Below are 230,686 nucleotides of genomic sequence, written 5' to 3' on the forward strand. Positions count from 1 at the left end.
ACATGCGCACATATCGGTGAAGCAATATGGGGGATTTTTAACGCATTAACCGAGTCGTGCAGCGCTTCTGCTATCTCATTAATTACGTCGATATTATGCTGAGTTAGTACCAACGCAAAACGAGTACCATCAAAACGGCCAATAAATAAAGAACGTCGGGTTGCGCCTTCTTCTAGCGCTTTGGCGACTTTAAATAAACAATCATCACCGTGCATGTAGCCATAATGCTCATTAAACGTTTTAAAATAGTCCACCTCAACCAGCATAACGGTAAACGCACTGCCATCAGCTTTTGCGCTTTCTAATGCTGATTTCATCGCTTCATCTAGATATCTACGATTGGGCAACTCCGTTAAACCATCGATAGAGGCTAGCTTTTCTAGCAGATCATTTTTCTTTTTTATTGCTAAATGGTTTTTGATTCTGGCTTTTACAATCAAAGGGTTAAAGGGTTTAGTAATATAATCCACTGCCCCTAACTCCAAACCTCGTGCTTCATCTTTAAAGCTCACACTACCAGAGATCACGACAACGGGAATACCGTAAGTGCTCGCATCCTTTTTTAGGCACTCTAAAACAGAAAATCCAGCGCCGTCAGCCATTAACACATCTAAAATAATAAGGTCTGGTTTACTTGCTTTTAGTTCATCAATACATAACTTAGTATCAGTGCTATGGGATAACCGATGGCCGTCACCTAATGTATTACTTAGGACCATCTTATTTATTGGGTCATCATCAATAATAAAAATGTGCTCAGCTTGCTGCATCTTATGACGCTACCTTTTTAGCTCGATAAAGCACACCACCTGTGAAAGTGCATTTGTTAACACATCCAAGTCAGTGCGATTTGTTATTGTTGTGATCGTTTTGCTTTGTGTTTCAAGGTCTTTTGCAACTTTCGCTAGTCGCTTAAAGCCCAGACCTGCAGCAGCGCCCTTAATTCCGTGTGCTAACTCGAATAATGCTGAACCTTGCTCTATTTCAGCAACCTGTTCTAGGTAATCATGGCAAAGTTTAGCAAATTTATCTAACATTGTTTGCAAAAACGTTTCATTTTGCATCATTTGTGATAAAGCGAACTCATAATCAAAAAAAGTTTCTTCTGTTTTATCTGACTGGAAAATATTACTTGCCAATGCCTTGCACGCCTGTGTGCTATTAATGGGTTTTACCAAATAATCATTCATGCCAACGGCTGTGGCTTTCGCCCGCTCTTCTTTGCTTGCATTGGCGGTCAAGGCAATAACGGGCAGCTCAGTTTCAGACCACACGGCTCTGATCTGCTTGGTCGCTTGATAGCCATCAATGTTTGGCATATGGATATCCATCAGGATGATGTCGGGTTGCAGTGAGCGGCAAACTTCCTCAATATGTTCGGCGCTTTGTAGCCCTACGGTAGAAATACCATTCTGCTTCAACATATTTTCAGTAATATCTAAATTTAAGTTGTTATCGTCGACCACCAAGCAAAGCGCACCGGCAACCTGCATACACACGTTGTCGACGGTTTGCGTCATATGGGCAAATTCAGCAAGCCAAGTATAAGCTGATTGGTAAAACACACTTTGATTAAGCGCAATATGGTTACTTTGCTCAGGAAACTCCCCTTCACAATGCAGTAGTAATGCGGTATTTCCAGGTAGCGCATAAGCGGGGTCAAGCGCTGCATCTGGTGGAATAACAACAATAGACTTGTCGAGCTGAGCATGCATCCCGTGCAACCGCTCAACAGATAAAGGTTCCGCAAGACCTGCAAAATAGCTTGGTAAGCTATGTGCTTCGGTGATGAGACAGTAAACTTCTTTGTGACTATCCACAACTGGACAAGCGCCTTTATCTAGCTCCAATTCGAAGAAAAAGCAGCTTCCTTCGTTCGGAGTTGAGTTAACAGCAATATCGCCACCTAAGAGTGCAACTTCTTGCTTCACAATCGCAAGCCCCAAACCAATGCCTTCGTGACGACGTGTGAAGCTTTCATCACCTTGGGTAAATGCATCAAAAAGGTGTTCAATTTCTTGCGATTTGATCCCAACTCCAGTGTCCCAAACAGCAAACTTTATGGTTTGTTTTGCAGCTCTATCATTAGCTAACGTTACCTTCAAACCAACCTTACCATGATTGGTATACTTTACGGCGTTACCAAGTAGGTTTACTAAGATTTGCTTTACCTTATCTTCATCACTGTAAAGGTAAGGCCAAACTTGAGGGTCGACCTGTAACTCAAATTCCAAGCCTTTTTGTATACATAAAGGCTTAATCAGTGATTCTATCGTGGTAAATACATGGCAGGTCTGAAATGTCTCGTATTGAATTGTGCCTTGATGACTTTCGACTTTGGCAAACTCTAAAATACTGTTGAGCATGGTAAGCAGCTCGTTTGCAGCCCCAGAAAGCTGCTGCAACTTTTTATTCTGAACTCGAGTCAGCGCCTCACTTTTGATCATATCCGCCAAACCTAATATGGCATTAATTGGCGTTCTAATTTCATGGCTGATATTCGCAATAAAGCGGCTTTTGGCAAGCGTTGCGCGCTCGGCATCTTGCTTCGCTAACAGCAGACCAGTGATATTTTGAATATGGATCACGTAATATTTAGGGCGCTTATTTTTATCCCAAACTAAAGAAATACTCAATTGTAACCAGCGGTGCTTACCCGACTGTGAAATCATGTGTTCAACGACTTTCTTTTGCTCTTTTAATAGCCCAGCCAAGACAGGCTTCAGCTCTTGCCAGTTTTGTTCATCAAACAAGCGTTCCAGCTGCTTTTCTCCGGTATTCTTATCAAGTGATAAGTAACGTTTGGCAGCCTTGTTCATCTCCAAAATTTTACCGCTGATCGCAGCTAGAATAACGCCATTAGGTGCAAACTCAGTCGCTGCCCTAAAGTTTTCTTCAGAGTCTCTTAGGGCATTATATGCCTCTTGTGCGGCAGTAATATCTCTCGCAACCCCCAAACAACCGATGAGCTTTCCAGTTTCCGATTTTAATGGCGTGATAGTCAAAAAGTAGGTATTTGCTCCAAGGACAAAATTAGTTGCCACTTGTTCTTGCGAGCGCTCCATCGCCGCTTCTTGCTCAAGTAATATGGTTAACCCAGATGTCACTTCAGGTTGTGTTTTCGCAACTAAATCCGACTTATCAACCCCCATAAACTCTTCAAACGCGCGATTACAGCCTATGAATGAACCGTCTATATTTTTGAAATAGATAATATCGGGCACAGAGTCAAGCACTGCATTTAGTAAAGCCGCTTGACGCTCTTTTGCCTCAAAGCTTTGCTTTAATGCCTGTTGTTTACGCTTAATTTCGTCGTCTAGTTCTTGGTTATGTTGCTTAAGGGCATGCATTAAGCGAGATTTTTGCTCCACCACCTGTTTGATTTGTATAAACCAAGGTTGCCATTCTGAGGGGATGGGATAATTTAAAGTGGCTTGTGGTGTATGCTCTTGCAAAGATAGGTAATTCACAAAATGCTTTAAAGGTCGGACAAATATTTGTCCGCTTAACCACACAATAGTCACAAAGGTAAAAAGAATAAAAAACAGTAATAGCGCAAGTTCGAGCAAGATCTCCCGCTGTAGCGGAGCGGCAAATTGCTCATAGCTTTCATGATAGTTTAAGCTAATAGGCTCTTTGGCGGGTTTTGCAATAAAGTGCAGTCCGTACTGCCAAGGTGCTGATGAGTTTACAAGCCCATCGTGGTCGTGATCATAGCGTTCCCCCGCGATGATCTCATCACTTTGGTTTTTAAATTCCATCGTACCGTCTAAGGAGCCGATGTTTAACAACCATCTATCAATAATATCGCTATCATAGATCATCAATACATGAGCGTTATCCACCGTTGATAGTTTCTTACCGAGCGCAAACATTTGTCTATCGAAAAACTTCACGGGTGGGCCAACGACTATATTGCCCAAGCTAAAGTCGGGTTCGAACTTACCTTGAACTAGCCGCGTGATAAAATGGCTGCTTGAGGCTTCTCGACGCTTAACATACGCAAAGCCGTCATCTTCTATGTATGCGACCGCATACAATCCACCCTGCAACGCGAGCGCGGCATCAAAAGCGGTATTAAGCGACAATACGGTTTGCCATCGTTTAGTGGCAAAAAGCGCTTCACTGACTTGCCCACGACCAACAATCTCTCCACCATTGTTTGGTAACGCATGATAATAATGTTCAGGGTGTTGCTCTATATCTTCTAACCACTCTGGTGGCTTTTGAAAAGAAATGGGCTGCGCTAGGTTAACGGCGATACTATCAAGAACGACATGTGCAGCATAAAACTCTTGTTTCAGCTGCTGAGAAACATATTCATACTGACCAAAACGTACTTTGTACTGGCGTTCGAGTTTAATTTGATAGAGATGGTAAGCTAAGACGAGGACAAGTAGGATGGGTATTATTACCGCCACTAAAATTCCCTTTCGGTAACTTTTTAGTGGTAAAAATTCTTTTGTCGCATCCATCTACTGGCTCGTTCCCGTTTGCACACAATGTTAGCAAAAGAGTAACGAGCCAGTCGGCTCAAGGCAAGCTATAAATTTTCTTCCGCAAAACTTGCCAAGCGGCTTCGTACTACACCGTTTAAGTTAATGGTAGCGCTACCTTCAAAGTCTTTAAAGCGCTCGACAATATAGGTTAACCCTGATGTCACAGGGGTGAGATAATTACTATCAATTTGGGCGAGGTTTCCCGTACAAATCAATTTAGTCCCTTCACCGCAGCGAGTGATGATGGTTTTTAACTGTGATGCCGTTAAGTTTTGGCTCTCATCTAAAATAACGACCGCATTTTGAATACTACGGCCACGCATAAAATTCACCGATTTGAACTGAATGTTCGCCTTTTCCATAATATAGTTACGGCTAGTCACAGGGCTTTCATCGTGTTTGTGGAGCACTTCTAAGGTATCTGTGATTGCCGCAAGCCAAGGGGCCATTTTCTCTTCTTCCGTGCCAGGTAAAAAGCCGATGCTCTCTGCAATTTCAGGCGTATTTCGCGTCACAATTACCTTATCGTAAATCCCTTTTTCGATGATCATTTCAAGCGCACAGGCAAGCGCCAATAAGGTTTTTCCGCACCCTGCTGGCCCGGTTAGTATCACCAGTTCAATGTCAGTATCAAGTAATGCATCCAGTGCCATACCTTGGTTGATATTTTTCGGTTTTACTCCCCATGCTTGACGGTGCATCAAACGTTCAACGCCTAAGTCTTTTAATCGAATGTGTTCAGAGTCGTAACCCACAACCCGAGCTGCGAAGTGATTAGTATCATCTATCAGATATTCATTACAGAACACATCTGGTACGAGTGATTTTGGCACATCATGAACCGTGTAGCGCCCTTCCTGCTGCGTTTGACACTCACCAACATTTTGCCAAAAATCACCTTCAACCTTTTTAAAACCACTGGTTAACAGCGCAATGTCGTCAATTAGTTGATCGGTACGATAATCTTCAACATACTTGAGTCCAGCGCCCTTCGCTTTCAGTCGCATGTTGATGTCTTTGGTAACTAGCACCACTTTTTTGTCGCTGTACTGAGTTTGCAAATGTACCGCACAATTAATAATGCGGTGGTCATTTTCGTTGCCGGGTAGCCCGGAGATAGAATCAGGAAACAGGTGATCGTTTACAATAATCAATTTACCTGAACTGGGCGTTCGGTGACTTTCAATCCTTAATGTTGGTAGCGCTACCCCCTCTAGCATTTGCTCTGGTGTTGCATCGCGAAGCACATCATCTAACCCACGAATGGCAACTCTTGCATCTCGGCTCACGTCACTCTTTCGATCTTTAATGTGATCGAGTTCTTCAAGGACAGTCATGGGAATAACAACATCGTGTTCTTGGAAGGAAAGGTAAGCGAGCGGTTCATGGAGAAGTACGTTGGTGTCGAGCACGTACACTTTATGGTCTTTGTCTTGTTTTACCATAGCGCATTCCTGTTGTTTACAGATTATTATGCTATACCCAATACACAACGTAGTGACCGATTATGTTTTGGGTATAGTTCAAGTTTAGTCTATTTGTCACAAAAGTCGCTTTTATGACAGTAGAAAATCCAACTTGCATATTGATAAAAAACAACTAGTTGGCGATTGCCATGCCAACTAAATAGAAAAAGCGCCAGCGCTTGATAAATAAAGGCTTGAGTCACTGTTGTGTATTGAACAAACCGACATGAATAGGTAACATAGCCGCCTTTTTTCTGCATAGACGAGATAACCATGAATTTTTCCTTAGGTCAGCGCTGGATCAGTGATACGGAATCAGATTTGGGATTGGGTACAATAGTGGCACTTGAGGGGCGTCAAGTGACTATTTTATTTCCCGCTAGCGGAGAAAACCGTGTTTACTCAGTACAGGAAGCACCTGTAACTCGAGTTGTATTCAACCCAGGCGATGTGATCCGCCATGTTGAAGAATGGGAACTACGTGTTGACAGCGTGGAAGAGCAAAATGGACTATTTTGCTATCATGGTACTCGAGTTGACAATGAAGAAGAGACTTCATTCAAAGAGACCTTTCTTGATCACTTCCTCAAGTTCAACAAACCTCAAGATCGTCTATTTGCAGGCCAAATCGACCGTTTTGATCGCTACACACTGCGCTATCAAACTTGGCAACACCAGTTTGATAAAGAACAATCTCACCTTAAAGGGTTGATAGGTCAGCGCGCTAGCCTTATTCCGCACCAGCTTTATATTGCCGATGAAGTCGGTAAGCGCTTTGCACCTCGTGTACTTCTGTCTGATGAAGTAGGCCTAGGTAAAACCATTGAAGCGGGCATGATTTTACACCAGCAAATTCTCTCTGGTCGTGCCAACCGTGTGTTGATCGTGGTTCCTGAGAACTTACAACACCAATGGCTTGTAGAAATGCTACGCCGCTTTAACCTGCACTTTTCGATTTTTGACGAAGAGCGCTGTAGCGAAGCTTATGCAGATGCACCGAATGTATTCGAAACAGAGCAACTGGTACTGGTTAGCCTAGAGTTTATTACCAAAAAGCGCCGCTGGTTTGAACAAGCCACACTCGCTGATTGGGATCTACTGATTGTTGATGAAGCACACCACCTGACGGTCACAAAGGAAAAGCCAAGCACTGAATATCAACGTATTGCTGAGCTTTCTCAAGATATTCCTGGGCTTATCTTGTTGACTGCAACGCCTGACCAACTGGGTCACCGCAGTCACTTTGCGCGTTTACAGCTACTCGATCCAGACCGCTTCTACGACTACGACGTGTTTGTTGAAGAAGAAAGTCATTATAAAGAAGTCGCAGAAGCCGCGAACAACTTACTGCAAGACAAAAAGTTAGACGCAAAAGAAGAGCAAACACTTTGTACACTGCTAAAAGAAACCGATATTTCTGAGCTACTTGCAAAGGCACAAAGTGGCGATAGCGACGCCAAAGCTGAAATCTTGTCTATGTTACTAGACCGTCATGGTACTGGCCGTATTCTATTTAGAAATAGCCGCAGTGGCATTGATGGCTACCCAAGTCGTTTGTTACATCAATACCCAGTACCTTTACCGAAGCAATACAAAACAGCAATGTCGGTAATGGGCAACATTGGTGGTATTCAAAGTCCTGAATTTAACGCGATGCGTGCTTTGTTCCCTGAAAAAATCTTCCAAGAGTTCGAAGGTGAAGGAAGCAGCTGGGCGCAGTTTGACCCGCGCGTTGAGTGGTTGATTGCTAAATTAAAAGAGTTAAAGCACGAAAAAGTATTGCTTATTTGTGCCAAAGCGGAAACCGCAATTAGCCTTGAACAAGTATTACGTGAGCGCGAAGCGATTAAAGCGGCGGTGTTCCACGAAGGCATGTCTATCATTGAGCGCGACCGCGCGGCAGCGTTTTTTGCTGATGAATATGATAGCGCGCAAGTATTACTCTGCTCTGAAATTGGCTCTGAAGGTCGTAACTTCCAGTTCTCACATCACTTGGTGTTATTTGACTTACCGCTTAACCCTGACTTACTTGAGCAACGTATTGGTCGTCTTGACCGCATTGGTCAAAAGCACGACATCAATATTCACGTACCTTACTTTGAAAGTACCGCACAAGAAGTATTACTACGTTGGTATCACGAGGGCTTAGATGCATTCGAAACCACTAGCACTACGGGGCAAATGCTGTATAAGTCTTTTTCTGATGATTTGTTAGCGCTGATCGCTGAACACAACTGTGACGAAGACGAATTAGATCCTCTATTGGAGCAAGCCGCAAAAGAAAACGCACAGCTGCGCACAAAAATGGAGCAAGGTCGAGACCGCCTACTTGAGCTTCACTCAAGTGGTCAAGGTAAAACAGATAATATCGTTGCTGAACTTGAAGCGCTGGATAACGACGTAATTTTGCCTGCGTTTATGATTAATGTGTTTGATACTTTTGGTGTTAACCAAGAAGACAAAGGCGAGAATACGATTATTCTCAAACCAACCGAGCACATGCTAAATCCTTCTTTCCCTTGTTTGAAAGACGATGGCATCACAGTGACTTTTGACCGTAACACCTCACTGTCACAAGAAGACGCGCATTTCATCAGCTGGGATCACCCTATGGTCAGCGGCGTGATGGATATGATCTGTAACGATGACTTTGGGTGTGCATCAGTGGCACTGCTTAAAAACAACAAGTTACCTGTCGGTACTTTCTTTGTTGAAATGATCTTCGTTGCAGAAGCTTCTGCGCCTAAGTCTCTTCAGGTAGGCCGCTTTTTACCACCAACACCAATTCGCGTTCTAATGGATAAAGGTGGCAATGACTTAGCCCAAAACGTAGCGTTTGATGCATTCAATCAACAGCTTTCTGCCGTTGGCAGACAAACCGGCAGCAAGCTAGTTAATGCGCTACAAAGTGCTATTCACCCGCTTATTACTCAAGCTGGCGATATTGCACAAGCTCAACTTGAAAGCATTCAAGCCAGCGCGATGGATAAAATGCAAAAGCAATTAGGTGATGAGCAAGGTCGTTTGCAAGCGCTTAAGGCTATCAATCCGAACATCCGTGACGAAGAAGTTCAAGTATTTGATAAACAAAGGGCTGAGCTGAGCACACACATTGAAAAAGCGCAGCTTAAGTTGGATGCGATTCGTTTAATTGTGGTTGCCAACCAGTAAACCTCCCGTACCGAAAGAGAGCCTCGGCTCTCTTTCTCGCTACCGCTCACTTAGCAACTCATATATAATACGCGGTTTCGTTCTGTTCATGCTGAGGCAGCTGGTGTTACTAAATTACGCTCCCCCCCTTTCTCCCTATCTTGATATTTTGTACCAAGATGAAGATATGCTGGTGATCAATAAACCAAGCGGGTTACTCACCGTACCAGGTAAAGATCCAAAGCATTGGGACAGCGCTATCGCCAGAGTGAATTTTGTCTACCCTACGGCAAGAATTGTGCATCGCCTTGATATGGCAACATCCGGCGTACTGTGCCTTGCGATGAATAAAGCAGCACATCGCCATCTCAGTATTCAATTTCAAGACAGGTTAACCCACAAACACTACATCGCCCGGGTTCATGGCAAATTACAACAGCAAACGGGTTCTGTTGATTTACCGCTGGTGTGTGATTGGCCTAACCGCCCTAAGCAAATGGTTTGTCATAAGACCGGAAAACCTTCATTAACGCATTTTGAAGTCATGGAATATGAAGCACAAGCAACACGCGTAAAGCTAACCCCCATCACAGGACGTTCTCATCAACTCAGAGTACATATGCTTTCGCTTGGACACGTTATCCTAGGTGATAGGCTATACGCTACGGGAGAGGCATTAGCGGCGGCTTCACGTCTACAGTTGCATGCAGAAATGCTGCAAATTGCACATCCAACAACCACTGAGATGATGACCTTTACCGCACCGGTTCCTTTCTAAGTAACCTGTTTACTCTGTTAGTTAGAAACGGTTTAGAAACTGTGGCCTTCGAAAAATTAAGCAAATTTAGCGTTGCCAGCTAACGCTCAGATTAACGTTTGCTTAGTCACTAAACAAAACGAGTAAAAAGCACGCGGTTAACACATAAATTGTATTACTATGGTTTCGTGATCGGCAGATGTTTTATATACTATAATTGTTCCCTAGCTCGTAGGACAGCTGATTAAGTCCCTGAGCCGATAAATTTCGTTTAGGATAGCAGTTTGTTTACTATTGAGCATGCTCGGCATGTACCGAGAAGCCTACGGTAGGCTGTTGCTCTCCGCCTTGAACCTCAGGGTTCAAGGGCTGACATCGGCATCCGCGAAGCCGGGGAACAACCTTTCCCACTTGACGCATGTCATCGCCTCAAAGCTAACTCGCTTTTACATATACTCAATAAACCACATGTTCAACTCCATACTATAAAAGCGGCCACACAGTTAACGTCGCAAAGCAAAAGAGTCGCGAGACAACCCCTAAAAAAAGAGTCGCGAGATAACCCCTAAAAAAGAGTCGCGAGACAACCCCTAAAAAAAAGAGTCGCGAGACAACCCCTAAAAAAAAGAGTCGCGAGATAAACTCTAAAAAAGAGTCGCGAGATAAACTCGCTGCTACGAAAGATTATTAGCTATGCTCATATCTCGGTGTTTTTAATTACTATGAGTTAGTACCAACTCACCACAAGACATCTTTATATGAAAGGAAAAACCATTAAAAACTTTCATTTTTATTGATAACCTTTTGTTCTATTCCATAGTCAAAGAATATTTTAGCCCAATCAACAAAACCTCTATAGTAACGCGTTATTTTCATATATTTCGAAAGGTATTCTGATGTCTTTTGCTGTTATCGCCGCGCTGGCGGTTTTTATTGTCATACTTTTCGGTCTTTACCGCTTTCAACAGCGCTCCGAAACCCTGTCACGAACGGTATTATTAGGCTTAGTTGCGGGCAGCCTATTTGGACTCGCGCTGCAGTTTGTTTTCTCAGGTGACTTAACCACCAAACAGACTGTACTAGATTGGGTTGCGATTGTTGGTAGCGGCTATGTTAATCTTCTCAAAATGGTGATTATGCCATTGGTCTTGGTTTCTATGATCGCCGCGGTCGTAAAATTAGATAATCAAGGCTCTCTTGGAAAGATCTCGTTTGTCACTATCGCTATATTAGTGTTTACCACTGCCATTGCGGCACTCATTGGTATTTTTATCACTCAAGCATTTGGGTTAAGCGCTCAAGGCTTAGTTGAAGGTGCACGGGAAACGGCCAGAATAGCAGTACTAGAAGAACGTGCAACAACCGTTGCCGATTTAACCATTCCACAAATGCTGCTTAGCTTTGTACCAACTAATCCGTTTGCTGACTTAACTGGCGAGCGCTCAACCTCGATTATCGCCGTGGTGATTTTTGGCGTGTTAACTGGCATTGCTGCTCGTAGAGCCATCATGGAAGAGTCAGATTTAAGTAGCCCAATAAAAAATGCAGTTGAAGGCGCACAGGCTGTTGTGTTGAGATTAGTACGTATGATCATCGCCCTTACGCCTTATGGTGTAGCTGGCTTGATGGCCAAAGTGATCGCCACATCAAGCATGGCTGACATTATTAGCTTACTCGGTTTTATTATTGCCTCTTACGTTGCCATTTTACTGATGTTTGTGGTGCATGGTTTGTTAGTTACTTTAGTTGGTGAAAACCCAAAGCATTTCTTCCAAAAAATTTGGCCTGTTTTAACTTTTGCTTTCACCTCAAGAAGCTCTGCGGCAACCATCCCATTGAATGTTGAAGCGCAGATCCACAAGCTTAATGTTCCCCCTGCGATTGCAAATCTTTCTGCATCATTTGGTGCGACAATCGGACAAAATGGCTGCGCTGGCATTTATCCTGCTATGCTTGCTGTAATGGTTGCGCCAACGGTAGGAATTGACCCGTTCGCACTCGACTTTATTGTCTCTTTAGTCGCTATGGTTGCAATTAGCTCTTTTGGTATTGCGGGTGTTGGAGGTGGTGCCACTTTCGCAGCGTTGGTAGTACTGCCTGCGATGGGACTACCAGTGACAATTGCAGCGCTGCTTATTTCTATTGAGCCATTAATTGATATGGCAAGAACGGCACTCAATGTATCGGGCTCAATGACCGCAGGTACAGTGACAAGTCGCTTGCTAAAGCAAAAGCATACTAACGAAGCAATATAGTGCTATGACAGCTTAAGGGCCAGTTAGTTATTCTGGCCCTTCACTTTTAATCAATCACGAGCTTTGCAGTGCCAAGCCAAAAAGTCAGCAAGGACTTCATTGAATCCACCAGCTCATGATATTGAGAAGGTTTGGTCATATAAGAATTCGCCCCAAGTAAGTAACACTGCTTTATATCTAGCTCAGAGTCCGATGTACTGAACATAATAACTGGAATATGCTTAAGGTTTGCAGCCCCACGCATCTCAGCTAACACATCTTTACCGCTTTTTCGTGGCATATTTAAGTCAAGAATAATAAGGCTAGGTAATAGCTCGGTGCTATTAAGTTTTTCAATCAACTCAACGCCGTCACTGACAAATTGTAGCTTAGCCTCCATCACGCCGTTGTCTTCAAATGCATCACGGATTAATTCTTGGTCGTCGAAATCATCATCTGCAACCAAGATATAGTTTACAGAGTGAAGCTGTTTAATTAAATCATGATGATGGACCATACACACTCTCTCCTTAAACTCGCAATAAACCTCGAGTTTGTATGCTGATATCAGAACCGCATCAATGGTTCTACAGCTAAGTTAAATCGCTTGCGCTGAAATCGGCAAGCTAAAATAGAAAGTAGAACCTTGCCCTACTTCCGTTTCGACCCATATGCGACCATGATGTCTTTCGACGATTTTTTTACAAATAGCAAGCCCAAGCCCTGTACCGGCATATGCGCTACGACCATGTAATCTTTCAAAAAGATTGAAGATCTGCTCACTAAATTCGGGATCAAAACCAATCCCGTTATCCTTAACGGCAACAATCAGTTCATTTGCTTTACGTTCGCTGCTAATCGAGACTCGTGGTGCTCTTTCTGGCACACTAAATTTAATCCCATTATTGATTAAGTTTAGCAGCACGCGTTGCAACTGTCTGCGGTCTCCAAATACATCACCCAGCCCTGTGGTATCCACTTGTGCATTTGACTCTTTAATAACTAACTCAAGATCCTGTAAGGTTTCAGCTAACGCATTATCGCCATCAAATGATCTAAATGACTCACCTTTGCGATCAATCCGTGAAAAGCTTAATAATCCTTTTATCAACTTTTGCATTCGCTCAGCAGAATCCATCATGCGCTTAAGATAAGAGGCATGTCTATCATTTAGTCCCTCAGCTGAACACTGGATCCGATCGCCGAACATTTGGATTTTTCTGAGCGGCTCTTGCAGATCATGGGACGCTAAAAAGGCAAAACGCTCCAGCTCTTGATTCGACTCATGTGCTTTCTCAAGTGCTATCGTCAGTAATTGTTCAGCAGTACGACGCGAAGTGATCTCATTTTCCAACGCTTCGGTACGCTTGGTAACTTTTTGCTCTAGAATTGCGTTAAGCTTTTTATATCGCTCAGATTTAGCCAGCACATAATTAACCAAGGTATTACGAAACTTCAATGCACAACTTACTTCGGCTTCCGTCCAAGGGTGAGATTTGCACTTCACATTCTCGACCCACAACTTAAACGAACTACGTGGCATTAAACGGTGGCTACCATCATCCAAAAACTCAATGGATTTTTCAGGCTTCCCTCCCCAATTTTTGGTTTGAATAACTTCCTTTCTAAACCACATAATGAAGTGATTAGCATCCGCTGAAAGTGGCATCAATAGCAACCCACTCGCGGTTTTCGCAAAGGCTTTAAATGCTTCGTTAAGCTCACCTAAATTATGGCAATAAAAAATGGAGTCATCCCCAAGTTGATGCTCTGCAAGCCAACGATAAATACTCTCAATATCCGCCTTTGCGGGAGTTTGCCCGTAGCACTCCAAATCATTCTCAACGCGCCACGCGACACCTGTAGCTTTCATCATCTCTTGTAATGCCGCGGATTCGTAACGTAGCCCATCAACAAAAAAGATTTCTTTTGCCATGCGCTCTGTGACGGAAGAGCTCAATGTCAGTGCATTGGCTTCTGCCATTGCTTCTAAGGATGAGGTTTTGAGAGAGATCAGATAAGACAACATCAACCCCATATACTGGGCGACTTCACGAGTGTTAAATGGGACTATGTGCTTTTCGTAGTGGTGACAAGCAATCAGTCCCCATAATTTACCAGCAACAATAATACTGATAGACATGGTTGCCTGAACGCCCATATTGCGTAAATACTGGCAATGAATAGGTGATACACTACGTAAAATACAGGCGCTTAAATCAATCGCCCTGTCTTGCGGATAAAGCGGTGAATTTTCACCATCAACATCGGCAAGCAGGCGGATCGGATTTCTTAGATAAAGTGCTCTTGCTTGTTTTGGAATATCAGACTCGGGAAAGTGCTGGTTTAAAAACGAATTAAGGTCATTACGCTTCGATTCTGCAACCACCTCACCATTATATTCATGGTCAAATTTATACAGCATCACTCTGTCAAACCGTGTTAATTCTCTAATTTCTTCCACGGCCATCTCGTATGAAGCCTGTAACGACTGAGAATCCACCATACTAGACAACGAATGCTTCATAAGGTGTTGCATTGAATGATTGATTTCAACGCCATGCGCCGTGTTTTGCTCAAGTTCTAATATGAGCCCAGCTTCGTTTTGACTAGCGACTACGGAGAATTCAACGCATGTTAAATCCTTGGCTTTTATGCTGGCTGTCATCGGATTCAAACGATGGATATCAGAGGAGTTGCAGTTGCTGGCAAGCAACTCAGAAAATGGAGACGCAAAAATCGTTTCAGCATGAGTATTGACCAAAGCACTAGGCTCAAGTCCTACAAGCGCAGCAAAGTTTTCGCTAAAATAGCGTAGTGTTAATGTGTTGGTGTCGAATAGCAATAAATAGCCATGCGGCTGAATTGAACCAGGAATATGAATTGGCTCTTTATGACAGTTGTCTAATGTTGCTTCGAACTTCTCCACCTTTTGTACACCTTTTTCCTTAGTTTACCTCGCAATCTCATCCTATCATGGATCCCTACCTTGTATGCAAGCTGCTCGAAGTCGATAAGCACTCGGTTCACAAAGCAATTAAATGCGATTAGACTTATGCAATTAGGAAGTAAAAAGTAAGTGTATGATGACAACTACAGTAAAGTGTCCAACCTGCCAACAGGCTGTTGAATGGTCTGATAAAAGCCCATTTCGCCCGTTTTGCTCAAAACGCTGTCAATTAATTGATTTAGGTGATTGGTCTGACGAATCCAATACGATTTCAACACCGATGAAAAGCGGTGAACTCACGCCTCAAGATGCGGAAAGTTTGATTGAAGATATAGAAGCGATGCTGGCAAAAAACGACGACAGCTTTTTTAAAGAATAAACCTGTAGGCCGATTTCCTCGGCCTTTCCCTCTCATTAGCAACTTGTTTGGCAAGACAAACAATTCAAACTCGGCAGCTTGTGCTAGCGCTCTATTTCCGTTTGATCTTGTTCCGTCTTTTGCTCTGTGTTTCTCACCTCATTTTGATAGGTTTTAGCTATATGCCCCGCCCCTTCCAAAATATCACTTAATTGGATCCGGCAAATTTCCGACAATTTAATCAAGGTACCTAAGCGAAATGAGCTTGTTCCGTTAAGATAGTCGTCTAGTGTGGTGAGACCTATTCCGAGCTTTTGGCTAATGGTTTTTTTAGTATAGCCTTTACGCTTTTTGAGTTCTTTTAGCAGTTCTCGGATCCTAAGTGTCACCTCGTATTCTTCAGGTGTCTGCATGTCTCCCTCAGTGATACCTAGTAACAAACAGCCAACAACAAAGAATACCCTTAGTTACTCTGAAGAAAACAAAAGTTATTGGAAAGTTTGTGCGCGTAAATTAAGAATTTTTCAATTCAATACTATTTCAAAGAGTTGTCCGCAGACTTGCAAGATGTACTCTTAATCGAAAAATATCACAACGCAAACATGTTATCAACATGTAACTTAAACCAGTACAAGCAGTTGTAATATTTTGTACATTAATCGCAATTGGCCTGTACTCTTTGTCAATTTGGAGTACCAGCTCTCATTATTCAAAAGTAATTGGCAAGAAATGATAAAGCCCTTACCGGAAAGGTCAGGGCTAAGTTGGAGAGAAACATTGAGACTTAATCTGCTTTTTTATGGCCTTTGTGACTACGACGTGATTTAAGTGCTTGGAGCTTATCGCGCTGCTCTTCATTCAATACATGGAATACTTTGTGGCGAGTTTCCATTGAAAGTAGCGCCCACGCTTGCTTTTTATCTTGGCCTTTTTCCAGTAAAAGTTGCGCTTGAACCTTATCAAAGATTGGCGCTGCCATAAGTGCTTTCATTTCTTCACGATAAGCTGAATGTGCTTCTTTCCCGCTTTCTTTTAGCGCTTTTTTGGCAGTTTTGTAATCCGCATAAATTGTCTTTAGTTGGCCTTGCTGCGCTTCTGTCAACTCTAATAACTTCTGGCCTTTATCTGATAGTAGCAACCTTGCTGAGTGCTCAAGCTGCCCGCCCATCGGGCCCGCGTTTGCAGTGAAGCTGAAAGTCGATACGCCAAGTGCTGTAACTAATGCTAAAGTAGATAGTAATTTCATGGTATTGGCTCCTTGTTCGCCATTGCTTTGTCACTTCCAAATTTAGCAAGCACAAAGAAAAGGAACGTCAGACAGAGGTAAAGTTTTGTCAGTGCTTTGCAAAAAAAAGCAAAGGCAATTTACATAAGGCGTTGAAGTAAGGTGTAATATGCTAGAGCCGAACTATTCAGGCCAACGCCAATCAACAATGCTGGACTAAGTATGACAATGAAACATTCCATTTTACTTATTGATGACGACCAAGAACTTTGCAGCTTGTTAAAAGAATACTTTACTGCAGAAGGCTTTGAAGTGGCGATGGCCCACACAGGAACAGAAGGTCTACAGCTGGCATTAAAGCAAAATTTCGATCTGATATTATTAGACGTAATGCTTCCCGAAATGGATGGTTTTGAAGTACTAAAGGCGTTACGTGTCCAGAAGATGACACCCGTTATTATGCTAACGGCAAAAGGTGATGACTTTGACCGCATCTTTGGTTTGGAGCTAGGTGCTGACGATTATATTCCAAAACCGTTTAACCACCGCGAGCTACTCGCGCGCGTTAAAGCCATTACGCGTCGCGTCGATCATTATAAGCAACACAGCCCGGATGATACCTTTACTATCCACCAGCTGCGTTTAGATGTAGCTTCAAGAAGTGCTACTGTTAATGGCGAGGTGCTGTCACTGACGGGCACCGAATACGAGGTGCTACTCTTGCTGGTCAAAACCGCAGGAGAAGTGGTCGACAAGCAGACTATTTCACGACAAGTACTAGGCCGGCCACTTGTGCCTTATGATCGCTCTATCGATATGCATGTCTCTAACGTTCGCAAGAAAATTGCCGCATTAAGTGAACACACTTATATCAAAACGATCCGCGGCGCTGGCTATATATTTCTAAAGGCATAATGAATGAAGCGGTACTTACTTGTTAAGGTTTTTGCCTGGTTTTGGCTCACTATCATTGCCACTATGTTGTTGTTGCTTGGGATCAGCATGCTACAACCTGATGTTGTAGAAACTCACCGCATCTCAAAACCCATGCTGCAAAATCTAAAACAATTAGAGCAAGCGTTAATACGCGCAAACGAGCGCCCCAACTTTGAACTGAATAAGGTCGCCAAACTGCGTAAAAGAAAGGCGCGAAATATCTACTTGAGCCATCGCGATACCGAAAAAAGTGTTGCCGCCGATCCTAATATAAAAACGCTGAATTTAGAGTTACTCAGCTTTACCGAAGATGCTAAACCAGCCGCTATTTTTACTCCTGAGTACAAGGCTTTTGGCCCCCTAGAGCTCACACTTCAAGGTGAAAGTTATCGTCTTTATTTAATTTTTGAAAACCATACCCCAAGTGCGCTCATCAAATTAAGAACTCTGCCGCTTTGGGTAAAAATCGCGGTCGTGCTAGGCGCAAGCTTATTACTGTGTTTTTGGTTTACTCGAGATCTATTGTCGCCAATTAAAGAGCTACAAAAAGCCGCTGCAAAACTTTCTCGTGGAGAATTGTCGAGCAGAGCCGATATAAACACCAAACGCCAAGACGAGCTCGGCCAACTGGGTCATGATTTTAACTTGATGGCTGATAAGTTAGAGTCTCTGGTCAACAATCAAAAACGCTTACTTGCTGATATATCCCATGAACTACGCTCACCGCTCACCCGCTTGCAAATGGCCACGGGCCTCGCTGCTGGCCATGCCACAGCGCAAAGCCAAAGTTATATCGAGCGCATTGAGCGTGAAGCCCAGCTAGTTGAAAATATGCTCAGCGATATTTTGCATTTATCCAAGCTCGAAGCGGATCAAGTGCCAATCGATAAGCAAATAATTAAGCTCAATGAACTGCTCGACCCGATATTGGAAGATGCATTGTTTGAAGCACAACAATTAGGGAAAAACCTTGTCGTCACAGCACTACCCGAGGCAACACTTTATGGCGACCCAATGCTACTTAACCGCGCATTCGAAAACATTATTCGTAACGCGATTAAGTATGCGACTAGCCGTATTAATGTCGATATTGAGAGTGATGGTGATCTGTTGCTATGCACTATCAGTGATGATGGTAAAGGTGTAAGTGAAGACATGCTCGACAAGCTTTGTATTCCTTTTTTCAGAGTGTCGAGCGCACGCACGCCAAGCAAAAATCAAATGGGCGGGTTTGGACTGGGTCTTGCCATTGCGCAGCATGCGTTAAAAGTACATGATGCCCATATCGAATTTAGTAATAATATTGGTTTGCAAGTCAGTATTCGAATTCCATTACACAGGTAGCCATGTTTTATAGCCAAAGTCAGCAACTTGAATCACATCTTCCTGAAATTGATAAGCACTGGCAAGGCTGTCAAAAAGGCTTTTTTGATACCCCTCATGGTAGGCTATTTTACGCCTACCACATTCCAAAAAAGGCAACCTTCAGCCTAGTATTAGTTAATGGCCGTATTGAGTCTGCACATAAATACAGAGAATTGCTGTGGGAGTTTGCGCAAAACAACATAGCGGTATTTACCTATGACCATCCAGGACAAGGCTACTCGCCGCGATTACTTAAAGATAAGCAAATAGGCTATGTTAGGCGCTTTGAAGATTATGCCGCAACGCTGCACTGCTTTATGGATCAAATCGTTGCCAAGCAAAATACCTTGCCTCTTTTTATATTGGCGCATTCAATGGGTGGCGCCATTACCTGCGATTATTTAACATTATTTGCGCCTCACAACATAGAGGGAGTCTATTTATCAGCCCCGATGCTTGGGATCAATACGACTCCCTACCCGGCTTGGTTTGCCGAGGGATTGGCTGGCGCAGCTTGTTTATTTGGGCTAGGTAAGCATTATGCACTGGGACAGGTGCACTACCACAACAAACCTTTTCAAGATAATGACCTTACTGATTGCCCAATCAGATATGCGCTATTTAGAGGTTTGTACGATCAGTTTCCCGAACTACAACTCGGTGGTGTCAGCTTTGCTTGGTTATATACGGCGCTACATAAATGCCGCACGTTTCAAGATATTAAGCTAGATCTGCCAATCCGTATCGCGACAGCCAGTGAAGACAGCATTGTTGATAATCAGGCACAAAGTCAATTTGCTGCGCACAGAGACAATGTGACAGTTACAGAGTTTATCGGGAAACACGAACTACTTTGCGAGCAAGATAATACCCGCAAAGCCGTGCTAGATGATTTTTATGCGTTCACAGCCGAGCTACTTAGCGCTAAAGAAACTGGGTCTTGATGGATAAGTACGTCCATCTCACAATCAAACTCTTCTTTAATGCTAGCAACCACCTCATCCGCAACCTGATGCGCTCGCATCAGCGGCATATCATCATCAAGCTCTAGATGCAGTTGAATAAATTTGATTTTGCCACCTTGCCTGGTACGCAAATCATGTACTCCGTAAACGTCCTCATGACTCGACGCAATAAGTATGATCTGTGCTTTTTCTTCGTCTGGCAGCTCTTTATCCATTAAGTGCGCAGCACTTTCCTTGGCAATATCCCAACTGTTATAAAGTAAGTACATCGCCACCAAAATACCAAAAATCGGATCGGCGTAACCTACACCATAAAAGTTAAGCAATACCGCTAGGAGCACCGCGAGGTTTAATAAAATATCGCCCTTATAATGTAACGAGTCGGCCTTAATGGCGATGGACTGCGTGCGTTTAACGACTTGATACTGCACCGCAACCACCAACAAAGTACAAACTATCGCAAATAAACTCACCCACACACCAAACAATGAATGTGGAATGTGGGTTGGATTGATAATGCGCTCTACACCATGAAAAGCCAATAAACTCGCAGAACCCGCGATAAAGGCCGCTTGTCCAAGCCCAGCTAATGCTTCTGCTTTTCCATGACCAAATCGATGATCATCATCCGCAGGACGCAGTGCGTAGCTCAGCACGAAGAAATTCATTAAAGAGGCGCTAATATCAAGCAGTGAATCAGTTAAAGAGCCGAGCATAGCGGCACTACCTGAAGACAGCCAAGCCCAACACTTGGCAGCGATCATCAATCCCACCATTATGATGGTAAAGACACTCGAAAACCTAACCCAAAATTCATAGCTGCGATCCACTGGCACCTCATTTTTTCATGTTATTTAATCTGACGTTTGGATAACTGAAATGATTAGTCGTCAAACCACTCGCAAAATGCCACGGCATCGCGATGCTGTTATATTACAGGGTAATGCTTTGAAATGAAAAACAGATTACGGTTGTATAGTTTTTCACAACAGTCGTACTTTAAAAACTGGGTAATGGATTTCGCTCTATCAAGCGCAGCACATATAAATGTCGACAAGTATCAGCTATACTGCCGGGCAAAATTTAATTGAGGCCTATCATGTTAGATATCGTTTTATACCAACCCGAGATCCCGCCTAATACAGGCAATATTATTCGTTTGTGTGCCAATACAGGATATTCACTACACCTGATAGAGCCGCTAGGATTTGAGTGGGATGATAAACGGGTAAGACGTGCTGGCCTTGATTATCATGAATTTAGCGAAGTAGAGCGCCACCCAAACTTTGAAGCATACTTAGCAAAACGAAACCCAAAGCGAGTATTTGCTTGCACGACAAAAGGTACCAAGTACCATCATGAAGTTGCCTATGAAGCTGGTGACTGTCTACTGTTTGGCCCTGAAACTCGAGGTTTGCCAGAAGACATCATTTTTTCACTGCCGGAGCCGCAACGAGTTCGTATTCCAATGCGCCCTGATAGCCGCAGTATGAACCTATCTAATGCAGTTTCCGTTTTTGTTTATGAGTCTTGGCGACAACTTGGGTTTGCTGGCGCAAAGTAAAAATAGCTCCTATCCTCTACTGCATAGGAGCGAACTTGAGGCGCAAAAAAGGCGCCTTACGACGCCTTGCTAACTTTAATTTACATTAACTATAGGGATTCTTTTAAATTTCTGCGTGGTGCAATATCGTACCAACAATATCACTGAATTTATTTGCCGGTTTCATCGAGTTTACTGCACGTCCACAGGCTTTCATCATATCGATTAGGTCAAAATAGCCGACTGGATGCTGAGTCACTTCATCAATAACAAGTAAAAACTCAAAGCCACCTTCTTCCATTGTTTTTAGCACATTGCCAACCACTGTTTGGCTAGTTTGTTTTAAGGTGATTTGACGAAGATCTGATAGTGGGATCATGACATCATTGACGTTTAAATCACGTCTTGTACAGCCACGTCTTTCTGCAATGCTCAACACGTAGCGACTACCAATTCTTGCATTAGAGATCATACCAACAAGCTTTTCTTTGCTATCAACGACAAAGCTTGCTCTGCGGTGTGTTTTGTCTAGTACTAACGTAGCTTCATCTATGCTACTGTTTTCATCAATATGTTGCATTGGTGCCAAATGTAAATTGTGCATTAGGCAATGTGCTGGCGCTTGCTCTAGGTTGTCAGTGTTACAAGCTGGGAAGTTATTTTCAGCAAGTTCATAATTTGCAACAGGTTGAGTTTTCAATACTGTGTAAGTGTTCATAGATCACCTCTATCTTTAAAATTAATTAAGCACGGAAAAGGACTAAATTAATTTGCGACAGGTGGTGCTCTAATAGACTCGCATACTGAGTTTGAATAAGAATAGATGGGTTGTGATTGCGCTATGATAAAGCTACTAGCAACCACGAAACGATGAGTTGTTGATACAACGCAATCATCTAAGTCAGGGCTGGAGTTCGAATTGTCTAGGTCGACAACGATAGGCGCGATTGAAAGCGTGGTATCACATTTAGCAGCATCGGCCGTTGACACTGTCAACAGACTCAACATACAAAATGTAATCATCCAACGAACTAACCGCATAGTATTCTCACTTCTACTGCCTTACTTTGAGTGTATGGGCAGTTTCTTGCGTTTACAAGTATTATTTCTAATCTATTTACTAAGCTTCTAAATACACTAAGGTTAATTTTCATACGCACACTCGGGCACTGTGTGAGCTGAGATGAATCGTTACTAATCTCCTATTTGTAGCGCGTCGTTTAGCGTTATACTAACGCCAACATTTTGGTATGTGCCTTAAATCAAAAGAATTAAACCATACCAATTTTCTTAATTAAGTGGTCTTTTTGAGGCGAGAAAATCTTGTCGATAACCAGGCGAAATTTTGCTATTTAGTTGTTCTAAATGAGAATTTTTTAACGCAGTTAGCGTCAGATTTGCTCCTTCAAATTGAGCAAGTATTAAGACAAGTTGGTATTACAACACGAGGTGTACAGTGCAACTATCACGCGGTATCGAGTACTTTATTGCTGGTTTTTCTTTAATCACCCAAAAAGGATTAAAACGTTTTGTATTTATTCCTTTAACAATCAATGTACTGCTATTTGGTGCATCACTCTTTTTTCTTTATGACTGGCTGACTCAAGGATTTACTTATCTCAACGGATTATTACCAGATTGGCTCAGTTGGCTGGAATGGCTAATGTGGCCAATTGCTATCTTAGTGATACTTTTCAGTTATAGTATGATTTTCACGGTGATAACTAACTTTATTGCCGCGCCTTTCAATGGCTTACTCTCCGAAAAAGTGGAACTTTACCTAACCAACCAGCAAATCAATGATGATAAGCTAATTGATACCATAAAAGATGTGCCGCGAATGTTGGGTAGAGAATGGACCAAACTCTGTTATTACCTTCCACGTGCACTTGGCTTTTTCATCTTGCTTTGGATACTGCCTATCGTTGGGCAAATTTTATGGATTATGTTTACGTGTTGGATGTACAGCGTGCAATATAATGATTATCCGTTTGATAACCATAAAATTCATTTCAAGCAAATGAAAGACGATTTGAAGAGTAAACAAGGGCTGTCTTATGGCTTTGGCTTTGCGGTGTTTGTACTGACCTCAATCCCATTTGTTAACCTCATCGTGATGCCTGTTGCCGTTTGTGGCGCCACTAAATTGTGGGTAGAGAACTATCGTCAGCAATATCGCTAAGACGCTCGTATGACTGACATCTAGCTGTCAAAAACTCATGCTTTACTTACTTTTTTGCAAGTATTCAGCGGAGTCGCTATGCGCCTAACATTAGGCCTTATCTGGTTTACGGTATTTTTAACGGGGTGCCAGGCAACAAAACAGTTTGATGTCGGTACACGCCCTCAATTTTTAGTCTCGCAACTTCCAGATGGTGAGCTTAAAGAAAAGCTTGCAAGCTGTTTAGATAAACCAATCAAGCGCACACATTTTTCCATAGGACATCGTGGTGCGCCACTTTTATACCCTGAGCACACCAAAGAATCATATATAGCCGCCGCAAAAATGGGAGCTGGAACGCTCGAATGTGATGTTACTTTTACGAAAGACAAGACCTTAGTTTGCCGCCATGCGCAATGTGACCTTCATGCAACAACCGATATCTTGTTACAGCCTAAGCTTGCTAGCAAGTGTAGACAACCCTTCACCCCAGCGGATCCAGACTCCGGTAAACTTGCGTCTGCTCAATGCTGCACCTCAGACATTACCTTAGCAGAATTCAAGCAACTAAAAGGAAAAATGGATGGTGTGAATACTCAAGCAACCACAGTAGCAGAGTTTGTCAAAGGCACTCCCAATTGGCGTACAGATCTTTATGCCAGTTCTGGAACCTTAATGACCCACAGCGAAAGCATTACTTTATTTAAGCAGCTGGGTGTAAATATGGCACCTGAGTTAAAAACACCAGAAGTGACAATGCCATTTAATGGGTTAAGCCAAAACCAGCTCGCGCAAAAAATGTTGGGCGAATATACAGAGCACAATGTCCCCCCATCGCAAGTTTTTCCACAATCCTTTTCGTACCAAGATATTCAGTACTGGATAAAGCATGCACCAGAGTTTGCAAACCATGCCATATTTCTTGATGGTAGAGAAGCTGGCGAACATTTTGATATTAACAAACCAAGTACTTGGCAACCGTCAATGGAAGACTTAGTCAAAAATAAGGTAAAAATTATCGCCCCACCAATTTGGATGTTAATTAGCGAAGATAAAAACGGCGATATCATTCCATCGCAGTACGCCCTAGCCGCTAAACGCGCAGGATTAAAGATAGTTGCTTGGTCTTTAGAGCGCTCAGGCCCTTTAGCGAACGGCGGCGGTTGGTATTATCAATCTGTAAAAAACGCAGTTAATCATGATGGCGATATACTTAGGGTGTTGGACATATTGGCAAAACAAGTTGGCGTAGTTGCTGTATTTAGTGACTGGCCTGCGACTACCAGCTTTTACGCCAGCTGCATGGGAATTGAGTGATAGGCTAATAAGAGTTGTGGCTTAGTATGGGTAGAATCCCGTACTAAGTTATGATTTGCAAATGCCAGAAAGCAAAAAGCCTCGCAATTGCGAGGCTTTTTAAAGGATGGTGCCCAGAGGCGGAATCGAACCACCGACACGAGGATTTTCAATCCTCTGCTCTACCGACTGAGCTATCTGGGCAAATTTTTTCTAGTACCTAAATCCTTAAAAGGATTTTCAATACAACTCCAAACGGCTCTACCGACTGAGCTATTTGGGCAAATTTTTCAGTATCTAAATAACTAAGCTATCTAGAAAACACAGGCTAACGCCTAAATAAAGTGGTGCCGACTATCCGAGTCGAACGGATGACCTACTGATTACAAGTCAGTTGCTCTACCAACTGAGCTAAGTCGGCACACTAAATTATTGGTGCCCAGAGGCGGAATCGAACCACCGACACGAGGATTTTCAATCCTCTGCTCTACCGACTGAGCTATCTGGGCAAATCTTTTTTAATGTCTAGGAAACTCTTCTTACTGAGCTAACTAGAAATTATTGGCTGACGCCTAAATTAAATGGTGCCGACTATCCGAGTCGAACGGATGACCTACTGATTACAAGTCAGTTGCTCTACCAACTGAGCTAAGTCGGCACACTAATTCGTGTACCATGCAGTTTCTGCATGCACCACATTGCTAATGCAATGATTTTAATCTGGTGCCCAGAGGCGGAATCGAACCACCGACACGAGGATTTTCAATCCTCTGCTCTACCGACTGAGCTATCTGGGCGTGCGGCGTATTAAACGGGTTTTGCGGTTCTAAGTCAACCCTTTTTTTAAATACATTTATCGTTTGCACAGTTTTCAGACAAAGCGGTTAAAATACCGCTTTTCCGATGAAAAAACACCCGACTAGCCATGTTTTACTGTATTTATCGACTTATATCTATGAATACCGCAAACCGCTCTAGGCCAACAACAAAGAAAAAGGCGTCACTTAAGAGAAATATGTGCTTAAAGGAATAAAATAGAATGGAGATACATATTCTATCTCATTCCTAAAGCGAAGCTCGGCAACAAGGTTTATCAATCCTGTTTAAAGATTGTCTTTATGTTGCGCTTCAAATCTTTGTTGCATGACCAGTATCGCTTTTTCTACCGCTTGCTTGGCATTACTCGTATCGCCGTTTGTTACCGCTAATATCGCTATGTTCTTTTCTGGCAACACTAAGTTGTCTAAATAGAAGGTCCCAGTAAAGCCATTGTGATGAAAGCTATTGTTGTTTGGAGTAAGGATCCAGCCTAAGCCATATTCTGGGCTAACCGGTGTGAGCAGTCGCGTATATGAATTAGCACCAATCAAATTATCACCACCTCTGGCCCCGCGAGATAAGCACGTAAATAGTATGACAGATCGGTCAAGGTCGTACTGACTAACTCAGCAGGTCCAACAACGTTTGGTAGATCGACCCTATCGGCCGGTGTTATTGGATGCCACTGCCCTTCTCGCATCTGATGCCCACTCGGCTGTCCTTCTGGATCTCCATAGCTAGCAGGCCCAAATCCAATATTTTCCATTCCAAGAGGAATGAATACTTCTTGCTTCACTAACGCTTCCCATGATTGCCCCGTCACACGCTCCAACATATGGCCTGCAACAACATAACCTGCATTGCTATATAGATAGGTTCCGTGAGTCACTTCTGGTTGCGTCGTTAACATCTCTTGAGTCCAGGCATATCTTTGCTCGACCATGCCACGTTGATCTAAATGCCACTTACCAGAATACATGGAGTCAAGATCACGCTTTAAGCCCGAAGTCATCGAAAGCAGTGCAGTTAGGGCCTGTTGACCTTTGCTGTTTGATTTTTGTTCTTCTGAGTGTGTTTTGTTCGCGACGCTCGACTTGCCGCCTAGTAATCTAAGCAAAAGTTGAGTAACAATGAACAAAGCGCACTCAGGGGAACCCAAAGGGCAGCGCTTGATTGGCATTTCTACTGTGTTATCGCCTGACTCACATAGAATAACTATGCTACGCCGGCTCTGCCTTGTATAAATACCAATCAAACTGCTGCAAAAACAAACTTGAAAGATCAACAGGCCCTAGTGTAACAGACTCAAATTCAGGGTTAATTTTTTCCGATTAACTCAGGAAAAACATCACTCACCCGACTGTCAAATCGAATTAACCCCTGCTCAACCAAGCGAGCAGCGACGGTTGCTGTCATGGACTTACTGAACGAACCAATCGACCACTTATCAAGTTTGGTGACCAGAGCTTGCCCTGTGCTCACTCGCACACCAGCTACATCAAGCTCAATCAACTCATCGCCATAAACGATAAACCCGCCAAGTGCGGGCATAGCAAACTCAGCCCGGATTGCTTCCAGTTGTTCGTTGAGTAGCCCGTCTCCCACCTTGCCATAGCGCGGCGGAGTGACGGCTATGTCTTCGTTAGCACTCTTTTCAATAACAATAGAATTGTCACTGTTATTACAGCCAGTTAGTAAGGCGCAGCCCAACAGTGTAATAAACCAACCAAACGCCAGCCGACTTTGACGTAGAAACATGAGATATCCTTATAAGTATTAGGTTGAACGAATACTACTTTATAAAAACGTTACGTAAAATTTAATTTTTATTAAAGTTTAATGCTTTACACATCGCAGGCGTAGTTACAATTATCGAGATAACAACCTGATTATTTTAAGATTTAAAACAATCAGGTGTTCTCAGTGGATTGCCACTATTGATTGAAAAACGAGAGGTAAAAACTTGCCGAAGGTGGTAGGATTGCTACAACTAATAAGTATAAATAATTCTTTCGGGATTAAGCATGCCAAATAGCGCGAATACCAATGCAAATGGACGGATACTTTTTTTATTTATCGCAATACTGACTGTTGGATTATGTAGCGCCGCAGGTGCTTACCTACTGCCAAAGCAAGCTGACGTCCCTGACGCACCAACCGTAAACCTACAACAACAAGCAACAACAGTTGCAACTCCCCTTGCTAAGGTGGTCACACAACACGGTTTTGACAGTGCCAAACAGATTGTATCCGCATTATTAGCATCTAACGAACACTTGGGCGCCTATTTGTACGTCAATACGGGGATGGGGCAACCAAACCTAGTATTTCAACAAAGTGCAGGTGAGCAAATCATTGCTCTAAATCGCGAAGAGTCTTATAACAAAGACACAATGCAGGTTTACCACATGCCACTGCGACTAGATGAGCAAAACGTTGGTGAACTCATTTTGACTTATACACCACCCGTTGTAACTACATCATCAGGCGATCCATTCATTGCCTATATACTGCTCGCTGCCGCTATTATTAGCGCCTTGATGATTGTTGTGATTGCGGCTCGTCGGCTTTCTGGCGCATCAAGTAACGATACTGAAGAGCTTATCTCAGAAATCAATCATCTAACGATGGATAAAAACTACAAGTCGACGGTGGGTACTTATTATAGTGGCGGTCTGGCTGAGGTTGCTGAAGCGATAAATGCGCTGTTAAAGCAAGTACAATCATCCATAGAGTCCGATCAAGCAACGCAAAATGAGTTAAAGCAGCTTCAAGAAAGTCTCGAAACTGAAGTTCAAGCCCGCACGCTGGCGCTAGAAAAAGCGATTTTAAATGCGGAGCGTGCTAGTGATGCTAAAACCACTTTCTTAGCCACCATGAGCCATGAGATCCGCACGCCAATGAACGGCGTCATTGGTACTATTGATTTACTGCGTCAAACCGATCTTGATGGTGCTCAACATCGCCTCACCACGATTATTCGCGACTCGGCTTTCTCTTTACTTGGTATTCTCGATGATATTCTCGACTTTTCTAAAATTGAGGCTGGTAAATTACGCATAGACAATAGTGCTTTCTCGGTGGCTGAAACCACAGAGGAAGTCGCACGCGTGCTTTCATCAGTAGCAAAAAAACGTAAGTTAGACCTACAACTGTTTATTGCTCCTGACATTCCAACGAATTTAGTTGGTGACACCGTTCGCGTTAGGCAAGTACTTTATAACCTGTGCAGTAATGCCATTAAATTCACGACTACAGATGACTCAACCCAAGGTTATGTAAAAATCTCCGTTGAAGTTGCTCAAAACACCTCAGAGCATTACACCTTACGCTTTACCGTCACTGACAATGGTAAAGGCATGACAAAAGCTCAGTTGAGAGAAATTTTTAATCCGTTTATTCAAGCTGAGGGCTCTATCACCCGAGAATTTGGCGGTACAGGACTTGGCCTTTCTATTTGTAAAAGTTTAATCGAACTCATGCTAGGTAGTATCCATGTTAACTCGGATATTGGCATGGGAAGCGAGTTTGTCGTGGAATTGCCATTTAGTGTGGATGGCAAAGTCAATTACGCAAATAAGCAATTGTTAAACGGCCGCACAGTTGCCCTACTCACCCCAAATAATGAAAGACGCACTATTTTAAGTCGCTATCTTTCATTCATGGGCGCGAGCGTGATTGCTATCGATGAAAGCGAAATAACCGAGAACCAACACGAGGACAAGTTGATCTGGGTGCTAGACGGTTTAGACGGCATGGACAAGGTCAATGAAGAGCTAAGAACCGTAGTTTATTCGCTTGAGAAAAACGAACAGCAGGTTGTTGTCCTAAGTAAAATGGACGAAGCCGCCCTTAATCACAAAAATATTTTCTACCTCAATGCATCTCCGTTATGTAAGTCTAGCTTTATGACGGCTATCTTGGTTGCTGCTGGTTTGCATAAACCAAAGGAAATTAAACCGTCACGCACTATCAACGATTTTTTAAGCGTTGATGAAGCAAGAGCAACCAACAAACTGGTGTTGTTAGTTGAAGATAACGTATTAAATCAGCAAGTACTGACCGACCAATTACACCTGTTAGGCTATGGTGTCGAGGTTGCAGAAAATGGTGAGGAAGGCCTAGAGCTTTGGAAAAAAGAGCACTTCTCAATCGTACTGACTGATTTGCATATGCCCAAAATGTCAGGATACGACATGGTCAAACATATTAGAGACTATGTAGAAACCGCAACAGATACCATCGAACAACCATACATCATTGCCGTAACAGCCAATGCGCTCAAAGGTGAAAGAGAACGTTGTGAGGCTGGTGGTATGAATGACTATATCACCAAACCAGTAGAGTTAAATGTATTAGAGGCAACGCTTAATAAGTGTATAGAAAGCTTACCAAAAGCACAGCAACCGAGACCAAGTACTGAGCCATCAGCTGTTGGACCAGCAGCCGCTAGCCAAGTACAGCCGGGATCAGAGCAAGAAACAGAGCTAGAGCCTGAAGTTGATGAAGTTATGGTGGCTGAGCCTGAAGTTATTGCGACAGAAGCAAGCGAGCCCGCGCCAGCTATCAATATGGACATGCTCAACAAGTATGTAAATCATGATGAAGCGAAACGCAATCGCTTTTTCCGAATGTACTTAGAGCAAAGTAGCCAGTTAACACGTGATGTAAATGGTGCGGTGATCACGATGAGCCAAGAAGAAATCATTGAAGCTTGTCATCAACTTAAGTCCATTTCTAAAACTATCGGTGCCGAAAAAGTAGCTGAAACAGCCATAGAGTTTGAGACTTTATGTAAGGAAGGCACGCTTACCACCGATCAGCTGATCCAGATGCGTGATAAATTGGAGCAGGACTTTTTAGCCGCAACCGAGTTTATCCAACAATATTTGAGTCAAGAAGCCTAATGATGTGGGGGTCGCAGCCCCCACAAATCCTGTCACCACTAGGGGGCAGGCACTTTCTCAGTCAAGTAAAGATAAATGGATCGCAGGGCCGACTTGCTCCTACACCTGCAATGAGTGGTAAATATCAGCGATATTAATGCTCACGCCATTCGTTTAGATATAACCACCATCTAAAAGAATGATCCTTCCCTGAATCACTGACCGCATTTTATGCGCTTTCTGACTCCAAACACTTCCCCTATTAATTCTCACTGAGTATACTGACGCACTTTTTTAAATTAGTTAGTCGTTACATACAACAAACGCTAGTTGAAATAGGTACTGGTCACCCGTTCAAAAAAAGTACAGGCATGCCTGAGTTCATACAAGCAAATATCTGATTAAGATTTTTACTCGGTGACTCGATGAGCAATGCCAATCTGCATTGAAAAGTGTTCTATTTACCGCACGTCGTTTCAAACGTTGCACGCTAAGTACATGGCTCATTATTCAGTGTTGATTGAAAAACATTAGATGCAATAACGCATCCTTTATAAAAATGACCAGATACAACACATTGATTAGATTAGGAAGTACATATGAATTCAGTTCCGAAGGCCGGAGAATTTCTGGGTCACCCTAAAGGCCTCTTCTTATTATTTGGTACCGAAATGTGGGAGCGCTTTGGCTACTACGGTATGCGTGCCATCTTAGTTCTTTATCTTGTAGCACAAGTTCAAAATGGTGGCTTCGGTTGGAGTAATGCCGACGCACTAAGTCTTTACGGCACATTTACGATGGCCGTTTATCTCACCCCACTATTTGGTGGTTGGCTTGCAGATAACGTATTAGGTCAGCGCAAAGCCATCATTATTGGCGGTATTTTAATGGCTGCTGGCCATTTTATTATGGGTATTCCTCACAGCGTTGTGGCAGGACAAGAAGTAAACGTCTTCTACCTTGGCTTGGCATTGCTTTGTTTAGGTAATGGTCTATTCAAGCCAAATATCTCAACGATGGTTGGCGATTTATACCAAGAAGGTGACAAGCGCCGTGACGGTGCATTCACTATCTTCTATATGGGTATCAACTTAGGTGGTGCACTAGGTCCACTTGTTGCGGGTTATGTAGCAGCGGTCGTGAACTGGCAGGCAGGCTTTATCGCAGCAGGTATTGGTATGATCATTTCTGTGGTTATGCAGCTTATCTTAAGCCAGAAATACCTTGGCGATATCGGTAAAGTACCTTCAGCTAAACTTTCTCAACAGATGTCTGACTCACAGACTAAAGAACCGCTTACGAAGAAAGAAAAAGATCGTATCCGTGTTATTTTCACCATGAGTGTTTTCTCAATTATCTTCTGGATGGGTTTCGAACAGGCTGGTGGTTTGATGAACCTATTCGCAAACGACTATACCAACCGTATGTTTATGGGCTTTGAGATACCGGCTTCTTGGTTCCAGTCGCTTAACTCTATCTTCATCATTGTATTTGCGCCATTAGTAGCGATGATCTGGTTAAAGCTAGATAACAAAGAGCCGAACTCTCCAGTGAAGTTTGCAATTGGTCTAGTGTTCTTAGCACTTGGTTTCTTAACCATGATGCTTGCGCTTGCAACAGAAGGTGGTGAAGCCGGTGGCACACTTCAGATCAGCATGATTTGGTTAGTATTGTTCTACATGTTCCACACCCTTGGTGAACTATGTTTATCACCGATCGGTCTTTCTATGGTAAGTAAACTGGCGCCGCTGCGCTTAGCATCACTGCTAATGGGTATTTGGTTCCTATGTACAGCGGTTGCAAACAAGCTTGCTGGCCTTGTTGGCTCTTTCATCGGTGAAGGCCAAGAAGCAATGGAAAACGCGATGAGCATCTTCATTGGTTTAGGCGGCGTTGCCTTGCTATCTGCTATGTTAATGTATCTATTAAGCAACAAGCTTGTAGATTGGATGCACGGCGCTGAGGGCAAGCACGAACCTCATACGCAAGAACATTACCTTGCGGAAGAGCTAGAAGTATCCGCTGAGAAGCAATAATATTTGCTGTAAACCACGCTAATTTAGCGTGGTTTACCTCTCCCACAATAGCCATACGTAAAGATTTAAATACACTTAGCGCCATTTCCCCTCTCAATGTAGTCGTGTGATAAAAATCCCCTCTCTCATATAGTCCATCAACTAAAAACATAAAAACCAAATAAAATCATGGTAATATAAAAATAAAGTTACAAAATACCCCGCAAAGCACCTTGCTGTTTTTAGTCAAAATTTAAGCAAAAATAATTGTCGTCACGCCTGTGTCAATTTTGTGTCTTTTACATGGCAATTGTGCAACTAAATTTACAAAGTCTCCTACTGCTATTTACTGCCTCTAACTTCCCCTTTGCAGTAATTTGATTAATCATCCAGTCATAAATACTAACAAGTCACCCAGTGCTTAATACGGGAGTAAAACAATGAGTGAAGTAAATAATCCACTAGGCCTAGTCGGCATCGAGTTTACAGAATATGCAACACCAGACGCTGATTACATGGATAAAGTATTCACTGACTTTGGATTCTCAAAACTAAAGAAATTTAAAGACAAAGATATCGTTTACTACAACCAGCACGATATTCACTTCCTGTTGAATAACGAGCGTGAAGGCTTCTCAGCACAGTTTGCTAAAAGCCACGGCCCGGCAATTTGCTCTATGGGCTGGCGTGTAGAAAATGCGCAAAAGGCGTTTGATACTGCGGTTGAGCGTGGTGCAAAACCTGCGACTGACTCAACACACAAAGACTTACCATACCCAGCGATTTACGGTATCGGCGATAGCCTTATCTATTTCATCGAAAACTTTGGCGATAAAGGGTCAATCTTCGAGCAAGACTTCGTTGACCTAGAAGAGCAAAAGATTGTTGAAGACAAAGGCTTTAAGCGCATCGACCACCTAACGAACAATGTTTACAAAGGGACGATGGAAACTTGGGCTAACTTCTATAAAGACGTATTTGGCTTTACTGAAGTTCGTTACTTTGACATCAAAGGTCAAAAAACGGCGCTGCTTTCTTATGCACTTAAGTCACCATGTGGCACCTTCTCTATTCCAATCAACGAAGGCAAAGACGACAACAACAACCAGATCGATGAGTACTTAGATGAGTACAATGGTCCAGGTGTACAGCATTTAGCATTTTTGACTGACGACTTGGTTAGTTCACTAGATAAACTAGACAAGAGCACCATTGCCACCTTAGATATCGTAGATCACTACTACGACACTATCTTTGACCGTGTGCCTTGGGTTAAAGAAGATAAAGAAAAGATCAGACAGCACCAAATCCTAGTAGATAGCCAAAGCGAAGACTGCTACCTACTGCAGATCTTCACTAAAAACCTGTTTGGCCCAATCTTCATCGAAATGATCCAACGAGTTGACGATGGCGGCTTTGGTGAAGGTAACTTCCAAGCGTTATTCGAGTCAATTGAACGCGACCAAGAGCGCCGTGGTGTAATCTAAACACACATATCAAATTAATGAAAAAGCAGCTAGCGATAGCTGCTTTTTGTGGTTTATCAAATTGCTATTACGACTTGAGTTTTTCACTTTTGACCATAACTCAAGTTGAAAGCCAAAATTAAAGGAAAGGCAATGTCTCAAATTAATGAAACACACGACATCCAATTAACAAGTTGGGTAGCTAGTGCGAATGCGACTGGAACTGATTTCCCTATTCAAAACTTACCTTTTGCAGTATTTCGTCGTAAGAACAGTAACGAAGAGTTTCGTGGCGGTGTTGCGATTGGCGATCAAGTATTAGACCTTGGCGCAGTTGTTGACGCTAACCTATTTTCAGGCGACGCCGCAGAGGCCGCCGAAGCAGCAAATGCCCCTGCATTAAATGAATTTATGGGTATGGGCCAGCAGTACTGGTCAGCACTTCGACTTGCCCTGTCTCGTGCATTACGTGAAGGTTCTGAGCTGCAATCAAGCCTTGAAGGCGCATTGGTTGCACAAGATGATGTAGAGTACGCTCTACCTTGCCACATTGGCGATTACACCGACTTTTATACCTCTATCTATCACGCAACAGCGGTAGGTAGCCTGTTCCGTCCTGATAACCCGCTGCTACCAAACTACAAGTGGGTACCAATCGGTTATCATGGCCGTGCATCGTCTATTGGTGTATCAGGTCAAACCTTCCCTCGCCCGAAAGGCCAGACCAAAGCACCAGATGCAGATACGCCGTCATTCGGTCCTTGTAAGCGTCTAGACTATGAACTAGAACTAGGTATTTACCTAGGTAAAGGCAATGAACTTGGCGACTCTATCGCAATTAAAGACGCTGAAGATCACGTTTTTGGTTTCTGTTTATTCAATGACTGGTCTGCACGTGACTTACAAGCTTGGGAATATCAACCATTAGGTCCATTCCTTGCGAAAAACTTCGCTTCAACGGTTTCTCCTTGGGTTGTAACCACCGAAGCACTTGCACCATATCGTACTCAATGGCACCGTGATGAAAACGATCCACAACCGCTGGAATACTTAGAATCAACGCAAAACCGCGAGTCTGGTGCTATTGATATTCGCATGGATGTCTTACTAGAGACTGAAAAAATGCGTAGCGAAGGCGCTAAACCAAGCAAACTGTCTGAATCCAGCTTCAAGCACAGCTATTGGACAGTGGCGCAAATGGTTACACACCACACTGTGAATGGCTGTAACTTCTTACCGGGTGATATGCTAGGTTCAGGCACGCAATCAGGCCCTGAGCATGTAGAAGCGGGTTCATTACTCGAACTGTCGCGCGGCGGTAAAGAAACTATCACGCTTGCAAACGGCGAAGAGCGTAAGTTCCTAGAAGATGGCGATAAAGTAATTATGCGCGGTTGGTGTGAAGCCCAAGGCTACAACCGTATCGGCTTTGGCTGTGTTGAAGGCACTGTACTTCCAGCAAAATAATCGCAATTATTCGTGCGTTAATCGCAATTTTATTTACTTTTAAATCAAAGGCATGATGATTTCATGCCTTTTTTTAGTTCTAAAAACTGGAAATTTGACTAAAAATTGTTAGAGTGTAGCGCTGATTTAAATCCGAGGTTGAACGTTGCAAGTACTCAAGCGCCTATATCTAAAGCTGTTTAAGCCGACTCAATTAATTGTTCGTCAAGACGCAACTGTCAAGATGCTGAAACTGCCATCTTGGGTTCAAGCTTGCTCGATTTTGATTTTGCTTGCTGTCGCCATTTGGATAGCCAATGCCTCACTCAAATTACAAGAAAACGGTGACAAGCTTACTAAAGAGCAACAAAACTTAGCGCAGCTGCAAGCCAAGTGGCAAAAAGAAAAATCACAGCTTCAAGCACAATTAGCACAGCAAAAAGGCATGCTTGACCAACTGTCACAGCAGCACAGTGTGCTTGAATCATTGGTTGATTCGACTCAAACAACTGACGACAACGCAGTGGAAGGCGAGCTAGAAGAAACACCGACAGACCTTAACAGCTCACAACCAAGTACCACAACCGAATTTGCTCCCCAAGCCAGTCACCTACTTATCCAGCAACGACAGCTCAGCGAACAACTTGGGCAATCGTTCAGCGCTGAAATTGCAGCGATGCAAGAATCCATCGACAGTGCAGGATTACAACTATCATCTGACTTCTCAGAAGCACAAGGTGGTCCCTACTTCCAAGCCGACTTAGAATTGGTAGAAGCCAGCTTTATTAATGCCATTGACCAATACGCTGTTTATGCGCAGTTAGCGACGATGATTGGCCAACTGCCAGATACACTGCCTGTCGCTCAGGAGAAATATTATGTCTCCAGTGCTTTTGGTTTTCGTAAAGACCCGATCACTGGCCGCCGTGCCTATCATAAAGGTATCGATCTCGCAGGTTGGCACAAAACACAGATAGTAGCCCCAGCTTCTGGCACCGTTAAACGAGCGGGGAAAAATGGCGGCTATGGCAACTTTATCGAAATTGAACACGCTAATGATATCACCACACGCTATGGTCACCTTCACACCATCAAAGTGAAAGCGGGTCAACAAATCAATAAAGGTGATGTAATTGCATTAATGGGCAGCACAGGAAGAAGTACAGCGACACACTTGCACTATGAAGTGATTCAAGGTAAAAAACACCTAAACCCAATTAAAATCGCTCGCGCATTCAATAAGTAACATATAATTGCAATTGCGCTGCGGTAGCGAGGAATTCGTGTTTAACTCTTTTAAAAACCAACGAAACGACGTCCCGGCTATTATTGCTCAAAGCACTAAAGTCACGGGCGATATTGTCTGCGAAGGTGAACTGCAATTAGATGGTACCGTCCATGGTAACCTCGACATCGAAAAACTAATCATCGGCAATAAAGGTTTAGTACAAGGTAATATCCAAGCCAATGAACTGACGATATTAGGCAAAGTGGAAGGTGATATTCAGGCCAAACAAGTCACGCTGCTTCCTAGCGCTCAAGTATTTGGCAATATCGAACACGAAACCTTAACGATTGAAGCTGGTGCGCATGTCGATGGTAAATTGACACATCGTAACGAGCGAGCCAATAACGTCACGGCAATTGACTCTGCTGACGATCAAACCATAAACAATTAAGATCTTTTCGCGCTGATATACATGTTAATGTCGGCGTGAAATACTTTCTCTCCCGCAGTATTAAAAACTTCCACCGGTACAACTAGCTCTTCTTTATCTTGCCATGTTCGCGGATATTCTATTTGCGCCACAGCATGCAGATCGGTCTCAGCTTTCGCTAAATATTGCACTGACATCCCCTTTGGGATCCAGCGATGGGTTTTATGGTTGATGGTTGCGTCTGTCATGACTCCTGCACACAACTCCGCAAGATTACACTGAGCAATAGCGTGAACCGTACCTATGTGGTTATGAATGGCTTTACGGTTACGAATTGTGGCTCTACAAACGCCAGGCTTCAATTGTGTGATTTTAGGCTTAATGGTGCCAAAGTAAGGAGCCTTACGACATACCGCCTTACTGAACATCCATTTACCAAATGGCAACCAACTCATCCTTTTATAAATTTTTAAAAGTGGTGCAGACATAAGATTTTTCTAAAATGATTTTGCTTAAAATTAACACATCTGACCAGTTAATCAACCGTCTACAATTATCAGCGAATAAAATATCTTAAAAATTTGCTAAATCGGCGCTTTGTCCTGTCTTTTCTCATTCTCCACAATACAATAACGGCCAAAAGGAGACGCCATGACCCAATCAAATTCAAAAGCACTGATTTTTATTCTCGCTTTACTTGTTATCTTTTGCCCTTTAGGTATCGATCTCTATCTACCTGCGTTTGTGGACATGCAGTCCAGCCTTCAAGTATCTGAAAGCCAAATTCAGCAAACTGTGAGTATTTATATGTTAGCTGTGGGTCTTGGACAATTGATAGCAGGTCCGCTTGCGGATAAATATGGTCGTAAGCCAGTTGCACTGGTTGGAATAGTGTTGTTCGCGCTTGGCGCCGTGATGGCAAGCACAGTCTCCACTTGGCCACTTATGATGGTAGCTCGAGTGCTACAAGGCCTAGGCGCTTGCGCCACTTTTGTCAGCGCTTTTGCTATTGTTCGTGATAGCTTTGGACATAAAGGCAGTGGCCAAATGATTACTTACCTAAATGGTATTGTATGTTTTATCCCAGCGTTAGCGCCTATTTTAGGTGCATGGCTCACCGTCGAATTTGGCTGGCAGAGTAATTTTAGCTTTTTGTTTGGCTTTGCCGCTCTTGGCCTCATCTTGGTTTCTCTTATCTATAAAGAAACTCGCCCCGAAGATACGCATTACAGCGGTCATATTCTAGATTTGAGACGTTTTAAGCCGATGCTCAGTAGCACGACTTTCATTTACAATGCCGCCTTAGCAATGCTTGGTATGGCTGCAATGCTGGTATTTGTGATTTCGGCTCCGGGGTGGATAATGGCAAAAATGGGTGGCAGTGTTTCCGACTTCACGTTTTGGTTTACTGGCAATGCAGCGTTGAGTATTGTCGCAAGTTTTATTGCTCCCCACTTCATCAAGCGCAATAGCCAGAAATCGCTCACCTTTGGCCTCGCCGTTTTTAGCTTTAGCGGCCTGTTGTTACTGGCTTTGCCACAAACTGAAATCGCGCATTTTGTACTGCCGATGTATATGGCGTCAGTCGGCTTTGCGTTTACGATTGGAGCCGCGGCAGGTAAAGCGTTATCTGGGTTTGCTAAACAAGCTGGAACGGCCTCAGCGCTGATTGGGGTACTACAGATGAGTGGCGCAGGGGTGCTTGCAACCATGACGCAACCACTGGCATTGGATGCCCCAATTCAACTTGCGTTGCATTTGCTACTCGCACTACCTTTCCTGCTATTGCTGACTACGAAGCATCGTCACCAGCTTCACAGTGCAGCTTAATTAGAATTGATATAATAGCAATTATCAGTACAGTTCCTGTATTAATAACTACGATGTATGGTTAGACGTCCTGTCATAACCATACATTATATCAAAGTAATTAAATATTCTTATTAATTCCACAAAACTGTATAATTTACTCTTTACGAGTTCTTGTTATTGGTTATATGCTAACCACCGTTAAGAAGTTGTTAGTTTTTATTAACAACAATATTCACGCAATGTAACTGAGAAAATAACAATGAAATTAAACAAGTTAACTGGGGCACTACTCATCGCTGGCGCTTGCGCTATGGCACAAGCACAGGCATCTGACGATCGATACATCATTCAGGTCGACAATTCGAAAAAAGGCGTCGTAAAAGCACTTGCTAAAAAGCTTGGCGCTGAGCTGCACGTTGATGGCGATGGCTTCTTTGCTGCAACTTTTACTGGCAAAGATCTTAGTCAAGTAAAAGGCTTATTAAACAACCCACACATCAAACTCGTTGAAGCAGACCAAAAGCGTTACCCACTGGGGATTTATAACGACGACGCAGGTAACCCAATGCAGCAACAGGTTACGCCTTATGCTGTGTACCAATCACAAGCAAATCAACTTACTTTCGATGCGAACGCTGGCATGAAAGTATGTGTGATTGACTCAGGTCTTGACCAATCAAACCCTGATTTCATTTGGGGTAATATCACCGGTGATAATGACAGCGGCACAGGTAATTGGTATGAAAATGGTGGTCCACACGGCACACACGTAGCCGGTACTATCGGTGCTGCTGACAATAATATTGGTGTTATCGGCATGGCACCTGGCGTGCCAATGCACATTATTAAAGTATTTAACGCAGAAGGCTGGGGCTACTCTTCTGACCTTGCTCACGCGGCAAACCTATGCTCACAAGCAGGTGCAAACATCATCAATATGAGTTTGGGCGGTGGTGGCTCAAACAATACAGAGTCAAACGCATTTGAAAACTTCCGTAATGCTGGTGGCTTAGTGGTTGCGGCAGCTGGTAACGATGGCAACAATGTTCGTTCATATCCTGCAGGCTATCCTTCAGTAATGATGATCGGTGCAAACGATGCAGATAATCAAATTGCAGACTTTTCTCAGTATCCAAGCTGTACTTCTGGCCGTGGAAAACGCGCGACTAACGACGAGCATATTTGTGTAGAGGTAACTGCAGGCGGTGTTGATACACTTTCAACTTACCCAGCAGACATGGCGACTTCTTCAAGCATGACAGCTGACGGTGCGGCGTTTGCAAGTTCAGCAATGGAAAACAGTGGTAACGCGTCAGGCTCGCTTTACTTTATGGGCACCGCTGAAGCAACTGATGGTGCTGCAAACGGTAAGGTGTGCCTAATTGACCGTGGTAATATTTCATTCCACGATAAAGTAGCAAACTGTGAAGCATCTGGTGGTATCGGTGCGATTATCGTAAATAATGAAGCTGGCATGCTATACGGCACTTTAGGTGATACTAACAGCACATCAATCCCAGCGGTTGGCGCTGCATTTGAAGATCGCACTGCGTTGATGGCAGCTACAAACGCGAACATCAGCATTGGTACGAGTGATTATGGCTTAATGAGCGGCACGTCAATGGCAACTCCTGCTGTTGCAGGTCTTGCAGCACTGGTATGGTCTAACCACCCAGAGTGTACTGGTGAAGAAATCCGTAGTGCATTAAAAGCAACCGCAGCAGATGCTGGCGCTGCAGGTAAAGACGTGTACTTTGGTTACGGTATCGTTAAAGCAGCAGATGCGAGCGCTTACTTAACCGCTAACGGTTGTGCTGGTGGTGGTACAGGTTCAGGTGACGGTGATAACACGACAAGCGTTGAGCTTTCAGCTTCGGGTTATAAGCAAAAAGGTAACAGTTATGTTGACTTAAGCTGGAACGGTGCAAGCACGTCACAAGTCGATATTTATCGTAACGGTAGTAAAATTGTCACAACTAGCAATGATAATAGTCATACAGACAGCATCAGTGTTAAAGGCGGCGGTACATACGGCTACCAAGTGTGCGAACAAGGTAGCACTGCGGCCTGTTCAGCAACACAAACTGTTGTGTTTTAACTCCCAACCAATTCAAGAATGCCGGTCTTTTGATCGGCATTTTTTTATTCTACTACTCTCCCCATCTTTTGTTGATAGCTTGTTCATATCCCTCTCTTAAGATCTGGACACAACGAGTAAGCCTGTATCCACAAAGATTTGTTCATTTCCATTTCACTTCTACACTCTATAATGGATTTGGACAGTCACAGAAGGAGTTCATGAAATGAGTACATCGGGTTATACCCCACCTAAAGTTTGGCAGTGGCCATGGCAAAGTGGCGATGGTAGTAAATTCGCAAATATCAACCGCCCTACTGCAGGCGCACGATTCGAAAAGTCCCTACCGCAAGGCAAACACCCGTTACAACTCTACTCCCTCGCGACCCCAAACGGCGTGAAAGTGACTATCTTGCTAGAAGAGCTTTTGGCAGCCGGGGTAAAAGAAGCAGAATACGATGCCTTTTTAATTAATATCATGGAAGGTGAGCAATTTAGCTCAGGGTTTGTTGCACTTAATCCAAATTCTAAGATCCCCGCGTTATTAGATACCAGCACCAAGGAACCTACCAAAATCTTTGAATCTGGCTCCATTTTGCTTTATTTAGCTGAAAAATTCCAAAAGTTCATTCCTCAAGATCCCACAAAACGCACCGAGTGCCTCAACTGGTTATTTTGGCAAATGGGGGCTGCACCACTACTTGGTGGTGGATTTGGTCACTTCTATGCCTACGCACCCGAGCACTACGAGTATCCAATCAACCGCTACACGATGGAAGTGAAGCGCCAACTGGACTTACTAAATCAACACCTAGCCACAAGAGAATATATTTGTAGCGATGAATACACTATCGCTGATATGGCAATCTGGCCGTGGTATGGCGTGCTAGCTCAGGGACACCTATACGATGCGGCAGAGTTTTTAGACGTCAATGGCTATGAACACGTGATCCGCTGGGCTGGACTCATCGCTTCAAGAGAAGCGGTCAAACGCGGAAAAATGGTAAATAAAACATGGGGAGAACCTCATGAGCAACTTCATGAAAGACACGACGCCAGCGACTTTGATACCAACACCCAAGACAAACTAGAACCATAACCTTACCTTGGTTTAACAAGGGTTAGCCTTGTCTATCGGGTTTGATTAATCAGATTTAATCAAACCCGATTGTCTGTGTATCAGAAAAGAATAGTGTTAGCACCTTGCTAGAAGCGTAAAACGCTTTGGTGGTATTCTTCAACGGATTTGTAGCACTTTAGTCAGCACTTTCTTATTAGAGCGTCGAACACATCTGCATTAGTGTTTACCCAAAGATATGAAATCCACTTTGTAATCTTCCGACGATCGCGACTAAACCGCTTCCCATTATCACACCTATAAGAAGCGTTCCGAAAATAAGACATACATAGAGTAATGTCCAAGCACTGGAAGATTTTGCTCCCCCCAGCCCCTCTGAAGTATTGTCGGAACATCGGTAGATTCTACGCAAACTTCTTTCCACCCCAAAAACGGTGCCGCCGATCAAGCCAAAAAGCAGTGCGACCGCGAAAGTAATAACCCGATACTCTGGATTATCAAAACCATCCCATAAAAGAATAGCGCCGTTGATCCAAGCTAACCCGGTACAGCCCCATGAGGCAAGTAGATAGATTATCAGCATGCGTTTCATTGATTACCTACTTTCGGCAAAACGACTATTGAAAATAGTCTATCAGCGCTAATGATTGATGTTCAGTTTTATATGCTTCAATATCGTAAAACTTAACCACGTTTTCGTCGGAAAAATAGCTAACAAAGCAAGACTGTTATCTCTTGATAGCTAATTAAGAATTAACCGAGATGTTTCTAATTCTGGAAATTGCACTTAAATTCTCTTTGAATTAACGCCCGCAGAAGACGCGCCGTATTTTGGCGTCGCTCTTGCTGCGATTGTTATATGGTTTATTATTCAGGTCTAAGTGTCTCAAAAAACTGCGCATCCACCCAATATACATCGGAATCTTCTGAGCTAATCTTTCTATTAAAGAAAAAATATTTTCCGTCTGGCGATACGACTCCTCCAGTGTCCGGACCTTCTGTGTTTATCTTATCCCCTAAGTTAATGGCGGCCCCCCATGAACCATCTCGCTGTCGAAAACTTATATACAAATCCGAATCGCCGTACCCGCCTTCTCGTTCGCTGTCCCAAATTAAATAACTTTCATCTGGGGCAATGAAGGGGTGAGCTGTCCATTTTCCTGCGTTGATTTCTTTGCCAAATGCTTTTGGTGCTTCCCTATTTCCATCTATCAATCTGGAATACCGAATGGTGCCAATCTCTGTTCGTTCATCAAAAACGTAGGTGCCATTAGCGGAAGCTGTAAGGACCATGATAGGGATGCCCTCAAACGGGGGACCAAGACTTTTTAACTCTGACCAACCTTTATCGGTGCGCTCCCTATACTTATTTCCAGAGTGCATCGTTTTACCATCAGGCGAGATAGATCCACCCATCCGGGGGCCCAATACTGTCTCGTGCCATTGATTATTCTCGAATTTAAAAACAAGCGTCGTACTTTTTCTACTTTTTTTATTGTTCCTAGTAAAATAATACTCTTTCATGTCGGGTGAGAAGCGCCCGGTCCAATCACGATGCTCTTTCGATACAATACCAGGGGCGAAAACTTCAGGCATTAAGCCAGGAGGATGTTGCCCAAGATAAGGGCCCTCTAACACTGAAAAGTCATCCTGAGCATGACTTCCACTACTCATTATCAACACAGGAAGTAGCAGAAATACGAAACGGTAATTAGATTTCATGATTTTTGTCCTTATTTTATAATCAGCAAATTATTTCACATCGATTAAATTTGATAAAATTAGCTGTCAAATTAACCAAACTGACTTTTAAATACTTGACGTCCTAATGACTTTTAAATGATTTTGTTCTGACGGCGATAATCAACTTATTGAGTTACATATAACGCCCCGCTTAGGGGCAAAAATACGTGGGCTATAATGACGAGCGAAGCGAGGACGGCCCACGTGTTTTTGTCCCAGCACGCCCCGCGTGCGTCTACAGCGGTTTGTTAGGTGCGTGGCAATTCATATCTCAATTTCATTTGTTTACTACACCTAAATGGTGGTGGACTAAACACGGTGCTACTGATTGTATGATGCGCAGCACGTGAAAACCATTTTGGTTTTGAGTCTAAAATAGCTATATCAGACGTTTTTCCGTCTAATTCAACAATAAACTCAATCTCAATAATTTCTAACAATCCGTTTTCATCAATGCCCCCAGCGGGGAGGCTTGGCCATACTAGTTCCACTGCATTTACCGGCATTACTAGCTCTGGACAAGTAGATATTGCATGTGTGCTAAATGATGTTGCCGACGATAAAAAAATAGCAAAGGTGAATGATTTCACTTGAAGCACCTAACAATTTAATAGTGCGCAAATCGCGCATATTTCTGATTTGCAATCGCGCACTTTTATGATTGATTTAGTTTTAACAAAATTGATAACTCATTGCCAACATTATTAAAAGTTCAAGTTACGGTTTTTTGAGAAAGATAAAAATGCGCAACTTGCGCATTTTCTTGAATATGGGGGAAATAGCTCTGCTTGTTAATTCTGGTTTTATCTCCTGAAGCAGCTAAGTAGCTTACAAGCACCAAAAAATCTCTCAGCACCGTTTTCCTCCCTCATCACACCCGAAAGTAAAGTGCCAATGAGTCATTTCACGCATGGATGCGTGAAAAGCGGTGACAGGGCCAAGGATGGCCCTTACACCGCGGTGACGTTCATATTGGCGATTTACTTGAGGAGTCAGTGTGATGTTGGGAGTGCCCTTTCTTTTGCATACTTGTTCTTTGGGCATCAAAGAAAAGTATGTCGTAGCCCATGGATGGGCGTCGAAACTAGTCAGGAGGACATATTAGCCTTACCCTCCTTGGCTTATATCAAAGCGCATCCATGCGCTCCTCGTTCATTCTTTTGAAACGACGCAAAAGAGCGAACCAAGAAAACGTCGCCCCAGCATCACACTCAATCCTCAAACCCTAAGCCGATATAGTGCAACCGTCTTGTAAGGCACGTCCTTGTGCCTGACAAGACTTGGCCGACATCCTGTCGGCACATTGCATATCGGCTTATGCTTTTCGGGTGTGATGGAGGGGGGGAATAAGTTGCTTGTGAGATCGTCTACAATTTTTACGGTGAAGCTGTTTGCAAGGGTTACAAAAACTATCAGCGTAGCCTCCTAACTCACAGTCTGAATCGTTTTGTGGGAGGCGGTTCACCCGCCGAGAAGTTACGCTTTTCGGGCGTGGTATTGACTGTTGTTTCTGGTTTTATCTCCTGAAGCAGCTAAGTAGCTTACAAGCACCAAAAAAGCTATCAGCACAGTTCTCCTCCCTCATCACACCCGAAAGTAAAGTGCCAATGAGTCATTTCAACGCATGGATGCGTGAAAAGCTGTGACAGGGACAGGGATGTCCCTTACACAGCGGTGACGTTCATATTGGCAATTTACTTGAGGAGTCAGTGTGATGTTGGGAGTGCCCTTTCTTTTGCTTACTTGTTCTTTGGGCATCAAAGAAAAGTAAGTCGTAGCCCATGGATGGGCGTCGAAACCAGTCAGGAGGACAGGCTGACTTCACGATAAATTTCGAGCTATCAGCCGTTAGCAACATAAACCTCCATGTTTAATATCAAAGCGCATCCATGCGCTTCTCGTTCATTCTTTTTAAACGACGCGATCGAGCGAACCAAGAAAACGTCGCCCCAGCATCACACTCAATCCTCAAACCCTAAGCCGATATATAATACCAATTGCACTAAGTCTCCAATCAATTTGAAGGGTGAAATACCATATTAACGTCGTTAAAAATTTCTCATTTAGAACAACTAAATAGCAAAATTTTTGCCTTGCCTATATGGATATAGGTACCTTGGCGGTAGCAGGACGCGAGAGCGGAGCTACTAAAGCTATTTCTCCGCTTCAAATTGCTCATTTACCTAATACAATTGGTATCGCAACCGCCTTGTAAGGCACGTCCGTGTGCCAGACAAGACTTGGCCGACATCCTGTCGGCACATTGCATATCGGCTTATGCTTTTCGGGTGTGATGGAGGGGGGAATAAGTTGCTTGTGAGATCGTCTACAATTTTTACGATAAAGCTGTTTGCAAGGGTTGCAAAAAACTATCAGCATAGCCTCCTAATTAGCAGTGCATATAGTTTTGTGGGAGGTGGTTTACCCGCCGAGCTGTTATGTTTTTCGGGTGTGATGAAGGGAAAATGCTGTAGTTTGTGAGCTCGGTTCTTACTTAAGCAGCTGAACTTTTAGGCTACGTTGAGCATAATGATTCAATATTACCCAAAACAAAATCTTAACAATTCAGTGATGTAGATTTCGCCAGAACCCTGTATTATAAGCCTGTTAAAAGCTTAGGAACGGGTGCACCTGTACGCTAAGCGAATGGATACTAAAATCAATAACTGTGCTTATGGAACTTTTTGCGCGAATGGAATGATATTATGATCAAGAAAACCGCCATCATCATTGCAATATTGGCTGCTATTAGCGGCTGTAAATCGCTAGTTTATAAAGGTAATAAACTTTACGAAGCGGGAATGTACCGCCAAGCTGCTGAATATTATTCACAAGCACTCGCGGAGGACCCAGAAGATCTTGAAGCGAAACAAGGCTTAACACTGGCGCGAGATAAGCTTATAGATAAAGGTCTTATCGATGTACGTATGCTGCGCTTAGCAAATAACTACACCGCTGCTGCAACTAGGCTAGAAGAAATCGTAGAGAACCAAGCACAATGGCAAATGAAGCCGACCGGCGCGATGGCAAATACCCAAAGAGAAGAACTAGATTATGCGAGGCAATGGCTACTCGACGAAGCCCGTTCACTCTCAAATACGCCCTACCCCGATAAGTTTAAGCTGTTTGAACATAACTATCGCCATCTGATCAGCAATGCACAGTTAGCAAGCGCCATGAGCACCCATTATGACACGTTAAGAACGCAAGCGCAGAAAAAGTGTGATGAACTTGCAGGACAGGTTAGCGGGCAGCGCTTCTATTTAAAAAGTTTCACGGAAAAATACTGTTTAGCGTGGCAAACTCCAAAACGTTTACGTGTAGATAACCAAGATAAAAGTCGTTATTTTGCGATGAACATACGAGATCGTGTCGATATTGGTTTGCGCTTTGGCAACTCAATCAGAGGACAATATGGCGCATTTATCTCAAGCCTAAATACGGCATTTAATAATAGCCTGTGGTTTGATAGTGATGGCAGTCAACAGCTTTCATTAGAGTTATATGCAGATGCAGACTATTACCGCACTAGCAATCAATATATCCAGCGTAAGCATTATCAACAGGAAGTTGAACGACCAGATCCAAATAATTCAGATAAGACGCACACCGTAGAAGTCACAAGAGAGTTCACTTACCCGGTGACCATCTACGATGAGAAATTTGATATCAACGTTAATTATGAGGCGAGTTTAGCCCATCGTTATATCAAAGGCAGTGCAAGCGATAGTAAGCATAATAAAACCCGTGCGCATCAGGCTGATTTTGAGCAACTTGATATCACCCCGCTGTCTCCAGACTTTCTTAATCTTTCTCAGATAACAGAAAAGACCTTTGACGAATTACTAAAAAAATTCTCTCAAGATCTTACGCTAACTTGGAAGCAAAATTACTGTGGGCAGGCACTTGGCACCAATAAAGGTGAAAATATTCTACGCTGTGCCAAGCTTGAGCCCGAGCATGACTATATCAACCGTTGGTTTGACCAGCACTTTGGGATCAAGTACTCAGAAATGACGACTTTATACGGTATTTGAGGCTCAGAGTGAGTTTTGAAACTCGCCAAAAAGCCGAAAAATGATTATATTGTGCCAACTTTATTTGTATTAGGAATTAAGCTATGCCAAAGGCAAGTGAAATAAAAAAACATGCCGCGATCGAGTATAACGGCCGCGTAATGATTGTTCGTGACATTGAGCGCTCAGTACCACAAGGTCGCGCTGGTGGTAGCCTATACCGTATGCGTATGTACGATGTAGTAGATAACTCTAAAGTAGATGAAACTTTTAAAGCGGAAGAAATGCTGACACTTGCAGATCTTAACCGCCGCCCTGCAATGCTTTCATATGTAGATGGTGATGAATATGTGTTTATGGATGATGAAGATTACACGCCATACCACCTAAATAAAGAGTCTATTGCTGAGCAATTGTTATTTATCGATGAATCAACGAAAGGTTTATCTATCGTAGTGGTTCAGGGCATGCCTGTTTCTATCGACTTGCCTTCAAGCGTAGAGCTTGTGATTGAAGATACTTCTCCTTCAATCAAGGGTGCATCAGCTAGTGCTAGAACAAAGCCTGCGACATTAACGACTGGTCTTGTTGTTCAAGTTCCTGAGCATATTTCAAGCGGTGACAAGATTAAGATCAACACTGCTGAATCTAAGTTCATGGGCCGTGCAGAATAAGTCCATTGCACTTTGATAGCGAGCCGTAGTGCTCGCTAGCGTATAAAAATCCCCAAGTTTTCTTTGCAGCAGTAGTGCCATTCTATAATTTTGGCCTTACTCTTAAAAATCGCGCGAAACGCGGTTTACCAAACTTAGTATATCCTTGATATCGATAGGTAATTTGACTACCAATCGGTGGTGGTGATGCGCGCTCTTCGTCGCTAAACCCCGACCCAACTTTAAACTCCATACCTTGTTCATCTCTCACCAATAGCGATCCCATCATCCCTTGGTACTTTCCCTTACCGGGTAAATGCTTAATCACGATGGCTTCGTCATCAAGGTACGGCTTGTATTTTAATACGTTGGTTGTTCTTCCATCTTCGTGTTTGGCATTTTTAGCATGCAACATAACCCCTTCACCGCCTCGCTTTAAGACACCATGATAATAGTCGTTTAGCTCATCAACGGAGCCAAATGATAACTGCTTGACGGGTTTAATATGTGATAACTCAATATGGCTTAGTAGACTTAAGTAACGCTCATGACGCTCAGAGAATATTTCTGTAGAATTTGGCGCATCAAATACATAATAAGTCACTTGACGCCAGTGCTCATTATTAGGCGAGTGGCGTCTTGCAATCGCGCTCACAAAAGCAAAGTTATTGTACCCAGCCCACAACTCGCCGTCTAGCCATGTATCAGGTAGCCCTTGCGTAAACCAGTCTGGCGCCTTAATTAAGTGACCACCACGCGTACGCAGTTGCGAGCCATCCCAAATGGCCCTAACACCATCGAACTTTTCACTAACAAGATAATTAGAAATATCTTCGTCGCCTTGATATACCGAAGCAAGCTGGATTTTTGTGTAGGTTTCATTTCCATAAAGGAGATTGGAAAAACCTAATAATAGACAGAATAAGAATGGTACATATCGCATAGCATAATCCTTTGCAGTGGATAGTTAATACCAGCGAATTGGTGCATTGTTTGCGTTCGCCGATATTAAAAATTAACAAAATTCACACTTAAAGATTACACAAGAATCGACGTTTGTAAAATCGAACAGCTTTGACTAAAAGTCCCTGTTTATACCAATTGCTATTACCTTTCAGGGCAAAGCCAGTCAAAAACCGCTTCTAGATCGGTAAATGAATGATCGGCAAGACTTAAATCTTGTTTATTAGAGTGCATATTTGGCACGACAACCGCAGTTAACCCGGCTTCCTTGGCTGAAGTTAATCCTGTGCAGGTGTCTTCTATTGCCACGGCTTCGTGTGGCGCAATATTTAGCGCAGCGAGCGCCTTGTGGTAAGGTTCTGGATGAGGCTTCGGCTGTTCGACATCGTCTTTGCACACAATGACAGAAAATAACTCTAATAACCGATAGTGTTGTAAAACAGGAAGCGCTTCTGCTTTGCTACTTCCTGTCACGAGTCCGATTGGACAACGCGTTGAGGTTAATTCAACGACTTGCTTTGCAAAATGCATCAATCTGGGGAGTACTTCCGCAGCGGTTGCGACAAAGACGACATTTTTCTCATCACATAAATCGCGGGCAGAAGGCGCAAGTTGGTGTCTTTCTTTGAGTATATGCGCGGCTTTAAGCGTTGGCACACCCGAAAACTCATCACAAAAGTCATGCTCCGTATAAGTAACCTGATACGGGGCTAACACCTTCATCCAACTTTGGTAATGGAGTGCTTCTGAATCAACTAATGTACCGTCAAAATCAAATAAAACTGCCTGAAAACGCATTTACACTCCTTAATTTGGTTGTATTAATTAACCGTTGATCCCTGCTGGTGGCTCAGCAGTGGCTTCTTCACCGCTATCAACTTCAACTAATGTATAGCCTCGTGGCTGTCTAATCACTTTTAGAATTGGCTTATCGAAAGCTGACTTCAGTCTATCTGCATCCGCTTGCAACTCTTCCATCGAACGGCCAAAAGGTGCAGCACCCGTTTCAGACCAATTCGTTACCTTACCATTTAAGTTATATTCCACTTCATGGATTTGATATAAAGCCGCTTCGTCTTTTGTTGCTTCACAATATATCACTCGATAATTCCAAAAACCTGACATATCCACTCCTAACATAAAAATTTCATTAAAAAGCCCGCTTAATGCGGGCTTTAGTTACTCTATTATAATCACTGTAGCGTGAATTAGAAGAATTTCACCTTGAATTCAGCACCAATGAAGCGCGCTTCATTTAGCATACCGGTGTTGTTATTGAAATCTACACCACCGATAACCACTTGCTCGTCAAATAGGTTACGAACAAAGGCTGACACTTCATATTCGTTATCGCCTTCAGACCACATATAACCAGTACGAAGACCTGTTTCAAATAACGCTTCGCCTTCAAATTCTACTGATTTGTATAAGAAGAAGTCTACTTCACTACGGTAAGACATATCACCATATACAAAGAACTCGCCGCCTTCTAACTCTTTCGTGTAGCGAAGTGTTGCGTTTGCGATCCACTCAGGAGCGTGAGGCAAGCTGTTACCGTCCAAAATTGCTCGAGCTTCTGGACCGTTCGCACCCTCAACCATATAGGTCGGATCCGTCACGGTACACTGCGCGCAAACCGCTACTGCTAAGTTTTTATCTTCCAACTCAGTTTTGTTATAGCTTAGGTTAAAGGTTGCATTTAACTCATCCGTTAACACCCATTCGGTATCAAGTTCGAAACCATAACCGGTTGTTTTATCAGCATTCACTAAGCGGTTGAAGTTTGAGCCGCCACCTACAGCCGTTAGCTGTTGGTCATCCATCTGATAGTAGAATACTGTCGCGTTTACACGACCTTGACCATCAAGTACGTCTGACTTAATACCTGCTTCAATTGAGTTGGTAGTTTCTGACTTAGCAACAGTCACTTCATCACCGAACAAAATACGGCCTTGAACACTTGGAGCACGGAAACCGTTAGCTACGCGACCAAACAAGTTTACGTCATCAGTTAGCTTATAAGTAGCACTTAAGTCCCAGCTGACGTGGCTATCGCTTGGGTTAGCGTTACCATCAAGTACGTCTGGAGAGCCGTTCCAAGGTGTTGGGTTTTTAGTACGCTTGGCGTAAAACTCTTTCTCATCGTCAGAATAACGCAAACCTGCTGTTACTTTTAAATCATCAGATACGGTGTAATCAAAAGAGCCGAATACCGCCCATGCTGATGTATCTTGATCTTGGTAAGCATAACCATTTTGTGCACCGTACTGACCAAGGCCAGCATCAAATGCAAATGTATCAAAGCTGTAGCTTTCAATCATGAGATCTTCTTCAAATAAGAAGATACCTACCTGATAGTTGTAATCGCCAGAGAAGTTGCTAGATAAACGAAGCTCTTGCGTGTACTGATTATGCTCAGGAATAACGTCAGCTGTTTCAGAAGCAAATGGAATGATACCTGGGCCTTGGAAACCAAGGAAGTCAGCACCGTAACCACCGTCAACGTCTGCACGAGAATAGATTTCAGCACTTTCCCAAGCAGTAATTGACGTTACAGTATGCTCAGGTAAGTCCCATTCAAGCTTTAGACTCAAACCTTGAGTTTCAACCTGTTGCGTCGAACGAGAGGCCGCATCGTGGTATACCACATCGTTGTCATACAATGGGTTAATGTTATTTGTGCCAGCTTCAATTAAATTTGCGCGAAATGCAATTGGGCGACCATCTAAATCACGGTAGTGGTAGTTAAGTAGGCCGTTAAAATCATCGCCTTCATATAGGAATTGAACACGAACGGCTTGCTCGCTGTAACCACCTAGAGAGTCTTCTTTCTCGAAGCCTGGCGCTTTTACATCGATATAGTCTTCTTGTTCCTGCCACAATGCAGAAATACGCGTTGATACACGCTCAGTTACTGAGCCGCCTACTGCGCCCTCAAAGTCTACCGCGCCGCGGCTACCATAAGAAACAGCAGCATAGCCATCAAACTCTTGGCTTGGTCTAACTGTGTCAAATTTAACAAGACCTGCTGGCGTGTTACGACCGAATAGCGTGCCCTGAGGACCACGTAATACTTCAATACGTGCAATATCGAATACAGGGAAGCCTTTTAGAATAGGGTTTTCTTGAACCACTTCATCAACAACCAAAGATACAGGTTGAGAAGCATTTAGATCGAAGTCTGTGTTACCTAATCCACGTACGTAAAAACGTGGGAAAGTACGACCAAACGAAGATTCTACCGATAAACTTGGGATCTTCGCATTCATAAAGCGAATGTCCATACCCGCTGAGCTGTAAGCATTCAAGTTATCACCTTGAAGCGCTGAAACAGACACAGGTACTTCCTGCGCGTTTTCAACACGTTTACGTGCGGTGATTTGAATAACTTCTAGTTGATTTTTTTTGGCTTGCTCTTCTTCAGCAAGTGCAGAAAATGAAGTACCTGCCACAGCAGAGAACAACGTAGCATTAATAAGGGTAGCTAACGTAGATCTTTTCATTGCTTTCATGTTGGTTTTCGACCTTTTAGTGCACTCTTTGTTCAACGGTTTAAAATTTGGGCGCCGTTTCACTTGGCGTGAACGTTCAATTTTTCGCGATTTGAATATAATAACGCGGACCTTACAGTCGAGAGTGCGATACAACTTTGTAAGGCTGAACGAGACGGCGGTAATTATAGCAGGTAATTTCTACTTTGCTTTATAAACCGAACTAAAAAATCAATTTTTTTGCAACTTTCAGCGACGTTAGCTGACAGTTCACAACATTTAGCAACAAAAAACACAAAAAAGCGGACAATTGTCCTTTAAACTTAATGGCATATAAGTTCCATAAAACCATATTTACCGATAACAGAACCATAACACAGTGGTCGAAACTGTGCAGGTTACCTAAACAATACAAATTTGCGCCCAAACAAACGTATTGGCCATATCGGAAACCATGATTGCAATGCCAATGATATGACACTGGTGTAATGATAAAGTTCAAACAAAATTAAAAAGAGGACATTAGACCGATTAAAGGGAAGTTTTAGCCTTTCTATACCAATTATGAATAAAAGGCTTAAGGTAACTGCATCGATGTGAATTCGGCGCGGCCAGTCTGTTCATTGTATTCAATTATAGCTACCGCGGCAGTCGAGAAGATAGGCATTGTATCCGGGCACAAACGGTCTACCAAGTAACTAACTATTGGCATATGTGCGACTAAAATCCAGGTTTGGTGTGTTGGATACATAGAGATAAGTGTTTCTAAATAATCAATAGCTGTGTGTGCTGATCCACTCGGTACTATGTCTGAACAGGTTTCAACAAATTTAGGAGTTTGAAGTGCAAGCACTTGCTCCGCGGTTTGTTGTGCTCTGATGAAGGGACTCACAAGTGCTGCGTCTATCTCAAAATATTGTTTCAACCATTCACCTACATCCTTGGCTTGTTGTAATCCTTGTTCGGTTAAATTTCTGCTTGCATCGTCGGCTTGCATGGGTTCAGCTTCACCATGACGCATTATCAAGATAGTCTTCATACTGTTCAGCACCTTCTGTTTATATCACCCTACATATATGCAGACTTATGCGTGATGAGATCCACGTTTAACCTACTGTCGCTAATGGCCTTTCCCTTCTACGCCACTCACACTCGGGATCTTATACTTGCTGACTACTCACATATGCAGCTTGGTATTATTTTCTTCTAAACCGGTAGCTATCTCACTGGTTTGTTCGCTATATTAAAACAAATGAAGGATTAACATGAAATGAAATTCTAATTACCTTCAGTTATCTTTTAACTAATTTATCGGCAGCAGCATATTGAAACTGAGTAATAATGATAGTCGGCAGTACCAATTACTAACACTGGACAATGGTCTTAGAGTCTTGTTGATCAATGACGATTCAACTGCTAAATGCGCCGTATCATTAACAGTTAATGTCGGCCACTTTGACGACCCCGAAACGCGTCAAGGGATGGCGCACTTTTTGGAGCATATGCTATTCCTTGGTACTGCAGAGCATCCTGATTCAGGTGGCTTTTCGCAATTTATTAGTCAGTATGGTGGCCAGAGCAATGCGTGGACCGGTACCGAGCACTCGAGCTATTACTTTGATTGCGACGCCGAACAACTAGACGAAGCGTTAGAACGCTTTAGCCAATTTTTTGTGTCTCCACTGCTGAGCGAGAGCGATACTGAAAAAGAGCGTGAAGCCATCGATGCCGAGTTTAAGATGAAAATCAAAGATGATGGCCGTCGCATCTATCAAGTTCATAAAGAAACCATCAATCCTCAGCATCCTTTTGCCAAGTTCTCTGTTGGTACCCGAGACACTCTCGCAGATCGTAATGGTAATATTGCCAGTGAATTACGAGCGTTTTTCAATCAATACTATCAGGCCCAATGGATGACTTTGGTGATAGCTGCACCACAACCGCTGGCTACACTTGCGACCTTTTGCTCACCTTTTACAAAAATTGTTGGCAGCAAAGCGCAAAAGCCAGCGATCCAAGCGCCTATGTACCGAGAGCAAGACCTACAGCTAGAACTGCAAATAAAGCCTAGAAAACATATGCAAAAACTTATTGTCAGTTTTGCTATGCCCAACCCTACAGATTTATACCGCCATAAAAGTGTGAGCTTTTTAGCCCATTTGTTAGGGTATGAAGGTAAAGGCTCTCTGTATTCTATCCTCAAGTCACAAGGTTGGATCAATGCCCTATCGGCTGGCGGTGGGATCACGGGTAGTAATTTCAGAGATTTTAATATCAGCTTTGCACTTACCGATGAAGGGATTGAATACTATGAAGACATAGTGGAAATGCTGTTCGAGTACATAGCATTAATTAAGCAAAATACTGCTGCACTACCACGCCTTTATCAAGACAAAAGCACTTTACTAGATATCGCGTTCGATAACCAAGAAGTCGGCCGCATGTTAGACTGGGTAAATTCAATCAGCGTGAATATGCACCACTATGAGGAAGAAGATTTTCTCTATGGTGATTATCGCATGGATGGCTTTTCTCAAGAGCAGCACGAAAAACTACTGATGCATTTGTGTCCTACCAATATGCGCCTTGTGCTTATCCACCCTCATGTGGAGGTTAATAAAAAGGCCAAGTGGTACAACACGCCATACAGTGTCTCGCCAATAGCCAAAGATTGGATTGAGTCGCTCTATAATGTGCATATGCCTTTGCCACAAATGTCGTTGCCACTAATTAATCCATATCTTAGCGCGAAGAATCCACTTCATGATGTAGAGAGTGAACAGGATACGCCGATCCGTCTAGCTGATCAGCCTGGATTTGAATTTTGGTTTAAGCAGGATTTGACTTTTAGAGTCACCAAAGGGCATTTTTATCTCGAAATAGATTCCGCCCCGTCCGTCACCTGTCACAAGCATATGGCACTCTCTCGCCTGTTTGCCGATCTCTTTATGGATGCGGTCGCTGAGCGTTTTTATAGCGCAGAATTAGCCGGCCTTAGTTATCATATTAATTCCCATCAAGGTGGCTTAACACTTCACACCGCAGGGCTTACTGGTAATCAAATCACCTTGGTTTTAGAGCTAGTCGAGGCGCTACTGAATCAACCAATCCATGCAGCTCGCTTTGCGGAATATAAAAAGCAACTTATCCGCCATTGGAAGAATCACAATAAGAATAAGCCTGTTAGCGAACTGTTTAGCCGACTTGGTGCCCATTTGATGCCCTGGAACCCAAGTCCTGAAGACTTAGCCGGCGCACTTAAAAGTGCCAGTTTTAACGAATTTCAACTATTTCGAAAGCAGTTTTTTTCAGCCATTCATGTCAAAGCTTTCATGCATGGCAACTGGCAACTAAAACATGCTGAAAAATTAAAAACATCAGTGCACGGGCTATTTTCAAGTAGCGAAATTTTAGAAGATTTGAAACGTCCCTTAAACGAGTTGACGAAACTAACGGAACAACATATCGAACGCGAAGGCAGTGATTATGCCTTCATTGAATATTTTCAATCACGTACCGATTCCGTTAAAGAAAAAGTCACCATGATGGCGATTAATAATCTCATTAATCAAGATTATTTTGAGCAATTAAGAACAAAGGAACAACTTGGTTATTTAGTTGGCGCAGGGTATGCACCATTCAATACACGTGCAGGTATCGCTTTTTATATTCAATCTCCCAACTTTGATAGTGAACACCTACTTGCACGGCACAATCAATTTCTTAAGCAGTTTGCCAAACAATTGCATCAGCTCGATGAAGTGAGTTGGCAACGTTCGAAAGAAAGCTTGTTACTACATATATCGGAGCAAGACAAAAATCTAAGGCTAAGGGCGCAGCGTTTGTGGATTTCAATTACCAATGACTTCCACCAGTTTGATATGCAACAAAGATTAATCCAAGCTTTGGCCGACTTGGAATTAGAAGACATCCTTACTTATATAGATAAGATGTTAGAGCCAAATGCTCCACGACTGATTTTAAAGTGTAATTAGTGTTTTAGTGTAAGCAAGGAGTGCTTATCAAACCTTTGAATGACTAATAAGACTTTTCTCACCTAGTCCATTAATTTGAGAGCTAATCAAAGTTCAAAAAATACGCAGCCATACTCGTTAGAACAATGAATTTCATCTGAAACTTTGTTTCGCTGTTGTGAAAAACCGCAATTAACCTGAATTTCCCCTTAATCAACGTTTTCCTTTTGACTACTACAATGGCTTGATTTAGATTAGAGATTGCAGTTATGAATTACGCATTATATGAGCCTAAAAATAAAAACAATAACAATCAATGCACTACTTTTATCACTGACTCCGCATGTAATTTACGCCAGTGACGCAAGTGTATTAACAGGTGCCCAGTTAGCTTGGCTCGTACCATGCGTGATTGCTCTGCTCAGCATTCCCTACTTAGTTTGGTCAAATCACCAACTCAAAAAGTCCACTCTTCAACTTAAGCATTCAGAACAACGATTTAAAAGTACCATTGAAGGCAGTGGCGATACACTATGGGACTGGAATATTCAATCAGGTGAGATTGTTCGGATCAACGATAAATACGGCATGAACTCTGCGAAGCCTGGCAGCGTCATCCCCAATCAGCATAGGATCCATCCACAAGACCTATTAATCGTTGAAAAGCTGATGAAACAGCACTTCGCAGAAAAGACACCATTCTTTGAAGCAAGCTATCGTATTAAAGATGAACTAGGCCAGTATCACTGGGTGTTAGACCGAGGCAAAATTATCGAGAAAGATGCCAACCTTAACCCCCTAAGAATGACAGGTACGGTTCGCGACATTAGTCACTTCAAGAGTACCGAGGAAAGGCTAAATCTGTTTGCAAAATGTGTTGAATCTCTTACTGACGCGATCGCAATTTATGACCGACACTATAATTTGGTCGATCTCAATCCGAGTTACCTTAAATTATTTGGTGGCCAACGAGAACATTATCTAAATAAACATTTTAGCTTACCAGGTTATGACAATAAGTTTGTTGCTCAGGTAAAGGCTCAGCTTAAACAAACAGAGCATTGGCAAGAAGAACTCAAACTTCGTAATGCGGCAGACGTACTCTTACCAATCGAAATTACGATTGATGAAATTAAAAATAACCACGGTCAGATCAGTAACTATGTGGTTGTTTATTCTGATTTAACTGAGCGTAAAAAGGCAGAGTCTCAACTCCACAATTTATCTAATCGCGATCGTACAACAGGTCTTCCCAATCGCAACTTGTTCTTTACCAACTTACAAAAGTTGTCATTACAAGGGACACACCATGCGCTACTTGTCTTTGACTTAGATAACTTTAAAAAGATCAACGATTCGCTAGGCCACCAGTTAGGTGATACGCTACTTGCGAAACTGGCAATGCGGCTAAATAAACTAGCTCGCCAACAAGATACCTTCTACCGACTAGGTGGTGACGAATTTGCGCTGGTGATTTCAGGCACCAATGATATTCACACTATTACACGTACAGCAAAACAATTTCTAGCGGCGATTGCGACTCCTTTTAAAATTGCTAATCACGAGTTAGTGATCACCTCTTCTGTTGGAATTGTACTGTGCCCTGAAGATGGTAAGTCTCCTGAAAGTCTGCTGAAAAATGCAGATACGGCTATGTATCATGCCAAGCAAAAGGGTAACCATTATTTATTCTTTAATGATTCCATGAACGAGCAAGCGGTTAAGCGTCTGCAAATTGAAAACTTAATGCGCTATGGCCTCAAAGAAGATCACTTTGTTGTCTACTATCAGCCAAAAATGAATATTAAAACCGGTGAACTGGTTGGCATGGAAGCGCTAGTCCGTTTCATTACCCCAAAAAAGGGGGTGATAAGTCCTGGTGTATTCATCCCTATCGCAGAAGAAACCGGACAGATCATCGAAATTGGTGAAGTCGTTTTAGACAAAGCATGCCGTGATGTAAAGCGCTGGATTGATAAAGGACTGTTCAATGGCAGAGTTGCGGTTAATTTATCAGCAAAACAGTTTAGCTTGCCGGATCTAACCACTCGTATCGACATTATCTTGCAAAAAAATCAACTTCCTTCTTATTTTCTTGAGTTAGAAATCACAGAAGGAACGGTGATGGACGATCCAAAAGAAGCAATTTCGATAATGCGCTCACTTAGTGCTAGAGGAATACACTTAGCCATGGATGACTTTGGTACTGGCTATTCGTCACTGGCTTATCTCAAGCAATTTCCGCTAAATACACTCAAGGTCGATAAAGCATTTATCGATGATATGGGTAACGAGCGCGGTAGAAACATGGTTGACTCTATTGTCACTATCGCGCATAACTTAGATCTTCACGTTGTTGCGGAAGGGGTTGAAAATGAAGAACAACTCAATATTTTAGAGCAGCTAAACTGCCAAACAGTTCAGGGCTACTACTATTCAAAACCGCTTTCAAGCAGTGAATTTGAACAATTTTTAAAGCAACACACCCCGAGTGAAAAGCCAAACCTACAGCTCGTGCAATAGCCTAGTTTCATTTGACCTAACCACTTTACGCTTTCCAACTAACTAAATTTGCGCAGCGACGCATCCACGCTCTACGATAGTGCACTCGAAACAGAATTAACGCCGCGGGGCCTGTTACTACGGCCAAACTTAACCAGCGTTTTCTTGGCATTCCAGTCCATAGAGTTTGAAGATACATTACCATCGCACATAAAGCTGAAATTATTCCAAAAGCCACTGATACTCCTCGGTTTTTTAATTCAATAAGAAAACTAAAACATTCTTTATTAGGAAAGAAACATCACATTTCGATGCTATTTACTAATGCGGCCGATGAGTCTACACAACGTTTAATATTTAATCAATGAAGAAATTATTGTTGCATATTTTTGTATTATTTAATTTAATAGCGGACTGTTTAGAGGTATAGCATTGCACAAGGGATGTTATGCCGTAACTTTTCCTAATTTGGGAAACAGAGACAAGTGGGAAATTTTTTACGGTCAACTGGCAATGATTTCCTAGCTTAGTCCACTTAGGTTATGAGTGTATTTTTAGCATAATTTGTGAAGCCAACTTAGTCCTTAACTGGAAATTAAAAGTTAGCTTTTCTAATATTGTAGACGACTGAAATTTTAGTGCTTTTACACACTGTACTTATTTTAATCGTCAACTGTGAGTTAAACCGATATAAAACGGTCAGTTATTCAATAATTGTCTGCGTTATAACGCCATAGTATAGACTTTCTGATAGTTTTTACTGATAGACGATTACAGTATTATCACAAGAGCTGCTAAACTTACTCTCATGTAGTATTAACTGTTACTTCAAGGACACGGGCTATGGATCAGAAAAGCGTACATGAATATTTGCAGGCCAAGCCTGCAACCTTTATCACTAAGCCTTTTGCGCAAGACGTAGATGTGTACAAAGTTCAGCATAAAATGTTTGCAACTCTAACTGAGGGGAAAGAGGGGCAAGTAGATGAAAATGGTGAACCTGTTTGGTGGTTAAATGTAAAATGCGACCCTGACGAAGCATTATTGCTTAGAGACAAGTATTCGTCTGTTGTGCCTGGTTATCACATGAATAAGCGTCTTTGGAACACAGTCATCTTAGATGGCACTATTCCAGAAGACGAAATAAAGAAAATGATCGATGATTCTTATCAAATCGTCGTAGATAACCTACCGACCGCACAACGTGAAGAACTTGCTAGCAAAGTCACGCAACGTTAATTAAAACGGCATTTAGGTAGACCTAAATGCCGTTTTACCTTTCTATATCCTCGCATTTAATCTCTACCTTTAATGTCGATCAACTTGTCTTCAAATCACTCTGGTAGTATACAAAAAGAATAACCTAGCAATAATAGAGTGGCGACATGACGAAAAGGATAGCAGTACTGACAAGTGGCGGCGATGCACCCGGTATGAACTCAGCGATTAGGGCTATCACGTTAAGTGCCTTGAGATCTGGATTTCAGTGCTTTGGCTTTTTTCATGGTTACAATGGTCTAATTAATCAAGAGTACACCGAGCTAAGTGCGGTTTCCGTCACCGATATCACCCAACTTGGTGGCACAATTCTAAAAAGTGCCCGCTGCCCTGCGATGCTAGAACCCTCTGGCGTGCTGCAAGCAGCAAATGCCCTGAGAAAGCTCCATATTGACGTACTTATTGTGATTGGTGGTGATGGCTCGTTTAGGGGAATGCAGGCGCTGGCAGCTCACTGGCAAGGTCAGCTAATTGGTATTCCCGGTACTATAGATAACGACCTTTCAGGGTGTGACAACACCATTGGTTTTTCCACAGCCATCAATACTGCCACTTCCGCAATAGATAAAATCCGCGATACCGCAAATGCCTTTGAGCGAGTTTTTATCACCGAGGTGATGGGTCGTCATAACGGACATATTGCTTACCATGTAGGTATTGCGACAGGTGCTGAGGCTATCATTTCATTTGAAAACTGCACGGCAGAGCATACCTCTCAGGTCTTAGCTCATGTCAAGAATGCCATCGAGCAGCAACATCAACACGGTAGCTTTTTGATAATACTGGCCGAGAATTTATGGCCAGGCGGCGCTCAAGCGCTTAAAACAGAGTTAAATAGCAATGCCGATATCAATTGCGCACTTTGCGTGTTAGGGCATATTCAACGAGGTGGGGCACCATCTGTTGAAGATAGAATGCTCGCCACGGAATTAGGGGTAGCGGCCGTGGAAGTGGTTAATGGCAGCATCAAAGCAAACACTGAAATTGCGACGCCTGTAATGGTAGGAAAAATACATGGTGCAATTGTAATTACTGAAGTCGAGAAAGTGCTGAGTATGGATAAACCAGTATCACAGGAATGGGTGCAACGATATCAGCACTACCTCGCCGAGCAATAAATACAGTGAGAGTGAAGCACATATTGATTATTCACTCTCACTACACTTTGGGTAAGCGCTAGCCAAACACGCTAAAAGCAGATTCGTTAAGCCACAGGTGACATAAAATACTTGCGATATAACCAAGCAAAATCACGGGTGCCCATTTTAAGTGCCCCATAAAAGTATAATAGCCTCTAGCTTGCCCCATGAGCGCAACACCTGCCGCCGAGCCAATAGAAAGTAAACTCCCCCCTACTCCAGCCGTAAGCGTGATCAACAACCAATGGCCATGTGACATTTCAGGTTGCATCGACAGCACCGCAAACATCACAGGAATATTATCGATGACCGCGGAAATAATCCCTAAGAATACGTTGGCATACGTTGCAGACCATTCACCATATAATATCTCTGACATTAAACTTAAATAACCGAGAAACCCAAGGCCACCAACACACATAACAATACCGTAGAAGAATAATAAGGTATCCCACTCAGCGCGTGAAACTTTGCTAAAGACATCAAATGGCACAACACTTCCTAACTTCTCAAGACGCTCTTGATCCCCTTCTCTTTCCGCCATCGCTCGCTTGCGTGCTAATGACCCCGGTAATGTCATTCTTAGAAAGTAACCAAAAAACTGTAGGTAACCGAGGCCCATCATCATGCCAAGGACCGGTGGTAAATGCAGCAAACTATGTGAGAGCACAGCGGTTGCGACAGTCAGTAGGAACAAAGTTAAAATTCTTAAAGCGCCGCGTTTAAGCTCTACTCTTTCGTAAACTGCACTGGGCTTTCTATCCGCCACAAAATAACTCATTACGAGTGCTGGTACGATGTAATTGACCAGTGAAGGAACAAATAGCGCTAAAAATTCACTGAAATGTACCATACCGGCTTGCCATACCATCAAAGTGGTAATGTCACCAAAGGGACTGAATGCACCGCCAGCATTGGCTGCTATCACGATATTGATACAGCTTAGATTGATAAACTCTTTGTCACCATCAGCCACCTTCATCACCACGGCACACATTAGTAAGGCTGTTGTTAGGTTGTCTGCGATTGGAGAGATAAAAAAGGATAAGAACCCAGTGATCCAAAATAGATTCTTATAGCTAAAACCCTTTTGGATCATCCACGCTCGTAGCGCATCAAAAAGGCGGCGCTCCTCTAGTGCGTTGATATAAGTCATCGCAACGAGCAAGAACAACATCAACTCCGCAAATTCTAACAAATTATGCCGAAATGCGTGCTCGGTAACATCGGGTTGCCCCTGATTGACATAATACGCGCCAATCATGAGCCAAATGATGCCTGCCGCCACAAGCACTGGCTTTGATTTTCGCATATGGAGTTTTTCTTCGAGCATTACAAGTGCGTATGCTAAAACGAAGACAACAATACAAACCAAGCCGAGTGTCGAGCTGGTAAGATCTAAGGTGCCTTGAGCCGCCAAGGCTGGTGATGGGATCACGGATATGACCCATGCGCAACAGAATAGCAGTAGTCCATTGATTTTCATTTTTTTGCCTATCGATGAGTGCAGAGGGATGGCATTTCAGCCAAACTCACTTTAGCATAGATAAAAAGTAATCAGCATTGGACTGAAGTCTAAGGCATCCTGTTTACAGTATTACAAACAGGCCCATACATCAGCAGTAGGTATATATGCTTCAACTTTCGCAGCAACAACAAATTGAATTACAGCAAAAATTGAGCAACGATGGCTTTGCACGGATTGAAAATATTCTAGACGATACAAACGCTCAACAACTACATGAGTGTCTCTGTAACTTAGACTACCAGCTCGCACTGTTTCATAACGGGGCAGCAAAATCAGTCAAAGACAGTGATATTCTTGCCTTAACACCGCAAGAGCAGCAAGCCTTGCTCGAAGATATACATAGCTATGCATCACGTGGGGTTGGTTTTATGTATGGCCGCCACTCCATAGAATCGACGAGCCCTGAGGCTCTGAAAAAACTCTACAATAACCTCAATAGTAGCGCTGTACAGTCCTGCTTTTCCGCTATCTCTGGACAGAACATAATCCGTACCTCTGCCCAAGCAACACGATTTATTGGTGGTCAGTATTTAACTCGACATAATGACATTGTTGAAGCTGAGGGCCGGGTTTATGCCTATGTACTCAGCCTAAGCAAAAGTTGGCACCCTGACTGGGGCGGGCTACTGCAGTTTTTTGAACGTGATGGCACACCCACTAAAAGTTATGCACCTAAGTTTAATTCATTGGTGGTTTTTGATGTAAGTAAAATTCATTCTGTGACTTACGTCGCACCATTCGCAAAAGCGCCGCGACTTTCTGTAACGGGGTGGTTTAGAACAATAGACACGTAAGCTCAACGCGTGTCTATTGTTCTAGGTGTCTATTTTATTAATATTTTTCGCTTATCTTTTCAATGGTTAAGATCAGCGCAAGGCCTGCGATGGCAAGCGCAATACATGCCAGCGTATTTGGATCTTGACCGTATAGCGTACTATATTGCGCTGGCAAAATATTGGCCTGACTCAATGGCTTTTCGATACCACTGGAATTCACGTAAGTCGTAAGCACTTGTTTCCAAGGCCACAATAAATTAAGCGAGCCAAGTAAAAAACCAGCTAGTAGCGAAAACGTTACTTGTTGATAGTGCGCCAATAGCCAGCTGAGTAGGCGCGAAAACGACATTAACCCCACAATACAACCTAGTAAGAATAAACTCACTAAGCCAAGTTCAAGCTGGTTCACCGCACTGAGCACATGGCCATACATACCCAATAACAGTAGGATAAAGCTCCCTGAGATCCCAGGTAAGATCATCGCGCAAATGGCGATAGCACCGGAGATAAAAAACATCCAATGAGATGCTTGCGCTTCAGCTGGTGAAAGAGAAGTAATAGCAAAGGCTACGATAGCTCCAACTGCGCAGGCAATAATATTTTGGCCGTTCCACTGAGAGACCTGTTTTGCAACATAGATAAAAGAAGCGACGATAAGACCAAAGAAAAATGACCATACCAGTGTTTGGTGTGCTTCCAATAAATAAGTGATCACCTTCGCCAAAGACGCTGCACTGATGAGCAAACCAGAAAATACCGCCAGTAAAAAGCTACCATCAATGTACTGCCAAGTTGCTTTTAGGCCGTCACGGCGCAATGTACTCAAAGCCTGTAAGTTCACACTTTTAATGGCATTTAAAAAACGTGCATAGATACCGGTAATAAAAGCAATGGTGCCGCCGGAAACGCCAGGGACAACATCCGCAGCCCCCATTCCGGCCCCTTTTAAAAACATAAAGAGATAGTCTCGTTTGCTATCTTTATACTGCACAAATTTCTCCTTTCATTTCCACTGCCGAGCAGTTTAACTTAAAACGCTAAAAAATAGCGACAGCTAAAGCTTTCGCTTAACTGGTCGATAACCAATTATGATATTTTACGCGCTTGTACCATGATCATCAGAACGCTTTTATTACTTGTTACCGCTTTACCCGCGACGACTTTTGCAGCAGAACATATTGATGCAGCACCACTTGGTTCTCTTTATCAGCAAGACGCTAATCGCTTCTACGAGCCATCGCAACTGATAAAGCTGGAAAGCGAAAACGAAAGCTTTTATGTATTTCATCAAGAATATATGGCAGCTGCTCGTGAAGGCATCGTGATCTTATTACCAGACATGCAAACTCCGCCCCTCAATAACAGCGGCATAAGCTTTCTTGCAAAACGCTTAAGCGATGATGGCTACGACACGTATACCCTTACTCCGCCGGACCTTTCTTATGCACCGAGTCTGCTAGAGCAAGACATCGCGCTCCCCGATGCTGAAAAACCGGCTCAGCAAACGCTTGCACCCATTTCAGAATCTAATCTCGACGAATATAAAATGGCCTTGATCAGCCGCTTTGAGGTGCTTTATAACACCCTGTCCATGACTCAAACAGAAAAGTTGGTGGTTGTCGCATTTGGTAATAGCGCAGGCTTATTCGGTGAGCACTTAGCCACCCTGCCCAATCTACGTATCGATGCCTTTGCCGTTGTTAGCCCACAACTACCTAATGCAACGCGGCAAAAGCACTTGGCATCCAACCTTTCTTTGATCAGCCCTGCTTTACTGGATGTTTACTACAGTTTTGACAATCCTATTGTGGTCGACAATACGCCGGACAGAGCCCGCTGGGCGAGAAAAAACAGTAAATTTGATTATCGCCAACGGGAGCTTTTTGGAGAAAAAACCGATCCACTCCAACATCAAAGGCTCAGAAAGGAATTACTCGGTTTTTTACGCGTCTTATAGTGTTTCAAGTTAGCTCTTTTTTAAATATTCATAGGCAGACTGAATATCTTGGCTTTTGCGCTTTGCCACTTCCATCATATGCTTAGGTAATCCCTGAGACACCAATTTGTCAGGGTGATGCTGCGACATCAGTTTGCGGTAAGCTTTTTTGATTTCACGCTCATTCGCCCCTTCACTCAATCCCAGTACAGCCAATGCTTTAGCACGGTTTAAACCGTTATCTTGTGGTGCTGGTTGACGGCCGCCCTGTTGCTGGTGCTGATGTTGCGATCTCCCCGACGCCTGAGAGCGACGAAACTCAAATTCTGCTTGGTAACGCTTTAGCAGGAACAAAAAGTGGGTTTCTGCGAAACCTAAATACTTGCTCACCTGTTTAAGTAAGGCCTTCTCCGCATCGGACACATGACCATCACAAAACGCCATTTGAATTTGAATTTCTAAAAACAGCTGCCTCAAGTCATAGCGTCTAGCAAAAGCTTCTTTAAAATCGGTAACCGCTTCTTTTATCGAAAAGTCGCTGCTTTTTCCCGCAGTAAATGCATGTTGCGCTTCTTTCCGCTCTTCACCCTGCAAGCCCATTTCGCTCATAAACGCAGACGCAGCTTGAATGTGGATTTCACTGACTCGACCATTAGACTTGGCGATATGTCCCATCACAGAAAAACAGCTGGAAAAGAACAAGGCTTGGCGCTCATGCAGATCTTCACCTTTCATGAAACCTTGAAAGCCACCGACTTTATCAAAATCCTGACGCAAACTTTTATCAAATAAATGGCCGAGATAAAAACCTAAAATAGCGCCTAACCAACGACCAAATAAAAAGCCGAAAATTGTGCCTAATAATTTACCCCACATCGCTATACCCTAACTTTTCGTTGATCATTTTTAGTCGCTCTGGCGTGCCAATGTCGTCCCACGCGCCCAAATATAGTTCAGTAGAAACTTTATGCTGCTCAAGCCCACTGCGCAGCAACGGCCCTAGTTTTATAAAGCCAGCCCCAAGCTCGGCAAAAAAACTTTGGTGATATTTGCCAATGCCAGACAAGGTATACTTTTGCTGATTGAGCGGCTGATGGGCAAGGCAAAAATCACCTTCAGGATTATGTTCGGGATTTTCTACCAACACAATGTGCGCCTCGCAATGACCCTCTGCTGTGCTACCGAGCTGTAACTGCATTAGACTGCTGACATCATAGTCAGTAAAAATATCGCCATTGAGTACAATAAAGCTATCATCCTGTTCACATAACATCGGCAATGCTTGAATGATTCCACCTGCAGTTTCTAATCCACCTTCAGGCTCATCGCTGTACTCAATATTGACACCGAAGTGAATGCCATTGCCGAAATAGTCTTTTATCACCTGACCTTGCCATGCAAGATTTATCACAATATCGCAGATCCCAGCCGCTTTTAAACGCTCGATATGATGCTCAAGTAGTGGTTTTCCTGCGACGTTAAGCATAGGTTTTGGTTGGTTCGCGGTCAGTGGCATCATGCGTTTACCACGACCAGCAGATAAAATTATCGCTTTCATTGTTACTTCTATTTAGTGCCTAATTTGGCCTGCGCTTGAGGCATTATGTCATTCTCCAGCCAGCTTGCAAGCCACTGAAATTCTTTATACTTATTCGCCACTTCAACAAGGTAGCGTAAGGTTGGCAAAATATTTTCTAAGTACCCGCCTTTGCCGTCTCGCTGCAATAGGCGAGTAAAAATCCCGGCAGCTTTAAGGTGCCTTTGCATCCCCGTTAAGTCAAAGTAATGTTGGTAGGTGCTAAAATCCATATCGCCTAATAAATTTGCCGCTTTTAAGCAATCAAAGCTATGTTGCTGAAGCTCGGTGAACTCATGTGCATCAAGGCGAGTATAACAATCTCGCAACAAAGAAACCGCATCATAAGTGACAGGTCCTTGTACCGCATCCTGATAATCAATGAGATACCACTGAGACTGATGACATATCAGGTTGCGACTATGAAAGTCTCGATGCATCGTAACCTGCGGCTGGCGAGTCATCGCATCGACGAGCTTCAACTTCACATTATGCCACTGCACTTGTTGATATTCGGTGGGTGTTAAACCAAGCCATTTTGTTACAAGCCACTCGTAAAAGATATTAAGTTCCATATCAACGAACTCAGCATCATAGGGCTTCATCCATTTACTCTTTGGTGTTTTGGCTATTTCTGGAATAAGCGCTATCAACGCACGATAATCCTCTAGCCGAGAAGGCAATGCTAACCTATCGGCCAAATGCTTAGAGCCTAAATCTTGTAACAGTAACAGCCCTTGTTCTTCATTACTCGCAAGGATTTGTGGCACATTAAGGCCTTGCTCTGCAAACACCGTATTTAAACCGATAAAAGGGGCATTATCGAGTTTATCGACTGGTGTTTCCATTAAGATCCACGACATCGTTTGTCGCTTGACGCGATAATAACGCCGGAAACTGGCATCCGAGGTGATAGCCTCACACGTAAAATCGTCGCTATGTATTGCTTGCTGTATAAACTCGACGCGCTGGTTTTGACTATTCATGGATTTACTATTACACCTTCTACTTGTAAATATTTAAATGCTACTGTATTTCCGACAGTTTTCATTTATCATGATGAGCTTATTATTAAATGCTCAGCTAATAGGTTATTAAATGCGCAAAATTTGGGGCTTGGCTGTATTATCCGCGATTCATTCTACAGCTTTTGCTAATACGAACATTGTCGCCGCACAATGTAAAGACTATATGCAGCCAGAAAACTGGAAGCCGTTAGCCTCGCTGCCCAAACATGCCATTGATATCGTTGCCGATGACTTAGAACTACAAGGTACTGATAGCGCTGAGTTTTCGGGTAACGTGGTGATTAACACTGAAACCATGAGCTTAGAAGCTAGACGTGCGCTAATCGATAAAAAAGAAGGCCTGCTCAGCGCTTCTGGACCACTACTCTATCGTGACCAATTTACCAAAGTTCACAGCAATGGGCTATTCGCGGATTTAAATGCTAACACCGTGAGCTTGCTTGGTGCTGAATATGAATTAACAGACCAGCAGGGCCGCGGTGGTGCAGAGAAATTGCATGCCTCTGGCAGCAAAATTTCACTCGACAACTCCAGCTTTACCACGTGTCCTGCTGATGACCCATTTTGGAGTATCGAGGCAAGCAGCATTGTACTTTCTCGAGAAGACGGTTGGGGTGAGACCTATAATACGGTGTTCAAAATTATGGACACGCCCATTATCTATTTACCCTATTTTACATTTCCAATCGACGATAGACGAAAATCTGGCCTGCTGACGCCGACAATTTCCAGCTCAAATAAATTTGGCTTGGAGCTGATCACCCCTTATTATCTCAATCTAGCCCCCAACTACGACGCGACCTTAACGCCAAGATATATGGCCAATAAAGGATTTCAGCTTATTACCGAGTTCAGGTATTTAACTGAACAACATCAAGGTAAAATTGGGGTGGAATATCTCAGTAAGGATGATTCAGAGCCACAGCTAGACGATCGCTATTTAGTACATTGGCAACAAAAGAGTTATTTAAGTGATAAATGGCGTGCGTTTGTTGATGTCACAAATGTCAGTGACGATAACTATCTCACTGACTTAACATCCGAATACGCCAATGAAACTGACACTCAGTTATATCGCACCGGCAGTCTAAGTTACCTTGGTGAAGACTGGTTAGTCGACTTAAAGTTGCAAGATTTTGAAGTGTTGGGCGATCACAGAGAATCCTACACTGCACTACCGCAAATTAGCTTCCGTACACGTGACAGTTATGAACTTGTCGGCCTTGATTGGGACTTTGAAGGTGAGTTTGCCTATTTTCAAAATGATGCTTTGCCAATCTCAGAGGCGTCGCGATTACACCTAGAACCTCGCGTGTCTTTTTCACGCAGCGACTACGCTTGGTCATTTACCTCAGAAGCACGCCTACTTCACACGCGTTATGAACAAAATATCGATGTGCCTGATACAGAGTATGAAGAGTCTGTCACGCGTACATTGCCAAGTTTACGGGTACATGGACAACTGAATTTTGAACGCAGTACCGAGTTCTTTTTTGAACAAGGTACACAAACGCTTGAGCCACAAATTCAGTACCTTTACACACCACACAGAGAGCAAAGCCAAATTGGCTGGTACGATACGGCTAAGTTACAAGATGACTTTATTGGTCTGTTTAGAGCACGCCGTTACTCAGGTTATGACCGTATTGCAGAAGCCAATCAATTCACCGTGGGTGCAACCACGCGTGTATTCGATAGCAGTAATGTCGAACGCTTTAACTTCAGTGCAGGTCAGATCATTTATCTTGAGTCATCTGTAAAGCCTTCTGAACAGCTATTTACTGATGATACCAACTATAATGCACTATTTGCCGCTGAATCCATGTTACATTGGCATAAGCGCTGGTACCTCTCAGGTGGGGTGCAATACGATGTGGATAGCAAAGAGTTAGTGCAGTCTCACTTTACCTTGGACTATAAAGGAGACGACAAGCAGTTAGTGCAATTGAACCATCGTTATGTTAATGATGTCTCAGACTATGAAATTGACCAAGTCGGTCTCTTTACAAGTTTACCAATTGACGATAACTGGCAATTTGTAGCAAGCTATCACCGAGATATGACGGCAAATAGAAGTGTTGAATCCTTTGTTGGTGTTCAATACCAGTCTTGTTGTTGGGCTATTCAGGTGACTGCGAATCGTCAAATTGAAACAAACTTAAACCAAACACTTACAAATGATGAAGCAGTGTTTGATTCTGGCTTCAGCCTGAAATTTGTCCTTACAGGGCTTGGAAGCCAAAGCAGTGGTGATGCGAGTAAACTCCTTCAACAGGGTATTTTTGGTTACCGTAGACCGTATTTTTTGAATAAATAGAATTTAGAAAGCCGTATGAATTTAAAAAAGTTGTTATTAGTGGCCTCATTAAGTGCAGGCCTGTTTACTCAAGCACATGCTGAGCGTGTAAAGCTAGATACTGTTGTTGCCACGGTTAATGATGGTGTAATTTTACAAAGCGAAGTCGATCAAATAATAAATCGTGTTAAAGAACAGGCTGAGCAGCAAGGTACAGAGCTTCCTAGCGATAAAACATTACGCTTACAAGCCATCGATAAACTCATTGAGCAATCTTTAATGTTGCAACTGGGTGATCGCATGGGTATGCAAATTTCCGATGCTCAATTAGACCAGACCATTGCAAATATTGCCCAAGATCAAGGCGGTACGATCGCAGACCTACGTCGCTCAGTTGAAGCGAGTGGCGAAAGCTTTCAGGCATATCGAGAAGAGATCCGTAAAGAAATAACCACAAGCCAAGTGCGCCGTGCCAGTGTTGACCGCCGTATTTATATTAGCCCTCAAGAGGTGACCAACCTGCAAAAAATCTTGAGTGAGCAAACGGGTAACTCGGAAGAGTATGATATCGGCCATATCTTGATTAAGATCCCAAACAAAGCAACTCCAGAAGAAATTGAAGACGCTCGTGAGCGCGCTGATAACGTGATTAAGTTTTTGAACGAAGGTAAAGAGTTCAAGCGCATAGCAATTGCCTCTTCGAGCGGCTCAAAAGCGCTAGATGGTGGTCAATTAGGCTGGATGGGCATTAACGAAATGCCAACCTTGTTCGCTGAGGCCATTAAAGGTGCGAAAAAAGACGACATAGTTGGTCCACTGCGCTCAGGCGCGGGTTTCCACATTCTAAAAGTACAAGATATTCGTGGTCGTGAAGTCGTTGAAACCGTTGAGGTGCGTTCACGTCATATCTTAATCAAACCGTCTATTATCCTAAGTGAAGAAAAAGCACGCTCAATGCTAACAGGTTTTGTAAAAGACTTGCGCGCAGGTACCGCTGACTTTGCTGCGCTGGCTAAAGAATATTCTGAAGATCCGGGCTCTGCACTTAAAGGCGGTGAGTACGATTGGACAGATCCAACTACATACGTACCAGCGTTTAGAGACACTCTGTTGTCGCTCGAAAAAGATCAGATCAGTGAGCCATTTAGAAGTACATTTGGCTGGCACATTGTACAACTGCTAGATAAACGCGTGGCCGATAAAACAGAACAAGCCAAGTTAAATCGCGCACACCGCCTGCTGTTTAACCGTAAATTTAAAGAAGAAAGCTTTAAATGGATTAAAGAAATGCGTGACCAAGCGCATATTGAAATTATCGAAGCGGAATAACGGCTATGACACTCAGAATCGCAATTACACCGGGTGAGCCTGCAGGTATTGGCCCAGATCTTGTTATCAAACTGGCTCAGCATGCATGGCCTGCTCAGTTAGTTGCGGTGGCTGATAAAAGTATTCTAGAAAAGCGCGCCAAAGAACTTGGTGAGCAAATCAAGTTATTGCCGTTTGACAGCGATGCTGCGCCTGAAGCGGCACCTGCTGGTGCTATTTACTACCTTCAAGTAGACAAAGGTGCTGAAGTGGTCGCTGGTCAATTAGATGAAGCTAATGGCCATTATGTGCTCGAAACCTTGCGCATTGCCTCTGAAAAGAATATGGATGGGACATTCGCAGCGGTAGTCACGGGTCCTGTTCATAAAGGCATTATTAACCAAGCTGGGATCTCGTTTAGCGGCCATACTGAGTATTTTGCACAGCAGTCTGATACCGCTGATGTCGTTATGCTACTCGCAACCGAAGGGCTGCGTGTAGCGTTAGTTACTACGCATATCCCACTGGCGTATGTATCAAAGGCGATTACGCCTGAGCGTCTCAGCAAAGTCATTCATATTTTACATCACGACTTACAAACCAAGTTTGGTATTGATCAACCCAGAGTATTAGTTTGTGGATTAAATCCACATGCTGGAGAAAGTGGCCACCTTGGTCGTGAAGAAATAGAAACCATTGAGCCAACACTGGAAATGCTGAATAAGCAAGGTATGAACTTGGTTGGACCGCTGCCAGCTGACACCCTTTTCCAAGCTAAATATTTAGATAATGCTGATGCTGTGCTCGCAATGTATCACGATCAGGGCTTACCTGTGTTAAAATATAAAGGTTTTGGAAACTCAGTAAACATCACCCTAGGATTACCCTTTGTTCGCACATCGGTTGATCACGGTACAGCGCTTGATTTAGCCGGCTCTGGTGATGTTGAAGTGGGTAGTTTTGAATTAGCGATCCGCGAAGCAATTAAGCTCGCAACCAAAAAAGCACAGAATGCATGACAGATAAAGTACATCTCGGACACAGAGCGCGTAAACGCTTTGGTCAAAACTTCTTAAATGACAACAATATTATCGACAAGATAGTAACTGCCATCGACCCAAAACCTGAAGACAATCTGGTTGAAATTGGTCCTGGTTTAGGTGCTATCACTGAGCCTGTTTGTGATTTAAGTGATCACCTAACCGTTGTAGAACTCGATAAAGATCTTGCCGAGCGCTTGATCCATCATCCATTCTTGGGACCTAAATTAACGGTTCACCAAGGTGACGCGATGAAGTTTGACTTCTCTTCTTTAATCAAAGAAGGGGAAAAACTGAAGATCTTTGGTAACTTACCTTACAACGTATCAACCCCTTTGCTATTTCACTTATTTGAATTTGCCGACCAGGTCGAGCATATGCACTTTATGCTGCAAAAAGAAGTGGTTAACCGTATGGTTGCAGGCCCTGGCAGCAAGGCCTTTGGTCGCTTAAGCGTAATGACGCAGTACTATTGTCACGCTATTCCTGTGATCGAAGTGCCACCACATTGCTTTAAACCAGCACCTAAAGTTGACTCGGCCGTTGTTCGATTGATCCCAAAAGATCCGTCGCAACGTACAGCTAAGAGCACTAAGCTTTTGAATACTGTTTGTTTAGAAGCGTTCAACCAACGTCGTAAGACACTAAGAAATAGCTTATCGAACCTGTTAACCGAAGAGCAGCTGCGAAACTTAGGTATCGACCCTACGCTTCGCGCTGAAAACCTGTCGCTTAACCAGTTTATTGAAATTGCAAATTGGATATATGACAACTCAAACTAATATTGGCTCACCGATCAAAGTATCGGTGGAGACCTTTTACGTTGAAGCGCAATCACAGCCTGAAAAGGATAAATATGTGTTTGCCTACACCATTACCATCAAAAACCATAGCTTATGCAACGCTAAGCTACATAGTCGTTATTGGCTCATTACCGATGCTAATGGCAAAGAGACCGAAGTAGAAGGTGATGGTGTTGTCGGTGAGCAGCCCACCATTCGTCCTGGCGAGAGCTATCAGTATACCAGCGGCGCGGTGCTCGATACCCCAGTTGGTACGATGGAAGGGTATTATTTAATGCGTAATGAGTTTGGCACTGAGTTTAAAGCGCCAATCAATGTATTTAGACTCTCCTGTCCAAATATTTTGCATTGATACCGTTTTTATTTTGCGGAAGCGGGCTTCCCCCGCGTTCCTCATACATGCTAGACATCAGAATAAAAACATTGAGTTATAAAAAACCACAGGTAATAAATGGCAAAATACGCAATTGGAGACTTGCAAGGCTGCTTCACTCCACTCATCGGGCTACTCGATCAAGTCGACTTTAACCCAAGCCAAGACCATCTATACTTTGTCGGTGACATCATCGCCAGAGGACCTGATTCACTTGCTTGCCTAGAGTTCCTCTATCAACACTCAGGCTCTATTAGCATTACACTCGGCAATCACGATCTCCACTTTTTAGCATGTCTTGCTTTGGGTGTCGCTCCGAACCCAAAAGATAAATTAGACGCGGTTTTTGCCAGCCCTAAATGCCAAAAATATGCTGACTTATTACGTTCACAGCCGCTGGCTATTTGGCTTGAAACACAGCAAACTTTTATTTCTCATGCAGGTATTCATCCAAGCTGGAATATTACGCAAGCGCTAGAATATGCACGCTTTGCCGAAACCATTTATCAATCAACAAAAGCCCCTGAGTTTTACGCCAATATGTACGGTGCTCACCCAGGACTTGAGCTCAACAAGCTCAGTGAACAAGATAAGTTTAAAGCCATTGTTAACGTCTTCACTCGAATGCGCTTTCTAAAACAAAATGGCGAACTGGATCTTAAGAACAAGTCTGGCCTAAAAGATGCGGCAGGTCTCACTCCGTGGTTTGAGCTCAGCCAAACATCAGCCGACACTACCCTACTTTTCGGCCACTGGGCTGCTTTGGAAGGCGAAACCAACAAGAAAAATATTATTGCCTTAGACACTGGCTGCGTGTGGGGAGGCCCTATGACGATGATAAATATCGACAGTGGTGAAAAATACCAGCATAGCTAACCTCTATAACAGCCCTAAATCAACGTTAGGGTAAGCACTTACTTTAACTTTTATTAAACTACACTCGAAGAAAAGAAGCTTATACTTTTTATCCGTTGAGCTGCTATTTTTTGTAATCCGACCTTTTTTACTGAAATTTTTTGTCACATCTGCTATAAAATACTTAACTTATCCGCAATAAATCCGATAAGTATCCGTATTGCTTTGTAAATTTTGTAGGACAGCTATGAATTTGACTGTTAGCCAACGTATTTGGGGTGGTTTTATTACCATCACCTTGTTGCTTCTTCTTATCGGGGGCAATTCTTTATTTAGAATTGCGAACATTGACAACTCAACTCAACAGGTTAATAACCTGTCTTTACCAGCTCTCTCTAAAAGCTCTGCTCTACAAGTAGAGTTCACTTTAATGAGCAAAATGGCTCAGGGAAGTTTTTATGCACGTTCAGAGACTGAGCTGGCGACGCTAAAACAGCAATTTGCAGAGCGCCAGAAGATCTTTGACAAAACCTATTCAGAGCTGCAGCAGGTCGTTGCTGCTAATAATAAATTGGCCTCAAGCAGTCGTGATGTTGGCAAAAGTTATGATGCGTTCGTAAAAGCCATGAACAGCTTGGTAAACGAGAAAACAACTGAGCTTTCGTTACGGGACAAATTAAAAGAGCAGTTATCAACTATCGACGTTGCCGCAGAAGATGCGACTATGGTGACGGTTGATATCATCGATTTGGATGGCTTAGAAGATGCTGACAAACGCGCTTTTCAAGCTGCAAATAACTTAGAAAATAACTTTTCTTCTGTTGTGACTAGCGCCAATGATATTGTTACTGTTGAAGACATCAATACACTGGAAATCGTAAGTAGAGATCAAAGCTACCTCGTTGAAGAGCTAGGTCGTAACATCGACTTAATGCGTGGCCCAGTTAGCGCGCTTGATAGCAGTTTGTTTGCTGATCTCGAAGGCTATTACACTAATTTGAAAGCTGCAGTTACTGGCAGCAACAGCATCGCGGACAATCAAAAACGTTTGATCAACGCATTAGCCGAAACACGTAAAGAGCTAGCCGATGCAGAAAAAACCACGCAAGCAGCCCTTTCTCAGTTAGATGATTTACTCTCTGAAGCAAGCCAAGTCGCCTTTAACTTACAGCAAGGCGTACGTGCCGATGTAGGCACAGCAAACCTATGGACTTGGATCGGGATGATAGTAGCAACGCTAATGGCCGTCGGCGTAGCTTACATTACCGTTAGCCGTATCACAAAACCACTATCGGAAGTAAACCGAGTTTTAAACATTGTCGCCAGTGGCGATATGACACAGCGCTTAGATGACACTGCAAAAGATGAGTTTGGTGAATTATCTAGAAGCTGTAACACCCTAATCTCTAGCTTACGTGAACTTATCACTGGCATTATTTCTCGTTCGACACAGCTTGCTGCAGCGTCCGAAGAAACATCGACTATCACTACAGAATCCAGCCAAGCAATTAAGAATCAGCAGGCACAAGTAGAGCAAGCAGCTACCGCTACCACCGAGATGAGTAGCACCTCTCACGGTGTTAGCAACAGCGCGCATCAAGCATTACAAGAAATTAAAAATGCTGATAAAGAAGCGGAGCGTGTTAAAGGTATTTCACATGAGAACAAACACACTATTGAGCAACTCGCAAGGGAAGTGGATGAAGCCTCTCGCGTGATTAACAAACTACACCAAGACAGCGCTTCGATAGGCAGTATTTTGGATGTTATCCGTGGTATTGCCGAGCAAACTAACCTCCTTGCGCTAAACGCTGCAATCGAAGCCGCGCGTGCTGGTGAACAGGGTCGTGGCTTCGCGGTAGTGGCAGACGAAGTGCGCTCACTTGCAAGTAAGACTCAAGAGTCAACTCAAGAAATTCAAGCAATGATTGAATCCTTACAAGCAGGAGCCGAAGAAGCGGTAGGCGCGATGTCGAAAGGCAAACAGCAGGCGGAGTCGTGCGTAACTCAGAGCGACCTTGCTAATGAAGCACTAAACTCCATCACTGCAGCCGTTTCTCAGGCCCATGATGTGAGTGAAGAGATTGCAAACGCGGCGAATGAGCAACAACAAGTAGCACAGGAAATTAGTGAACGCTTGGAATCGATTGTAACAATCGCAGAGCAAACAGCTGAAGGCGCAAGCCAAACCTCGATCTCTAGTTCTGAGGTTGCTAAACTCGCCGAAGAGTTACGCTTATCGGTAGAACAGTTTAAGGTTTAACTATCTAACCTGAGCTTTGAGCAGAAAACAGTCTCAAAGCTTTAGGTGGTTTAGCAAAACCGCTAAGCATAAAAAAACCCATGCATGGCATGGGTTTTTTGTTTCTTTTCTTTGATTATGCAAACAATGCGTTTGCCTTCTCAACGATATTTTCTACCGTAAAGCCGAATAGCTTGAATAGCTCATCAGCAGGTGCTGACTCACCAAACGTTGTCATACCAACGATAGCACCATTTAGGCCTACATATTTGTACCAGAAGTCCTCAATACCCGCTTCGATAGCGACGCGACGCGTTACTGAGCTTGGTAGTACGCTTTCTTTGTATGCTGCAGATTGCGCATCAAAAATGTCCGTTGAAGGCATAGACACAACACGCACCTTTTTACCTTCTGCACGAAGCTTATCCGCAGACTCAACCGCAAGTTGCACTTCAGAACCGGTTGCAATAAGGATGATTTCAGGTTCACCATCACAAGATAGTACATAACCACCTTGCTTAATCGCTGCAACTTGCTCAGCTGTACGTGGCTGCTGTGCAAGACCTTGACGGGTAAATACAAGTGCAGATGGACCATCAGCGCGTTCAACCGCTTGCTGCCAAGCAACTGCTGACTCAACTTGGTCACATGGACGCCAGCTCGCAAGGTTTGGCGTAGTGCGTAAGTTCGCCATTTGTTCTACAGGTTGGTGTGTTGGACCATCTTCACCAAGACCGATTGAATCATGAGTATACACAAAGATACTTCTTTGCTTCATCAATGCAGCCATACGTACGGCATTACGCGCGTATTCCATAAACATCAGGAATGTCGCACCGTAAGGGATAAAGCCTCTGTGCAGTGCAATACCATTCATGATGGCAGACATACCAAATTCACGCACACCGTAGAAAATGTAGTTACCCGCAGCATCTTCTGCCGTTAAGCCTTTAGATTGATCCCAAAGTGTTAAGTTAGAACCCGCAAGGTCAGCAGAGCCACCCATAAACTCAGGTAGAATTGGGCCATAGGCATTCAATGCATTTTGTGATGCTTTACGAGTTGCTGGGTTTGCAGGATTCGCTTGAAGCTCTGCGATATAGGTTTCTGTTTTCTCAGACCAGTCTGCTGGAAGCTCGCCTTTCATGCGACGCTCAAATTCAGCAGCAAGCTCAGGATAATGCATTTGGTATTCAGTAAACTTAATCAACCAGTCACTTTGTTGATTTTGACCACGTGCTGTTGCGTCCCATTTCGCGTACACATCTTCTGGTATTTCAAATGCACCGTGCTCCCAACCAAGGAATTCACGTGCCGCTTTGATTTCATCATCACCTAGCGGTGCACCGTGACAATCATGGCTACCAGACTTGTTTGGTGAACCATAACCGATAACCGTTTTACAACAGATAAGGGTTGGTTTGTCAGACTCTGCTTGCGCCGCTTCGATTGCCGCTTTAATCGCATCGCTATCGTGGCCATCAACACCGGCAATAACATGCCAGCCATAAGACTCAAAACGTTTTGGGGTATCGTCGCTAAACCAGCCTTCAACTTCACCGTCGATTGAAATACCGTTGTCATCCCAAAATGCAATCAGTTTGCCAAGACCAAGGGTACCCGCAAGTGAACAAGCTTCGTGTGAGATACCTTCCATCAAACAGCCATCACCTAAAAATGCATAGGTATAGTGATTAACGATGTCGTAATCTTCACGGTTAAACTGTGCAGCCAATGCTTTTTCAGCAATCGCCATACCTACCGCATTGGTAATACCCTGACCTAATGGGCCTGTAGTCGTTTCAATACCTGGCGCATAACCATATTCTGGGTGGCCTGGTGTTTTGGAGTGTAGCTGACGGAAATTTTTGATGTCGTCAATTGATAAGTCATAACCCGACAAATGCAACAATGAATAAATTAACATCGAGCCGTGACCGTTTGATAATACGAAGCGATCTCTGTCGAACCACTCAGGATTACTTGGGTTGTGCTTTAAAAAATCGCGCCAAAGTACTTCTGCGATGTCCGCCATGCCCATAGGGGCTCCTGGGTGGCCAGACTTGGCCTTTTGTACAGCGTCCATGGAAAGAACGCGAATTGCATTAGCAAGTTCTTTGCGAGATGGCATGAATTCTCCTACCTTTAAATGTGTTTCGCGGGGGTTTGAGCCCATTCTTACTTATTTATATGGCTAACTGCAACGGCAAAGGCCATAAAAAAACGGGTACAGACGGACTTTTTCCGACCATTAAAAAAGTTTGCACAATTTTGGACGTCTAGGCGTAAAATAACTAGTCAATGCCTAGGTTTTTTGGTTAGAATACGCTCCTTAATTTTTCGCGCTGTCCCTGATGTTTGTGAAGCGCAATATTTGTGAGCATAAATACAATGGCTAAACATTTATTTACTTCTGAATCTGTTTCTGAAGGCCATCCAGATAAAATTGCTGATCAGATCTCTGATGCGGTTCTAGATGCCATCCTTGAGCAAGATCCAAAAGCACGTGTTGCGTGTGAAACTTACGTTAAAACCGGTATGGTTATGGTTGGTGGTGAAATCACAACTAGCGCTTGGGTTGATATCGAGGAATTAACTCGTAAGACCGTGCGTGAAATTGGTTACACACACTCTGACATGGGCTTTGACGCTGATTCATGTGCAATCCTTAACACCATTGGTAAGCAATCACCTGATATTAACCAAGGTGTTGACCGTACTCGTCCAGAAGAGCAGGGTGCTGGTGACCAAGGCCTAATGTTTGGTTACGCGTGTAACGAAACTGACGTACTTATGCCTGCGCCTATCACATACTCACACCGTTTAGTTCAGCGCCAAGCGCAAGTTCGTAAAGACGGCACGCTACCTTGGTTACGTCCAGACGCTAAGTCTCAGGTAACATTCGCGTACGAAAACGGTAAAGCAGTAGGTATCGACGCAGTCGTATTATCTACACAGCACTGTGATTCTGTATCACAAGCTGACCTTGTAGAAGCTGTGATGGAAACTATCATCAAGCCTACATTACCTGCAGAGCTTATCACTGAAGCAACTAAGTTCTTCATCAACCCAACTGGCCGTTTCGTTATCGGTGGTCCTATGGGTGACTGTGGTCTAACTGGTCGTAAAATCATCGTAGATACATACGGCGGTATGGCTCGTCACGGTGGTGGTGCATTCTCTGGTAAAGATCCATCAAAAGTTGACCGTTCTGCAGCTTACGCAGCGCGTTACGTTGCAAAGAACATTGTTGCCGCTGGCCTTGCTGACAAGTGTGAGATCCAAGTGTCTTACGCAATCGGTGTTGCTGAACCTACTTCTATCAGTGTAGAAACTTTCGGTACAGCCAAGCTTGATGAGTCGCGTTTAATCGAACTTATCCGCGCGCACTTCGACTTACGTCCTTACGGTCTAATCACTATGCTAGACCTTGAGCGTCCAATTTATCAGCCTACTGCTGCTTACGGCCACTTTGGTCGTGAAGAGTTCCCTTGGGAAGCAACAGATAAAGCTGACGCACTACGTGCAGCTGCAGGCCTATAACCCCTGCTGCAAAAAGTAAAAAAGGCGCCAAGTGCGCCTTTTTTAATGCCCATAGATAACCCCTACCCGATAAATACCTCGTCGACATCATCTTTTAAGTTTTGATACTCATCATCATGAAGATTAAGCTCAATCATCACCTTGTCTTTAAATAAATACCAATCCGCTGCGCTTCTAAAATGTTTTGCTTCGAAACAGAGGTTTTCAGCCAGTTTAAGTGCCGCAAAGGTTTGCACATGTTGTGCATTTTTTTGCTCTTCAAGATAGCTAACGTCATGGTGGCGCAAAATCATCTGGCATATTTCTTTGGGTAAGTGCCAAGACGTCGCAAGAAAGTAACCTATCACAGTGTGAGGCACTGGATACTTTTGCTGCTCGTAGTAAATCAATGTTTGCTCAGGCCGCTCTATAGACTGTTTTATTACTTCAGCGTAGTCTGGATATTTTACGGCCATTGCTGGGATCCCGGCATCGTGAAAGAGTCCGAGCAGCTGCAAATTCTCTAGGGGTAATGATGCTTTTAAATGATGTCCAACCACCATTGCTGCTTTTGAGATATCCGCAGCATTATCCCAAAACTGCTGCAGTGAAATACAGCACTTTGACTGCTCAAACGCATTTTTAAGCAAATACCCAGTCACTAGCTGCGTAATACAGGTAACGCCCAAAAACATCACAGCTTGTTTTATATCTGTGATTGTACGGGCAAGACCATAAGCCGGTGAATTAATTACCTTTAATACCGCAGCTGATGCACCAACATCTGCCGCAATAATATCCGCCACGGTAAATAATTCAGGCTCCGGTTGTGATAGTTCATTTTGTAAGGCTTGTAATATTTCAGGCTTAGCAGGTAAGTTAAATCCGCCGCGCAAATCATTCAGCACTTTATCGTCTATATCGATCATTGGGCTACCTCAGAATTGATACACCCAAGTTTAGTTCATCGCCTGATATTTGCAGTATTGATTGTAATGAAGTGGTACAAAAAAGCGGGATAAAACCCCGCTTAATCTGGTTAGAACCAATATGGTTCGCTATGCATGGAAGATTGTCGACTTTGCTCCATAGCACTTATCAAAAAGTCTGATTTTTGCTTAAGCCATGCCTGCACTTCTTGCAGTTCGTCTGCGTTTTGGCTTTGGCAAAGCTGATATAAATACGCCAGTGTTTCTAGCTCATAAATACCATAAACGATATCAATCCAAGGCGTTCTAAACGCTTTGCGCGCTTCTTTATCGTAAAGCTTGCCCAGACAGTTACCGCTTAGTAGCGTATTTTCTAGCTTTATTCTGACGTGTAAATAATCTTTTTCAGAAAGCGATTTATCCTGTGGAAGCAAGTTTTTCAACTCTTGCCAGTCTTTATCAAATAATTGGCTTGCGATTTCTGTGACCGGTAGCTCTGCTGCACTCAGCGCTTTTTGATCCCAGTTTTTACGCCACGCTCTATCAACCAGCCAGCGAGTAAGTGAGAGGATCAAACGGTTATAGCGGGTACAATGAAATAAATCTTCAATGTCCGTCGGTGTCGGCTGAACATCTTGCAAATCGGTAATGACCTGCGCCAATTCAGGAAACTGATTAAGTTTCTTATGATAAGCATGGCGCTTTGAGGTATAGGTTTTCAAATGAATTGCATTTTCGACCCAAGCAAGTTCTGACAACAACCATTTTAACTCATTGCGAATACTCTCAGTCGAGCTTTTATCAACGATATCATCGAACAACCAAAACGCGTGACGGATAAGCGAAACTCCGTCAATAACTCGTTTTAATGTCTTGAGACTTGGTTTATTAAAATAACATTGCTCGTGCTTCTGGACGAACTGAATACCATAACTGACTGTCGCAATTAGCGCTTGTTCTTGCGTTACCTGAGATTTGAGCGGTACAAACCCTATAAACTTATTTGGTTTTAGAGGTTTATCATCGGCAATTCGATATCCTCTGGCGGCCTTTGAGTATAGTCCCAAACGCATACCAGCTTGTTTAATTAGGTGATCGGCTAATAAGAAAAGATCTTCTTTGCTTCCCTCAATCAGCTCTATTTCAAGCTCATTGATTGGCTCCATCTTCCCTTGGGCTGCTATTTCCCCTTTATCCAACACGACTTCGATTTTGGTTCCCGAATCCGTTTCGATTAACCAAGTACGACGAATGAAATTCGTACTGAAGATCGGGAATATGTTTTCTGCGATAGACTCAAGTTGCATGCCGTGAGGCCAAATATTCGCGTCAAACGCTAACAAGTCAGGACGTCCTGACTGAATAGGTAAATTGTACTCAGGTCGTTGATGTAACCCTCCTACAACTTCTCCCGCAAGCTTAATCGTTTGCTCGCATTCATCATTGCAACAACGCGTTCTTAGGCCGATATCTAGCGCACGCAATTCACGATTTGGCGTGTCAAAGTAGGCGTTAGTTAAGTTTTTAGCAGGCTTGTTAGTGACCGTTTTTGCAAACTGTGTGATGAGTGCAGGGATCAGCGGAACTTCATTATCTGAAACCAAAAATTTCAGTTCTATTTCAGTGTCCATTAGGGCAGTGTTTTACCTATTTGTCTAAGGGAGGATCAAAATATACAAAGGAGGCTAAGTTTGCAATCTTTTTATCCGATGAGAAGTGCACCAAATATGCGCTAAATCAATAGATAGTCAGGCTAATTTCGCTGAACATCTACGGATCAATAACATCGAATCATTGCGTTAAATGCTGCAATTTTCATTATGTAATCAATTATTTCGCGCCATTCAAAATAAACAAAGCCTTGCTATTAGGCCGCGAAATCCCTACTATTTTGTAAACTTTACGACCCAAAGAATAAAAGGCCCACGCATGTTCAACTTTAAGCAATTTATCATTGCGAGCCTGCTCTTCACCAGCTTTGTAAGCTTTGCCGAAGAGCCAGACGAAAATAGCACAGTAAACGCGGCAACACCAAACGGCTATATTAGTGACAATCTTTTTATTTTCATGCACACAGGTCCAAGTAAAAATTATCGAATTTTAGGCTCTGTTGATGCTGGTACGCCAATCACTATTTTGAGTGGCGCTAATGACGAGTTTGTCCAAATTAAAGACGACAAAGCAAGAGAAGGTTGGGTAGAAAGTAAATTTGTCACCACGGAGCCAGGTTTAAAGCAACAATTAGAAACGGTTAACCAAACCTTGGTGGAAACCCAAGAGGCGCTGAACGATGCCCAGCAGCAGCTTCCAATGCTGCAGCAAAACAATACCAATTTACTAGCTGAAAATGCTTCACTTCAAGACACTATTTCAGGGCTTGAAAAGCAGCTACAAGATGAACGTTTAGCACAACAGCAAAAAGTCCAAAAAGAACAACACCAGTTGCTCACTTACGGTGGCATCATTGGGATCAGTGGCATTATTATCGGTGTGATCCTGACGCTATTTTTATCTCGTAGAAAGCGTTACGACGGCTGGTAATTAGTTATCTACCTATTGAGTTTAGATAACTTCGTCACTGACGGTTCATCTAAACTCTATTGTCAAAATTGATGGGGTGACTTGCTCAATTCGCCCCATTCTAAATAAAGTCTTGAAAATAACCTTTCTCTACTCCGAATACCAGCGTATTAAAAAGCCCAACCAAGTAACACGGATACATCGTGTAGATTATGTTCATATTGAACTATGCCTGTGTAGTCATATTCTTTTGATTCTTTAATATTCAAAAGAGAGTATTCCAAACCAACATAAAGATTATCTGTTAGCCGATACTCAACACCTACCGAGGTATAAATATCATTACCGCTATCACCTGAGCTAATGTTGTCTGTCGGAACCAATTGCGCAGGGATCACATCTTTGTATTGCCAATGTGCCATTCCAACTCTTATATTTGCATTAATATTGTTAGACACCTCAATCTCTCCCTTAATCCCCAACCTCAGAGAGTCAATATCAATAGGAAGCCTGACTTTATATGAGTAGTCATATGGGTGTTGGTAGCTTCCGGGGAGTGTATTAGAAACGTAAACGGAATATTCAGCTAGCGACTCTCCATGAGAGTGCTGCGCGATTTCAAGTGCTAAATGGTCTGTAAGCCCGACACCGAGCCTCAGCCCCCATGAATCAGAATTAGCGGATGACACACGCTTATATCCTAAATCAGAATATTGTTCGGCATAAAATTCATTATTGGCTTTACCAAAAAGTACTTCTGAAAATATGGCAATATCAGCCTTCGCGTACATAGGCAACGATAGTACCGCCAGTCCAAATAATTGTTTTTTCATTATCACATCAGTGTTTAAAGATTAAAGAGGAAGCAATATTTAGTTTGAAATATTGAAGTAAAAAGCGGGCGGAAGTATACACAGAATATAAAAAATTTAAACAAGGTGTATGATTGAAAGTTTGGCGATACTTTTTAACTTAAAAAGTTAATGAATAAAGGCCGGAAAAATTCGGCCTTTATTTATTCCATCTAAAACATATTAGGCTGAATTCTTCGCATTAATATTACCCCAAATGCCAGACTCCGTAACTCCTTGCACTTTGACTTTATCGACTTCGAATACAGGTTCTTTCCCTTTTGCTCTTTGCTGATGATAATCAGCCGTAACCGCCAGGATAGTGGGAGTAAGACGCACGATGGCAATAACATTCACCACCGTCATTAAACCCAATGCGATGTCTGCAAGATCCCATACCTGTTTTAGCGTTGCCGAAGCGCCCCACAACATCATAGATAAGTAGCATGCAGTATAAATTGAACGGCCAACTTTATTATCCAGATGGAATAAGTGTAAATTACTTTCAGCATAGGCGTAATTAGCCACAACAGAGGTGAAAGCAAACAAAGTGATCGCCGCCGCGACAAAGTACACGCCCCCAGTTGCTAAATGCGCGGTCATCGCAGATTGCGTTAGCCGTATGCCTTCCATCTCTCTGCCAATATCTATATCTGCCAATAAAATGATCACGGCCGTACAACTACACAACACTATGGTATCAAAGAATACGCCTAGCATTTGGATATAACCTTGGGTTACGGGGTGATTAGGAATTGGCGACGCACTGGCCGATGCGTGCGGCACACTACCCGCTCCGGCCTCGTTAGAATAGAGCCCGCGCTGAATACCATTTTTGATAGCTGCGCCAAGTGCGCCAGCGCCCGCTTCTTGCAAGCCAAAAGCTGAAAGCAAAATATCTTTGATCATGGCAGGGACTTGCGAGTAATTCATCACGGTAATAGTAATGGCCGCAAGGACAAAGACTAATCCCATTACTGGCACTACCTTTTCAGCAAATCGTGCAATCGCTTTGAAGCCACCAAGAATAATAGAGCCAGCGAGGACTGTGATCACAATACCTGAATATAAGGTTGGAATATCAAACGCATTGTTGAGCGCATCGGTGATGGTATTGGTTTGCATCGCGCTAAAGGTAAATCCATATCCCAAAAACAAGCAAAAGGCGAAGCATACTGCAAACGCCCGACTTCCCAACCCCATGTGAATATAATAAGCAGGACCACCTCTAAACTCACCTTGGCTATCACGCACTTTATAGACTTGCCCAAGTACACTTTCTGCAAAGCCTGTTGCCATCCCCAAAATGGCTATCATCCACATCCAAAATATCGCACCACTGCCACCAAGAGAAATTGCAACCGCAACACCTGCTAGGTTACCGGTTCCAACTCGAGCTGATAACCCCGTGCATAACGCTTGAAATGAACTGATTGTATTGTCATCACCCTGACTGCTACCTCGTAACAGACTAAACATGTGGCGAAACTTTACAACTTGTATCCCTCGCAAAAGAATAGTGAACCAAAACCCTGCAAATAGCAGGATATAAATAAGTATCTGACCTTCTCCCCATAAGAGCCCATTGATACTCTTAACTGCACTTTCAAACATAGGCGGTTCCTGTTTTATTATTATTTGCCGTTTATCTAGGGCCTGTTGACCTTCTTGAAGGATAAACAGGCCCTAGTATTATTTAACGGTTGTTTAAATGAACTCCAGCAATCATACAACGCACCGAGCCACCTGCGGCTTCAATTGTCGGTATATCGATAGCAACTAGCTTAGCTGACTTTTCAATGACAGTAATTTGCTCAGGCAACAACGCCTGATAAGCCGTTGTGGAAAGCGCAAGTATGCGTCCCATACTGCCTTGTAGCTCAATCGCGTTGCCGCAAAAGTGTTGGATCTGCTGATAAGATAGCGCAATCAGGGTATGGCCGCTTTGCGTAAAACGATTAATAAGCTGTGCCCGCTGATATTCTGGCACCATATCTAGGCATATCATGGCGAAATCAGTGGCGACACACATTAAGACATTGGTGTGATAAACAGGCACTTCATTCTTATCATAGGCATTAAATATCTCCGCCTGTAGTCCCAACTGCTCGCAAACTTGATTAACTAACACGGCGTTAGTGCGCTTGGATTCTACCGCATAGGCCACTTTTTCTTTATGATCGATAACCATAGAGCCGGTGCCTTCAAGGAATATTTCTTCTGCGGTTAGATGACTATAATCATTGATGTTTGTCACCTGATAGTGAGCACTCAAAAAATCGATAATATCGCGACGGATCTCCAATCGTCGATTCAAGGCGTACATAGGATAAATCGTTAACTGACCATCGCTATGCGTCGAGAACCAGTTATTTGGAAAGACCGAGTCTGGCGTGTCTGTGGAGGTATCTTCAAATAAGTGCACTTTCACGCCCGCCAACTCTAACGCTTGCACGGCGTTGCTGACCTCAACATAGGCTCTGTTGTTAGGGTTGTTTTCACTGCAAGCTTGCTGAAACGCATTATCTTGCATGGTTTGCGGATTCGAAGTGAAATGGTGTGGGCGGATCATCACCACAGCTCTTGGTGCTTGGAATATCGTTGTCATACTGCACTCATCATTTGGGCGTTGTCATACTCAATATCAGTGTAACCACACCATAAGACAATTTAAATGCCAAAATCTTATACAATTCGTGCAATTTTCTATCACTTTGCTAAGTTAAATTATACAAATAGACTAATACAACAAAAAAACCACAAAGCTGTACTATGACTCCTTATCTATATGATGCGCTTGATAAAGCCTTGATTGCTGAATTGCGCAAAGATGGCCGAGCAGCCATTTCAACCTTAGCCACGACGCTCGATGTGTCTCGTGGCACCGTACAAAACCGTTTAGATAGACTCATTTCCAGTGGTGCAATTCAAGGCTTTACTGTACGGGTTCATGAACATATCGAGTCCGAGCTTGTGCGCGCTATCATGATGATAGAAGTGATTGGTAAATCCACCACGCAAGTGATTAATGCACTGCGAGGGATCCCCGAATTAAGTAAAATTCATACCACGAACGGGGCATGGGATTTAATCGCTGAAATACAAGCCGCTAACCTCAGTGAATTCGATGGTGTACTGAGACAAGTTCGAGAGATTGATGGCATTTTAAATAGTGAAACCAGTATTTTGCTATCGAGTACGTAAGGCTCGATAGCGTTTAGATTAGGGTAAGTGAATCGATTGTCCAAAATAAACTAAAGCTCAACAGGCCCTAATTTACCGCTAAATAATATTGTCCCCTTCTTCTGGGCTTCGAGCACGTTCGGCTTGTTCTCTGATCTCATCCACATCGCTACTCACATCGTCAATATCCGCATCTACTGCACTTGTAGTCGTTTTATTCTTTTGTTTCACAGGCGCTCCACTACTGCTACTCGAATTACTAGTCGCTTCTTTAGTTGCTCCTTGCGTTTCACTATTTGCAGCTATGATTATCCGCTCTCTGGCATCGTCAGGCATACTTATGCCGTGTTCTGTAAAGCAATTAACGGTTTCTCGCATGAGTTGAGACGCCACTTTTATCGGGCTATGTTGTTCGCTATTAACCCAAAAATAAATGGTAAGATTGATAGTCGCAGAGCCTAAGGCTTCAAGTAGAACCTGAGGTGGCGGGTCGTTTAAAACCGCGCTTTGTTCTTTAAGTAAGTCAATTGCAATTTGCTGCGTCAGGCGAATATCGTTGTCATAACCAATACCAATCTTAAAGTGTCCACGCGTTTTGGGATTGGCAGTAAAGTTTTTAATTACATTCTTGTAGACGGTAGCATTGGGTATTTGAATGTGATTGCCATCATAATCAACTAAGGTTGTTGCGCGGGCGGTGACCTTTTTAACGATCCCCAAACGGTTATCCACTTCAATAACGTCATCAATTCTAAACGGGCGTTGGACACTAAGTAACATACTCGAAATAAAGTTCTCGGCGATATCACGAAACGCAAACCCAAGAATAAGACCGACAAGCCCAGTGCCACTCATTACTGCGACGGCAAACTCACTTAACCCAGCCAAGCGCAAAAAGATATAAATGCCAAAAAATATGACTAACACGCTGATAAAACGGCGAGTGACGAGATGCAATAATCGACTTTTACTGACATAACCTATGGGTTTAATCAAAAGATAAGAGATTGGCCGTGCTAAATAATAACAAAGCACAATAACCACAACTCCCAGCGCCAGAGCAGGTAATAATTGCCATGCGGTTTGTAAAAAGTGCACAACTTGTGTGCTTAAACTTAGCGTATCTGATGTGCTCACGGCTTCAGTCGCTTCGCGAGAAGCTGCTGTCTGAATCATATTAATAATTTGATTTTTAATAAGATTATTGATTTCCATATTGCACTCTTTGGGTTTTTATTGACAAGTTCACGAGTTAACTAGTAGCAAATATAACGCCAAACGAGATTGGCAGACCTTTTGCTGTATATCACTTTAGAACCACAGGCCCAGAATTGATTTAGGAAAGACCAATGGCAGCTCATAAACATGGCTTTAATGCTGACAGGCCAAGTGATATTCCAGCACTCGGTTGGTGGGATGTTAGTAAACGGCTATATCACAGCTTATCCCAAGATAATTTATCCCTGGTTGCCGCTGGAGTGGCATTTTATGCTCTGCTAGCAATATTTCCCGCATTAGCAGCCGTCGTTTCTATCTACGCCTATTTTTCTTCTCCTACTGAAATGGTTGATCAGCTACTGCCGCTAATTGAGCTCTTACCACCATCCAGCCAAGAAATTATGTTGCAGCAACTCAAGGCGCTCACTCAAAAATCGCAGGCGAGCCTAAGTCTAGGTGCTATTTTTACCCTCTTTTTAACAATCTGGAGTAGCAGTAAAGGCTGCCAAGCGTTGATTACAGCCTGCAACATTACGTATCATGAGCACAATAAAAGGCAGTTTTTGCAAGCGCTAGTGGTGCGCTTTTTGTTTTCTGTGGGGGCGATTTTCGTCGCGATTGTGGCACTGTCTATTATCGGAATTTTACCGATTGTGCTTAACCTCGTAGGATTTACCACAGCACTCGATTCGATTATCCAACTAATCACTTGGTCTATTTTAGCAGCGCTATTTCACTTTTCTTTGGCGTTTGTTTATCGTTATGCACCTCATCGCAGAGCCGCAAAATGGCGCTGGATAACACTCGGCTCGTTTACCGCAACCGGTTTATGGATCTTGGCGTCATTGGGATTTTCATATTATGTCACGCAGTTCGCTTCTTACAATGAAACTTATGGCTCATTAGGTGGCGTTGTCATTATGATGATGTGGTTATACTTAAGCGCATACATCATTATTTTTGGTGCCGCACTAAATGCCAGTACTGAACTACAAACGTTAAAAGATAGTACCGTAGGTCCTGAGAAAGTGAGAGGACAACGAGGCGCATTTGTGGCTGATAATTTAACGACAAGACAACGTCAAGAAAAGCAATAACGATATGTGAGCTAGGTTATTGACATAAAAAAGGAAGCAAATTTGCTTCCCTTTTAAACGATTATCTCTTAGATGCAATACCTAGCAAACAAGCTTGCAACGGTTGCAGCGGTTGGTTTGCCATGCTGCCAGTCGCCACCTTCAACGCCGCTACCTGCAATATCCATATGTACATACGGAATTGGCAATTCTGCATTACAACCATGTTTGTCTAAGCCACCAACAATTGCCAAAAATGCCATTGGGAATTGGTGACCACGAGCGGTAACCGCCGATGGAGCGTTGTTGCTCGATAGCACATCATCCGCAAGGGTGCGTGGTTTTATAAAGTCATAGTCTTCGCGTCGGCTACGCGATACTTCTGCGCAATCAGCCCATAGGTCGCCCATATCTGCAATCTTGCGAGATACTTGTGCTGCTCGTGCAGGACCATTCTCAACATAGGCACTGTAAGGACCCATGGCGCGCGCCGCATGACCTGTCAGTGTTGCAACCGTAAAGATCTCAGGGTTTTTCTCACCCAGTGCTAAGTCTTTCGCTTCACTGAGTAAATCCCCCATCGCCAAGCGACCTTCCGCATCGGTGTTACCAATACGAACGCGAACGCCTTCTCTGCTCTCAATGATTTCATCCGGCACGAAACAGTCAGAACCAATCGAGTTACGAACCACGGCAAGGTAAGCAATTACCTTAATACCTTTTGGTTGGTACTTAGCAACCGCTTCCATAAAACCAACCACTGACGCCGCACCGCCTTTATCACGGCTCATGCCCGCCATAAAACCGCCCACTTTCAAGTCTGCACCGCCAGTATCGTACACAAGACCTTTGCCAACAAAGATAAGAGTACGTTCGACGTCACCTTCTGGCTCGTATGCCATTTTTACAACACGAGGATGGTGGCGCTCAACGGCGTAAGAGGCACGCGCTACCGTGCTTAGAAGTGGATATTGCTCATCCATAATTTTACGATCAGCGATAACTTCAACGTTTACCGCTGAACCTTGAAATAGCTCGACACAGTAGTCAGCAAAACGAGGGGGTGCCATGCGCTCAGGTTCTGTACCACACAGATCGCGAGCAGCATATTGGCCTGCAGCGATTGCACTCAGTTGATCGCAGCATTGTGCTGACGCTTCAAAAACATAAATCGCTTCGATTGGTTCAATCGCTTCGCCACGGTACTCACGTGCTTCTAATGGCTGCCATAAGCCTTGGCAAGCACCTAAAAAGCTGACTGCACGCGCATTTTCGTAACGAGCATCGGCAGGCACATTTATAACAGCAAGCACAGGTTTTACCGCACCAGCCGCTTTCGCTTCTAAAATACCAGCTTTTGCCGCTTCAAAGTAACGGCGAACGTCATCGTAATCTCTGTCGAGTGGTCCGGTTGGCGCAATCACCAAACGCTTGCCAGGTACTTTGTCTGAAACAAGCAGGCTCGCCTTTTGCGCAATGCGCGCATCCACAGCTAAAAATGGTGCAGCAACTTCGTCAAGCTCTGCACTGCCAAGGTTTTGAATATCATGAGTAACAACAACGATAGCATCTGCATCGCTTTCAAATAGGGTGTTACAAGGTAATGCGATTGGAAAAGACATAAAAACGGCCCTTTTCTATATTAGAATTAGGGCCGACTATAGGTGATTTGTGGTCAAGTTCCAAGGGAACTACGATATATCACGGGCTTCATCTGGTTTCGCTTTGGTTTTGCTGATCACAGACCAAGCTTCTAACATCACCAAAATACTGACCACCAGCACGATAACGTCAAGCACAACCAACAGCCAATTGCCTTTTTGATAGTATTCACCTAGCTTGATCACTCCGGCAAAAAACGCCATCACCAGCACAAATACCATAGGGATCAGGGTGTACTTAGCGGGACGCCCTAGTTTGATAAGATATACTGAGATAACCAACAAGGTTAAGCTTGCCAAGATTTGGTTGGTTGAACCAAACAGCGGCCAAATCACCATACCACCACTACCCGATGCGCCACCAGCGCCAAAGGCGAGTAGCAAACAGCATGCAACGGCCAACAAAGTCGCGATGATACCGTTGTTCAGGAACTTGATGTTATAGATCTCGCCCCACTCTTGAATAATATAACGCTGAAGTCTAACGCCAGAATCCATAGTGGTGCCTGCAAAAAGTACAACCATAACAGCAAGTAGGGTTGATGCGATTTCGACTGGTAGTCCCCAACCTGTACTGATAAGATTTGAGCCACCGTTAATAAAGGCTGATACACTGCCTGCACCAAGATGACTATAAATTTCGTGCCACTCTTCAGGTGATACAGCAAGCATCACGCCACTCACGGCGACCAAAGTGATAAGTGCAAGTGAACCTTCACCAACAGCACCTAAGTAGCCGACAAAACGGCCGTCTTTTTCTTTGTCTAGTTGTTTTGAACTCGTTCCCGACGAAACAATACCGTGGAAACCAGATACCGCACCACAAGCGATAGTCACGAATAGCAGGGGTATGATACTTGGGGTATTTTCTACCGTTTGGGTGTTAAACGCAGGCGCGGTGATATCTGGCATCACCACAAATACTGCACCATAAAGCAGGATCAATCCCACTAACAGCTGCATGCCATTAATAAAGTCACGAGGTTGTAATAGCATCCAAACCGGTAACAATGACGCTACGGCGGCATAGATAAACAAAATGATGATCCAATTGGCTTTGTCGCTTAGACCAAACATTTCGGTTGGTAAGGTAATCGGCATACTACTGCCCATATAAATGGTCGCGTAGAGCACAATAACCCCGATAATACAGAGTGGTACTAGCGGCACTTTTCGTTTCAGCAATTGGCCGATGATAAGCGCCACGACGATAGCAGACCAAGCGGGGAATACCGCATTTGGGTTACCCACGAAGGAGTTTGCGATCACCACGCCAAACACGGCATTTACCATGAGCAGTACAAGGAAGACCACAATCATAAACAATGAACGCGTGCGCTTGCCAATCACGCTTTCAGACAACGCGCCCATCGACTTGCCTTTATGGCGAGCACTTGCCCACAGCGCGCCCATATCATGGACACCCGCAAAGAATATGGTACCGAATACAACCCAAAGCACTGCTGGCACCCAACCCCAATAAACAGCGATAGCTGGACCTACGATTGGCGCTGCGCCTGCGACTGAAGTAAAGTGATGTCCCCACAATACCACTTTGTTAGTGGGAACATAGTCCACGCCATCCTCAAGCTCATGAGCCGGCGTGACAAAATTGTCATCCATTTTAAATATTTTTTCAGCAATAAATTTGGAATAGACAAACCATCCAAATAACATCCCTATGATGCCGAAGAGTACGATCATTATGGATTGCATAATGCTTACCTCTTGTTGTTGTTTTAATTACACGCAGTTGGCGTGATTAGTTTGTTGCACGACAACTTCGAAGCTAGCACAAATTAAACTAATTGCAGTTATCTTTTAGTCTAGGTAGGTCAGAATTAGCCATCAAAAAGCCCTAGTTGAGCTTGTGTGTTAGAATTTTCATTTAGCCCCAAGTGCAAGCCCACGAGGCGCACGGGTTTAAACTTTTGTCGTGACATTGCTTCAATCAATAGCTCCTCGAAAACGGGCAAATCAATATGCTGGTATTGGCATTCTTTGGTGGTTTGGGTGAAATCGTAAAACTTCACTTTAACGCCAAGCTTATTAAAGCCGCGCTGTAAATAAGGCTGTGCTCGGCGAGTCAGTTCAGGTAACAACTTTTCTTTTATGACTTGTTTTAAAGTATCAAGGTCAAGCGTGTCTTCTGCAAATGTGGTTTCAACGCCTATCGATTTGCGCACTCTATCGGTCTCAACTCGGCGCTCATCAATACCTTGACAACGCCGCCATAATACAGCGCCAAACTTGCCAAATGACTGGCGTAACTGAGTTTCAGACAGTCCCTTAATATCTCGGCCATACTCAAGTCCCATGGCTAGCAAACGTTGTTGAGTCACTTTACCTACGCCCGGAATTTTTTTAAGGGGTAACGCATCAATAAAAGCGCTCACTTGGTGAGGCGGGATCACACACTGACCATTGGGCTTGTTTTCATCACTGGCAATTTTGGCTAAAAACTTGATTGGCGCAATTCCCGCCGAAGCCGTAAGGCCCGTTTCTGCAAATATATCCGCTCGGATCTGCTCGGCGATAAGCGTTGCACTGCCATTACATTGCTGGCACTCTGTGACATCTAGATAAGCTTCATCCAAGGACAGTGGCTCAATTAGCTCAGTATAGCGGGCAAAAATAGCGCGAATTTGTTGCGATATTGCCTTATAGACCTCCATTCTCCCAGGTACAATCACCAGCTGAGGGCAGAGTTTTTTCGCTTGATAATTCGACATGGCCGAGCGCACGCCATATTGCCGAGCAATATAGTTAGCCGTGGATAGTACCCCGCGATGGCTACGACCACCAATCGCCATAGGCACCTTTGCAAGCTCGGGGTTATCGCGCATTTCTACTGATGCATAGAACGCGTCCATATCAATATGAATAAATTTACGCACGTTAAAACACTGTCTAAATAAACAGTGTTTATTATGTGCTAATTTTCCAGCTGTTGCAATCTTGAACATAGGCGTTAGTGTTCTGGGCTATACTTGTGTGGATGTCTGTTGCAAGTTGCACTGCAAAACAGAGATAATGCTAACAATATCAATACAGTTCAAAGTACTAAATCCGTCACTTTGGCTATATTTAATCATTCAGCAATCAATCAGGAGCCTGCATGAAGTACTCACGACTTGGTAGTAGCCCATTAGAAGTTTCGCGCATTTGTTTAGGAAGCATGACTTGGGGCGTACAAAACAACCAGCATGATGCCGACGAGCAAATCAATTATGCACTAAGCCGTGGTATTAACTTCATTGATACCGCTGAAATGTACGCGGTCCCTCCCTCACCTGAAACCTATGGTAAAACCGAAGCCATCATTGGCAATTGGCTAAAGCGCCACCAAGAAAAGCGCGAAAAGCTCGTGCTTGCAACCAAGATTGCGGGAAGCGGTTTGCCTTGGATCCGTGAAGGCGGCCCTATTACGGGACAATCAGTGATCCAAGCAGTGGATGATTCTTTAGCGCGCCTGAATACCGACTATATCGACCTCTACCAACTACATTGGCCAAACCGTACTTCACCGCACTTTGGTAAACAATGGCCAGGCATGGTGCCTTTGAGCGCGCTTGACCGCGACGAAGAACGCGCTGGCATGCTAGATATTTTAGAAGGCTTAGCGAGCTGTATTCAAGCAGGTAAAATTCGCCATTGGGGTCTTTCTGACGATACGCCTTGGGGCATTCACACTTACCTTAATTTGGCGATGCAGCACAACCTACCGAAGCCGGTTTCAATTCAAAATGAGTTTAGCTTGCTACATGCCAAAGATTGGCCTTACTTAATTGAGAGCTGCGTAAACGAAGATATTGCCTATTTACCTTGGTCGCCACTGGCTGGTGGGATGCTGAGCGGTAAATATTTAGGGGGCGCAAGACCTGAAGGCAGCCGCTTTACCTTAGTGCAAAGACAAGGGCTATTTAGAGACACGCAACTAGCGCAAGAAGCCGTTGCAAAGTATCTAGAAATCGCCAAAGAATTTAATATGACTGCAGCACAACTGGCGCTAGCTTGGTGCAATCAAGTCGATGGCGTGACTTCAACCATCATCGGCGCGACAACCATGGCACAGCTTAAAGAAAATATTCAAGCGTTTGAACAGCCGCTATGTGCAGAATCTTTAGCCGAGATTGATACGGTATTTAAAGCGTACCCAGCTCCGTTTTAATGTCTTCATTCGTGATACGCCGCTTTTATGCTGGCGTATCACCTTGTAAACCCATCTTTGTTACCTAGATTGAAGTTAGAACCCCATGCAAAGCTTAAACAACACCCCAGTCATTCCGCTTCAAGGCAGCTGCTTTACCAGAAAGACCACTCGCGCCATTGTCCTTAGAGGCAACGACATCCTTATGCTTTACACCAAACGTTATGACGATTACACCTTGCCAGGTGGCGGCGTCGACGAGGGTGAAAGCTTAGAAGCAGCATTGGAACGCGAGCTAAAAGAAGAAACGGGTGCAGTATCCATCACAGGGTTGACGCCGTTTGGCCGCTATGAAGAGTACCGCCCTTGGTATAAACCCGATCATGACAATGTGCATATTATTTCTTATTGCTACGTTTGTGAGATCTGTGGCGAATTTAATGCGCCAGCTATGGAGGATTATGAACACGCCAATGGTATGAAGCCGGTGTGGATCAACATAAACCAAGCCATCGCGCATAACGAAGCAAAACTCAATGATGCGAATAACAAAGGGATGTCCGTTTTACGTGAACTCACTTTGCTAAAACACATTTCCGCGCAATTAGTCACAGATTAATTTGCCTATTGAGGGAACAATTAAGTCTTTATTAAGCTCTAACTCCGCATGACTCAAGGATTTAATAAGAATAATGCGGCTGCTCCAACACAACCTGATTAGTTTCACCATTATCGCCTCTATTGTGCTGCATCTACTGCTCGGCTGGTATCTGCAGCAAAGTATTTATATCCCCTCAAAGCCTGTAGAAATTAAGGCAATGAAAACCTATTTGGTTATTGAGCCTGCCAAGCCCAAGATGGAGCGTATTGAGACACCGACGATAACTGAAGATAAGCCAGTAGAGGAGTTAAAGCCGACGCTGCCGGACACTACAGTTGAAGTACCAAAAACTGCGCAAGCAGAACCAAAAAAGCCTACGGTTGAAAGTACAACCCAGCACATAACCAAAGCAGTGGTCGTCACGCAACCTAAAAAATTAGACCATCGCAAAGCAATCTCTCAATTTCGTCAGCAACTTTTAGAGCGCGCTCCGAGTGACGCTGTACTCAGCCAAAGCCAAGAAAAGCCACAGCGGCTCACCGTACCTAAAACGCATCAAACCAGTGCTGCGAGCAAGCCAAGAGAGCAACTCGAGTCTACGCCCCAATACACAGTCTACCGTGAAAATGGCCTGTGTTACGCTGAAGTTAGGCCCGATCCGAGTATTCCTACACCGGAAGGATTAAATAAGAATTGGCGTACTGCGCCTCGCCCTTGCGATGGCGGTGCCATCAAAAAAGCCTATGATGCCGCGATGAGTAAATGGCTAAACAAACGCTAATCTTGCTATCATAAAGCAAATCTATTGCGAAGAGTCCATTATGGAAAAAGTCACCATTTTAGTTGACGCCCAAAATGTTTATTACACTACCAAGCAAGCCTACCAAACAGGCTTTGACTATAATGCGTTTTGGCGCAAAGCAACGGCTAATCGCGAGATATATCAAGCTATTGCCTATTCCAGCGAACGGGGTGACGACAAACAAAGACAGTTCCAAAATATCTTGCGAGCGATTGGCTTTGAAGTGAAGCTAAAGCCTTATATTCAACGTGCCGATGGCTCCGCGAAATGTGATTGGGATGTTGGCATTACCATTGATGCCATGGAATGCGCGTCAGGATCCGATGTGATAATTCTAGTTACTGGCGATGGTGATTTTGATTTACTCGCGAATAAGCTCAGAGATAAATACCATACCCGAGTCGAAGTTTACGGCGTGCCGCAGCTTACCGCCGCTTCACTGATCCGTGCAGCCAGTGAGTTTATACCAATCGAAAACGAATTGTTGATTGGCAAGAAATAAAAAAAGCAAAGCACCTTGATAAAAACGGCTTTGCTTTTTGACGAATTCGTCACTTTCGATTGCTTGGTCGCATAATATACGTGTTTTAATCCGATAAGTAATATTCCACGCTCGTCACAACACGCACGATTTTTATCTGTGGCGTATTACTGTCTCTGTCGCGAATACTAAATTGTCCTTGCCTTGCCGATTTTATTTTGCCAAGCACAGAGTCGGAATCTTTAGCAAATTTGACCGCCACTTCTCGTGCCTTTTGTGTGGCTTCTTGCACCATTTCAGGCTTAATATCATTAAGACCAGTAAACAAATATTCAACCCGATTTTGATAGTCGTCTTTAGTGATAGCAATACCTTGCTTGGCCAGCTCACTTAACTGCCCTAGTGCTTGCGAGACTTTATCTGGATTATTGGAGTACACAGTCACACCGGCTTTTGCCACATAGCGGAATCCTTGATTGTTTTGACCGTACTCTTGGGCGTATTTATCCGTAATGGAAGGCGCTGATATCGAAAGCTCTGAAGCATCAAAGCCATGCAAGGTTAAGAACGCGCGGATCGCCGCATTTTTCTTTTCCGTGCGCTCCACCAAGGCTTCCAGATCGTTATCTGCATCACGATAAAATACGGGCCAAATCACCGTGTCTGCCGTTACTTCCTTTTCCGATAAGCCTTTTACACTTACCGTTCGCTCCATTCCTTTCACTTCTAGAATGGTCGATTTTACCATCCAACCGCTCACTACCACCGCTAGTGATAGCAAAGCTGCAGGAGCCAAATATTTACTCATAGTAGACATATCTCTGTCCTCAACGTTACGCCTCAGTCATGGTTTTCAAACAATTATTATGGAGATAGATCAAAGTCTACCTTAATTGCACTCGAAAACCGCGAGCAAAATGGTAGAGTGGTGCTTATGAGCTGCGGCTGAACTAGGAAACAGTATGAGCGTAAAGCGTATTAGCCAATTTTTTAACCCCCAATCCATCGCGGTGATTGGCGCTTCTAACAATCCTGATCGCGCCGGCTTTATTGTAATGCGTAACTTGCTGCAAGGCGGCTTTAAAGGGCCCATTATGCCCGTCAGCCCAAAGCATACCGCAGTGCATGGAGTGCTCGCCTACAGCGCCATCAAACAGCTCCCCAAAGTCCCTGATCTCGCTGTTATTTGTACTAACAAACAAACCCTAGTGCAAATCATCAATGAGCTTGGTGATATTGGCTGTCAACATGCAATCATCATTGCAGCGGGTCTTGATAATCAGCACAAACAACTATTAAAAGAAGCTGCCAAAATAGCGAAGGTCACTTTACTTGGTCCTAATTGTCTCGGTTTACTCATTCCTCACTTGGGTATTAACGCCAGTTTTTCTCATACCGTTGCAGCACCCGGTAAGCTTGCTTTTATTTCACAATCGGCGGCGGTATGTTCAACCATACTAGACTGGGCACAACATAAAAAAATCGGCTTTTCTTACTTTGTTTCCGTTGGGGATTGTCTTGATATCGATTTCGACGAACTACTTGATTTCCTTGGACGGGATCCAAAAACCCAAGCTATTTTGCTTTACATCGATAATATCGACGATGTTAGACGCTTTATTTCCGCAGCTCGAGCCGCTGCATTTAGTAAGCCCGTCATCGCCATAAAAACCGGAAAAACCAAGGCAGGCGCAATCGCTGCGCTGAATCACACCGGTGGCAATACCTCCGATGACGCGGTTTATGATGCCATGTTCCAACGTGCAGGTATGCTGAGGGTAAACGATCTTAGGGAGCTATTTGCTGCCACTCAAACGCTTGCTTTACACCCCAAATTGCTGCAAGTAGAACAGCTGACCATTTTAACCAATGGCGGCGGCCCTGGCATTATGGCGGTCGATACCTTACTGCAGAACTCAGGCAAACTGGCGGTGCTAAGCGAGCAGACCAAGCAAGCGCTCAGCGCCCTGATCCCACAAACAGATCATGCTTGTAACCCAATAGATATTTTTGGTGATTCCTCGCCAAAACGTTACCAACAAGCACTAGAGATTTTATTAAAGGCTGACGAAGTCAAAAACTTATTGATAATTCATACTCCTTCAGCGCTTGCGCCAAGTACCGCTTATGCCGAGATCATTGCACAGACCCTAGCCAAAATTCCAAAAATGGCACGCCCTTATGTGATGACAAACTTTATGGGTGAAGAAGCGGCCTACGCTGCAAGGCTTGTATGTGCAAACGCTAAGATCCCAACTTATCGCACCCCAGAAGGTGCCGTTGGCGCCTTTATGCACTTGGTGAGCTACCGTCGAAACCAAAAACACCTCACGCAAACACCAGAATCCTACAGTGATGAAGGCCAGCTGCAACACCTGCAAAGTAAACGTTTAATTAATGACTTTTTAAACTCGGGCGCCAATAAACTCGCGACCCATTTGGCTTCTCAAGTGCTGGCTAATTACGATATAGAATGTATAGAGACGCAAATCGCACTCACCCCCTCAGAAGCAAAAGAGCAAGCTCAGCAGCTTGGTTTCCCCGTTGCACTTAAACTGATAAGCCATGATATTCCCTCTAAATCTGAAGTGGGTGGGGTTGTACTCAACCTCAACGATGCCGAAGAAATAGAACAAACCGCATTTTCGATGTTACTACGGATCCGTGAGGCTGCCCCCGAAGCTGAAATAGAAGGCTTCTCTTTGCAACGCATGGCAAAACGCGCTGGTGGACAAGAGTTACGGATAGCGGTAAAAACCGAACCCGGTGTTGGCCCTGTTATTTTGCTGGGTGAAGCAGGCACCGGGCTTAATTTTTCGCAAGCTGCGGTGGCATTACCACCACTGAATATGAACCTTGCAAAGTACCTGATTGCAGCCGCCCATGATAAAGGCTTTATCAAAGAGCGAGCACTACCTGAAAAGGTCGATAAATACCGTCTGTGTGCCCTACTCACTCGAGTGTCTCAAATGGTAGTCGACCAACCCGATATCATTGATATGGAGCTCAATCCTATTTTGGCCTGCTCGGGTCAGTTCCAAGTGCTCGACGCCAGTATTACGCTCAGACGATACGAACCGATATCTGGCCGTAAACGCTTGGCCATCCGACCTTACCCTCGAGAACTGGTAAAAACCGTGACGTTAAAAGATGGCCGCCCTGCAACCTTGAGACCTATTCGTCCTGAGGATGAAAGAGCGCACCAAGAATTTGATCAGTCTTTAAGTAAAGAAGATAGATACCGCCGCTTCTTTGGTGAACTGCCGCAATTTAATCATGAACAGCTCGCCAAAATGACGCAAATTGACTACGACCGAGAAATGGCGTTTATCGTCACTGTGCCTAATAAATCTAGCTACCAAACGCTTGGAGTATCACGCGTGCTGATGGACCCTGATAACCAAGTGGCTGAATTTGCCGTAGTGGTACGCTCAGATTGCCAAGGACTTGGGCTTGGACGCATACTCATGGAAGCTGCTATAAAACACTGTCGTAAACAGGGCGTACAAAGCATTGAAGGGATCACCCTGCCAGAAAACAGCGGTATGATAGGCCTTGCCAAAAAGCTTGGATTTACCGTATCTCGAGATTTTGAGGAAGGCACTATTCAGATGGTGTTACACTTAAACTAAACACAAAAAAGATAAGGGATGCTGGCAACTTGATGCAACTTCACATCAGAGAAAAAACGGCCGCGGTGCTCGAGGCTACAGGTCAATATCGCCGACTCGGGCGCGCAGTTGATATCTTCCTCATCACCCTGATTTTAACCAATGTCGTTGCTATCGTGTTGGAATCTGAGCGCGACTTAGCAAGTGTGTACCATCACTACTTTCTAACCCTAGAGTTAGTCAGTGTGACCATCTTCGCCATCGAATACTTACTGAGATTTTGGTGCTGTGTCGATAAACTTGATTACCGCCATTTGGATATACCTAATTGGAAAAAGCGCCTAAAGTATCTGATCTCACCGCTGGCGGTGATTGATCTCATCGCTATTTTACCAACCATATTAATGGCCTTTATCACCTTTGATCTGCGCTTTTTACGTGTTATTCGATTACTCAGGATCTTTAAGCTGACGCGCTACTCTCGGGCTATGCAGTTGCTACTCGCAGCATTTAAAGAAGAGTCGAGCTCATTACTTGCTGCCTTTTTTATTATGAGTGTGGTGCTTATCATGGCATCTTGCGGGATTTATCTGATTGAGCACGATGTGCAACCGGATAAGTTTGGCTCCATTCCTAAAGCCATGTGGTGGGCGATGGCTACTCTAACCACCGTGGGTTACGGCGATGTAGTGCCTATCACCCCGCTCGGGCAATTTTTTGGGGGTCTTATCACTTTACTCAGTATGGGCATGGTCGCGATCCCTACCGGTCTCTTAGCTTCAAGCTTTGCGGACCAAATGCGCAAACGTCGAGATGCGTTCAATGAGGCTGTGCTGCATGCATTAGTCGATGGCGATGTCGACAAAAGTGAAAGGGCCCATTTAGAAGCCCTTCGTATTGAACTTGGCTTAAGTCAATTAGAAGCAAACCAAGCGATTAAACTAATGAGTAGTCAACGCGTCCATCATATGTACTGTCGCCACTGCGGTAAAAAGCTGTAGCCAAAGAGGCTACAGCGATGTTTCAGAGAGTAATTGCGCTACCTGCTCACCACTAATCGCCAAGCTGAAGCGATAGCCTTGATAATAATCAACTTGCTCAGCTTTAATTCGCTGATACTGTAGGTCGTTTTCCACCCCTTCTGCGACACATTTTAATCCCAGTCCATGCGCTAAATTTACACATGAGCGAATGATCAAATAGCTTTCAGGATCCTCAGCAATTTGTTGTACAAAGCTTTTATCTATCTTGATGACATCAATAGGCAATTGTTGCAGATAGGTCAAAGAGGCGTACCCCGTCCCAAAGTCATCCATATAGATACGACAGCCCAGTGCTTTAATTTCTTTCATCACTTTCACGGCGCTATCAACGTTAGAAAGCAAAGCTGTTTCCGTTATCTCAAAAGCCACTGAGTGACCAGACACTTTACTGCGACTTAGAGCTTGTTGAATATTATCGACTAAGCTCGAGGATTCAAAATCAATGGCAGATAGATTAATTGATATATACAAATCGCGCTCAATGGTTTGCCAGTGTCTCAATTCAACCAATGCCCGAGATAACGTTTGCAGGGTAAGCTCGGTAACTACGCCAGCATGTTCAGCTGCGAGCGCATACTCTTGAGCGCAAAACTCACTATTTTCAGGCCAACGTAATAGCGCTTCAAAGCCAAGTAAGGTATCGCTTTGTACATCGACAATTGGCTGATAATGATTACTAAATTCACCATTTTTGAGTGCTCGCATAAGCGCTTGTTCGACTTCACGAGAACGCCTAACCTTGCCATTCATCTCTTCGCGGAAAAACTGATAACTAGAAACTTGTTGTACATTGACATGCTCAAGGGCCGCCTTAGCCGCTTGATTGAGCTCAAAAGCGTCGGACGCATCATCCGGGTACATTGCAATTCCTATCGTAGGTTGCATCTGCACAGTATGTCCAGCAGCCTCCAAAGGTGTGCTAAATGAGTGAACTAAACACTCTACATATTGATGCACCTTTTCGGGGTTATCGAGATGCTCCATCAACACATAAAACGACTTATCATGCCCCGTTGCTAAACTGTCTAATTCTCGGAAGCAACAGCGTAGCTTCGTTGCAAGCAGTGGAAGCAGCTCGGCCACAAAGTCTGCACCATAAATATCGTATAGATTCTGTAAGCGATTGAATTTGATTACCAACAACGCAAAATGTGTCTCGTGAGCCTGCGACTGCTTGATTGCATGCTGCACTCTATCCATCAATAGCGCTTTATTTGGCAACTTCGTCTGTAAATCGTAGTTAGCGAGCTGATATAGCTCTTTTTCAGTACGCTTTTGTTGGCTAATATCGGTTAGCACCACAACATAACTGTATAGTTCGCCATCACCATTTGCTACGGCACTAATCTTAATCAATACGTCTCTTTCATCACCATTAGGCAGACTAACGACTTCCTCTGAACTCAAATGTTGATGTACTGCCAACGCCAACGTTTGGCGTAGATACATCATACGTTTTTGTCTCGACATCCCAAGCTTCACCGCAGTGCTTGATGATGGGATAGAGTCAAGGTTAAAGGCATTTTGCATCGCCCGATTACAAGCCTGAATACGCAGTCTTTTGTCTAAGATCATAACCCAATCACGGGTCTGCTCAAACGCAGCCCCAAATAATGCGGCACGCTCTTCAAATAAACGTTCACGCGTTAAATTGGTATAGGTGCCTGCCACCTGAGTTGGATTACCTTCATCCCACTCAAGTACCTTGCCAAAATCCTTATACCAACGCCACTGGCCTTTGCTGTCTCTTAATCGATAAGTACAGTCGATAAACCCTTTGTTCGTTGTGACGAACTCAAGCCACTGTAAGCGGAACATGGCTCTATCCGAGGGATGTATCTTTTGCAGGTAATCGTCCAAGCCGACACTCTCAAGTTCGTAGTCGAGTTCAGTAACTAATCGAGGCTGATAGATTAAGGTACTACCCGCATGCCACTCCCATACACCGGAGTTACTTCCCTCTAGCGCCATTTTCAACCTAGCTTCGCGGTCTTGTGTTTCCTTATGAGCGGCAAGAATAAGTTGCTCAACACGATACTTTCGATAGCTCCAAAGAGACAGTAGTAAGAGCGTGAGAAACACATATCCAGCAATCGCAACGGGTGAACGCCACGCGGGATAGTTCACATTAATGGTTAATTTTGCAGGCGGTGTATAATCTCCCGTTAATGGGTCTTTGGCCCACACTTTTAATGCATATTCACCGGGATTAAGTTTAGGAAATACCACACGATTTTGATTGCGGCTCAAGATCTTCTGACCACCGGATATTTGATACTCATAAATGATCCGATCCTGATAACTAAATGCCATCGCAGAGAATGACACTTCGAGTCCAATATCGTCATGTTCAAGTTCAATGTGATCAAATTGCTTTAATCCGGCTTTTTGATTTGGGCGAGAAATTAAATCCACGCTGGTGATATTTACATGATCAAGTAAAGGCTTTTTAGGCCGATTGTCATCAGGAGAAAACACCACAAACCCTTTTAACATACCATACGCAATGCGACCGTCTTCCAACATCACGGACGCGCCACCGTTAAATTCATTAGAAAGTATGCCATCCTCGGTGGTGAATTGTTGTAAGTGCAAATTATCCGGATCTAGACGCCAAATTCCCTTGTGAGATGACATCCAAATCATTCCTTCTTTGTCTTGGCGCATTTCATACATCAAAGTATCTATTTTATGGGCTTTTAAATCGATGTTATAAATCGGCTCATAACCGTCTAGCGTCAGACCAATCAAACCAAATGATGATAACGACAACCACAAGATATTATTTTTATCTATGGTATAGGTGGTGATATCAACCGCTAAATGCTTATTTGCCTTTGGCGCTTTATAGATCTCAGTTAGCGTTTCCAACTGCGGATCATATTGCAGCAATACGCCAGCATAGTAGTAAAGGGGTTTAAGCGGTTCGTTTGGAAGTGGTGGGTAGAAGCCATAAGTAAGAAACGGATCGACATTTTCAAATGACTTCGTCAGGTGTGTCAGCTCTGCTGTATTAATATCATAAACGAACATCCCCACGTCACTATTGACGAAATAAAACTTACCGTCAGCTAACAACTCCCCTCCTTTCACAAAAGATGTCAGTATCTCTTTATCTTCTGGGTTATTAGCCTTGGGTCTTGTCACTTCATGAGTAATAGGGTCAAAGACAAACAATCCTTTCACCGTTGTTAGCCAAAGCTTATTGTTATACTCCGCAATCTTCCAGATAATAAACTCTGAGAGAATTTCGTCACCCAAGTAACCCTTTAGAAACTGTTTGGTCTCTCTGGTTTTTGGATTATATCGTGTTAGGCCATCATTCGTTGCTAGCCACAAGAACTGATTAGATTCATGCATTGCCCAGACATTACTGTGAGAAAAACCTTCACCTTCAACGGTAAGATCGCTAACGTTATCAAACGCCAGCGTGCTGTCTGGTAAGTAAAATGCGCCATCTTCTTTGGTCGCAACCCAAAGCCCGCCATAGTTGTCTTTGACAATATCGATAACGCTGGTATTTGATGGTAAAAATACGCTTGTAGACAAGCGTTTATCACGAACCGCATTACCATCTTCAATCGTGTAATAAACAAGACCTTTGTCGGTACCAAGTAGCAAGGTGTGTTCATCATGTCTGAGCATTTTCCATATGTTTAGCTCAGGAAGCAGCGTTTTAAACGGTACCTCTGCGTCAAAATCTTTTAGGAATTGAGAAATATCTAGCTCGTACATCCCCTGAACCGCTCCCACGAGCAAGGTATCTTGGTCTAAAATAAATAGTGATTTAGTATTTGTTTGGTAGGGATGATCAATGGGAGCAAGGTGGTCAAGGGGTCTTAGTTTTTTCGTTGTTAAATGATATGCAAACAAGCGTTCTGAAGTGGCGATAAACAAGATGTCTTGATGTTGATAAACGGCGCGTATAAAACCGCTTTCTTCATCTAGCGGTAAAGTCACTTCACTCTCAAGTTTGCCTGTATGGATATTGAGGATAGCGACATCATTGGTGCGCACAACCCACATATGGTCATCATCTTTGGTCAAAACGATATTGACCAAATTGGAATAAAACTCGTCCTCTGTGGAGGGGGGCTCTATGTACTTTCTATACTCGTCTTTCATGGGGTCGTATCGCAATAATCCCGCGATCCCCGTGGTGATCCAAATGCCACCAAGGTTGTCCTGATAAATATAATTCACTTGCACTTTATCAAGCACACCATCTGGTCCATTCACGTCCAGCACTTGATAACCGTCGTAACGGTTAAGTCCTCCTTCGGTAGAAAGCCACAAATAGCCCTGCTCATCTATGAGCAACGTATTTACGTAACTTTGTGACAATCCTTCAGCGGGTGAAAGTCGAGAAATTTGTGCAGCATTTACCAATGCAGTAAATAGGCAAATGCAAAATATAAAACACAGGCGAAACATAAAAAGCCGAGGTTGTTAACTAGACGTAATACATTGCCACGAGTTGACGATTTTGTCCAAGATAACTAGATAAGCGAGAAGCAAGTTCAGGTGGTAGATCTCGTGAATTGCTTTGAAACCCAAGTGCACTATAAAAGTCATGAAGATGACAGTAAGCAAAAGTATAAATTATCTGCTGTGGCTGCTGACTACGAAACTGTGCAATCACAGTTTCAATTAGTTTCTTCGCAATGCCTTGTTTTCTATGTTGTGATGCAACATAAACGCCCACCAGCAACCAATATCCGCCTACCGGTTGCAAACGACAAGCCGCGATAATTTCATTGCTATTTTTTGCAACCCACACTTTGTCGTGTTTTGCTGCTCGCCCCCGTGCTTTGTTTGCTGCATAAAACTTATTAACAAGCGGCGTCATTACGGCTGGGAGCAATTCAATTGTTAGCATCAAGCAAGCATTAGACTCAGGTAATACTCAAACTTTTGCTTTAGCGTGTCCTGTTCAGACAACGGCCTTTGATTGATGGTGTCATAAATCGCTTCTCTACTTTTTTTGCCCCGTTTTATTTGGTAGGCCCAAAACGACGCCTCATACTCAAGTTGAATTTGGTATTTTTCTTGTCTAGGTAGTAAACACAGGTTATAGCTCATTACGCATCATTCAATTTTAAGCAAAAGAAAGCTCAAGTGTATCACAAGGCTGTCTGTCTATTGCAGCAAAATCTAGTTTTGATTAAAGCGCGATAGCGTGCCCTTTATTGTAAAAATTATGTATACTTAAATGCATAAAAATCGCTGAGTGACCCACCGAAGGAGTTGGATTGAAAACCGTATTACTGTGTTTACTAATGATTATTTCAACTGTTGCACACGCCGCGAATGAACTGCCAAAAGTTATGCGCTTCAATAAACCACCGCAAACTCCACAAGCGCTCTATGTGATAGAGCTGATGGAAATGGTTTATCAATCTCTCGGAATAGAGTTACGCCTTGAGGAGTTTAATCATAAAGGCTCTTTAATTGCAGCCAACGCAGGAAACTTAGACGGACAGCTAGCTCGAGTTGCCAGTGTGGAGAATGAGTATCCAAACCTGCGCCGCATTGACTATCCCTTATTTCAGTTTAATTTACAGTTATTCACCCTATGTGCTCACTGCGAGCTTAACGAAATCAAATCATTAACGGTCCGCAGCGGCTATCCCGTCGCAACGACTTATTTGGCTGAACACCATACCACAGCCTATATTATTGGCGTTAAAAGCGCGGTGGCACAGCTTAACTTAGTCATGCAGAAACAGGTTGAGGGCGCATTGATACTCGACTTTCACTTAAAGCCACATCTAAAGAACATAAATGAAGAAACATTGCAGATAAAAAATTTAGCCGTCGTTGAAAGTTTCCACTTTGTACATAAGCGTAACGAACAACTAGTTCCACTTATCAAAGCAAAGTTAGAGGAATTTGAGCGACAAGGAATAATAAAAATGCTCAAAGCTAAATATCAAATTTGAAGTTTTCCCCTTTTTGATCGTCCATATGCTCTGATTTTGACTTTCGTTGCAGGTACCTTTTATAACGTTGTTGACACAACGAGATAACTTTACGCTTTTGCTCGTTATTCAAATTATTCCACTCAAAGCGCTCCTCGCGACTGCGATAGCAACCTTTACAATAACCGCGATTATTTACCTGACAGATCCCCTTACACGGACTTGGGATCTCGAATATCTCAATTTGTTCCATGTATGCGCTACACCATTAACCCTAACCTAAGCATACTGGCTAGGGTAAACTCTGCCAAGGTGTAATTCTGATAAGCTTGCTTGCATTCAACAACAATCAAATAGCGTTTATGATCAAAATCAATCAACATTTGAAGGCGATTTTTGCAGCTTAATTAAGAATAAAGTTTGCGTGGGAATAAGCGAAATTGAAGCGGGAATTGACTTGTCTTGAAAAAGAGCGATAACCACTCTTTTTTTTCTCAAATTAAAAAGGCTAGTCACTCGCTAGCCTAGCCTTTTTAAGATGAAGTGTAGGAAACTAATTTAGTTTACCGTTACTTTCGCAAACTTACGCTTACCTACTTGGTAGATTTCGCAAGAACCTTTAGTAACTTCTAATTTAGTATCTGTTACTTTGTCTTCGCCGTTAAGTTTTACTGCGCCTTGCTTGATCATGCGCATCGCCTCTGAAGTACTTGCCACTAAACCCGCTTCTTTTAGCAAGTTAGTGATAAACGTGCTTTCACCCTCAATAGTTACGGTGACTTCAGGGATCTCATCAGGTAAGGCATTTTTTTGGAAACGCTTGATAAAATCTTGATGTGCCGCTTCAGCGTCAGCTTCACTGTGGAATCGAGCAATCATTTCTTTTGCAAATTCAATCTTAATGTCACGAGGGTTACGGCCGCCCGCAACTTCTTCTTTAAGTGCAGCGATATCATCCAGTGTTTTCGCGCTTAGTAATTCGTAGTAACGCCACATTAAATCATCAGAAATTGACATCACTTTACCGAACATGTCGTTTGGCGCGTCAGTAATACCGATGTAATTACCTAACGACTTAGACATTTTCTGTACGCCGTCGGTGCCTTCAAGTAGCGGCATCATCAGTACAGTTTGCGGCTTTTGCCCTTCGTCTTTTTGTAGCTCACGACCCATTAATAGGTTGAAGCGCTGATCGGTACCACCGAGCTCAACATCCGCCTCTAATGCAACCGAGTCCCAACCTTGAACCAGTGGATATAAGAATTCGTGGATTGCGATTGCTTGGCCATTTGCATAACGCTTTTTAAAGTCGTCGCGCTCAAGCATACGCGCCACAGTTTGACGTGCAGCAAGCTTGATCATACCGGCCGTGCCTAATTTTTCCATCCATTCTGAGTTGAATGCAACGGTGGTTTTGGCAGGATCAAGGATTTTGAAAACCTGTTCTTTGTATGTTTCTGCATTTGCCAGTACATCTTCACGAGTGAGTGGCTTACGAGTTACATTTTTGCCCGTTGGGTCGCCAATCATACCGGTGAAATCACCAATCAAGAAAATCACCTCATGGCCTAAGTCTTGAAAGGTTTTCATTTTATTGATTAGCACTGTGTGTCCTAAATGCAGATCAGGTGCTGTTGGATCGAAACCCGCTTTAATACGTAGTTTTTTACCTGACTTCAGCTTTTCTTTTAATTCATCTTGCAACAGAATTTCTTCTGCACCACGGCTAATCTCTGCAAATGCAGTTTCTAAATCCACTATTCTCACTCCAACAGCTATAACTTGTAATCGCTCGATTCTAGCCTATATTTATCCGAGTTTAAATGCACAAAACGCTGGTATTACGGGTTTATTACGTATATCCTGCAATATTATCTACAATAATTCTTGACAGCAGAAAAGGCGCATTATGGTTCATGTGGTTCATAAGCTCCCCAAAAAGCACAAAGTGCTCATCATCGGCTTCCTATCTGCGATGGTCGGAATTGCCCTGATCCCCTCTGAAAAAGCAACGGCTTCAAAAGATAATGACGGAAAAGCTTTAGAAGTTGGGAAACGTTACGAGTTGCCAGTAAAAATATCAGAAAAAACAGAGCAACTTACTGAATTAGATGCAGCGCCAGTCATCACGCCTGAGTCTGCCCCTAAGCAACCTGTATTTGAATTTAAAGACCACGAAGTTAAGTCTGGCGACAGCCTAGCCGTGATTTTTAAACGCGCAGGTTATTCTGCCAAAACGTTACACAATCTGGTCAATACCAACGCAGAAACCCGTAAGCTGACTAAAATCCACCCGGGAGAAGTGCTTAGCTTTGCTAGCAATGATGGTGGTGAATTAGCTCAATTAAAATACATCTTGTCAAAAACGGATACCTTATTGGTCACCCTAAATGACGAGGGTAGTTACGAAACCAAAATCGAAAGCAAAGAAATCGAAAGTCGCGAAAAATCAGCAGGTGGCGAGATCAGTTCCAGTTTCTGGAGCGCCGGTATTTCAGCGGGTCTTAGCGAACGTCAAATAATGAACTTCGCCGATATTTTTGGTTGGGATGTCGACTTTGCAAACGATATTCGTAAGGGCGACTCTTTCGCATTAGTGTTTGAAAAGCACTATGTAGACGGTGAAGAAATCGGTAATGGTAAAATTATTGCCGCAGAATTTATCAATCAAGGCGAGCGTTACAGCGCGGTTCGTCATACTGATGACGAGTTCTATACCCCTGAAGGCCGTAGCATGAAAAAAGCCTTCTTAAGAGCACCGGTTAACTTCAAATATATCAGCTCCAGCTTCAATCCGCGTCGCCTTCACCCTGTGACTGGCCGAGTATCTTCTCACAATGGTATAGACTATGCAGCACGCGTAGGCACACCGGTGGTTTCCTCTGGTAACGGTAAAGTACTCAAGTCAGGTTACAATAAACTCAATGGTAACTATGTGTTTATTCAGCACGGTAGCAAGTATGTGACTAAGTACTTACACTTGAATAAACGTGCAGTGAAGACAGGTCAAAAAGTGAAGCAAGGACAGAAAATTGGTACTGTCGGCTCAACTGGCCGCGTGACAGGTCCTCACCTTCATTACGAGTTTTTGGTGAACGGCGTACACCGAAATCCTAAAACGGTAAAACTGCCGAAGTCTGAGCCATTACCTCAGTCTGAGCTCGCTAAGTTCAAGCCCATTGCAGATGCGATGCTGGTAAAACTAGAGCGCAATAGAGAGTTAATGCTTGCTGCAGCAAATAAAGACTAAAAACTAAAAAGGTAGCCGAGGCTACCTTTTTACTATGTTAGATAAAAATGCTAGATAAAGCTTATTTTTGATTAAACAAAGCAAGTGCACTATTGCTCATCGCTCTTACTCCGGTTGCGATGGCAATAGGATAATCTGGTGCAAATTTACTAGAATGCAATGAAGGTAAAGGCTCTCCGCTTTTTTGTGCCGCATCGAATACCGCTTGATTAACACCACCTAGCCAAAAAATGGTAATTGGTACATTGTCATCAGTACGGCCATATAAGCCGAAGTCTTCACCAGCCATCACAGGCTGAGATTGTTCAACATTTTCTGCACCAATTTCCTGCTTAATAGCGCTAGTTACAAACTCAGCCAACTCCGGATTATTATACGTAGATGGAATGCTTTCGCTTTCATGAACGATAACCTCAGGCACAAGACTGTCCTCCAACCCTGCACTGTGTGCAATGCCTGCAGTCAGACGTTTGATCGCCGCAATTTGTTGCTCACGTACATCCGGATTATAAGAGCGTAGCGTCAATTGTAGTTTCACTTCGTTTGAAATAATGTTGTGCTTAGAGCCACCGTGAATAGAGCCTACTGTGATCACCGACGGCTCTAACGGAGAGATCTCTCGTGACGTAATGGTCTGTAGTCCTAGCACAATCCGCGAGGCCAGTACCACAGGGTCGATGGTAGTATGTGGATAGGCTCCATGCCCCCCTTTACCCTTGACAATGATGTCAACTGAATCAACATTAGCCAGTGCATAACCCGGTGCGATCGCCACTTTACCGGCAGGAACCGCAGCACTTACATGCAAACCAAGCACATGATCGGGTTTAGCAAACTGAGTATACAACCCTTCCTTTAACATGGCTTTTGCGCCGCCCCCCACTTCTTCAGCGGGTTGAGCAACTAACATCAATGTACCTTGCCACTTTTCCTTGTTAGCCATTAGCTGTTTTGCCGTGCCGATTAAACTGGTCATATGGATGTCGTGACCACAACCGTGCATCACACCAACCAAATTCCCCGCATCATCTTTCACTTTAACTTTTGATGCGTACGACTTTCCTGTTTCTTCAATAATTGGCAAACCATCGGTATCGGCTCGGATCATCACCGTTGGACCATCACCGTTTTTGAGCATGCCGACAACACCAAAACCACCCACATTTTCAGTCACGTCATAACCTAGTCTGCGCATTTCATCCGCCAAACGCCCGGCTGTTTTTTCTTCTTTATAAGAGAGCTCAGGGTTTTGATGTAAATGTAGGTACAAAGATTCAAGTTCAGGCATAGACTCTGCAACTTGTTGTTTCAAATTAGCATTCGCATGCCAAGACAAAGTGGCAATGAGACCTAATGCCAAGGGAGATAAGCGCATAAGATAGACTCCTTTTTGTTTCTTTCAGGATGCGGGTTTATTGGGGGAAAATCAATCATATTTATATTTTAATCCTTTCTATTTTACCAAGCTTTGCTACGCTTAAAGACACAACTAAAGGAATCCTCATGCCAGAGATTAATATTAATATCAGTGATTTAGAGCCGGGTATGTTTGTTGTCGGTGTGACAAAGCAGACAGGCTCAGTTGCGATTAAAACCAAGGGCTGGGTGAGAACGAAAACAAGCATTACAAAGCTACAAAAGAGTGGTGTTTTAGAGGTAACGGTCGATCCCAGTAAGCGCCTTTCAGAACACGACCCTCACGATGAACCTCCTCATGATGAAAATATAGAAGAGCCGCATAAACCAGAGCATGATCCTTGGCAAACCAAGTGTAGTGTTGACGCAGAAATGCAACACGCAGTGACACTTTACGACGAAGCAAAAGCAATTCAAAGCAAAGCGTTCGCGGATATTAAAGCGGGTAAAGCGATAGAAATAGAGGCTTTTAAAGCAACAGCAAGCGGCTTTATTGACTCCGTATTTCGCAATCAAGATGCACTTTCCTGCATTGCTCGGATCAGAGAAAAAGACGCCTATCTATTGGAGCACTCTATTAATGTTTCTATCTTAATGGCTATTTTCTGTAAGCACCTTGGTTACTCAAGAGAATTAACCGAGGAAATGACCACAGGCGCGCTACTCCACGACATTGGTAAGATAGAAATTCCTGATGATATTTTACATAAACCAGGAAAATTAAGCCTTGATGAGTACCACATCATGAAGTCTCATGCTAAATATAGCTTTGATATTTTGCTCAATGCGGGTCTTGGACGAGTTGCTTGCGAAATAGCGGGTTACCACCACGAGCGCCTCGATGGGACAGGGTATCCTTATGGCAAAACTGCGGATGAATTACCACAGCATGTCAGAATGGCCGCTATTGTAGATGTGTATGACGCATTGACCGCCGAGCGCGTCTATAAAGAGGGCATGACACCAATTAAAGCCTTTAAGTTAATGCGTGAAGGCTGCCCTCACCATTTTGACGAACAACTACTAAGCCGGTTTATTGCTTGCATTGGCGTATACCCTGTGGGCACCCTAGTAAAACTCACTAGTGGTAAGGTCGGTGTTATTGCCCAAAGTAACCCCAAAACACCTTTAAAGCCCGTCGTGAAAGTGTTTTATCACGCTAAGCACATGCATTACATTGAAGTTCAGGATATAGATTTAAGTGCGAAAAAAGCAAATGATGAGCTAGAGTCGGCGGTCAAGCCTGAAGAATTCAAGCTTGACCTTATTCGGTTTTTTAAACACTCAATGCTGCCTTAATATGAAGGCAGCCAATCCTCCATTGCCTCAAGGCTGAATTCAATCCCGTCAAAATCAAAACGTGTTTGCTCTGGTGTAATTTCTACAACGGTCAAAGCCCCTAGACTATCACCCTCATATAAAGGTCTATTGTTTATTTTTATCCACCGCTCATGAGAGTCGGTAGCATAAATATGCGCTTGATAACGCAAGCTTGGAATACTATTTTGCAATTGAGCAGGCAACAACGCGATGGGCGTAGCTGAAGCAGAGTCCTTAGTCGTAGCAAGCACCTCAGGCTCTTCATGCGGTGCCGTTTCTTTTACCGCCTCAGCAAAGGCTTTTTTAAGTTCTTCTGATACGCCAGCAAGTTCATCATCTTGTGGTTTTGGCTTAGCACCAAATACGCGATAACCCGCATATTCACCAGCCGTTTGGATTTCTCCGGGAGATGAGTCTTGAGTAACCTGATTAGGTTGAATTGCACCCGATGTCGGGACAGTGGCAGGAACAACAGCTACAGCTTTAACAGAATCTACCGGTACCAATTGTTGTTGATATAAAGGCTTGCCTTGGTTATCAACACCAATTTGCACAGACACCCACTGGAAATGCTGCTCAGGCTCAGCAGTTTGCGCCGCTAGATTAGGATTAACAGTGTTGTTTGTCGCTGAAGTAGTCGCTGGTCTACTCACTTCTTGACTAGCAACTATGGCTTTTTGCGCCTGCTGATTATTCTCCACCGCAAGATCTGTAGAAAGCTCAGCTTGCTCATCTCTTTTCGGCTCCACTTTAGACGTTACTGCAGGTTGCACTTCCTCGGGGGTCGTTATCTTGCCAATATAATACCCCGCCCCAAGTGAAGACAAAGACAAGAGACCCGCACCGGCATAGGTAACAAGCTTTTTATAGAAAATGAGTTGGGCGTCTTGACGTTGACTCAAATAATCTTGCTCTGCATCTGCGCCTTGTTGCGACTGTTTCATTGCACTTGTTAAATACGACATGTTTCCCTCTACACCAACTTTGCCAAGCCAAAGCCTGCAACAAATAACACACCAAGCCAAGCCGTAAACAATAAAGGCACGCGATTTTTTTCTTGGCTTGCAACTGGCACTAAATTAGTGGGTAGCGCCTCTTTTGCAGCTTGAACAGCGATTGCTTTCGTTACCTGAGTTTGTGACGCCGAGTACGCACCTAATAAACACCTGTCGGCCAACAAGTTTATTAATCTTGGGATCCCAGCTGTCACTTGATGTACATAGGCTACCGCATCGTGGTGAAACAACGCTTGCTGACAACCTGCTTTTTGCAGTCGGTGCTGTATATAAGCAAACACTTGCGATTCGCTAAGTGGTAGCAAGTGATAACGCGCAGTGATCCTTTGTGCCAATTGACGTAGCTCGTTGCGCTGTAACAAATGCTGTAGCTCTGGCTGACCTACCAATACAATTTGTAGCAATTTTTTATGATCTGTTTCCAGATTAGTCAGCAGCCTAAGCTGTTCAAGCACCTCTGGTGCTAAATGCTGAGCTTCATCAATGATCAACATAGTATGACCACCACTATGATGGTTCTCTAACAATCTATGCTTAATCACATCGGTAAGCGATTTTAACGTGGCGTTGTTGCTGTCATAGTCAATTTCCAACTCATCACAAATCGTCGCAAGCAGTTCAAGCTCTGATAGTGATGGATTAAGTATAAAAGCAACCTTCGTTGATTCAGGTAATTGAGCCAACATGCTGCGTGTCACTGTGGTTTTCCCCGTTCCCACTTCACCTGTCAGTAGCACAAAACCGCCCGCGTCACCCAACCCATAGGTTAAGTGTGCAAGTGCTTCCTTGTGACGTTCGCTAAGGAATAAAAATTCAGGATTTGGAGCAATCGAGAAGGGTTTTTCAGTTAACCCAAAATAGCGTAAATACACGACTTGTCTCTTTATTGTTATGATGCGCTCTATAATGGCAAAATCCGGTTCAAGATAAAACCTCGAATCGCAGAAAATGGAACATAGAAAATGAAAATCTACCTCGTCGGCGGTGCAGTTAGAGACGAACTGCTAGGACGCCCAATAAAAGAAAGAGATTATGTCGTCGTTGGCAGCACACTCGAGCAAATGAGCAAACTGGGTTATCAGCAGGTTGGTAATGATTTTCCTGTGTTTTTACATCCAACGACCAAAGATGAGCACGCACTTGCGCGCACTGAGCGTAAAAGTGGTCAAGGATACACTGGGTTTATTTGTGATTTTGGCCCTGAAATCACACTGGAAGAAGATTTACTTCGCCGAGATCTTACCGTTAATGCAATTGCTAAAGATGATGATGGTTCACTTATCGACCCTTATGGCGGCCAAAAAGATTTAGAAAGCAGAATATTACGCCATGTGAGCAATGCTTTTAGTGAAGATCCACTTAGAGTGCTGCGAGTAGCGCGTTTTGCAGCTCGCTATAAAGAATACAACTTCACCATTGCCGCTGAAACTTGGCACCTTATGCAAACCATGGTTGCTAACGGTGAATTAAAAACCTTAACCAAAGAGCGTATTTGGCTAGAAATAGAAAAGACAATCCAAGATAAAGGTTTGGGGCACTTTCTACATACCATTTGGAGGCTCAGAGCGCTTGATGATGTCACTCCATATATCCCAACATGGGATGAAGCAGCCTATGACAAATTCCAAAGCGCACTCTCTAGACTTGAAAAGAATGATGAGCTGGATGGATTAGCACAATTCAGCCTTGCCTGTTACTTTTCGGGTGCTAGCTTGATTCAGTTAGCGCAAGCAAAACGATTCAAAGTACCTAATAGTTACATAGAAAGCAGCAAAGAGCTCATCACAAATCTCGATTTATTGAGCAAGGAAAATAAAACACCGGAGGATTGGCTTATTATATTACAAAATATTGACGCATGGCGCAGACCTGAGAAATTAGCGCGTTTTTGTTATATTTGTAGCAAGGTAAGTGATAATTTCCGCGTGCTTTGTGACAAACTTACACAGAACTTTTTAGCAACTCGCAACATAGACGTACAAGAGATCATTGCAAAAGGCTATCAGGGAAAGGTTATTCAAGAACAGCTCAAACTCAGACGCCTAAAAGCTATACAAAACTAGCCATCTACCGTGAAAAGATAGGTTGATTTTCAGCCTATCTTTAAAAGTTCCCACAAAAATGATCTCCAAAATATCAAACGCTCATTTTTAACACAGCAAATACTACATAAAAATTACAAATACAGCTACAAATACGCTCAAAATTACCGCTAAAACTTATACCATTCCTATCAAATATAAATTTATTGTTTTCAAAACAATAACAGAATTTGTAAACACTCACTAACCGTAAATAAAAAATGACACAAAGACTCAGCACAACCACATGATTAATAAGAATAAAATCAAAACAGGAACAGCAAAATCACATATTACACCTTTTATAAACATCATACACATTTAGACAAAAGCCATATTTAACAATTGTTTATGGTAAAAACGCTGCACCTATATTGCGATATCTCCTCTTTCAAATGTATGGAAAGAGTTGACCGTCGTTATAAACAAAGTAAATAAGGGTCAAAATGTTGAAGAAGTTAAATCTAGTTACCGCAGGTATCCAAGTTGCTTTAGTGGCTGGTGCCGTAAGTAGTTCAGTAGCTGTTGCAAACGAACAGACAGAAGCAAAATCAGTAGAGCGTATTCAAGTTACAGGTTCTCGAATTAAACGTGTAAACCTAACTTCGCCGACTCCAGTTACCGTTATCGGTGGTGTGGAGCTTGAAAACCAAGGCATCACAAACGTAAATGATCTTTTAGCTGAAATGCCTCAAGCAACAGTTGGCCTATCTCCAGAGAATACTACTAGCTATATCTATGCATCAGGCTTAAATACAACTGACCTACGTGGTTTAGGTTCAGAGCGTACATTGGTACTAGTTAATGGTCGTCGTTTTGTACCAGGCTCTGTTGGTGATACTGCTGTAGATTTAAACAACATCCCTACCTCTATTATTGAGCGCGTAGAAATCGCAACAGGTGGTGCAGCAGCAGTATACGGTGCTGACGCTGTGGCTGGTGTTGTAAACATCATCACGAAAAAGTCATTCGATGGTGTAGAAGTTGATGTGTCTACAGTAAAGCCTGAACAAAGCGGTGGTGAGGAATATTTCTTCTCTATTACAGGTGGCCAAGAACTAGAAAAGCTATCTTTCATTACCTCTTTAAACTACACCAAAAATGAAAGCTACGCGAAACTAGACCGTGACTTCTTCAAGCGCGGCATGAGATCTATCTCTAACCCTGCAAATACAGGAGGTAGTGACGGTATTCCTGCAGATATCGAGTTTAATCACCCAACAGCGCTTGGCTATTACTCAGAGCGTGGTGACTTCTTTGCTTGGACTGGTACAAAGACACGTGAAGCGTTTGAGAACCACCACTTCACTTTCGATGAAGACGGTACAATGCGTCCATTCGATTACGGTCTTGGTCTAATTGATGATCCTAACCCAGCTATTTCAAAGCGTGCTGCTGGCCGTTACACGTACGACGAAGCAAACCCTGGTGATGCTATCTTCAGACACGGTTATAAAGATTATTTCCGCACACCTCTTGAGCGAATGATCGGTACTCTTTACGGTACTTATGAGCTGAATGATGAACATGCACTAACATTTGATGCGACTTATTCTAAGACAGAAGCAACGACTGAAAGTAGCCCTGCATTCTTCTCACACACAATCCGTCGCGATAGCGCATTTGTAAACGATGCCATGGGTAAAGTGATGGATGACGCAGGTCTAGACTCTGTAACACTTTATCAAGCAAACGAAAACTTATGGGGTGACCGTAAGTACAACCAAGAGCGTGAAGTATTCCGTTCATCAATTGGTGCGGAAGGCATCATTAACGATGACTGGAGCTACAGCACATACTTCCAATTCGGTCGTATCGAACAAGACACGCTGTGGACTGGTGAAGTTTATAAAAACAACCTAGCTAATGCGATTGACTCTGTATTAATCGATGGTCAAGTTGTGTGTGCTACCCGTGATGCTGACGGTAACGTGACTGGTGCACGTGAAGGTTGTGTACCATTCAACCCAATGGGTGCAACAAGCGCAACTCAGGAACAACTAGGTTACATTTCAACGACTGCAACTCGTTTTGCAAGACACGACCAAGCAGTATTTGGTGCAACGGTTGATGGTGTATTATTTGAATTACCTGCAGGTTACGTAAGTGCAGCGTTTACAGCTGAGCACCGCCGTGAAGTTGCTAAGATCCGTCCATCTGAAAACATGGAGCAGGGCCTTATTAAAGGTAACTCAAGCCTACCTATGGATGGCGAAATCGAAGTTAAAGAATTCTCAGCAGAGGTTTCTGTACCGCTACTAATGGATGAGTTCCTAGCTACTGACCTTACTTTTGAAGGCGCATACCGTTACATGGATTACTCTGTAACAGGTGGTGACGATGCTTGGAAACTAGCACTAAACTGGGGTGTGACTGACGAACTACGTGTACGTGTAAACCGTTCTAAATCGGTACGTGCGCCAAACCTAGGTGACCTGTTTACTCCAAACTCTAAAACTTACAGCTCAGGCCGTGCAGACGTTTGTCGCGCAGATTCAATTGCAGAGTTAAGCAGTGACTACAAGTACAGAGATAACATCATCAACAACTGTCAAGCTGCTGGTCTAGCTGCTGGTTGGATGCCTTCTGATGAATGGTTATCTGGTGGTAGTTTACCTGGTTACATTCAAGGTAATACTGAGCTGAAAAACGAAGTATCTAATGACTACACTATCGGTGTAATTTACACGCCAGAGTTTGTTGAAGGCTTGGATCTTACTGTTGATTACTGGTCATTTGAAATCGACGGTGCAATTGAGTACTTTGGTCGCGACAGTGTTAAGCTATGCTACGAAGCGTCTTCTTTAGACAACCCTTTCTGTAGTAACTTTGTTCGTAACAAAGATACTGGTGAAATTGAGAACTACTATGCGCGTCCAATTAACGCTGCACAAATCACCAAAAAAGGCATGGACTTTGAATCTGCATACAAATTTGACGCATTAAACGGTGAGTTTGCACTTAAACTAACTGCGACTTATTTGATTGAAGATAACCAAAACTCAACTGGTCGTGCGGAAGACTTCCGTAACTACATGGGTGAAACGGATGACGCACCACGCTGGAAAGGTCGTTTCAGCGCACTGTACACGCATGATGATTCTGCATACGTAGTAACAGTAAACTATCGCCACAGCACTGTTGAAGATAACGAGTGGACACCTGAAGATAACAACTTCAATGAGGTTTCTTCTTACACTACTGTAGATTTCATGTATAAAACTAACTTGGTTGAAGATCTACAACTACGTGTTGGTGTAAATAACGTGTTTGATAAAGAGCCACCTCGTACACCGTATACATACGATGACGGTGAATTCTTCGATGTTAAAGGTCGTCGTCTATCACTAGGTATGAAGTATAACTTCTAATCTGCTGTAAAATTACGATCCGAAAGCCTCCTTTTTGGAGGCTTTTTTATTTAGCCCCCACCTTTTATCGTATTTTCGACGCAATTGGACAAACTTGAGTATTCACCTCTCCCCGCTTATGATTTAATACTCATGTTAATTTTTTTGTCATTAAGATTTCGTGTAGCAAGGCAGCTAGTTATCCATGAAAACAAGCAAGTTAAGTATTCGACTCCTTTGGTATATCACCCCGCTTGTGATATTACCCTTGCTGTTTCTTGGCGGATTTACGCTCACGAATGTAACTAGCTCAACACAAAAACAAGCCAAGCTCATTGTTAGTCGTTTCGTTGAACAACAACAGCAGAAGATGTTCAATTATATTGAGATCTACCAGTCAACAACAAAACTGCTCTCAACCTCTCCAGTACTTAGTGACTTTCTTAATTCGGCCAACCTTGAAAGGATGGAAAAAACCAAACGTTTAGGTGCACTGATGGATGTATTTGCCAGTTATAGTGAAGCCTACCCTGATATTATCAGCATCAATCTTTTATCTCCCAATGGCAGAAGCTCCGCATTTTATTCCAGTAACTTAGGCGAAGCGCCAAACCTCTACCCTTTCGCCAAACAAATCATGCAAAGTAACTTGCGCCAACATCAATTTATGGTTGCCTCAAGTGCAGGTACACAGCTGTATTTTGTCCAGCAAATCTACAGCGTAGATTACGAACTCAAGCAACCTAGACAACAAGGTTATATCGTCGTACAAGTCTCTCCTTCTCTTTTAAGTACCAGTATTCTCGAAGCACCGTACGACAATACGCTAAACCTATTAGTGAGTATTGATGGTGAAGTGTTATTCAGCTCAGATACGAACCTCATTGGCCACTACTTAAGCGCCAGTGAAATAGAAGAAATTGGCTATATTGCTGACCTTGGCCAATTAGACTCTACCGTTATTCATAGTATTGATAATGTGGAAAGGATGACCTACAGCGCGCAACTAAGCGGAGGCTACTTTTATATTTCAACGATCCCTAAATCACTACTTTATCGCTCAGGTAAAACCATTAGTCTGATCACAGCATTGATCGTTATTTTATCTGTCGTTACATTGCCAATTTTGATTTTTATCGTGGTCCGCAACCTGTTGCTCAACCCCATAGAATTACTGGGGGAAGCGAGCCATAGAGTCGGAGATGGTGACCTAATGGTGGCGCTACCGGAGCATAACAGTGACGAAGTTGGCATCCTTTTTCGAGATTTCAACCATATGATCGGCCAAATTCGTACCTTTCAGCGAGAGCTTGAGGATTACAAAGAGCACTTGGAAGAAAAAGTTGAAGACAGAACCAAAGAATTAGAAGAGACCAATAGCAAGCTAGAAGTTGCTATCGTAGAAGCCGAGCAAGCAAACCAGCTTAAAAGTCGCTTTTTAGCTAACATGAGTCATGAGATACGTACCCCGCTGACTGCTATTATGGGGTTTACCGAGCAGCTTATACAGCATCCTAATTCTCCGACCTCAAAACAGCACCTAGACACAATTTTAAGAAACTCTAAACACCTTTTAGAGCTTATCAATAATATCTTAGACCTTTCTAAAATTGAGGCTGAAAAGCTGGATGTGGAAGAATCAGAGGTCTTGGTAATGCCACTCATCAATGATATTGAATCCATCATTGAACCGATGACGAATGAAAAACTACTGAACTTTTCCACAGAATTTATTCTACCCTTGCCTGACAAGCTTTACACCGACATTACTCGCTTAAAACAAATCTTGCTTAACATCGCAACAAACGCGGTGAAATTTACTGAGTACGGTGGCGTTCATTTAAAGGTGGAATTTAAACCAGAATCTGAAAAGTTTATCTTTAGCATCAAAGACACCGGAATTGGCATGTCACAAAATGAGCTAGAGCGCGCATTTAAGCCTTTTGAGCAAGCCGACACAACAACAACTCGACGCTTCGGTGGCACAGGGCTTGGCCTTTGTATTTCAAAGAATTTAGCACAACTGCTTGGCGGTGACGTGCATGTTCAAAGCCAACAAGGCACAGGAAGCTTATTTTCTGTTGAGGTCTCTGGTAATTTCAAAGAGCGCTCGTACTCTTGGCTAAACGCACTTGAGCGACCAAAACAACCGGATAACGGTAAAACCCATATTGCGGCGGTAAAAGAGCTTGATGCCAAAGTGCTTGTTGCGGAAGACAACCCCGATAACCAAGAGCTTATTACGCTGCTACTGTCTAACTGGGGCATAGTTCCTGATATTGCTAATAACGGTGCTGAAGCGGTTGAGATGGCGCTGGTTGAAGACTATCAACTGATCTTAATGGATATGCAAATGCCAGTCATGGGTGGTGAAGAAGCAACGCAAATGCTCAGACATGCCGCCTACGATGGACCAATCATCGCGCTTACTGCTAACGTAATGAAACACGACATAGACAACCATATTAAAGCAGGGTGTGATGCCACTCTAGGCAAACCGATAGATAAAGAATTGCTAGGTAAATTGCTACTAGAGTACCTTGAACTTCAAAATGACAAGTCCTCTTCATGGGATGCCTTATTAAAAACCGAAAAGTTCTTACAAATAAGTCGTAATTATGTCGAAAAGCTACCGTCACAGCTAATTGAGCTGCAAAAGCTTTACGATAAACAAGAATGGGAGTCTTTAAGGGCACTGGCACATAGTATCAAAGGCAGCGCGGGTTGCTTTGGCTTTATGAATATTCATGAAGCCGCAGGGGAACTAGAAACAAGTTTGCAAAAAACACAAAACAGTAACCGCCATTACTATTTGCTTAAGCTCACTGAGGCTATGCGCTATACCCTATCAATAGACCAGCCAACGGATAATAGTCACTTAGGCTAATGGTAAAGCCATTAGCATTGCATCTTCACGACCATGAGTGCTCGGGTAGTAGTTTTTTCTCAAGCCCATTTCGACAAAACCATAGCGATGATATAACGCGATTGCTGTAGTGTTTGACGCTCTAACTTCAAGGAAGATATTTTCTGCCTGCAAAGCCTCTGCTTGCGCTAACAAATCTTCCATTAATGGCTTCGCGTAGCCCTTACCTTGATAATTAGGACGAATACAAATATCCATCAAGGTTAAGTCTGGGCCCGCACGCTCTGCAACGTAGAAGCCCACCAGAATATTACCATCGACAATAGCCGTATTAAAGTAACGACCATGAAGGCAAGACTGCATGGTTTTCTCACTCCAAGGAAAAGCATGACAGGCTTGTTCTACTTGCATAATCTCATTAAGTGGAAATTGTAGTAAACCACCTTGCTTAACTTGCATCTTGTTGACTCCAGATTAATTGCCACAACTCACGCTTTTGAGCCGTACTTAGTTGTGCACTTGGCAAACTTAATTGGTTATTCTCAAATGCAATCGTGTTGCCCATGACAACCTCAATTTTTCTACCCATGACCAATTCAAAATCCTGCAACAAAACAGTCGGTAAAGCTATTTGCTGAAGCTCATTCGCAGCAGTAGCAACGACAGCGTTAGGATCAAGATGTGCAAATGTAGAATTTAGCTTTAGCGGTACAATATCAAGAATATCTGCGTAAATCGGATTCATAGCTAAGCAGTTTAATTTTTTAAGGGAGTTTACTTTGAAAATATGCGAAGTGCAAAATAAGAAGTGGCAGGGGCGGCAGGACTCGAACCCGCAACCATCGGTTTTGGAGACCGCTGTTCTACCAATTGGAACTACGCCCCTGCAATGTCGACGCATTATAAAGCGCTTTTTTGAAAGGTAAAGTGAAAAAATCACTTTTTTGATTCAACTGCTTCTAAAACAAGCAAAATGGCGGATATTTATCATATTCGCCCTTTTCTTAAGCTGGGTGCTAACTCATTTTAGAGTCATTACTCCCACTCGAAGATCAACAGAAGAAAATATATCTACATAGCAGCTAGTTAGAAAGCTAGCTGCTCTCGATACCATCACCTATACCATCCGCAGAACTTTTTTGATTTTTTGCTGATCGTCGGCGCTTTAGTTCAGTTTTAACCTAGGCCGAAGATTCTTGTATATTACGACGAAGCTCTTGTATCTTTTCGGTAGTAAACATTCTCGGACCCGAGGTAATTCTATCCATCTTGTGCCTCCAACTTGTCGCAGCACATTTTAAAACGCATTAAAACATAAGTGGAGAAGCCAAAGACAGAAAACGTGACACAGATACCGCATTGGCCTTGTCAGCATTGTAAGGCAGGTATCTTGCGGCTAATTGGCGTATTCAAGTTAGATGCACCAACGACCAAAGTAGACCGAACGAATTAGCAGCTCGATAGCTGCTCAAAACCAATTAGTTAACCTGCTTAATTGCTCAGGCTAGCGGCCTCTGTGCGCGTAAAAAATATAATTGCTTATTAAGGCAAATTTAGGTGTAATGAAGACATAATAAGCGCTGAGCGATGCAGGGAAAGCTTACATAACACTAGCTAAACTGATTACACTAGCTAGGAAAGTGAGAGCCTCCAAAAAGCCTGTTTTTTCTAAGTAAGCCATAGCATAAACAACACCAACTCTGTCACACCGAGTAGGTAGCGGCTCAGTCCAACAAGCGATTATGCAACACAAACTGCGTGTCGCATAAATACTAAAATGTTAGCATTATCAATCTTACATTCGCAACATAAGGACAGTGATGAGCAAATTTAGACAATACTTAAAGAAATCTGTTGAAAATATCATTGCCCATGGGGACACTGATATTTTTCCTTTCCCTGTTGAAAATCTTTTATTTAATGATAAACAAACTGAAACTATAGATTTGTTAGAAAAGGTTCACTCCTCATTTGAAAACTATTTATCTGAATATCCAGTTTTACACGAAAAGGCTTTACAAGCAGTCGGTTATCATGGTTTCAGATATGGGACTCAAATAGACCCTCTTTGGAATGCATATTTTTTGGCTTTAGTTCTGTCCATTTCCGATGATATCGAAGCTGCGAGAATCCCCACCTCCAAAAAGAAGGTTTTCTCATATAGATTTAACTACGATAAAGACAAAAAATATCTCTTTGACCGTCAATACAACTGGTCTGAGTTTAACAAAAGAGCAGTAGAGTTAGCTAAGAGTAAACCTGTTGTTCTAAAATGCGATATTTCAAATTTTTATCCTAGTGTTTACCACCATAGAATTGAAAACGCTTTAAGAAAAGCTACAACAAACACAGAGTCAGTAAAACGTATAGTTAAGTTACTTTCAAAGATTTCTAAAGGTGTTTCTTACGGTCTTCCAGTAGGAGGTCCAGCGGCTAGAATATTAAGTGAGTTATTATTAAATCGAATAGATCGCTTGCTACTTTCTGAAGGAATTGAATTTTGCAGATATGCAGATGATTACATCATCTTCACTGATTCTGTTGAAGAAGCGTACGGAAATCTCATTTATTTATGTGAAAAGTTAACTGAGAATGAAGGCTTAGCAATCCAAAAGTCAAAAACTCAAATAATGACCTCAAGTGAGTTTTTATCACTATCAGAACTTGGAAATCAAAATGATTCCGATGAAGATAATATCCAAGCTGATAATTTCCTAAAGTTAAGACTATTTTATGATCCTTATTCTCCGACTGCGGATACTGACTACGAAGACTTGAAAAGTGAGTTAGAAAAGTTTGATGTTGTGGGAATGTTAGGAAAAGAAATCAGTAAAAGTCGTATTAATCAAGCTTTAACGAGGAGGCTTATAAACTCCATTAAATACCTTAGTCCTCAACAGAGAAAGGCTGCAATATTTTCCTTGTTTGGTCAACGAGATGAAGCTAAATCCAATCTAGATGTTTTATATCCTGTTTTTCCATCTGTAATGTTGCTTTGTCGCTCAATCATGAGCGACCTTGATAATGATTCAAGGGAACTAATCTTTGAAGATCTGAGAGGTCTAGTAATTAACGAATCATATATCACTAAAGTGCCGATAAACTTGATGTACGCTGTTAGGATTTTAGCACATGACAAATCTGAAGAAGCTGATTTTGCCCTTATTAAAGCGTATAAAAACCAAGTAAATCCTGTTATCACTGCGGAGATCGTTCTTGCTATGGCACAACATGACTCAGATTATTGGATTTCTGATAAACTAAAATCGTTTTCTTCGCTAAGTAGGTGGGAAAAACGTTCGCTTTTAATTTCATCCTATATTTTAGGGGACGAAGGACAACATTGGCGCGATAAAGTAAAAGGGGAGCTTTCTGATTTAGATACATTGTTGATTAAGTGGTTTGGTGAGCGTTTTAATATCAGCGGTTGGGGCACTCTTTTATGATTACTGTTACTCAGTTATCTAGAAATTACCCGTCTACATGGAAGAAAACCTTTCCATTTTTAAATAGGCTAGTTAGGAAATGTAACCTTCAGAAAGAAACATTTGATGATGGCATTTTTTCAGAATCGGAACCAACTAGGCGAGCTTTGATAAATGAAACGGGTTTCTATTTGTACAAAAAAATGGTAGAGAGCCAAATTGATAAAGTTAGTAAATTGACTCAAGAAGATGTATCAAAAGTTGCAAAATCTGCCTTTTCTTACATTAAGAATTTAGATTTTAATCCTGATCAATTAACCCCTTTGGAAGAAGATGAAATAAAAGAATCTAAACTCATAGCAAAAAACTTATTTTATTACTTCTTTTATTACGAGAAAGGAGAATTAATTACTATATCTCCACATTTTTCAGGTTGTGGTTTCGTATCAGACTGCTTTGGAGATGTTTTAGCAGGCACTACACTGTACGAAGTTAAGTCTGGTGAAAGAGATTTTAGGATTGCAGATTTAAAGCAAATACTTATTTATTTAACTTTAAATTACTCTTTACATCAAAATACTATTAACCAAATTGGGCTTGTTAATCCTAGACTAGGAAATTACATCGTTCTTTCAGTTAAAGATGCTATTGAATTAGCATCAGGTCAATCTACGGTTGACTGCTTCAATGAACTCATTAATTTTTTTGATTCACCTGACGATTTTAGGTAAAGCTAACAAAGCCTTAAAGTTGGATTCGTTACCGTTGGCTCGGTTCCGCTTCGCTTCACTTTTTAGCCAACTAATACTCACCGCTTAAGGCGGCGTTAACCCAAAGAAATTGTTATCCGAAGCTGACGTGTTAGAGTTAATGCTTTAACTCAGAAATGTCCAGAAACAAGTTACAGCTTCACCATAATCGGTTTGATATATATGAAAATGCGGTCAGGTACTATTGTAGCCACAGCCCAAAAAATAGCAGGTCAGCATCACTATAAACATCACTGCGAAGAAACCAAATACCTCCGCAAGGCTTTTTAAGAAAGTAAAAATTCATAAAAAAGGCCAGTCAGAAATACTGACTGGCCTTTTATTAATCTAACGAAAGTTAGGTTTTTACAACCAAGTCTATTCCCACTCGATTGTCGCAGGCGGCTTACCTGATACATCGTAAACCACACGAGAAATACCATCGATTTCATTGATGATACGATTTGAAACGTGGCCTAATAGCTCGTATGGTAAATGCGACCAACGTGCCGTCATAAAGTCGATAGTTTCAACACAACGTAGTGAGATCACCCAATCGTATTTACGTGCATCACCCATCACGCCAACAGAGCGTACCGGTAGGAACACGGCAAATGCCTGAGACACTTTGTGGTATAAATCCGCTTTATGTAGCTCTTCAATGAAGATAGCGTCAGCACGGCGCAGTAAGTCGCAGTATTCTTTCTTGATTTCGCCAAGTACACGAACACCTAGACCTGGACCTGGGAACGGGTGACGATAAAGCATGTCATAAGGCAGACCAAGCTCTAGACCAATCTTGCGAACTTCGTCTTTAAATAGTTCACGTAGTGGCTCAACCAGACCAAGCTCCATATCTTCAGGTAATCCACCCACGTTGTGGTGAGATTTGATCACATGCGCTTTACCGGTTTTTGATGCAGCCGATTCGATAACATCAGGGTAAATTGTACCTTGTGCTAGCCATTTCGCGTTTACGCGCTGGCTGGCTTGCTCATCGAATACTTCAATAAAGGTGTGACCAATTGCTTTACGTTTGTCTTCAGGGTCATTTAAACCATTAAGCGCGTTAAGGAAACGCTCTTCAGCTTCTACCTTGATGATGTTCAGACCAAACTTATCACCGAACATATCCATTACTTGCTGGCCTTCATTCAAGCGCAGCAGGCCATTATCAACAAATACACAGGTTAGCTTGTCGCCAATCGCACGGTGAATAAGCATTGCAACCACTGATGAATCAACACCACCAGATAGGCCAAGGATAACTTCGTCATCCCCTACTTTCTCTTTGATACGCTCAATTGCATCTTCAATGATTTGCTCAGGCGTCCATAGTTTTTCACAACCACAGATATCAATTGCAAAGCGCTCTAGTAAACGCAGACCTTGCTGAGTGTGCGTTACTTCTGGGTGGAACTGTACACCATAGAAACGCTTTTCTTCCCAAGACATTGCCGCATGAGGACAAGTATCCGTTTTCGCTGAAGTTTTGAACGTGTCTGGAATTTTAGCAACTTTGTCACCGTGACTCATCCACACGTCTAGGAAACCTGCACCATCTTCGATGTGATCTTCAATCGCTTCAAATAGCTTACAGTCACCTACTTTCTCTACTTTTGCGTAGCCGAATTCTTTTTTATCTGAGCTATGTACCTGACCACCAAGCTGCATTGCCATTGTCTGCATACCGTAACAGATACCCAGTACAGGCACACCGGCTTCGAATACGTAATCTGGTGCTTTTGGGCTACCTTCAAGCGTCGTTGACTCTGGGCCACCTGATAGAATGATACCTTGAGGGTTGAACTCACGGATTTGCTCTTCTGTCACATCCCAAGCCCAAAGTTCACAGTAAACACCAATTTCACGTACACGACGTGCAATTAGCTGAGTATATTGCGAACCAAAGTCTAAGATCAAAATTCGGGAATCGTGGATATCTTTGCTCATTGATAATCTCGTTAGTTAGGAACTAAACAGGATAAAGCCGCATTGCGTCTCTATCAAAAGTAATAAGGGCTAGCAACTTGCTAGCCCAGAAACACGCCTTGAGGCTTAACCCATACGGTAGTTAGGCGCCTCTTTGGTGATCTGCACGTCATGTACGTGAGACTCACCCATACCCGCAGAAGTCACACGTACAAACTGCGGCTTAGTATTTAATTCAGTGATGGTTGCACAACCAGTTAGACCCATTGCACTGCGAATACCACCGATTTGCTGATGGATAATCGTTGCGATTGGTCCTTTGTATGCTACACGACCTTCGATACCTTCAGGTACTAGTTTGTCAGCAGCATCACTCTTCTGGAAGTAACGGTCAGACGAACCTTCTTTTTGGTTCATCGCACCAAGTGAACCCATACCACGGTAAGACTTGTAGTAACGGCCTTGGTATAGTTCAACTTCACCAGGAGACTCTTCAGTACCCGCTAGCATTGAACCGACCATAACGCATGAAGCACCAGCAACTAGCGCTTTTACGATATCACCAGAGAAACGGATACCACCGTCAGCAATCACTGGAATATCACGACCTTTAAGGCCTTCTACTGCATCAGAGATAGCAGTAATTTGTGGTACACCACAACCAGTAACGATACGAGTAGTACAGATAGAACCTGGGCCGATCCCCACTTTAACGGCATCTGCACCAGCATCAGCCAATGCAATTGCACCTTCAGCTGTTGCTACGTTACCTGCAACGATTTGTAGTTCTGGATATACTTCACGTGTTGCTTTAACACGGTCAATAACACCTTGAGAATGGCCATGAGAAGTATCGATTAGTAGTACATCAACACCCGCTTCAACCAAAGCTGCAATACGCTCATCAGTACCAGCACCAACACCAACAGCAGCACCAACACGAAGACGGCCTTGCTCATCTTTACATGCGTTTGGTTTATCTTGCGCTTTTTGGTAATCCTTAACAGTGATCATGCCTTTTAGTGCAAATGCATCATCAACCACTAAGATTTTTTCGATACGGTGTTCGTGCATTAGGCCAAGGATCTCTTCACGAGATGCGCCTTCTTTTACTGTCACTAAGTCATCTTTCTTAGTCATGACCGTTGAAACTGCTTTTTCTAGCTTAGTTTCGAAACGCATATCACGGCTAGTCACGATCCCTTCCAGTTGGTTGTTTGCACCAACAACCGGGAAACCTGAGAACCCTTTGTCCTGTGCAAGTTCCATTGCTTCTGCAATCGTAAGATCAGAAGTAACCGTCACAGGGAAAGAGATAATACCCGCTTCATACGTCTTAACTTTACGTACGTTGCGAGCTTGTTCTTCGATAGTCATGTTTTTGTGGATAAAACCAATACCACCTTCTTGTGCCAGAGCGATCGCTAAGCGCGCTTCTGTCACTGTATCCATTGAAGCGGAAACAAGCGGTAAGTTTAATTCAATCCCACGAGTCAAACGCGTTTTCAGGTTTGCTGTGTGAGGAAGAACAGTTGAATGAGCTGGTACTAAAAGTACGTCGTCAAAGGTAAGGGCTTCTTTTGCAATTCTTAGCATGTTCGCGGCTTCTCTCAAGTGAACTGAGTATAAGGAATTGCGTGCGAATTTTATCAGCGTTCCTTATGGGAGTAAATAAAATTTAGCAAAAAATGTGATAAAGTGACTGTGAATTTTTTATGGAGGCCAACATGGGATACCCCAATAATAATAAAACCTATTCTGTATCAAGACTTAACAGAGAAATACGCGCGCTCTTAGAACAAGGTTTTGCCTCTGTACAACTCACCGGAGAAATTTCAAACTTTGTTGCTCCGGCCTCCGGGCATTGGTATTTTTCTCTAAAAGATGACAAAGCACAGATAAAAGCGGCCATGTGGCGAGGTAATAATCGTTACTGTAACCACCGCCCTGCCAATGGTCAGCAGGTAATGGTACAAGCTAGAGTGTCAGTGTATGAGCCACGAGGCGACTATCAATTGATAGTCGAGCAAATGGCCCCCGCCGGTGAAGGCTTGCTCAAGCAACAGTTTGACGCCCTTAAAATGCAGCTGGCAGCAGAAGGCCTGTTTTCGGCTAGTCACAAAAAACCTTTGCCAAGTGTCATTAATCGCGTGGGGGTCGTCACTTCAGCGACAGGCGCTGCCATCAAGGATATTTTGACTGTACTAAAACGCCGTGCCCCACAGTTACAAGTTGTAATTTACCCGGCTCTAGTGCAAGGCGATGAAGCCAAGCAGCAGATTTGCAAACAAATCGCTCAGGCGAATGCTAGACGCGAGGTAGACGTATTGATCGTTGGCAGAGGTGGCGGCTCATTAGAAGACTTATGGAGCTTTAACGAGGAATCAGTCGCGAGGGCCATTTTTGCCAGCTCAATTCCGGTGATAAGCGCTGTGGGCCATGAAATAGATACTACCATTTCCGACTATGTTGCAGATGTCAGAGCGCCAACCCCATCGGCGGCCGCAGAGCTAGTGAGCCCGGACTCAGAAGCGCTAAAATTGCGTACTTCACAGTTACTACAATATCTCAATCAAGCTTTTAAACGTCGCCTTGAAGGTGCATCACAGCGTTTGGCAAACTTTGAAGCCCGACTGCAGCTACAACACCCTAAGAATCAACTTATGCAGCAAACACAGAGAGTTGATGAGTTAGAACAGCGATTAATTCGGGCTCAAGCCCATCACTTACGTCAAAAGCAATCGCAATTCCATCTGCTGCAGCATAGATTTGATCGATTACATCCAGAACAAAGGATCGCTCAGTTCAAGCAATTGGTCGCACAACTCAGTGATAAGTTGCAGTATGCAATGGAGCAAAAGCTTAACACGCAAAGACACCAACTCGCGGTATCAAGCGCAAAGCTAGACAGCGTCAGTCCACTGGCGGTATTAGCTCGGGGCTATAGTATTGCCAAGCAGGAAGATAGAGTGATTAAGTCAGTGGCGGATGTCGACCCAGAAAAGCCGATAGTTACACAACTGGCTGATGGTGAGGTGGTGTCTATGGTAAAAGCAACCCAATAAGCAGATATAAAAATGGGGAAGTGATTTCCCCATTTTTAATCTAATAACCTTACAACATCGCTGAAGTGATAGACTCATTTTCGAGCCTATCATCGTCTTCTAGGAAGTTTTGGTTCATACTCTCTGCAGGACATGGGCACGATGGCTTACCAACCACCTTAGCTGGGATCCCCACTACCGTAGTGTGCGGTGCAACAGGGCTGAGTACCACGGAACCTGCGCCAATTCGAGCGCCCTCTCCTACTTCAATGTTGCCAAGTACTTTGGCACCAGCACCAATCAATACACCGGCGCGGATTTTCGGGTGACGGTCACCCTGCTCGTTACCCGTACCACCAAGTGTGACTGATTGCAGAATAGAAACATTATCTTCAATAACCGCGGTTTCACCAATGACTATACCAGTCGCATGGTCAAACATAATACCATGACCGACTTTACAAGCAGGATGGATGTCAACACCGAATACTTCAGAGGTTCTGCTCTGTATAAAGCGAGCCAGCTCTTTTCTGTCTTGACGCCATAAGCAGTATGCCAATCGATGTGCTTGGATTGCATGAAAACCTTTCAGATTTAAAATTACGTTGAGATAACTATCGGCAGCTGGGTCGCGATCTTTAACGGCTTTTATATCATGTGCAACATGAGTCAGCATGGTATCGCAGTGTACAAAGGCCTGATCAAACAGCTCGCGAATTGTAAATGCTGACACCACGGCATCCGCCAACTTATTTGCAACGATAAAGCTTAATGCAGCACCAAGACACTCGTGATTTAAAATACTCGAGTAAACGTGACTAGCAAGCAATGGCTCGCGAGCAACCAACTCATTGGCTTCTTCGCGTAACTTATTCCAAATCTCATGTCTCATGTGACGAACTTCCGATAATACTGATACTTCTCATAGTGTAACGCTTAGAGTCATTAAGTGTCATGTATTATAAAAAATCAGGCTTCAAACACTTGGTTATATCTAATAACCAACCAACATATTTTAGTCCGGTTTTAAACGCCTTCAGTTGGACCAAAGATTCTTACAATTTTGCACTGTCGAACTGAACAGATCTTCGTATAATAACGCTCCATTGAATACTACCAACGCGGGATCGCTAATATGTCGATAAAGATCAAGACAACGGATACCAACAAACCAAATGGCACAGGGCTTGCGCGGATAATCAAAGCAACGCATTGCTCAGCGAAAGGAATGAAAGCAGCCTATAAAGAAGAGTCGGCATTTAGACAAGAAACGTGGTTATTGGTGGCAAGTCTTCCTTTATCAATCATATTGGCGCAAAGTATTGCTCAGTGGGCCTTATTGGTCAGTAGTGTACTGTTGATATTGGTCATAGAACTTATCAACTCGGCAATCGAAGCGCTGACAGATAGAGTGAGTACCGAGCATCACTTACTATCTGGTCGTGCAAAAGATATGGCATCAGCGGCCGTTACGCTGACATTATTAATTAGCTCGTTAATTTGGATAGCTGCCGCAGTGGAGTGGTTCAACACCATAACCTAAAATTAAGCGTGGTTTTGACACAAAAAATGGCGGCTAAATTTCTAGCCGCCATTTTTTATTAAGCTGAATAATCGTTATTCAAACACTTTTTCTACATCCAACGTTTTAATATTCTTACTTGGAATATTGAGCGGGTATGTAGCAATTTCAGCATCTTCTGCCAGTAATACATCTGGCTTTTTCGTGTTATAAGTCATAGGAGATGACTGCTCAGCACTTAGGCGCTTCGCCATATCTTTTGCATCACCAGTGATAAACACATAGTGAATATCTTCGCTCTGCAAGTTCTCTTTGATAACACGATTGATGTCTTCAACAGACAGTGACGCTAGCTGCTTTGTCACATAAGCAACAAACTCATCGGTGTTGTAGAACTGGCTATCAAGTGCATAACCTAGCTGTCTATCTTGGCTCGCCACCATTTGCGGCACAAAGTTGATTAAGAAGTTACGTGTTGCTTCAAAGTCTGCTTTGCTCATCCCTTCTTTGATCAGCTTATCGAGTTCAAACAATGCGGTACGCGTTGCAAAATGGGCATCGTTATTAGAACGAAGTGGGCGTAACCACACCTGGAAAATTTGCTCACTACGGCCTAAGTTTGCATCCGGCTTAGTTTGGAACATACCACGAGGGAAGTATTCGATGTATGCATAATCACCATAGTTCATACCACGCACCTGACGGATACGCTGGTACAAGTGGCTGTTTGAACTGCGGTGCTCACCAAAGTATGAACGCACTAACCAAAGCGCAGCCCAGTCTTTGCTGCTACGAACCGTGTCGATTGGGAAACCAAAAGACACCGCTGTTGATTTTGCATTCTTTTCTACGATGGTTGCGTGATGGCCAGATAGCTTAGGTGCATCAGGCACTTGTAAACGTGCTTCTTCACCTTTAGGTAAAGCCGCAAGGTCGTTAAACATCGCTTCTTTTAGCTGTTTATCGAGTGCACCAGTAATACCCACGTTGAGTTTAGCTTGAGTAAATTGCTGAGCGTAAAAAGCCTTAACGTCATCTAAAGTGATTGCTTCTAAGTCTGATAAATCACCAAAGTTATAGCTTTCGTATGGGTGGCCTTTGTACAGCTCGTGATAAAGTACTTCTTTACCTAGCTCTTCATCATTTGACGCTTTCAAACCAGCCTTAATGCCATCGATTAGCTCTTTTTTCAGACGTTTAAAATCATCTTCTCTGAACCCTGGGCTCAAAAGCTGCTGACTCACAATGCCATACCATTGATCGGCATTGTCTTTATGAATACGACCACGTAAAGAAATCATTTCTTTATCGATTTGATAACCAAAGCTACCAGCAATCGGGTACAGTGCCTTTTGAATTTCTTTGTATGATTGCGACTCACTTCCACCATTGGCAATCATAGCCGCAGTAAGCGCAGCAAGACCTTTTTTACCTGCAGGATCGGCAGCAGCACCTGTGTAAAAAAGAAAGTTCACATCCACCAGTGGTGAGTTATTGGTCTTGTCTAATACGTTGAAATGACGCGTTACTGGCTTGTCCATTTTTGCCACTAACTTGTCTAAGTTAACTTCCTTATCAAAACCAGAGACAGACTCAAGTGCAGACATAGTCACCGTTGTGCGGCTGCTGTCCACAAAGTATTTATTGGCAATATCACGAATATCTTTTGCAGTGACTTTATCAGCACTTGCGTATAGTGCATTCACCACTTCAGGGTCACGCTCAAAATGCATGTAGCTTGCAAGTGTCGAAGCAATAGATTGTGATGAGTCAAGGCCGTTAATAAAGCTGTACTTTAGGTTTGATTTAAGTGCAGCAAGTTTATTTTCATCTACCAGCTCTGTGCGTGCTTTTGCGTAAGTGTTATTGATTGCATCACGCACTGTCGCCAAATCTTTTTCATCTTCTACTTTAACGAAAACATGTAGAAGACCAGGGTCTTTGGTTTCAGGGTTATAGGTAAACATTTGGCTTGCAAGCTGTTTGTCTACCACAAGCTCTTGATACAGCGCTGAGTTTTCAGAGAAATAAAGCTGCGAGATCAGATCAAGCGCCGCTCGGTCTTTTTTCTTCGGCTCCCACGCTGCCCCTTTATACGAAACTAGCAACCAGTGACCCGGTAAGCCATCATATTTTTCGTGAACGTAACGCGCTTTGTCTTGCTTTGGCTCAACAGGAATATCGGCTTGGTAGTCACCCTTTTTCCAATTACCCCAATGCTTCTTCACCATAGCCATAGTTGCTTTAGGATCTACATCACCTACGATCACAAGTGATACATACTCAGGCTTATAAAAACGCTCAAAGAAGGTTTTACCATAGGCCATTTGATCTGGCATTGCTTCGATGTCTTCAAAAAAGCCCATTGTCGTGTGTTTATAGGTATGCTTGTCAAATGCTTCTTTTCTTACCGCAGAAAGCAGTTTTCGAACTGGACTGGCATTATTTTTAAGGTATTCACCTTTCACAGTTAGTGCTTCAGTACGAAACTGCTCTTCACTGTAAGTCAGGTTTTGAAAGATATCTGCTTCGATTTCTAATACTTTATCTAAATGCTGCTTTGAGAAATTTAAATGGTAGTTCGTGTAGTCATTGGTGGTATAGGCACGATTATCAACACCTGAATTTTTCAAAATGTCCGAATAAACGTCTTGTGGATATTTTTCTGAGCCTTTGAACATCATATGCTCAAAGAAGTGAGCAAAGCCGGTTTTACCCGCTTCGACTTCATTGCGCGAACCAACAGAAACCGGAATTTGTAGCGATACCACATCAGGATAGTTAGTTTTAACTACCATGACGCGAAGGCCATTTTCTAGCTCTTCCAAAACATAATCTTGGGCGAATACTTTATTGGATTGGGCAGCTTGAGTACTTACAGCTGACTGTTGAGCTTGGTCTGAATTCGTCGCTGCGCAGCCACTAAGCGCTAAGCTTACGGCAAAGCTGGTTGCTAGTAATTTGAATTTCATGAATTTGGTCCTAATCATATTTTTTATTCTAAGTAAGTCGTGTTCACTTACGTTAGCAAACCTCCTGATTATGCCCCAAAGTCATACTAATTCGCTAATTTCCAAGGTGATTTACCATCCTAATGTGTAAACAAATATGAAATTTTGATTTGAGCGCTTGAGATAAATTCATAATTATTGAAATTCTTTCATTAAAAAAATCTATCTAGACGTCTAAATGGCTGCTATATTAGTAAAGAGATACAGAAATGCTTTTGTGGAATGAGGATTATGGCTTTAACGCTTCAAGAGAAAATCATTGACCCTAACCAAGGGGTATATTTAATTGGTACCACACCACCTAAGATTGGCACCGACCCAGAGCAGCTAAAATCAATTGCCGCTAAACTTTTGGGCCGTTTACATGAGATTGAATACGACGGCGTGATCATCTATGACATTCAAGATGAAAGCAGTCGTACTCAAGTACCACGCCCATTTCCTTTTAAGCACACCGTTGATCCGTGTGAATATAGCCAGTTGATCCGCGAATTGTCACACCTTGATGTAATTACGTATAAAAGTGTGGCACAGCGAGATAGTGAAGCTTTTGGCAATTGGTTAAGCAGCACTAAACAGCAATATGGGTTAAACAATCTAGTATTAGTGGGCAGTCCATCTTCACAAGGCGATATTAAGTTGCCGCTTTCTGAAGCCTATAAGGTACTGAAGCATCACCAAGATGACTTTTTCTTGGGTGGTGTAACCATCGCAGAGCGCCACGCCAGTAAGCGTAATGAACACGAAAGATTAATTGATAAAACAGAGCAAGGCTGCCAATTTTTTGTTTCCCAAGCAGTGTATGACGCTCAAGCAACCATAGATCTTATCACGAGCTATGCTCGCACCTGTAAACAGCAAGGGCAAACACCAAAACGCATTATTCTTACCTTTACTCCATGTGGTGGGGAAAAAACCTTGCAGTTTATGGAATGGCTGGGGATCTCAGTACCAGAAGCAACCAAATGGCGCATGTTAGATGCAGACAATACACTAAGTGAGTCAATTCGTATTTGTAGAGAAAATCTAGATCAAATCTTAAAAAGCTGCTCACATCTAGATATTTCTCTTGGCTTAAATATTGAGAGCTTAACAAACCGCAAAGAAGAAATTGACGCGTCGATAAACCTTTATAGACTATTGAAAGCGACCATGGAATTATGCCTTGCGGAAAAGCAAATTGCTTAATGCAGTCTAGGGCCTGTTGATCTTCCAAGTTTGTTTTTGCAGCAGTTTGATTGGTATTTATACAAGGCAGAGCCTGCGTAGCATAGTCATTCTATGTAAGTCTGGCGATAACATAGTAGAAATGCCAATCAAGCGCTGCCCTTTGGGTTCACCTGAGTGCGCTTTGTTCATTGTTGCTCAACTTTTGCCTAGATTACTAGGCGGCAAGTCGAGCGTCGCGACCAAAACACACTCAGAAGAACAAAAATCAAACAGCGAAGGCCAACAGGCCCTATAGCCAGCTTCATCAAGCTGGCTTTTCTGTTAACCTTGCTGGATTATTCAAAGCCTAGATTAACTTAGGCTCAAGAAAGCGATTAACCCCACCCCAAGTAACAAGCGGTAAATGACAAATGGCATCATACCCATGCGCTCTATGATTTTCAGGAAAAAGAAGATACAGGCATAAGCTGAGATAAACGACAGTACCGCACCACTTAATAACGCATTCCATTCGACCACTTCATCGCCCGTAGCAAGCTCTAAACTGTAATACAGTCCCATCATAGAAATGACCGGAATAGACATCAAAAACGAAAAGCGCGCCGCACTTTTCTTATCAAGTCCGAGTAATAAACCTGCGGTGATGGTAATGCCTGAACGCGATGTGCCAGGAATAACAGCGGTAATTTGTGCAAGCCCCAGTATCAACGCGCTTTTCCAGTTTAAAGCAAATTCGTCTTTAATTTGCTTCGCTTTCACGTCGGCATACCAAAGTAGTAAACCAAATACTATCGTCGATGTTGCAATCACCCAAGCACTACGTAAGTAAACTTCTACGATGTCTTTAAGTAGTGGGGCTAAGATCACGAATGGAATGGTGGCAACCACAATACACCAAGTCAGCCGGCTTTCTTTCGAGTGCGTACCTGAGAATGATTTGAACCATCCTGCCAGTAGGCTGACAATGTCTTGTCGAAAATAAATAACGACAGCCAGTAAAGTACCGACATGAACAGCAACATCAAAGGCAAGACCCTGATCTTGCCAACCTAGTACCTGAGAAGGTAGCAGTAAGTGGGCAGAACTCGAAATAGGTAAAAATTCAGTGAGACCTTGAATAATTGCAAGGACGACAATCTCAATAAAGCTCATTGCTTGGGAAACTCCACTTTCCATAATTTTTGAGTTGGGTTGTGATACTCCTGCCATAACTGAGCAATGGTTTTACCCTCAACAGGATGGATAAAATCAGGAGCTAGTTCAGCTAATGGCTGAAGCACGAAGGCATTTTTGGTTATTTCATCCCGAGGCAACTGAGCGGGTGATGAACAAATAAAGTGGTCATAAAAGAGAATATCGAGATCTAATGTGCGTGGACTAAACTTCTTTTCACTACAGCGACGACCATGATCGTATTCTATCGACTTGAGCAGTTTATACACTTCGTCTAAAGACAGCTGTGTTTGTGCAGCAAAGACCGAATTATAAAAGTTATTTCCTGCAAATCCGACGGCTTCACTCTCAAAAACACTCGAATGTTGAAAATCCGGAAAGTGTTCTATCAATACCCTCAAGCCACTCAGCAAATTTTTTTCTTTTTCTATGTTTGAGCCGAGACTGATAAAAATTTGTGCCATGATAATCTACTTCTTACGCACAATTTCTACACCAACCGTTTGTGCTTGTGGCACGGCAGCAGGTTTACTCACTTTTATAAGCACTTGTTGTACATTAAATTCATTTAGGATCATTGCAGCAAGCTGTTCAACTAAGGTTTCTAATAGCTCAACGGGTTTTGCTTGGGTATGCGCAATAATACGCTCACTCACTTTGGCATAATCAACCGCCAAATTAATATCGTCATGGCGAGCGGCAGCGCTAATATCGGTCAACATCTCAACATCAAAGTAAAGGCTTTGTTTACTTTCTTTTTCAAAGTCGTACACTCCTATTATGGCTTCGACGTGTAGCTGTGAGATATAGACTTTATCCATGTAAACTCCAAACATGTTTATCGCTGTAATTCACCCGCATTTTCTAATCGCAATTCGCGATCTGTGCAGGACTTAAGACCGCCGATCATAGCCCAAAACAACGCAATAAAAAATAAGGAAGACAGTGTTAATCAGTTTAATGTGCGTATGTGCTTATTTATTGGGATCGATTTCCTCAGCGATTCTGGTGTGTCGGTTATTCAACCTGCCAGATCCACGCTTTAATGGTTCTAATAATCCAGGCGCAACCAATGTATTAAGATTGGGAGGAAAGATCCCAGCTGCGCTAGTGCTCGTCTTCGATATTTTAAAGGGAACCATCCCGGTGTGGGGAGCTTACTTTCTGAAAATAGAGCCTGTATGGCTAGGTGCCATAGCCGTAAGCGCATGCCTAGGTCACATTTATCCTATTTTCTTCCACTTTAACGGTGGTAAAGCAGTAGCAACAGCATTTGGTGCGCTATTACCCATCGGCTTGTCATTGGGTGGGCTATTGATTAGTACGTGGCTCGTGGTGCTAGCGCTAACACGCTACTCTTCACTCGCAGCGATTGTCGCAGTCGCAGCTGCTCCACTTTACACATGGTGGATAAAACCGCTTTATACGGTGCCGGTAAGCTTTTTAACTGTGGTGATTATTATTCGTCATAGAGCAAATATTAAAAGGCTCTTGAGTGGTAAAGAGCCCAAGGTGGGGAAAAAGTCTAAAGACTAGGGCCTGTTTACCTTTCAAGTTTGTTTTTGCAGCAGTTTGATTGGTATTTGTACAAGGCAGAGCCTGCGTAGCATAGTTATTCTATGTGAGTCAGGCGAGAACACAGTAGAAATGCTAATCAAGCGCTGCCCTTTGGGTTCACCTGAGTGCGCTTTGTTCATTGTTGCTCAACTTTTGCCTAGATTACTAGGCGGCAAGTCGAGCGTCGCGACCAAAACACACTCAGGAGAACAAAAATCAAACAGCAAAGATCAACAGACCCTAGACTTTTTCTAGACTATCCAGCGGCCAACGCGGTTTAGTCTTCATATCAAGTGGCGCATGCTGACCTGCTTTTAGGCGCTGCATTCCTGCATAAGCTATCATCGCCCCATTGTCTGTACAAAATTCAGTGCGCGGGTAATAAACTCGCCCTTTCATACCAAGCATCATGCGCTCAAGCTTTTGCCTAAGTTCAGTATTGGCGCTGACGCCACCTGCAATCACCAGGCTTTTAATGCCTGTTTCTTTCAGTGCTCGCTTACACTTGATCGCTAGCGTTTCTACGACTGCGGTTTGAAAAGCATGAGCAATATCTGCTTTCGTTTGCTCGTCATCGCCTTCATTACGGATCGTGTTTGCCGCTGCGGTTTTTAATCCACTGAAACTAAAATCCAGACCAGGTCTGTCTGTCATCGGTTTTGGAAAAGTAAATCGCCCTGCTTTACCCTGTGTCGCCATTTTTGCAAGCATTGGGCCGCCAGGATAATCAAGACCGAGCAGCTTTGCGGTTTTATCAAATGCTTCACCAGCGGCATCATCTACTGACTCACCAAGTACCTCATACTCACCGATACCTGAGACTTTGACCATCATGGTATGGCCACCAGAGACTAGCAGCGCAACGAATGGGAACTCTGGTTTATCGTCTTCAAGCATAGGGGCAAGCAAATGGCCTTCCATATGATGTACGGCAACGGCAGGGATCCCCCAACCAAATGCTAACGAGCGACCAATTGAGGTGCCAACCAACAAAGCACCGACCAAACCCGGCCCTGCGGTGTAAGCAATGCCATCAAGATCTTCTGGACCACAACCCGCTTGCGCGAAAGCAGCTTCAATAAGAGGAATTGTTTTGCGTACATGATCACGAGAAGCAAGTTCAGGCACTACCCCACCATAATCGGCGTGTACTTTTACCTGAGAATATAATTGATGTGCCAACAGCCCTTGCTCATCATCATAAATAGCAATACCCGTCTCATCACATGAGGATTCTATACCCAAAATACGCAAGTTACTTTCTCCAAACTCTTTACTGCAGCCGCTGATTATACGAAATCAACTACTCAAGTTCCAAACCAATATTTGTTTGGCCGTCAGCTAGTGCCAAGGCCTTTAGCGACTTCACCGATTCGCTGCTAATACGCCCCATATTTTCCACATGCTCGATAAGCTCAGCGAGGATTTCAATTTCATACTGCATCTGCGGGTGTTCACGCACTAACTCATTCGTTGGAGATATATCTTCCGCCATCAACATAAATTCGATGTATTTGGCTACCGTTGCCTGAGAAATTTTGGCAACGCTTACAAACTCATGTTCATCTTTTGTCATCAGACCTTGCAACATGCCTAACAGCGCTGTCGCTACGTCGATTGCGGGATAGGTACCAAACATATCAAACTCACTGAGCTCAGGTACATTTGGTTCTACCTTTTCAACCAGCTTTTCTAAGCTAATTTTGCTCTTAGGCAGTAATATTTTCTCCCAAATTAAATTCAGCGCATTTCTGAGTACTTGCTCGTCGCCAAAACCCGTTGCCTCACTAAATAGTGAATAATTTGGCAACATACGTTCAATAATAGCAGCGCCTAAGACTGCTTTTTGAAGATAATTTAACTCTCTAATTCTTTGAAAGTTATTTGCTTTGCTCATGCTTATTTCCACATTGCCAGCAATATTCAAACGCTGGTCCATTTAATTCTGCACAGTGATTACATAGCCAATCCGACAGCTCGGCGGCACTGCGATGACGTGATTTGTTATAGTTTACCAATATTTCCTGAGCCTCGGGTAACTTTATTGCATAAACAAAGAGCTTGATGGCAGCTTGCTCTGCTGGAATTTCACCAATAGCCCCTGACAAATGCTCACCTTGTAAGCGAACCTGAATATTCGCTTGTTCTAGTTGACCTTTGAGCAAATGTGCTTCAACAAAGCCGCTGATAGCGCACAATTGCACCCAATGAAAAGACTGTTCACTCATTGCATTATCTTCACTATCGAATTAGCACTCAATGTGCTCATTTGTTTCTTGATAAAATCATTCATTATCATCACACTTAAACATCAAGCCATTCCATTAAAATACGACTATGACTCTAACAACACCGGGCCTATTATTCCCAGCAATTTCTTTATTGCTACTCGCTTACACCAATCGCTTTTTGGTACTCGCACAATTGATCCGTGAATTAAACGCCCGAGAAGGCGACACCATAAGATCCTTGGTTAAAGCACAAATAGAAAACTTAAGAAAACGAATTAGATTGATCAGACGAATGCAAGTATGGGGCGTCATCGCATTTTTACTCTGCACGTCTTCAATGTTTGCCCTGTTTCTTGAAATATCCTTACTTGGCGTCACATTGTTTGGTGCGAGTCTGTGTAGCCTAACCTTGTCATTGCTACTTTCTCTTTATGAAATCCACATTTCTTGCGATGCAATCGAACTAGAATTGCAAAATATCGAGAAAAAACCTCAACAAGATTAGCGGCCTTGTTACTGCCGACTATACTAACGTTGAGTCAGCATAAAAAGAGGAGCAATCTGTGAGCGGATTTTTGTTCTCAGATGAAGTGCTAGAAAGCCCTACAAATAAAATGGCCGAAACCTACTGGGATATTCTGGTTGTAGATGATGAAGAAGACATTCACCAAGTGACTAAACTGGTGTTGTCTGGCTTTAAATTTGAGAATAAAGCACTGAGATTTCATCACGCCTACTCTGCACAAGAAGCAAAAGCCATCTTGGACACGGAGCAGAATATTTCTGTAGGCCTCATTGATGTCGTAATGGAAAGTAATCATGCAGGGCTTGATTTAGTGCGATATATCCGCGATGACTTAGCAAACTTTGATATTCGCCTTGTCCTGCGCACTGGGCAGCCAGGAGAAGCCCCGGAAGAATCGGTCATTCGCGATTACGATATTAATGACTATAAGAACAAAACCGAGCTCACTGCCGTCAAGCTAAAAACACTACTCTATTCTGCTTTACGGGCTCACCGGGATATTCAAACCATCGAAAAGCACAAAATGGGACTTGAACGCATTATTGATGCATCCTCAAACTTTTTGAAGTGTAGCAATATTCAGGATTTCGCATCAACCATATTATCTCATGTATCCGCTGTAATGGGATTATCTGATTCGGAAATATATTGCGCAGCTGCGGTAAATCACCAAGCCAACGAACCGACAAAATTTAAACTACTTGCAGCCTCAGGGGCTGGCGTAGAACCTAGTAATGTTACCTTGCCCGAGAATGTACAAAATCTGTTTATAGAAACACATAATAAAAAAGCATCGCTCAAAACCCGTAATGAATATATTGGCTATTTCCCTTCTAGAGAAGGGAGTGAAACGATGATTTATGTGAGTAAGGACAGCGAACTTCATAGCATGGATTTCCAGCTACTTGAATTTTTTGCAAACAATATTGCACTAGCCTACGACAACTTGAAGTTGCGTGAAACCGTCAAAGATTCTCAAAAAGAGCTTTCTTATATTTTAGGTGAAGCCGTCGAAAAACGCTCGAAAGAAACAGGCTCGCACGTAAAACGCGTGGCACATTATAGTATGCTTTTAGCTCAGCTTTACGGACTCTCTCACTACCAAGCAGAAATCATCAAACTCGCCTCTCCACTCCATGACATTGGCAAAATCAGTATTCCAGATCAAATCTTAAATAAACCCGGAAAACTCACTGATGAAGAATGGATAATTATGCAGACGCATGCGCAGCAAGGGTTTGAAATCTTAAAAAATTCAACAAATGAGATTTTGCAGTGTGGCGCATTAATCGCACATCAACATCACGAAAAGTGGGATGGTTCAGGCTATCCTAGGGGTTTAAAGGGAGAGCAAATTAACATTGTCGGCAGGATCACTGCTCTGGCAGATGTCTTTGATGCACTAGGAAGTGAGCGGTGTTATAAGCCCGCTTGGCCACTAGATAAAGTAATAGATTTGCTAAATACTCAAAGTGGTAAACAATTTGAACCCAAATTGGTTGACCTTTTTCTAAAAAATCTGGAACAATTTATTGAGATACGTGACAGGTATCCTGACTAACTTTGTAATCAGAATGTAAAAACTTCACTTTCTTTTTCCCGATTGGTGTATTATTATTGGGAAAAGACGTAATAAATGTGTTTTAGTTGAAATTAAAAGGAATTTCACATGAGATTTGAACAACTCGAGCAGTTCGTAGCATTAGGTAATCTAAGACATTTTAGACAAGCCGCAGAACAAACCCAGATCAGTACTTCAGCGCTTACTCGAAGCATCCAAACCCTTGAAGATGAAATAGGTTGTGAACTCGTTAAACGCTCAACACGTTCAGTAAAACTGACTGAACAAGGTGAGCTGTTCTTAAAGTATTGCAAAACAACCTTATCAGAACTCGATCTAACCAAGAAAACCATTAAGCAAAGTTTGTTTGGCCGTGATAACCAAAAGTTAATTATTGGTTATACGACTCAAGCTAGCAGCATCGTGCCAGTTTCTTGCGGTCAGTTTTTAGCTCAGTACCCTAATGTGAAGATCGAAATGCAGTTGCAAGATGAGTTGGAGCTTACTCGTAAGCTACAACTTGGTGAGATTGATATCAGCGTGTATTTACAAAGTGCAAATAGCATAGTGAGTGATATTCACCTGCCTGATCAGTTAGTTTTATTTGTTTCGAGAAATCATCCTCTAGCAAATCAAGACAGCATCAGAAAAGCCGAATTAACGCAATACCCTATGTATGGCTGTTTCTCACAGTCGAAGCAAGTACAAAGTATGCTTAATGAAGCCGTTGACTCGTTAAACAAATCAACGAGCGTTAAGATTGGTAATATTGAACAAGTAATTGATGGTTTGAAGAATAGCAATAGCTTTGCAATTGCGAGTATCGAACATTCCAAAACTATCGCACAAGATCCTAACTTAGTTTTCTTAAAAACCAATAAGGCATTGGACAGAGAACAGTTGATTGTACAAACCAATCATCAAGTTGGCTCTAATGCGCATATCAATCACTTGCTTGAGCTAATTGAGGATGCAGCATCTTCATCTAGCAAGCAAACAGTAACTTATTAGTTGCTAAACAGACGGGCAAATAATCTGTATTACTTGCCCGTTTTTAATTACTCGCTTTAGAGCGGTAAAAAGCCCAGCACGACCCCGACAAAAATCGCCAAGCCCACATAGTTATTGTTTAAAAAAGCCCAAAAACATCTGTCTCTATCTCTGTAGCGTATGGCATATTGTTGCCTAATAAGCAGCACAGAAGCTGCTAGTAAGCCGCACCAAAAAGCGAGATTCAAGTCAAATGTTACACCAACTGCCGCCATCATCGCGATAAATGTGATATTGAGCAACGCAATAATATGGAGATCCCATTTGCCGAATAAAATCGCTGTAGACTTTACCCCTATCTTCAAATCATCATCCCTATCTACCATGGCGTACATAGTGTCATAAGCGACCGTCCATATTAAATTCGCAACAAACAATACCCAAGCAAGCACTGACACATTTTGATTTACAGCCATAAAAGCCATCGGTATTGCCCAGCTAAAGGCAGCCCCAAGTACGAGTTGAGGTAAGTTTGTATAACGTTTCATGAAAGGATAAACAGAGGCTAACGCAAGCGCGCCAAGCGATAATACAATGGTTTGCCAGTTTAAAAAAAGCACCAAAATAAAAGCCACCGCGACCAAAATAGCAAATAGACCTAGCGCTTCTTTACTCGTTACAGCGCCCCTTGCAAGCGGTCTTGTCGCCGTACGCTTTACAGCCCCATCAACCTTGCGATCAGCAAAATCATTGATAACACAGCCCGCACTGCGCATTACTAATACACCCAGAGCAAAGATAACAATAAACCAAATACTTGGAACACCTTCAGCTGCAAACCACAGTGACCAAAGCGTTGGCCACAATAAAAGTAAAGTCCCGATTGGCTTATCTAATCGCATAAGTTGGCTGTAAGCCTGCCATTTCTGGTGGTCAATCATAAAAGCTTTCCGATATAAAGACTTCACAAACTAAAATCTTTGCTTTGCCGTTTTTAAACCAGCTTCTTCTAGCAAATAAACGCTCTGGGGCGACGCCAGTAGTGGGTGTAATTAGTTCAATCAGCGCCGGATAGTCGGCAGTAGATAAGCGAAGAAACTCAAGGGTTCCGCGCTGCCAATTTGAATCAGTAAACAGTAACTCACCCAAAGGTGTCTCACCGATTGCATCCATGCCTACAGTACATGCGTCCTCATTGAGCCAACTTTGTCCAAATACAGCTGCTTTACCGTTACAATTTAACATTACTTCTCGGCACCAAACCTGTTCAGAAAGCTCTGTACGTAACGCATCTGGAGCGCTCCTGAACTCATTAGCAAGCACAGTCACAGAAAATTTATCACAAGTTTCTTTCAATTTTGCGGTTAGAGATTGGGTCTCTAGTAAATAAGGAGAAAGTGCAGGCTCAACATCCACCAACTGTGTGCTCTTCAGCCAAGGGAGCTCTAAGGGTAATTGCAAAGGCAACGTTCTATTTCCGTTTTAAAAATCCGCGGTCATAATAGCAGAGCAGAGGCTTTCTAAAAAGTTTATGTTTGTATTGAAGCTACCTGTAAAATCAACGCAATTATGTATAAACTAAGTAAAAAGTAATTTGTATTAGGATACCTAATTAAACATGAGACTGTTGGCTGTTGTACTCACATTATGCATTGCATTAACCACGGCTTCCCCTGTAAAAGCGGACTCAACTATTGGGTATTACGGATTTGAGCCAGATATCATCACAAACTACATAGGCCAGTCCAACAAAAAGCTCGGTTATGTCCGTGTTACCGTTGACCTAATGTTAAATGACGTTGCAAATATTGCCGTGGTTGAACACCATACTCCTTTACTAAGAGATGCAATCGTACAGATCCTGAGTAAAGAAAATGAAGAAACCATTAAGTCATTAACTGGCAGAGAAGAAATCAGAAAACGCTGTGCTGAAAAGCTAAAGACACTGCTAAAAGAAGAGACAGGGCAGGAAATTGTTCGAGATGTGCTTTTTACCAAATATTTATATCACTAAGCGAACCAACTCATACAAGAACTCGGAAGCGCTAGATCCCGAGTTCGAAGTAACTAGCTATTCTCTTTGAGTTGCCTGTTGATAGGCCAAAATACCGCAACCAACATACCTGATAGCAATCCGAACAAATGCGCCCAGTTAGCCATGTTGATGAAAAACATATCCGTAAATCCAAACAGCATCCAAAGCAGCATAAAACCAATAACAGGCTTAGAGACCAAAGCCGCTCCGGCAGGATTTCGATGACCAATTACCCAACAAAAGCCTAGTAATCCGTAGACCACACCACTTAGTCCACCAAAATTAGCGTCAACGAATAGGTACTGCATAAAATTACTGGTTAAGCCAGTTACAAAGTAGATGCAAACTAATGCCCAGAGCCCTAGTTTCTCTGAAATTTGCGCGCCAAGGTGCAACCACCAGCTTAAATTAAAAATCAAATGTATGGCGCTAAAATGTATGAGTGTAGGCGCTATCCAAGTCCAAGGTTTATCTAGGGAGAAACGTAGCGCAGAAAAGATGCCATTAGCGTCACCAAATAACATGGCGACAAAAATAATAATACTGACACCAAAAACGCCCTGTAATAACCAATTCAATCCCAAAAAGCGCTTTACTAGGTTTAAGTTTTGGCCTTGGTAGCTAAATAACCCTTGTGTACTTCCTGTTTGCCAAGAAGCCGCTTGATATAACTCTGCCTCAGGTTGCTCCAAAAACGTTTGCCAAAGACGCATAGCAAGCGCTTCATCACCACGCTCTAGCCAAACTTCAACTTGTTGCCCATCATGACTTTGCAAAACACAATAAACCCCTTGCGTCTTAAAATAATCGACCGCACCTTGAGCTAGTCGTGCATTGTGATAATGGGCTATTAACTTCACTTTTCAATCTCGTTTGGCAATTCACTTACCCACTGCGTAAAACCGCCATCCATACTGTAAACATCTTCAAAGCCTTGCTCAACTAGGTAGTTAGCTGCGCCTTGTGAGGAGATCCCGTGATAACACACCACAACAATGGGTTGGTCAAACTCTTTCTCCTGCATGAAATGTGCAAGATTAGCGTTAGATAAATGTTCGGCGCCAGGAATATGCCCTTGTGAAAAGGTATTTTCATCGCGAATGTCTGCTACCACAACATCATCTTTGCCTAAAAGCGCTTGTGTGTCTGCTACTGAAATATGTTTAAAAGACATGTGTTACCCATTAAAAACTAAAAAATAAAAGACGGCTCAAGCCTTATCGACCTAGCCGTCTTTCTATTATAACTACTCATACATGCACTAAGCAAAGTTGAGCATTAATCCCAATTCAGAATAACTTTACCTGATTGCCCTGAAATCATCGTATCAAAGCCAGTCTGGAAGTCATCAACATGGAACTGGTGTGTAATGATTGGGTCAAGGTTTAAGCCTGACTGGATCAAACTTGCCATTTTATACCAAGTTTCAAACATTTCACGGCCGTAAATCCCCTTGATCACTAGACCCTTGAAGATCACTTGGTTCCAATCCACCGCCATGTCAGAAGGTGGAATGCCCAGCATTGCAATCTTACCACCATGGTTCATGCTGTTTAACATGCCTTTAAATGCAGAAGGAACACCTGACATTTCAAGCCCAACATCGAACCCTTCTGTCATACCAAGATCTTTCATCACCGTTTCGAGGCTTTCACTGGCAACATTTACTGCTCGCGTAGCACCCATTTTAGTGGCAAGTTCAAGGCGATATTCGTTTACATCTGTGATAACCACATGACGCGCACCGACGTGTTTCGCCACTGCCGCAGCCATAATACCAATTGGGCCCGCACCAGTAATGAGGACGTCTTCACCAACCAAGTCAAACGACAATGCGGTGTGCACTGCATTACCGAATGGGTCGAAGATAGAAGCGAGTTCATCTGAAATGTTGTCAGGGATCTTAAACGCATTATAAGCAGGAATAACTAGGTATTCTGCAAATGAACCTTCGCGGTTAACGCCTACCCCAATGGTGTTACGACACAGGTGAACACGACCAGCACGACAATTACGACAATGACCACATGTGATATGACCTTCACCAGAGACTCGGTCGCCAATGCTAAAACCACGTACCTCTTGGCCCATATCGACCACTTCACCTACGTATTCGTGTCCCACAACCATTGGAGTTGGGATAGTGTTTTGTGCCCACTCATCCCATTTGTAGATGTGTACGTCGGTACCACAAATTGCTGTTTTACGGATTTTGATCAATAGATCGTTGTGCCCTACTTCCGGTTTTGGCACATCCGCCATCCAAATTCCTTCTTCAGCTTTCAACTTGGATAATGCTTTCATAGTATTCGCTCGTTAGCTGCACCGGCTTAAGCCGGTGGCAAAATTAAATGACGCCTAGGTCTTTACCAATACGGGTAAAGGCTTCGATTGCTTTGTCTAGCTGCTCAGTCGTATGCGCAGCTGAAATTTGTGTTCTGATCCTAGCTTGACCTTTTGGCACGACAGGATAAGAGAAACCGATCACATAGATCCCTTCAGCTAGCAATCTGTCAGCCATTTCTGAGGCCACTTTGGCATCGCCTAACATAACCGGAATAATCGCGTGATCTTTACCCGCACAAGTAAAGCCAACAGCTTCCATCTTAGTACGGAAGTAAGCTGCGTTATCCCATAGTTTAGCACGTAGGGCATCGCCTTCTTTCATCATGTCTAGTACTTTGATTGAAGCTGTAACAATTGAAGGCGCTAGCGAGTTTGAGAATAAATAAGGACGTGAACGCTGACGTAACCACTCTACGATTTCTTTCTTACCAGAGGTGTAACCGCCCGATGCACCGCCAAGTGCTTTACCAAGCGTTCCTGTAATAATATCCACTCTGTCTAATACACCACAGTATTCCGGTGTTCCGCGGCCATTTTCACCAACAAAACCCACCGCATGTGAATCATCAACCATCACTAATGCGTCGTACTTATCCGCTAAATCACAAACCGCTTTTAAGTTACAAATAACACCATCCATTGAGAATACGCCATCGGTGGCGATAAGCTTGGTTTTCACACCAGCTTCATCAGCAGCAATTAACTGCTGCTCTAGATCAGCCATATCGTTGTTAGCATAGCGGAAACGCTTAGCTTTACATAAACGCACACCATCAATGATAGAAGCATGATTTAAAGAGTCCGAGATAATTGCATCTTCAGGGCCTAAGATAGTTTCGAATAAACCAGCATTGGCATCAAAGCATGAAGAGTAAAGGATAGTATCTTCTGTTTCTAGAAATTCACTGATCTTTGCTTCAAGCGTTTTGTGAATATCTTGCGTACCACAGATAAAACGCACCGACGCGACACCAAAACCATGGTCATCAAGGCCACCCTGCGCCGCTTTAATGAGCTCTGGGTGGTTCGCCAAACCTAGATAGTTGTTTGCACAGAAGTTAATTACACTTTCACCAGTCGATACTGCAATTTCAGCTTGCTGCTGAGAAGTGATAATACGCTCTTTTTTATATAATCCTTCAGCTTTTACTTCTTCAATTTGTTGCTGAAGCTGGCTGTAGAAGGCCGATGCTCTCATCTGGGAGTCTCCATTTTTGCACGGTGATAGTAAGCTACGTATCGCCATAGGCGGTTGTCATTCTCACTATCAGAAGTTAACGCTTGTGCTAATTAGCTCAAGTTAATTGGAACGTACCAATTCAATCATACCTGGTACATTAAAAGATATCTTTATTTTAAAAGGTTCACACAATAAATGCACGATTTGCGACAACTGGCAGCAAACTTTATTTTACTCAGACAAACATAGTGCGGCTGGTACCTCCGCCAACGACGCACATACTTTATCCGCGAGTTGTTGTTGCTCTTGACTAAAACTCTGCCCAGACTCAACTAAAATGGCTGTTTTTACGCCAGCAGCGCGGGCAGCCTTGATATCTGAGACTTTATCACCAACCATAATACTTTGCGCAGGATCCAAGTCATGCTCGGCTATCGCTTGTAGCAGCATCCCGGGTTCTGGTTTACGACAGTCACACTCTACTTTATATAGGCCTTGTGCCTTTTCAGGGTGGTGAGGACAAAAATAAACACCAGCGATGTCAACACCATGCGCCTTAAACTGCGCGCACATCCACTCGCTTAACGCGTGAAATTGTGCTTCATTATAGTAACCTCGGCCAATGCCCGACTGATTCGTCACGACCACAATTTTATAACCGGCTTTGCTAAATGCTTGGCAGGCACTGAATACCCCGTCGATAAACTCAAAATCCGCGATTTTATGAACATAGGCATGATCTTTATTAACAACACCGTCTCTATCTAAAAATACAGCCTTATGCATTGGTCACAATCCCCTGCTCTTTTATTACCCGATCAAACATCGTAATTACTGCATCAACGGAAATTTGAGACATGAGTTCGCTACCCTTTACCCGTGTTCCCCACGGTAATTGTTCAGCAATTTTACCCTTTTGCGCAATGAGGTTTTGATGATAAACCTCAACCACATAGTCTTGATACAGGTATGGCCCTGTGCGAGTTGGGTTGGAGTGAGCATACAAACCGATCACCGGCGTTCCAACTGTCACAGCCATATGAGCAGGCCCGGTATCAGGTGCTAACACCAATTCGGCTTGCTCCAACACACAAAGTAGGGTTTTCAAGTCAGTTTTTCCCACTAAGTTTAATAACTCAGCTTGGCTGTGTTGTTGAATTTCGGCTGCTAAGTTTTGCTCAAGTTCCGTTGGGCCACCCGTTATCACCACCTGAAACCCCAATGCAGCAGCATGATCTGCAACCCTAGCATAACGCTCAGGAAGCCAATTGCGCTCGGCTTTACTTGCCGCAGGCGATATCACAAAAACCTTGCCTTCAGGTAATAGCGATTTTGCAGCAGCTTGATGAGCTGCCGTCACTGGCATCTGCCATGTTGGCTCACCGCACTCAGCACCAATTGCACGGGCAAAGTTTTGGAAACCTTCGAGCACATGTGGCGACTGTTGAGGTGCGATCCGCTTATTAATAAACAAACTGTGTAACTCTTTAGAGCGCCCTTTATCAAAGCCTATTTTTTGCTTTGCAGGAATAACTCGCGCAACAAGGTTGGCTCTTAACGCAACCTGCATATGTAGTAATACGTCAAACTTTTGCCCTTTGAACTTTGCCTTTAACGCCTTGAGCGCGGCTTTACCCTGCTTTTTGTCAAATACGACGAGCTCAACACCGGGTAGGTCAGCCAGCAACATGGCTTCCACTTTACCTATCACCCACGTTATTTTCGCTTGCGGATGTGCGCGTTGGATCGCCTGTACAGCACTCACTGCATGGCACACGTCGCCAATCGCAGAAAGTCGCAAAATACAAATAGAGGTCAAGGATTTGCTCAAAACAATAGTTCTCATGGAAAGTAACAAGCGCTTGATCTTAAATTAATCAAACAAGTTTGCAAGTTTCACTGAGGGTGAAAAATCGTTAGAATGTCACAATTGACTCTTAAGAATCCTATATTGTGCAAATCACCAAACAGCCGCATAGCTATTTACTAACGCCTTCAACCCTAGATTATGATGTTTCAGAAGAAATGTTTGACCCTGAATATTGGCAGAAAAATAATGCGATTGTCGGCTCGAAAGAAGGCCGAGCAACGGCGTGGTTCGTGCGGTTTAATCAAGGCATAGCGGTACTCAAGCACTATTATCGTGGTGGCTTAATCGGCAAGCTGTTGAGTGATCAATATATTTTTACCAAACTAGAAAATACTCGCGTATATCAAGAGTTTGCTTTGCTAGAGCAGTTACAACTACAAGGTTTACCAGTCCCAACACCACTTGGCGCAAGAATATCGCTTCATTTTGGTATTTATCGTGCAGATATTTTGACCGAAGCGGTGTCTGATGCCACCAGTGTTTGCGAAATTTTGCAAGCAAGAGCGCTTGGTACAAATGAACTAGAAAATATCGGCCACACCATTGCACAGTTTCATCAAGCCGGCGCCTATCATGATGATTTGAACATCAACAATATTTTGTTTGATGCCAACGGCAAAGTATTTCTAATTGATTTTGATAAGGGCAAAATCATGCAGCCAAACTCAAGTTGGCAGCACGCAAACATGGAGCGTTTGCAACGTTCATTTAAAAAAGAGGCCGGCAAATGGCCGACCTTTTATTTTGATGAAAATCAGTGGCAAGTATTAATACAAGCCTATCGCAGCGCACGTTAACTTTTTTGTAGCTGTGCCTTTTTAATCACATTGGAAGTCGAGCAGCCATCCAAAAATGCTAACACCTCGACTTTTCCACCTTGATTAAGCACATGCTCTGCACCTGCAATATCTTCTACTTTATAGTCACCACCTTTGACCAAAATGTCAGGGCTGACCATTTCTATCAGCTTAGCTGGTGTGTCATTTTCTTCAACACTGCCAAACGGAATAACCCAATCCACAGAAGCGAGTGCAGATAACACCATAGCCCGCTCTTTCAATGGATTGATTGGGCGTTCAGGTCCTTTGAGACGCGAGATCGATTCATCATTATTTAACCCAACGACAAGTCTGTCGCCCATCGCTTTAGCTTGCGCTAAATAACGAACATGGCCTGCATGGAGAATATCAAAGCAGCCGTTGGTAAACACAATGGTTTCGCCATTTTGCTTGGCAAAAGTAATATGCTTAAGCACTTCTTCAAATGGCGTTTGGTAGTGCTCGCCCGTTTCTCTAAGATATTGACCCAGTTTGCGACTCAACTCTTCCGGTGACACCGTTGCAGCACCTAACTTACTCACGGCAATACCTGCGGCAATATTTGCTACTTCTACCGCGTCTTTAGCTGACATTCCAGCCCCTAACATCGTCGTCAGTGTGGCGATCACGGTATCGCCAGCTCCCGTAACATCACTTACTTCCTGTACTTGAGCTGGGAAATCAAACTTTTCAGTATTGGTTATCAAAGACATGCCTTGCTCAGAGCGCGTCAGCAGCATAGCACCGATCCCTGACGTTTTCAGCAGTTCGCGCGCACTAGAGGTGAGTGCCTCTTCGCTGCTTGTATCACCACCAGCGAGTTTAAATTCGTTTAAGTTAGGCGTGATAAAATCAGCACCTTGATAAAGGCTCAAGTCACTATTTTTGGGATCAATAAGTACCGTTTTACCAGCAGCTTTAGCCACCGCAATCATATCTGAAATGGCGCATAAAGCGCCTTTGTTGTAGTCGCTAAACAACACAAAGTCATACTTATCAACTTCTTGCTTTAGACGCTCAAGCAGGAGTTGACTGTGAGATAACTGAAAGGGTTCTTCTAAATCGAGTCGGACTACTTGCTGATGACGGCTGATCACACGCATTTTTGCGATAGTCGGCAGCTCAACGACGTTAACTAGGCTAGATTCAATGTTTTCTTTAGTAAGAATAGCCTCAAGCGTTTTGCCATTGTCATCTTCGCCGATAAGCCCAAGCAAACCCACTTTACCATCTAGGTGAGCGATGTTTTTGGCAACGTTCGCCGCACCACCTGCTTTGTCTTCTAATGCACTGACTTTCACCACAGGTACTGGAGCCTCAGGAGAAATGCGCCCGGTATCTCCATGCCAGTATCTATCCAACATCACATCGCCAACCACCAATACCTTGGCTTGATTTAGCTGTTGAAGCGCCGCTAACTTCATGCCTTTTGCTCCGCCGCAACGAGCATATCGACCGCTTCACAGAGCCAGTGACCAATAAACATATGCGCTTCTTGAATACGCGCTGTCTCATCGTTTGCGATAATAATCGGTAATTTAGCAATGTCCTTCACTTTGCCACCAGTTCTACCTGTCAATGCCACGGTAAACGCGCCAATTTCATTTGCGGCTTGAAGTGCCAAATTGATATTAGGGCTCGTGCCTGATGTGGTTAACCCAATCACCATATCTTCCGGTTTACAAAGTGCCTGAACCTGACGTTCAAATACGGAATCAAAGTGATAGTCATTGCTGTGCGCGGTCAAAATTGAGGTGTCGGTAGTTAATGCAATCGAGGCCAAAGGACCGCGCTCTAATTTGTAACGCACCACAAATTCTGCAGCTAGGTGCTGCGCATCTGCCGCGCTGCCACCATTACCAAACCAAATGACCTTACCACCGGCTGCTAATGTGCTTTGGCATGCTTCAAGTAGTTCAACACATTCTTGGTGATAGTTTGCCATTGTTTCAAAAACATCAACATGGCGCTGTAAGCTTGCGAAGTAGCTTTGTGCTACTTGTTCATTCAATGACATATTTGTTCCTAAACTATTCTATGCTTGTCCCGCGTGATACCTACCAGTATACATGGACTGATAACCAAGTGTAATTCTCACCGAAGACATCTTTACCCAAGGTTAATTTCGTTTCGATTTGCTTGCTATAAGCTTCACCAATATGCGCCAGCTCAAACTCGTAGCCACGTTCGTACTCAGCGCCAAGCTCACCAAGTTCATTCAAATAATTACTTTCATTATCGATAACTGAAAGCTTAGCTCGCCATAATGAACGATAATCAGCTTGATAAGTACCTTCTAGTACATGGATCTGCGTCGGTGCGCCATCATCAAATCGGCGGTGGTTGGCAGCAAAGTGTCCCACACCAAACCCATCAATCGTATTGCCTTCCGTTTGATAAATCTCATTGACATACCAAAGGCTTTCCATGTCAGTAAATTCATAGCGTAATGAGGTGGTTGAACTTAAATTCGGTAGGAAAACGCCCACGCTAGTCGCGGTATTACCAAACAAATAGTTCTTATGGTTATTAGTATCTTCACCACCATACTCTAGATACCATTGTGCTCTGGTACCGTAATTGGTAGTGAAACTCGTGGTGATTGTTGCCCATTGGTCGCCAAGTTCATCATCTTGAGTCAGGTCGCCGATTTTATTGTCATTGCCAGCTGGGTCTATATAGGCCTTAATAAAGTCCTCAAAATCCACCTTTCTTGGGCCTCCACCAAATTGTAGCACACGATTTATACCTACTTTCCAACCATCGATTGGTTCAATACTAAAGTGTGTACCAGCAATTTTCGGTGTACCATCATGCAATGTATTTTGAAAACGAATTCCCTTTTCGACTTTATCTAACTCTGAATAAAACAATTCAACATCAAAATTCCACCAGTTTTTTAGTGGAACAACTAGTCCCAATGAAATAGAAGGCCGGTTTTTAGCGTTATTAGAGTAGACCTGAGCCGAATGCTTAAATGGCGAGAACCAATGTTCTTTATAACCTAGGTTAAGCTGTAAATTGCCATAAGATAGCCCGTAAAAAGTGTTATACGCCACCAGCTTGTCTGCTTCTACTCGATACTCAGCACCTATTTGTAGAATACTCGAGTCGCCTCCTCGCCATACTCCAGCAACTCCCAATTCGGCATATTCACCACTATAATTACCTCTGTCGTTGGCGATTTGTTTTTCCTCACCGCTATCAACACGCAGTGTTATCGATCTTTGTGTCAACGCATCGTCCTGCAGATAAGGTGCAATCCCCTGACTAATACTCTGCTGTAATGTGGCGTCAATATGCCTAAGCTTCATCAAATGCATCTTGATTTCACTGATACGGTAAGGCTTCGCCATTGGCGAGCCAGTGGTCAACGCAAACATTTTATCGATTTGATATTCCAACAATGGATCTTGTCCAATGGGTAAATAGGCTGTGGGGCTTGCAAAAGCGAGATTCGAAGCCAATAAACTACAGCAAGCTAGCACTCGAGCTACATTCATTTTTGTCATTCCATTACTAATAATGCGTTAGATACTATCAAACCAGAAGCCCCTAGGCATCTGTTGAACTGTGTAAAATTGTGTTGTTCATTCAATTTCGCCTTGGAACAAGGTAAAATACTGATTTTTGAGCTTAAGCGACTCCTATGGCGCGCCGACTATATTCCTTACTGTTGCTAGTATTAGCACCTATTTTATTGAGTTATCTGTATTTTATTCGAGGTAGGAAAAACCCTAGCTATCGAACTCATTTTACAGAGCGCTTAGGCTTTAACCCAAACAAGCTGCCGCAACATGCTGTTGTGATCCATTGCGCCTCTGTTGGGGAAGTGCTTGCAGCCACACCTCTCATAAAATCAGTACTTAAAGAACAAGCTGCAGTTCCAATCATTGTCACTTGTAACACCCCGACAGGTAGAGAAGAGATAACAAAAGCTTTTCACAGCAATGTACAAGTACATGTCTGTTATTTACCTATAGATTTTGCTTTTGCGGTCAGAAAATTTTTCAATACCTTGAAGCCCAAACTCCTTATTGTGATGGAAACTGAGCTGTGGCCTAATCTTTTTTATTACGCCAAACAAAACCAATGTAAAACCTTGGTAGTCAATGCCAGACTCTCTGAAAAGTCATACCAAGGTTATAAAAAGCATGCTTGGTTAACCAAAGGCTTAATGAGCAACATAGATCTGCTTGCAGCCCATAATGAGGAAGACGGCGAGCGTTTCATCAAGCTCGGGCTTGTTCAATCTAAGCTTCACATTACCGGCTCAATCAAGTTTGATATCTCAATCACCGAAGAAGAAATTGCAAAGGCAAGACAGTTTCAAGAAAATTACCCCGAGCGGTTAATTTGGCTTGCAGGATCTACACATCCTAAGGAGCATGAGCAAGTCATTGCTGCACATCAGCGAGTATTAAAACAGGTAAGTAATGCGTTACTCATTATCGCACCTCGCCATCCCGAGCAGTTTCAAGCGGTTGCTGACTACCTCAGTGAACAAGAGATCGCTTTTACCAAAAAGAGTAGTAACGGTATAAACGCAGAAGCTTCGGTCTTGTTAGCGGATACTTTAGGGGAATTAAAGTGGCTATTTGGCGGTGCCGATATCGCCTATATTGGTGGTAGCTTGATTGAACGCGGCGGTCATAACCCACTAGAAGCGGCGGCTCATGGTGTACCAATATTAACCGGCCCACATACCTATAATTTTGCGCATATATACCCTCAACTTATCGCGCAACAAGGTGCCATCGTAGTCGATGATGAAGACAAGCTTGCCGCTCAAATTATTACGCTATTTGAAGATAAATCGCTTCGAACGCAAATCGGTGCTAACGCTCAATCGGTACTACTTGAAAATACCGGGGCTATTGCTAAATCCATGAAACTAATCAATAAGAGCTTGGAATAATTCATGAATACAGTCATCTCTACAATGCAAAACTGGGTTAGCCAAGTCATTGTAAAATACAACTTTTGCCCGTTTGCTCGACAGGAAGTTGAAAGTAACAGCATTCATTATTTCGTGTCTCAAGCGATAAGCCACGACGATGCCGTGATGGATATGTTAGAGCAGTGCTCAGAGTTAAACCATGAGCCAGAGCGAGAAACAACACTAGTTATATTTGATAAAGGTTTTAGCAATTTTGACGACTTTTTGGATCTCGTCGACCTAGCAAACGCTTTATTAGTCGCGCAAGGGTTTGAAGGCACCTATCAAATTGCTACTTTTCACCCAGATTATGTTTTCGCTGATAGCGATGAGCATGACGCAGCAAACTACACTAACCGCGCGCCCTACCCGACACTCCACTTGATCCGCGAAGAAAGTATGGCTCAGGCATTAGTAGAGTATGACGATCCTGAACAGATCCCAGAAAATAATATTCGCCTCGCAAGGCGTAAAGGGGAAGCGTTTTGGCTGCATTTGCTTCAGCAATGCCACAAAGCTAAATAACCTAAGCTTCGGATAAATAGTCAAAAGGCTGGTTTAGCCAGCCTTTTCTTGTAAGATTTTGGAAGTATTACTTTTTCACCCAGCTGCCATTGACTTGAATATAATGGCCTGAATGCGTTTTGTTATACGCTTTTTTAGCAGCTAAGGCTTCCACTTGCTCAAGGGTAATACCGTTCTTTTTCGCTAATTGCTGGTATTTTTCTTTGCGCTTTTCATTCACTTCATCAACTAGCTGCTGCACACCTTGGCCATTTTTAACTACGCCAAGATAGCCCGATGTAGTTTCGCCAACTAAACCCTGTGATTTAGCATCGTCAATGGAAATTGCGAATGCGGCGAAACTCATACTGAGCCCAATAATTAGGGTAGAGATTGCTTTTAGCTTCATAAATCCTCCTTAGAATAGCTCGCTGTCTTCGCTGAATAAATTGTCGAGTTCTTTATCCACCTTCACGCGGATCTCATGATCTACTTTTACATTTAAGTTGATCGTAATAGGCTCTTTGGTTTCTACTTGCACCTTATGAGTACAAGCGCTCAATACCAATAAAGCTGATATCACTAGCATCCATTTCATTCACTAACGCTCCTCTTTATTTAACGCATTTTCCACTTCGCGCGTAATCTCGTCGCTTAAGCGTAGGGCTCGTAATAAGGTAAACACATTTTCTGAGTGTGTATAGTTAAAGTTTACTGGTTGTTGTTGGAGTTTGTTAATTCCTGTAATTTTAACATCTAAGTCCAACCAACCGTCTTCACTTAAATTTACGCCACTACTCAATTGCTCAATGGTCAACTCGTCAAGTACACCGATCACCGTTTGTAAGCTAGGTTGCTGCTCTTTTAGCGCATTAATTGATGCATTGTTTTCCACCTTTAACAGCCCCTCACCAACACTGTGTATTTTACCAGAGTCAATTCGCACACCCGATGAAGAGAGTTGCACTGGTAATGTCCCCGAGATTAGCCCTTTCAGCTCGACGCCCGCATCATGCCCTGAGGCGGCAATAAGATCCAAACTCAGTTTATCTAGCGATACCTGAACGACCTGCGGCGTTGGGACCAAACTAACTTCATCAACCCCCACGTTACCGGCAAAAACCTGTGCGTTAATATCTTTCAGTTTAGCCACGCCTGCTTCGCTGAGTAGTTGGCCTGTTATTGCTTGAACGATAACACCAGCTCTCAACTCTTCAACACTCAGTGTGGTTGGCTTGAGTTGAATATTAGCTGAACTTAATAGACCAAAGACATCAATCGTTGCATTTTGAATAAGCCGTTCATTAAATAACGCAGAGCCGTTTTGAACGCTCCCGTCTAAGGTAAATATGCGCGTGGATAAATCCCCTTCGAGTACTGCATAGAAGTTACCATGGGTAATTTTTAAGTTCGGTAAAAGCGCGTCAATATATGGCTGAAGTTGAGTGAGCTGCTGCGCGGGCACATGTATTTGTACTGGATGTTTTAAGCTTGAATATTGATGCTCAAGCAACGCCTTTACACCATCAATATTAATCACATGTGACGCCATCAATCCGCGGCTTTGCTGCCCTTTGCTGTCAATGCTCACGTTTTTCAAACTGAGATCAGCTAAGTTAACTTCTGCTACCTTAGTATTGCCCGACAAGGTTGAAAAGATTTCTCCGGTCGCGACTGAGCCTTGCCAGTGCAGTGTCTGCGCAAACTCATTCAGTTTATAACTCTGCTGTTGTATCTGTGCACTGGTTAAGGTGAGGTTGATATCAAAATCATGCGTAGGCTCAAGCACAACTCGCCCGCTCAACGCACTCTGTTTTGCTGTTACATTCTCAACACTCAGGTTTTGCAGTTTTGAATCAAGCGTTATCGCAAAACTCATTCCTTCAGGTAAGACTCTGTGTAGTAGATGTCCACTTTTGAATTTTGTCACATCTAGCTGCGCATGTAAGTCAAGCGTCAGAGATGGATTATCAATCACCAAATCTGATGTCGACAACTGGGTTGAGAATATGCTCGGCTGAGCCTCAATTGTAATTAGCTCGGTTGGATCACCCAATATTTTGAAGCGGCTATTGAGCTCAAGATTCTCAGCAATAACATCTTGCAGTGTAAGCTTTTGAATGTCACTTGTGATTTCCCCGCTCATATTAACAAAATTTGGTCGCGCACTCAGCGCTCCAGCCAGTGTATGCGCGCCCCACTTATCATCGGAAAATTCAAGGCGAATATCACCATTGACGAAAAGCTCAGTTAAGTCGACTGCCAACTCGTTAACTTCAAGTTGTAACGGTTTATCTTTACCTGTCACTTGAAGTAAACCTGTCGCAATTGAATCCGCAGAAATAGTAATTTCACTCGGTATACGAAGCTGCCAAGTGGTCGGTAACAGTTTGTTATATTCAGAAGTAAGACAATTAAGCGTTGATTTCGCTGAAATCGGCTCGGCAAGTGCTATCTTCCCCTGCTGTGTGGCTAAATCATAGCGCCCTGACACAGCGCCTATATACGCAACGGTACCTTTACACTCAGCCTGTTCAAGCGCCACTAAAGTTTCAAGTTCTAGCTCTGCGTCCATAGCTAGACCATCGAATTCAAGTTGGCTAGTTCCTGAAAGGGCTTGGATCTGAGGAGGTAACAAAGCGCTGAGGTACTCGCCACTAAGATCAATATTTGCAGCAATACGCTCTGGCTGCAACGTAACTTCTACAGCGATGTCACCTGAAACTACAAATTGATTCAGCTCGGACTCCGAAATCGACACAACTAATGGCTTTGGTAATGGCTCGCCAGATATAGAGAGCTTGGTTACATGCATTTTGGGTCTGGTGATGTCGAGTGGTAATGCGAGGCGCTGTGGCCGAGTTGCATCTGACTTTTTGGGCGGAAGAAGTTGCATGTCCGCTTTTTCAATATTAACTTGGCGCATGCTTAGTTGCGCATCATAAAGCTGGGCATTAAACGCATCTGTCTGCACACATGCTTTTGCAATATGGATACGATTGAAGCCCGACAAACGCCAGTCAAGACAACTGACCTGAAGTTCATTAACGGGTATAAAATGTTTAATGGCCCAGAGCGACAAAGGAACTCTGGCAAGGTAAACACCCACGAAAACACTGAGTATCAACACTAAGCTCCAAAGCCATTTTTTCATTCGTATCCCTAAAATATGATTGGTATTTCCCTTTCAGTGTACCCGATAGATAATTATCGAGCTATGAATAAAAAAGGCCACCGAAGTGACCTTTTTTAATTTCGTTAGCCTACTAGCTTACGCGCATTGCGGAACATACGCATCCAAGGGCTATCTTCTTGCCACTCATCTGGGTGCCAAGAGTTTGCTACTGCTCTGAATACACGCTCAGGGTGCGGCATCATCACAGTTGCACGACCGTCTGTTGAGGTCATGCCCGTAATACCAGCAGGAGAGCCATTCGGGTTAGCTGGGTACTGAGTGGTTGGATCACCGTAGTTATCAACAAACTTCACAGCAACTGAACCTGAATTCAGTGCCGTTTGTATCGCCGCTTCGCTTGCAAACTCAGCATGACCTTCACCATGTGATACCGCGATTGGCATGCGAGAGCCAGCCATACCATCAAAGAAGATTGACGGGCTTTGCTGTACTTCAACTAAGCTGAAACGCGCTTCAAAACGCTCTGACTTGTTGGTGACAAAACGCGGCCAGTTTTCCGTGCCAGGGATCAACTCTTTTAATGTAGAAAGCATCTGACAGCCATTACACACACCTAAGCTGAAAGTATCTTGGCGTTGGAAGAAGCCTTGGAATTGCTCGCGTGCTGAGTCATGGAATAGAATTGATTTAGCCCAGCCTTCACCAGCACCTAAAACGTCACCGTATGAGAAGCCACCACATGCCACTAGGCCTTTGAATTGCTCTAGTGTTAAGCGACCTTCAAGGATATCGCTCATGTGTACGTCGATTGCCGCAAAACCAGCACGGTTAAATGCTGCCGCCATTTCGATATGTGAGTTAACGCCTTGCTCACGCAAGATGGCAACTTGAGGCTTCACCCCTTTTGCAATGTAAGGCGCTGCGATATCTTCGTTTAGATCAAAGCTTAGTTTAACGTTAAGTCCCGGATCTTTGTCATCGAACTTAGCGTCAAACTCTTGCTTCGCGCAATCGGGGTTATCACGTAGTGCTTGCATCTGGTAAGTTGTCTCAGCCCAGATAGTGCGAAGCTCTGTGCGAGTATTTTCAAGTACTGCCTGACCGCCACGAGTAAAGATAACCTTGTCTTCACTGTTTAGCGTACCGATGCGATGTGCAATATCAGCAATACCGTGCTCAGCAAATACCGCTTCAACCGCAGCGATATCGTCATTGCGAACTTGCAATACTGCGCCAAGCTCTTCATTGAATAACACTTCTAAGTCTGTACCTTGCAGCGCATCTAATTCAATGCTCACACCTGTGTGGCCTGCGAACGCCATTTCCGCAGCAGTGGTGAATAGACCACCGTCAGAGCGGTCGTGGTAAGCGATAAGCTTGCCTGACTCAACTAATGCTTGTACCGCATTGTAGAAGCCTTTTAACAGCTCAGGGCTGTCAACATCAGGTGTCTTGTCGCCAAGTTGCTTGTACACTTGCGCTAAGCTTGACGCACCAAGACGGTTTTGACCAGCACCTAAGTCAAGTAGGAATAGGCTGGTTTCACCCTTATCAGTACGAAGCTCAGGCGTGACTGTTTTGCGAATATCCTCAACACGACCAAATGCAGTGATGATAAGTGATAATGGCGCAGTCACTGACTTTTCTTCGCCATTCTCATCCCACTGAGTCTTCATCGACATTGAATCTTTACCAACTGGGATTGTAAGGCCTAATGCAGGACATAATTCTTCACCAACCGCTTTAACCGCTTCGTAAAGACCCGCATCTTCGCCAGGGTGACCCGCAGCCGCCATCCAGTTTGCCGAAAGCTTAATGTTGTTTAGGCTACCGATATTAGCACCAGCGATATTGGTTAACGCTTCTGCTACTGCTAGACGCGCTGATGCACCATAGTTAAGTAGTGCTGCAGGGGTGCGTTCACCCATCGACATCGCTTCACCGTGGTAAGTATCGTAAGTTGCCGCCGTTACCGCACAGTTAGCGACTGGTACCTGCCAAGGGCCAACCATTTGGTCACGTGCAACCAAACCCGTTACGGTTCTGTCACCAATCGTGATAAGGAATGTTTTCTCAGCAATCGTTGGTAGGCGAAGCAAACGCTTAGCAGCATCTTCAAGCTCAATACCCGCAGTATCTAATGCTGTACCCACTACACGCTTTGACTCAACGTCACGATGCATTTTAGGTGGCTTGCCAAGTAATACGTCCAGTGGCAGGTCCACAGGATTATTATCAAAGTGGCTATCAGCGACTGTTAGATGACGCTCTTCTGTCGCTTCACCAATTACCGCATATTGTGCGCGCTCACGCTTACAAATTGCTTCAAAGCGAGCAAAGTCTTCTGCTGCAACGGCCAATACATAACGCTCTTGCGACTCGTTACACCAGATTTCGTGTGGTGCCATGCCAGGTTCATCGTTCGGGATGTTACGCAGTTGGAACTTACCACCACGGCCGCCGTCGTCGACAAGCTCAGGAAATGCATTTGATAAACCACCCGCGCCCACATCGTGAATAAACGCAATTGGGTTATCATCACCAAGCTGCCAACATTTGTCGATCACTTCCTGACAACGACGTTCCATCTCAGGGTTTTCGCGCTGAACAGAAGCAAAGTCTAAATCTTCGTTTGATTGGCCAGATGCCATTGATGAAGCAGCCCCGCCGCCAAGCCCGATGTTCATTGCAGGACCACCAAGTGCGATTAACTTAGCACCTACAGGGATTGAGCCTTTTTGCACGTGATCTTCACGGATGTTACCTAAACCACCAGCGATCATGATTGGCTTGTGGTAACCACGTACTTCAGCGCCATTGTGGCTTTCTACTTTTTCTTCGTAAGTACGGAAGTAACCCAATAGGTTTGGACGACCAAATTCGTTGTTAAATGCAGCGCCACCAAGTGGGCCATCAAGCATAATGTCTAATGCATTAACAATGCGTCCTGGTTTACCAAAGTTAGTTTCCCAAGGTTGCTCGAAACCTGGAATACGAAGGTTAGAAACCGTGAAGCCAACTAAACCTGCTTTTGGCTTAGAACCACGACCGGTTGCACCTTCATCGCGGATCTCACCACCTGAACCTGTTGATGCGCCAGAAAATGGGGCAATCGCCGTTGGGTGGTTGTGCGTTTCCACTTTCATCAGAATGTGGATATCTTCCTCGTGGTAAGCATATTCGCCGTCTGTATTTGGGAAGAAACGACCCGCTTTAGAGCCAACCATTACCGCAGCGTTATCTTTATACGCCGACAATACGTTGTCACTATTGGTTTCGTAGGTGTTTTTAATCATTTTAAACAGCGACTTAGGCTGTTCTACACCATCGATAGTCCAATCAGCATTGAAAATTTTGTGACGACAGTGCTCAGAGTTTGCTTGAGCGAACATGAACAGTTCGATGTCATTAGGGTTACGGCCAAGCTTTTCAAAGCTTTCTACCAAGTAGTCAATTTCGTCATCAGCAAGTGCAAAGCCTTGCTCAACGTTCGCAACCGCGAGTGCTTCACGGCCACCGCCAAGAATATCCACCGAAGACATTGGGCGAGGCGTTTCCGTGCGGAATAATTTAGCTGCATCATCAAGCTCTGCATGAACAGATTCGGTCATGCGGTCATGAAGTAACTGTGCAACTTCTTCGAACTGAGCTTGTGTTAGTTCACCCTCAACATAATAAGCAATACCACGCTCAACACGGTGTACTTGTGTAAGACCACAGTTGTTTGCAATATCTGTCGCTTTAGAAGCCCAAGGAGAGATAGTTCCGATCCTTGGTGTTACCAAGATCAGTTTGCCCTCTGGCGTGTGCTCCGTAATAGTCGGTCCATACTTTAACAGGCTGTTTAGCTTAGTTAACTCAGCCTCTGAAAGCTCAGCCGTTAGATCAGCAAAATGCATGAACTCGGCATAAACATTGGTAACTGGTAATTGAGCTGCAGCGCAGGTTTTAAGGATCTTTTGGACTTTGAAATCTGAAAGTGCAGGTGCACCACGTAGGATTAACATAGGTATTTTCATCCGGGGTTAAGGATTGAACGATATCTTTGGGCGCTCATTATAGTGGAAATAGCGCGCGGAATTAACACTAATTTGTCAAAACTAGAAAATATCATGCAAATCTATCATTACCTTAAGTTAATTCGGCTTTTGCAATTATGATTTTGCTGCGGTAAGTTGGGATTTCGAGCGCAAAAGAGAACCTAGGTCATGTTTAAATACGTCTTTATGTGCTTTGTTGTCATCTGTTTAGTTGGGTGCGACAAAGCCCCTCTTAATCAGTTGCAACATGTAAAACAAAATAAGGTATTACGTGTTGGCACGCTCGCGGGCCCGGGAAACTACTACCAAGGCACCACTGGAGAACAAGGGTTCGAATATGAACTGGCGAGTGAATTTGCCAATGAGCTTGGTGTTGAATTACACATTGTTCCTTACTTTAACTTAGATGAGTTGTTTGCAAGGCTAGATGCCGGAGACTTAGATATCGTCGCCTCCGCGGTGAGCTTTCACCCATCAAGAACAGCGCAATATCGTTTTGGCCCAACGTATAGAATGATCAGTCAAAAACTCGTGTACAAACAAGGGAGAGAGTGGCCAAGAGACTTTGATGATATTAAAGCGCCAATTACCGTACTTGCACACAGCAATCATGTTATTGCGCTTGAAGAGGCGAAAACAAGCCACCCTCATTTGAGTTGGGAGGTTGTTTCAGATAAAGGTGAGGAAGAGCTGCTTCAGGCCATCATTGATGGAGAGATTGACTACACCATTACAGACTCACATTCACTGGCCCTATTTAGACGCTACCACCCGACCGTCAGTATTGCGTTTTCAGTTACAAAAGATGAACATGTGGCGTGGATGATGCGTAACGAAAAAGACGATTCGTTATATGCATTGCTGCCTGCATTTTTCGCTCGAGTACAGCAAAACAACTTTTTGGCCACACTCGAAGAGAAGTATTTTGGTCATATCGAAGAGTTTAACTATGTAAACACCCTAGCTTTTGTCGAAGCTGTACATAGTACCTTACCCACCTATCTCAAGTGGTTCAAAAGTTATTCGAAACAGCACAATATCGATTGGCGTTTGCTGGCTGCAGTCAGCTATCAAGAATCAATGTGGGATCCCAGAGCTAAGTCTCCAACTGGGGTTCGTGGCATCATGATGCTAACACAACCCACGGCTAAAAAAGTTGGCGTGACAAACCGCCTCAATGCACAGCAAAATATTGAAGGTGGCGCCAAATACCTACGTATTTTATTCGACCGTATGCCTGAAGAAATACAGCAGCCCGATAGTACTTGGCTTGCCCTTGCTTCTTACAATGTGGGCTGGGGACATGTGCGAGATGCACGTAACATTACTGCGGATCAAGGAGGCGATCCGAATAACTGGGCTGACGTTAAAAAACGACTACCACTACTTACTAAAAAGCGCTACTATCGAAATACACAATATGGATATGCTCGTGGTGATGTCGCGGTAACGTATGTAGATAATATTCGCCGCTATTATGATGCACTAGTGTGGTTGGAAGACAACGGTGCACTCCTACCTGACAGCAGTAAAGCCTCTTCGCAAACGACTCCGGTTGATAATCCAGACAAAGCCAGTGAAGTCGAGAAGCAACAGTAATTTATATTTACTAAACTGGCTTGATAAATGCTTCAAAAGGTCATAAATCTGTCATAGGCATAGCGTATTTATACTAAATTAATATTTGGGGGCGTTACCCCCACCTAATCTCTCACATTCGGAGGTTCTATGTTGAGAAGACGTCGGAATCATCAATTTAAACGTAACACCAAATACACGTCGCCAAATCGCCGTCGTGTCATGATGAAAAATGCACACCGTAAAATGCTCTTGCGCCATCGTATTTTTGCGCTAATTCAAATGGAAGAGCAAAGGGACGCGAAAACAGCCACTGCGGTAGTACAACCCTAAGTACTACCGTTTTTCAACTTTTTTGCAGCTTTAATCTCTTGGCGTCTGCGCTTAAAAAATGCAGACAGCTTTTCGCCACATGTCTCACCCAGTACGCCCGATGTAACTTCTAGTTGGTGGTTGAGCTTTTCATGCTGTAACAAGTTCATTATCGAACCAGCAGCGCCCGTTTTTGCATCCGAGGCACCAAACACCACTCGGCTCAAGCGGCTATGGACCAGTAAACCAGCACACATAGGACATGGCTCAAGCGTCACATATAAAGTGCAATCAATCAGCCGATAATTTTCAACGACTTTGCCAGCTTCTCGAATAGCCATCATTTCAGCGTGAGCCGAAGGATCATGACAGGTAATTGAACGGTTCCAGCCCGCAGCTATCATTTCACCATCTTTCACTACAACAGCGCCGACAGGAATTTCGTTTTCGGCTTCAGCTTTGTCAGCAAATGCTAACGCCACTTTCATCCAATATTGATCATCTTTTACTTCTGACATGGTAATTTTATAGTCGTCCTCACCTAAAATGGAGTATATCACCTCCAGCAGAGCTCCGGTTAAGCTGCTATTCTTAAATAATCATAGTCACCAATACAGCTGTTTTTATAAGCAAACTCAGGATGTTACCAACATCTTTTTAATATTTTGCGGACATTATTGATAATTTTCGCAATTTTGCCGTGGCTCACAGGGTTGGATTTACGCTATAATTCGCCGCTTTTTTTATTTCGTAAGCTCAAAAACACACGGGTAGAATATGAAATTTCCGGGACGCCGTAGGCATAAACACTATTTTCCGGTGGAAGATAAAGATCCGCTTATTAACCAGTTACACGCTGATGATCGGCTAAAAAGGAGCTATATCTGTGGTATAGATCAAATCGTCGTTGATATCGAAGCGAAAGTGGATCAAGCTTTTCTTGATGAATTCCACTTACAGCGTGGTATGTCACAAGTGATAGACAATGATGTCACCAACGCCCTTTATGATAGGCTAAAACGTGATGACATGATCGACTATGAATTTGCTGGCGGTACCATAGGTAACACCATGCACAACTATTCAGTGCTAGCGGATGACCGCTCAGTTCTGCTTGGGGTGATGAGTGAAAACATAAAGATTGGCAGCTACGCCTATAAATTTTTATGTAACACCTCAAGCCGAGTTGATCTGGACTACTTGCAGCCAGTTGATGGCCCTATTGGTCGTTGTTTTACGCTTATCGATGACAGTGGTGAGCGAACTTTTGCTATCAGCGCAGGATTAATGAACCACCTACGTCCTGAGTCTATTTGCCAAACGCTTATCGAAGAATCATCGGCGTTAGTGATCAGCGCTTATTTGATGCGCACGAGTGGCGACGAAACCATGACACAAGCAACGATGCAGGCGGTTGAGTATGCCAATAATGCTGGCATACCCGTAGTATTGACGCTTGGCACTAAGTTCTTAATTGAACAAGACCCCAAGTGGTGGGCTGACTTCGTTGCTAAACATGTTGATATCCTTGCAATGAATGAAGAAGAAGGTGAGGCAATCACAGGCTTTAGCGATCCACTTCTCGCCGCAGATAAAGCACTGGACTGGGTTGATTTGGTCATTTGTACCGCAGGCCCTAAAGGGCTGTTTATGGCGGGTTATGTTGATGACAGCTGCAAGCGTGTGACTGAATACCCGTTGCTGCCTGGTGCTATTCCTGAATTTAATCGCTACGAATTCTCACGCGCGATGAAAAAAGCCCAATGTGAACAACCGATCAGAGCATACAGCCATACCGCTCCTTACATGGGTGGACCGGATATCATCAAGAATACGAATGGTGCCGGTGACTGTGCCCTTGCCGCTGTTCTGCATGATATTTGCGCCAATGAATATCATAAGCTAAATGTCCCAAACTCGGCGAAGCATGAACAAAGTGCTATTACCTATTCATCTTTGGCACAGATAAGCAAATATGCAAACCGTGCAAGCTATGAGGTACTCGTTCAGCATTCACCCAGATTATCTCGAGGCCTACCTGAGCGTGAAGACTCACTAGAGCAATCATACTGGGAACAATAACGATCCTTAGACTGTTTAGGATTGGTAAAATAGCGACTTCGGTCGCTATTTTTATATCATCTAGTGTGTATATTACTTGCTATCAAAAAATAGCAGTACCAAGTTCATTGGATAGATATTCTAATGCCGCGATCCCAGCCAAAGAGTTACCAACTTTATCAAGCCCAGGCGACCAGACCGAAATTGTAAAACGATTCGGCACAATAGCGATTATTGCCCCCCCGACACCTGACTTGCCAGGCATTCCTACTCGATAACCAAAGTCACCTGCTGCATCGTAAAGACCACTCGTAAACAACAGCGAGTTCATTTGCTTGGTTTGTTTTTTGGTTAGTATCCGCTGTTTTGATAAGTTGCAGTAACCCTGACTAGACAGATAGGAAAATGACTTCGCTAACTCAGTGGTATTCATTTCAATTGCACAAAAATTGAAATATGACCACAACACATCCTCGACTTCATTATTAAAATTGCCAAATGACTTCATCAAATAAGCCATCGCTGCATTTCTATACCTGTGATCATACTCAGACTGCGCCACAACCTTATTAATACACAGCTTGTCGTTACCAGACATCGCTCTGTAGCTTTCTAGCATGGTATGAATTGGAGCAGATAAACGAGAGTACAGCGCATCACAAGTTACAATGGCACCTGCATTTATAAAGGGATTTCTTGGAATACCATTTTCGAACTCAAGCTGGGTTAAGGAGTTAAAAGCAGTACCCGAAGGCTCTTTCCCTACCCGACTCCACAACTCGTCACCATAGCGCTGCAGTGCTAGCGTCAATGTCATTACTTTGGATACTGATTGAATTGTAAATCTGGCTTCAGTATCTCCAGCACTAAATGTTTCGCCATCTACCGTGTGCAGTGAAACAGAAAATTGTTCTAACGGCTGCTCAGCTAAAGCGGGAATATAGTTAGCAACTTTGCCTTGGCGTAACAACGGTTGAACTCGCTGTGCAGCCTGCTCTAAAATTTCTTGGTAATTTGGCATATGCTCGTAATTAAGGCTAGCTAGGATGATTGGAGAAGTGTATCAAAAAAGGCCCCGTAGGGCCTGATGTTTATCTGAAACTAAGGTTATTTCAGTTCCATTTCTTGAATAATCTCGTGCGCAATAGGTGGCGTTGTACTCACCGGCTTCTGATGTTTATTGGCTTTTAACTGACCTTTTCGGTGCTTCAAAGCTGCATCAAGCTTTTTAGACGCTTTAGCAATAGCAGGATACATCACTTCGTCTTCACCTTTTACTGATATTCGGCTACCTGCGTAGTTTGTACTTATCTCCGTATAAAATTGTTTGTGTTCTTTGCTGACGATGATGTCTAGGGATAACAACGACGGAAAATGGTTAGCGATCTTGGCAAACTTTTCATGAACGTGGTTTTTAACAGCATCGGTTACATCTACGTGATGGCCAGATAAATTAATCTTCATATGCAATCCTTCTTTTGCGTTTACCCTTAACAATAGTATTGGCACGATTGCTCGATTTCTCAAGAGCCTTAGCAGAAATTTATTACAAAATTTGGAAGGAAGCTGATTCTAATCAAAAAATAAATAAGGAGAATTAGTGAGGCCTTTGATCTCAAATGTATGTTTATTAGAACTCAGGCATAAAAAAAGCCCTAGCAAGGGCTCTTTTCATATTGCGTAAACTTTACAATTAAAGGCCTGCACGCTCTTTGATGACAGCAATCAATGCTGAATCACCGTGGTTTGACTCAGCCCATGCTAACTCTTTACCATCTTCTAGCGCGCTTTTTGGAATACTTTTAATAATGTACTCGCCCGAATCGACTGCGTTGCTAGCAATAGCATGTCTAAGTAAGTTATTACCGTTGCACTGGATTGCATCGTAAACATTACGCATTTTGAGGCGTGATGTTTTCAAAGCGTTACGAATGCGATTTTTATCGTCCGCTGCGATATATTCACATATAGAAAGCGCCAACTGATCGTTTGCACTTACTGGCTTGCTGAAAGAAAAAGCTGCAACAGCGATAGAAGCTGACAGTAGCACGGTAGTTAATTTCATTACACAGACCCTTTAATACTTTATTCGTAGCATATAACTGGCTATATTTTAGCAACCTAAACAATTGTTAGCAAGAAACTCATAGTTTTTTGTTCAGAGTTACGAATTTATAACTATGGTTATTTCTTTCATCAGGTTCGTTACACTCAGTTTCAAGCACTTCCCATTCAGCAACTTGCTCGTAGTCTGGAAATTGAGTATCTCCTTCAACTTCTAAATCGATGAAGGTCAAATAGAGCCGCTGAGCATAAGGCAGAAATATGTCATATATATGACCACCACCAATTATCATAATTTCGTCACAACCCCTAACAGCACTAAGTGCGGCTTCAGGCGAAGCGAGGACTTCAATACCTTCTTGAGTATAGTCAAGATTTCTGGATATCACTATGTTTCTACGACCAGGAAGAGGCCTACCAATAGACTCAAATGTCTTTCGGCCCATAATCACAGGTTTACCTAGCGTAACCTTTTTGAAATGTTGAAGATCTGCAGGCAAGTGCCACGGCATATCGTTATCTTTTCCGATAATACGGTTATTTGCCATCGCAGCTATCATTGAAATTACCACAACGCACCTTTATAGTATTTTAGTATTAGTTTATACACACAATTAGCATGCAAGATGTTTGATTAACCTGAACTCGAGATAAGAAGTAAGTTAATCCACTAAAATCACTAAGCTCAAAAGCGTAGTATCACTCTTGCCAGAAGTTATTTCTTAATACAAGGTAAATTTGTGCGTCAATAGCTGGCCTATTGCAAACAAATTTAACGCAGTAGTAAGGAATAACAGCTGCTAGAGAACAAGTTGTTATCCCGAGTTCAGGTTGATTAGTATATCATCTTCAACAGAATTGCGGCGAGAATACTGAGTTGAAGTAATATACTGTTCAAATAGGCATAAAAAAGGCCCATATATGGGCCTCTTAGAATAAATTCAATGTAACTTAACGCTCGTAAATAACTTCAACATCGTAGTCGTCGTCATCCCAGTCATCCCAGTCATCATCGTCGCTCTTATCATTTTTAGTTGCATGTCTGTGGTATGTGTCCCACTTAAATTCAACTTCTTCTTGCTGCTCTTCTTCGAATTTATCTTTTGGCATGCTTTCAAGAAGGTTCATGATATCAAAGCACAAAGGTTGCGTATTTAACTTGTTTGCAGCAGAGATCATATAAAAGTTTTCTGCGTCTAGCTCTTCAGCAATACGAGCGCATATTTCTTCTCTTTCTTCTTCAAGCAATAAATCCACTTTATTTAGCACTAACCAACGAGGCTTTTCCGCTAATTTAGGGCTGTACTGATGCAGTTCGTTAATAATAGCGAAGCCATTCTCTACAGGATCACTACCGTCAACCGGCATCACATCAATAATGTGTAATAACACCCGACAGCGTTCTAAATGCTTTAAGAAACGAATACCAAGGCCTGCACCGTCAGCGGCACCTTCAATTAAGCCTGGGATATCAGCAATTACAAATGACTTGCTCGCTTCAGGTCTTACAACACCTAAATTAGGCACTAGCGTGGTAAATGGATAGTCAGCGACTTTTGGTTTAGCGGCAGATACACTGCGGATAAACGTAGATTTACCGGCATTTGGCAAACCTAACAAACCAACGTCTGCAAGCAGCATTAATTCTAAGCGAAGGTTACGAACTTCACCTTGAGTACCCAGCGTTTTCTGTCTTGGTGCGCGATTAGTACTTGACTTAAAACGCGTATTACCAAGACCATGATACCCACCTTTCGCTACGATCAGCTTTTGTCCGTTTTTGGTCAAATCGCCTAAACACTCTTCAGTATCGACATCTGTAACTCTTGTACCAACTGGTACCTTAAGTACTAAGTCCTGACCTTTTTTACCGGTACAATTACGGCCTTGACCATTGGTACCACGCTCAGCCCTGTGAAAGCGTTCAAACTGATAGTCGATAAGCGTATTTAAATTTTCATCAGCCTGCAGGAATACACTACCGCCATCGCCACCATCACCACCGTCTGGGCCACCATCTGGCACAAACTTTTCGCGGCGGAATGAAACGACACCACTGCCCCCATCTCCGGCTTCCGCTCTAATCTCTACTTCATCGACAAACTTCATGGTTTAAACTCTTTAACTCTGTCTGAATTCACTACACCATTATAGCAGCAGCGACAAATCGCTCCTAATACCAATTGTATTAATACGCCTTGATATAGCTAATTTGGTAATTGATGTGCTGAAAACAAAAAACCCCGCCTAAGCGGGGTTTTTTAGTATTTAATACCGATTACTCAGCAACGATGCTAACGTATTTACGGTTTAAAGGACCTTTCTGCTCAAAAACAACTTTACCGTCTGCTTTTGCGAAGATTGTGTGGTCTTTACCGATACCTGCGTTAGAACCAGCGTGGAACTTAGTACCACGTTGACGAACGATGATGCTACCCGCTAGAACTGATTCGCCACCAAAACGTTTAACACCTAAGCGTTTACTTTCTGAATCGCGACCGTTACGAGTACTACCAGCTGCCTTCTTATGTGCCATCTTTCTGTACCTCTAAAAATTAAGCGCTAATGCCAGTGATTTTAACTTCAGTGAACCACTGACGGTGGCCCATCTGCTTACGAGAATGCTTACGACGTCTAAACTTAACAATCTTAATCTTCTCGCCACGACCGTGAGATACAACTTCAGCTGTAATTTTACCACCGTTAACAAACGGTGCACCGATCTCGATCTTTTCACCATCAGCAATTAGAAGTACTGAATCAAATTCAACTGCTGCACCAGTTTCAACGTTTAGCTTTTCTAAACGAATTGTTTGACCTTCAGTCACACGGTGCTGTTTACCACCACTTTGGAAAACCGCGTACATAATTAACTCCGTCTGTGCGCCCTCAAATCGACGCAACTTAATATTCTTCAATAGGGCGCGAAGTTTACGCTAATGCGTATCTTGGCGCAAGAGTAAATTTGAAGAAAGTGAATAAAATTTAGCTCGTATGAGGGCAATCAAATATTTTCCCCTATTCTAGTCAAAAAAATGTCAAAGCCAAGCTCTTTTTTCTCTCAATTCATCAGACAAAAGGCGAATCTATAGTTTACCTAATACAGTACCAAATGAGATTTTACTGTACCTATTTCACCCATTGCGCGACCATTAAAAGCATAAAAAGTAAGCATAAAAACGTTTTTTTATAAGCAACTACGACAATTTATCGAGTCGATGATTTTTTTGTAGTACAATCGCCGAGTTTATTCATTTTCGGTTAATAGATTGGCTCGGAGCGCAATGGATATAAAAACTATCCAAAATTTGGTTGAGCAAGATATGCTTGACGTCAACCAACTTATACATCAACAAATGCAATCTGATGTTGCACTTGTAAAACAGCTAGGTTTATACATTGTAAATAGCGGAGGAAAACGCATCCGCCCAATGTTAGCCCTTTTGGCTGCACGAGCATTAGGTTACGAAGGTGATAAACACATCACACTAGCGACAATTGTAGAGTTTATTCACACAGCAACCTTACTCCACGATGACGTGGTTGATGAGTCATTACTGCGCCGTGGAGAACCGACTGCAAATGCTGAATTTGGAAATGCGGCAAGCGTATTAGTTGGTGACTTTATCTACACTCGTTCATTCCAGTTGATGGTTGGTCTTGGTAATATGGAAGTCATGCAGATCCTAGCGGATGCAACCAATATTATCGCTGAGGGCGAAGTGTTACAGCTAATGAACTGTAATGACCCAGATACAACTGAAAAGAGTTATATGCAGGTTATCTACAGCAAAACGGCGAAGCTATTTGAAGCTGCAACTTTACTACCCGCTGTAGTGCTAGAGCAATCAGACGAAATTAAAACTGCGCTTAAGCTTTACGGTATGCATTTAGGCACAGCCTTCCAACTTGTAGACGATATTCTTGACTACAGTGCTAACGCAGAATTGCTGGGTAAGAATATTGGTGATGATCTCGCCGAGGGTAAACCTACGCTTCCGCTTATTTATGCAATGCAGCATGCAACTGCTCAGCAAACAGCTCAGATCAGAACAGCAATAGAAAGTGGTAATGGGCTTGATTATCTTGACGATATTTTAGCAACACTAGCCGAAACCAAAGCACTTGACTTCACGATGGCTAAAGCCCAAGAAGAAGCCCAAAAAGCGATTGCACAATTGAGCGTTTTACCTGACTCAGTGCATAAAGAAGCACTGATAGGACTTGCCAAGCTTTCTGTGGATAGAGAGTATTAATCGTCCCCTAGCCAGTTTATGAGCTATAAAAAGGTCGCTGATGCGACCTTTATTTTTCTGGTGGCCTGTAGCCTTCAATTTCGACTTCTTTATCTTCAAACAAAAAGCCGACCATCTGCTCTTCAAGCATTTGCCTGTGCTCAGGATCCATCATATTAAGATGCTTTTCGTTGATTAGCATAGTTTGCTTATGCTGCCATTGCTGCCAAGCTTCTTTGGAGATGTTATTAAATATACGTTCACCAACTTCTCCTGGATACAGTTGAAAATCCAGTCCAGGCGCTTCCTTTTGTAACTTTTGACAAAATACCGTACGTGCCATGAGTATCTACCTCTTCAATTTTAATCGTGCACTCAATGAGAGTCAGCACCAGTGATAGCGTCAGTTTACCCTATTGCGGTTAATACTTTAACCAACTTTTTAGTCGGCGCAGCGAGCCCAACCTCTGGCGGGTTATGAGTATCGAACCACAGCAATTGCTGATCATGCACACAATCTGGCATACTTTTTACTTCTACAACCACGGGGGTAATAGTTAACTCAAAATGCGTAAAAATATGCACAAAGGGTTCAAGTGTATTTGTACATTCAAGTTTAAGTTCTTGCTGCTTAATAAACGCGTCTAACTCATCTTGCTCTGCAAACTCAAAAAAGCCGAATAACCCACCCCATATTCCACTCGAAGGGCGCTTCTCCATCAAAACTTTATCACCACATTTAATTATTAAGTGGTGAGTACGCTTTTTTGGTTTCTCTTTTTTGGGTTTAGGGTTTGGAAACTCTTTAACCCGATTATTTTTGAACGCCGAACATTCCTCAACAAGTGGGCAAACATCACAGTTTGGCTTACTTCTGGTACATACGCCTGAACCTAAATCCATCATAGCCTGATTAAACGCTCTTACATCACCGCTTGGCGTGACAGCATCACTCAAAGACCATAACTGATTTTCGACCTTTTTTACTCCGTACCAGCCCTCAACCATATAAAACCTAGCTAAGACCCGCTTAACATTACCATCGAGTATTGGATGATGCTGACCAAGCGCAAGAGAGAGTATCGCACCTGCGGTAGAGCGACCAATGCCCGGTAAGTCCATCACCGCTTCTAATGTTTGTGGGAATTCACCTTTATAGCTATCTCTGATCACTTTTGCAGCTTTATGAAGGTTTCTTGCTCTGGCGTAATAACCAAGCCCAGTCCAATGGTGTAACACTTCATCTTCCGGTGCATCGGCCAATGCAATTACTGTTGGGAAGCGCGCCATAAAGCGCTCAAAATAAGGAATAACTGTGGTTACTTGAGTCTGCTGTAACATCACCTCTGAAATCCATACTTTATACGGTGTTTTTCCGAGTTGCCACGGCAGTGTTTTTCTACCATGAAGGTGATACCAAGACACAACTTGCTCACCAAACCACTTAGCTTGTTGCTGGCTAACTTTCATAAACTTGACTAGTACTTGCTACAAAAGCCGCCAGTGTAATCACAATTGCTTTAATAGTCACCACGTAAAATTTCACTCTATACTTGTTTATTGCCAACTGAATGACGATAATGTGCGACCATTTTCACGAGCATAGAAATGACCATGAACGAATCAAGCAAAAGTGCGCTCGAACAGGCGCAGGAAGAAGGCAAGTACATCAGAAAAGTGCGTAGCTTTGTTAAGCGTGAAGGACGTCTTACTAAAGGCCAAGCAGCATCGCTAGAAAAATGCTGGCCAACAATGGGACTGGAGCACCAACAAGGTTTGCTAGACTTTACAGAAGTATTTGGTAACAGCAATGAAGTCGTTCTTGAGATTGGATTTGGGATGGGCAAGTCTCTCGTTGAGATGGCAAAAAATAACCCACAACAAAACTTTATTGGCATAGAAGTACACCGTCCAGGTGTAGGTGCTTGCTTGATGGATGCAGATGAACAAGGCATCACTAACTTACGTGTTTTTGAACACGATGCAGTTGAAATCTTAGCGGATTGTATCGCTGATGGCAGCCTTGCTAAATTACAGCTATTCTTCCCTGATCCATGGCATAAAAAGCGTCACCACAAACGTCGCATCGTACAACTTGAATTTGCTGAGAAAATACGCCAAAAGCTTAAAGTAGGTGGCGTGTTCCATATGGCAACTGACTGGGAAAACTATGCCGAGCATATGCTTGAAGTGATGAGTGCAGCACCTGGTTATAAAAACCAGTCGCAAAGCAATGATTATGTTCCTCGTCCAGACTTTAGACCGCTTACTAAGTTTGAGCAACGAGGCCATCGTTTAGGACATGGCGTTTGGGATTTAATGTTCGAGCGTACTAGCTAAACACCCACTCTTTATAATGGAGCGGCTCAACAGGCTGCTTCATCGCCCAGCTATTTGAGTACATTCACTAGGAGTTAGCGTTGCAGTTTACCAACCCAAGTTTATTACTACTTCGTAATGAAGAAGAGCTTATTGCCAACAATATTCTGGTTATTAACCATCAGCGCGATGGCTTCCTACGTGAATTAAAAGCGCTCAATCCAAGTTCGGCAATTCATGCGTTTAGTTTCGATTTTGCAGACCACCTTCACGCAGATAAAATCGCCGACGTTAAGAGCTATGTAGATCATCAATTACCGCAGTTACAAGATATTGATTTAGTTATTTATTATTACCCTAAATCAAAACCTGAAGCGCAAATGGTATTTGATAATATTCGTCACTTGAGCACGGCTGAAACTAGGTTACTCGTTGTTGGCGAAAACAAAAGTGGGGTGAAAAGTGCAGAAAAGCAACTTAAAGAGCACGCTGCACACTGTTATAAATTAGAAAGCGCAAAACACTGCATTTTGTATGAGTTTGATCAGCTTACTGCCAACCCAAATTTTGATTTAAGCCATTATGTACAGACATTTTCAGTGCGTATCGCCAAAACAGAGTTTACTGCCGCAAGTTTGCCAGGTGTATTTAATCATGGGAAGCTCGACGCTGGTACTCAATTATTGCTAGAAAATGTCACCCTTCCCTATAAAGGTAAAGTGTTAGATTTTGGCTGTGGTGCTGGACTTATAGCCTGCTACGCCTTATTGAACAGCCCAACTCTTAAGTTTACCTGTTTGGATGTCAATGCGCTTGCGCTGTTTGCCACGCAGCAGACTTTAGCTTTAAACAACCTCAGTGCAACTTTGCTACTTAGTGACGGTTTAAGTGAATTGAATGGTAAATTCAACCTTATTTTAAGCAATCCACCATTTCATACAGGCCTTTCAACAGACTATGATATCGCTGAGCAATTTCTACATAACATCAAGCGTCATATGGATACCAAGTCTAATATTCAGCTAGTTGCAAATAGCTTCTTAAAATACCCTCCTATTTTAGAAGCTCAGTTTGAACAGTTTGAAGTTGTCACTAAAAACACTAAATTCGCCATCTATAAAGCGCAGTAGTTTACTAACTCTAAGGTTTACTTGCTTATATCAAGTAAACCTTAACTCAAACCCACCTTTTATCTTTTCATTTTCAAAGATTTGCTCTACTTTATTATAATGAGTTATTGGATCTCAAAAGCTCTGTAGCCGCAGCTAAGGCTGATCATACAGCTGGAATAAGAATGAGTAAGCAATTAACCAAAACAAGCATAAGAAAAGTATTGATCAGCGCAGTGATGCTTGTAACCGCGCTGTGCCTCTCTTTATCCATATCTATTTCCACTTACCTTGATGTAAAAGAGCAAAAACAGCTGATCATCAATAAAATAGAGATGATAGCCGACATCGTTGCGTTCAATTCTCAGATCACAATTTTATTCGATGATCGAAAAACTGAAGATGCACGTCTAAAGTCTTTTCAACAAGTGGATATCATCAAAAACATCCATATCTATGCCATGGATGACGTAACCAACAGCCCTGTATTTTTTACCAGCTACAACGCCAGTCGAACACCACCAGTACCGCTAAAGGTTAATCAAATTGAAGAGTTAAAAACCCCCAAGGTCTCAGAAGACTACATTGAATTGATTAAACCTGTAATTTATGAGGGGAATATTGAAGGTTATGTTTATGTCCGCGGCGGTTTAGAAAGACTCTCAAACTATATAAATAAAAAAATCTTAGTAGATATCGCGCTCACCTTATTCGTACTCCTCCTCGTATTGCTAGTTTCAAGGGGGATCCAAAAGCGTATAGCGACGCCAATTGAAGGACTCTCTGCACTATTGCAGGACGTTTCAAAAAATCATAATTACAGTGCAAGAGCGCCTGGCAGCAATATTGCTGAACTAAACGTATTAGCAAATAACTTAAATATCATGTTAGCTCGCACCGAAAATCAACTTGAGCGTCATAAAGCGGATAAACAAGAGATAAAACAGCTCAACCAGAGCTTAGAAGAAAAAGTGAATCAACGCACAATTGCGCTGAGAGAGGCTAACCAAGAACTGCTGAACGCTTTAGAGCGTATGCATCAATACCAGAACCAAATCATCGAGAACGAGAAAATGGCTTCGCTGGGGCAAATGGTGGCAGGTGTTGCCCACGAGGTAAATACCCCTATCGGTTTGGGTATCACAGGCTCTACGTTGTTAAGAGATAAATTATCCGATATTCGCGAAGCGTTTCAAACAAAGTCTTTGACCTCCAAACAGTTAGAGCGCTTTGTTAACGATGGAATTGAAAATCTTGATCTCATCTACCGCAACCTAAACCGAGCGGCTGAGCTGGTTTCTAGCTTTAAGCGCCTTGCCGTAAGCCAGGATCTAGAAGTGAACTCACAAATAGATTTGTCAAACCTGCTTACTGAAGTCGTAGCATCTATGCGAGCTGAACTCTCCACAAAACAACCTGAAGTGACTATTGACTGTGACTCTGGACTTGCAATCGAAAGTAAAGCTGGACCACTACAACAAGTATTAGAACAGCTTATATCCAACTCCTTACTCCATGGTTTTAAAGATCAACAAAACAATAGCATTGCAATTACTGTGAAACCATCAATGGGACAACTTGCTATTGAATACGCAGACAACGGAATGGGTGTACCCAAAGCAATTAAAAAGCGCATCTTCGATCCGTTTGTCACAACGCGTAGAGGTGAAGGAGGAAGCGGCCTAGGTATGCATTTGGTTTATAATCTAGTAACCCAAGCACTTGGAGGCTCGATCACTTTAGATGAAGAATTTAGCCAAGGTGCTAAATTTATTATAACTCTTCCTCTGTCGGGTAATCTAAAATGAGGTTGATTAATCTAGTTATTTTGCTTTTATTTGTCTCCTTAAATACAACTGCAAAATCACCAGATCAGGTTCGTTCTGCTTTTCTCTATCAGATGGCAAAATTCGTCGAGTTTCCCGACGAAAACACAAAAACCAGTATTCAATTTTGCTTCTATTCACTTGAATCAGGGCCTGCTGCTGAACTAAAAAGTGCAACAAAGCTGAATGTGCGAGGCAAACCCATTGAGCTCGTAGAAGCAAAAAAAACGTGGAGTTATAGGGAACTTTCCAGCGCTTGCGATATCACATACATTGATGAAACTAGCGAAAATGATATACTGTCCGCTTGGACCGATACAATAGAGTCAAACATGTTGACCGTGGGCGAAAGTATTGAGTTTTTAGAAAGAGGCGGGATTGCTTCTTTGGTCCAAGAAGGGAGCAAAATTCGACTGTATATAAATAAGCAAGCACTAGAAAAACAGTACTTCATCGTGCGCTCAAGGCTGCTTGCCGTATCCAAGTTTCATCCCAACTGATTTTACTTGTTAACAATTGGATAAGCTCCTATAATCGTAAATATTCGGATTTATTATATAAGTCCGGACACATTGTAAATTATATATTCCGAAAAGGTTAATTAATAATGCAAACGCCAGTCATTCTAATTGTAGAGGATGAAGACGTAACTCGACTGAACCTCGTTAGTTTATTTGAAGCGGAAGGTTACAAAGTAATCGAAGCCATTGATGGCGATGACATGCATGACAAGTTGACATCAAATGATGATGTCAACCTTGTAATCATGGATATCAACCTTCCTGGTAAAAATGGTTTAATTTTGGCGCGTGAATTACGTCAGAAGAAAAACATCGGCCTTATTTTCCTAACAGGTCGTGACAATGATGTTGACCGCATTCTTGGTCTTGAGATTGGTGCTGATGATTACATCACAAAACCATTTAACCCGCGTGAACTAACGATTCGTGCTCGCAACCTAATCTCTCGTACTGGCACGTCTGCAGAAGAGTCAACAATTGATAGCAACGGCGTTATTACTTTTAATGGTTGGGAGTTAGATGAAAACAGTCGCTGTTTAACATCTCCAACAGGCGATTCAAAGCGTCTACCAAAAGGTGAATATCGTGCACTTCGTCTAATGCTAGATTCGCCGGGCCGCATTTTTAGCCGTGAGCAGCTTATCAAGCACATGACTGGTCGTGAACTTCGCGCAAACGACCGTACTGTTGACGTTACTATTCGTCGTATTCGTAAGCATTTCGAAACTGATAACAATACGCCTGAATTAATTAGTACAATTCACGGTGAAGGTTACCGTTTCATTGGTAAACTCGACGCTCAATAATCGTTTTTACTGATCTTCAGCGAGTTTTGCAATTAATGGATGAAGGGCTTCTTGCCCTTCTTCTATTTTTGCCTCTAACTCAGAAACCCAATTCAATAGTGTCTCATCCTCTTTGCCTTCTGATTCTAATTCCATTTTCTTCGCTTGTAATTGGGCAAGTTGCAGCCCTACCGAACCAGCAGCACCTTTAACTTTATGTGCAACCGCACTATATTCCTCGATATCATTCTGTGCAACAGCCTCTCTGAGCTCTTGACAGTACTTAGGACTGAGCTTAGTAAATAGGTCACAGCTTCTTTGGAATGCAGCAGCCCCCATAGACTCAACAAAGTCGCAAATGGTCTCTATATCTAAATCGGAGTACTCAGGTTGTGATAACGCTTCTCGAATATCGATACTTTGTTTGTTTTTCTGTGCCTCAATTCCAAATAACTCAGCGAGCATTTTGTCGAGCTTAGTAGTATTTATTGGTTTAGCCAAAGCTCCCTGAACATTAATCCCCTCAAGCTCTTGCTCGGCGCTTCTGACGTTTGCGGTTAAGGCAACTATTGGTAAGTGATCAAAGTGGCTGTCTTCTCTTATTTGACGCGCAACAACATCACCATTGATATCTGGTAGCTGCATATCCAGAAGAATGAGATCTAGGTCATCTTCAGTTTCAACAAACGAAAGAGCGTCCTCGCCAGTTTCAGCCCAAATAACTTCATGCCCCCGCTGTTCTAATAGATTTGTTGCAATTTCAGCGTTTAACGGCACATCCTCAACAAGTAAAATGTACAAGCTTCTACCAGCGTAACTTTGTTCTTTCGGTGCATTACATAGCTGTAACGGGATCTCAACATCAAAACGACTCCCCTTACCTTCTTGGCTAGTAACCGCTATCGTTCCTTTCATAGCCTGAACTAAAGCTTTAGTAACCGCAAGGCCAATGCCCGAGCCAATCGCATTGCTGCCCGATGCATCCGGAGCCTTGTAATACATCTCAAAGATCCGCTCAAGCTGATCTTCGGATATTCCCATACCTGTATCTATAACACTAATTGTCAGCCAAGGCCCATCATCTCGATTCTCGCGGCGGCATTCCAGCGTCACATTACCCTTGTGGGTAAACTTCACTGCATTATTAATTAGATTCCAGAGTACCTGACGTAGACGTGTCGGATCGAGTAACGCATAAACGTCTAAGATTCCGGAACGATTGATAGTAAATTCTAAGCCCTTTTGATCAGCAATTAGACCTGCAAAGTTGACTACATCGTTTATAAAATCAGAAACATTGATACTGTCTGTTGCTATATCTAGCTGCTCCCTATCAATTTTATCTAAATCAATGATGTCGTTAAAAATATTGCCAAGCGTCTCCGCACTTGAAAACACGGTATTACACCAGCTTTTTTGTTGCGCAGTCAGGTCGGTGTCTAACATCATGCGCGTCAGACCAACAATACCATTGAGCGGAGTTCTTAATTCATGACTTAGCGTAGCAATAAACTTACCTTTATCCTTATACGCAGTTTCTAACGCCTGCTCGGCTTCTTTACGACTAGTAATATCACGACCAAAGGCCAACAAGCCTATATATTCGCCTTTATCATTGATAAATGGCAGCTTGCGCATTTCAAACCAACGAGGTTCGCCTTCAACGGGATACTCTACGTCAAGTGTTAATGGTTGCTGTGTTTCTGATACCTGGCTATCTGTTTCAAGTACTTTTGGAAGATATTGCTCTGAATATATTTGTTCGACTGATTTACCAATTAGTTCTTCACTGCTTTTGCCCATCACTAATTCGAACATCTTGTTACAGCCTGCGAATACACCGTTTTCATCGCGGTAATAGAACAGATCAGGAGATGAATCAACAATGCTTCGCAGTAACATACCTTGCTGCGCAAGTTCTTGTTGGGTCTTTTTACGCTCTGCAATTTCTTTTCTTAATTCATCTATCGCGCGGTGTTTAGCATGCAAAGCAATTTTACGCTCGTCAATCTCACTATTTAAACGATTAATATTGTCCTTTAGCGTTTGGTTCAGCATCTTTTCTTGTTGTGTTGCCGACTCCAAGTAGGCCTTCGATGAATGTACCTCCCGCATTGCCGCGACGGACATCATGATAAGAGCGGGCGCAATGACAGCGGTTAAGAAAAAGAGTGCCGATATATCGACAATTTCAACTACACCTAATGCAACATAGTAAAACATGCAAGATAGAATAACTGCAACGAAGAGCGTAAAAGCATAAGCGATGGCAAACGCCCGCTTGTTACCGTATCTTTCTACCAAGTTTGATAAAATTCGAGCCCATGAGCCAAACGAATTTTCTGTCATATTATTACTTCACCATTGTTAAACACTTGTCAGGCAAGTTTATATTCTACCGCTTGAGCCTGACTGAATTGCTTTTCAAGCCCTCAAAGTAAATATTATACAAAAGCCCTAGTAATAAGCGAGTATAGAAATTGCAGGGCCAGATCATTCACTCATTTTCATACACACTAAGCAGAACGATAGATAACAGAAATGAGACTCTGTATCACTAAATGCACAATTCATCTAATTTAGTGCGGATAGATTTAAGCGCACCATCCCAACTTAATCTGATTTCGTGTAATATGCCCGTTTTTTAAGTCGTGAGAAAAGAGAGCGTCGATGCAAAATAACATGCCAGACATTGCACACAGTGCTAGTGCGTTACAAACAGGAACTTTAGACTGGGTAGGCATGGGTAACATAGAGTTGCCTTTAGTATTAGAAAGCAAAGGCCTAAATCAAGTTACTGTTACAGCCAAAGCCGATGCATTTGTTAATTTGCAAAAAGAAGACGCAAAAGGCATTCACATGTCACGCCTCTTTCTTGCCCTTGATACGCTTTCTTGTGAGCAAGTACTTACACCTAAAACTCTAAAGCAGTTGTTAGATAACTTTTTAAGTACGCATAGCGACTTAAGTACAGGTGCAAAAGTAACCCTGCAGTTTGAATTGCCTATCAGACGCCCTTCGCTTTTAAGTAAAAAAATGGGATGGAAATCATACCCAATTACCCTTGATGCGACGTTGATAAACGGTATTTACAAGCTAGAACTGGCGCTTGACGTTGCTTACTCATCGACTTGCCCCTGTTCGGCAGCATTGTCTCGTCAACTGATCCAAAACGCTTTCCAACAAGCTTTTGATGGCAAACAATTAGATTTCCATAGTGTGCATAACTGGCTAGGTAGCACAGAAGGGATCGTTGCAACACCCCACTCTCAGCGCTCGATTGCAAATATAAAAGTTAAGCTTACGAATAATAGTACTGAATTTGAGATTTTGGATCTAATTGAGTTGGTTGAAAATGAGTTGAAAACCCCCGTTCAAGCCGCAGTAAAACGAGAAGATGAACAAGAGTTTGCGCGCCTAAATGGCCAAAACCTAATGTTTTGTGAAGATGCAGCTAGAAAGTTAAAAGCATTGCTAAACCAGCAAGCTTATTTAGATTTCTATGTGAAGATAAACCATTACGAATCTCTTCATGCTCATGATGCAGTAGCCTATGCCGTGAAAGGAGTTGAAGACGGCTACAGTGTTTAATTAATGCAATTGGTATTAGGTCCGCTCCGTTTACTACTACTATTATTAATCAGAGCTAGATAGCTCTGATTAATCTCCCCCATACACAACTAGGTAAGTGCTGTATTACTTTAAGTTATCTATTCAACGGTGGGCACTGTTTAATTTTCGAATAAACTGCTCAACAAGCACCTCTTGATTTTCTAAAGCCTGTTCAGTGCTTCTCATCGTTTCATGAGTTTTACGCGCACTTTCCATAGACTCATCCGCAAGACCTGAAATTGTCACAGCATTAGCATTTAGCTCATTAGAAACACTCGACATCTCTTCTGTCGATGTCGCAATTTGATAGTTCAAACCTGATATTTCATTGACTATTGTGTTGATCGTTTCAAGGCTCACTTTAGTACCTTCTGCCTTTACTACACATTCAGAGGAGCGCTCTACTCCACTTTGAATGGCAGTAACCGCCCGTTCTGCTCGCTGCCTCAGATCGGCAATAATACCATTAATCTCGGCTGTCGAATCTTGTGTCCTTTGCGCAAGCGCTCTCACCTCATCAGCAACAACCGCAAATCCTCTACCTTGTTCACCTGCACGAGCAGCCTCTATAGCGGCATTTAAAGCAAGTAAGTTGGTTTGCTCGGAGATCCCACGGATCACGTCAACAACCCCTTCGATGTTAACTGTTTGCGCATTAAGATCTTCTATATCTTTTTGCGTGCGAGATAACTCTTCCGATAAGGCATAATTATTTTCCATATTGTCATCAACGGCTTTGTTGCCTTTCACAACGGATTCAAGCGCCGCTTCGGATTGCTGCGCTGCATTGTTAGTATTAGAGGCGATTTCACCAATCGACACCGACATCTGATTAATGGCTGTTGCTAAGGAGCCGGTTTGCGCTTGCTGTCGATTTAAAATATCAGAACTCGTTTTGCATTCTTGCATCGTTTTGGTTGCGTACTCTGAAACGGTGGCGCTAGCATCTTTAACACGCCCAAGCACAGCCCGAAGCTCGGATTCTCTAGCAAGTAAGGCAAGCTCTATAGATGCAACATCATTAACCTTATTAAGATACACTTTTTGCATCAGAGGGTTATCGTATACTTTTTTTGCCTTTTCGCTGAGCGACCGCACTGGAGCAAGGCGAGAATAAGTAATAAATAATACAGCAAGAGTAAGCAGAGTTTCAGCGAGGTAATTCCAAGGTGATGATAAAGTTGAGATCAACATGGTTAGGGCATAGAAAACAATGATTATTGCCATCATTTGAGCTGACAAAGACCAAGAGGCACGAGTAAATTTACTTAGTGACACACCATTATTTAAATCAGTGTAGATTTCCTCTGCACGGTTAACGACCTCCCGGCTCGGCTTTGTCCTCACTGATTGATATTCGACAGTCTTACCAGATGCATCTTTAATAGGAGTGACAAAAGCATTAACCCAATAGTAATCGCCATTCTTGCAGCGGTTTTTAACCATTCCCATCCAAGGTTTGCCCGCTTCGATATAATCCCATAGGTTCTTGAAAGCGGCTTTAGGCATTGTTGGATGCCTAACGATATTATGGGGCTTCCCCTCTAACTCACTAAGTGAAAACCCTGCAACTTCACAAAACTGCGAATTCGCATACTTTATCTGACCTTTTACGTTTGTCGTTGAAAGTAGATTGTAAGAACTTGGATAATCATTCTCTTTTCCTGTGTAATCAGCTCTACCTTTTGTCATAGCTCGTTCTCGATTAAAAAGGGCAATAGATAATAAATTATTACTTTCTTAAAAATCGTAAGAAATTTCACCGAAAGACTGATTGAGATCATAGTGAAATATAATTTGATACCAATTTACACAATTAAGTGTTCTATTTTGAAGGATCAAGTATTAAGAAAAATTGGTATGAATACTTAACGAACAACAGAAAGTTAATATAAAAACTAGCAGAGTTCTGAACTTAAACAACAATGAAAGGAAAATATGAACATTTTTATGATGAGAGTAGAATACAGAAAATAAGTGGCGTCCCCTAGGGGATTCGAACCCCTGTTACCGCCGTGAAAGGGCGGTGTCCTAGGCCTCTAGACGAAGGGGACACAGATGTGTCACTAGGACTTTATTTAGCTGTTTAATCTCTTGCTAACCGAGTTACTTACCAAAGTAAGTGGCGTCCCCTAGGGGATTCGAACCCCTGTTACCGCCGTGAAAGGGCGGTGTCCTAGGCCTCTAGACGAAGGGGACACAGATGTGTCACTAGGACTTTATTTAGCTGTTTATTCTCTTGCTAACCGAGTTACTTACCAAAGTAAGTGGCGTCCCCTAGGGGATTCGAACCCCTGTTACCGCCGTGAAAGGGCGGTGTCCTAGGCCTCTAGACGAAGGGGACGCAGAAATTGTTTTGCAAATCACCGATTTGCTATTTCTGTGTTAGATGAGACCGAGCCTGCGAGGCGAATGGCCCTATCAAAAACAGAAAGTTTTCTGTGTCACTAGGACTTTATTTAGCTGTTTATTCTCTTGCTAACCGAGTTACTTACCAAAGTAAGTGGCGTCCCCTAGGGGATTCGAACCCCTGTTACCGCCGTGAAAGGGCGGTGTCCTAGGCCTCTAGACGAAGGGGACGCAGAAATTGTTTTGCAAATCATCGTTTTGCTATTTCTGTGTTAGATGAGACCGAGCCTGCGAGGCGAATGGCCCTATCAAAAACAGAAAGTTTTCTGTGTCACTAGGACTTTATTTAGCTGTTTATTCTCTTGCTAATCGAGTTACTTACCAAAGTAAGTGGCGTCCCCTAGGGGATTCGAACCCCTGTTACCGCCGTGAAAGGGCGGTGTCCTAGGCCTCTAGACGAAGGGGACGCAGAAATTGTTTTGCAAATCACTGATTTGCAATTTCTGCGTTAGATGAGACCGAGCCTGCGAGGCGAATGGCCTTATCAAAAAACAGAAAGTTTTTCTGTGTCACTAGGACTTTATTTAGCTGTTTATTCTCTCGCCAACCGAGTTACCTACCGAAGTAAGTGGCGTCCCCTAGGGGATTCGAACCCCTGTTACCGCCGTGAAAGGGCGGTGTCCTAGGCCTCTAGACGAAGGGGACACAATAACAAACAACTTCGCACTCGAGGCGTTGCCATTTGAATTATGTACTAGGACATATGCACTAACGATAAATTGGTGGAGCTAGACGGGATCGAACCGTCGACCTCTTGCATGCCATGCAAGCGCTCTCCCAGCTGAGCTATAGCCCCATAATAGTCAGACTTGAACTGCTAGCCTGTATCGCTGAGTGCGGGGCGCATTCTATGCAGGAGCAAAAATAAAGTCAACAACTTTTATGAAAGTTTTTTCTAACTGATTCATTTTAAATCAAGAAGCATAGAATATAACCAAGCAGTTCCCCTTTGCAAGCCTAACACCTTGAATTGGATTATTTATTACACAATTTAAAACACATAGTTACCGCACCTCCGCCTTTTAGTTTTAAATCCAATTAGGCCAGAGTGATTTACGGCTCTTTTCTTTTTCCGCATGGTATCCAACCCAGCTTAATTTCGCGCTATAGCATGCAAAGCTCAGCAACTTATTTTCCCCAAGTTAAGATGATTCTTGGACCAAAAATATAAGACCCCTCACCTCTTCTATAATGAAGAGCTTAAAGCATTGAGCATAAAAACATCACACAGTATAGTTTTTTAAAGTTAAGTGTTGACTCTTTTCAAACTAAACCTATAATACCGCCCCACAACGGCAGACGTTGTAAAACAATTTGGGTTGTTAGCTCAGTTGGGAGAGCATCGCCCTTACAAGGCGAGGGTCACTGGTTCAAGTCCAGTACAACCCACCACTTTATTATTTAGATAGAGTGGCCGATGCAAAGCATCGCACTAAGCCTGAGCAAGGCAAGGGTCACTGGTTCAAGTCCAGTACAACCCACCATAAACTCTATTCAAGAGTATAAATTGAAACACAATTTGGGTTGTTAGCTCAGTTGGGAGAGCATCGCCCTTACAAGGCGAGGGTCACTGGTTCAAGTCCAGTACAACCCACCAATTCTACTCTTAGATTAGAATTGGACATAAAACTCTATTCAAGAGTATAAATTGAAACACAATTTGGGTTGTTAGCTCAGTTGGGAGAGCATCGCCCTTACAAGGCGAGGGTCACTGGTTCAAGTCCAGTACAACCCACCACTTTATTCTTTATTTAGATGGAGTGGTCGATGCAAAGCATCGCACTAAGCCTGATCAAGGCAAGGGTCACTGGTTAAGTCCAGTACAACCCACCATAACTCTATTCAAGAGTATAAATTGAAATACAAATTGGGTTGTTAGCTCAGTTGGGAGAGCATCGCCCTTACAAGGCGAGGGTCACTGGTTCAAGTCCAGTACAACCCACCACTTTATTCTTTATTTAGATGGAGTGGTCGATGCAAAGCATCGCACTAAGCCTGATGAAGGCAAGGGTCACTGGTTAAGTCCAGTACAACCCACCAATTCTACTCTTAGATTAGAATTGGACATAAAACTCTATTCAAGAGTATAAATTGAAACACAATTTGGGTTGTTAGCTCAGTTGGGAGAGCATCGCCCTTACAAGGCGAGGGTCACTGGTTCAAGTCCAGTACAACCCACCACTTCTACTCTTAGATTAGAATTGGACATTGAACTCGATTCAAGAGTATAAATTGAAACACAATTCGGGTTGTTAGCTCAGTTGGGAGAGCATCGCCCTTACAAGGCGAGGGTCACTGGTTCAAGTCCAGTACAACCCACCACTTTATTTTCTAGATAGAGTGGCCTATGCCTAAACAAGACTAAGAGCTCAGATTCAAATCCAGTATAAGAAACCACTTCACTTTCAGTACAATCGTTATTACTTTTTACATACTCAAAAATCACATCAAACTGAATAAACTTAAACCTGCCATAAAGTCCATAGAAACAACCTCGTTTTTCTCATTTATTAACTAATTAGTTACTCTACTCAGCCTCCCAAATTTTGGTTATACCCTTAACTATTTTGCCACTAACCTCAGTAAATAGTTGGGATAAGCTAAATAGACTAACCTACTAAAAATGAGTTAATTTTTGTTTTCAAAACTACACCTAAGTACTAGACTAGAAGCAAAGCCATTGTCTAAAAATTGTTTCTATGTCAGCTCCATCTATTCAAAATGCCAAAATGTTAATCGTTGAAGATCAACCATTAGCATTGAGCTATATGAAACAATCTTTAGAACAGTTAGATTTCAGAAATTTAAAATTTGCAGAGAGTGCAGACAGTGCAAAGGAGCTTTGTACCATCAATAAGTTTGATCTCATCGTATGCTCTTTTGGTTTAGCAAAAAAGCAAAATGGCTATCAATTTTACGAAGAGCTACGCTCCAAACAGTTAATTCGCTCAAGTACCGCTTTTATTTTTATTTCTTCTGAAACTAGCCCCGAGTTAGTCCATAGTATTATCGAACTTCAACCTGATGACTTTTTAGTTAAGCCCTTTTCAATAAAAGAACTACAAAACCGTATAGAACGAGTTTTAAAGCGTAAACAGGCTTTAAGGCATATAAACTTGCTTGTAGACGATAAGAACTACTCAAAGGCCTTAAAAGCGCTAGATCTAGAACTAGACAACAAAGATCATAACTACACTTCCCTACTCCTAAAGCTAAAAGGAGAACTTCTACTCAGACTCAATCAATTAGAAGAGGCAAAGTCTTTTTATAAGTCGGTTTTGGCTCTGCAAAAGTTTACATGGGCAAAGCTAGGCTTGGTCGAGGCGCTCATTACCAACAATGAAGATGTTATTGCTCAAAAGATGTTAAAAACCTTAATCGAGCGACCGGAAACTCGTCTTCCTGCGCTCGATTTATTGAGCAAACTCGAAATAAAGTTAAACCAATATGAGAATGCCCAACAATTGTTAGAGCAAGCAATTGAGATGGCACCCAGAAACATAAATAGGCAACAGTCACTTGGTCGAGTTGCGCAAATTAATCACGACTATGAAGCCAGCTATAAAGCACATAAAGATATCGCAAGTTTCGCGCGCTACTCGATCCATGACAAACCCGAAGTGTATTTGAATGCAGCACGAGCTGGAATAGACTTTGCCCTGAGTACCGATCAATCAGACCAAGTTACTCGTCTCACAAGGCAGACGCAACAATACCTGAGTGATTTAAAACAGCAATTTCCAAACGCACAAACCCAAGCGCAAATCGATGTCCTCAACGCCCGCGTCCATTATCTAAAAGATGAGCATAAAAAAGCGAAACAACTGCTAGAACAGTTAGAAGATGAACCCGTTATTCGCTCGGTAGATTCCACTTTAGACAAAGCAAAAGCACTACATGAGGTGGGGCTAAACCACAAAGCTCAGGAGCTATTTAGTCAAGTTATTGCACACTGTGAACGCCATAACTCAAGCGCAGATCCCATCACAATGCACTATCTATATCAGCAGCAGCAAGAGAAAAAAGAGATCACCATGGGCCCAAGAGAGCTCAATAACCATGCGGTCACACAGTTTAACAAAGGACAATATGAAACCGCTTTGGAGGCATTCACTCAAGCATTTAGAATTATGCCTAAAAACTCGGGAATAGCGCTGAATTTACTGCAATGTATGAGTGATAGTTGCGCTAAGTCAGGAAGTACTTTTAATTCCAATTTAGCAAAGCGTTGTACTACCTTGCTAAATCAGTCTGAGTTGGATAGTGAACAGCAGATCCGCTACGGTAAACTCAAAGCTAAACTAAATGAAATGAAACTCGACTTTGAGTAATCACTTGTTTTATCGCAATTGAGCTATTTCTTTTCCATTGCAAGGGCATTAACACAATAACGCAGTCCACTTGGTTCAGGGCCGTCGGGGAATACGTGACCTAAGTGGCTATCACACACGTTACAAGTGATTTCGACGCGCGTCATTCCATGGCTCTTATCGCCATGATACGCAACCGCTTCCACTGCTGCAGGCTGTGTAAACGAGGGCCAACCAGAGCCACTATCAAACTTTTCTTCGGCATCGAATAACAGCTCGCCACAGCATACACAGTAGTATTTACCAGGTTCAAAAAGCTGACAACTTTGTGAGCTAAACGGGCGTTCAGTCCCCTTTTTCCTAGTGATCATGTAGGTTTCTGGAGCAAGCTCTAATTGCCATTGCTGGTCCGATTTTTCAACTCTGCGAGGAGCAACAGGATTACCATTTCTGGCAAAGTTTAGTATATCTAACCACTTTAACATCTCAATTCTCTCTCTTGTTTACTTCTGTCTTTTGCTCTTCAACAGGAAGTGGCCAATCGCCAAAAAAGCAGCTTAGATAGCGACTTTTAATTAAATATAAAAGTACCCAACTCACCAACACAATTTGTACGGCAATATAAGGAGAAAAGCTATAATGGGTTTTCCCAGCTTGCAGGATCAACCACGCTAAATCGAGTACCGCTGTTAATATAAGTGGCAAACGCATATAACGCCAGACGGCTGCGAGCTTTGGAGAGCTTGTTGGCCGTCTAAGAGAAAACACAACGGTTGGTATGAGCGCGATACAAGCGATCCCTGTCGCGACAAAAAAGTGAAACTTAGACTCAAAAAATAGCGACATCAAATCCAAGTCTGGGCGTCTCGCAAGTGCAGAAAACACCCAAATAAGCAACGGGCGGAGCAACACAACCAGCGCTAAATTAAAAGCGATTGGCGTACGATAAACGCCATATTTATCCCAGTATTCAGGGCCGTATCGTGTTACTGATTTCATTTTACTACTCGTATTTGTTTAACAGTGCGATCAGCGCTTCTTCATCGAACACCTCAACACCTAGCTCTTGTGCCTTAGTGAGCTTAGAGCCTGCTTTTTCGCCGGCATAAACTGCATCCGTATTTTTCGACACACTACCCGCGACCTTAGCGCCAAGCGCTTGCAATCTCGCTTTAGCATCGTTGCGGTTCAATTGGCTCAAGGTTCCAGTCAATACATAAGTTAGCCCTGCTAAAGGTTGTGTATCCTCTGACGGTGCTGCAACATCTTGCCAAGTTACACCCACTTCGATCAATGCAGTTACCACTTCTTGATTATGCTGCTCGGCAAAAAAGCTATGAATGTGCTGCGCAACAACAACACCAACATCACTTACTTGCTGTAGAGTATCAATGGAGGCGGCCATCACTTTTTCAAGCGTCAGGAAGTGATTTGCCAAGTTTTGTGCTGTCGCTTCACCGACTTCTCTGATCCCAAGCGAATACAAAAATTTGGCTAACGTTGTTTGCTTTGCTTCTTCAAGCGCCGCAACCAAGTTTTTAGCAGACTTTGGCCCCATACGTTCAAGAGACTCAAAATGGCCCTGCTTTAAGATAAACAAATCAGCAGGCGTCTTGATAAGCTCTCGCTCAACTAACTGCTCAACTATTTTGTCGCCAAGCCCATCTATGTCGAGGGCCTTTCTCGATGCAAAGTGCTTAATTGCTTCTTTACGTTGTGCACGGCACACTAAACCGCCAGTACAACGCGCAACCGCTTCTCCTTCAACACGTTCAACATGAGAATCACACACCGGACAAGTATCTGGGAACTCAATCTCTTTGGCATCATCAGGACGCCTATCTAAAACGACCTGAGTTACCTGAGGGATCACATCCCCAGCTCGGCGTACAATAACGGTATCACCAATCTTTACACCTAACCGCGCAATTTCATCACCATTATGAAGCGTGGCATTCGATACCGTAACACCACCAACAAAAACAGGCTCTAAACGTGCAACGGGCGTGATTGCACCAGTACGACCGACCTGAAACTCAACATCAAGCAGCTGAGTGATCTCTTCTTGTGCAGGGAACTTAAATGCAATCGCCCAGCGCGGCGCGCGAGCAACAAAACCAAGCTGCTCTTGCTGCGCTTTATCATTCACTTTGATCACTACGCCATCAATTTCATAGGGAAGCTCAGCACGGCGCGTCATGATATCTTGATAATAAGCCAAAGCTTGCTGTGCATTATCGACAAGCTTTGTCTCAGGGCTCATTGGCAAGCCCCAACCTTGTAATTGCTGTAGCTGCGCATAATGCTCGTTTGCCAGCTCACCGCCTTCAACCAAGCCCATAGAATAAGCATAAAACATCAACGGACGCTTAGCGGTAATTTTTGAGTCTAATTGGCGCAGACTTCCCGCTGCCGCATTTCTTGGGTTTGCAAAGGTCTTATCACCTTTCGCTTGCGCCGTTTCATTTAGCTTAATGAAACCCGCAGTATCCATAAAAACTTCACCACGCACTTCTACTTCATGCGGAATATGTTCTCCACGCAGTTTCAGCGGAATATTGCGAATGGTTTTGACGTTCTCAGTGATGTTTTCCCCAACTTGACCGTCTCCCCTTGTCGCCGCTTGAACGAGCACACCATCACGATACAAAATAGACACCGCCAAGCCATCGAGCTTTGGTTCACAGCAAAAAGTAACATCTTTACTTGTCAGTAGGCGCTCTTTTAAACGGCGATTAAATGCCGTAAATTCACTCTCGTCGAAGGCATTATCAAGCGACAACATAGGTACTCTGTGTGTTACTTGCTCAAACTTGCTAAGCGCTTCACCACCCACTTTCTGCGATGGGGAATCAGGACTTTGTAACTCAGGATGCTGCTGCTCAAGCGCCATCAACTGGCGCATCACACGATCATATTCCGCATCAGGCACACTTGGGTTATCTAAAACATAATATTGGTAATTGTAATCTTCGAGTTGCTGCCTAAGAGCTGCAACTTGGCTTTCAATGTTGTCTGACATTTAAACCTCTAAACGTAAAAAGCCACCAGCGGATGCCAGTGGCTTAAAAATGATTCTAAGTAGCGATTAAGCGGCGAATTCACGCACTTTTTCAACATAACCTCGCACGGCTTCAACCGTTAACGGTTCGCGGTCTTTATCAAGTACGGTTGCGCCAAACTCTTCAGCTAATTTTTTCGATGCACTGTGAAGCATATTAAATGCAGCCAAGTTATCGCCTTCACAAGGTAAGGTCATAAATAGACTAATGCCAGCGGTGCTAAATTGTTCCATGTTATCGATATCAAACGTACCTGGGTTGTACATGTTTACCAATCTAAATAACACAGGACCATTTCCGGACGGCTCTAAATGGCGATTAAAGAAGCCCTCATCAGAATATTTAAACCCAAGGCTTAACACGGTTGGTAACAACCTAGAACCTGCCATTTTCAGGCCTTCAGGCATATGAACGTGAAGAATAATAAAGTCTTGTGGCTCTATTGCACTCTCTTCAGGCTCAGCCTCTTCAGAGCCACTGCTCTCGGTTTGCACCTCAGTTTCAGGCTCTTCCGTCGCTATAATACCCTCAGTCGCAGGCTCGTCATCCACCGCACTAAAGGTCATCTCTCCAATTTCAGGTTCGTCAGGCTCTTTATCATGATTCGGCGTTTGCTCTTTGAGTTCATTGGGCTCCTTTTTAGACACTTTATCGCTGCTCTTCTTACGAACAGACCAAAGTCCATGTATGAGTAACCCGCCTATGACCAACGCACTGATCACGATTAATGCCCATCTTAACTCTGTGGCCATTGCTCACCTTTTTTGTTGTTATGCCTGTGCCATTTGCACCGCTTGTTCTATATCTACGGCAACCATGCGCGACACCCCTGGTTCTGCCATGGTTACCCCCGTCAGTCTACCCGCCATTTCCATAGCGACCTTGTTATGACTGATATAAATAAATTGCACTGTTTGCGACATCTCTTCAACCAAACGACAAAATCGCCCTACGTTTGCGTCATCAAGCGGTGCATCTACTTCATCCAGCATACAGAATGGGGCTGGATTAAGCCTGAATATTGAAAACACCAATGATAATGCGGTCAGCGCTTTTTCTCCACCACTTAACAGATGAATTGTCGAGTTTTTCTTACCAGGCGGCCTTGCCATGATAGAAACACCACTTTCAAGCAGGTCATCGCTAGTCAATTCTAGATATGCATTCCCCCCACCAAACACTTTAGGAAACAACTCGGCTAAATCTTCATTCACTTGATTAAAGGTGGCACTAAAGCGGGTTTTGGTCTCTTTATCAATTTTTCTGATCACCGCTTCTAACGTTTCTAACGCATTAGTGAGATCATCCAGCTGTGTATCTAAATAGGTTTTACGTGCCTTCGCTTCTTCAAACTCTTCAATTGCGGCTAAGTTTACAGCCCCTAACTTGCCAAGATCATTACTGACTCGACTCAAATTGGCTTGATACTGGCCCAAGTTTGCGTCTTCAGGTAATTGCGCCAGTTCCGCTTTTAGCGTCCGACCAAGCTCCTGCAAGGGTTCAAGTGCCGCTTGCGCCTTTATCATCAAGCTTTGCTCTTCAAGTTTCACTTGTTGCAAAGACTCATTGAGTTTACTCACTTCGCCTTGTGCATCTTTTAATGCCGCTTGTTTTTGGGAGAGGTTTTCCTTAGCTTGGTTGAGCGTATCCAACACCGTTTGCTTTTGCGCTTTGGCTTCTAGATGTTGGGCGAGCAATAATTCAATGTCTTCATGCGCCTCCGCGAGCGGCTCTTCACAAAGCAAAATATCTGCTTGCGTTTGCTCGATGCGCTGGTTTATTTCATCGCGACGATGTTGCAAGTGTTCCAACTTAGAATTGCTGAGCTGTAGTTCACTTTCTGCCTGCTGCGATGCAAGTTTAGTGGTATGAACTAATTGCTGCGCGTCTTGTAATGCGGCGCGTCGAGATTGACTATGTTGTTTAAACTCAGTCAACTTAGCCTCGGCCAGTTGTTGTTTTTGTTGTGCTTGCGCTAGCAACTCATCACGTTGTAATTGCTGTTCCGTATAAAGTTCAAGTTGTTCGATGACCTCGCCTCGTTCTTGAGCAATGGCATCAAGCTGTTCTTGAATTTTTTGTCCTTGCTCACGCCAAGCGCTCAGATTCTCATCCAGCATTTCAACTTTGGTTTTATGGCTGGCGATCGCTTGGGCTTTTTCGTGAACGCATTGCTGTGTTTCTAATAAGCCAGCTTGCGTGTTCTCAAGAACAATGTGTTTTTGTGCTACAACCTGCTCAGCCTCTTCGGCGAGTTGTTGCAAATGAGGAAGCTGAGTATGGCATGACTGCAATTGGGCATAGCGTTTTAACGCGCCACTCTCTTCATTGCTTTTCACCTTGGCCTTAAAGTTATCCCCCACAATAACGCCACAGACCGTCACGCCGAGAAGGAATTGTTCACACGATTGAAAGTCTGTAGATTCAGCACATAATTTTATTTTCGTTAAAAAGCTGGGGAACAGTCCTGAGCTTATTTTTGTCGCGACGGAATCAACGGGAACTTCGAGTTCAATGGGCCATAGCGTATTCATTTCGCTTTGCTCAACGACTAAATGCGTCAACCCAAGCAGTGCCGCTTCCACGCATTCTTCATACCCAGACTCAACAACAAGTTGCGATAACATAGTCGCAGCTGAAGTCTCCGACGCTTCGTCTGCCCAGCGTGATAACGCTTTTATTTCAGATTGCACTTCTTGTAGCGCCTGAAGCGCTTTTTGAGCATGAGTCTGCGCCTGTAAGATTTCTTCTTTATTGGTTTGCTCTTGGCCTTGCAACTTACTAGCTTGGCTTTGTAATTTTGCCATCGCTTGAACTAGCTGATGATGTGCATCCTGAGCTTCAGCCAAGTCATTTTCCAACATAGATGCGTGATGCGTTTCGGCCTGTTCCAGCAGCTCAGCCTGACGCTTATCTACGTGCAGTTTAGCTTGCTGTTGTTGCGCTAATTGGCTTGCCCCTTGCTGTACCTGAGCATGTATTTGTTGGTACTGCTTCTGTGCGCCACTAAACTGCGCTTCTAACTGAGTTTGCTCTGTGTCACTTTGCTCATTTGCGAGTTGAATTTCTTCCAGTTGCAATAGCGCAATTTCAAGTCGTTCAGAAACTTCAGCGACTTTTTCAGCGCTGCTCGCCACATACTCGGCTTGCTCATCTTGCGCCTCAATCACTTCTTGCTGTTGTGATTTCAGTATTTGAGACTGCTCAATAAGCTGACGCTTTTTATCAGTTAGATTGACTTTCTGTTGCTCAAGCGTTGCCAACTGGGTTTCAATTCGGTGCACGCTATGTTGTGCTTGCTCATAGCCATCATTGAAATGCTTAATTTCATGTTCTAGCGTCGCCAAAATGCTGTCATGGCCACTGTGAGCTTCATTAAAAAATGCTAATTTTTCGTTGAGTTTGGCAATTTCTTTGGCTTTTATTGCCTGCTTTTGCTCAAGGCTTTGCCACTTTAAAATTGCTATCCACGACTTTAAGTCACGCTCTTGCGACTTTAAAGACTTATATTCGCTCGCCTGTTGCGCTTGAAGTGCCAGTTTATCTAGCTGACTCTGTAGCTCTTGCCTAACATCGAGCAAACGCTCCATGTTTTCGCGGGTACTCTTGATCCGGGTTTGGGTTTCTCGTCGACGCTCTTTATATTTTGAAATTCCGGCGGCTTCTTCTAAAAAAACTCTTAACTCTTGCGGCTTACTTTCGATCAAGCGAGAGATCATCCCTTGCTCAATGATTGCATAACTGCGAGGACCTAGGCCAGTACCTAAAAAGATATCTGTGATATCGCGCTTACGGCACTTACTACCATTTAGAAAATAAAGAGATTGGCCGTCTCGCGTCACTAAGCGCTTAATGGCAATTTGGTTACGATCTGCAAACGTGCCGGGCAACCGGCCTTGAGTATTATCAAAAATCAGTTCTACAGAAGCTTGCGAGATAGGTTTACGTTTGGTTGAACCGTTAAAAATAACGTCCGTCATGGCATCGCCACGGAGGTTTTTCGCAGAGCTTTCACCCAGTACCCAGCGAACCGCATCAATAACATTAGACTTACCACAGCCGTTTGGCCCAACCACACATGTCATCTGGTCAGGAAACGGGATCTTGGTTGGCTCTACGAAAGATTTAAAGCCGGCTAGTTTGATGCTACTCAGTCGCATAGCTTATTATTGTTGTTCGCGGTTACTTTTGAGAATAAGGCAATTCATTAGTAAGATCTATGAGTTAGCAATGACAGCGTTTGATATTATCCAAAATGATCCCGGTAGCCATCGCCACATTCAATGATTCAGCACCACCGAACGCAGGAATAGTCACCTTTTTATTGATGTGCGCCGCTATAGTATCGCTAATACCATGAGACTCGCTGCCCATGACCAACACGGCATTACGACTAAATTGGCACTGATGCACACTCTCACCACCAAGGAATGCACCATAGCACTCGCCTTGATATTGCTTTAAAAAGGCCTCGAGATCGGTTCTCACCACATTAACACGCACAAATGAGCCCATGGTGGCACTGATCACTTTAGGGTTAAATTGATCCGCGCAGTTTTCGCTCACCACAAGCTGCGTTAATCCATACCAATCAGCAAGACGAATAATGGTACCGAGATTACCCGGGTCTGAGACTCCATCTAATGCCAACACCAGCCCAGCAGTATTGATTTCTTCTGCTGGCGGCATTGCAACGACCGCTATCGCCGCATTATTTGATACCAAAGTACTCACCTTACTCAGCACATCTTCTTCTGCTTCTACACAGGCAATATTAACGAGTTTGGATTTATACTTTGTCATGAACTCACTGGTCGCGAACAGCTGTTCAACAGCCAACCCAGCATCAACTAACTCAATCACATTCTTCTCGCCTTGTACTAAATACAGGCCATGTTGCTTGCGATATTTTTTTTGCCCTAAAGCACGAAGTAGTTTTTGTTGATTCTTGGAGATCATGTGCACCTCAAAAGTTGGATTTACCATTATACCTGTTCAGTATCAGATAAAAAGCGTTTCAACGAGGCATTAAGCGAAGAAATTATGTTATCTTGTGCCGAATGACACACAAGGCATAGAGGTAATCATGTCACCTGAGCTAACGCTTATTTTACTCAACTTTATTCTCCTTTTTGTGGCCTACGTATTCGTTTACCCAAAGTTAAAAGAGAAAAGCCTCGCCAGTATCAGCAAACAAGATTTATTGGTTACTGCGGTTTCTTTAGTCGTGTCTGGAAGTTTGTACTATGGTAAGGATATCGAATTTTCGTTAGTGTTTTTTAAGAGTAATTGGGTGGTGTTTACGATTGTCGCATTTAGCGTGATTGAAATCCCATTTTTACTGTGGTTTAAACGTCGCTATAACATTAAGTTTGGAGAGTAATAGAGAGGTAGCTACGCCTCTCTATTCGATTATCACTCAGCTCGCTTTTCGCGACCAAGCAACGCCATTGCGGCTTCTTTCACATCTTTTTGCTCATAAAGCACTTGATAGATCTGCTCAGTGATAGGCATTTCAATACCAGTGCGTTTGGCAAGTAGATAAACTTCTTTGGTATTGCGATAGCCTTCGACCACCTGACCTATACTCGACATCGCCTCATCGACCGACTTTCCCGAGCCAAGCGCAAGACCAAAGCGGCGATTACGCGACTGGTTATCCGTACAAGTGAGAATCAGATCACCAAGCCCTGCCATACCCATAAAGGTTTCAGAGCGCGCGCCTAACGCACATCCTAAACGACAAAGTTCAGCGAGTCCTCGGGTGATAAGCGCCGTTCTAGCATTCGCACCAAAACCAAAGCCGTCAGACATGCCCGCGCCAATTGCGATAACATTTTTGACCGCGCCGCCGAGCTGAATACCAATAAAGTCTTCGTTGCTATACACCCTAAACGAGCGACCGCAATGCAACAGCTCAGCGAGCTCTTCACGAAACTTTGCACAAATCGAAGACACTGAAATAGCAGTAGGTAATCCTGCGGCCATTTCTTTTGCAAAAGTAGGTCCACTTAGCACCGCCAGCGGCACATCGTCACCTAACACATCCAGTGCCACCTCTTGCAATAGTCGCCCAGTATTTGGTTCGAGCCCCTTGGTTGCCCAAGCTACTTTTGCATTCTCAAGTAGCATAGGTTTAATCTTCTTCAAGGTGTCTGCAAACGCATGACTTGGCACAACCACCAAAATACGCTCGCTAGACTTAACAGCCGTTTCTAAATCGGCCTCAAGTTCAAGCGTGTTTGGAAACTGGATGTCAGGAAGATAACGTTGGTTTTTGCGCTCAGCTGCTAGCGCCTCAACGTGTTCGCTATTGCGGCCCCACAGTGTCACTTGGTGACCATTTCGGGCGAAACAAATAGCAAGGGCGGTGCCATAAGACCCCGCCCCCAATACAGTTACAGCTGATTTTGCTGTACTCATCAATTATGCGTCAGCAGTTTGCTCAGGCTGTGCTTGAGCCGCACGTTGCTGCATATACTGAGCGAATAATGCGTCAAAGTTAACTGGCGCAAGGTTTAACTGTGGGAAAGTACCACGGTTAACTAGGCTAGCTACCGCTTCACGCGCATATGGGAATAGAATGTTAGGGCAGAATGCGCCTAGCATGTGTGCCATTTGCATTTCTTCAAGATCTGCAATTGCAAAGATACCAGCTTGTTGGATTTCACATAGGAATGCAGTTTCTTCACCAATAGTTGCCGTTACCGTTAGTGCTAGAACAACTTCAAAAACGTTGTCATCAAGCTTTGCTGAACGTGTGTCCATGTCTAGCTTAACTTCTGGTGTCCACTCTTTTTGGAAGATACCTGGTGAGTTTGGCGTTTCAAACGATACATCTTTAGTATAGATACGTTGAATGTTGAACTGAGCGCCTTCTTGTTGTTGTTCTGCTGCTTGGTTTTGTTCTGCCATGATAATTTCCTAAATTCTGTTGTGATCCTGCTAATTCTTAGCAGTCATTATAAAAAGTAAGCTGAGCCAAAGCTCAATCAATCTTATGCTTGTAATAGCTTATCGAGTTCGCCTTGCGCTTCAAGCGCCATCATATCGTCGCAACCACCAATATGGCGCTCAGCGATAAAGATTTGTGGCACAGTATAACCACCGTTGGCTTTTTCGATCATCTCGTCACGAAGCTCAGGCTGTGCGCCAATATCATACTCAGTGTATGTGACACCTTTTGCATCTAATAGTGCTTTTGCACGATGACAAAAAGGACAATAGTCTTTGGTGTAAATTACGACTTGGCTCATCATAGACCTCAGTTATTTTCCGTTAGAGATTGGTAAACCCGCACTTTGCCATGCGCCAATACCACCTGATAATACGTACACTTGCTCGAATCCAGCTTTGTGCATGTTATCAGCAACAGCAGATGCCGTCATACCTGTGTTACAGACCAATATAATGGGCTTAGATTTATGTTTTTCAAGACCAGCAAAATCTTTTTGCTTGAGTTTTTCCGCATTCACCTGCTCAGAACCTGCAATGTGACCTTGGTTAAACTCTTTTGCTGCACGCATATCGAGTACCTGACCATCTTGGCGGTTAACAAGCATAGTCAACTGCTGGGGATTAATTTGTCTAATTTTAGAAAACTGACTCTTAAACCAACTACTCACTAACATCGCGGCTAACACAACCCAAATGATGCTAAGTACCGGATGGTTACCTAAAAACGCAACGTATTGTTCCATTAATTTATCAACCAAAAATTATTAAACGATAAAGTGGCAGCAAGTATACCTGCTTTATTCTCGACAAAACAGACTTGTTCAACATGAGCAAATATCAATCTCAAAGTTGATAATTCATCACTGCGGGGCTGAATATTCATACAAAAACAGGTATTCTACTTACCAGCAATCAGAGCAAGCTTATTGAAGCGCTGCAGCCCAAGTTAGTTAATCTAACCTTGTAGCGTTTGCTATAAGACATCAACATCGTGCCTAATTCAGGATTTCAGGAGCGCAAATGACAGCTAAGAAAAAGCCATTGGTATTAATGATTTTAGACGGTTGGGGCTATCGCGAAGAAAGCGAGAGCAATGCTATTTTAGCAGCCAATACCCCAGTATTAGATGAACTATGGCGCTCTGCTCCGCACACCTTGATTTCAGGTTCAGGCCTTGATGTTGGTCTACCGGATGGACAAATGGGGAATTCCGAAGTTGGCCACGTTAACCTTGGTGCGGGACGTGTGGTTTATCAAGACTTCACGCGGATCACTAAAGCGATTGACGATGGTGAGTTTGAGCACAATCCAGCTCTGGTTGAGAATATCGACAAAGCCGTGGCAAAGGGCAAAGCCGTTCACCTAATGGGATTATTGAGCCCAGGTGGCGTTCACAGCCATGAAGACCACATTGTTGCAGCAATTAAATTAGCAGCAGAGCGCGGTGCAACCGTTTATTTGCACGCATTTTTGGATGGCCGCGATACACCTCCTCGTAGTGCACAAGCGTCAATTGAGAAAATGGAAGCCTTGATGCAATCGCTCAATTGTGGCCGCCTAGCGTCTATTATTGGTCGCTACTATGCTATGGACCGTGATAATCGTTGGGACCGTGTCGAATCTGCTTATAACCTGATGGTAAATGGCGATGCTGATTTTACTTATAGTAATGGCGTTGAAGCGCTACAAGCAGCTTACGCACGTGATGAAAATGATGAGTTTGTTAAAGCCTCAGTGATCACCGGAGCTGGGCAACCAGCCGCAACTATCAATGATGGTGATACAGTTATCTTTATGAACTTCCGTGCAGACCGAGCGCGCCAGATGACCCGTACTTTTGTCGATGCTGACTTTAACGGCTTCGAAAAACGCAAAGCACCGGACCTAAGTGCGTTTGTTATGATGACTGAGTACGCTGCCGACATTAAAGCCCCTATCGCTTTCGCGCCTGAAGCACTTGTCAATGTGTTAGGTGAATGGCTCGCTAAGCACAATAAAACTCAGCTACGTATTTCGGAAACGGAAAAATATGCCCATGTCACTTTCTTCTTTAGCGGCGGTCGCGAAGATCTCTTTGAAGGTGAAAAACGTGAACTTATTCCTTCTCCACAAGTTGCCACTTACGACTTACAGCCAGAGATGAACTCAGAAATGCTAACGGATAAGTTAGTTGAAGCCATTCATAGCGGTGAATTTGACGTCATTATCTGTAACTACCCGAATGGTGATATGGTTGGACACTCTGGTGTATTTGAAGCCGCAGTAAAGGCATGTGAAGCCGTTGATAAGTGTATCGGTCGTGTGGTTGCAGCGTTAAAAGAAACCGGTGGTGAAGCTCTGATCACAGCAGACCACGGCAATGCTGAGCAAATGCAAAACCCGAAAACGGGCCAAGCTCACACAGCACACACTAGTGAGCCTGTACCATTTATTTATGTAGGTCGTGATGCAGAGCCACAAGCAGGAAGAGCCCTAAGCGATGTTGCACCAACAATGCTGCATTTACTTGGTATGGAGCAGCCTAGCGAGATGACTGGCACTCCAATTATGCGTTTAAAATAACGGCCTGCCTGTATGCCGTTAAAAACGACATTTCACTATGCCGCACTTCTCGGTGCGGCGTTACTCATGGCAACAGCGGGCGCTGTTGCCAACGAATCTAGAACCAAACAAGACTTAAGCGAAGTTCAGCAACAGCTTAAAGCTAGCCAACAAGCGTTAGAAAAGCAGCGCGGTGAAATTAACAGTCACGAAGCAAAGCTCAAAGCCTTCGAACTTGATATTGCCAAAAGTGCCAAAGCTATCTCACTCACAGAAATCGGGATCAAAGAAAACCAAACCGAACAGGCCGAACTTAAAAAGCAAGAAAGCACGCTGCTAAACGACAAGAAAAAATTTGAAAAGATCCTTGCGGCTCAGCTAAAAAGTGCCTATATGACGGGCTCTCATGATTATTCTAGAATGTTACTTAATCAAGAGCATGCCACTAAGCTCGAGCGCACCATTGCCTATTATGATTACCTAAATAAAGCACGTATTAAACAACTCGAACAACTCAAATCTATCGGCCAAGAGTTGGCACAGACTCAATCTGAGTTAGCAAGAACACAAGCACGCTTAGAAGCACTACAAAACCATCAGAATGAACGCTTGGCAGCGCTCAAGAAGGCGCAGCAAGAACGTCAAAACCAGCTTGCAAACCTAAATAACAAACTCAGTGAAACACGCTCTGCTATCGCTTATTTAAAAGAAAATGAGCAAACCTTAATCCAAACGTTAGAAGAGCTTGCCAAGGCGCAAAGAGAAGCCGAAGTACGCTTAGATGGATTAGCCAAACTCAAAGGCAAAATGAGTTTACCAACCAGAGGTCGAATTAAGCATAAATTCGGCCAAAGCAAGCATGCTGGCATGAATTGGAAGGGCGTTCTTATTGGCGCAAAAGAAGGGGCTGAAATTGCGAGTGTCGCCCCCGGTCAAGTTGTGTATGCAGATTGGTTAAATGGCTTTGGCTGGGTTATTGTGCTCGATCATGGTCATGGTTTTATGAGTCTATACGGCCACGCACAAACGCTGCTTCGCGATGTTGGCGATCAAGTTCGCAGTGGTGAAGTGATCGCTTTGGTAGGACAAAGCGGCGGACAAAGAGATCCTGGTCTATACTTTGAAATACGGCATAAGGGAAGCGCTGTAGATCCGATAAAATGGTGCAGATCCAGTTAACTGAATAACCCGTGCTGCACCTTGATGAGGAGCAGCACATGAATAGACAAACCCGTTTTTACGCGCTTGCAGCGCGCTATGTTGCATTATTAAGCTTCCTGCTTTTGTTAAGTTTTAGCGCTTTTAGTCACGCGTCTACACAAAAGTTCTCGGCTCAAGAAATCGATGAAATCCTGTATCATATTCACACCTATTATGTTGAAGACTTGCCTCTGAGTCGCTACAACGCGGGCAACTTGTCGAGCCTCTTTGATAATTTAGATCCCTACTCTAAATACCTCAACGAGGAAGACTTGGAATCCATCTTCAGTGCAGCAAATGGGCGCTACACGGGGCTTGGTATTGAAGTCGAAGAGCAAGATAATTACGTGATTATCTTGGATACCCTACCCAATTCACCAGCAGCCCAAGCAGGCATAGAGAGCGGTGATAAACTCCATGCAATCAATGGCGCTAATGTCGCGGGTAAATCGATAGAAGAAGTATCCGCCCTACTCAAAGCTGCAAATAAAAACCTCATCAATTTAGTGGTATTAAGACAAGACGAGTTAGTTGCACTTGAGCTTAAACGTCAAGAGATAGTTATTGAAAGTGTCGCTAGTAAACTCTTAAACGACGGTACCGGTTTTTTAAGCGTCAACAGTTTTAACCACCACACCTATCATGATGTTGCAAGACACATAAACCGACTACAAGTACAGTTAGGCAGTCCATTGAAAAAGCTGGTTATTGATTTACGTGACAACCCCGGCGGCACACTTAATAGTGCCGTGGCAATCTCAGATCTTTTTTTAGATAGTGGCACAATCGTCACGACCAAAGGCCGCTTCTATGACGCCAATCAAGCTTACATTGCAAAGCGGGGAGATATTTTAAATGGTGCGCCTATTTTGGTATTAATCAACAATAATTCCGCTTCAGCAGCCGAGATTTTAGCCGCCGCACTCAAGGATAATAAACGTGCCTTAGTCGTTGGCTTACGTTCCTATGGTAAAGGCTCAGTGCAATCCTTGATCCCGATTGGCAATGGTACTACTGCATTAAAGTTAACGACAGCGAGATACTACACACCAGCAGGTACATCAATTGAAGGTAAAGGCATAGAGCCCGATGTATATTTTACCAAACAAGCGCTTTCCCTGTTGGATAAAAGCGCTATAATCACTGGTGAAGAATCAATCAAAACGACAGGTATTGAGCAGCTTGCCTCGCATTGGCCTAAGGCACTGGCGTTAGTTCAATCACAGTAAATAAAAAACGGTCCTGTAGGGCTGTAAACTATAATAATAATTTGTGTGCTAAAAAAAATAATCGGGATAATACTGGTCTGCATGACTTTTGCAGTGCCAGCAAAACAGTTTGCCATTGTTATAGACGACATTGGCAACCACCAACGTGACTTAGAGTTGCTGTCTTTACCGAGTGGGATCACCTTTTCGATCCTGCCCCATACCCCTTTTTCTCAACAATTTGCCTTTGCAGCCAGCCGCCAACAACGCGAGCTTTTGTTACATGTGCCAATGCAGGCACAAGACACGGAAAAGGCCCTTGGCCCGGGCGCATTAACCACCGATATGGAAAAGTGGCAGTTGCAAATGACACTTGGCAATGCGCTATCGACACTACCTCAAGTTAAAGGCGTAAACAATCACATGGGCTCAGCATTAACCGAACAAATAGAGCCAATGAAATGGACAATGGAAATACTAAAAAAGCGCGGATTATACTTTTTAGATAGCCGCACCACTAGCCACAGCCAAGCCCAATATGCAGCCAACCTTTATGGCGTAAAAAACGTAGCTCGACAGGTCTTTCTAGACAATGATATATCCACCGAGGCGCTCAACAAGCAGTGGCAACATATGCTTAAGCTACTTGATAATCACGAGCATGTTATTATCATTGCACACCCATATAAGGAAACCGCCGCCTTTCTTGCAGCCAAGTTAGCTGAGCTTGAAAGTATTGATGCCAAACTTGTTCCCGTGTCTCAACTGGTTGAACAAAAATACGTACGACTTGCAGAGATTGCTGAGCAACACGCTATTTCCGGGCAATTAAGGCTCCAAGAATAAAGATTAACAATGATTATCATCAGACAATTTCAAAGCGGCGAAGAAGCCGTGTTACGCAAGCTTATGTTTGACACTATACGCTCAGTAAATATACAGCACTACTCCAATAACCAAGTTAATGCATGGGCACATAGCGACGTTGCCGATAAAGGCTGGCAAGACCGATTAAGGAGCAATCAGCCCCTTGTCGCCGTGCTAAATGGTAAAATTGTTGGCTTTGCCGATATCCAAGCCGACGGTCTTATTGATCACTTTTTTTGCCATGCGGAACATCAAGGCCAAGGCATAGGTAAAGCACTTATGCTCGCACTCTTAGAACACAGCAAAATAACCAACACAACGCGCTTATTTTCCCATGTTAGTAAAACGGCTAAACCTTTCTTTGAATATTTTGGTTTCCAAGTGATAAAGGAACAACAAGTGAAGGTTCGTGGCGAAGTGTTAACTAACTACCTGATGGAAAAGGATATGCCCGCCTGCTAGCAGGCATACGGACCTTCTTCCCTAGTCTATGGGCGCAAACTGGGTTGGTAAGGCACTAAATTGCAAGGATGGATTTTGCTTCATCCACTTTTTCTTATTAGGGATTTGGATCTTAAACTCATCATCCGTCACAAACTTTTGGGTTTTACCTTTTGCGTCCACAAACTGAATTGATGCAGGCTCGGTAAATGTGAACTCTAATTCATCAAAGCTTGGAGCAAGCCAAGACAAGCTACCTGCCATCAACTCAACAAAAGCGTCCATATCCTCTAAAAGGATAAACAAATCGCGATACATAACCCGCTGCTTAGTCAACGGCGCTATATCGGTATTGACCATAATCGCAACGGCATCTTTTTCTTGATTGATCACTAAATTAACTTGATCAGCACGTGACTGCGGGAGAATAGGTAAATCAATATTGCCGTCTTTGTCTATGATACCGTTGGCAATGATCTTGTCATCTTGCTCCAGCCAAAGTTTAACATCCTCTAGCGCGATATCAGGCTGCTTCACTTCCACAGTAAATTTAGACAAGATATATTGCGACTGCGCTTTGTTGGCGATTAAATCTAGAATTTGATTAATCTCACCATATTCAACACTTCGCTCAGCGGCGAAAACAGAGTTGCAAAGTAAGCTCGCAACAGCACCTAACATCAGTAACTTTTTCATTGGGTTATCCTTTCTTATTGTTGTCTTCATAAGAGCAGTTCTTCGAGAAATAGTTCAAAACTTGATCTCAATTCCATACATGCCAAATAGATCAGGCTAAACTCAACATAAGCATATGGAGTGAAAAGGAGTAGCAGATGACACAAACCGTAGCTGATTTAATGACCCCAGATCCGTTCGCAGTGATTGCTGAAAATACCTTGCAAGATGCGCACAATTTAATGAAAGAAAAAAATGTTCGTCACATTCCAGTGATTGACGAAGCAGGAGCCTTGGTTGGTATGCTCACGCAAAAGATTATGATCGCCAAGGTAATGGGAATAATGGCAACCTATGGCGCAAATGCGCTTGCAAGAAAAGAAAAGCAAACAAAAGTACAAGATATTATGGCGACCGATTTTGCGAGCGTGCGCCCAAGTCAATCACTACAAGATGTGGTGCGCTTTTTTGTCGATAATCGACATGGCTGTATGCCTGTGGTAGACGAGCAAAACAAATTGGTTGGAATACTGACTTCATCAGACTTTGTGCGACTCGCTGCTGCACTCTTGTCTTAAACGTGGTAACAAGCGAGTGTATTCCACTGTCTCGCGGAATACACTCAGCTAACTGCATGATTACGCTTTTTCTTGAAGCGTTCTCGCTACGGTTCTCATGCCTAAGGTCGTTGCACCTGCGGCCCATTGACCACTAGCGCTATTTTGGAAAGAAGCCGCAAGGTCGATATGCACCCAACCTTGACCTTCGTTTGGTACAAAGCGAGATAGGAAACCCGCTGCATTTGATGCACCACCAAAGCCACCACCTTTTTGCACCCGGCTGTTAGCTGTATCCGCATAAGGCGATGGACAGTTATTTTGGTGCCACTTTTCTAGAGGCAATGGCCATGCGGCTTCAAATTCGTCACTCGCGAACTGCTGCACATCGCCGACAAGTGTTTTGTCTAAACCAAATAACGCATTGTACTCTTGGCCTACAGCAACGAGCGCGGCGCCCGTTAATGTCGCGGCATCAATGATAAGCTCTGCGCCTGTTTCACCGGCAGCCATCAAGCCATCAGCAAGCACTAAGCGACCCTCTGCATCCGTATTTACGATTTCAACTGTGGTACCATTTTTGTAGGTAAGAATATCACCTAACTTATAGGCATGGCCTGAGATAAGATTCTCAGCACAACATAGGAACAACTTAACGCGACGGTCAAAACCACGTTGAATAGCCAGCGCTAAACCAGCCGTTACAGTTGCCGCACCGCCCATATCACACTTCATCGTAAGCATGCCTTCACTTGGCTTAATTGAGTAACCACCAGAGTCAAACGTGATCCCTTTACCCACAAGTGCCGCGCTAACTGGTGCGTCATCATTACCGGTTGGGTTATAGTCAAGCTCAAGCAACACAGGAGGACGCTCACTGCCGCGTCCTACTTCATGGATACCAATCCATTGCTGCTCTAACAGCGCATCGCCTTTAATGATTTGATAGCTAACATGCTCAGGTGCCAATGACTGAATAAACTCAGCCGCTTTTCCAGCAAGGCTTTCAGGATAAATGTCTTCGGCCGTCCCGTTGATCATCTGACGCATCCATGTTGCCGACGCTTTTAATGCATCAAGTTCGTTAAGATCTGACTGGTCGTTATCAACAAACACCACACCATCTAACGCTTTTGGCGACACAAACCCTTGATAAAAAGCCCATTGAGATTCAGTACACCACAAGTCACCTTCTAGATGAACTTGTTTAATCCCTTGTTGTGCGATGCTACGAGCCGCTTTTTGAATATTCTTCAGCGTTTCGTCTTGTTGTAAATGGATAAAAGCACCGTCCTTTTCAAACGACAATGCAGCCCCAGCAGATAAATACTCTGGTTTTGCGTCTTCACTCAGTCGTACAATAAATTTCTCTGACATTCTCTTTTCACTCTTGTGCTTGTAAGTGTGGTTAAGTGTACACTAGCCACTAAATACACCCAACCTAAAGCGACCAATGAAGTTTTCTAGGCAATTACAGCAAGCAACCTTGCTCAAACGATATAAACGCTTTCTTGTCGATTTACGCGCCCCAAGTGGTGACGAATTCACCGTACACTGCGCCAATACGGGTAGAATGACCAATTGTGCAGACCCGGGATTTACAGCCTATTATTCCACCAGCGATAACCCTAAACGAAAGTACATTCATTCGTTGGAGCTGACGCAAGATAATGATGGTCATTTTATTTGTGTAAATACAGCGGTGGCCAATAAAGTGTCTGTTGAGGCCATAGAGCAAGGAAGAATAACGCAACTGCAAGGCTACAAAACACTTCAAACTGAGGTGAAATACGGGGCTGAAAATAGCCGAATTGATATTTTGTTGAGCAACCTCGAAAATGGACAATCCTCGCAATTCTGCTACGTTGAAGTAAAGTCGGTGACTTTGCTTGAGCAACAGCAAGGTTTTTTCCCTGATGCAGAAACCTTAAGAGGTCAAAAACATCTTAGAGAATTAATCCACATTAAACAGCAAGGTCATCGTGCGGTGTTACTGTTTGCCGCGCTCCATACAGGGATCAATTGTGTCAAACCAGCCAGTCATATCGATCAAAAATATGCAGCGTTAGTAAAAGAAGCAATTTCTCATGGAGTAGAAATCATTGCTTATCGAGCGCATATTGACGACAACCAAGTACAATTAATTGAAGAAATTCCTTTTGATTACGCTTGACTTTTTTCATGCTGCCCACATATAGCCGTGATAGTTTTCTCCCCCAAATAGTTAAACATTGAAAAAAGTGGCTGACATTTGCAGTAAAAAAGTGTTTGCTAAGGGGTAAAGATTTTGCTATTTATACCCGCCGGCGAAAGCTGGGGTTATGTATTAAGGATTTAGGAGAATGGTATGCCAGACCAGAAAAAACTAGGGTTATTGGCTCAAGCCGGTGTAGAACCTTATCAAGAAAAGCCAGGCGAAGAATACATGAATGAAGCACAACGTGCTCATTTCAAAGCGATATTAGAAGCATGGCGTGCCGATCTACGTAATGAAGTAGACCGTACTAAGACACACATGCAAGACGAAGCGGCAAACTTTCCTGATCCTGTGGACCGTGCAGCGCAAGAAGAAGAGTTTTCTCTTGAACTGCGTACTCGCGACCGCGAGCGTAAGCTAATCAAGAAAATTGAGAAAACGCTTCAACTTATCGAAGATGATGATTTCGGCTATTGTGAGTCGTGCGGTATTGAAATCGGCATTCGCCGTTTAGAAGCGCGTCCAACAGCTGATCTTTGTGTTGATTGTAAATCTCTCGCAGAAATCAAAGAAAAACAACAAGGCAGAGGATAATCTCAGCCCTGTGTCCCCAAGCTTAAAGCAAACTGGGAGCTATCGCGGTCGATTTGCTCCCTCGCCTTCCGGACCGCTTCATTTCGGCTCTCTTGTGGCCGCCCTGAGTAGCTATCTAGATGCAAAAGTCAATCAAGGTAAATGGCTCGTTCGCATCGAAGATATAGACACACCGCGTGTAGTTGCGGGTGCTGCCGACAATATATTAACCACTCTTGAAGCATATGGCCTTTGCTGGGATGAAGACGTTGTCTATCAATCGCAGCGCCATGCCCTATACCAAGCCTATTTGACGACACTAAAATCAGACTCCCTTATGTATGCGTGTCAATGTACTAGAAAGCAAATTAAAGCAATGGGTGGGTTTTATAACAATCATTGCCGAGCTTTAGCGCTAAGTTGGCAAGATAATGCTTTGCGCCTACAGCAGCGCTGTCCAGTTACTGAATTTAATGATGCAATACAAGGCATGGTTGTCATTCCCCCTGCAATTGCGCATGAAGATTACATCGTTAAACGCCGCGACGGCTTATTTGCTTATCAATTGGTGGTGGTCGTTGACGACATAGAGCAAAAGATTAGTCATATCGTGCGTGGTGCCGACCTGCTAGAACCCACAGCAAGACAAATTAGTTTATTTCGACAACTCAATCAGCCATCACCTGAGTACGCTCACGTACCACTGGCTGTCGCAGAGCCCGGATTTAAGTTATCTAAGCAGAATCATGCTCCAGCTATTGATAACCATAACCCGTTACCAACCCTTTATGCCGCGCTGCGTTATTTGCATGTGCCGGTTGATTCTCTCCATAATTATCAAGATGTTGACGCATTACTGACTCACGCTAGTGATATTTTTAGTCTAGATAGCGTTCCTAAAGTACAGGAAATTCAACTAGACTCTCTAGAAAATGGCGATTTTGCTTTTCGCCCACTGTTTTCAAGTACTTCAATTTAGTCTCATTTGAGTATATGATAGCGAGCCTTAAATGCGACCTGTTTTAAGACAAAAGCAGTGGTTCACAACGACTAGAATAGAAAACTTGATTGCTCAGGAGACGAGTTATTATTTCCAAGCTTGTAAACTTTTGCCGCCAGTTTGTAACTGGAAAAGGCGATGAGACGGTGAAAATGGCCAGCCCGACACCTGCGATAATTCCTCGCAGCGAGCATGGTATATCTCGTAAACAATTTAGCCCTAACGCTATCAAAGTGCTCTATCGCTTAAAAGACGGTGGCTATGATGCCTACTTAGTTGGTGGTTGTATCCGCGATATCATGCTAGGAATAGAACCTAAAGACTTTGATGTCGTTACCAATGCAACACCTGAACAAATCAAAAAGCTCTTCCGTAACTGTCGCTTAATAGGTCGTCGCTTCCGTCTTGCGCACATTGTTTTTGGACGGGAAATTATTGAAGTTGCCACCATGCGTGGCCACCATCAAAGTGATGATTCTTGTGCCACGACAAGTCAAGCCAGCGAACACGGGCAGCTATTACGCGACAATGTCTACGGCAGTATTGAAGAAGACGCCGAGCGCCGCGACTTTACTATCAATGCGCTATATTATTCGATTAATGACTTTACTTTACGCGACTTTGCCGGTGGTGTTGCTGACATTAAAGCGCGTAAAATTGAGCTGATTGGCGACCCTGAAACTCGCTATCGTGAAGATCCGGTACGTATGCTGAGAGCTATCCGCTTTGCAACCAAACTGGATATGGAGATTGCTACCCCGACCCGCACTCCGATTAAAGCACTAGCGCCGTTACTTGGGCATATTCCAGCTGCACGCTTGTTCGAAGAAACGCTAAAGCTATTTTTAAATGGTAAAGCGGAAGAAAACTTTCTTCAGATGCGTGAATACGGCTTGTTTGCACAATTATTCCCGGCGTTAGATAAAATCCTAGCACAGCCTGATAATGACTTTGAACGTCGCTTTATTCAGCAAATGTTTGCCAATACGGATAGCCGTATCAACGCGGATAAAAAAGTAACCCCTGCCTTTATCTATGCAGCGCTTTTATGGTTCCCTATTTTAGCTAAAAGTGAAGCGCTCGCGGCCGAAGGTATGAATGAATATGATGCCTTTATGCAAGCCATTAATCACGTCCTTGCTGAAAATGCTAAACACGTTGCAGTGCCTAAACGCTTTACTTTAGGTGCCCGAGATATCTGGCATATTCAACAACGCCTAGATAAACGTTCAGGCCAGCGTGCATATCGCCTAAGCTTGCAGCCGAGATTCAAAGCCGCATATGATTTCCTATTATTGCGTGTTGAAAGTGGTGAGCAAGAGCAAGAAGAACTTGCAGCTTGGTGGACTGATTACCTCAAGAATGACGTCACCGGCCAAAAAGACATGGTGCGCAACTTAGGTAACCAAAGCAAACCTAAGCGTCGTTATAATAGACGTAAGCCAAAAAGAAAACCAAAAGAAGATTAAATGAATATTGCGTACATTGGATTGGGTGCAAACCTATCCGAACCGATGGCACAAATAAAGCGAGCACTCGATGTGCTCGCCGCCCATCCAGACCTCTCGCTTGTCCAGCACTCTAGCCTGTATGGCTCAAAACCTATGGGTCCTCAAGATCAACCTGATTATGTGAATGCCGTAGCAAAACTGGCGACATCATTAACAGCAGAGTCTTTACTCGATGTGTTGCAACAAATAGAGCTTGAACATGGTCGTGTACGCAAAGCTGAGCGCTGGGGACCGCGCACGCTCGATTTAGATATTCTGCTTTTTAATACCGACACCATTAACAGTGATAGACTTACGGTGCCACATTACGGCTTGAAAGTAAGAGAATTTGTCGTCTATCCACTATTAGAGATAGCGCCAGAGCTCAAATTACCTGATGGCACTGAGCTTAGTTCTTTAACACAAAAGTTACCACTTAACGGATTAGCAATCCTCAAATAAACCAATCCAAGGGGTTTACCATGGCAAAAATTTCCGTCTCAACACTTGCCAAAATGAAGCGTGAAGGAACAAAAATAACAGCCCTCACCGCATACGATGCAAGTTTTGCAAAGTTATTTCACGACAATGGCGTAGATGTCATCTTAGTGGGTGATTCTCTGGGTATGGTTTTACAAGGTGGTGAAGACACTTTAGCCGTTACCACGGATGACATTGCCTATCACACCCGTTGTGTCAGAGCTGGTAGTAAAGAGCTATTCGTTATCGCCGATATGCCTTTTATGAGCTATTCAGATCCGCAGTCAGCCTGTCAGAATGCAGCTACCTTGATGCGCTCTGGTGCTAATATGGTTAAGCTTGAAGGTGGTGAATGGCTTTACGACAGCATTGCACTGCTTACTCAGCAAGGGATCCCAGTTTGTGGTCATTTAGGTTTAACCCCACAATCAGTGCACGTGTTTGGCGGCTTTAAAATTCAAGGTCGTGAAGAAGCACAAGCGCAAAAGATGATAGCCGATGCACAAGCGTTAGAACGTGCTGGTGCTCAAATGATTGTGATTGAATGTGTGCCTTCAGCACTGGCTAAACGTATTACCGACGCCGTGGCAATTCCGGTCATTGGTATTGGCGCTGGTAAAGAGACCGATGGCCAAATTTTGGTTATGCATGACTTGGTCGGTATTTCTGCAGGCTATATTCCTAAGTTCTCGAAGAACTTCCTGCTCGAAACTGGCAACATGCCAGATGCGGTGAAAAAGTTTTGTGCAGACGTGCAATCAGGTGACTTCCCGGGGCCTGATCACGAATTTAATTAAATTTGCGATGAGCGATGCTTATCGCTGAGTCTGATCCAAGCGTTTTGTTTGGGTTGGTATTGTTATTATTGAGTTAGAGTACAACATGCAATCAGTTACTGAGATTAAATCGTTACGAAGCCAGATTAAAGCTTGGCGCCAACAAGGGTTGAGCATTGCCTTCGTACCAACGATGGGCAACCTTCACCGTGGTCATTTTTCCTTAGTAGAAAAAGCGAAAACCCTAGCGGATAAAGTCGTTGTCAGTATCTTTGTAAACCCAATGCAATTTGGTGCGAACGAAGACCTCGACAGCTACCCACGTACGCTTGAGCAAGACAAGCAAGGCCTTGCAGAACTAGAAACCGATATTGTATTTACGCCTACCGTTGAGACCATCTATCCTAACGGCCTAAATGCGCAGAGTTTTGTTGATGTGCCGGGAGTATCTGAAGGACACTGTGGTGGTACACGCCCTGGACACTTTCGTGGCGTTGCAACGGTTGTCACTAAACTGTTTAATCTAGTACAACCTGATTTTGCCTGCTTTGGGGAAAAAGACTTTCAACAGTTACAGGTCATCAAAACAATGGTGAAAGACTTGTCTATCCCTGTTGAAGTGATTGGTGTTGCGACTCAAAGAGAAGTTTCTGGACTGGCGATGAGCTCACGTAATGGTTACCTCTCTGAATCTGAAAAAGATACTGCTAAAGTACTTTTTCAAGCGCTAAAAGCAGCAGCTGACGCTATAGAGAATGGCGAAAAAGATTTTTCGAAGGTAACAAAAAATGCAACAGAAATGCTGCATAATGCGGGTTTAAAGTTGGATTATTTTAACATTTGCCAAAAAGATAGCTTGAAACCTGCTACACTCGCAGATAATCAACTCGTCATTCTTGCCGCAGCTTTTCTTGGCAAAGTCAGACTGATTGATAATATTCAAGTCACGGTCTAAGGAATAATAATGAAAATTGCGTTCGCCTTATTAGTATTTTCTACCACCCTATTGGGGTGCAGTAACTCTATCTCACCTGAGTTGAATCAGTGTGCACAGCAGAACTATCAATGCGAACGCAGCTGTGAGATGCAAAACACACCAGAGACAATGTCTTTACAGATATGCACTGATAAATGTATTGAGCAGTATAATGCCTGCAAAGTACAGGCTGAAAAAATTACCGAGAGCAAACGATAGTTTGCTCTTTTTGGCAAAAAAATTCCCTTAATATTCTTTTAAATACAAGCACTTTCTAATTCCCGCCGTTATTTTTTATTCACCTTTTTAGAATATTTTGCGATACAATAAACTGGTCTGATGAGATAGACATACAACACCAACTTAACTTAGCTCAAGACTTGGTTTCTTAAACAATGCAAGCAGTGAGCACTAACTTTTCTTAATAACTTGTTATTTCTGGTTTTTATTCTAATCTCTAAGACAAAAGTAACACTATTGTTGAGCTCAGTATCAGCGCTTTTAATGAGTGTTACAGACACGACTCTTTGCAAAGAAAATGGGAATCAATATGAAAAAGTCAGCAATTGCATTAGCGATAGCGCTTGGGACAGTGAGTTTTCACAGCGCCGCTGAAATCAGAATTAATGGTTTTGCTTCCATTATTGGTGGTCAAACGCTAGATAGTGACGACACACTATATGGCTATGACAATGATTTTGATATGGAGAATCGTAGCTTATTCGCCCTACAACTTTCCGCCGATCTACAAGAAAGTCTAACTGCCACAGCACAGATCGTAGGCCGTGGTCAGAATGACTTTGATGCCGAGTTTGAATGGGCATACTTAACTTATGCGATTTCAGACTCGTCACAGATAAGCGCAGGTAAAATGCGCATACCATTCTATCGCTATTCTGACTTTTTAGATGTGGGCTATGCATACCGCTGGGTTAAACCACCTCAATCTGTATATAACCTAAGCTTTAGCACCTATAACGGATTGAGTTATATCCATAATTCGACATTAGGGGAATGGGAAAGCACTGTACAGCTAGCTTTAGGCAGCGTAGATGACGACATTGTTGCTATTACCTACTCAGATGAAGCTGAGTTGAACAACACAGTAGGTATTAACTGGACACTAAGCAGAGATTGGTTCAGTGCGCGTGCGGCCTACTTTGCTACCGAAGCGAGCATTAGTGCAGCTAATAGCCCTGAACTATCGGGATTGTTGGCAGGGTTAACTGGCTATGGGCTAACTCAACAAGCGGATGATATTGCTGTCGATAAAGATGATGCTTACTTTGCCGCGATAGGTATTGCTATCGACTACAACGATATCTTGTTCGATGCAGAATACACTCAGTTTGAAGTGGATAACAGCATACTAGCTAAACAACAGCAGTATTACGCTTCCCTCGGTTACCGTATTGATGCATGGACAGTCCACCTAACCTACGAACACAATGAAGATAAGAATGAGAGTGACGAGTTTAACTCTGTCCCACTCACCATCACCGCTCCAAATGGTGTAACCATTCCTGTCACGACAGATCCAACTAATCCAAATGCACCTTATCTAAGAACACTTGTTAATGGTGCGCTTGCAGGTGCTCGTGCAGAATCAGAAACGTGGAGTATTGGTGCACGTTATGACTTCCATCCGTCAGCAGCATTCAAGATTGAACTAAACCAATTCGATAACACATTGACAGATCAAAAAGTTGAACTGTTGAGCTTCGGTATCGATTTAGTATTCTAACGGAGGCTAATATGATTAAAAAAATAATGACCTTAGGGCTACTGTTAGCCAGCCAAGCAGCTTTAGCAGATGTTGCCGTTATCGTGAACTCAGCAAATGCATCTACTGTGGATGACGGTACTATCAAAAAGTTATTCCTTGGCAAAAGCAAATCATTTGCCGATGGTAGTAGTGCGACCCCTGTGAATCAGGATGGTAATGCTGTATTCGATGAGTTTAACGACAAAGTGATTGGTAAATCGAGCTCTCAGCTAAATGCTCATTGGTCTAAATTAGTATTCACCGGTAAAGGAACACCTCCGAAGAAGCTAGATAGCGATCAAGCGGTAATCGATTTTGTTTCGAGCAATGCAGACGCAATTGGTTATATTGATGCAAGTAAAGTAACCGATACCGTCAAAGTGATAGGTAAATACTAGGGCCTGTTGACCTTTGCTGTTTGATTTTTGTTCTTCTGAGTGGGTTTTGATCGCGACGCTCGACTTGCCGCCTAGTGATCTAGGCAAAAGTTGAGCAACAATGAACAAAGCGAACTCAGGTGAACCCAAAGGGCAGCGCTTGATTGGCATTTCTACTGTGTTCTCGCCTGACTCACATAGAATGACTATGCTACGCAGGCTCTGCCTTGTATAAATACCAATCAAACTGCTGCAAAAGCAAACTTGAAAGATAAACAGGCCCTAATATTCCTTATCAAATAAAAACAGCCACTTAATGTGGCTGTTTTTATTTATCGTTTAAAAATTAAAGCATTAGACTCTAAATTTTGAGGTCGCATCTTTCAAGTTGTCGGACAGTACATGAAGATTCTCAGCAACGTCTTGTACTTCATTCAACGCTTGCATTGTGTCTTGGAAAGACTGGTGCATAGATGTCACATTATTTACCACCATAGCTGCTACCGAGGTCTGCTCTTCCGTTGCCGCAGCAATTTGACCATTCATGCTATTAATTGACAAGATTTGTGCTGCTATCTGCTCAATCGACTGCCCGGTTTGTGCTGCAGCTTCAGCGTTATTAATTGCCATACTGCTTGCACTTGTCATTGCTTTCACCGCTTGATTTGCCGCTTCTGTTAACACGTTTAAAAGTTCTCTTATCTCGTTGGTCGACTTTGCTGTTCTTGAGGCTAATTCGCGGACTTCATCAGCAACCACTGCAAAACCTCGACCTTGCTCACCAGCACGAGCCGCCTCAATCGCAGCATTTAAAGCAAGTAAATTGGTTTGCTCTGCGATTGATGTAATCACATTTAATATTTGCGTCACGTTCTGCGTATCATCAGCTAGCTTATTGATCGTCTCTGCTGCATGATTAATTTCTTCACTTAACGCTTGTGATTCGTTAACTGACACCTGAATTTGGCGCTTACTCTGCTCAACTTCTTGTTCGGCCAGCTGGGCAGCATCAGAAGCTTGTGACGCCGAGTGAGAGATATCACCAACACTTAACCGCATTTCTTCCATAGATTGACGTACCACTTCCGCGTCATGCGTTTGTTGATTCGTTGCTCCTTCAGCTTTTTCCATGCCCTGAACAAGACGACTTGAGTCTTTCATCAAAGGCTCGACGACACTCATCACCTCGACAACCGCCCCTTTTAGTAACGCAACAAATTCATTGAAGTTTATGGATACTTGGCCAATTTCATCGTGAGAGCGCACATTGAGCGTAGTAGACAAAGAACCCTGCCCCTGCGCTAATAGTTTCAGATTTTGCGCCGCATCCTTAGCAGAGTTACCAATACCTCTTGCAATCACAACCGCTAAGAAAACCAAAACAAGTAAAGAAATAACGGCCACAATCAACATTATCGTGAGCGCGTTTGCTGAACGCGCTTCGGTATTTTGAAGTAATTCAACAAAACGATCATTCGCGTTCGTTTTAGCCTTGGTAAAATCTGCGACTAGGCCTTCGTAGATTTCAGTTTTCTTTTTGGCATCTTCTTGGATGCGGGAAAAATCAGCTGTACCATCTATCATTCCCCCAGCAATTTGTTGCGCAATTTTGCCGTATTGTGCAAGTTCATCGCTATTATCTGAAGGCATAAAGCCGCTTTGTACCGACTCAATTTTTTGCAGGTTCGCTTGGATTTGCTGTTGATATTCTTTTGCTTTATCTAGTAATTCAGCATCCCCGAAGGTTACAGCTTGAGTGAATAGCTCATCTAAATTCTGCAGCTTATTTGCGTTTTCTGTGGCGAGGTTAAGAATTTTGTATGTCTGCTCCTCTAATTCATTTAATGCCCTTTGATTAGAGCTAATAGCGTTGTAATTAACAAACACGATAACCACAAAAGCGACAACCGCAACGAGCGTAATTGCGTGGATCTTTTTGGTGATACTAAGATCAGCAAAAGCAGTACCTAGACTCATATATACACCTTTTGAAGTAAGACGAGTTCATTATCGACTGATTTATTATAAATTTTAACTAAATATAGAATATTTCCAGCTTTTTTGCCGCTTGAGGATGAAGATTTAAACAAATTATTCAATCTGGGAACATGGAAGTGTGAAAATAAAAAATGCCGCTCAATGAGCGGCATTAATAACAACAAGTAATTAGCGGGTTGAGTAATTGACTAAAGTAAACCTAACTTTTTCAATTCACGTGTCGCCATTTCGCTAGAAAGAGGAACATAACCGTCTTTCTCAACAATTTTTTGACCTTCTTTAGACAATACCATCTTCAAGAATTCAGCCTCGATAGGTGCTAATTCTTTATTAGGGTGCTTGTTCACATATAGGTATAGGAAGCGAGACAGTGGGTATTTGCCCTGTGCCACATTTTCTAATGTTGCGTCAACGTAGTTCGTGCCTTTTTTCGCTAGTGGTACGGTACGTACGCCTGACGTTTTATAACCAATACCAGAGTAACCAATCGCATTCACTGAAGACGAGATAGACTGTACTACAGACGCAGAACCTGGCTGCTCGTTAACATTATTGCGGAAGTCACCTTTACACAGTGCTTTTTTCTTGAAGTAACCATAAGTACCAGATACTGAGTTACGACCATAAAGCTGAATATCTTTTGCTGCCCAATCACCCGTTAGACCAACATCACTCCAGCGATTTGCCTGTGCTGCCGAACCACACTTGCGCGTTGAAGAGAAGATTGAATCAACCTGTTCAATTGTTAAGCCTTCAATTGGGTTATCTTTGTGTACAAATACCGCTAGCGCATCAATTGCTACGCGGATTTCTGTTGGCTTATAACCATAACGCTTTTCAAAAGCTTCGATTTCTTTTGACTTCATCTTACGGCTCATTGGGCCAAAGTTTGCCGTTGCTTCCGTTAGTGCTGGTGGCGCAGTAGAAGAACCAGCCGCTTGGATTTGGATATTTACGTTAGGGTAAATTCTTTTATATTCTTCTGCCCAAAACGTCATCATGTTGGCAAGCGTATCAGAACCTACAGAAGAGAAGTTTCCTGAGATACCGCTGGTTTTATTATACTCTGGTAACTTTTCGTCTAAAGCAGATACTTGAGTAGAAACTAATGTAGTAATAGCCACACCCATTGCGGCAACTAAGCTTTTAAATTTCATTGGGGTCACTCCAGTTGTTGGTCCCAGTTATTTTACGCAGCTCATTGTGCAGCGATAAAATGACAATAAAATTACTCTTAAATTACACTTTTATGACTTTCATCATTTGTCATAAAAATTCGCTTTTGTTTGGGGAAAGCAAACCAAAAACGAGAGCCTTCACCCACTTTGCTTTCAATATGTAAAGCTGAGTCATGGCGAGACAACACATGTTTAGTAATTGCTAAACCAAGGCCCGAGCCGCCTGTTTTTCGGCTTCGTGCTTTATCCACTCGGTAAAATCGTTCAGTTAGTCGGTTAATGTGTTCAGGCGCGATACCATCACCATTATCGACAACACTAAACGTCGGCAAGTCGTTTTCTAAATACCAACGTACATGAATGTGCCCACCGGGTTTGGTGTAATGAATAGCATTAAAAATTAAATTTGAGTAAGCACTGCGTAACTCATCCCCAGCCCCTTTGATATCCAAAGTCGGATCAATATCAAAAACGAGCTCATGGCCCTTTTCCTGATTAAGTGACTTGGCTTCGGTATGAATAAGATCAAGCATCGCTGGAATATTCACGGCTTTGTCATTGTCTTGCTTTCTCGCCCCTTCGATTCGAGACAAGGAAAGAAGCTGATTTACCAGACTGTCCATCCGTTTACACTGATCTATCATAGTGCCATGTGCTTTAGCCCACATCGCGGGGGGTGGCATATTATCGCTATCCATCATCTCTAGATAGCCAGCCATGACGGTTAGCGGCGTCCTTAGCTCATGAGATACGTTTGCGACAAAGTCTTTGCGCATCTGCTCTAATTGCTTTAGTCGGCTAACATCACGCGCCACCAGCATAAGCTGCTCGGCATAAGGCATGACTCGTATTTCCAACACTTGCTCATGTGCAAGCCCGGTCTCAAGCTCTAATGCTTCATCAAAGCGATGTTCATGCATGTATTTTACAAATTTAGGATCTCGGATAAGGTTATCCAATCTTTGACCATGATCTGTAGGCCATTGCAGACCTAACACTTTCAAGGCTAATTGGTTACACCACACAATACTGAGATCTTGTTGCAGTACAACGACCGCGTCAGGGATAGCTTCAGCCCCTTCACGAAAGCGTCGGATCAGTTCTGCGAGTTCATTGCGCTTTTTGCGATTACGTTGCTGAAGCTGATAGATCCCTTCAAACACTTGTTCCCAAGCGCCCTTACCTTCAGGTGGATTAAAACTACGTTGGTTGAGCAGCCAGTCGCTCAAACGATAGAGTTGTTTGTAATGCCAAACTAATAAGACGAAAGCACCGATGAAAAGAAACAGAAAAGGTGCACTGACTAAATAGCCAATTAAGGCTAGTGGTAGGAAATACAAAAACAGGCGTCTTGTTAACGCCTGTTTATCAATCACTCGATACATAGACTAAATCCATTTAGGAACCAAATAATTCAGTTCCTCTTGGAATACTAATTACAGTTTACTCGAAAAGCGGTAACCTGCACCACGTACGGTTTGCACTAAGCGATCGTGACCAAGCGGTGCGATAGCTTTACGTAAGCGACGAATATGAACGTCTACAGTGCGATCTTCAACGTACACATTAGTACCCCATACGTGATCTAACAGCTGCTCACGGCTATAAACACGTTCAGGGTGTGTCATGAAGAAATGTAATAAACGAAACTCTGTTGGCCCCATATCTAACTCTGTGCCTGCAGATGTCACTCGGTGAGAAATAGGGTCTAAACGTAACCCGTGAACTTCTATCGCTTCTTCTAGCGACGTCGGCGAAACTCGGCGCATTACCGCTTTGATACGAGCCATTAGCTCTTTGGGAGAGAAAGGCTTTGTCACATAATCGTCCGCACCAACCTCTAATCCTTTAACTTTGTCTTCCTCTTCACCTCTTGCCGTTAGCATGATGATTGGGATCTGACGGGTATATTCACTTTGCTTAAACTTTTTAGCAATTTGAATACCACTGCCTCCTGGCAGCATCCAGTCTAGTAGCACCATATCTGGATAAGGTTCTACCATAGCAGCAACCGCTGAATCATAGTCTTCCGCTTCAATTGCTTGAAAACCATTTTGCTCTAGTACGAACACCAACATTTCTCTGATAGGTGCTTCATCATCAACTACAAGTACTTTACGTGACATTCCCAATGTTCTCTCGTTACCGACGTTGTTGATGTCATTATTATGACTAACTGTGACATTTTTATGAAAGTGTAACGTGTAAACGCAAAACAAGCCAAAAAAATCTCTTTTTTGGCTACAAAGGGAATACCTTATTTATTTATAGTTATATGATTTTAAACATATTTTATGCTAAATATTGGTTTCAAAATAGTGTTTTCGAAATATGGACTAAGACCTCCAAGCCATACAATAAAAGCGATACCGCAATTCACCGCAAAATCAGCACGCCTTTTGTAAATAGCCATACGCCTTTGTAAATTAAAAGTCATATCTCAATGTGACCGCCATCGTGTTGTGATCTTCGTTGTTATCCAAAGAAAACTTCGAATACCAAAGATACATACGAGCTTGTTTACTTAAACTTTTTTCCACACCCACAGAGGCTGCATTGCCAGAGTCCTTCAGCTTACCTGCTGCCCCATCCGAATCTTGATATTGAGCCAGTAAGGTATATGACTCAATTTGGTAGGCAGCACTCACCATAAAACTGTCTACTTCCTCGTCACTATCTATCGCTTCATTTTGTTGATACATACCGCCGAGTTTAAAGTCCCCTAGTTTTCCTTGTACCGTCACGCGATTAATGTCTTGCCCCGCAACTTTATTATCATGGGCAACAGCAACATATAGATTGGTTTTCTTGAGTTTGCTATCACCGTAACTTGCCGACAAAGATAAGCCATCTTCGCCGTTTTGTTTGCTGTTGTCTTCGGCAATATAACTCACCGTAAACTGCAAATGATTGATCGCTGGAGTCGTATATTGCACGGTGTCACCAAGGCGATTTTCACCAACAAAGAACGAATTAATATCACCAGAAAAGTCATTCATTAAGTCCACTTTGCCTTGCGACTTTTTCATCGGTGTATCATCACGGCCGATCAGGAGCTGACCATAGCTCCCTTTAACCCCAAGATACTGAGAGCGTGCTGTAAGGTTATCACCTGACTTACCATCTTTATCTTGATCCGTGATCTCAACTTGGAATTCATATTTATAAAAAATCTCAAGTCCTTCTTGCAGCTTTGCAGCTCCCTTTAATCCCATACGAGAGTTGTAGCTTTCAATTGAAGTATCGCTGTCACCATCTTTATCAGAATTCTGTACACCGACATGAGCTCTACCGTATAGAGATACAGCTTCGTTTGCATAACTACAAACACTCATAGAGCAAAGGCTTAGAGCAACAAATGGTAGGTATTTCATTTTCATCTTTGATCACCTTGGATAGTATTTGGGCGCAGTACAACAAGGTTTGAGATGCCGAAGCCAGACGGAGAGGACGCAGCGAACAGATCTCGTATTTTTAAAGTTAGACACTTTTAGCTGGAGATCAAGAAACTGACTCCGGGATCAGTATTTTATTAACTGCTAGGGATCACCCACTGTCAGGATCAGATTTTTACTAACAAGATCGTCCCCAAGATCATTTTCTTACTAACTTCTTACTACTTAACACTGGATCAAGTTGGTATAAAAATGATCTAAGCGAAGCTAACTTATTGATCTGAGGTTTTGAAATATATCCACTTAGTCAAACAATGATCTTTGTTAGTAAAGATCTGATCCCTATTTACCTCGCTAGTAAAATGGCGATCTAAGTATATTTTCACCTTGCAAGCCCTATTGAACATTGGCTTCCAATCAAGGATCAGATACAAAAAAGCCTCTATTTCAGAGGCTTTTTGAAGTATCAAAGTGCGATGCACAATTTTACTTAGTCAAATTTTGATCCGGTAAGTTATTTCACTTTAGGATCTAACTCACCCGTTAGATATCTCAAGTGCATATCATCAAGTGAAATTGGCTTGATCTTAGCTGCTTGACCTGCTGTACCGAACGCTTCGTAGCGCGCAATACAGATCTCAGTCATCGCTTTCGTCGCTTCAGCTAAGAATTTGCGTGGATCGAAATTGCTTGGGTTTTGCGCAAGGTGGCGACGAATAGCACCTGTTGATGCTAAACGTAGATCGGTATCGATATTAACTTTACGAACACCGAATTTAATCCCTTCAACAATTTGCTCAACCGGTACACCGTAAGTCTCAGGGATTTCACCACCAAACTCATTGATGATTGCTAACCAGTCCTGCGGAACTGAAGACGAACCATGCATTACTAAGTGAGTATCAGGAATACGAGCGTGGATTTCTTTGATGCGGTTAATTGCTAAGATATCGCCCGTTGGTGGACGAGTAAATTTATAAGCACCGTGTGATGTACCACATGCAATAGCAAGCGCATCTACATTGGTTTTCTTGACGAAGTCTGCAGCTTCTTCAGGATCTGTTAGTAGCTGATCTTCTGTTAATTTACCTTCAGCGCCAATACCGTCTTCTTCACCAGCTTCACCAGTCTCAAGAGAACCAAGTACACCTAGCTCGCCCTCAACAGACACGCCACAAGCGTGCGCCATTTCAACGGTACGACGAGTAACGTCCACATTATACTCGTAGCTTGAAGGCGTTTTACCGTCTTCCATTAGAGAGCCGTCCATCATGACTGATGAGAAACCAAGTTGAATTGAGCGCTGACATACAGCAGGTGAAGTACCATGATCTTGGTGCATTACAACTGGAATATGAGGCCATTCTTCTACAGCCGCTAAAATCATGTGGCGGATAAATGGTGCACCAGCATATTTGCGTGCACCAGCAGAACCTTGCACGATAACCGGACTATTTGTCTTGTCCGCAGCTTCCATGATCGCACGCATTTGCTCTTGGTTATTCACGTTAAATGCCGGAACG

At 43.2% G+C, this 230,686-nt stretch carries 195 protein-coding genes, 19 tRNA genes and 1 other RNA gene (2 of these 215 cut by a window edge); 98 read left to right on the top strand and 117 right to left on the bottom strand.

Annotated elements, in window-relative coordinates; translation table 11 throughout:
* The 4 genes from GSF04_RS19060 to GSF04_RS19075 all read right to left on the bottom strand — a co-directional run.
* A protein-coding gene (locus tag GSF04_RS19060) for a diguanylate cyclase (RefSeq protein ID WP_039493801.1) crosses the window boundary here: on the bottom strand, positions 1–770 show its 5' portion. The gene continues 133 nt to the left of window position 1, outside the view; only the first 770 of its 903 coding nucleotides appear in the window; the start codon lies at positions 768–770; its stop codon lies beyond the left edge, outside the window.
* A 9-nt stretch (positions 771–779) separates the two neighbouring features.
* A complete protein-coding gene (locus GSF04_RS19065) occupies positions 780–4,421 on the bottom strand; it encodes a response regulator (protein WP_249122417.1) in 3,642 nt (1,213 codons plus the stop codon).
* A gap of 122 nt (positions 4,422–4,543) precedes the next feature.
* Positions 4,544–5,944 (bottom strand): PhoH family protein, encoded by a 1,401-nt coding sequence (locus tag GSF04_RS19070; protein ID WP_211858409.1) that lies wholly within the window; start codon positions 5,942–5,944, stop codon positions 4,544–4,546.
* 89 nt (positions 5,945–6,033) lie between these two features.
* Positions 6,034–6,240, bottom strand: a complete 207-nt coding sequence (locus GSF04_RS19075; RefSeq protein ID WP_211858410.1) for a hypothetical protein — start codon at positions 6,238–6,240, stop codon at positions 6,034–6,036.
* On the opposite strand from GSF04_RS19075, the gene rapA reads away from it, so the two are divergent.
* The 4 genes from rapA (at position 6,239) to GSF04_RS19095 (ending at position 12,127) form a co-directional block, all read left to right on the top strand.
* Complete coding sequence (rapA, locus tag GSF04_RS19080; RefSeq protein ID WP_045987708.1) at positions 6,239–9,136, top strand: RNA polymerase-associated protein RapA; 2,898 nt, start codon at positions 6,239–6,241, stop codon at positions 9,134–9,136. The genes GSF04_RS19075 and rapA overlap by 2 nt on opposite strands.
* A gap of 103 nt (positions 9,137–9,239) precedes the next feature.
* Positions 9,240–9,893 carry a bifunctional tRNA pseudouridine(32) synthase/23S rRNA pseudouridine(746) synthase RluA gene (rluA, locus tag GSF04_RS19085; protein ID WP_211858411.1) on the top strand — a complete coding sequence of 218 codons (654 nt, stop codon included), beginning with the start codon at positions 9,240–9,242 and terminating at the stop codon, positions 9,891–9,893.
* Between the two features lie 197 nt (positions 9,894–10,090).
* Positions 10,091–10,273, top strand: a non-coding RNA gene (gene ssrS, locus GSF04_RS19090) — 6S RNA.
* 495 nt (positions 10,274–10,768) lie between these two features.
* Entirely contained in the window at positions 10,769–12,127 is a 1,359-nt protein-coding gene (locus GSF04_RS19095; RefSeq protein ID WP_211858413.1) for an L-cystine transporter, read from the top strand.
* A gap of 46 nt (positions 12,128–12,173) precedes the next feature.
* On the opposite strand, the gene GSF04_RS19100 is transcribed toward GSF04_RS19095, so the two are convergent.
* Both GSF04_RS19100 and GSF04_RS19105 read right to left on the bottom strand, forming a co-directional pair.
* The gene (locus GSF04_RS19100) at positions 12,174–12,623 is read right to left on the bottom strand and encodes a response regulator (protein ID WP_039493814.1); all 450 of its coding nucleotides are present in this window, start codon (positions 12,621–12,623) and stop codon (positions 12,174–12,176) included.
* 81 nt (positions 12,624–12,704) lie between these two features.
* Positions 12,705–15,035 carry an ATP-binding protein gene (locus GSF04_RS19105; RefSeq protein ID WP_211858415.1) on the bottom strand — a complete coding sequence of 777 codons (2,331 nt, stop codon included), beginning with the start codon at positions 15,033–15,035 and terminating at the stop codon, positions 12,705–12,707.
* A gap of 157 nt (positions 15,036–15,192) precedes the next feature.
* Here GSF04_RS19105 and yacG point away from each other — a divergent pair, with 157 nt between their 5' ends.
* Positions 15,193–15,435 (top strand): DNA gyrase inhibitor YacG, encoded by a 243-nt coding sequence (gene yacG / locus GSF04_RS19110; protein WP_026000869.1) that lies wholly within the window; start codon positions 15,193–15,195, stop codon positions 15,433–15,435.
* 83 nt (positions 15,436–15,518) lie between these two features.
* On the opposite strand, the gene GSF04_RS19115 is transcribed toward yacG, so the two are convergent.
* Together GSF04_RS19115 and GSF04_RS19120 are read right to left on the bottom strand one after the other, a co-directional pair.
* A complete protein-coding gene (locus GSF04_RS19115; protein ID WP_017216438.1) occupies positions 15,519–15,827 on the bottom strand; it encodes a helix-turn-helix transcriptional regulator in 309 nt (102 codons plus the stop codon).
* A 371-nt stretch (positions 15,828–16,198) separates the two neighbouring features.
* Positions 16,199–16,660, bottom strand: a complete 462-nt coding sequence (locus GSF04_RS19120; protein ID WP_211858417.1) for a Spy/CpxP family protein refolding chaperone — start codon at positions 16,658–16,660, stop codon at positions 16,199–16,201.
* A 207-nt stretch (positions 16,661–16,867) separates the two neighbouring features.
* On the opposite strand from GSF04_RS19120, the gene GSF04_RS19125 reads away from it, so the two are divergent.
* From GSF04_RS19125 to GSF04_RS19135, 3 genes are read left to right on the top strand one after another with little or no spacing between them, the layout of a single operon-like run.
* Complete coding sequence (locus tag GSF04_RS19125) at positions 16,868–17,554, top strand: response regulator (protein WP_211858419.1); 687 nt, start codon at positions 16,868–16,870, stop codon at positions 17,552–17,554.
* A 3-nt stretch (positions 17,555–17,557) separates the two neighbouring features.
* Positions 17,558–18,919: an ATP-binding protein gene (locus GSF04_RS19130; RefSeq protein ID WP_211858421.1), complete on the top strand. Its 1,362-nt coding sequence runs from the start codon at positions 17,558–17,560 to the stop codon at positions 18,917–18,919.
* Positions 18,920–18,921: 2 nt separating this feature from the next.
* Entirely contained in the window at positions 18,922–19,884 is a 963-nt protein-coding gene (locus GSF04_RS19135; RefSeq protein ID WP_211858423.1) for an alpha/beta hydrolase, read from the top strand.
* Here the strand turns inward: GSF04_RS19135 and GSF04_RS19140 are convergent.
* Entirely contained in the window at positions 19,836–20,669 is an 834-nt protein-coding gene (locus tag GSF04_RS19140) for a cation diffusion facilitator family transporter (RefSeq protein WP_017216442.1), read from the bottom strand. The two genes, GSF04_RS19135 and GSF04_RS19140, sit on opposite strands and share 49 nt — an antisense overlap.
* A gap of 335 nt (positions 20,670–21,004) precedes the next feature.
* Here GSF04_RS19140 and trmL point away from each other — a divergent pair, with 335 nt between their 5' ends.
* Positions 21,005–21,469, top strand: a complete 465-nt coding sequence (gene trmL / locus GSF04_RS19145; RefSeq protein WP_017216443.1) for a tRNA (uridine(34)/cytosine(34)/5-carboxymethylaminomethyluridine(34)-2'-O)-methyltransferase TrmL — start codon at positions 21,005–21,007, stop codon at positions 21,467–21,469.
* Between the two features lie 103 nt (positions 21,470–21,572).
* On the opposite strand, the gene GSF04_RS19150 is transcribed toward trmL, so the two are convergent.
* A complete protein-coding gene (locus GSF04_RS19150) occupies positions 21,573–22,166 on the bottom strand; it encodes a CBS domain-containing protein (protein ID WP_010606047.1) in 594 nt (197 codons plus the stop codon).
* Between the two features lie 47 nt (positions 22,167–22,213).
* Positions 22,214–22,489, bottom strand: a complete 276-nt coding sequence (locus GSF04_RS19155; RefSeq protein WP_211858427.1) for a hypothetical protein — start codon at positions 22,487–22,489, stop codon at positions 22,214–22,216.
* Between the two features lie 415 nt (positions 22,490–22,904).
* Between GSF04_RS19155 and cysZ the strand changes: the two genes are divergently transcribed.
* Positions 22,905–23,630 (top strand): sulfate transporter CysZ, encoded by a 726-nt coding sequence (gene cysZ / locus GSF04_RS19160; protein ID WP_211858428.1) that lies wholly within the window; start codon positions 22,905–22,907, stop codon positions 23,628–23,630.
* Between the two features lie 78 nt (positions 23,631–23,708).
* Entirely contained in the window at positions 23,709–24,926 is a 1,218-nt protein-coding gene (locus GSF04_RS19165) for a glycerophosphodiester phosphodiesterase family protein (protein ID WP_211858429.1), read from the top strand.
* Between the two features lie 107 nt (positions 24,927–25,033).
* Here GSF04_RS19165 and GSF04_RS19170 read toward each other — a convergent pair.
* From GSF04_RS19170 to GSF04_RS19200, 8 genes are all read right to left on the bottom strand, one after another.
* Positions 25,034–25,109 (bottom strand) — tRNA-Phe (locus GSF04_RS19170).
* A 141-nt stretch (positions 25,110–25,250) separates the two neighbouring features.
* A tRNA-Thr gene (locus GSF04_RS19175) sits at positions 25,251–25,326 on the bottom strand.
* A 12-nt stretch (positions 25,327–25,338) separates the two neighbouring features.
* A tRNA-Phe gene (locus tag GSF04_RS19180) sits at positions 25,339–25,414 on the bottom strand.
* Between the two features lie 73 nt (positions 25,415–25,487).
* Positions 25,488–25,563, bottom strand: a tRNA-Thr gene (locus tag GSF04_RS19185).
* 63 nt (positions 25,564–25,626) lie between these two features.
* A tRNA-Phe gene (locus tag GSF04_RS19190) sits at positions 25,627–25,702 on the bottom strand.
* A gap of 306 nt (positions 25,703–26,008) precedes the next feature.
* Positions 26,009–26,275: a serine hydrolase gene (locus GSF04_RS23470; protein ID WP_282961951.1), complete on the bottom strand. Its 267-nt coding sequence runs from the start codon at positions 26,273–26,275 to the stop codon at positions 26,009–26,011.
* Positions 26,272–26,841, bottom strand: coding sequence for a serine hydrolase domain-containing protein (locus GSF04_RS23475; RefSeq protein ID WP_282961952.1), 570 nt, complete (start codon positions 26,839–26,841; stop codon positions 26,272–26,274). Before GSF04_RS23475 ends, GSF04_RS23470 begins: the two co-directional genes overlap by 4 nt.
* 200 nt (positions 26,842–27,041) lie before the next feature.
* Positions 27,042–27,482 carry a serine hydrolase domain-containing protein gene (locus GSF04_RS19200; RefSeq protein ID WP_249122418.1) on the bottom strand — a complete coding sequence of 147 codons (441 nt, stop codon included), beginning with the start codon at positions 27,480–27,482 and terminating at the stop codon, positions 27,042–27,044.
* 266 nt (positions 27,483–27,748) lie between these two features.
* On the opposite strand from GSF04_RS19200, the gene GSF04_RS19205 reads away from it, so the two are divergent.
* The 6 genes from GSF04_RS19205 to GSF04_RS19230 all read left to right on the top strand — a co-directional run bounded on the left by GSF04_RS19205 (position 27,749) and on the right by GSF04_RS19230 (position 37,216).
* Entirely contained in the window at positions 27,749–30,631 is a 2,883-nt protein-coding gene (locus GSF04_RS19205) for an ATP-binding protein (RefSeq protein WP_211858431.1), read from the top strand.
* A 578-nt stretch (positions 30,632–31,209) separates the two neighbouring features.
* A complete protein-coding gene (locus GSF04_RS19210; protein WP_211858432.1) occupies positions 31,210–32,646 on the top strand; it encodes a peptide MFS transporter in 1,437 nt (478 codons plus the stop codon).
* A gap of 419 nt (positions 32,647–33,065) precedes the next feature.
* On the top strand, positions 33,066–34,112 hold the full coding sequence (gene hppD / locus GSF04_RS19215) for a 4-hydroxyphenylpyruvate dioxygenase (RefSeq protein ID WP_211858435.1): 1,047 nt from the start codon (positions 33,066–33,068) through the stop codon (positions 34,110–34,112).
* Positions 34,113–34,244: 132 nt separating this feature from the next.
* The gene (fahA, locus tag GSF04_RS19220; RefSeq protein ID WP_010372399.1) at positions 34,245–35,558 is read left to right on the top strand and encodes a fumarylacetoacetase; all 1,314 of its coding nucleotides are present in this window, start codon (positions 34,245–34,247) and stop codon (positions 35,556–35,558) included.
* Positions 35,559–35,703: 145 nt separating this feature from the next.
* Entirely contained in the window at positions 35,704–36,783 is a 1,080-nt protein-coding gene (locus tag GSF04_RS19225) for a M23 family metallopeptidase (protein WP_211858437.1), read from the top strand.
* Positions 36,784–36,820: 37 nt separating this feature from the next.
* Positions 36,821–37,216 (top strand): polymer-forming cytoskeletal protein, encoded by a 396-nt coding sequence (locus GSF04_RS19230; RefSeq protein ID WP_039493977.1) that lies wholly within the window; start codon positions 36,821–36,823, stop codon positions 37,214–37,216.
* On the opposite strand, the gene GSF04_RS19235 is transcribed toward GSF04_RS19230, so the two are convergent.
* Entirely contained in the window at positions 37,213–37,683 is a 471-nt protein-coding gene (locus tag GSF04_RS19235) for a hotdog fold domain-containing protein (RefSeq protein ID WP_130163508.1), read from the bottom strand. The two genes, GSF04_RS19230 and GSF04_RS19235, sit on opposite strands and share 4 nt — an antisense overlap.
* A 163-nt stretch (positions 37,684–37,846) precedes the next feature.
* Between GSF04_RS19235 and GSF04_RS19240 the strand changes: the two genes are divergently transcribed.
* The 3 genes from GSF04_RS19240 to yghU all read left to right on the top strand — a co-directional run bounded on the left by GSF04_RS19240 (position 37,847) and on the right by yghU (position 42,183).
* Positions 37,847–39,025, top strand: coding sequence for a multidrug effflux MFS transporter (locus GSF04_RS19240; RefSeq protein WP_211858439.1), 1,179 nt, complete (start codon positions 37,847–37,849; stop codon positions 39,023–39,025).
* A gap of 241 nt (positions 39,026–39,266) precedes the next feature.
* Positions 39,267–41,105 carry a S8 family serine peptidase gene (locus GSF04_RS19245; RefSeq protein ID WP_069023079.1) on the top strand — a complete coding sequence of 613 codons (1,839 nt, stop codon included), beginning with the start codon at positions 39,267–39,269 and terminating at the stop codon, positions 41,103–41,105.
* A 205-nt stretch (positions 41,106–41,310) separates the two neighbouring features.
* Positions 41,311–42,183 carry a glutathione-dependent disulfide-bond oxidoreductase gene (gene yghU / locus GSF04_RS19250; RefSeq protein WP_211858440.1) on the top strand — a complete coding sequence of 291 codons (873 nt, stop codon included), beginning with the start codon at positions 41,311–41,313 and terminating at the stop codon, positions 42,181–42,183.
* 205 nt (positions 42,184–42,388) lie between these two features.
* On the opposite strand, the gene GSF04_RS19255 is transcribed toward yghU, so the two are convergent.
* The 3 genes from GSF04_RS19255 to GSF04_RS19265 all read right to left on the bottom strand — a co-directional run bounded on the left by GSF04_RS19255 (position 42,389) and on the right by GSF04_RS19265 (position 44,495).
* Positions 42,389–42,754, bottom strand: coding sequence for a hypothetical protein (locus GSF04_RS19255; RefSeq protein WP_211858441.1), 366 nt, complete (start codon positions 42,752–42,754; stop codon positions 42,389–42,391).
* Between the two features lie 275 nt (positions 42,755–43,029).
* Positions 43,030–43,884 (bottom strand): PD40 domain-containing protein, encoded by an 855-nt coding sequence (locus GSF04_RS19260; RefSeq protein WP_039493847.1) that lies wholly within the window; start codon positions 43,882–43,884, stop codon positions 43,030–43,032.
* Between the two features lie 269 nt (positions 43,885–44,153).
* Positions 44,154–44,495 carry a hypothetical protein gene (locus tag GSF04_RS19265; RefSeq protein WP_211858442.1) on the bottom strand — a complete coding sequence of 114 codons (342 nt, stop codon included), beginning with the start codon at positions 44,493–44,495 and terminating at the stop codon, positions 44,154–44,156.
* Positions 44,496–46,610: 2,115 nt separating this feature from the next.
* Here GSF04_RS19265 and GSF04_RS19270 point away from each other — a divergent pair.
* Positions 46,611–47,942 carry a tetratricopeptide repeat protein gene (locus GSF04_RS19270; RefSeq protein ID WP_039493861.1) on the top strand — a complete coding sequence of 444 codons (1,332 nt, stop codon included), beginning with the start codon at positions 46,611–46,613 and terminating at the stop codon, positions 47,940–47,942.
* Positions 47,943–48,025: 83 nt separating this feature from the next.
* A complete protein-coding gene (gene yeiP / locus GSF04_RS19275) occupies positions 48,026–48,595 on the top strand; it encodes an elongation factor P-like protein YeiP (RefSeq protein WP_010606026.1) in 570 nt (189 codons plus the stop codon).
* A gap of 82 nt (positions 48,596–48,677) precedes the next feature.
* Here the strand turns inward: yeiP and GSF04_RS19280 are convergent, their stop codons facing one another.
* From GSF04_RS19280 to sixA, 5 genes are all read right to left on the bottom strand, one after another.
* Positions 48,678–49,517, bottom strand: a complete 840-nt coding sequence (locus GSF04_RS19280) for a DNA ligase (RefSeq protein ID WP_211858443.1) — start codon at positions 49,515–49,517, stop codon at positions 48,678–48,680.
* A gap of 164 nt (positions 49,518–49,681) precedes the next feature.
* Positions 49,682–50,335: an HAD family phosphatase gene (locus tag GSF04_RS19285; protein WP_211858444.1), complete on the bottom strand. Its 654-nt coding sequence runs from the start codon at positions 50,333–50,335 to the stop codon at positions 49,682–49,684.
* Between the two features lie 27 nt (positions 50,336–50,362).
* Entirely contained in the window at positions 50,363–50,662 is a 300-nt protein-coding gene (locus tag GSF04_RS19290; RefSeq protein WP_010374748.1) for a hypothetical protein, read from the bottom strand.
* 83 nt (positions 50,663–50,745) lie between these two features.
* Entirely contained in the window at positions 50,746–53,049 is a 2,304-nt protein-coding gene (locus GSF04_RS19295) for a TonB-dependent receptor (protein ID WP_211858445.1), read from the bottom strand.
* Positions 53,050–53,605: 556 nt separating this feature from the next.
* Entirely contained in the window at positions 53,606–54,067 is a 462-nt protein-coding gene (gene sixA / locus GSF04_RS19300; RefSeq protein WP_211858453.1) for a phosphohistidine phosphatase SixA, read from the bottom strand.
* A gap of 286 nt (positions 54,068–54,353) precedes the next feature.
* Here sixA and GSF04_RS19305 point away from each other — a divergent pair, with 286 nt between their 5' ends.
* The 4 genes from GSF04_RS19305 to GSF04_RS19320 all read left to right on the top strand — a co-directional run bounded on the left by GSF04_RS19305 (position 54,354) and on the right by GSF04_RS19320 (position 61,900).
* Positions 54,354–57,023, top strand: a complete 2,670-nt coding sequence (locus GSF04_RS19305) for an insulinase family protein (protein WP_211858454.1) — start codon at positions 54,354–54,356, stop codon at positions 57,021–57,023.
* A 264-nt stretch (positions 57,024–57,287) separates the two neighbouring features.
* Positions 57,288–59,525 (top strand): bifunctional diguanylate cyclase/phosphodiesterase, encoded by a 2,238-nt coding sequence (locus GSF04_RS19310; RefSeq protein WP_039493874.1) that lies wholly within the window; start codon positions 57,288–57,290, stop codon positions 59,523–59,525.
* 822 nt (positions 59,526–60,347) lie between these two features.
* A complete protein-coding gene (locus GSF04_RS19315; protein WP_010374742.1) occupies positions 60,348–60,743 on the top strand; it encodes an MmcQ/YjbR family DNA-binding protein in 396 nt (131 codons plus the stop codon).
* A gap of 146 nt (positions 60,744–60,889) precedes the next feature.
* Positions 60,890–61,900 (top strand): ATP-dependent 6-phosphofructokinase, encoded by a 1,011-nt coding sequence (locus GSF04_RS19320; RefSeq protein ID WP_211858455.1) that lies wholly within the window; start codon positions 60,890–60,892, stop codon positions 61,898–61,900.
* A gap of 58 nt (positions 61,901–61,958) precedes the next feature.
* On the opposite strand, the gene nhaD is transcribed toward GSF04_RS19320, so the two are convergent.
* Positions 61,959–63,407: a sodium:proton antiporter NhaD gene (gene nhaD, locus GSF04_RS19325; RefSeq protein ID WP_039493878.1), complete on the bottom strand. Its 1,449-nt coding sequence runs from the start codon at positions 63,405–63,407 to the stop codon at positions 61,959–61,961.
* A gap of 146 nt (positions 63,408–63,553) precedes the next feature.
* On the opposite strand from nhaD, the gene GSF04_RS19330 reads away from it, so the two are divergent.
* Positions 63,554–64,243, top strand: a complete 690-nt coding sequence (locus GSF04_RS19330) for a 2OG-Fe(II) oxygenase family protein (RefSeq protein ID WP_039493880.1) — start codon at positions 63,554–63,556, stop codon at positions 64,241–64,243.
* 37 nt (positions 64,244–64,280) lie between these two features.
* Here GSF04_RS19330 and GSF04_RS19335 read toward each other — a convergent pair whose 3' ends face one another.
* Positions 64,281–65,216 carry a DUF368 domain-containing protein gene (locus GSF04_RS19335; protein ID WP_211858457.1) on the bottom strand — a complete coding sequence of 312 codons (936 nt, stop codon included), beginning with the start codon at positions 65,214–65,216 and terminating at the stop codon, positions 64,281–64,283.
* Positions 65,217–65,336: 120 nt separating this feature from the next.
* Between GSF04_RS19335 and GSF04_RS19340 the strand changes: the two genes are divergently transcribed.
* Positions 65,337–66,182 (top strand): DUF3530 family protein, encoded by an 846-nt coding sequence (locus GSF04_RS19340; RefSeq protein ID WP_211858458.1) that lies wholly within the window; start codon positions 65,337–65,339, stop codon positions 66,180–66,182.
* Positions 66,183–66,191: 9 nt separating this feature from the next.
* On the opposite strand, the gene djlA is transcribed toward GSF04_RS19340, so the two are convergent.
* The 3 genes from djlA to GSF04_RS19355 are packed head-to-tail and all read right to left on the bottom strand — an operon-like array spanning position 66,192 to position 68,723.
* Entirely contained in the window at positions 66,192–67,037 is an 846-nt protein-coding gene (gene djlA / locus GSF04_RS19345) for a co-chaperone DjlA (protein ID WP_069023565.1), read from the bottom strand.
* A complete protein-coding gene (gene murU, locus GSF04_RS19350) occupies positions 67,027–67,719 on the bottom strand; it encodes an N-acetylmuramate alpha-1-phosphate uridylyltransferase MurU (RefSeq protein WP_045987745.1) in 693 nt (230 codons plus the stop codon). Before murU ends, djlA begins: the two co-directional genes overlap by 11 nt.
* 8 nt (positions 67,720–67,727) lie before the next feature.
* The gene (locus tag GSF04_RS19355) at positions 67,728–68,723 is read right to left on the bottom strand and encodes a phosphotransferase (protein WP_211858459.1); all 996 of its coding nucleotides are present in this window, start codon (positions 68,721–68,723) and stop codon (positions 67,728–67,730) included.
* 112 nt (positions 68,724–68,835) lie between these two features.
* Between GSF04_RS19355 and lptD the strand changes: the two genes are divergently transcribed.
* The 7 genes from lptD to GSF04_RS19390 all read left to right on the top strand — a co-directional run bounded on the left by lptD (position 68,836) and on the right by GSF04_RS19390 (position 77,703).
* Positions 68,836–71,082 carry an LPS assembly protein LptD gene (lptD, locus tag GSF04_RS19360; protein WP_069023559.1) on the top strand — a complete coding sequence of 749 codons (2,247 nt, stop codon included), beginning with the start codon at positions 68,836–68,838 and terminating at the stop codon, positions 71,080–71,082.
* 15 nt (positions 71,083–71,097) lie between these two features.
* Positions 71,098–72,390, top strand: coding sequence for a peptidylprolyl isomerase SurA (gene surA / locus GSF04_RS19365; protein ID WP_017216475.1), 1,293 nt, complete (start codon positions 71,098–71,100; stop codon positions 72,388–72,390).
* 5 nt (positions 72,391–72,395) lie between these two features.
* Positions 72,396–73,388 carry a 4-hydroxythreonine-4-phosphate dehydrogenase PdxA gene (pdxA, locus tag GSF04_RS19370; RefSeq protein ID WP_130163490.1) on the top strand — a complete coding sequence of 331 codons (993 nt, stop codon included), beginning with the start codon at positions 72,396–72,398 and terminating at the stop codon, positions 73,386–73,388.
* Positions 73,385–74,191, top strand: a complete 807-nt coding sequence (gene rsmA, locus GSF04_RS19375) for a 16S rRNA (adenine(1518)-N(6)/adenine(1519)-N(6))-dimethyltransferase RsmA (protein WP_211858460.1) — start codon at positions 73,385–73,387, stop codon at positions 74,189–74,191. The genes pdxA and rsmA overlap by 4 nt, the downstream gene beginning before the upstream one ends.
* Complete coding sequence (apaG, locus tag GSF04_RS19380) at positions 74,175–74,564, top strand: Co2+/Mg2+ efflux protein ApaG (protein WP_010374721.1); 390 nt, start codon at positions 74,175–74,177, stop codon at positions 74,562–74,564. Before rsmA ends, apaG begins: the two co-directional genes overlap by 17 nt.
* Positions 74,565–74,663: 99 nt before the next feature.
* Complete coding sequence (locus GSF04_RS19385) at positions 74,664–75,461, top strand: symmetrical bis(5'-nucleosyl)-tetraphosphatase (protein ID WP_211858461.1); 798 nt, start codon at positions 74,664–74,666, stop codon at positions 75,459–75,461.
* A 226-nt stretch (positions 75,462–75,687) separates the two neighbouring features.
* Complete coding sequence (locus tag GSF04_RS19390; RefSeq protein WP_211858463.1) at positions 75,688–77,703, top strand: methyl-accepting chemotaxis protein; 2,016 nt, start codon at positions 75,688–75,690, stop codon at positions 77,701–77,703.
* A gap of 115 nt (positions 77,704–77,818) precedes the next feature.
* On the opposite strand, the gene tkt is transcribed toward GSF04_RS19390, so the two are convergent.
* Positions 77,819–79,813 (bottom strand): transketolase, encoded by a 1,995-nt coding sequence (gene tkt / locus GSF04_RS19395; RefSeq protein WP_039493906.1) that lies wholly within the window; start codon positions 79,811–79,813, stop codon positions 77,819–77,821.
* 260 nt (positions 79,814–80,073) lie between these two features.
* Here tkt and metK point away from each other — a divergent pair, with 260 nt between their 5' ends.
* Positions 80,074–81,225: a methionine adenosyltransferase gene (gene metK / locus GSF04_RS19400; RefSeq protein ID WP_045962687.1), complete on the top strand. Its 1,152-nt coding sequence runs from the start codon at positions 80,074–80,076 to the stop codon at positions 81,223–81,225.
* 62 nt (positions 81,226–81,287) lie between these two features.
* Here the strand turns inward: metK and GSF04_RS19405 are convergent, their stop codons facing one another.
* Together GSF04_RS19405 and GSF04_RS19410 are read right to left on the bottom strand one after the other, a co-directional pair.
* Complete coding sequence (locus GSF04_RS19405) at positions 81,288–82,133, bottom strand: HDOD domain-containing protein (protein ID WP_039493910.1); 846 nt, start codon at positions 82,131–82,133, stop codon at positions 81,288–81,290.
* A gap of 110 nt (positions 82,134–82,243) precedes the next feature.
* On the bottom strand, positions 82,244–83,764 hold the full coding sequence (locus tag GSF04_RS19410) for a CYTH domain-containing protein (protein ID WP_211858464.1): 1,521 nt from the start codon (positions 83,762–83,764) through the stop codon (positions 82,244–82,246).
* Positions 83,765–84,062: 298 nt separating this feature from the next.
* Between GSF04_RS19410 and GSF04_RS19415 the strand changes: the two genes are divergently transcribed.
* On the top strand, positions 84,063–84,674 hold the full coding sequence (locus GSF04_RS19415; RefSeq protein ID WP_223193672.1) for a TIGR04211 family SH3 domain-containing protein: 612 nt from the start codon (positions 84,063–84,065) through the stop codon (positions 84,672–84,674).
* A gap of 149 nt (positions 84,675–84,823) precedes the next feature.
* On the opposite strand, the gene GSF04_RS19420 is transcribed toward GSF04_RS19415, so the two are convergent.
* The 3 genes from GSF04_RS19420 to GSF04_RS19430 all read right to left on the bottom strand — a co-directional run bounded on the left by GSF04_RS19420 (position 84,824) and on the right by GSF04_RS19430 (position 88,112).
* Positions 84,824–85,486: an outer membrane beta-barrel protein gene (locus GSF04_RS19420; protein WP_211858465.1), complete on the bottom strand. Its 663-nt coding sequence runs from the start codon at positions 85,484–85,486 to the stop codon at positions 84,824–84,826.
* A gap of 201 nt (positions 85,487–85,687) precedes the next feature.
* Positions 85,688–87,118, bottom strand: a complete 1,431-nt coding sequence (locus GSF04_RS19425; RefSeq protein ID WP_211858469.1) for an alanine/glycine:cation symporter family protein — start codon at positions 87,116–87,118, stop codon at positions 85,688–85,690.
* Positions 87,119–87,200: 82 nt separating this feature from the next.
* Positions 87,201–88,112, bottom strand: coding sequence for an arginine deiminase-related protein (locus GSF04_RS19430; RefSeq protein WP_211858471.1), 912 nt, complete (start codon positions 88,110–88,112; stop codon positions 87,201–87,203).
* A 164-nt stretch (positions 88,113–88,276) separates the two neighbouring features.
* Between GSF04_RS19430 and GSF04_RS19435 the strand changes: the two genes are divergently transcribed.
* Complete coding sequence (locus tag GSF04_RS19435) at positions 88,277–88,708, top strand: Lrp/AsnC family transcriptional regulator (protein ID WP_211858473.1); 432 nt, start codon at positions 88,277–88,279, stop codon at positions 88,706–88,708.
* A 78-nt stretch (positions 88,709–88,786) separates the two neighbouring features.
* Here the strand turns inward: GSF04_RS19435 and GSF04_RS19440 are convergent, their stop codons facing one another.
* Positions 88,787–89,902 (bottom strand): mechanosensitive ion channel family protein, encoded by a 1,116-nt coding sequence (locus GSF04_RS19440; RefSeq protein WP_211858475.1) that lies wholly within the window; start codon positions 89,900–89,902, stop codon positions 88,787–88,789.
* A gap of 134 nt (positions 89,903–90,036) precedes the next feature.
* Between GSF04_RS19440 and GSF04_RS19445 the strand changes: the two genes are divergently transcribed.
* A complete protein-coding gene (locus GSF04_RS19445; RefSeq protein ID WP_211858477.1) occupies positions 90,037–91,002 on the top strand; it encodes a YihY/virulence factor BrkB family protein in 966 nt (321 codons plus the stop codon).
* 68 nt (positions 91,003–91,070) lie between these two features.
* Here the strand turns inward: GSF04_RS19445 and GSF04_RS19450 are convergent, their stop codons facing one another.
* The 3 genes from GSF04_RS19450 to dinB all read right to left on the bottom strand — a co-directional run bounded on the left by GSF04_RS19450 (position 91,071) and on the right by dinB (position 95,608).
* Positions 91,071–92,603, bottom strand: coding sequence for a leucyl aminopeptidase family protein (locus GSF04_RS19450; protein ID WP_211858479.1), 1,533 nt, complete (start codon positions 92,601–92,603; stop codon positions 91,071–91,073).
* A 69-nt stretch (positions 92,604–92,672) separates the two neighbouring features.
* Positions 92,673–94,358: a carbon starvation protein A gene (locus GSF04_RS19455; protein ID WP_211858484.1), complete on the bottom strand. Its 1,686-nt coding sequence runs from the start codon at positions 94,356–94,358 to the stop codon at positions 92,673–92,675.
* A 125-nt stretch (positions 94,359–94,483) separates the two neighbouring features.
* Positions 94,484–95,608 carry a DNA polymerase IV gene (dinB, locus tag GSF04_RS19460; protein WP_211858487.1) on the bottom strand — a complete coding sequence of 375 codons (1,125 nt, stop codon included), beginning with the start codon at positions 95,606–95,608 and terminating at the stop codon, positions 94,484–94,486.
* 152 nt (positions 95,609–95,760) lie between these two features.
* Between dinB and GSF04_RS19465 the strand changes: the two genes are divergently transcribed.
* From GSF04_RS19465 to GSF04_RS19480, 4 genes are all read left to right on the top strand, one after another.
* Positions 95,761–96,813: an aldo/keto reductase gene (locus GSF04_RS19465; RefSeq protein WP_211858489.1), complete on the top strand. Its 1,053-nt coding sequence runs from the start codon at positions 95,761–95,763 to the stop codon at positions 96,811–96,813.
* Positions 96,814–96,898: 85 nt separating this feature from the next.
* Positions 96,899–97,411 carry an NUDIX domain-containing protein gene (locus tag GSF04_RS19470; RefSeq protein WP_211858491.1) on the top strand — a complete coding sequence of 171 codons (513 nt, stop codon included), beginning with the start codon at positions 96,899–96,901 and terminating at the stop codon, positions 97,409–97,411.
* A gap of 73 nt (positions 97,412–97,484) precedes the next feature.
* The gene (locus GSF04_RS19475) at positions 97,485–98,174 is read left to right on the top strand and encodes a hypothetical protein (protein WP_211858492.1); all 690 of its coding nucleotides are present in this window, start codon (positions 97,485–97,487) and stop codon (positions 98,172–98,174) included.
* Positions 98,175–98,214: 40 nt separating this feature from the next.
* Positions 98,215–98,697, top strand: a complete 483-nt coding sequence (locus tag GSF04_RS19480) for an NYN domain-containing protein (RefSeq protein WP_211858493.1) — start codon at positions 98,215–98,217, stop codon at positions 98,695–98,697.
* A gap of 85 nt (positions 98,698–98,782) precedes the next feature.
* On the opposite strand, the gene GSF04_RS19485 is transcribed toward GSF04_RS19480, so the two are convergent.
* Entirely contained in the window at positions 98,783–99,493 is a 711-nt protein-coding gene (locus GSF04_RS19485; protein ID WP_010374677.1) for an SIMPL domain-containing protein, read from the bottom strand.
* Positions 99,494–99,638: 145 nt separating this feature from the next.
* On the opposite strand from GSF04_RS19485, the gene GSF04_RS19490 reads away from it, so the two are divergent.
* Together GSF04_RS19490 and GSF04_RS19495 are read left to right on the top strand one after the other, a co-directional pair.
* Positions 99,639–102,308: a bifunctional acetate--CoA ligase family protein/GNAT family N-acetyltransferase gene (locus GSF04_RS19490; protein WP_211858494.1), complete on the top strand. Its 2,670-nt coding sequence runs from the start codon at positions 99,639–99,641 to the stop codon at positions 102,306–102,308.
* A 32-nt stretch (positions 102,309–102,340) separates the two neighbouring features.
* Positions 102,341–103,288 carry an ion transporter gene (locus GSF04_RS19495; RefSeq protein WP_039493932.1) on the top strand — a complete coding sequence of 316 codons (948 nt, stop codon included), beginning with the start codon at positions 102,341–102,343 and terminating at the stop codon, positions 103,286–103,288.
* Between the two features lie 9 nt (positions 103,289–103,297).
* Here GSF04_RS19495 and GSF04_RS19500 read toward each other — a convergent pair whose 3' ends face one another.
* The 3 genes from GSF04_RS19500 to GSF04_RS19510 all read right to left on the bottom strand — a co-directional run bounded on the left by GSF04_RS19500 (position 103,298) and on the right by GSF04_RS19510 (position 108,412).
* The gene (locus GSF04_RS19500; protein WP_249122419.1) at positions 103,298–107,674 is read right to left on the bottom strand and encodes an EAL domain-containing protein; all 4,377 of its coding nucleotides are present in this window, start codon (positions 107,672–107,674) and stop codon (positions 103,298–103,300) included.
* 109 nt (positions 107,675–107,783) lie between these two features.
* Positions 107,784–108,209: a GNAT family N-acetyltransferase gene (locus GSF04_RS19505; protein ID WP_211858495.1), complete on the bottom strand. Its 426-nt coding sequence runs from the start codon at positions 108,207–108,209 to the stop codon at positions 107,784–107,786.
* Complete coding sequence (locus GSF04_RS19510; protein ID WP_010374667.1) at positions 108,209–108,412, bottom strand: DUF3283 family protein; 204 nt, start codon at positions 108,410–108,412, stop codon at positions 108,209–108,211. The genes GSF04_RS19505 and GSF04_RS19510 overlap by 1 nt, the downstream gene beginning before the upstream one ends.
* A gap of 170 nt (positions 108,413–108,582) precedes the next feature.
* Here GSF04_RS19510 and GSF04_RS19515 point away from each other — a divergent pair, with 170 nt between their 5' ends.
* Entirely contained in the window at positions 108,583–109,272 is a 690-nt protein-coding gene (locus GSF04_RS19515) for a hypothetical protein (protein ID WP_245008187.1), read from the top strand.
* Here GSF04_RS19515 and GSF04_RS19520 read toward each other — a convergent pair.
* Entirely contained in the window at positions 109,256–109,504 is a 249-nt protein-coding gene (locus GSF04_RS19520) for a DUF1289 domain-containing protein (RefSeq protein WP_099030485.1), read from the bottom strand. The genes GSF04_RS19515 and GSF04_RS19520 overlap by 17 nt on opposite strands.
* A gap of 305 nt (positions 109,505–109,809) precedes the next feature.
* Entirely contained in the window at positions 109,810–111,009 is a 1,200-nt protein-coding gene (tyrS, locus tag GSF04_RS19525) for a tyrosine--tRNA ligase (RefSeq protein WP_017216498.1), read from the bottom strand.
* 151 nt (positions 111,010–111,160) lie between these two features.
* On the opposite strand from tyrS, the gene GSF04_RS19530 reads away from it, so the two are divergent.
* Positions 111,161–112,501, top strand: coding sequence for a peptidoglycan DD-metalloendopeptidase family protein (locus GSF04_RS19530; protein WP_010374659.1), 1,341 nt, complete (start codon positions 111,161–111,163; stop codon positions 112,499–112,501).
* A 61-nt stretch (positions 112,502–112,562) separates the two neighbouring features.
* On the opposite strand, the gene GSF04_RS19535 is transcribed toward GSF04_RS19530, so the two are convergent.
* Positions 112,563–113,876 (bottom strand): amidohydrolase, encoded by a 1,314-nt coding sequence (locus tag GSF04_RS19535; protein WP_039493939.1) that lies wholly within the window; start codon positions 113,874–113,876, stop codon positions 112,563–112,565.
* A gap of 128 nt (positions 113,877–114,004) precedes the next feature.
* Between GSF04_RS19535 and GSF04_RS19540 the strand changes: the two genes are divergently transcribed.
* The gene (locus tag GSF04_RS19540) at positions 114,005–115,216 is read left to right on the top strand and encodes an HD-GYP domain-containing protein (RefSeq protein WP_211858497.1); all 1,212 of its coding nucleotides are present in this window, start codon (positions 114,005–114,007) and stop codon (positions 115,214–115,216) included.
* Here the strand turns inward: GSF04_RS19540 and GSF04_RS19545 are convergent.
* Positions 115,213–116,202 carry a general secretion pathway protein GspB gene (locus GSF04_RS19545; protein WP_211858499.1) on the bottom strand — a complete coding sequence of 330 codons (990 nt, stop codon included), beginning with the start codon at positions 116,200–116,202 and terminating at the stop codon, positions 115,213–115,215. The two genes, GSF04_RS19540 and GSF04_RS19545, sit on opposite strands and share 4 nt — an antisense overlap.
* Positions 116,203–116,210: 8 nt before the next feature.
* Positions 116,211–117,125, bottom strand: a complete 915-nt coding sequence (locus GSF04_RS19550; RefSeq protein WP_130125811.1) for an AAA family ATPase — start codon at positions 117,123–117,125, stop codon at positions 116,211–116,213.
* 90 nt (positions 117,126–117,215) lie between these two features.
* On the opposite strand from GSF04_RS19550, the gene GSF04_RS19555 reads away from it, so the two are divergent.
* The 3 genes from GSF04_RS19555 (at position 117,216) to GSF04_RS19565 (ending at position 124,571) form a co-directional block, all read left to right on the top strand.
* The gene (locus GSF04_RS19555; RefSeq protein WP_211858502.1) at positions 117,216–118,316 is read left to right on the top strand and encodes a tRNA nucleotidyltransferase; all 1,101 of its coding nucleotides are present in this window, start codon (positions 117,216–117,218) and stop codon (positions 118,314–118,316) included.
* Between the two features lie 464 nt (positions 118,317–118,780).
* On the top strand, positions 118,781–121,705 hold the full coding sequence (locus tag GSF04_RS19560) for a TonB-dependent receptor (RefSeq protein ID WP_211858504.1): 2,925 nt from the start codon (positions 118,781–118,783) through the stop codon (positions 121,703–121,705).
* A 184-nt stretch (positions 121,706–121,889) separates the two neighbouring features.
* Positions 121,890–124,571, top strand: a complete 2,682-nt coding sequence (locus tag GSF04_RS19565) for an ATP-binding protein (protein WP_211858506.1) — start codon at positions 121,890–121,892, stop codon at positions 124,569–124,571.
* On the opposite strand, the gene rimI is transcribed toward GSF04_RS19565, so the two are convergent.
* The 3 genes from rimI to GSF04_RS19580 all read right to left on the bottom strand — a co-directional run bounded on the left by rimI (position 124,563) and on the right by GSF04_RS19580 (position 125,436).
* On the bottom strand, positions 124,563–125,009 hold the full coding sequence (gene rimI / locus GSF04_RS19570) for a ribosomal protein S18-alanine N-acetyltransferase (RefSeq protein WP_211858508.1): 447 nt from the start codon (positions 125,007–125,009) through the stop codon (positions 124,563–124,565). The genes GSF04_RS19565 and rimI overlap by 9 nt on opposite strands.
* Positions 124,999–125,295 carry a hypothetical protein gene (locus tag GSF04_RS19575; protein ID WP_211858509.1) on the bottom strand — a complete coding sequence of 99 codons (297 nt, stop codon included), beginning with the start codon at positions 125,293–125,295 and terminating at the stop codon, positions 124,999–125,001. Before GSF04_RS19575 ends, rimI begins: the two co-directional genes overlap by 11 nt.
* Before the next feature lie 64 nt (positions 125,296–125,359).
* Positions 125,360–125,436, bottom strand: a tRNA-Trp gene (locus GSF04_RS19580).
* 934 nt (positions 125,437–126,370) lie between these two features.
* Between GSF04_RS19580 and GSF04_RS19585 the strand changes: the two genes are divergently transcribed.
* Both GSF04_RS19585 and GSF04_RS19590 read left to right on the top strand, forming a co-directional pair.
* Positions 126,371–127,996 (top strand): RNA-directed DNA polymerase, encoded by a 1,626-nt coding sequence (locus GSF04_RS19585; protein WP_211858510.1) that lies wholly within the window; start codon positions 126,371–126,373, stop codon positions 127,994–127,996.
* Positions 127,993–128,706, top strand: coding sequence for a hypothetical protein (locus GSF04_RS19590; RefSeq protein WP_211858511.1), 714 nt, complete (start codon positions 127,993–127,995; stop codon positions 128,704–128,706). The genes GSF04_RS19585 and GSF04_RS19590 overlap by 4 nt, the downstream gene beginning before the upstream one ends.
* Before the next feature lie 396 nt (positions 128,707–129,102).
* Here GSF04_RS19590 and guaA read toward each other — a convergent pair whose 3' ends face one another.
* Positions 129,103–130,677 carry a glutamine-hydrolyzing GMP synthase gene (gene guaA, locus GSF04_RS19595; protein WP_045987776.1) on the bottom strand — a complete coding sequence of 525 codons (1,575 nt, stop codon included), beginning with the start codon at positions 130,675–130,677 and terminating at the stop codon, positions 129,103–129,105.
* A 105-nt stretch (positions 130,678–130,782) separates the two neighbouring features.
* Entirely contained in the window at positions 130,783–132,252 is a 1,470-nt protein-coding gene (gene guaB / locus GSF04_RS19600; RefSeq protein ID WP_010374639.1) for an IMP dehydrogenase, read from the bottom strand.
* Positions 132,253–132,383: 131 nt separating this feature from the next.
* Here guaB and xseA point away from each other — a divergent pair, with 131 nt between their 5' ends.
* Positions 132,384–133,721, top strand: coding sequence for an exodeoxyribonuclease VII large subunit (gene xseA, locus GSF04_RS19605; protein ID WP_211858514.1), 1,338 nt, complete (start codon positions 132,384–132,386; stop codon positions 133,719–133,721).
* 49 nt (positions 133,722–133,770) lie between these two features.
* Here the strand turns inward: xseA and cysE are convergent, their stop codons facing one another.
* Positions 133,771–134,592: a serine O-acetyltransferase gene (gene cysE / locus GSF04_RS19610; protein ID WP_211858515.1), complete on the bottom strand. Its 822-nt coding sequence runs from the start codon at positions 134,590–134,592 to the stop codon at positions 133,771–133,773.
* A gap of 243 nt (positions 134,593–134,835) precedes the next feature.
* Between cysE and GSF04_RS19615 the strand changes: the two genes are divergently transcribed.
* Positions 134,836–135,243, top strand: coding sequence for a diacylglycerol kinase (locus GSF04_RS19615; RefSeq protein WP_211858517.1), 408 nt, complete (start codon positions 134,836–134,838; stop codon positions 135,241–135,243).
* A 74-nt stretch (positions 135,244–135,317) separates the two neighbouring features.
* Here the strand turns inward: GSF04_RS19615 and GSF04_RS19620 are convergent, their stop codons facing one another.
* Entirely contained in the window at positions 135,318–138,194 is a 2,877-nt protein-coding gene (locus GSF04_RS19620) for a pitrilysin family protein (protein WP_211858520.1), read from the bottom strand.
* Positions 138,195–138,464: 270 nt separating this feature from the next.
* Here GSF04_RS19620 and GSF04_RS19625 point away from each other — a divergent pair, with 270 nt between their 5' ends.
* A complete protein-coding gene (locus GSF04_RS19625) occupies positions 138,465–139,421 on the top strand; it encodes a methylenetetrahydrofolate reductase (protein WP_069022749.1) in 957 nt (318 codons plus the stop codon).
* Between the two features lie 333 nt (positions 139,422–139,754).
* On the opposite strand, the gene GSF04_RS19630 is transcribed toward GSF04_RS19625, so the two are convergent.
* The 3 genes from GSF04_RS19630 to folB are packed head-to-tail and all read right to left on the bottom strand — an operon-like array spanning position 139,755 to position 141,397.
* On the bottom strand, positions 139,755–140,555 hold the full coding sequence (locus GSF04_RS19630; RefSeq protein WP_211858521.1) for an undecaprenyl-diphosphate phosphatase: 801 nt from the start codon (positions 140,553–140,555) through the stop codon (positions 139,755–139,757).
* Positions 140,552–141,040 (bottom strand): 2-amino-4-hydroxy-6-hydroxymethyldihydropteridine diphosphokinase, encoded by a 489-nt coding sequence (gene folK, locus GSF04_RS19635; protein WP_211858522.1) that lies wholly within the window; start codon positions 141,038–141,040, stop codon positions 140,552–140,554. Before folK (GSF04_RS19635) ends, GSF04_RS19630 begins: the two co-directional genes overlap by 4 nt.
* A gap of 6 nt (positions 141,041–141,046) precedes the next feature.
* Positions 141,047–141,397, bottom strand: coding sequence for a dihydroneopterin aldolase (gene folB / locus GSF04_RS19640; RefSeq protein WP_017216518.1), 351 nt, complete (start codon positions 141,395–141,397; stop codon positions 141,047–141,049).
* Positions 141,398–141,521: 124 nt separating this feature from the next.
* Between folB and plsY the strand changes: the two genes are divergently transcribed.
* Positions 141,522–142,112 carry a glycerol-3-phosphate 1-O-acyltransferase PlsY gene (gene plsY / locus GSF04_RS19645; RefSeq protein WP_029215929.1) on the top strand — a complete coding sequence of 197 codons (591 nt, stop codon included), beginning with the start codon at positions 141,522–141,524 and terminating at the stop codon, positions 142,110–142,112.
* Between the two features lie 261 nt (positions 142,113–142,373).
* On the opposite strand, the gene tsaD is transcribed toward plsY, so the two are convergent.
* From tsaD to GSF04_RS19660, 3 genes are read right to left on the bottom strand one after another with little or no spacing between them, the layout of a single operon-like run.
* The gene (gene tsaD, locus GSF04_RS19650; protein ID WP_039491368.1) at positions 142,374–143,387 is read right to left on the bottom strand and encodes a tRNA (adenosine(37)-N6)-threonylcarbamoyltransferase complex transferase subunit TsaD; all 1,014 of its coding nucleotides are present in this window, start codon (positions 143,385–143,387) and stop codon (positions 142,374–142,376) included.
* Positions 143,388–143,436: 49 nt separating this feature from the next.
* Positions 143,437–144,030 (bottom strand): YjaG family protein, encoded by a 594-nt coding sequence (locus GSF04_RS19655; protein WP_010374628.1) that lies wholly within the window; start codon positions 144,028–144,030, stop codon positions 143,437–143,439.
* The gene (locus GSF04_RS19660; protein ID WP_010607629.1) at positions 144,014–144,361 is read right to left on the bottom strand and encodes a DUF2007 domain-containing protein; all 348 of its coding nucleotides are present in this window, start codon (positions 144,359–144,361) and stop codon (positions 144,014–144,016) included. Before GSF04_RS19660 ends, GSF04_RS19655 begins: the two co-directional genes overlap by 17 nt.
* A 109-nt stretch (positions 144,362–144,470) precedes the next feature.
* Here GSF04_RS19660 and GSF04_RS19665 point away from each other — a divergent pair, with 109 nt between their 5' ends.
* The 3 genes from GSF04_RS19665 to GSF04_RS19675 all read left to right on the top strand — a co-directional run bounded on the left by GSF04_RS19665 (position 144,471) and on the right by GSF04_RS19675 (position 147,462).
* Positions 144,471–144,869 carry a DUF2721 domain-containing protein gene (locus GSF04_RS19665; protein ID WP_010374626.1) on the top strand — a complete coding sequence of 133 codons (399 nt, stop codon included), beginning with the start codon at positions 144,471–144,473 and terminating at the stop codon, positions 144,867–144,869.
* A 58-nt stretch (positions 144,870–144,927) separates the two neighbouring features.
* Positions 144,928–146,451: a DUF3369 domain-containing protein gene (locus GSF04_RS19670; RefSeq protein ID WP_039491371.1), complete on the top strand. Its 1,524-nt coding sequence runs from the start codon at positions 144,928–144,930 to the stop codon at positions 146,449–146,451.
* A gap of 108 nt (positions 146,452–146,559) precedes the next feature.
* Positions 146,560–147,462, top strand: coding sequence for a LysR family transcriptional regulator (locus tag GSF04_RS19675; protein ID WP_017216523.1), 903 nt, complete (start codon positions 146,560–146,562; stop codon positions 147,460–147,462).
* A 56-nt stretch (positions 147,463–147,518) separates the two neighbouring features.
* Here the strand turns inward: GSF04_RS19675 and ubiA are convergent, their stop codons facing one another.
* Both ubiA and GSF04_RS19685 read right to left on the bottom strand, forming a co-directional pair.
* Positions 147,519–148,382, bottom strand: a complete 864-nt coding sequence (gene ubiA, locus GSF04_RS19680; protein ID WP_211858523.1) for a 4-hydroxybenzoate octaprenyltransferase — start codon at positions 148,380–148,382, stop codon at positions 147,519–147,521.
* A complete protein-coding gene (locus GSF04_RS19685; RefSeq protein ID WP_249122420.1) occupies positions 148,375–148,902 on the bottom strand; it encodes a chorismate lyase in 528 nt (175 codons plus the stop codon). Before GSF04_RS19685 ends, ubiA begins: the two co-directional genes overlap by 8 nt.
* Positions 148,903–149,059: 157 nt before the next feature.
* Between GSF04_RS19685 and GSF04_RS19690 the strand changes: the two genes are divergently transcribed.
* Positions 149,060–149,455 (top strand): flagellar basal body-associated protein FliL, encoded by a 396-nt coding sequence (locus GSF04_RS19690; RefSeq protein WP_039491379.1) that lies wholly within the window; start codon positions 149,060–149,062, stop codon positions 149,453–149,455.
* A 53-nt stretch (positions 149,456–149,508) separates the two neighbouring features.
* Here the strand turns inward: GSF04_RS19690 and glpG are convergent, their stop codons facing one another.
* The 6 genes from glpG to GSF04_RS19720 form a co-directional block, all read right to left on the bottom strand.
* Complete coding sequence (glpG, locus tag GSF04_RS19695) at positions 149,509–150,336, bottom strand: rhomboid family intramembrane serine protease GlpG (RefSeq protein WP_010607623.1); 828 nt, start codon at positions 150,334–150,336, stop codon at positions 149,509–149,511.
* Positions 150,333–150,650, bottom strand: coding sequence for a thiosulfate sulfurtransferase GlpE (gene glpE / locus GSF04_RS19700; protein ID WP_211858526.1), 318 nt, complete (start codon positions 150,648–150,650; stop codon positions 150,333–150,335). The genes glpG and glpE overlap by 4 nt, the downstream gene beginning before the upstream one ends.
* Positions 150,651–150,754: 104 nt before the next feature.
* Positions 150,755–151,780, bottom strand: a complete 1,026-nt coding sequence (tdh, locus tag GSF04_RS19705; RefSeq protein WP_010374618.1) for an L-threonine 3-dehydrogenase — start codon at positions 151,778–151,780, stop codon at positions 150,755–150,757.
* 43 nt (positions 151,781–151,823) lie between these two features.
* The gene (locus tag GSF04_RS19710) at positions 151,824–153,020 is read right to left on the bottom strand and encodes a glycine C-acetyltransferase (RefSeq protein ID WP_010374617.1); all 1,197 of its coding nucleotides are present in this window, start codon (positions 153,018–153,020) and stop codon (positions 151,824–151,826) included.
* Between the two features lie 213 nt (positions 153,021–153,233).
* A complete protein-coding gene (gmhB, locus tag GSF04_RS19715; protein WP_211858528.1) occupies positions 153,234–153,788 on the bottom strand; it encodes a D-glycero-beta-D-manno-heptose 1,7-bisphosphate 7-phosphatase in 555 nt (184 codons plus the stop codon).
* Entirely contained in the window at positions 153,781–154,848 is a 1,068-nt protein-coding gene (locus GSF04_RS19720) for a glycosyltransferase family 9 protein (RefSeq protein WP_211858530.1), read from the bottom strand. The genes gmhB and GSF04_RS19720 overlap by 8 nt, the downstream gene beginning before the upstream one ends.
* 107 nt (positions 154,849–154,955) lie before the next feature.
* Between GSF04_RS19720 and GSF04_RS19725 the strand changes: the two genes are divergently transcribed.
* Complete coding sequence (locus GSF04_RS19725; RefSeq protein WP_211858532.1) at positions 154,956–155,669, top strand: 3-deoxy-D-manno-octulosonic acid kinase; 714 nt, start codon at positions 154,956–154,958, stop codon at positions 155,667–155,669.
* Here GSF04_RS19725 and hldE read toward each other — a convergent pair.
* From hldE to GSF04_RS19740, 3 genes are read right to left on the bottom strand one after another with little or no spacing between them, the layout of a single operon-like run.
* Complete coding sequence (gene hldE, locus GSF04_RS19730; RefSeq protein ID WP_211858534.1) at positions 155,666–157,114, bottom strand: bifunctional D-glycero-beta-D-manno-heptose-7-phosphate kinase/D-glycero-beta-D-manno-heptose 1-phosphate adenylyltransferase HldE; 1,449 nt, start codon at positions 157,112–157,114, stop codon at positions 155,666–155,668. The genes GSF04_RS19725 and hldE overlap by 4 nt on opposite strands.
* Positions 157,111–157,707, bottom strand: a complete 597-nt coding sequence (locus GSF04_RS19735) for an SIS domain-containing protein (protein WP_039491395.1) — start codon at positions 157,705–157,707, stop codon at positions 157,111–157,113. The genes hldE and GSF04_RS19735 overlap by 4 nt, the downstream gene beginning before the upstream one ends.
* Before the next feature lie 40 nt (positions 157,708–157,747).
* The gene (locus tag GSF04_RS19740; RefSeq protein ID WP_211858536.1) at positions 157,748–159,193 is read right to left on the bottom strand and encodes a capsule assembly Wzi family protein; all 1,446 of its coding nucleotides are present in this window, start codon (positions 159,191–159,193) and stop codon (positions 157,748–157,750) included.
* Between the two features lie 146 nt (positions 159,194–159,339).
* Between GSF04_RS19740 and waaA the strand changes: the two genes are divergently transcribed.
* Positions 159,340–160,608: a lipid IV(A) 3-deoxy-D-manno-octulosonic acid transferase gene (waaA, locus tag GSF04_RS19745; RefSeq protein ID WP_211858538.1), complete on the top strand. Its 1,269-nt coding sequence runs from the start codon at positions 159,340–159,342 to the stop codon at positions 160,606–160,608.
* A 3-nt stretch (positions 160,609–160,611) separates the two neighbouring features.
* Positions 160,612–161,154 (top strand): DUF1415 domain-containing protein, encoded by a 543-nt coding sequence (locus GSF04_RS19750; RefSeq protein WP_211858539.1) that lies wholly within the window; start codon positions 160,612–160,614, stop codon positions 161,152–161,154.
* Between the two features lie 67 nt (positions 161,155–161,221).
* Here the strand turns inward: GSF04_RS19750 and GSF04_RS19755 are convergent, their stop codons facing one another.
* The 4 genes from GSF04_RS19755 to purL form a co-directional block, all read right to left on the bottom strand.
* Positions 161,222–161,542: a YdbL family protein gene (locus GSF04_RS19755; RefSeq protein ID WP_017216535.1), complete on the bottom strand. Its 321-nt coding sequence runs from the start codon at positions 161,540–161,542 to the stop codon at positions 161,222–161,224.
* A gap of 9 nt (positions 161,543–161,551) precedes the next feature.
* Positions 161,552–161,731 carry a YnbE family lipoprotein gene (locus GSF04_RS19760; RefSeq protein ID WP_010374602.1) on the bottom strand — a complete coding sequence of 60 codons (180 nt, stop codon included), beginning with the start codon at positions 161,729–161,731 and terminating at the stop codon, positions 161,552–161,554.
* Positions 161,732–161,734: 3 nt separating this feature from the next.
* On the bottom strand, positions 161,735–164,287 hold the full coding sequence (locus GSF04_RS19765; protein WP_211858541.1) for a YdbH domain-containing protein: 2,553 nt from the start codon (positions 164,285–164,287) through the stop codon (positions 161,735–161,737).
* 104 nt (positions 164,288–164,391) lie between these two features.
* Positions 164,392–168,276 (bottom strand): phosphoribosylformylglycinamidine synthase, encoded by a 3,885-nt coding sequence (purL, locus tag GSF04_RS19770; protein ID WP_211858543.1) that lies wholly within the window; start codon positions 168,274–168,276, stop codon positions 164,392–164,394.
* Between the two features lie 201 nt (positions 168,277–168,477).
* On the opposite strand from purL, the gene mltF reads away from it, so the two are divergent.
* Positions 168,478–169,908: a membrane-bound lytic murein transglycosylase MltF gene (gene mltF, locus GSF04_RS19775; RefSeq protein WP_211858545.1), complete on the top strand. Its 1,431-nt coding sequence runs from the start codon at positions 168,478–168,480 to the stop codon at positions 169,906–169,908.
* 129 nt (positions 169,909–170,037) lie between these two features.
* A complete protein-coding gene (locus tag GSF04_RS19780; protein WP_010374594.1) occupies positions 170,038–170,220 on the top strand; it encodes a hypothetical protein in 183 nt (60 codons plus the stop codon).
* Here GSF04_RS19780 and tadA read toward each other — a convergent pair.
* Entirely contained in the window at positions 170,217–170,717 is a 501-nt protein-coding gene (gene tadA / locus GSF04_RS19785; protein ID WP_130163438.1) for a tRNA adenosine(34) deaminase TadA, read from the bottom strand. The genes GSF04_RS19780 and tadA overlap by 4 nt on opposite strands.
* Positions 170,718–170,976: 259 nt before the next feature.
* Between tadA and GSF04_RS19790 the strand changes: the two genes are divergently transcribed.
* Positions 170,977–172,281 carry an inosine/guanosine kinase gene (locus tag GSF04_RS19790; RefSeq protein ID WP_010374590.1) on the top strand — a complete coding sequence of 435 codons (1,305 nt, stop codon included), beginning with the start codon at positions 170,977–170,979 and terminating at the stop codon, positions 172,279–172,281.
* An 82-nt stretch (positions 172,282–172,363) separates the two neighbouring features.
* Here GSF04_RS19790 and glsB read toward each other — a convergent pair whose 3' ends face one another.
* The 7 genes from glsB to rplU form a co-directional block, all read right to left on the bottom strand.
* A complete protein-coding gene (glsB, locus tag GSF04_RS19795) occupies positions 172,364–173,281 on the bottom strand; it encodes a glutaminase B (RefSeq protein WP_010374588.1) in 918 nt (305 codons plus the stop codon).
* A gap of 86 nt (positions 173,282–173,367) precedes the next feature.
* The gene (raiA, locus tag GSF04_RS19800) at positions 173,368–173,724 is read right to left on the bottom strand and encodes a ribosome-associated translation inhibitor RaiA (RefSeq protein ID WP_010374586.1); all 357 of its coding nucleotides are present in this window, start codon (positions 173,722–173,724) and stop codon (positions 173,368–173,370) included.
* 229 nt (positions 173,725–173,953) lie between these two features.
* A complete protein-coding gene (locus tag GSF04_RS19805; RefSeq protein ID WP_211858548.1) occupies positions 173,954–174,325 on the bottom strand; it encodes a DUF3718 domain-containing protein in 372 nt (123 codons plus the stop codon).
* Positions 174,326–174,404: 79 nt separating this feature from the next.
* Positions 174,405–174,896 carry a type 3 dihydrofolate reductase gene (folA, locus tag GSF04_RS19810; RefSeq protein ID WP_069022784.1) on the bottom strand — a complete coding sequence of 164 codons (492 nt, stop codon included), beginning with the start codon at positions 174,894–174,896 and terminating at the stop codon, positions 174,405–174,407.
* A gap of 379 nt (positions 174,897–175,275) precedes the next feature.
* Positions 175,276–176,433: an Obg family GTPase CgtA gene (cgtA, locus tag GSF04_RS19815; RefSeq protein ID WP_211858550.1), complete on the bottom strand. Its 1,158-nt coding sequence runs from the start codon at positions 176,431–176,433 to the stop codon at positions 175,276–175,278.
* 169 nt (positions 176,434–176,602) lie between these two features.
* Positions 176,603–176,860, bottom strand: a complete 258-nt coding sequence (gene rpmA, locus GSF04_RS19820) for a 50S ribosomal protein L27 (protein ID WP_010374578.1) — start codon at positions 176,858–176,860, stop codon at positions 176,603–176,605.
* A gap of 19 nt (positions 176,861–176,879) precedes the next feature.
* Positions 176,880–177,191 carry a 50S ribosomal protein L21 gene (gene rplU / locus GSF04_RS19825; RefSeq protein ID WP_010374575.1) on the bottom strand — a complete coding sequence of 104 codons (312 nt, stop codon included), beginning with the start codon at positions 177,189–177,191 and terminating at the stop codon, positions 176,880–176,882.
* Between the two features lie 417 nt (positions 177,192–177,608).
* Here rplU and ispB point away from each other — a divergent pair, with 417 nt between their 5' ends.
* Complete coding sequence (gene ispB, locus GSF04_RS19830; protein ID WP_211858552.1) at positions 177,609–178,580, top strand: octaprenyl diphosphate synthase; 972 nt, start codon at positions 177,609–177,611, stop codon at positions 178,578–178,580.
* Between the two features lie 49 nt (positions 178,581–178,629).
* Here ispB and GSF04_RS19835 read toward each other — a convergent pair whose 3' ends face one another.
* Positions 178,630–178,902, bottom strand: coding sequence for an oxidative damage protection protein (locus tag GSF04_RS19835; protein ID WP_010379401.1), 273 nt, complete (start codon positions 178,900–178,902; stop codon positions 178,630–178,632).
* Positions 178,903–178,967: 65 nt separating this feature from the next.
* Positions 178,968–180,029, bottom strand: coding sequence for an A/G-specific adenine glycosylase (mutY, locus tag GSF04_RS19840; RefSeq protein WP_039491416.1), 1,062 nt, complete (start codon positions 180,027–180,029; stop codon positions 178,968–178,970).
* A 144-nt stretch (positions 180,030–180,173) separates the two neighbouring features.
* Between mutY and trmB the strand changes: the two genes are divergently transcribed.
* The 5 genes from trmB to arcA all read left to right on the top strand — a co-directional run bounded on the left by trmB (position 180,174) and on the right by arcA (position 185,140).
* The gene (trmB, locus tag GSF04_RS19845) at positions 180,174–180,899 is read left to right on the top strand and encodes a tRNA (guanosine(46)-N7)-methyltransferase TrmB (RefSeq protein ID WP_211858554.1); all 726 of its coding nucleotides are present in this window, start codon (positions 180,174–180,176) and stop codon (positions 180,897–180,899) included.
* 80 nt (positions 180,900–180,979) lie between these two features.
* A complete protein-coding gene (locus tag GSF04_RS19850; protein WP_211858558.1) occupies positions 180,980–182,008 on the top strand; it encodes a methyltransferase in 1,029 nt (342 codons plus the stop codon).
* Positions 182,009–182,172: 164 nt separating this feature from the next.
* Positions 182,173–183,795 (top strand): HAMP domain-containing sensor histidine kinase, encoded by a 1,623-nt coding sequence (locus tag GSF04_RS19855; RefSeq protein ID WP_211858559.1) that lies wholly within the window; start codon positions 182,173–182,175, stop codon positions 183,793–183,795.
* Positions 183,792–184,313 carry a YfiR family protein gene (locus tag GSF04_RS19860; protein ID WP_010379409.1) on the top strand — a complete coding sequence of 174 codons (522 nt, stop codon included), beginning with the start codon at positions 183,792–183,794 and terminating at the stop codon, positions 184,311–184,313. Before GSF04_RS19855 ends, GSF04_RS19860 begins: the two co-directional genes overlap by 4 nt.
* Before the next feature lie 107 nt (positions 184,314–184,420).
* Entirely contained in the window at positions 184,421–185,140 is a 720-nt protein-coding gene (arcA, locus tag GSF04_RS19865; RefSeq protein WP_010379411.1) for a two-component system response regulator ArcA, read from the top strand.
* A 6-nt stretch (positions 185,141–185,146) separates the two neighbouring features.
* On the opposite strand, the gene arcB is transcribed toward arcA, so the two are convergent.
* On the bottom strand, positions 185,147–187,468 hold the full coding sequence (arcB, locus tag GSF04_RS19870; protein ID WP_211858561.1) for an aerobic respiration two-component sensor histidine kinase ArcB: 2,322 nt from the start codon (positions 187,466–187,468) through the stop codon (positions 185,147–185,149).
* A 321-nt stretch (positions 187,469–187,789) separates the two neighbouring features.
* On the opposite strand from arcB, the gene folE2 reads away from it, so the two are divergent.
* A complete protein-coding gene (gene folE2 / locus GSF04_RS19875) occupies positions 187,790–188,710 on the top strand; it encodes a GTP cyclohydrolase FolE2 (RefSeq protein ID WP_039491428.1) in 921 nt (306 codons plus the stop codon).
* Positions 188,711–188,833: 123 nt separating this feature from the next.
* On the opposite strand, the gene GSF04_RS19880 is transcribed toward folE2, so the two are convergent.
* From GSF04_RS19880 to GSF04_RS19915, 8 genes are all read right to left on the bottom strand, one after another.
* Positions 188,834–190,423: a PAS domain-containing methyl-accepting chemotaxis protein gene (locus tag GSF04_RS19880; protein ID WP_211858568.1), complete on the bottom strand. Its 1,590-nt coding sequence runs from the start codon at positions 190,421–190,423 to the stop codon at positions 188,834–188,836.
* 286 nt (positions 190,424–190,709) lie between these two features.
* A tRNA-Glu gene (locus GSF04_RS19885) sits at positions 190,710–190,785 on the bottom strand.
* A 69-nt stretch (positions 190,786–190,854) separates the two neighbouring features.
* A tRNA-Glu gene (locus tag GSF04_RS19890) sits at positions 190,855–190,930 on the bottom strand.
* A gap of 69 nt (positions 190,931–190,999) precedes the next feature.
* Positions 191,000–191,075, bottom strand: a tRNA-Glu gene (locus tag GSF04_RS19895).
* A gap of 160 nt (positions 191,076–191,235) precedes the next feature.
* Positions 191,236–191,311, bottom strand: a tRNA-Glu gene (locus tag GSF04_RS19900).
* 160 nt (positions 191,312–191,471) lie between these two features.
* Positions 191,472–191,547, bottom strand: a tRNA-Glu gene (locus GSF04_RS19905).
* 162 nt (positions 191,548–191,709) lie between these two features.
* A tRNA-Glu gene (locus GSF04_RS19910) sits at positions 191,710–191,785 on the bottom strand.
* A 75-nt stretch (positions 191,786–191,860) separates the two neighbouring features.
* A tRNA-Ala gene (locus GSF04_RS19915) sits at positions 191,861–191,936 on the bottom strand.
* Positions 191,937–192,456: 520 nt separating this feature from the next.
* Here GSF04_RS19915 and GSF04_RS19920 point away from each other — a divergent pair.
* From GSF04_RS19920 to GSF04_RS19950, 7 genes are all read left to right on the top strand, one after another.
* A tRNA-Val gene (locus tag GSF04_RS19920) sits at positions 192,457–192,532 on the top strand.
* 129 nt (positions 192,533–192,661) lie between these two features.
* Positions 192,662–192,737: transfer RNA gene (locus tag GSF04_RS19925), tRNA-Val, on the top strand.
* 65 nt (positions 192,738–192,802) lie between these two features.
* Positions 192,803–192,878, top strand: a tRNA-Val gene (locus tag GSF04_RS19930).
* Positions 192,879–193,009: 131 nt separating this feature from the next.
* Positions 193,010–193,085, top strand: a tRNA-Val gene (locus tag GSF04_RS19935).
* 160 nt (positions 193,086–193,245) lie between these two features.
* Positions 193,246–193,321, top strand: a tRNA-Val gene (locus tag GSF04_RS19940).
* A 65-nt stretch (positions 193,322–193,386) separates the two neighbouring features.
* Positions 193,387–193,462 (top strand) — tRNA-Val (locus GSF04_RS19945).
* A 377-nt stretch (positions 193,463–193,839) separates the two neighbouring features.
* On the top strand, positions 193,840–195,471 hold the full coding sequence (locus GSF04_RS19950; protein WP_010378834.1) for a response regulator: 1,632 nt from the start codon (positions 193,840–193,842) through the stop codon (positions 195,469–195,471).
* A 23-nt stretch (positions 195,472–195,494) separates the two neighbouring features.
* Here GSF04_RS19950 and msrB read toward each other — a convergent pair whose 3' ends face one another.
* From msrB to GSF04_RS19980, 6 genes are all read right to left on the bottom strand, one after another.
* The gene (gene msrB / locus GSF04_RS19955; RefSeq protein ID WP_211858570.1) at positions 195,495–195,935 is read right to left on the bottom strand and encodes a peptide-methionine (R)-S-oxide reductase MsrB; all 441 of its coding nucleotides are present in this window, start codon (positions 195,933–195,935) and stop codon (positions 195,495–195,497) included.
* 1 nt (position 195,936) lies between these two features.
* On the bottom strand, positions 195,937–196,449 hold the full coding sequence (locus GSF04_RS19960) for a DUF2919 domain-containing protein (protein ID WP_045990300.1): 513 nt from the start codon (positions 196,447–196,449) through the stop codon (positions 195,937–195,939).
* A 4-nt stretch (positions 196,450–196,453) separates the two neighbouring features.
* Positions 196,454–198,472, bottom strand: a complete 2,019-nt coding sequence (gene ligA, locus GSF04_RS19965; protein WP_069022186.1) for an NAD-dependent DNA ligase LigA — start codon at positions 198,470–198,472, stop codon at positions 196,454–196,456.
* Between the two features lie 66 nt (positions 198,473–198,538).
* Positions 198,539–199,264 carry a cell division protein ZipA gene (gene zipA / locus GSF04_RS19970; RefSeq protein ID WP_211858573.1) on the bottom strand — a complete coding sequence of 242 codons (726 nt, stop codon included), beginning with the start codon at positions 199,262–199,264 and terminating at the stop codon, positions 198,539–198,541.
* An 18-nt stretch (positions 199,265–199,282) separates the two neighbouring features.
* On the bottom strand, positions 199,283–202,672 hold the full coding sequence (locus GSF04_RS19975; protein ID WP_211858575.1) for an AAA family ATPase: 3,390 nt from the start codon (positions 202,670–202,672) through the stop codon (positions 199,283–199,285).
* A 64-nt stretch (positions 202,673–202,736) separates the two neighbouring features.
* Positions 202,737–203,471 carry an RNA methyltransferase gene (locus GSF04_RS19980; RefSeq protein ID WP_205992050.1) on the bottom strand — a complete coding sequence of 245 codons (735 nt, stop codon included), beginning with the start codon at positions 203,469–203,471 and terminating at the stop codon, positions 202,737–202,739.
* Between the two features lie 127 nt (positions 203,472–203,598).
* Between GSF04_RS19980 and GSF04_RS19985 the strand changes: the two genes are divergently transcribed.
* A complete protein-coding gene (locus GSF04_RS19985) occupies positions 203,599–203,895 on the top strand; it encodes a hypothetical protein (RefSeq protein WP_010378819.1) in 297 nt (98 codons plus the stop codon).
* A gap of 32 nt (positions 203,896–203,927) precedes the next feature.
* Here GSF04_RS19985 and gpsA read toward each other — a convergent pair whose 3' ends face one another.
* From gpsA to GSF04_RS20005, 4 genes are all read right to left on the bottom strand, one after another.
* A complete protein-coding gene (gene gpsA / locus GSF04_RS19990; protein ID WP_010607583.1) occupies positions 203,928–204,935 on the bottom strand; it encodes an NAD(P)H-dependent glycerol-3-phosphate dehydrogenase in 1,008 nt (335 codons plus the stop codon).
* Positions 204,936–204,938: 3 nt separating this feature from the next.
* Positions 204,939–205,427 (bottom strand): protein-export chaperone SecB, encoded by a 489-nt coding sequence (gene secB / locus GSF04_RS19995; RefSeq protein WP_010607582.1) that lies wholly within the window; start codon positions 205,425–205,427, stop codon positions 204,939–204,941.
* An 83-nt stretch (positions 205,428–205,510) separates the two neighbouring features.
* Positions 205,511–205,768, bottom strand: a complete 258-nt coding sequence (gene grxC / locus GSF04_RS20000; protein ID WP_010378807.1) for a glutaredoxin 3 — start codon at positions 205,766–205,768, stop codon at positions 205,511–205,513.
* A gap of 12 nt (positions 205,769–205,780) precedes the next feature.
* Positions 205,781–206,212 carry a rhodanese-like domain-containing protein gene (locus tag GSF04_RS20005; protein WP_010378806.1) on the bottom strand — a complete coding sequence of 144 codons (432 nt, stop codon included), beginning with the start codon at positions 206,210–206,212 and terminating at the stop codon, positions 205,781–205,783.
* A gap of 277 nt (positions 206,213–206,489) precedes the next feature.
* Between GSF04_RS20005 and gpmM the strand changes: the two genes are divergently transcribed.
* The 5 genes from gpmM to GSF04_RS20030 all read left to right on the top strand — a co-directional run bounded on the left by gpmM (position 206,490) and on the right by GSF04_RS20030 (position 211,747).
* Positions 206,490–208,031, top strand: a complete 1,542-nt coding sequence (gene gpmM / locus GSF04_RS20010; protein ID WP_211858578.1) for a 2,3-bisphosphoglycerate-independent phosphoglycerate mutase — start codon at positions 206,490–206,492, stop codon at positions 208,029–208,031.
* Between the two features lie 12 nt (positions 208,032–208,043).
* A complete protein-coding gene (locus GSF04_RS20015) occupies positions 208,044–209,189 on the top strand; it encodes a peptidoglycan DD-metalloendopeptidase family protein (RefSeq protein WP_211858580.1) in 1,146 nt (381 codons plus the stop codon).
* Between the two features lie 38 nt (positions 209,190–209,227).
* The gene (locus tag GSF04_RS20020) at positions 209,228–210,439 is read left to right on the top strand and encodes a S41 family peptidase (RefSeq protein ID WP_010378798.1); all 1,212 of its coding nucleotides are present in this window, start codon (positions 209,228–209,230) and stop codon (positions 210,437–210,439) included.
* Positions 210,440–210,520: 81 nt separating this feature from the next.
* Positions 210,521–211,264: a divergent polysaccharide deacetylase family protein gene (locus tag GSF04_RS20025; protein WP_211858582.1), complete on the top strand. Its 744-nt coding sequence runs from the start codon at positions 210,521–210,523 to the stop codon at positions 211,262–211,264.
* A gap of 9 nt (positions 211,265–211,273) precedes the next feature.
* Complete coding sequence (locus GSF04_RS20030; protein WP_039491453.1) at positions 211,274–211,747, top strand: GNAT family N-acetyltransferase; 474 nt, start codon at positions 211,274–211,276, stop codon at positions 211,745–211,747.
* Between the two features lie 21 nt (positions 211,748–211,768).
* Here the strand turns inward: GSF04_RS20030 and GSF04_RS20035 are convergent, their stop codons facing one another.
* Positions 211,769–212,422, bottom strand: a complete 654-nt coding sequence (locus GSF04_RS20035) for a DUF2987 domain-containing protein (protein WP_211858584.1) — start codon at positions 212,420–212,422, stop codon at positions 211,769–211,771.
* Between the two features lie 137 nt (positions 212,423–212,559).
* Between GSF04_RS20035 and GSF04_RS20040 the strand changes: the two genes are divergently transcribed.
* Positions 212,560–212,979, top strand: a complete 420-nt coding sequence (locus GSF04_RS20040; RefSeq protein WP_010378791.1) for a CBS domain-containing protein — start codon at positions 212,560–212,562, stop codon at positions 212,977–212,979.
* 60 nt (positions 212,980–213,039) lie between these two features.
* Here GSF04_RS20040 and pepB read toward each other — a convergent pair whose 3' ends face one another.
* Positions 213,040–214,335, bottom strand: a complete 1,296-nt coding sequence (gene pepB / locus GSF04_RS20045; RefSeq protein WP_211858586.1) for an aminopeptidase PepB — start codon at positions 214,333–214,335, stop codon at positions 213,040–213,042.
* A 76-nt stretch (positions 214,336–214,411) separates the two neighbouring features.
* Here pepB and sfsA point away from each other — a divergent pair, with 76 nt between their 5' ends.
* From sfsA to GSF04_RS20095, 10 genes are all read left to right on the top strand, one after another.
* A complete protein-coding gene (gene sfsA / locus GSF04_RS20050) occupies positions 214,412–215,131 on the top strand; it encodes a DNA/RNA nuclease SfsA (protein WP_039491458.1) in 720 nt (239 codons plus the stop codon).
* Positions 215,132–215,305: 174 nt separating this feature from the next.
* Positions 215,306–215,749, top strand: coding sequence for an RNA polymerase-binding protein DksA (gene dksA, locus GSF04_RS20055; protein WP_039491461.1), 444 nt, complete (start codon positions 215,306–215,308; stop codon positions 215,747–215,749).
* 10 nt (positions 215,750–215,759) lie between these two features.
* The gene (gene gluQRS / locus GSF04_RS20060) at positions 215,760–216,707 is read left to right on the top strand and encodes a tRNA glutamyl-Q(34) synthetase GluQRS (RefSeq protein ID WP_211858587.1); all 948 of its coding nucleotides are present in this window, start codon (positions 215,760–215,762) and stop codon (positions 216,705–216,707) included.
* A gap of 173 nt (positions 216,708–216,880) precedes the next feature.
* Positions 216,881–218,197 (top strand): polynucleotide adenylyltransferase PcnB, encoded by a 1,317-nt coding sequence (gene pcnB, locus GSF04_RS20065; protein WP_029215927.1) that lies wholly within the window; start codon positions 216,881–216,883, stop codon positions 218,195–218,197.
* Positions 218,198–218,680 carry a 2-amino-4-hydroxy-6-hydroxymethyldihydropteridine diphosphokinase gene (gene folK, locus GSF04_RS20070; RefSeq protein WP_211858589.1) on the top strand — a complete coding sequence of 161 codons (483 nt, stop codon included), beginning with the start codon at positions 218,198–218,200 and terminating at the stop codon, positions 218,678–218,680.
* A 20-nt stretch (positions 218,681–218,700) separates the two neighbouring features.
* Positions 218,701–219,495 carry a 3-methyl-2-oxobutanoate hydroxymethyltransferase gene (panB, locus tag GSF04_RS20075; protein ID WP_017216568.1) on the top strand — a complete coding sequence of 265 codons (795 nt, stop codon included), beginning with the start codon at positions 218,701–218,703 and terminating at the stop codon, positions 219,493–219,495.
* 85 nt (positions 219,496–219,580) lie between these two features.
* Positions 219,581–220,429: a pantoate--beta-alanine ligase gene (gene panC / locus GSF04_RS20080; RefSeq protein ID WP_211858592.1), complete on the top strand. Its 849-nt coding sequence runs from the start codon at positions 219,581–219,583 to the stop codon at positions 220,427–220,429.
* Positions 220,430–220,438: 9 nt separating this feature from the next.
* Positions 220,439–220,669, top strand: a complete 231-nt coding sequence (locus GSF04_RS20085; protein ID WP_039491465.1) for a hypothetical protein — start codon at positions 220,439–220,441, stop codon at positions 220,667–220,669.
* A gap of 331 nt (positions 220,670–221,000) precedes the next feature.
* Entirely contained in the window at positions 221,001–222,194 is a 1,194-nt protein-coding gene (locus GSF04_RS20090) for a porin (protein ID WP_211858594.1), read from the top strand.
* Between the two features lie 11 nt (positions 222,195–222,205).
* A complete protein-coding gene (locus GSF04_RS20095; protein ID WP_211858596.1) occupies positions 222,206–222,613 on the top strand; it encodes a phosphate ABC transporter substrate-binding protein in 408 nt (135 codons plus the stop codon).
* A 333-nt stretch (positions 222,614–222,946) separates the two neighbouring features.
* Here GSF04_RS20095 and GSF04_RS20100 read toward each other — a convergent pair whose 3' ends face one another.
* The 6 genes from GSF04_RS20100 to fba form a co-directional block, all read right to left on the bottom strand.
* The gene (locus GSF04_RS20100; RefSeq protein WP_211858599.1) at positions 222,947–224,569 is read right to left on the bottom strand and encodes a HAMP domain-containing methyl-accepting chemotaxis protein; all 1,623 of its coding nucleotides are present in this window, start codon (positions 224,567–224,569) and stop codon (positions 222,947–222,949) included.
* A 209-nt stretch (positions 224,570–224,778) separates the two neighbouring features.
* A complete protein-coding gene (locus GSF04_RS20105) occupies positions 224,779–225,747 on the bottom strand; it encodes a phosphate ABC transporter substrate-binding protein (protein ID WP_017216573.1) in 969 nt (322 codons plus the stop codon).
* 77 nt (positions 225,748–225,824) lie between these two features.
* Positions 225,825–227,153, bottom strand: a complete 1,329-nt coding sequence (phoR, locus tag GSF04_RS20110) for a phosphate regulon sensor histidine kinase PhoR (RefSeq protein ID WP_039491473.1) — start codon at positions 227,151–227,153, stop codon at positions 225,825–225,827.
* A gap of 51 nt (positions 227,154–227,204) precedes the next feature.
* Complete coding sequence (gene phoB / locus GSF04_RS20115) at positions 227,205–227,894, bottom strand: phosphate regulon transcriptional regulator PhoB (protein ID WP_010378755.1); 690 nt, start codon at positions 227,892–227,894, stop codon at positions 227,205–227,207.
* 300 nt (positions 227,895–228,194) lie between these two features.
* Positions 228,195–229,148, bottom strand: a complete 954-nt coding sequence (locus GSF04_RS20120; protein ID WP_211858601.1) for a porin — start codon at positions 229,146–229,148, stop codon at positions 228,195–228,197.
* Positions 229,149–229,677: 529 nt separating this feature from the next.
* A protein-coding gene (gene fba, locus GSF04_RS20125) for a class II fructose-bisphosphate aldolase (protein ID WP_010378749.1) crosses the window boundary here: on the bottom strand, positions 229,678–230,686 show its 3' portion. The gene runs 56 nt beyond the window's last position; only the last 1,009 of its 1,065 coding nucleotides appear in the window; its start codon lies off the right edge, out of view — the gene reads right to left on this strand; its stop codon occupies positions 229,678–229,680.

The sequence above is a fragment of the Pseudoalteromonas sp. A22 genome (genome assembly GCF_018141345.1).
Lineage (GTDB): Bacteria > Pseudomonadota > Gammaproteobacteria > Enterobacterales > Alteromonadaceae > Pseudoalteromonas > Pseudoalteromonas maricaloris.

Coding starts and splice junctions, on each gene's coding strand:
- pcnB (WP_029215927.1), top strand. CDS start 216,881: ATGGCCAGCCCGACACCTGCGATAATTCCTCGCAGCGAGCATGGTATA.
- secB (WP_010607582.1), bottom strand. CDS start 205,427: ATGGCAGAACAAAACCAAGCAGCAGAACAACAACAAGAAGGCGCTCAG.
- GSF04_RS20030 (WP_039491453.1), top strand. CDS start 211,274: ATGATTATCATCAGACAATTTCAAAGCGGCGAAGAAGCCGTGTTACGC.
- dinB (WP_211858487.1), bottom strand. CDS start 95,608: ATGTTCAAGATTGCAACAGCTGGAAAATTAGCACATAATAAACACTGT.
- purL (WP_211858543.1), bottom strand. CDS start 168,276: ATGTTAATCCTACGTGGTGCACCTGCACTTTCAGATTTCAAAGTCCAA.
- gpsA (WP_010607583.1), bottom strand. CDS start 204,935: ATGAGTACAGCAAAATCAGCTGTAACTGTATTGGGGGCGGGGTCTTAT.
- yacG (WP_026000869.1), top strand. CDS start 15,193: ATGACAACTACAGTAAAGTGTCCAACCTGCCAACAGGCTGTTGAATGG.
- GSF04_RS19385 (WP_211858461.1), top strand. CDS start 74,664: ATGGCAAAATACGCAATTGGAGACTTGCAAGGCTGCTTCACTCCACTC.
- raiA (WP_010374586.1), bottom strand. CDS start 173,724: ATGAAGATTAATTTATCTGGCCATCACGTAGATGTAACCGATGCTGTT.
- GSF04_RS19755 (WP_017216535.1), bottom strand. CDS start 161,542: ATGAAGCTAAAAGCAATCTCTACCCTAATTATTGGGCTCAGTATGAGT.
- guaA (WP_045987776.1), bottom strand. CDS start 130,677: ATGAGCAAAGATATCCACGATTCCCGAATTTTGATCTTAGACTTTGGT.
- tadA (WP_130163438.1), bottom strand. CDS start 170,717: ATGTCAGAAGTAAAAGATGATCAATATTGGATGAAAGTGGCGTTAGCA.
- nhaD (WP_039493878.1), bottom strand. CDS start 63,407: ATGAAAATCAATGGACTACTGCTATTCTGTTGCGCATGGGTCATATCC.
- hppD (WP_211858435.1), top strand. CDS start 33,066: ATGAGTGAAGTAAATAATCCACTAGGCCTAGTCGGCATCGAGTTTACA.
- guaB (WP_010374639.1), bottom strand. CDS start 132,252: ATGCTAAGAATTGCAAAAGAAGCCCTTACCTTTGACGACGTACTTTTA.
- GSF04_RS19740 (WP_211858536.1), bottom strand. CDS start 159,193: ATGAATGTAGCTCGAGTGCTAGCTTGCTGTAGTTTATTGGCTTCGAAT.
- dksA (WP_039491461.1), top strand. CDS start 215,306: ATGCCAGACCAGAAAAAACTAGGGTTATTGGCTCAAGCCGGTGTAGAA.
- GSF04_RS20085 (WP_039491465.1), top strand. CDS start 220,439: ATGAAAATTGCGTTCGCCTTATTAGTATTTTCTACCACCCTATTGGGG.
- GSF04_RS19675 (WP_017216523.1), top strand. CDS start 146,560: ATGAGATTTGAACAACTCGAGCAGTTCGTAGCATTAGGTAATCTAAGA.
- GSF04_RS19320 (WP_211858455.1), top strand. CDS start 60,890: ATGACGAAAAGGATAGCAGTACTGACAAGTGGCGGCGATGCACCCGGT.
- GSF04_RS19100 (WP_039493814.1), bottom strand. CDS start 12,623: ATGGTCCATCATCATGATTTAATTAAACAGCTTCACTCTGTAAACTAT.
- trmB (WP_211858554.1), top strand. CDS start 180,174: ATGAACGAATCAAGCAAAAGTGCGCTCGAACAGGCGCAGGAAGAAGGC.
- GSF04_RS19790 (WP_010374590.1), top strand. CDS start 170,977: ATGAAATTTCCGGGACGCCGTAGGCATAAACACTATTTTCCGGTGGAA.
- sfsA (WP_039491458.1), top strand. CDS start 214,412: ATGAAGTTTTCTAGGCAATTACAGCAAGCAACCTTGCTCAAACGATAT.
- surA (WP_017216475.1), top strand. CDS start 71,098: ATGAATTTAAAAAAGTTGTTATTAGTGGCCTCATTAAGTGCAGGCCTG.
- mltF (WP_211858545.1), top strand. CDS start 168,478: ATGTTTAAATACGTCTTTATGTGCTTTGTTGTCATCTGTTTAGTTGGG.
- GSF04_RS19975 (WP_211858575.1), bottom strand. CDS start 202,672: ATGCGACTGAGTAGCATCAAACTAGCCGGCTTTAAATCTTTCGTAGAG.
- rplU (WP_010374575.1), bottom strand. CDS start 177,191: ATGTACGCGGTTTTCCAAAGTGGTGGTAAACAGCACCGTGTGACTGAA.
- rimI (WP_211858508.1), bottom strand. CDS start 125,009: ATGCAAGTTAAGCAAGGTGGTTTACTACAATTTCCACTTAATGAGATT.
- GSF04_RS19205 (WP_211858431.1), top strand. CDS start 27,749: ATGCCAAATAGCGCGAATACCAATGCAAATGGACGGATACTTTTTTTA.
- GSF04_RS19960 (WP_045990300.1), bottom strand. CDS start 196,449: ATGAAATCAGTAACACGATACGGCCCTGAATACTGGGATAAATATGGC.
- GSF04_RS20120 (WP_211858601.1), bottom strand. CDS start 229,148: ATGAAAATGAAATACCTACCATTTGTTGCTCTAAGCCTTTGCTCTATG.
- arcA (WP_010379411.1), top strand. CDS start 184,421: ATGCAAACGCCAGTCATTCTAATTGTAGAGGATGAAGACGTAACTCGA.
- GSF04_RS19130 (WP_211858421.1), top strand. CDS start 17,558: ATGAAGCGGTACTTACTTGTTAAGGTTTTTGCCTGGTTTTGGCTCACT.
- grxC (WP_010378807.1), bottom strand. CDS start 205,768: ATGAGCCAAGTCGTAATTTACACCAAAGACTATTGTCCTTTTTGTCAT.
- GSF04_RS19690 (WP_039491379.1), top strand. CDS start 149,060: ATGAGACTGTTGGCTGTTGTACTCACATTATGCATTGCATTAACCACG.
- GSF04_RS19780 (WP_010374594.1), top strand. CDS start 170,038: ATGTTGAGAAGACGTCGGAATCATCAATTTAAACGTAACACCAAATAC.
- GSF04_RS19855 (WP_211858559.1), top strand. CDS start 182,173: ATGAGTAAGCAATTAACCAAAACAAGCATAAGAAAAGTATTGATCAGC.
- yeiP (WP_010606026.1), top strand. CDS start 48,026: ATGCCAAAGGCAAGTGAAATAAAAAAACATGCCGCGATCGAGTATAAC.
- GSF04_RS19235 (WP_130163508.1), bottom strand. CDS start 37,683: ATGTCTGCACCACTTTTAAAAATTTATAAAAGGATGAGTTGGTTGCCA.
- sixA (WP_211858453.1), bottom strand. CDS start 54,067: ATGAAGACTATCTTGATAATGCGTCATGGTGAAGCTGAACCCATGCAA.
- djlA (WP_069023565.1), bottom strand. CDS start 67,037: ATGTGGGGTAAATTATTAGGCACAATTTTCGGCTTTTTATTTGGTCGT.
- ispB (WP_211858552.1), top strand. CDS start 177,609: ATGGATATAAAAACTATCCAAAATTTGGTTGAGCAAGATATGCTTGAC.
- GSF04_RS20100 (WP_211858599.1), bottom strand. CDS start 224,569: ATGAGTCTAGGTACTGCTTTTGCTGATCTTAGTATCACCAAAAAGATC.
- GSF04_RS19585 (WP_211858510.1), top strand. CDS start 126,371: ATGAGCAAATTTAGACAATACTTAAAGAAATCTGTTGAAAATATCATT.
- GSF04_RS19590 (WP_211858511.1), top strand. CDS start 127,993: ATGATTACTGTTACTCAGTTATCTAGAAATTACCCGTCTACATGGAAG.
- GSF04_RS19415 (WP_223193672.1), top strand. CDS start 84,063: ATGTTCAACTTTAAGCAATTTATCATTGCGAGCCTGCTCTTCACCAGC.
- rsmA (WP_211858460.1), top strand. CDS start 73,385: ATGACAGATAAAGTACATCTCGGACACAGAGCGCGTAAACGCTTTGGT.
- folE2 (WP_039491428.1), top strand. CDS start 187,790: ATGCAAAATAACATGCCAGACATTGCACACAGTGCTAGTGCGTTACAA.
- GSF04_RS19095 (WP_211858413.1), top strand. CDS start 10,769: ATGTCTTTTGCTGTTATCGCCGCGCTGGCGGTTTTTATTGTCATACTT.
- GSF04_RS19295 (WP_211858445.1), bottom strand. CDS start 53,049: ATGAAAGCAATGAAAAGATCTACGTTAGCTACCCTTATTAATGCTACG.
- GSF04_RS19140 (WP_017216442.1), bottom strand. CDS start 20,669: ATGATCGCTGCCAAGTGTTGGGCTTGGCTGTCTTCAGGTAGTGCCGCT.
- pdxA (WP_130163490.1), top strand. CDS start 72,396: ATGACACTCAGAATCGCAATTACACCGGGTGAGCCTGCAGGTATTGGC.
- GSF04_RS19450 (WP_211858479.1), bottom strand. CDS start 92,603: ATGTCTTTTCCAATCGCATTACCTTGTAACACCCTATTTGAAAGCGAT.
- lptD (WP_069023559.1), top strand. CDS start 68,836: ATGCGCAAAATTTGGGGCTTGGCTGTATTATCCGCGATTCATTCTACA.
- msrB (WP_211858570.1), bottom strand. CDS start 195,935: ATGTTAAAGTGGTTAGATATACTAAACTTTGCCAGAAATGGTAATCCT.
- tkt (WP_039493906.1), bottom strand. CDS start 79,813: ATGCCATCTCGCAAAGAACTTGCTAATGCAATTCGCGTTCTTTCCATG.
- GSF04_RS19805 (WP_211858548.1), bottom strand. CDS start 174,325: ATGAAATTAACTACCGTGCTACTGTCAGCTTCTATCGCTGTTGCAGCT.
- murU (WP_045987745.1), bottom strand. CDS start 67,719: ATGAAAGCGATAATTTTATCTGCTGGTCGTGGTAAACGCATGATGCCA.
- phoR (WP_039491473.1), bottom strand. CDS start 227,153: ATGTATCGAGTGATTGATAAACAGGCGTTAACAAGACGCCTGTTTTTG.
- folK (WP_211858589.1), top strand. CDS start 218,198: ATGAATATTGCGTACATTGGATTGGGTGCAAACCTATCCGAACCGATG.
- hldE (WP_211858534.1), bottom strand. CDS start 157,114: ATGAAGTTAGCGGCGCTTCAACAGCTAAATCAAGCCAAGGTATTGGTG.
- GSF04_RS19255 (WP_211858441.1), bottom strand. CDS start 42,754: ATGAAACGCATGCTGATAATCTATCTACTTGCCTCATGGGGCTGTACC.
- GSF04_RS19985 (WP_010378819.1), top strand. CDS start 203,599: ATGTCACCTGAGCTAACGCTTATTTTACTCAACTTTATTCTCCTTTTT.
- pepB (WP_211858586.1), bottom strand. CDS start 214,335: ATGTCAGAGAAATTTATTGTACGACTGAGTGAAGACGCAAAACCAGAG.
- GSF04_RS19480 (WP_211858493.1), top strand. CDS start 98,215: ATGGAAAAAGTCACCATTTTAGTTGACGCCCAAAATGTTTATTACACT.
- phoB (WP_010378755.1), bottom strand. CDS start 227,894: ATGTCACGTAAAGTACTTGTAGTTGATGATGAAGCACCTATCAGAGAA.
- GSF04_RS19615 (WP_211858517.1), top strand. CDS start 134,836: ATGTCGATAAAGATCAAGACAACGGATACCAACAAACCAAATGGCACA.
- rpmA (WP_010374578.1), bottom strand. CDS start 176,860: ATGGCACATAAGAAGGCAGCTGGTAGTACTCGTAACGGTCGCGATTCA.
- GSF04_RS19860 (WP_010379409.1), top strand. CDS start 183,792: ATGAGGTTGATTAATCTAGTTATTTTGCTTTTATTTGTCTCCTTAAAT.
- GSF04_RS19530 (WP_010374659.1), top strand. CDS start 111,161: ATGGTTCATGTGGTTCATAAGCTCCCCAAAAAGCACAAAGTGCTCATC.
- ubiA (WP_211858523.1), bottom strand. CDS start 148,382: ATGATTGACCACCAGAAATGGCAGGCTTACAGCCAACTTATGCGATTA.
- GSF04_RS19470 (WP_211858491.1), top strand. CDS start 96,899: ATGCAAAGCTTAAACAACACCCCAGTCATTCCGCTTCAAGGCAGCTGC.
- GSF04_RS20090 (WP_211858594.1), top strand. CDS start 221,001: ATGAAAAAGTCAGCAATTGCATTAGCGATAGCGCTTGGGACAGTGAGT.
- GSF04_RS19155 (WP_211858427.1), bottom strand. CDS start 22,489: ATGCGGTTAGTTCGTTGGATGATTACATTTTGTATGTTGAGTCTGTTG.
- GSF04_RS19240 (WP_211858439.1), top strand. CDS start 37,847: ATGACCCAATCAAATTCAAAAGCACTGATTTTTATTCTCGCTTTACTT.
- GSF04_RS19735 (WP_039491395.1), bottom strand. CDS start 157,707: ATGTCATTGAATGAACAAGTAGCACAAAGCTACTTCGCAAGCTTACAG.
- GSF04_RS19980 (WP_205992050.1), bottom strand. CDS start 203,471: ATGATCTCCAAGAATCAACAAAAACTACTTCGTGCTTTAGGGCAAAAA.
- GSF04_RS19950 (WP_010378834.1), top strand. CDS start 193,840: ATGTCAGCTCCATCTATTCAAAATGCCAAAATGTTAATCGTTGAAGAT.
- mutY (WP_039491416.1), bottom strand. CDS start 180,029: ATGAAAGTTAGCCAGCAACAAGCTAAGTGGTTTGGTGAGCAAGTTGTG.
- GSF04_RS20040 (WP_010378791.1), top strand. CDS start 212,560: ATGACACAAACCGTAGCTGATTTAATGACCCCAGATCCGTTCGCAGTG.
- trmL (WP_017216443.1), top strand. CDS start 21,005: ATGTTAGATATCGTTTTATACCAACCCGAGATCCCGCCTAATACAGGC.
- xseA (WP_211858514.1), top strand. CDS start 132,384: ATGGGATACCCCAATAATAATAAAACCTATTCTGTATCAAGACTTAAC.
- GSF04_RS19270 (WP_039493861.1), top strand. CDS start 46,611: ATGATCAAGAAAACCGCCATCATCATTGCAATATTGGCTGCTATTAGC.
- GSF04_RS19435 (WP_211858473.1), top strand. CDS start 88,277: ATGACTCCTTATCTATATGATGCGCTTGATAAAGCCTTGATTGCTGAA.
- GSF04_RS19765 (WP_211858541.1), bottom strand. CDS start 164,287: ATGAAAAAATGGCTTTGGAGCTTAGTGTTGATACTCAGTGTTTTCGTG.
- metK (WP_045962687.1), top strand. CDS start 80,074: ATGGCTAAACATTTATTTACTTCTGAATCTGTTTCTGAAGGCCATCCA.
- GSF04_RS19340 (WP_211858458.1), top strand. CDS start 65,337: ATGATCATCAGAACGCTTTTATTACTTGTTACCGCTTTACCCGCGACG.
- GSF04_RS19575 (WP_211858509.1), bottom strand. CDS start 125,295: ATGAATCCGATTTACGCAGATATTCTTGATATTGTACCGCTAAAGCTA.
- GSF04_RS19465 (WP_211858489.1), top strand. CDS start 95,761: ATGAAGTACTCACGACTTGGTAGTAGCCCATTAGAAGTTTCGCGCATT.
- GSF04_RS20035 (WP_211858584.1), bottom strand. CDS start 212,422: ATGAAAAAGTTACTGATGTTAGGTGCTGTTGCGAGCTTACTTTGCAAC.
- GSF04_RS20005 (WP_010378806.1), bottom strand. CDS start 206,212: ATGGAACAATACGTTGCGTTTTTAGGTAACCATCCGGTACTTAGCATC.
- GSF04_RS19330 (WP_039493880.1), top strand. CDS start 63,554: ATGCTTCAACTTTCGCAGCAACAACAAATTGAATTACAGCAAAAATTG.
- waaA (WP_211858538.1), top strand. CDS start 159,340: ATGGCGCGCCGACTATATTCCTTACTGTTGCTAGTATTAGCACCTATT.
- GSF04_RS19495 (WP_039493932.1), top strand. CDS start 102,341: ATGCAACTTCACATCAGAGAAAAAACGGCCGCGGTGCTCGAGGCTACA.
- GSF04_RS19285 (WP_211858444.1), bottom strand. CDS start 50,335: ATGCGTTTTCAGGCAGTTTTATTTGATTTTGACGGTACATTAGTTGAT.
- tdh (WP_010374618.1), bottom strand. CDS start 151,780: ATGAAAGCATTATCCAAGTTGAAAGCTGAAGAAGGAATTTGGATGGCG.
- gmhB (WP_211858528.1), bottom strand. CDS start 153,788: ATGCATAAGGCTGTATTTTTAGATAGAGACGGTGTTGTTAATAAAGAT.
- panB (WP_017216568.1), top strand. CDS start 218,701: ATGGCAAAAATTTCCGTCTCAACACTTGCCAAAATGAAGCGTGAAGGA.
- GSF04_RS19425 (WP_211858469.1), bottom strand. CDS start 87,118: ATGTTTGAAAGTGCAGTTAAGAGTATCAATGGGCTCTTATGGGGAGAA.
- GSF04_RS20020 (WP_010378798.1), top strand. CDS start 209,228: ATGAATAGACAAACCCGTTTTTACGCGCTTGCAGCGCGCTATGTTGCA.
- GSF04_RS19310 (WP_039493874.1), top strand. CDS start 57,288: ATGAGCCTAAAAATAAAAACAATAACAATCAATGCACTACTTTTATCA.
- cgtA (WP_211858550.1), bottom strand. CDS start 176,433: ATGAAGTTTGTCGATGAAGTAGAGATTAGAGCGGAAGCCGGAGATGGG.
- GSF04_RS19660 (WP_010607629.1), bottom strand. CDS start 144,361: ATGAGTGAACAGTCTTTTCATTGGGTGCAATTGTGCGCTATCAGCGGC.
- GSF04_RS19440 (WP_211858475.1), bottom strand. CDS start 89,902: ATGGAAATCAATAATCTTATTAAAAATCAAATTATTAATATGATTCAG.
- GSF04_RS19165 (WP_211858429.1), top strand. CDS start 23,709: ATGCGCCTAACATTAGGCCTTATCTGGTTTACGGTATTTTTAACGGGG.
- rapA (WP_045987708.1), top strand. CDS start 6,239: ATGAATTTTTCCTTAGGTCAGCGCTGGATCAGTGATACGGAATCAGAT.
- cysE (WP_211858515.1), bottom strand. CDS start 134,592: ATGAGACATGAGATTTGGAATAAGTTACGCGAAGAAGCCAATGAGTTG.
- GSF04_RS19135 (WP_211858423.1), top strand. CDS start 18,922: ATGTTTTATAGCCAAAGTCAGCAACTTGAATCACATCTTCCTGAAATT.
- GSF04_RS19315 (WP_010374742.1), top strand. CDS start 60,348: ATGGATCAGAAAAGCGTACATGAATATTTGCAGGCCAAGCCTGCAACC.
- GSF04_RS19880 (WP_211858568.1), bottom strand. CDS start 190,423: ATGACAAAAGGTAGAGCTGATTACACAGGAAAAGAGAATGATTATCCA.
- GSF04_RS20025 (WP_211858582.1), top strand. CDS start 210,521: ATGACTTTTGCAGTGCCAGCAAAACAGTTTGCCATTGTTATAGACGAC.
- GSF04_RS19720 (WP_211858530.1), bottom strand. CDS start 154,848: ATGAGAACTATTGTTTTGAGCAAATCCTTGACCTCTATTTGTATTTTG.
- apaG (WP_010374721.1), top strand. CDS start 74,175: ATGACAACTCAAACTAATATTGGCTCACCGATCAAAGTATCGGTGGAG.
- GSF04_RS19555 (WP_211858502.1), top strand. CDS start 117,216: ATGAAAATCTACCTCGTCGGCGGTGCAGTTAGAGACGAACTGCTAGGA.
- zipA (WP_211858573.1), bottom strand. CDS start 199,264: ATGGCCACAGAGTTAAGATGGGCATTAATCGTGATCAGTGCGTTGGTC.
- GSF04_RS19075 (WP_211858410.1), bottom strand. CDS start 6,240: ATGGTTATCTCGTCTATGCAGAAAAAAGGCGGCTATGTTACCTATTCA.
- GSF04_RS19630 (WP_211858521.1), bottom strand. CDS start 140,555: ATGAGCTTTATTGAGATTGTCGTCCTTGCAATTATTCAAGGTCTCACT.
- GSF04_RS19655 (WP_010374628.1), bottom strand. CDS start 144,030: ATGAGCAAAGCAAATAACTTTCAAAGAATTAGAGAGTTAAATTATCTT.
- folB (WP_017216518.1), bottom strand. CDS start 141,397: ATGGATAAAGTCTATATCTCACAGCTACACGTCGAAGCCATAATAGGA.
- GSF04_RS19560 (WP_211858504.1), top strand. CDS start 118,781: ATGTTGAAGAAGTTAAATCTAGTTACCGCAGGTATCCAAGTTGCTTTA.
- GSF04_RS19665 (WP_010374626.1), top strand. CDS start 144,471: ATGACTCTAACAACACCGGGCCTATTATTCCCAGCAATTTCTTTATTG.
- GSF04_RS19420 (WP_211858465.1), bottom strand. CDS start 85,486: ATGAAAAAACAATTATTTGGACTGGCGGTACTATCGTTGCCTATGTAC.
- yghU (WP_211858440.1), top strand. CDS start 41,311: ATGAGTACATCGGGTTATACCCCACCTAAAGTTTGGCAGTGGCCATGG.
- GSF04_RS19835 (WP_010379401.1), bottom strand. CDS start 178,902: ATGGCACGTACGGTATTTTGTCAAAAGTTACAAAAGGAAGCGCCTGGA.
- GSF04_RS19520 (WP_099030485.1), bottom strand. CDS start 109,504: ATGGAACAAATTGAGATATTCGAGATCCCAAGTCCGTGTAAGGGGATC.
- GSF04_RS19750 (WP_211858539.1), top strand. CDS start 160,612: ATGAATACAGTCATCTCTACAATGCAAAACTGGGTTAGCCAAGTCATT.
- GSF04_RS19455 (WP_211858484.1), bottom strand. CDS start 94,358: ATGCAATCCATAATGATCGTACTCTTCGGCATCATAGGGATGTTATTT.
- GSF04_RS19405 (WP_039493910.1), bottom strand. CDS start 82,133: ATGATCGATATAGACGATAAAGTGCTGAATGATTTGCGCGGCGGATTT.
- GSF04_RS19625 (WP_069022749.1), top strand. CDS start 138,465: ATGGCTTTAACGCTTCAAGAGAAAATCATTGACCCTAACCAAGGGGTA.
- GSF04_RS20095 (WP_211858596.1), top strand. CDS start 222,206: ATGATTAAAAAAATAATGACCTTAGGGCTACTGTTAGCCAGCCAAGCA.
- ligA (WP_069022186.1), bottom strand. CDS start 198,472: ATGTCAGACAACATTGAAAGCCAAGTTGCAGCTCTTAGGCAGCAACTC.
- GSF04_RS19475 (WP_211858492.1), top strand. CDS start 97,485: ATGCGGCTGCTCCAACACAACCTGATTAGTTTCACCATTATCGCCTCT.
- gpmM (WP_211858578.1), top strand. CDS start 206,490: ATGACAGCTAAGAAAAAGCCATTGGTATTAATGATTTTAGACGGTTGG.
- GSF04_RS19290 (WP_010374748.1), bottom strand. CDS start 50,662: ATGTCAGGTTTTTGGAATTATCGAGTGATATATTGTGAAGCAACAAAA.
- GSF04_RS19565 (WP_211858506.1), top strand. CDS start 121,890: ATGAAAACAAGCAAGTTAAGTATTCGACTCCTTTGGTATATCACCCCG.
- GSF04_RS19200 (WP_249122418.1), bottom strand. CDS start 27,482: ATGTTTCTACGTCAAAGTCGGCTGGCGTTTGGTTGGTTTATTACACTG.
- GSF04_RS19150 (WP_010606047.1), bottom strand. CDS start 22,166: ATGAACACTTACACAGTATTGAAAACTCAACCTGTTGCAAATTATGAA.
- GSF04_RS20015 (WP_211858580.1), top strand. CDS start 208,044: ATGCCGTTAAAAACGACATTTCACTATGCCGCACTTCTCGGTGCGGCG.
- GSF04_RS19540 (WP_211858497.1), top strand. CDS start 114,005: ATGCCAGAGATTAATATTAATATCAGTGATTTAGAGCCGGGTATGTTT.
- GSF04_RS19410 (WP_211858464.1), bottom strand. CDS start 83,764: ATGGACACTGAAATAGAACTGAAATTTTTGGTTTCAGATAATGAAGTT.
- GSF04_RS19485 (WP_010374677.1), bottom strand. CDS start 99,493: ATGTCTACTATGAGTAAATATTTGGCTCCTGCAGCTTTGCTATCACTA.
- GSF04_RS19355 (WP_211858459.1), bottom strand. CDS start 68,723: ATGAATAGTCAAAACCAGCGCGTCGAGTTTATACAGCAAGCAATACAT.
- GSF04_RS19125 (WP_211858419.1), top strand. CDS start 16,868: ATGAAACATTCCATTTTACTTATTGATGACGACCAAGAACTTTGCAGC.
- GSF04_RS19545 (WP_211858499.1), bottom strand. CDS start 116,202: ATGTCGTATTTAACAAGTGCAATGAAACAGTCGCAACAAGGCGCAGAT.
- GSF04_RS19245 (WP_069023079.1), top strand. CDS start 39,267: ATGAAATTAAACAAGTTAACTGGGGCACTACTCATCGCTGGCGCTTGC.
- folK (WP_211858522.1), bottom strand. CDS start 141,040: ATGGCACAAATTTTTATCAGTCTCGGCTCAAACATAGAAAAAGAAAAA.
- GSF04_RS19445 (WP_211858477.1), top strand. CDS start 90,037: ATGGCAGCTCATAAACATGGCTTTAATGCTGACAGGCCAAGTGATATT.
- glpE (WP_211858526.1), bottom strand. CDS start 150,650: ATGTCTTTTAAACATATTTCAGTAGCAGACACACAAGCGCTTTTAGGC.
- GSF04_RS19210 (WP_211858432.1), top strand. CDS start 31,210: ATGAATTCAGTTCCGAAGGCCGGAGAATTTCTGGGTCACCCTAAAGGC.
- GSF04_RS19260 (WP_039493847.1), bottom strand. CDS start 43,884: ATGAAATCTAATTACCGTTTCGTATTTCTGCTACTTCCTGTGTTGATA.
- arcB (WP_211858561.1), bottom strand. CDS start 187,468: ATGACAGAAAATTCGTTTGGCTCATGGGCTCGAATTTTATCAAACTTG.
- GSF04_RS19490 (WP_211858494.1), top strand. CDS start 99,639: ATGAGCGTAAAGCGTATTAGCCAATTTTTTAACCCCCAATCCATCGCG.
- GSF04_RS19120 (WP_211858417.1), bottom strand. CDS start 16,660: ATGAAATTACTATCTACTTTAGCATTAGTTACAGCACTTGGCGTATCG.
- GSF04_RS19115 (WP_017216438.1), bottom strand. CDS start 15,827: ATGCAGACACCTGAAGAATACGAGGTGACACTTAGGATCCGAGAACTG.
- glsB (WP_010374588.1), bottom strand. CDS start 173,281: ATGCCAAATTACCAAGAAATTTTAGAGCAGGCTGCACAGCGAGTTCAA.
- GSF04_RS19620 (WP_211858520.1), bottom strand. CDS start 138,194: ATGAAATTCAAATTACTAGCAACCAGCTTTGCCGTAAGCTTAGCGCTT.
- panC (WP_211858592.1), top strand. CDS start 219,581: ATGCAATCAGTTACTGAGATTAAATCGTTACGAAGCCAGATTAAAGCT.
- GSF04_RS19505 (WP_211858495.1), bottom strand. CDS start 108,209: ATGCTAACAATTGAATTGCTCCCAGCCGTAATGACGCCGCTTGTTAAT.
- fahA (WP_010372399.1), top strand. CDS start 34,245: ATGTCTCAAATTAATGAAACACACGACATCCAATTAACAAGTTGGGTA.
- GSF04_RS19280 (WP_211858443.1), bottom strand. CDS start 49,517: ATGCGATATGTACCATTCTTATTCTGTCTATTATTAGGTTTTTCCAAT.
- GSF04_RS20105 (WP_017216573.1), bottom strand. CDS start 225,747: ATGAAATTTAAAAGCTTAGTTGCCGCAATGGGTGTGGCTATTACTACA.
- GSF04_RS19760 (WP_010374602.1), bottom strand. CDS start 161,731: ATGAAATGGATGCTAGTGATATCAGCTTTATTGGTATTGAGCGCTTGT.
- GSF04_RS19710 (WP_010374617.1), bottom strand. CDS start 153,020: ATGAGAGCATCGGCCTTCTACAGCCAGCTTCAGCAACAAATTGAAGAA.
- GSF04_RS19510 (WP_010374667.1), bottom strand. CDS start 108,412: ATGAGCTATAACCTGTGTTTACTACCTAGACAAGAAAAATACCAAATT.
- GSF04_RS19430 (WP_211858471.1), bottom strand. CDS start 88,112: ATGACAACGATATTCCAAGCACCAAGAGCTGTGGTGATGATCCGCCCA.
- GSF04_RS19390 (WP_211858463.1), top strand. CDS start 75,688: ATGAATTTGACTGTTAGCCAACGTATTTGGGGTGGTTTTATTACCATC.
- GSF04_RS19070 (WP_211858409.1), bottom strand. CDS start 5,944: ATGGTAAAACAAGACAAAGACCATAAAGTGTACGTGCTCGACACCAAC.
- GSF04_RS19535 (WP_039493939.1), bottom strand. CDS start 113,876: ATGCGCTTATCTCCCTTGGCATTAGGTCTCATTGCCACTTTGTCTTGG.